Raw genomic sequence first — 230,686 nt, forward strand, 5'->3', positions numbered from 1 at the left:
TTTGACAAAGTGTCAATACTTTTTACCACATTTTTTATGGAAATCAATAGAATTACACCAGATGAGCATATTTTCTCCCAGAGATTAGCACATATTGCCAATCCACCAAAAAGCTTATGTTATATGGGAAAATTACCGGAAACAAATGTACCAGTCGTATCAATCGTCGGATCCCGTAAGCCGTCCGCCTACGGAAAAGAAGTCACCGAGCGATTAGCAACAGATCTGGCAAAAGCCGGATGTGTAATCGTGAGTGGTCTGGCGCTAGGCGTGGATTGTATTGCCCAAAAAGCCGCCATTGAATCTGGCGGAACGGTCGTGGCGGTCGTCCCAAACGAGCTTCCGGACATTTCACCGCGGACCAATTATCAACTAGCCATGAGCATTATAAAGCAGGGTGGCGCGGTCGTTTCAGAATGGATGAAGGGTGACAATAAAATAGTCAATCGTTGGAGTTTTCTGGAGCGAAATCGACTAGTTAGTGGGCTAGCTGACGGAATTATTATCACCGAAGCCGCCGAGCGAAGCGGCACATTAAACACAGCCTCGCACGCGCTTAACCAGGGAAGAGATTTGTTTGTAGTTCCCGGAAATATAACCAGCCCGTTGTCGGCTGGCTGCAATACCTTATTAAAACAAGGGGCGTATTTGGTGACGGACGCCGACGATATTTTATCAATTATCGCGCCAGAAAAATTGCAAAAAGACAACGGTCAAGAATTAGCAGCCAGCGCAACAATTGAAGAAGCTATTATCATAAAGCTCATCTCAGAAGGGCTTCGTGACGGCGATGAAATCCAACAAAAATCAGGATTATCCGCGTCAGATTTCGCCACGGCGTTAACTATGCTAGAAATCAATGGAGTGATTAAGCCTCTCGGGGCAAACAACTGGACATTGCGGTAGTTTTATTATATAATGCTACTTTATGAGAAGCCCCGACAGTTTACATCCAGAAAATGACATTACAGACAAAAAAAGAGAAGAGCCATTTTTTAGCATAGAAGGCATACCTCCAACGCTACTTAGCCTCATCGGAACTGCCGCTGCGTGCATTGGAATAAAGGACCCCACTACATTTAAAGGATTTGCCGCTTTCGTTATTGGCAGTGTAATGGATGCGCTAGACGGCAAACTAGCCAGGGCAACTGGAGGAGAAACTAAACTAGGCAAAATTGTTGACCATACTGGGGATAAAATCAAAGTACTCTATACGATATGGAACATGCATAAAGCAGACACAGCCCCAAGATCGGTACTTGGTGGCATTGCCGCGTTTAACGTTATCAATGCAGCGTGTTCAATAAAAACTCATATAGACAACCCCGACATGTCACAGGCGCCTGAAAAAAGTGGCAAGATAGCCATGGCCATGGAGGTTGTATCTCTAATATTATATTCTGCCGGTAAATTTGCTGAGCTGCACGGCTTAAGAAAAACTAGCAACACAGCCAGGGCACTAGGTGGGCTGGCAGCAGCAACTGCTATAATTCCTGCGACACTATCGACAGCAAGCTATATCAGACGAGCAAGCGGCAATAACCACAACCCAGAAAAGCACCAAAATACGGCAGTTGATCGCAGTCTTGGAATAGCGGCACTACTTGGTCACATTGGAGAATCTAGCTGTCAATAGAGATTGTTATTGTAGCTACATAGTGATTTGTTATAATATAAAGTTATGAAAAATCTCGTTATCGTCGAGTCACCAGCCAAAGCTAAAACCATCGAGAAATACCTCGGCAAGGATTTTCACGTCCTGTCCAGCGTGGGGCATATTCGCTCGATTGTTAAAAAAACCAAAGACGGAACGCCGCCGATTGACGTGGCTAACGATTTTTTTGCAATTTATGAAGTTGATCCTGAAAAAAAGAAAGTTATCACCGAACTAAAGAGGAGTGTCAAGGCAGTTGGCAAGGAAAATGTTTGGCTCGCAACCGATGAAGACCGCGAAGGAGAGGCCATTGCTTGGCATTTGTGCAAGGTGCTGGATCTTCCTATTGAAACGACTAAGCGAATCGTCTTTCATGAGATTACCAAAGACGCCATAACCAATGCAATTAAGAATCCGCGAACCGTGGATATGAATTTAGTTCAGGCACAACAAGCCAGGCAGATTCTTGACCGACTGGTTGGTTTTGAGCTCAGCCCAGTCGTCTGGCAGAAAGTCCCTGGCGGCAAGTCGGCTGGCCGCGTTCAGAGCCCAGCGGTGCGATTGCTAGTCGAGCGCGAACGAGAAATTATGAAGTTTGAGGGCAATTCTCAGTTCAAAGTTACTGCCATTTTCATTCACGACAATCAAGAATTCAAGGCCGAACTTAATCAAAAATTCGACACAGAAGAAGCGGCGAACGAATTCTTAACCAGCTTGAAACCCGCCGAATTTGTTGTTAGCGATATCTCAAAAACCCCCGGAACGCGCAATCCAGCGGCACCATTTACCACGTCAACCTTGCAACAGGAGGCCAACTCTAAACTCGGCTTCAGCTCCAAAGCAACTATGGCCTCGGCGCAAAAATTATACCAAGATGGAAAAATCACCTACATGCGTACCGACTCCGTAAATTTGAGCGGCCAAGCCATCGCGGCAGCTACCGACTTCATTAAGCGTCTTTACAGCCCGGATTACTCAACGGTTCGTAAATTTAAGACCAAATCCGCGTCCGCCCAAGAAGCCCACGAAGCCATTCGCCCGACGGACATCACTCTGGAAACCGCGTCTAACAATAGCTATGACCAGAAATTATACGACCTGATTCGACGCCGAACTTTAGCGTCGCAAATGTCGCCAGCGAAGCTAGAAAAGACGACCATTACAATTGACATCAAAGGCGATAATTTACCTAAGAGCAAAAAGCCCGCTCAGTTTGAAGCAAAGGGCGAAGTCATTACGTTTGACGGATTTTTGCGCGTTTACGGTGGCAATAAAGATGAGCTTCTACCAAAGTTACAGTCTGGTGATGAAGTCAATTCTCACGATATTACGGCTCGCCAAACATTTACACGACCGCCAGCTCGCTACACCGAAGGTTCGCTAGTTAAGAAGCTGGAGGAGCTTGGAATTGGACGTCCATCCACATACGCCACGATTATTGACACCGTGCAGACTCGCGGCTACGTTGAAAAGGGTGACAGCGAAGGTCAACCGCGTGATGTGATTGTTCTGAATTATAACGGCGAGGAAGTTAGCCGAAGTATTGTCCAGGAAAAAACTGGCTCGACACGCGGCAAGCTGATTCCAACTCCAAGCGGCGAACTGATTGCCGATTTCCTGACGGACCATTTTACGCAAATTGTCGATTACGATTTTACCGCCAACGTTGAGACGGAATTTGACAAAATTGCTGGCGCCAATCTGGAAAAAAGCGCAATGCTGCACGGATTTTACACGCCTTTCCACAAATTGATCGAGCAATCTGGCGGGATCGACCGAAGTAAAGTCGGTGCTAATCGCGAAGTGGGAATTGACCCGAAGACAAATAAGCCAATTATTGCGCGATTTGGGCGATTCGGTCCAATGCTGCAGCTTGGCGAAACTGACGGCGACGAAAAGCCGCGTTTTGCACCGCTGCCGAAGGGCGCGAAAATTGAGACAGTTACTCTGGAGCAAGCGCTGGAGATGTTCAAGTTGCCACGCGTCGTCGGTCAAACAGAAGACGGGCAAGACATTAAGGCGAATATTGGGCGATTCGGTCCGTATATTCAAGTCGGCAAATTGTTCGTTTCCATTAAGCCAGAAGATCCTCACAGCATTACTTTAGAAAAGGCGCGTGAACTTTACGCCGCCAAATTAGAAGCCGAAGCTGCTAAGAATATTGCCGAATTTCCAGATGGAATTAAGGTTCTCAATGGGCGATTCGGTCCATACATCACCAACGGCACCAAAAATATCAAAATCCCTAAAGACACGGATCCGAAAACTATTACTCACGAAAAAGCTCTGGAGCTATTAAGCGCCACAACAGCGAAGCCAACTCGCAAACGCGTAGTTAAAAAAGCTGCCAAAACATCCACTAAAAAGAAATAGCGTTTTTATACTATCCAATAATTCCGGATAATAAAAACTCTTCATATAATCTATTGCAAAAAACGTAAAATAAATGCTATAATTTATATCAGCAATTATGACATTTATCTATTGACTTTTGTCAAATGAAATTGTATAATTAAAAACATATTTTCAATCAATATAACCTGTGGTGAGGCAGAGAGGATGTTTCTAGTAGCATGAGCGAGACAGCAAAAACCGAGCAAAGCGCCAAATTAAATTCTGTCGTCGATACTATTATTTCTAAGATTCCGCAAGAGCGCGAGAAGGAAATTATTTCTCGACGATTTGGTTTGTATGACCGAAAAGAAACGTTAGAGTTAATTGGCGATATGTTCGGCATTACTCGCGAGCGCGTTCGTCAGCTAGAAAAAGCAATCTTAACGCGTCTACGTGCAGCTGTTGCCGAGGGAGAACTTCCTTCGGTTATTGCTATGGAAAAAGAAATTACTTCGAGTTTGTCCGAGATGGGACGAGTTGCGCGCATGCAGGATTTGGCGTCGCATTTCCTCGGTAAAGAAGCTACTGCAATTGACCGCGCTCGCGTGGCGTTTATTTCTGAGCTAGCAGAAAACATCACAATTGTTACAGAAAATGACGATTATTACCAAGCGGCAGCAATTGACACTCTCGGCAATGAAAAGCAAATTAGAGCACGAGTCGAAGAAGTTGTAAAGACCATCAAAAAACACGGCGAACCCGTTACTGCGGAAGAATTGCACAAAAAATTGGACTATGAACATCCTTCAAACATTGCAGCCTTGGCTACTGTTAGTAAAAAATTAGCCAGCTTAAACGATCAGTGGGGGCTAGCCAAATGGCCAGCGGTCAACCCAAAGAACATCCGCGATAAAATCTACGTTGTTCTGGACACCAACGGCTCACCGATGCATTTTTCCGACATCTCCAAGGGAATTCGGGACAGCGAATTTAACCGCCGAAGCGTTACAACGCAGGCAATTCACAATGAACTTATTAAAGACAAGCGCTTTGTTCTAATCGGCCGCGGTATTTACGCGCTTGCCAGCTGGGGCTACAGCCGCGGAACTGTAGCAGATATAATCACCGATATTTTGAAGAATTCCGAAACTCCGCTTCACCGCGACGAAATCGTTCGTCAAGTCCTCGACAAACGACAAGTCAAAGAAACAACGATTCTGCTCAATCTTCAATCAAAACCACAATTCAAACGAGTCGCTAAAGCTACTTACGTTTTTGAAGAAGCCGCTTAAGCCAAGTTGCAAACTTCTTTCAGAGGTGAGATAATTTACACATAATGCAGATTATTTCTTGGATCATCGGTACGTTATTACAATGGTATATTTGGATTCCAATTGTGGCAATCCTGATGTTTTTGACGTGGCGGAATTATCGAAAGATCGAAGATTTTACCCCAGTTGAGAGCGTGCTTTTGGTTCTGGAAATCCCACGCACCAACGACAAGCAAGAGCTTGCCGCCGAGCAGCTATTCGCTTCGCTACACGGAATTCTTCGCGACAATAAAGAATTGCGATTATCTGGCGGACACCAAGAACATATCAGCTTTGAAATCGCCTCAGTCAATGGGCAAATTCGCTTTTACGTTTGGGTGCCAAAAACCTTGCAAAGTTTTGTCGAAGGACAGATTTATTCTCAATATCCAACCGTTCAAATTCACCAAGCCGACGAAGATTATACCGAGCACGAGCGCGACCACGAAGTTGCTTACTCGACAGAATTGACATTAACCACAGACGAATTCCTTCCAATTCGCACCTTCCAAAACTTCGAAGTCGACCCGCTGGCGGGCATTACGGGCACGTTGGCGAAATTGGAAACCACCGGTGAAGAATTGTGGATTCAGGTGCTAGTCAGACCAATTCCTGACGATTGGCAAAACGCCGCAGATCGATATATCAATAGCATAAGAAACGGGCGAATGTTCTCCTTGCCAGGATTCGGTGGCAGTATGCAATGGTTAATCGGCGTACTTGGCGCATTATGGCAGCCACCAGAGCAGGGAGCAAATCAATCGACAGCCGTTGAGCTGTCAGACCGCGATAAAACTCGCATTTCTGAAGCAGAGAAAAAAGCAACCAAGCTCGGCTATGAAGTGAAGATTCGCTTGGTTTATATGGGCGAGAGTCAGACAAACGCTAAGCTTCGCATGCAGGCGCTCGTCGGCACATTTAAGCAGTTCAATTCAACCAATCTCAACGGATTCCGCGCCGTCAAGGGTGCGTTTGGTAAAGAATTTATTGATAAATATCGCAAGCGTTCGTTCATTGGCGACGGGTTCATCTTAAACATAGAAGAATTGGCGTCAGTTTTTCATTTGCCACACACCAATGTTGAAACGCCAAATATAGTTTGGGCGAGCTCCAAAACCGCAGAACCGCCGTCCAAATTGCCAGTCTTAACTGGCGAAGATGTCAACGATGACCAAATTTCCGCCTTTGGCGTCACCAACTTCCGCGGCATCAGCCACCAATTCGGCATGTTGCGCTATGACCGCTCACGCCACGTTTACATAATCGGGCAAACGGGCGCCGGAAAAAGTGGACTATTAGAGCTCTTCGCCTTAAGCGACATTTTCCATAATCAAGGATATGCCATCATCGACCCGCACGGCGACTTCGCGATCAACAACATGAAATTTATCCCCGGCAGCCGGTTGAACGACGTGATCTATTTCAATCCAGCCGACACCGCGTATCCTCTGGGATTCAACCCCCTGGAAGTCACGAACCCGAACCAAAAAACCAACATCTCATCAGAAATCATCGGCGTTTTGAAGCGTATTTTCGGCGATTCGTGGGGACCGCGACTTGAGTATATTTTGCGGTATACAATTCTGGCTTTGCTGGATCGACCAGAGGCGACGATGCTTGATATTACTCGTATGCTAACAGATAAGGAATTCCGAAAAGAAACGCTGACTTATTGCCAAGACACCGTGGTTTTGCAATTCTGGAATGTTGAATTTGCCAGCTGGAATGACAAGTTTGTCGCCGAGGCGATTGCGCCAGTCTTAAATAAAGTCGGGGCTTTCACCGCCAATCCAATCATCCGCAATATCATCGGGCAGCCGAAATCCACGTTCAATATTCGCCAGATTATGGATGAAGGAAAGATTCTAATTGTCAATCTGTCCAAGGGTCTTATCGGTGAAGATAACGCCGCCATCCTCGGTTCGTTTTTGGTCACGAAAATCCAGCTTGCCGCCATGTCTCGAAGCGACATTCCTGACGTCCGCGACCGCCGCCCATTCTATCTTTACGTCGACGAGTTTCAGAACTTCGCGACTGATTCGTTTGCGACTATTCTGTCTGAGGCTCGAAAATATGGCCTTAACTTGACCGTTGCCAACCAGTACATTTCCCAGATGAGCGACACGGTTCGCGATGCGGTTTTCGGAAACGTCGGCACCATGATTTCTTTCCGAGTTTCTGCTGACGATGCACCGATTCTTGCCAAGCAATTCGAGCCGAACTTCGAGGCAATCGACCTTCTACAGATGCACAATCGTAATTTCGTTGTCAATATGGTTATTGGTGGCGAGAAAACTCCCGCGTTTTCTGCCCGCACATTGGAACTTCCGCCAAGCCAAGCCGACAACACGCCGCACATTATTGAACATTCGCGTCGCATGTATTCGCGTAACAGGGAAGATGTCGAGAAGGAAATTGACGCCGCAATAAAGCCCGTTCGCAACCAAAAAAAGCAACCAGCCAAACCTCAACCGCAGCCTGCAAACAACGCTCTAGCGGTCAATAGCCAACCAGAAAAGCAGCAACCCGCAGCAAACGATGGCGAAGTTGTTTTGCAAATTCGCGGCAATGATAATACACCTACAGAAACTGCAATCAACACAGTTACACCGCTAGCCTCGGCCACACCAAAGCGACGACGTCGACGTCGAAAAAAGAGCGCTACCGCCGACTAAAAACTATTCATATCGCCACTGACGCATATCAGAGTTGTAAACGTCGGTGATTCGCGGAGAAACCAACGTAGAAGTCGGTCCAGATGGCACCGATATGGCGTTTTGTTTAGTCAGAAAGGTGAGCAATTTCTGGTTTTGATATCGTAGGTTTTTCGGCAATGGCTGACTAGCCACGACCTCAGCTTGCGGCGTAGACATCACAAAACCCCACTCACCAAATGATGGCACATTGACCGAAAACGCCGTCACATATCGCTCTGGATGAGACGATTTGACGGTATTTGCCACCATATAAAAAGCATGCGGAGAGAAAAATGAAGATGTCGCTTGCGTCACCATAACGCCACGCTCCGTTAAAATATTACCGATTTGACGATATAATTGCTCGGAATACAACTTGGCTAATTTTTCATTCGACGGATCCACCAAATCAATCAGCACAACATCATATTTATCTGAGGTAGAGAAGGCGAATTGGAAAGCGTCTTGATTGACAATGGAAACGCGCGGATCATGCAGAGAACGCTGATTTATATCGGTGAGAAGATGATTAGTTTTTGCCAGATTAGTCATCGTCTCATCGATATCAACCAGCGTAATATGCTCAACACTGGGATATTTCAAAACGTCCCGAGCCAACAAGCCATCGCCGCCGCCCATAATCAGCACGCGCTTCGGATTAGCGACTGAAGACAGAGCGGAAGTAGACAGCGTTTCGTGATAACGCGCTTCATCAAGGCTGGAAAACTGCAGATTGCGATTCAAAAACAGCCTCGTATCATTCTTATATCTAGTCAGGACAATTTTCTGATACGGCGTCTGTTGCTGCCACATCACAGGATCTTTATACGTTCGCTTGTCGATTCCGTGCTCAATTTCTGTCGCATAAATAAAGAACCCCAAAAGTAACATTGTTGCAATAACGCTAATTGTCATCACAATTTTCGACGCTTTCATTTGCTTAAGAATCAGAACCGCAACGCCAATATTCAGCGCCGCCACCAGATACGCGCTGCGCATCAAACCAAGATACGGAAGCATAACGAGCGGGAATAATAGCGACGCAATTAACGCCCCGAAATAATCGAGCGCTAAAATCTTGCTAAATAATTTCACCGAAGACTTGCGCCCGAACTCCTGAAACATCTTCATTAAAAGCGGAATTTCCAGCCCGATACAAATGCCGATTGCCAGACTTATTACAGCAAAAATCAGCCAGTGCGAACGCGTAAAAACGAATCCCAAATACATCAGCATCACCGAATTTCCACCAATTAGCCCCAGAATAATTTCGTTCGTTGCGAAGCTGGTCGCTGGATGAAGCTTGATGTAATTGACCAGCAGCGAGCCAATTCCCATGCCAAACAGCGTCACGCCCGTCGCCAAACTGAAACTCAAAATCGAATCGCCCACCAGATACGACGCAGCCGCACCTAAAATCAGCTCGTAAATAATTCCGCCAATTGCTACTAAAATTGCCGCCGCAAATAAAGCAATTTGCTCCCGTTTTTTCGTACTTGATCGTGACACTATAACTCCTTTTATTTACCAAGCCCGCCGCCGCTGCTGCCGCCATAAACACTGCGCGATCCGCCGTGACCTCCGCCATTACTGCCGTCAGAATTGTTGTCGAAGATGAACGCAAACAAAATAATAGCGATAAATATGGCAATAACTATAATCGTCGTCCAGTCAATCGGCTTAATGGTCCTGCCGAACATTTCCTTCTGCTCTTTGTCGCTTAATTGAATCTTACGATAAGCGTCATATTCGCGATTATTATACTTCTCAATCGTGATCAACTGACGGTTTTTCGGCGCGCCAGTATCCTTCAAAGTAGCATACGCCATCAGTTCTTTCGGGAAAACTTGATATGTGTTTTTACCCTTGATATTCATAATTTCACCAATGCCAACCTCGTCAACCACTACAACGTGATCCTTGCCGTCCTGCTCGGAAACGGTGAATGATTGACCTTTTTCCAATTGCGTTGGATCAATTGCCTGAGTGAAGCGAATCGGCTCATACAGAGAAACGGTTTGATTGCTGTGATCATATTCCACCCAGCTATCATAATCAGCCAGCCCTGTAATCTCCCACTCCTCCCAGTAGTAAAATCGCTTGTCTTTCTTATCCCACTCACGAAAAAGCAAACAGCCAACAACTCGTAAATTCGTCTTCTTGCCGGTCAGAATCTGGTTAATTTTAAGTCGCGCCTTGGTTCGTTTCATATTACAATGCCATTTCTTTCATAATTATGTTTTTTGCACCCAGCAGCCGTGCAATCAGCTCTTTTATTTGTTGCAATTTATCATCATCCAGCATTTTACAAGTTGTCATCGCTATATACGCCACGCCGCTTTCTGGCCACGTATGAATCGCGATGTGCGACTCCGATAAAAGCAGGGCAGCGCTGATTCCTTGCGGAGAAAATTTATGCGTTACCGATTCCAAAGAGTGCAAGCCCGCCAATTCCGTAACATTTCTTAACAATTTCTGCAGCTCATCCGCGTTATTAAGCAAAGCAGAATCAACTTCGCTCACTTTTATAGTTATAGATTGGACCGCGGACGCATGCATATTATAGTAATTATATCACCTCTGGAGCGTCAGGGGTAAAGGTAAAACGCGACTCTTGGAGAATATCAGCATTTAGATTGTTGGGGCATTATAACCAAATAATACAGAAAAAATCCCCGAATCCCATTACCGGGATTTAAGTGGGGATTCTTCTGGTTCTACTATAGCAAACAATCCTCAAAATGCCAACGATCAATAGCCTGTAAATTTCTTAGAAGACAGACAATAGGACGAAATACTCTCTATGAGGGCAACATAAGAAAAGCCCCTGTGTCGCCAGGGGAACTTATCGAACCTGGTTATAACACAGAGGCTTCTGATCGTAATATAGCACGAGAAGCCCAAAATATCAATGATGAGAATGATCACGCCACAACAAGAAAATCCCCCATGGAGCCAGCAGGGACGAGCCCGTCAACTGAGTTACACCATCTAAGGGATTCTCATGTAGATAGTATGACAAATAGTCTTCAAAATATCAATGACGAGGCCAGCTGCATTACAACCTCCATGGAGTCGGCAGATGCTACACCTAGTGCTAGCTCAGGCGAGACTGGCAGATACAATACAGCTACATTAGCTGGTTATAACGGTGAAGTATCACTAAAATCTGCATATAAAAAACCGCTAGCCAATTCACTAGCGGACGTTGAGCGTAACGTGGTTTCGGACGAATCCGCTCAGATAACTCCGAACGAAGACGCCCGTTTAGCACCAAACAATCGTTCGATTGAAGTTGCCGATAGGCAGCTCGCTGACAACTTTACAGGTGCTACGACTGATGATAGTGTAGCAAATAACAGTAGAAATGTCAATGAAGGCAATGTGTTAGCTTATGATATTTCAGGCATAAGAAAATCGACTGGGCGCGGACTCGATGGTTCCGCTATTAGCGCAGATGCGCTTGACCAGTCGATTGACAACTCTAGTATACCAAACAATCCTCAAGATGTCAATGACGAGAACAACCACATTACATCCTCATGGATTCAGCAGAGACGAGTCCATACACCCTGAAGAAACAGAAAAATAACATCTCTAAATAAAAGGTATTCAATGCAATAACACTAGATTCGCCAGCCAGAATGTCAACAGCGGTGGTAACCGTGCCAGTGCCGCTCAGCTGGCAGAATATGACCAAAATAATACTTGCGCAATAACATTGATTAGAGTACACTGTAGTTACAGTCCCTTAAGTAAGGATTGTACCAATATCTAAATTGTTCTAGGTTTCTATAATAATCTGGCGGTAAAAATCCGCTGTAAAGTATATGAAATACTGGAGCAAAGCACTAATCCGCTCACTCGTTGAGCGGATTATCTTTTTTATGAGTAAAGTATTTACGCTTTCAAATATCACGTTTTGGTTGTATAATTGCATTAAATTATCTCACAAAAAGGACTATCGTGACTCAAAAATATCCATATTCACCAAAAAAATATTCACTAGGTCTAGACATCGGGACATCTTCAATCGGCTGGGCAGTATTGGACTTAGATAAAGAGCGCATCCATGATTTAGGGGTGCGCATTTTTGAGCGACCAGAAGTACCAAAAACCGGCAAGAGTCTTGCCGAACCGCGCAGGATTGATAGATCCAATAGACATCGACTAAGGAGACGTCGACAAAGGCTTAATTATCTCAAGCGGTTCTTTATTGATAACAATTTGATATCAGAGAGTCGCATAAGCGATATGCTTAGCCCAACTCACCCCAAAAAGTGGAGGCCAATCTATGATCCCTACGCTCTACGTATCAAAGGTTTGAATGAAAGACTCTCGCCAGAAGAGCTATTCGTAGCGCTTTATCATATAGCAAAGAGACGTGGATATAAGAGTAATCGTATATCTGTAGAAGAGCAGGATATTGAAGGATCTCAAGTGTTATCAGCTATTTCTGAGAACAAACTACTTTTGGAAAAGTATAAGACAAAATCGGTAGCCAAAGTACTTACGCTTGATGAAAAATTTAAGAACAATAAACGTAATAAAATAAGCACATATAAGAATTCATTTGTTCGTAAGAATTTTGAAGATGAAGTGATGTTACTTCTTGATTCTCAGAAAAAATTTGGCCTTAAACTACCATATGAAAAGATACAAACCTTGCTGTACGGTGATATAAAAAATGGCAACTACAATGGTATATTTTCACAGCGACCATTCATGACAAGTGAACTGATTAAAAAGATGCGTGGTTATTGTGAATTCGAGCCAGAAAAGCCTCGCGCACCAAAGGCTAGCTATAGCTTTGAGCTATTTCGTCTCGCCCAAAATCTGTCCCATCTTCGCATTGTAGTCGATCGAGAGACTCGTCAGTTATCTAAGGATGAGATCGCAAAAATAATCGAGAAAGCAAAGAACGTCAAAGTACTAAAATATGAGCATATTCGTGACATACTTGGATATAAGGACGACCAAAGCTTTAGTTTTGCTCAGGGTATGATACGTGGCAAAATTAAAAATGACGACAAAAAGAACGGTGAAGGCAATAAATTCGACTCAATGATATTTTACCATACTGTCAAAAAAGCTCTCGAACAACATCCAAAAGATTGGGACATACTAGCTACCAATAATTTTGAACTATTAGATACAGCAGGGTTAATGCTGACGGTAAATAAAGACGACTCGAGTTTGCGTACAGAACTATCCAAATTAAATATAAGCACCTATGCCGTTGAAGCACTTTTACCAATCAACGTTAGCGGCTTTGTCCATTTGTCATTTGACTCTCTCCATAGAATAACCCCATGGCTACTAAGAGGATTAAACTATAGCGAAGCGGTTGAAAAGGCTGGCTACAGCTTTTCTCAAAGTCTTTCTGGCAACAAGAAGAAATTACCGCCATTGTCAGACAAACAAGCAGCACAAATTACTAACCCTGTTGTCAAGCGTGCAGTGTCTCAGACTATTAAAGTAGTTAATGCAATTATCAGGAAGTATGGCATGCCATACAGTGTAAAAATAGAAACAGCAAGTGAGCTGGCAAAAAACGCCCAAGAACGTAATAAGATAAAAAATATTCAAGACGAGAATGCTGAATATAACGAAAAAATTAAGCAGAAACTTATCACTGAATTTAATATACCAACACCAACAGGACTACAAATTACTAAGTTTAAATTACGTGAGCAGCAAAACGGTGTTAGCCTTTACTCAGGCAAAGAAATAAATCTTGAAAATCTTTTCGCCGATGAACATTATGGCGAGATAGATCACATTATACCATTTTCACGCTGCGGCAACGATGGATTAAACAATAAAGTTTTGGTTTTTGCAGACGAAAATCAAGAGAAAGGAAATCTGACACCATACGAGGCGTGGGGTGGAGATGATAAAAAATGGACACAATTTGAAGCACGTGTAAGAGCAACCGCTGGATTACCAGCCGCTAAAAGAGATCGCCTTCTGTCAAAAAGTAAGCCAGCTGAAGATTGGAATGTCCGTGCGCTCAACGATACTCGATATATTTCACGTTTTTTACGTCAATACATTCGTGATAATTTAGATTTTCCTAAAATCGAAGGCAAGACTGGCGCGCAGAGAGTCTTCTCGCCAAGTGGACCAATCACTTCATATTTAAGAAGAGTGTGGCATGTTGGTAATAAAAATCGCGATGATAATAATTTGCACCATGCGGCTGACGCCTGTATTATTGCCGCGACAAGTCCAAGCATTATTCAAAAAATATCAAGTCTTAACAAATACTACGAATTATTCAAATATACTGATAAAAACGAGATTGTCGATAAACTAACAGGAGAGGTTCTTGATCGTAATCAATTTGAACAGCATATAGCAGATCTTGAGCCCTGGGATGATTTTGGTAAGGAGGTGCGAAAACGCAGTAAACTATACAACACGCCAAGTGAGCTCCATAATGAACTAACTGGCCTAAAAAACTACGATGAAGAGTTTCGTTTGAGTACACTGCCTGTATTTGTTTCACGCATGCCTAAACGCTCCGGAAAAGGCTCGGCAAATGATGCGACTTTCCGATCGCCTAAAATCGTAGCAGGTTACATTGACGAAAAAGGGAAACCCGCCATTGCACGCAAACATCGAGTGTCGCTCCATTCTGTAGATCTTAAAAAATTATACGATTCACCAATTCGTGAAACAGATCCTAAACTGTACAAAATTTTGGAACAGCGACTCAAGGATTTTAATGGCGATCCAAAAAAAGCATTTGCCGAGAGCGTTTACAAACCAACAAAAGACGGTAAGCGTGGCAATATTGTACGCAGTATAAAAATATATAACACACGAGATTCAAGAAGTGGATTCTTAGTTAACAAGCAAAGAGCCTTTGTGAATAATGGTAAGACTATTCGTCTTGATGTCTATAAACGCAAAAACTATAAAGATATATACGAATATTATTTTACTCCAGTCTACACTCATTTGATAAACACTCAAAGGATTGAGGTTTTGCCAACACCTACTGGCCGGAGTAAGAACGAAAAGGCAGATTTTGATACTATCCGAACAGAGGATAATAAGATATATGCGACACTAGAGAATGGATTTATAAAGCAATTCTCCATATATCCAAATGACTACGTGCGAATATATTTTGATAACGAGATCGTTGAAGGATACTACGTAAAATACAACACTAACGATAGTAGTTTAAAACTTATAAAACACAGTGACACAAGCAAAAACGATAACGATTTAATCAGCAAAGTAGCTAAAACCGCCACCCTCATTGAACGTTACGACATTGCCGTCCTCGGCGATAACTACAGGTGGCTATAAATGGCCTGGCGTGTTATAGCTATCGAGAATCCTGCAAGACTTAGCTTGCGCGACAACCAGCTAGTAATTGCGCAAGATGTCGAAGCAACTTTACCAATCGAGGATATCGATTCGCTTATTCTGGACGGCTATGGTATCACCACAACCACAAATCTACTCACAGCACTGGCGACCAATGGTACGACGACTATAATATGCGATGAAAAGCATTTACCCGCCAGTGTACTTTTGCCATATTCACAGCATTCACGTCAAGCTAAAGTTTCGCGTCAACAATTGTCCACGAGCCAACCCTTAAAAAAGCAGTTATGGCAACAAATTATTATCAGTAAGATTACAAATCAAGCAGACGTCTTGCGGGCTCGTGAGCTAGATGATTCCACCTTGCGGTCTTTAGCTAACGATGTTAAATCGGGCGACACCAGCAATCGCGAGTCAATTGCCGCCAGAATCTATTTTGATCAAATACTGGGCGACGCCACACGCCGCAAGCCAATCTGGCACAATGCCGCGCTCAATTATGGTTACGCGATGGTGCGAAGTCACATTGCCAGACATATTGCTGCTCGCGGACTAGTTGCCTCACAGGGGCTATTTCACCACAACGAGCTCAATAGTTTTAATCTAGCCGACGATTTGATTGAGCCGTACCGTGCTGCTGTCGATTTATATATCTTCGAAAAAGTTGCACCACTTCATGTCGGCGACCGCGACGCCAGCCTTACCAAGTATGATCGCGAACTTATTATTGACATATTAAATTATTATGTTATAATCAAAGGTAAGAAGTTTACTATAAGACATGCGGTTGAGCGGACGGTTGAAAGCTTTATCGAATGTATCGAGGTAAAGGAGGCACGTAAGCTTCTTTTGCCAAAAATCGCCTCCTAACAGGGAAGGGATGTCATATAAAATCATGAGGGTCGCAGTATTTTTTGATTTGCCGACCAATACCAAAACAGAGCGCAAGGCCGCCACACAGTTCCGTAAATTCTTATTGGACGACGGTTTTGACATGCTCCAATACAGCATATATACACGGCTATGTCCAAATCGTGACGTTGCAGAAAAACATATGATGCGAATTAAGAAGCACGCTCCGGACAGCGGCTCGGTGCGATTGCTTTATTTAACAGAGCATCAATTTACACACATGCATATTATTGTTGGCGAAAAAACCACCCAAGAAAAGTCCGTTCCAGCTGGGCAATTAGCATTTTTCTAACCAAAAATCCCCCTCATAACAGAGGGGGATTTAAGGAAGTATTATATCAATATCTAAATTGTTAGGGAACTATAACTTCATCCATTCTGCGTCTTGCTTAGCTATTATTATATCAATATCTAAATTGTTAGGGAACTATAACGGTTTACATTTGTCAATATTGACTACTAAGATTATATCAATATCTAAATTGTTAGGGAACTATAACGTAACAGGAATTTTAATTCTTGTAGCTATCATTATATCAATATCTAAATTGTTAGGGAACTATAACATGCTGAAGATGTTTTAAGAATTTCTATAGATTATATCAATATCTAAATTGTTAGGGAACTATAACTTGCCGCACTTAAACACAAATCTGGCGTTAATTATATCAATATCTAAATTGTTAGGGAACTATAACAAATCAATGATATTACTACTGAAGTTTCTCATTATATCAATATCTAAATTGTTAGGGAACTATAACCCTTTGCAGTATGGGTAGATATCAGTATTGATTATATCAATATCTAAATTGTTAGGGAACTATAACTTTTTGTGTTCCTTTCTTGTTCTTCATCTTATTATATCAATATCTAAATTGTTAGGGAACTATAACTTAGCGTTGGCGATAATCTCTTCGGCTGTAATTATATCAATATCTAAATTGTTAGGGAACTATAACCCGGGCGTAACAGTCACACAATAATGTATTATTATATCAATATCTAAATTGTTAGGGAACTATAACCAGCCACAGAAACAGGTACACCGTTGTCCTATTATATCAATATCTAAATTGTTAGGGAACTATAACATCACTACAACAATGGTGATGTCTGGCTAGATTATATCAATATCTAAATTGTTAGGGAACTATAACTTAAATTCAGGTATGACACCTGTTTTGCAAATTATATCAATATCTAAATTGTTAGGGAACTATAACTAGCCCCGTAGTCGGTAGGTCTCGCGCCGGATTATATCAATATCTAAATTGTTAGGGAACTATAACGATAGGAATACTGCGATCACGTCCTAATTCATTATATCAATATCTAAATTGTTAGGGAACTATAACACGATATAGATACTGTCAATGAATATATCTATTATATCAATATCTAAATTGTTAGGGAACTATAACGTATTTTATTTCCCAAAATAGAAGACATTCATTATATCAATATCTAAATTGTTAGGGAACTATAACCTGGTTCTTTACAGATTTTCTTTTTGGTATATTATATCAATATCTAAATTGTTAGGGAACTATAACCTATTTTCCTTCTCTTTATTGTAGTATTCTATTATATCAATATCTAAATTGTTAGGGAACTATAACGCGCTGGCGGTCAAGCCATCGCTTGAGCTTATTATATCAATATCTAAATTGTTAGGGAACTATAACGGTGAAAAAGTGAAGGTGGCGAATATTTGAATTATATCAATATCTAAATTGTTAGGGAACTATAACCAATATTCAAGCAGACTCAATCATTTTCTTATTATATCAATATCTAAATTGTTAGGGAACTATAACTGAGGATCGTAAATTACGTCAAGTTTCACTATTATATCAATATCTAAATTGTTAGGGAACTATAACAAAAATTGAAGATATAAAAGATATATGGGAATTATATCAATATCTAAATTGTTAGGGAACTATAACTCGTATGGAACGACGGATAGCCATCTTTACATTATATCAATATCTAAATTGTTAGGGAACTATAACATTTTTTATGGCAATCGGCACAACGCACGATTATATCAATATCTAAATTGTTAGGGAACTATAACTTACAAAGTGAGTGCCTTCAATTAAGTCGCATTATATCAATATCTAAATTGTTAGGGAACTATAACCAAAGACGATATTAATAACAACCGTTTATTGATTTTTTATGATGACCATGGTAATATGACAACGTAAAACAGCAGCGCCCCTCTTATGTTAGAGCAATGCGGGCTGTTTTATTTTATTTTGACTGATTTACTACCCTTAAACTATTTTATTGACTTTTTATAGCGGTCGTGGCAATATATCAACATAAGGTGTATGCGCCCTGGGTCTGATCTCGGAAAGCGGTACGCCTTATTTTATTGTATATTTAAGCATATTGCGTAATCCAACGAATAGTGATAAACTGCAATCGCATGGTTTGAGCATCCATGCTCTCTTCCTGCCCTCTTAAAATGGGGGCGGGTTTTATTTATGTGCGGCGACGCCATATGGTAAATTATCATTTTCAGGATAGATTTTACATAAAAAGTATACAAAATGCCTGCAAAATGATTACATTATGCATACAACTTTGCTATAACAGAAACACTCAAGTGAGGCACATTAACAATTAGAAGATATACCATATCAAGATAAATCGCAAATGAGATAAACTGGAGGCTTGAACAATCTCTTAAAAAGTAGTAGGATAACTGGGCAGTTGTTGTGATTTGTAACTGTCATTGTATGAAGACACCTCAAAAACGAGGTGTCTTTTTTGACGGCTTCGAAAAAAATAGTAAATACATTCCAAATACAAGCTTAATTGCCGAGTCAATATATGCTATCACCTCTAATGGGATGTCAGTAAAAATATATCCTACAAAAATATTGATAACACAAATAAGACCTAAATATATCATTGATTTTCCGTGTACAAAATAATACGGGAAAAAATGCAGTGCAGTTGCCATCAGCGCTCCCAGCCAAATCAATCTCCAATTTTCAGTCGCAAAGAATGGTCCACCCAGCAAAACCATCAAGATAAATAATAAAATAACGGCGTATAAAGATACTTCCTTTTGAAATTCACTCGAAGGACCATCAGACAGCCTATTCAACACCTTTTTATTCATGTTGATTGAGAAAAAACTAATAACATATCCAATACTAAATATTTGCATATTTATTATTTGCTTTCCTCCTATTAAAGTCGCTATTGAAATAATCGCCGCTATTACAATTAGCCACAATCCACACGCTCTCTTATAATTGGATTCCAACTTTTCATCTTTATTATAATTTAAAAAAGCCATAAATATCTCCGATAAAATCATCACTCTTATTATATCACCGCAACGATAAAGCTTAAAAATCGTAAGCATTTATTATCAACATATGATAAACTAATCTCATGGAAACAGCGCTTATATTTATAGTAGCCGCCGCAATTATTTTTCTAGCAATCAAAGTAAGGCAGGGGACTGACGGTGACACAAGCCCAATTAAAACCCCAATAAAGAAAGAATACGTATACATTAAAAAATCTTGCGCAATGACGCCAAGTGAATTATCGTTTTACAAAACTCTACACGAAGCGGTAGACGGATGTGTAATTATACCTCAGGCTCATTTAAGCATGTTTTTGGATCATGAGATAAAAGGGCAAAGCTGGAAAGCAGCTTTCGCGAAAATAAACGGCAAATCTGTAGATTTTCTAATTTGCACCAATGATATGAAGCCTCTCATAGCTATTGAGCTTGATGATAGTACTCACAATCAGCCCGATCGAAAAACACGCGACGATTTCGTTAATTCGATCATGACCAATACTAATATGCCCCTACTGCGATTTAAGGCAGGCGAATGGAACAGTGAAATAATTAAACACAGAATCACCCAAGCTCTTTCGCAAAACTAGCGATTAAAAAACAATAGAACAAAATACGAACTAATTGTTAGTTAATTTTTAAGCGTGCATAAAGCCGAATCGGCTGAATATTTATATTGATAAATTTTGCGCGATACAAGCATAAATCATAAATCCGATCTCAAAGCAAATAAACCAATATACAACATAAAACTCGCCAAGCCAGTAAAATAGGGCGGTTTATAAAACGATAAACGACAAGTGGGTTAATTTGGTGAAAATGAGATAAATTTATCACGAAGAAAGACGATGGAATAGTCGTGTTTTAGATATAGTTTTAATGTCGCACAATGTACCTTTTACGCAATAATAAATACCTCACAAAGATGAATATACATATGTCTATATATATTCGCCAACACCTTATAAAACGAACTTTTTCTGGTAATTCGGCTAGGGGATTCTCTATTACATACAACCCTATAAAACATACCGTCTTTTATAAAAATATACACCAACAAAATACGAACTTAAAAATATTTTTTAATTCCAGCACTATACATGCCGGAGTGCTACATTGATATTTTTACATCAATATAAACTCTGAATGTGCGCCGTAAGCTCATTAAGTTTTCCACAATGCATTTTATATTATTTGACATTTTTATATTTTTATTGCCCCACTCCCCTAGCTTATCATTTTGCGATTATTTGACTTTTGCATATTTTTATATTGTTATATATATTTTCTACGCCATACAGAAATAGAACAAAAAGAGAACTTACTCTATCCAGAAGAGAAGTTGATCGCCCTACTTATAGAATGACCTCTGATCTACCCTGACGTCTATATACCCTGGCTTCGCGCCATTATTATCCAAATAACTCAAAGTAGCTATCGCCTGTTTAACCTGAGCTTGAGCAGACCTATCCACCGTCATACGAATCTGAGCCTCCCTGCCCTCGACCTTAAACCAGACTTGGCGTACAGTATTAGCTGGCAGAATAACCTCTGAAACATTCATTTTATGTTGCGAAAATTCAGACACAGCTTGACCAAGGAAGCTCAGGAATTGACGATTGATAACCTCTTGACCACCTCTAGTCGGTAGGCCACTTTCATCACGAACAGCAACCGTAGGCGCGGCAAAATAATTTTGCTCAAAAGTAACACCACTATCATCAACAAAATAAATCTTATCCCCAGAAGACCACTGGGCCACCGGCTGCCGAAACGTCAACTTAACGGCTGATCGCGCTAGAAAATCTCCCTCCACGCGAATGTTTTTTACCTCAGGAGCTTTCTGTAAAAAGAATTGCTTTAGGTCATTATTATTGAGGAAAAATCGGAATCTCTCCGCTGGGTGAGCGCTGTAATATTCATTAAGAACGCTCACGTATTTATTAGCGTTGCTGGAACTTTTTGCGTCGGGAGTTTGGATTGAAATATTGATTGTCAATTGAAACAAAAGGAATATCACAACAAGCAGACTTACCGCAGTCGCAAGCATTTTCCGCATTACACGGCGACGTTTTTTCACCAATTCGTGAGTCTCAAGCCTCTCAGAAGTTTCCAAAGGAGAGGATGTTTGGCGGCTATTGAGCGTCCTGTTTCGACGATACGATTGGGCGGGCAAATCCTCGTAATTCTCAGTTCGACGACGCGCCGCGATTTCTCGACGACTTAGATTTTCGTCCGATTTTTTCTTAGAGAAGGGGAATTTCACTTTCGCCTACCCTGCCTTCGCACCGTAGTAAGAATAATCTTCGCCATATCTTTAGCCGCGTTTGGCTTGGCAAATTTACCGAAGTTATAACCCAGACCTTTAAGAATTTTCTTAGATTTTAATACGCCAATTATTTTTCGTGCCAAGATTTGATTGTCCTTATCCAACTCGTCTTCGGAAACTATCAACGCCGCCAATGCGTCCTGATAAACCTTAGCGTTTTTCAATTGATGACCGCCTGTCAAATGGCCGTTAGGGATGATGATTGTCGGTTTATGTAGCGCCGCCAATTCCAAAAGAGTGGTCGCCCCTGCCCTGGTCACAACTATATCCGCCGCCGCCAAAACTTCCGCCATTCCATTGTGAACAAACGCCTGCAATCGCCAGCCTTCTCGCTCGTCGGTTTGCTTGAGGATTTCTTCATATTGCTGATTTCCCGATATCAAAAACACCGAAGCCTCGGAAAGCAGATTTTTCCTAATTGCTACAATCGCGGAATTAATTCGGCCTGCTCCGAGTCCACCGCCAGTAACAACAACTAGCGGTTTATTGACATTAAAGCCCAATTTTTCCTTCAATTCTTTCCTCTCAACCTCAGAATATGGATGGAATTCTGGCGCAACTGGAATGCCAACATATGAAGCTTTTTCTGGTGGATAATTGTAATATTCAAGCGGCGCGCCCGTGCCGATAGCTTTCGCGAAGGGACTCAACAAGCGATTCGTCAAACCTGGATGCGCGTCAGAATCATGCAAAACCAACGGAATTCTTAATAGCCGAGCCGCATAGCCAACTGGCAAACAAACATATCCGCCCTTAATGAAAATAACATCTGGACGCCACTTCATAAGCTTAAATAAACTCTGGAAAAATCCAACCATCACCTTAAAACCGTCGCGCAAATTTGGGAATAAAATTGACGGATGTAGATGAAATGAGATACTTTTTCCGTGATATCGGCGTAATTTTCCAGCAACAATCAAATCAACCGGAATACTCTCATCGAACTTAGCAAAAATCCCGCGTGCGCTGGCGCCAAATTTTTTATCACACCAAAAACGAAGCTCGTGATCACCAGTTTTCTGTAATTCTCTAAATACGGCTACCACTGGCGTAACGTGTCCGCCTGAGCCGCCGCCGACCGCTAAGATCTTGGCCACTTTCACCCTCCTCTAATGCTTTATGTGACGTATATTTGGAAATTTGAAAAACTAAACCGAGCGCTGCCGCGATAAACAACATACTTGTACCGCCATAACTTAGTAATGGCAGTGGAATTCCAGTAAGTGGCGCCAAGCCTGTCATTGCGGCAATATTCAATATTACATGCGACGCGATCCAGCCAAAAATTCCCGCCACAATTAGCCGCAACGTTACGTTCGGAAGCCTCGCGGCTACGTGCAAAATCGACAATAATAACGCCGTAAATAGCGCCAATATAGCCATTAAACCGACAAAGCCAAACGTTTCTCCCATGACGGCAAAAATTGAGTCGTTAGTCGCCTCTGGAAGATATCCTGTCGCCTGAACGCTTTTACCAATTCCAAGCCCCAGAAGCCCGCCAGAACCAATCGCAATCCTGGCCTGCTGAATGTGATAATTCTTGTTCTCCTGACTGCTCGTCCCTTTGTGACTATCGCCCTGCACGAAAGTCATCACGCGCTCAATTCGGTGTGGCGACGTAAAAATCATCACCAAACCACAAAGCGCAACAATCGCCAGAATCTTCTTGAAAATCTTCCAATCAATTCCAGCCACCAAAATCATTGATAAGATAATCGCTATCAACGAAATTCCCGTTCCCAAGTCTTTCTGTAAAAACACAATCATCAGCAGCGACAAGCCGGAAATAATGCCCAGCGGAATGATAGTTTCTTGAATGTCGTTTAATTTTCCTTGTTGCGACCGCCGCCCTAAAAATCCCGCCAAAAACAACAGCACGCCATATTTGAGTAATTCTGACGGCTGGAAACTTCCCAATACGCCTAATTGAAACCATCGATACGCACCGTTAGTTTCTTGCGCAAATGACAAATGAAGCACCGCGCCCGAGAGAAATAGTAAAATACATAGCGCAAATCCAGCGTAGAGAATGTATTTTGATCTCTCGCCAGTAATCCACTTATACGGTGTAAAGTAGAACACAGAAAAAGCTATGATGGCAATAAACACACTCGTCAGCTGCTTGCCAAAGAAATACGTATCGCTATAATTCGTGCCATAAGCATAATTCATCACGTTGGCGCGCTGCGGCCCCAGCGCATACATAACAATCAGCCCAAGCAGCAGCAAAAGTCCCATATAAAGCACAATCTGGTACATCGGTCGATGACTTCGAACCGGCTGAGCGATAGATTGACGATTTTTGGCGACCGAATTACGCAATATGACCTCCAGCAAGCGCCAGCATCACGCCGATAAACGCCATCACACAGCCAATAACCCAAAAGCGCATCGTCACTTTAGTTTCTGGCCAACCAATCGCCTCCAGGTGATGATGAATCGGCGCAGATAAGAAAATCTTTCTCTTAAACAGCTTCTTGCTGACGATTTGAGTCAAGCTCGATCCCGCCTCAATTACAAATAGCAAGCCAATCACAGGAAGTAGCAATAACGAATCGGTTAACATCGCCACAACGCCCAAACACGCGCCATAAGCAAAACTTCCAACGTCGCCCATGAAGAATCGAGCTGGATAGATATTGAACCACAAATAGCTCAAAAGCACTCCAACAACCGTAAAGCAGAATCCCGCCAATATAACATGTTGTTGCAATAAAGCAATCACACCAAACGCCCCAAAGCTAATACTAAGCAGCCCACCCGCCAGTCCGTCCATTCCGTCAGAAATATTAACAGCGTTACCAGTAGCCACCACTGCAAACGCAAATAGCGGAACAATCATCCAACCAATATTCACCTCGCCCACAAACGGCACATGAAAACTCGCCACGCCCAGTTTAGCAAAGAAAAACCAACCAAGCACCACACCGATCAACGTAATTAGCGCAAACTTCACTGGACTACGAAGTCCTGCCGCGCCGCCGCCCAAACCGCGTAGATTGATAATATCGTCAATTAGCCCAACTATTCCACCGCCAACCAACGCCGCCAGAGGAAGCCAGGTCTGCGCTCGGTCTAAATTGAAGAAAATCGTCACCACAAAGATTGAAATCACGCCAATCACTCCAGCCATCGTCGGGATGTTTCGCCGCAATTTTGCCGCTTGGAATTTGGCAAAAACCTTTAGCTTTTTCCCATCAGTGCTTTCCGACCTTTGGCGCTTCCAGAAGCGATATCGATAAGCGAAAAACGTATAAATTGGCGTTAAAAACATCGCTAGTAAAAACGCGCCGACGCTCAGCAAAAACACGTGCGTCAATTCATTGGTCATTGTTTGTAAAGCTATTCCCATATTTATTCCTTTGGTGCTATTTTCATATAATCAATTATCCAGTTGGATATATCTGTAAAAATTGGTCCAGCGTGAAGATTTCCTTGCAAATTAATCCCTTTTCCCGGAGCCGCTACACGTACCATTATGACATATTCGGCGCCATTTTTTCCACCGCCATAACCAATATATGTAGCAATCGTTTCCTTCTGTGTGTAAGCGCCATTAACCACCGCTTCAGAAGTACCAGTTTTTCCACCAATTTCATAGCCAGATTTGTCACTCTTTGATAAGAATGAAGATCGGCGCGCCGTCGTTAGCATCGTTCGCATCTGCGATGACGTGCCACCGCTTACAGTTTGGCGAATAACTTTATTTTCCGACGGTTTCAAATTGCCAGATTCGTCAATTGTGCCAACGAGAATGGTTGGCTTGTAGTATTGACCGCCGTTAACTAGCGACGAAAATCCAGCCGCGACTTGAACCATAGTCAAGTTCATACTCTGACCGTAAGTCATAGCCGAATAACGAACCTCATTTCCTTCAGCGCTATCCGGCGGGTAAATATAGCCCGAAGCCTCGCCCAGCTCAATTCCAGTTTTAGCGCCAAAGCCAAATTTATCGTGATAATATTCATACAAAGTCTGGCGAGCCGGCAAATTAATCTGCGAGCCATTTCCTAATTTTCGAATCGCGGTAATAGTGCCGACGTTGAGCGAATTGTTAAACGCACCTTGAATCGTCATCGTGCCACCCAAACCCCTCAGAGCATTACACATCGTGCGGTCAGCGACTTTAATACAATCGGTATTATTATACGTGCTGGACGGAGTAATAACGCCCTTGTCAATTGCCGTAGCGAAACTAAAGGACTTGATAATCGATCCCGGCTCAAATGGCACCATCGACGCGCTATCTACAAACACCGACCCATTTTTCTGCTTGGCAAAATCCGCTGGATTGTAAGTCGGATAATTCGCCATTGCCAAAACTTGACCGTTTTTCGGATTCATAACAATCACACTTCCTTCGGTGGCGCCAGCCGCTTCGACTCCCTTTTTCAGCGCCAATTCAGTCTGATTCTGAATATTCCTGTCCACCGTCAACGCCAAATTGTCACCAGATTTCGCCTCAATTCGCATATTATTTTTTCCAACCGTCAAAGGTATATTCCTCACGTCAGTTACAGATTGCAATAGCCCGTCCCGACCCTTAAGTTGCTTGTTCAGAGAACCTTCGACGCCATATTGACCTTCGCCAGCCGCATTCACAAATCCAAGCACGTGCGCGCCCAGTTCGCCCTCAGGATAATTTCGAATAGAACTTTGCTGATACAACACGCCCGCAAAGTTTTTCTTTTTCAATTTTTCCGCTTGAGTCCTGGTGATATTTTTCGCCAAAACTTCATAGCGCGACTTTTTATTACTTAGTCGCTCGGGTACATTTTCCGTCATTTCACCGCCAGCAATTTCCCTCAAACTATCGACAAGCTGGCTCCGCTCTTTATCGTCAATCGACTGCGGGTCCGCAATCACCGTATAGACCGCCTGATTAAGCACCACAGGAACTGGCGTTTTTCCGTCCATCATGTAAATTTTCCCGCGCTCTGCAGGAATGATAAATTGGCGCTGCTGACTCGCTCGCGCCAACTCCGTATATTTGCCATATTGCAAAATCTGCAATTGAAACAATCGCAACACAAAAGCCGCCATCACTACTAGTAAAGCGATGGCTAACCAACCAGTTCTTGAACGAATAAGCCGCTGCATATTGCTTATTTTATTATATCACTATTGTGCGTAATGCGTTTCAGTTGTTGTCATAGCTGAAGCGACATTGCTATTCTTCACCTTCTCTAACGCCGTCAGACGCGCATTCTGCACTTCCAATTCTGACTTTTTTGCGCTTAGTTCGGTGATTTTTGTATCCAAGCTCTGAGCTTCATAGCCATAAGCCGTAAGCCTGGTTGCCTGAGTAAGATAAATCAAGCCCAGTACTGCAATCATCAATGCAACTAGCACTGTATGAGCAACAGGACCAAGTTTGACCTGAGACTGAAAACGTGTAGAATTCTGATTTCGGCGCAATTGACCGTGTGAACGTCGTGAAGTAAATGTGGTGGTGTTTGTCATTTGTCTCTATCTTTTATGTTTATATTTGTATTTAGCATAACAAACCAGCCCGCCCGTTAAAGACAGGCTGGTATATTCCGGAATACGCTTTAGTTTAGCCGCGGCGTACTGAAACAGCCTCTGGCTTGTCTGTATTCTGGAATTCTACTTTGATGTGGATTGGCATATTGTGCCTCCTTCTTTTTGTTTTATTTTTTCACGGCGTATCGAAACTTTGCACTTCGACTACGCGGATTGTGAACATCTTCAGTTCCAGACACCGGTTTTTTCTCTGGAACAATCAGCTCAGCCTCATAGCCAGCCGTCGCTTGCTCCGAAAAATAACGCTTGATCAATCTGTCTTCCAAGCTATGAAAACTAATTATTCCTACTCGCCCGCCCTTATTAAGTAAGCGTGGCAAAAGTGGCAATAATTCTTCAATCAGCTTAAGTTCGCGATTGACTTCAATGCGTAGCGCCTGAAAGGTACGAGTCGCAGGATGATGCTTCATGCTACCGCGACCAACGGTTTGCTTGATCAGATCAGCCAGCTCAGTCGTTCCCTGAATTGGTCGAGCCTTTACAACTGCCTGTGCAATTCGTCTTGCTCGTCCGGGATTTTCCTCGCCGTAACGAATAATCAGCTGCGTCAAATCATCAACCGAATACGAATTGACAATATCTGCCGCTGTAATTTCCGTCCGATTGTCCATCCGCATATCTAGCGGACCATCAAATCTGAACGAAAAACCTCTCTCTGCTCTGTCAAGCTGTGGTGACGACACCCCCAAATCAGCCAAAATCACGTCAAATTTGCGTCCCTGCTTGACCAAATCTTGCGCTGCGCTCACAAAATCTTTGTGAATTAAAGTTACGCCTTTTTCAGCCAAATCGCCCAATGTTTTAATCGCGTTTTCATCACGATCGACTAACACTGAGTTCAAGTAACTATCCGTCCTATTTAAGAATGCCCTGGCATGGCCGCCATAGCCAGCCGTCAAGTCGAGATACGACTCGCCTTCGACTGGCTGCAGCTTGCTAAGGGTTATCTCCAAAAGTACGGGAACATGAATCGGTTCGCTCGCTTGGAGTTCTTCCGACTGTGGTGGATGTTCTTTAATACTCATCATTATTCCATTATACAGAAATAATGCTCGAGATCACCTAACTGGATATTTAATTCTGGCTTTTTTGTATTTGTGTTTTGTTTGTTTTTGTTGTCTTAGAGTGGAAATTTATTGATTGTCAGTAACAACCATGTTTTCCAAAGAGACTTATGTGTGAGGTGGAGTTTTTTTGGGAGGTGTTTGAGGAAGGTGCGTTGCCGTTTTTAATGTGGAGCAAATTGCCACATGCCATTTTCAAATACCCAGATAGTTGATCTCGAGAGGTTTTAATTGTTAAAGTGCTTAGCTAATCTACTATTCCGCATTCTCGGCCGCTATTAGCCGAAAATATTCCCCTGCTCGCACAGCAACGACTTCTCTGTCAATTCCAGCGTAGTCAAGCAAATGCTGCTCAATCGTCACTCGTCCTTGTTTTTGGTCGAGCGCCGATGCGGTTTTACCTCGTCGGAATTTAACGTTCAAGTCGGCAACTCGCTCGTCCAGAATACTTCCAGTTAGAGCGCTTTCCACTTCCCGATCCCAGATCTGCTGTGGATATAGGTGGAGATATTTACCAAACCCGCGAGTTAGCACGACGCCTGATGCAAATTCTGCCCTGAGCTCAGCCGGAATCGTCAAGCGTCGCTTGTCGTCCAACTTACGCTCAAAGTAATCTGTCTGCACGTCGTCCTTCCTTCGTGGTAGATTAGTTGTTTTTTGTAGTGGATGTTTGTTTTTTGTTGGTGATTTTCCATCAACTTTCGTTCCACTGACTCCACTATACTACCCACAGCTACCCACTTGCAAGCCCTTTTTATGACTTTTTACCCATTTTTGCGTCAAATAAAAACTTTTCCACATTTTTGTGGAAAAGCCTAGTGTTAAGTTGATGTAAGTCTACGCTATTAATATCTCTCAGCAAATTCCCTACTTGCCTGCCTCAAAACCTCATCAATTGCCAGCGCGTCAGGAGAAACTTCCAGCGCTCTACGGTTAATTCCGTATAGATACAAATTGTCCAAATCTCGCACGCGACTCAAAGCCACATAACCCATACCTTCAACAAACGCCTTTCTCAGGTCAATCTTAGCCGCATCCAGCGTCATTCCCTGACTTTTGTGAACTGTTATAGCCCACGCCAAACGCAGCGGAACCTGAGAAATACTCGCTCGTTTGCGCTCTCCGTCCCGCAATTCCCAAACATCCGGTACCATCGTCACCCGACGACCATCTCGAAACTCGACAACCGGATATTCCGTCAACGGCTCGAAATCAACCACCGTGCCGATGCTTCCATTGGCATATAATTTTTGCGGCGAATTTTTAACCGCCATCACCAACGCGCCCAGCTTAATTACCAAATTTTCTGGCGCCAAAACTGACCTTTGTAGATTTTCCACATAAATCTTCGAGCCCGTCGTCGTTTGCTGATACGATCGCTCTTCTCCTGGCAATTCCGCCAATTTTTGAATATTGATATCATCAACATCAACGTTTACGGTGTGTAGTTCCGTAATATCATCATCTGGCGGCTCAATTTCCGTACGCGCCAGCAGCACCTCGACATGACGTCGCCTAACATCGCCAGTTCTTAAAGCAGTCAGAATCTCCAAAAGCCGCTCATCATTCTGACGATATTGTCGCTCCAAATACAAAACCGCCGGCTGAAGTTCTTGCCAAGCATCAGAATAAACCACAAATCCGCCGCCCTGCTCATTTGGACGATTAACTGGCGGCAATTGGAAAAAGTCGCCGCTCATCACCAACTGAATGCCACCAAACGGCCGATCATTTTCCCTGACGGTTCGTAAAACTTTATCAATCATATCCAGCCGAAAATCGTGAAGCATTGAAATCTCGTCAATAATCAGCACGTCAGTTTTGGAAATCACATCACGCCGCGTTTTTGACAATCGTTCAAAAAAATTGTTCGGTAAATGATCATTTACACCAATGCCACTCCAGCTGTGAATCGTATTGCCCCCAAGGTGCGTTGCCGCCAGACCAGTTGTCGCTGTTACCGACACCTTTTTACCCCGTTTTCGCGCCTGCGCAATAAAAGTATTCAACAGGTAAGTTTTGCCCGTTCCAGCCGCACCAGTCAGCAACGCCGACCGACCGCTCAGCAGAATAGCCAGCGCTAATTCTTGATCCATTTTAGCCCCGCGGCGGCTCGCCTTCTGGCTCACCGAGCAGCTTCTTCGACTTAATTTCGTAACGCTTGCCCGTGATTTTACTCTCGATATAATCCTCGTTAATGAGATTTACGAACATATCCAAATCATTGCCGTCCATGATAATAATCGCGCCATTATCATCGCTCATCAATTCCAATTGCATCTCATCAGCATAATCCAGAACATCTTCCTGCTTAACCGCGCCGATTTCCAATTTCTGCAATTTATTAATCGTCTTTTTGCGCTCCTTCACCAACGCGTTAAGATCCATTCCCTCTGGAAAACTCAGCTTATATTCCTTCTCAATTTCAGCTACTTTTTTATCAGCAATCACCTGCTTTTTATATTCATAGCCAAACATTCGCTCAAATTTTCCAGGATTAAACGCAAAAATATCTTTACCGACAATCAAAACTTGATTATCATCTGGAACCTTAAAACCAACTTCCGCATTAAACGAACCAAATTTGCCGTCAGAAAATTCCCAAGCCAACGCGCTCTTCAGCGTCTGACCTTGCTGAATCAACTTAACTGTGTAGAATGTCGCGTCAGGGTTATTTGGATCGGTAAATCGTGCCACAATTCCCTTCATGCGCTTGAATTCGTGCTCAGTTTCCGAAAACTCCACAATGTCGTGACGTTCATGCTCAATCAAATGAATCAGTGTTTCAGCTCGCCCAACCTTTTCCAGATCAGTCCTCAATAAAACATTATCTTCCGATTCGCTCAATTCATAATCACGAACGCTCAATCCAGTACCCGCACCCAAATTGACCTGATTGATATAATCAAACAAGAACAACGGTCTGAGCTGCTGCTCAACATCGCCTTTTATCGGCATAAAATATGGCGTGTAATTTTTGCTAAATAAGAACAGCTCTATCTGTAAATCATTCTTTTTTGCGTCATTTTGATTTGCCCACAAAAAAATATCAGTCGTTTCCCTCACTTCTTCCATTTTTCTAGTATAGCAATTTTTATCAGATGTCGCTAGCTGTTATTTTGTCAATCTTTCGCCTTCACGCGCCCGATTAGCCCATTCGTCAGCCAATTCGTTTCCTTCGTCGCCCTCATGACCGCGCACCCAACGTAAATCCGCCTGAGAATTTGAATATAGTTCGTACAATTCACGCACAATATCCAGATTTTTAATCTCGCCGCTCTTCTTCGTCCAGCCACGCTTTTCCCAGCCCGGCGCCCACTTGGTAACCACGTTAATCCAAAACTCACTATCAGAATAAATCACGCACGGCGCGCCATTAGCATCTTTCAATGCCGCAATTAAAGCCTTACCCTCCATGCGAATATTAGTAGTATCGCCATCTTCTGACCCCAAAATATAAGGCTGAAGATCACGAATAACCGCAAACCCACCTGGACCGGGATTCGGCGAAGCAGAGCCGTCAGTATAGTAAGTCGTCATTAGTATGATTATATCACGCACAAGTTGTTAATTGTCAGCCCGTAGATCAATCAGTCTCTCAATAAACTTATCTTCACTAGACAGAGACTTCGGATTAAGTCCAAGATTACCAGTGTTTTTGCTATCTTTCATGTCATAACGTCGCTTGTGTAGCGCGCCTAAGACCTCTTTCGCAAGACTGACTATTTTCATTCTCTCGACACGTTGACGAGTCGTCTCTTTCTCTAGGTTGTCTTCGCTAAAACCCAGAGACTGTAGATATTTATAGATAAGATGAGATATTTCTTCTATACGCGCACGATGCCGTTCGTCTTTTGTAAGAAACTGTATTTCAACTGGAATCTCAATACCATCAATATCCACAATAAATGTTACTTTAGATACTTCATAGATAGGATATCCTCGTTTTTCACACTTTTCATCGGTATCAATTTTTACCAAATACTCATCCGAACCAACACCCAGCTCGCGAAGATTCTGCTCCACGGCATTAACATATTCTTCAGTTCCCTGGATATATACAGGTCTGTTTTTATTCCGAGCACATACTGGTCTAAACTCCTTCAACCTATCAGCAATAAAATGCGCAAAATCACGAGTTGTCGTTTCACGATCTCTAGATATCACCATCATACCAACAATATCCATAATTCCGTCACCGCCCTTAAGTTTATCCGCAAGCGATCCTACAGTTTTAATACGCCAGTTTCCAGCAACCATATTGCCATATTTGGTGTCAGCCGCAAATTCCCCCATGTGAGTAGAATATTCGCTAGAATCCTCATCTTTACGAATAGCGTAATTGATAGTACCGTCATTCACACCAAATATCTTGTCTGCAATTTCGTCCATGCCGACCTGTAGAACCCTGTCTTGTGTCTCTTTAGCACTTTCAACAAGGTCTTCCTTACCTTGACCAATTAGTCGTCTTACTTTAGCCACACTACGTAGTTCTGCGGCAAAAGCCTCATATCCCATCGCCTCAAGAATTGGAGCGTAGAATGACTCAGCTTCCAACACATCCTGTAAAACTGCAGATTCCCTCTTTGACGACGGATGCTGCAAATTATCCATTATCTCGGCGCCTTTTATTATAAACGCCTCAATATTAATTTTATCCATCTCTATTCTCATATGGTCGAGATCTAATAATGGCTGAGCAACCCTCCATTGCTCCGGAGAGACTTTACCTGTGTGTCTCTCAGCAACCAGGGAGTATGTTTCTCGATAATCATCGTTAGACTCTTCTTCGGCAATCTTAGCCATCAACTTACGATGATGCGCCGCGCTTTGCTCAATTTCAGCCATATCAGCCAGTAAATACGCAGAATATTTCAACTGATCATGGCTAATATTTTCATCATCCATAAACTCATAAAGTGCATCTGCGGCATTCCTAGCCCACACATCGTTATATTTCGTGCTCTTTTTATTAAACATCCTATCAGCAACATCATGAATCAACGACAACGAAGCTGCCTCTGGTGGTAAATCGTCACCCGTATATGCTTTTACGATTTTATACACTCGGTGGGCATGATCCTTAAAATCTTCGCGCTCACCTTCAGTACAACTAATATAGCTATCTAAAACCTTACGGCATGACTCATGAAAAACCTCTTCTGTGGGTATAATCTCTTTTTCGTTAAAAATACAATTTTCACTTGACACAACCTTTGCATTATATCATAGTAATGGAAAATTATCAAGCCCTGGAATCTACGCAAAATAAATCCGCATCAATTCGCGCGCCACCCTGTCGGCATCGTGACGAATCAAATCGCTGTCAGGTATATGATTACCGTGTCTCATAAAAATTAGCTCACTCATATTATACACTTCCTAATGTATCTCATAATCTCAGCAAAATTAGCAAAATCATGGTGATAGTCTTGTACTTTATCAAATTCCACAAACTCCCTGGCTGACGATTCGTGCGAAGCTACAAAATCATCTATTCGTTTTACATCAGCCAGAAAAAGCAGCTGATATGCCCTATCAGGGTATCTACCGTTATATTCAGAATGAAATAGCTTTTCAATATGCCAAGCACCAATCAATTTTAGAGAATTTAGTTCAACGGATGTTTCCTCATACACCTCGCGCCGCGCACAATCTTCTGGTGTTTCTCCTAATTCCATACGGCCACCTGGCAAACCCCAGCCACGCGGTGGCTTGGCCAGAAGTATTTTATTTTCATGAACTACACAAACCATACACGATGTCACAGGCGAGGAGTCGAAAATCTCTTCGCACGGACAAAATTGAGCTTTCGTCGACTTGTCTTTGCCCCAAAAAACAGTTGGAAAACTATTGTCAATTTTCATTCAACGCATAATTCCTTCGCATATTTTATGATAGCACACGGCACGTCTATACCATAATCCGACGCATCAATCCTCGCTACCGGATTAACCTCAAGAATTGAAAAGTTTTTGCCGCCAATTAGGCAAAATAAATCCGCATCAATTCGCGCGCCACCCTGTCGGCATCGTGACGAATCAAGCTACGCTGAGCCGCCAATGGGTCACTGGTGGAGTTCGTATTGACCCACACGTCATCAGCAATCAAACGCTTGCCCGACGCATAATAATGCTTTTTCTTCAGCAATTCCTTATCCCATTCGACCAAATATTCGCCATCATGAGCATATTTCTTTATCAATTCCTCTGGCGGGCGATGGTTATTGTAAAGCACATAATCCATATTCACCCCTGAAAATCGCTCAATTTCATCCGCAAAATCCGCCACGGTAAATCCATCAGTCTGCGTTGGCTTGGTGACCAAATTGCAAACATAGACTTTCTTCGCCTTCGTTTCAGCAAGCGCCCGAGTAACGCCTCGAACCAATAACGCTGGCGCCAAACTACCATATAAAAGCCCCGGCGCAATCACCACCAAATCGGCATCCAAAATTGCTTGACGAGCTCTCGGATTGATCGTAGCTGGCGGTTTAAGCTCTAGCCACGGACGCTCGCCGCGCGGAATCTTTAGCGACTCAGCCGCGTGCTGACCATCAACAACCGTGCCGTCTTTCAGCTTAATTGACATCGTTGTGTCGTCCAGAGTAATCGGATAAACTCGGCCATTGACGCCCAAAACTTCACTAGCCAACTCCACCGCATCAGCAAAACTTCCTGTCATCTTTTCTAGCGCCGCCATAAACAAATTACCAAACGCGTGACCCTTCATACTGCCCTCGCCGAACCGGTAATTGAACAAATCGCGAACTTTCGGCGAAGTACTCAGCGCCACCAAGCATTGCCTGACGTCACCCGCCGGCAACACGCCCAATTCATCGCGCAACACGCCAGTTGAGCCGCCATCGTCGACCATATTGACCAACGCTGTAATGCTGTGTGTATATTTTTTCAATCCAGAAAGCAGCGTGAAACTTCCCGTTCCGCCACCAATAACTACAATTTTTACCCCAAAATGATCATTATTCGAACTATCTGTCATGCTTGAATTATAGCACCTTGGAAAGCCTAAACCAACGTGCCTTTTGGCAACGCCCATTCCAAGAATGGCTGCTGTTGACAATCAATCGCATTTATAATGTGCGTGGCAATTTTCGCAGGATCGTTGAAAAACATATAGTCAGCCGGAAGTTCTCGACCGTTCCAAAATGGCGTTTTCATGGCGCCTGGAAGAAATAGCGCAACTCTGACTGGTAATTTTTGCTCATCCGCCTGCATTCCCAAACTTCGCGCCAAACCCGCTTGAGCGTGCTTCGTCGCAACATACACAGCTTCATCTGAGCGCGCTTTAACACTGCTTGTCGACCCGATAATCGTCAATACAGACTTGCGATTCTGCGTTGACATCTTACGCCAAGCCCATTGGACCAGCGGCAACGCGCCCGAAAAATTAACTTCCGCCATACTGCGAACGCTCGGCTGATCTTCAAAATTGCCACGCCAGCCATAACCAGCTGCCCACACGAATTGATCAATATCATCACCGTTTAAGATCTGTTCAATTCGCGCCGACGCCGCTTCCACTTGATCTGAATAATAAACATCCAGAGGAAAGCCCTCACCGTGCTTCTGCGGATTATGCGTTTTACCTAAAACCAAAACACGCTCGCCACGTTCCCGCAGCTGCTTCGCCATTTCTAATCCAAGCCCACTCGTCCCACCAAGAATAATATGCATATGGTTATTATAGCAATGACAATATTAAATGTAAATTCCGTACCTAAGCCTCGGCCACGCTTCTGCCAATTCCTCGGCCGAAAATTCCTTGACAGAATCCAGCTCTTGTAAAGGCGTTTCCAAACAAAGCCCAACAGCCACGGCGGCCACTCGTCTCATGAGATATTCCGCATTATCTGAGGAAAAATAAGCATCCTTGTCGAAATCCCCTTTCATTCTGCCGAAAGACTGCACACCCAACTTATCTCGCCAGCTTCGCAACTCAATCCTATCATACGGAAACTGAGATGGCGATTGTATGGATGTGGACTGACTAGGGAGACGCTTCTCCGCTAATTCAACGTGTCCCGAATATTTATCATCACGACTAGCCAATACTATGTCTATATCAAAAATCCGACCTTTTCTAATAGCTAATCCGGTTAATAGAGCAAACAGTGAATTCTCATCGACTTCATCAATATCGCCCCCCCAATGATGTTTTCGATTTTAACTCTGGCGCCGTAATTATCAGTTTTCCTCATACGTTAAAGATCCTTGGCAATTTTCTTATATTCTCCCCACTCTTTACCAAAATACACGTTACTATGAAAAATACGAACCAACTTATCTACTTCATCCGAGGAAAAATGTTTAACGGGAGACTTCTTTAATTCCTCCAATGGCAACCCCGAGCAATGTAAGGCTACAGCCCCAACACGCAGAGCAATCCTAACAACTTCAACCTTTTGATCACCTTCAAAAGTGTCAGGGACATAAAGCTCAGTCGGAATCGCCTTACACGAGAAAGAAATTCCACCGTATGACATAGGGTCATTCAGGAGCCTGCCGTCCAGCTCAACCTTTTCATCTTCAATTCCAAGGCACTCTGAAATAGATACTCGCGCCTCTTTCGCGCCAATTCCGTGAACTTTCTCTATCAAATTATTATGACTACGAACATCGCCCACTCTTCTGGCGATTGTCATGGACGCGTTCACAGCCCCATCTTCTTCCAAAGACCAATCGCCATCATAGATTCCAATCAAGCGCCGACTTTCAACAGAGGAATAATTCTCTGAGCCATTACCAGAGTCAATAAATCTAATACCAAAAGATACGCCGCCTGTACTTTTTTCCATGCGTTATATTCTATACTATTTTATGGAAAAAGTCAATACTATTCTGTCGGCAAACTATTTGCGCCACACAATTTCTGCCACTTCAAATGCACGTTATATCGAATCGGCGCACCCGACTCGCTCTCTTGGAGTCGCAGCTCTTCAGGATCTATAAACATTACTTCGTCCGCATCAACGCCCGCTGAAAAATCAAAATTTTCCGTCCACACACGACAAGAAAAACAAATTTGATTAGCATCAATTCGCTCAACATAAATCTCGTCCGACGCATCAAAAAGCTGATAGCGAAGATTGCCCTTATAGCCAACCTCTTCATATAATTCCCGCTTCAATGCCGACTCAAAAGTTTCACCATAATCCATTCCGCCGCCAGGAAGATCCCAAAGCGGCCGCCCGTCCTCTTTAACAACCAAAATCTGCCCAGCATCATTATAAATCAGAGCCTTTATGGAAACACGATAGAGGTAATCGCGCTTGATAGCACCTTCTGAATCGTGCGTGATGAGTTGTCCGTTTATGGCGTTTGACATAATAGCAATTATATCACAATTATTTACTCAACTAACACGTAAGTGATCTTGTGTTATTATATGAACTTTTCTAGCTTAAAACCGGCATACGTGCCATCTTGTCTATATGCTTCCTCTCCGAGGAACGACGGAATTACCCCAAGCGTATTACTATATACAAAATTCTCAAGACCAGAATCCGCCTGAACTTCTTCGGGCAAAATTTTCCCTATCATCTTATAAAAAGTATGCTCTTGATCCGACACTTTTCCGTCTAGATATTTCCGAATATCCGTACAGATCCGTTCATATAAATCGGCATTCAAATGAGAATTTGGCACCTCATAAGCTACAAAATGCGGAGCTACAGTCGTGATATCATTAAGCGGCTCAACAACTAACACATCTTTAATTGCACTCGCATTAATAAAATCACGAGAGACTTTATCTTCCACGTTCGCGGTAATTAGCAAATCTGGCTGCTCAGCAGTGGTCGTATGAAAATCTAGCACCAATTCTGGCTGCAACAACTTAATTCGATCCTCTATGGCTTTCGATCGTCGTGCTTCGTACGTATCCAAATTAGACCCATAACTCCTATTCAAATCAGACTCAACGTATCGAACGTTCTGCGAATAAGCTCTGGGATTAGCCACCATAAAATCAACATATTCCAACAGCTCCGAACGTTTATTTAACATGTACGAAAGCATATTCGGCCCCAGCAATTCATTGCCATGAGTAGAAATAATTGCAAGTATTTTCGTCATTACACCTTCCTATACGAGATCTTTTATATTAACTCGCCTCTGCTCCGTCGTATCTCGCTCACGAACAGTAACGGTGTCATCTTCCAGCGTCTGAAAATCAATAACCACGCAGTGCGGCGTACCAATTTCATCCTGACGGCGATAACGCTTACCGATGTTTCCATTGTCATCCCACATAACACGTCCAGGATTTTTCTTAGATAGGTTGGTGTAAATTTCACGCGCCTTCTCCACCAGTTCCGGCTTATTCTTAAGTAGCGGCGAAACGGCAAATTTAACCGGCGCCAAATGTTCTGGAAGCGCCAAATAAACACGTTTACTGCCATTCTGCTCGTCCTCGCGATAAGCGCTCGACAAGACCGCCATCAGCGCTCGCTCGACGCCAAAACTCGGCTCAATCACGTGCGGTACAAACTTCTCATTCGTCCCCTTGATCGTATATTCCATACTCTTTCCGCTGACGCGCTGAATGTTCATCAGGTCAAAATCAGTCCGATATGCAATTCCCATCAGCTCTTCCTTGCCAATTGGAAAATCATATTCAATGTCAATCGTCTTCTTACTGTAATGCGCCCTGTCTTCCGCCGGAACATCCAGCTCGTGAATATTCCTAGGATCTAATCCCAACGCCTCCAAAAACTCGTGCGTCGACTTCAACAATTCATCAAACGCTTCCTGCCAATTTTCTGGATTGACAAAATACTCAATCTCCATTTGCTCAAACTCGCGACTGCGAAAAACAAAATCTCGCGGCGCAATTTCATTACGAAACGCCTTGCCCTGCTGAGCAATTCCAAACGGCAAGTCTGGATAAAAACTATCAACAACGTTCTTAAAATTGGTAAAAATTCCCTGAGCCGTTTCTGGACGAAGATATGCAACGCTGTCTTCACTTTCGGTAGCACCAACATTCGTCTTAAACATCATATTGAACGTGCGAGATTTACTTAGTGGATTTCCGTCTGGGCTTTTAATTCCCCGTTCCGCAATTACTTCATCCATTTGCTCCATCGTCAAACCGTCAGCATCAACCCCATTGTCTTTAAGGATATGATCCGTACGATAACGCCGATGATTAACCGTATCTTCACACAATGGATCGACAAACGTATCAACATGTCCACTCGCCTTCCAGACTTTCGGATTCATCAAAATTGCCGCATCGACGCCATATATATCGTCGCGCTCGCCAACAAACATTCGCCACCATAAATTCATAATATTGCGCTTCAATTGAACGCCAAGCGGACCATAATCCCACGTTCCAGACAAACCGCCGTAAACATCAGAGCCCTGATAAATAAAACCGCGACGCTTACACAGGCTAATAATATCTTCCATTTTTGCTTGACTCATTGAAAAAACCTTTCTCCATGTTGGCAACATGGCGATTCACATTATTTCCTAAATTATACCATTTTACGAGCAATTTTACACCGCGGCGTGCTGTCTGGCAGTCAACCAGCAATCGTTTATAACCTCAGTTATTCCGCCAATTTGCGCCACATTCGCGAGTGGTTTTGCCTGAATTAACCTCAGTAGCTTGATTGCGTCTGCGCCCAAATCGCCCTGCTCCGCCAATCTCAAACCTTTCTCTGCATTGTCATACATATATTTTTTATCAGGAAGTAGCGCCGCTGTCGTTACGTCCGTGCGAAGATTCAATTCATCACCCAGCAAACTTGCGTATTGCAAATAAAACCACGTTTCAATCAATTTTTGATTTATCGCGGGATTATTTAATTGCTCCAAAACTTGACTCAGCACATAATACCACTCTGGTTCGTCAATGTTTTCACTCGCCACAGAAACCAGTTTCATCACCGAATATGCAAACTGCATCCGATCATAATCTTCCAAAATATGCCGATAAAAAGCCGACAATCGAGCGGAAGTTAATAGTCCCAAATCGCCCCGACCAGAGCGAATAACCACATCGCAAATCGCGAATAATTCAATTCCGCCCGCCAATTTACTGCGCTCCCGACGCACGCCTTTTGCGATTACACTACGTCGACCTTTTGGCGTTAATAATTGCAAAACTCGGTCAGCTTCGGCGTAATTCGTTCGCCTCAAAACGATCGCTTTTACTCGTTCACTCTGCCCCGTCATTTAGAACCTCGCGAAAAATTGCCCGCGCCTCATTCGGACGCATCGATGTTTTATTCAAAATCGCCTTCACGCCAAGCGGACGCAAATCGTCCATTTTAACGTCGATATTCGTACAAACCACAATCGGCAAACTCGCCAAATCCGCGTACGACCGCAACTCATTCAACAGAGCAATCGCCGTTTCACCAGCCAACAACATATCCAAAATTAAAGCGTCAGGTTGCCAATCGTCAATAATTTCAATCGCCTGACCACCAAAAACCGCCACTCGATATTCCACGCCAACATCCACAGCAAACTTGCCCAGGATATCCGCCCAATTCTTATCGTCCTCAACAATTAACAGTTTTTTCATATCAAACTCAGCTGCCGACTAATTGGCATTTCTACATAAAAAGTCAGTCCATCGCGATGACGAATCAGACCAATTCGCCCATTCATCGCCCGCGCAAATTGATTCGCCACATAAATCCCCAGCCCGCTACTTTCCGGCCTTGTTCGCACGGTTTTTCGCGTTTCCATTTCATCAAGCAAAAGCCGATATTCCCTCAAACTCATCATCGGCCCAAAATCTCGTACGCTCATTCTCACGGCATCTTTTGTCGCCTTAACCGAAACCTTAATCTCCGATCCGTCCTCCGTATACGCCAACGCGTTATTCAAAAAATTCGCTAAAATTCGCCCCAAAAGTGTTCGGTTCGCTAATATCAATTGACTATTTCGACCGCTCTTAGGCCATCTAACTTTTCGTCCGTAAAGCATTGCGTTGAACTTCGTTTCCATCGCTACTTGCTGACATAAAGCCAACGGGTTGACCGGCTCAAGCGGAAATAACGACGGCGTTAAATTAGCTGAATTTGCCAAATCAATCGTAAGCTGCAACGCCTGCTCAGAAGTCCGAATAATTCGTTGCTGGATCTGAGTTTTATCGGCAGAGCTAGTCAAATCGTCGTCCAGCAGTAGCGCTAATTGCCTAATCAAAGCCAGCGGCGTTTTCAGCTCATGTGCCGCCACTAAAACGCTCGGCAATCCTCCAAAATCAGCATCACTCCACTCTTTACCTGCCATACAATTCTAGTATAGCAAATATGTACTGGGTTTTTCTATTCAGAGATTTTTACAGTGCTCAATATAGTCTGGAAATCTGGCTTAAACGTATCCGCGTCGGTTGAAAAACGAATAGTTTTATCGCGAACTTTCATCAAAACCACAGAGCCGCGCAATTCTTTCTCAAACGTACCGTCAATCCGAGTTGCTGAAATTCCATTAAACTCAGTACTACTTGAGGTCAATTCACCCTTCTTCAGTCGTGATTGATAATCATTCAGCACCGTATCCATATTCTTGTTGATAATCTCTAGCCTCAGCGCAAACCGACTATTTTTATTAGTTGTCGAAGGAACTGAAACTGGATGAAGATAGGCTTTGTAATCACCCCTGTCGCTGCCGTCATTTGCTACGTACACGCTCCAAGTTTTTGGATACATGAACGACACTCGACCGTATTCAGCAGGACCGACAAATTCAATACGCGGGTTTTTCGCTTCTTCAGAAAATTTCTTCTGGTCTGATTCGGCTTGTTCGCTCTTCCCCTTAGCAACTTCAATCGCAACTTTACTATCAACACTGCTTTTTTCTCGGGAATATTGCATGTACGCCCAAATTGCCAAAGATCCAGCAATCAAAAACAATATCAGACAGCCGATTGTGCCGACCATCCAGCCATTAACTGAGCCACGCTCACTCTTATCTCTCGTCATCATATTGTAAAGTATAGCTTATGCTTTAATTGATGTAAAGATCTTACTCAGCGTTAAAATCCTCGCTAAGAACCTCGATATCATGTCGCATATCTTCCAGAGTGGCAGTAATTTTTTTTGATAACTCTCTCGCCTCAATAAATCTCTGTTTCGCCTCATCCAGATTAAAATCATCGCCTTGAAACCACGCGATTCGCTCGTTCAATTCAGCCATCATTTGCTCAATCGTCATATCGTTGTTCACTATTCTCAATCCTCGCTTTCATAATTATATCTTTTGTTGTAATCTCTACAATATTACCAATCTGTAAATCGCCCTTGATCATTGCATAGCCACGACGCAGCGCCATTTCCGGATCATACTCAGCGATGACTTTTTGTTGCGACAATGTTGCATTTACAGCCGTATCCACACGACTTGACCACTGTTTTAGCGCTTCTTTTTGCAACATTGTTGCATTAAGCGATTGTTCTTCGACAGCTCTACAAATTGAGTCTTTCGCGTCAATTAGTCTGTAATGCAAATGCCGAACCACTTCTCGCTCATCAGGAAACAGCAATTGTGCGGCGTTACTCGGCGTGGCTGCGCGAACGTCCGCCGCCAAATCACATAAACTCTCATCAATTTCATGACCAATTCCAGTCATTGTCGGAATGCGGCTACTCGCCACCGCCCGTACCAGTTTTTCATCGTTAAAACTCGCCAAATCTTCCGCACTGCCACCGCCACGAATCAAAACAATCACATCTGGAGATTCTGGCATTTGATTAAAATATGATATTGCTCGAACAGCTTGATCTGCAGCATTCACGCCCTGTACATTAACATCGGCGACTACAAATTTCACACCACCCCAACGTTCGCTAGAAATCTTCATAAAGTCAGCATATCCCGCCGCTTTTGTACTGGAAATAATAGCCACTCTCTGAGGATATTGCGGTAATGGACGCTTTCTTTCAGAATTAAACAAACCCTCGACTGTCAATTTTTGCTTCAAAAGCTCAAAACTTCGCTTCAAACTTCCCTTACCTAATGGGCGAATTTCTTGAACGTTCAGACTAAAGGCGCCATTATCTCTAAGCACCGGCATCGCTCGAACGACAACTTTCATTCCATCTTCAATTGGCGTACGTAAATTGCTAAAACCAACAAAACACCGAACCAGGCCGTCGTCATCTTTCAGATCGAAAAAAGCGTATTTCGGAGGATAAGACTTGAAACTAGAAACCTCGCCCTCAATTTCAACCATTCCAGCAAAAGCCACGTCAAAAGTTTGATTGACAACTGCTATGAAATTGCTAACGCTAAATCTGGGAATCATCTGGCTTGCCGTATTTAATCAGTGCGTGTTGATAGAAAATATAGCCAAAGATAATCGTGCCAGTAAGTAAAATTGCTCGCGTCAAAATTATTCCAGCAATCGCCAAATCCGGCGGAGTGCCTGCCATACTTAAGAAAATAATCATAATAGTTTCATAAACGCCGGTTCCGCCGGGAGTAAACACGACAATTGCCGCCAATCCCGCCACGCCATATCCAACCATCAGAATCGCCGGATTAACAAAAACACCCAGCGACAGAAACGCCACAGCAAACATCGCCACGTCAAAAACAGTGTAGACAGTTCCCCAAATCATCGGTTTTATTAGAAGTTTCGGATGATTGGACAAATCTTGAAAATCGTCCTGCATGTCAACAAAAAACTCTTCGACTTTCTTCGACTTCATTACTCGTCGCTTCTTACCTAAGGTGGCAATTTTTACTAGCGTATTAATAAACCTCGACAGCCCAGCCGCAGTTGCCTGCATACGACGCTTTGACGAAAACACAAAAATCAGACCAAACGTCAGTGCCAAAACCACGATAATCAGCAAGAAACTCGCCGCAACGATATAACGATTAACCTTGCCGTCGATAGCCAGCGCCAGCACAGCAATCACCAACAAAACCAAAAGCGACAAAAATCCCGTAACGTAACGAATCACCTGCGCAAATGTCGAACGTGCCGAGCTCACACCAAGCTTATGCATTCGCCACGTCGTATACGAAATCCCGCTAACTCCGCCCGACGGAAAAATGTGATTGACCAAATTAAGCTCCAGTGCAATCCTCGTCTGCTCCAGCCTGGAAATATGATGAATCAGATTCTTCTCTCTTAAATACGAAAAAATCATTTCGCCGCCAGCGAAGTACACGATAATCTGAAACGGTAATAGCAAGAACAATAGCCATAAATCCGCGTGCAAAAACAGATTCCACGCCTTCACTAGCTCATGCCGAGATAGAAAAATTATTATTGCCAAAACCACCAACGTCAAAACGCTCATAATGGCTCGTGGCGATTTCAACAATTGCAACACCTTCGGTAACATAATCTTCATTATACCACGATAAATGTTATAATTACGACATGTTTATAGCTATTCTTGGCCGTCAACCAGAAATCTCTATCGCTGAATTAGAGGCGGTTTACGGTGCTAAAAATGTCCAAAAAATCTCCAACCAAGCCACCACGGTTAATTGCGACAATTTATCAATTGACAATCTCGGCGGAACAATTAAATGCGGACAAGTCATCACGAAGATAAAGTCGCAAAAATCAGACCACAATGCCCTGCTCCAAGCCTCAAAAATTATTGTTGAAAAATACACAAAAAAACTTTCGAATAGTCAGAAAAAAATAACGCTTGGAATAAGTTTTTATGGCAATAAAACAGATCCGAGAAACATCCAAAAGATCGGAATCATCTTAAAAAACAACCTGAAAAAATCTGGCGTCAGTTTGCGCCTAATTCCTAATAAAACCGCCGCGCTGTCCACTGCGACCTCTCACAATAATAAACTCGGCAGGTCTGAGGCGAAAATTGAAATTATCATGGCCAGGAACATATACGGAGATTTGATAATCGCTGAAAGTCGTGGCGCTCAAAATATCAATTCATACACTCAGCGCGACCGCGAGCGACCAAAGCGCGACGCTTTCGTGGGAATGCTTCCGCCTAAACTTGCACAAATTATGATTAACCTGTCTGGCGCAAAACCTAACGATTACCTCTGGGATCCGTTTTGTGGCACAGGAACGGTATTACAAGAGGCTGCGCTTATTGGCGTAAATGCTTATGGCAGCGATTTGAGCGATAAGATGATATCTTACACGACTGAAAATATGAACTGGGTGGAAAAAACTTTTTCGACAAACACTTTCTGGCAAGCACGTCAGGCCGACGCTACCTCTGTAAAATTAACAGATGAGCAAAAGGAGCGGATTTCTCGAATTGTTTGCGAAACATATTTGGGTCAGCCGTTTTCCGCGCCGCCTAGCCCAGAAAAACTTCACGAAGTAGTCGGAAATTGTAATCACATAATTAGCGGTTTTCTGCAAAATATCCGCTCGCAAATCCGTCCAGACACGACGCTTTGCATAGCCGTTCCAGCATGGCAAAATCGCGAAGGTAAATTCACTCATTTGCCTCTGATAAAAAATCTTAAAAAACTTGGATATCAGCAAATTATCGATAAAAACCTCTTATATTACCGTGAAGATCAAGTTGTCGCCAGAGAAATATTGGTATTAAAACCAGCAGATATAACCAAAACCGCTTGACAACTGGCTTTATTTTCGATAAACTAGAACAGATTGTTTTATAGAAACTATAAGGAGTAAAGAATGTCAAAGGTTAAAGCTGGTGGTTCTAGTAAGAATATCCACAACAATGCCGGTCAACGTCTTGGCGTTAAGCGATTTGGCGGTCAAAAAGTTTCCGCTGGAGAAGTTTTAGTTCGCCAAACTGGCGCCACTAAAATTTCTGGCGAAGGCACCTATATGAGCAAAAACTACACCATCCACGCTGCCAAAGCTGGTGTTGTGAGTTTCAAACGAGTCAAAAAACAGAGTTTTACTGGCAAGGCCGCACAACGCACACAAGTTTGTGTACAATAATAGCCTTAGCTAGCACAGTAACAAAATCCCTCAAAACTTAATGAGGGATTTTTATTATTTCTTATTTCTCTTGCTGTCTACTCTTCTGCTTCAACACGTCATTTACGTCACTGGTGACATCGGTCACACTCTCCCGCAATTCGTTCAGTTTGTAGCCCAACCGATATTTGTCTCTCACCTTTACTGCTATCTCAGTCGCTAGCACCTGAAGTCTATAATCTATTTTTAATTCTTCTATATACTCGCTAACTCTTTTTTGCACTTCAACCGCTTTCTGAAACTTTGGCAATTTTTGAATTTCAGGAATGGTATTGATTTTACCCATCAAACCACCAGGTTGACTGCCAGTATCATCATACCCGAAAATCGCGCACCACCTTGTAAGCAGACTATTAATATCTTCTGCCTCTACATTGCCAGAGTTCAGATTTCTTTCTATCATATTCACATCAATTATGAGCTCATCAATACCTTGTAACAAAGTCTTCATTGACTCTGGGTGTACATAAATATCATTCGTTGCACCGTCCAAACTCTCGAAAGAATCACCGCTATTACTTACTGATTCAATGTCTTCTGATGATTTTTTAGTTGGGGTATTCTTTTTTAGATAATCATCAATTGAAGCATATTTTCCCATGTAATCGAGTAATTCAGCTGTTTTATCAGGATTTAACCTTGTACCAAAATCTTTACTACTAATATCCACGAATTCATAGTTTGGCCGACCCTGATCATCAACACCATTCTCAACAATTGTAAGATGCTTACCGGGCTCATCACCCCCTAGAGTTTCGTGAAAATAAATAGTAGACAGAACTTCCCCACCAAAATTTTTATCAATAAAAGCTTTGCGACGACCTTCATATTCACTATCATCAGCATCGTCGACTGACGACATTTGTTCGCTGGTGACTAAACCAGTTTCTGGATCTTTTGGAAGATAAATAGCGGTTAGTTTTTCACTCATAATGCTATTATAGCAAAAATATTAATATTTGTCAATATCAAAATTACGACAAAAAGTCAACCGAATACTCTGATTAGCCCAAGAAACATTCAATCTTAAGACTAATCATTCATACCCAAATGATGTTTTACACGCGCCACTACGTCACCAATAACGACCTGAGATTTCACCAAATAATCATCGACACCCAAGCTCTCAGCTCGTTCCTTGTCCTTTGGCTGGCTAAGCGCTGTTAGCATAATAATCCTCACGTTAGCAGTTTCTGGCGTATTGCGAAGAATATCCAAAACATCAAAACCGCTAATCTTTGGCATCATCACGTCCAAAAGAATCAAATCTGGACGATACTCAACGGTAGCAGACAAGGCGTCTTCACCATTGTTGGCTTCCCTAACGTCAAACCCCTCAATCTCCAACCGCGACCGATAAACCGCCGATAATGCGGTGTCATCTTCAACTAATAAAATCTTCTTTTTTTGTCCGTTCATACTATCTCCATTTTATGTTGTCTAATCCAAAAACACAAGCTTTATAACGACTTCGCCTTATCCATCTGCGGATCTACGTTATTATTGACATCGTCCGACGAAAGATCAACTTTTACATCAGGTTCTATGCCAGTTTTGTCTATATTTTTACCCTTTGGCGTATACCATCTGGCTTCAGTAACTTTCATTTGCGACCCGCCAGGCAGCCCAAGCACAATCTGCACACTTCCCTTACCATAACTCTTCTGCCCAACCAGCGTGGCTTTTCCGTATTCACGAAGCGCCCCAGCCGTAATTTCGCTAGCACTAGCACTGTTACCGTTAATAAGCACCACCGTCTTCATGTTACCCAGAATTGGCGTTCCAGTTGTACGCAGCGTTTTAACAATTTCAGAGCCCCGTCGCTCGGTCATAGCTATTTGATTGTCCAGCCAAATACCCAATAGCCCTTGAGCAGCTCCAACCGTTCCGCCAGGATTATTCCGTAAGTCCAAAATCACCTTTTTAACACCTTTCTCAACAAACTCCGAAGCGTATTTTCTGGACAAGCTTACTGTATCATCGCCAAATCGGTTAACTTTCAAAATACCAATTTCTCCATCAATTTCCGACTCTACTGCCGGAGAAACTATATTCTGACGCACAACCGACACCTCACGCGTTTGGCTACCGCTTAATAACGTCAATTTAACGGACGTACCAACTTCTCCACGAATTTTACTCACAACTTTTTCCACTGACCAGTCAGAAGAAGCCTCATCATTCACCTTAACAATCACCTCGCCAGCCTTAATTCCCGCCTTCTGAGCTGGACTGTTTTCCAGAGGTTTTATGATAGTCGGCCTATTATTTCTAAGACCAATCTCCGCACCAATTCCACCACCAATTTGTCCACTCAGCGATTTATCAAACTCTTTCGTCTCATCTGGGTCCATATAAGCCGTATGAGGATCACCAGCCGCTTCAACTAGCCCACGATTGGCGCCATAAATTAACTTTTGAGTATCCAATTTTCCGTCATAATTAGCAATCAATTCTTGATATGTTTTTTGAACGCTAGATAAGTCAATCGTCTTATTTGAAGTTCTAACGCCAAATACCGACGCCACGTTAGCAAACAGCGCATCAGAGCGAGCTCCCGCCACAAAGCTAACAATAGCCACAATAACAAGCGTCAAGAACCAACTTAATTGCTGTCTTTTTTCTCCCGTAACCATATGCTTATTATACTACAAAACGCCCGTTTAACACGAGCGTTTTTGTGTATCACTATGCTGATTAGAAGTAAACGTATGTCAATCCTGAAGCCGAACGTGTGTAATGCCTATATAAACCATCCCAGGCAAAGTTGTAATCGCTAACAGTAATAGTTCCGTCGCCATTGACAGATTCAACATACATAACGTGTCCGTAATATCCAATATTCATCACGGCTGCTGCACCAGCTTTTGGTGTTGAACCGCTAGAAATACCGTAGCGTGCTGCAGTTGATGGCCACTGGTTTGCATTACCCGCACCACCAAAATGCGGAACATATCGTCCAGTGCTATGGATTTTCCAAGCCACGTAGCTCACACATTCACGCGTGTATAGTCCCCATGGATCGATATAAGCATCAAGTGGAGCGCTCGCCCAAACACCAGGATAACCGCCACCGCCAGGTACGCCGCCTGGAATGGAAACATTGCCACCACCAAGAGCTCGTCGGTTGGCCGCAGCCTGCTCTTCTCGCAACTTCGCTACCTCAGAATTACGCTTCTGAGCCAGCGCCGCGTAGTTATTCTGATCGTTCTTCGTATCAGTAATCAGTTTTGCCTTCTCAGACTGCTTAGCTGCCATCGCGTTGCGCTGCAATTCTTGGTCGCGAAGCGTATTCTCGACAGACTTCTTATTCTCTTCCAGCTTTTTCTGCAAAGACTTAATTTCTTTGATCTTATCATTCAATGAAGTTTTCAAAGAATTACGCTGTTCTTGCTTATCGATGTAATCGCTAATATTTTTTGAGCTAGCAAGCATCTCCAATGGCGAAATCTGATCATCAACATACAAATCCGCCAAAATTCGCCCCATCGCTTTACGATTGTGCTTAATTAACTCTTCGTTCTTTTTTATCTGATCATTGAGGTTATTGATCTTTTTTTGGCTATCAGAAATCTGTGCCTGAATAGCTGATATCTGTCCATTTATCTTATCAAGTTCCGCCTGCAAACTATCAGCCATCTCACCCAAGCGCGAAGCTTCAGAATTATAGTTGTCTGCTTCTTGTTGTTTCGCCTGAATTTCGGCGTTATAGTCGCGAGCTAATACGTGTGATGCCAAGCCAAAAATGCCCGATCCAGCGAGCAATGCAGACATCGCCACCAGAGACGCTCTGCTGACTAATGATGCCGAAACTGGTGTGGTGGACCGTAGTTTCATACGTCTATGTTAGCATAAGCATAATCAGTATGTCAAGAACTTTTACAACTTAAGATATTTGCGAGTTGCCACCCAAGATGACGCCACGCCAATTGCCGCTCCGACCAGAATCATACTAAAGAAAACCAGCACGCCGTACATTTTTAGATGATTCAAAAGATTATCGATAGGAATTCCGTATTTGACCATCGGATCATGTGCAAGAATTAGCAACCCATACCCAACTATTGTTGCGATAATTGCCGCGATAAATCCGTACATTATAGCTTCAACGATAAACGGACCTCTGATGAAACTGCGTTCTGCGCCAATCAACTTCATCATTTCAATCTCGTCTTTGCGGTTGAAAATTGCCATGCGAATTGTGTTAAAGACCACAAGCGATGAAATCACCACGAAAACAACTGTAGCGATTGAGCCGCCGATACTCGCCAATCTCACCCAACTACCAACTGTTTTAATAGCTTGCTGGCGCTCACCTGAGAATGATGGTTCCCTGTTAGGATCTTTGTACTTTTTATACAGATCATCTGTTTTAACAAAATTATTTAATGACTGTTGGTTGTTCAATTCTTTCACGGAAACACGAAGCGTTGCCGACATCTCATTACTAGACTCGCGAATCGCCTCAAGCGTGTCTGGATTGTCCTTATATTGCTCGGCCTGCTTTTCACGCGCTTCTTCTGCGGAAATATACTTAACACTATCGACATTATCTAATTTTTCAATTCGAGATTTAATCGTTTTAATCGTTTTTTCTGGCGTGTCGCCCTTTAAGTAAATTGACATATCGGCACGCTTGGAGACATTTGAAACGGTATCAACCAAAACCTGACGCGCTGACAATGTTATAAACACGATAATCAACGTGACGCTCATCACCGCGGTCGCAGCAATCGTTAGCCAGGCATTACGACTAAAGTTATTGATACCGTATCGGCACATTCTGACAAACGTCAACCAACCTCGTCGACGCTGACGTATACGGATAGTTTCTTTGTTCTTGTTGGATTTACTAGCTGATTTCATTACTGTTTATAACTCCCTCTCGCCTGATCAGAGGTGATTTTACCATGATCAATTGTAATAACGCGCCGCTTCAATTTATTAACAATCTCCACGTTGTGAGTCGTCAGAATAACCGTCGTGCCATACTTGTTAATCTTTTCCAGCAAGCGAACAATGTCCCAGCTATGCTTCGGGTCCAAGTTTCCAGTCGGCTCGTCCGCAATCAGAATCTTCGGCTGACGAACCACCGCACGCGCAATCGCTACACGCTGGCGCTCACCGCCAGAAAGCTGATGAGGAAAATGCTTTTCCTTCCCCTTAAGACCAACCAACTCGATCACCTTCGGCACAGTTGCCTTAATTTCCCGATTTGTCATTCCAGCAATTTCCAGCGCAAACGCCACATTTTCAAACACCGTTCGATTCGGAAGCAACTTAAAATCCTGAAATACCACGCCAATTTTACGACGCAACAGCGGAATATGCTTGTCCTTCAAATTGTCATAATCAATTCCGCCAACCACAATTTTTCCAGAGCTTGGCTTTTCTTCGCGAGTCAAAAGCTTCAAAAGTGTCGATTTGCCAGCACCCGACGTACCAACAATAATCACAAATTCACCAGCACCAACATGGATGCTTGCTCGGTTCAGCGCTGGCTTATTACTTTTTCCGTAGTTCTTCGTTACCCTATCTAACAGAATCATTAATAGTATTATACCATAAGCTAAATATTTTTAGAATTAGCATTTTGTTCTAAATATGCCGTGATAAATTCGTCAATATCGCCATCCAGAACATCCTGAGCATTGCGGTTTTCGTGCTTTGTGCGCGTATCTTTAACTAGCGTATATGGATGCAAAACGTAATTTCTAATTTGGCTACCCCAGTTTGCCGATTCGCCAGCCCTAAGATCCGACAAAGTTTCGGCGTGTTGCTCTAATTTCATCGCTAGCAATTTTGACCGCAAAATCTTCAACGCCGTTTCTTTGTTCTGAATCTGCGAGCGCTCATTCTGAATAGCCACTGTTATTCCCGTCGGCTCATGCGTCACTCGAACCGCCGAATCCGTCGTATTCACACCTTGACCGCCCTTGCCGCCCGAACGATAGACATCAATTCTTAAGTCATTCGGGTCAATCGATATTTCATCGGGCGCGTCAATTTTCGGCAAAACCTCGACAAGCGCAAAACTAGTCTGGCGCAAATTGTCGGCATTAAACGGACTTAATCTCACCAAACGATGCACGCCATTTTCCGACCGCAGTTTTCCATAAGCAAAAGATCCAGAAATCTCCAAAACGACCGTTTTAATTCCAGCGTCGTCATTTGTCGAGCGTTCCAGCGTATCGACCTTCATTCCAGACTTTTCTGCCCAGCGCAGATACATTCGCTCCAACATCGCCGCAAAATCCTGAGCATCCAGCCCGCCCACGCCAGCAGAAATACGCATAATTGCCGAGCGATTGTCATATTCGCCAGAGAATAACAAATCGGTTTTATGGCTCTCAAAACTCTTCTCAATCGCCGCAACTTGCGCTTGGAATTCCGGCAATAAATCGTCATCGCCAAGCTCCATCAGCTCCACCATATCACCAACCTGCACCGTCAAAGTCTGCCAAGGCTCGACGGTCTGGCGAAGGCTAGCGGCTTGTTTCGTTAATTCTTGGGCGTAATCAGGATTATTCCAAATTTCTGGCTGGTTTAATTGATCGTCCAGTTCCGCCAATTTCTGCTCCAAATCAGAAAACTTCAGCGCTTTTTTAGCCTGTTCAATTTCTTTTTCTAATTCACCAATTTTCTTTTTTAGCGGTTGCATATATTTTATTGTACCATTTTTCAACACTCAATTCTCTGTTAAAATAAAAAGATGGATAAAGATATTGAGAAAATTCTATTTACGAACGAAGAAATAAAAACGGCAGTTCAGAAACTTGGGAAAAAATTGACCGAGGATTATCACGATAAAAATCCTGTTGTCGTGGGCATTTTACGCGGCGCAGCACCGTTTATGATCGACTTGATACAAGCGATGGATTGCTATATGGAAATTGACTTCATGGCGGTTTCCAGCTACGGCGACGACACAAAATCTTCTGGATCTGTAAAAATTATCAAAGATTTGGACACCGACGTAACGGATAGGCATGTGTTGATAGTTGAGGATATAATTGACAGTGGTCGAACCGCCCAAGCGCTAAGAGAATTATTTGCCGCAAAAAATGCTGCGTCGGTAAAAATATGCTCGCTATTAGACAAACCAGCGCGGCGCGAAGTTGACGCAAAAGCCGATTATGTCGGCATCGATACGCCGAATGAATTTGTCGTTGGCTATGGCCTGGATTTCCGCCAGCAATATCGCAACTTGCCATACATCGGCGTCTTAAAACCAGAAGTTTATCAAGATTAAAGTTCTTCTACGGCGGCGACAAATCGCTCGCCACGATCAGAATAACTCTTAAACATATCAAAGCTGGCGGCCGCTGGGCTAAGAATCACCACGTCGCCAGATTGCGCTTTATTTTTGGCTGATTTGGCAACTTCTTTCATTCCTGCCATATTCAATTGGACAATTTCGCAATCAATTTTTTCTCCCCTTAAAACTTCCCTAATTTCATCAGCGTTAGCGCCATTAATAATTATCGATCGCATATTTTGCCTGGCAATTTCTTTCGCTAATTCAGAATAATCCGCGCCTTTATCCGAGCCGCCCAAAATTAAAATCTTCGGTTCTACAAAAGCTTTTAACGCCGCAATCGCACTACCCGGAGTTGTCGAAATACTGTCATCGTAATATTTCACGCCGTATTTTTCAGCAACAAACTTCAATCGATGCGGCAACCCCGTAAAATCACTAAGTCCTTTCTTTATCTCATCATCCGACACGTTCGGCAAAATCGACTTTACAGCCAATATCGCCGCGCAAGCATTGTCAATATTATGTTTCCCCGGCAAGTGAATCGCAGAAGTTATATCGTCCGAAAGAGCAAATGGATATTCCTTTTTCTGTGCCAAGCTCGTATCTGCAATCGACGAACTAAACTCATTTTGAGAATTATAGACAACATAATCGTCCGCGGTTTGAAACTTGGCAATATTCGCCTTTGCCGCCAAATAATCATTAAAATCAGCGTGAACGTTCAAGTGGTCAGGCTCAATCATCAGCACCACAGCAACGTGCGGAGATTTCTGCAAATCCCACAATTGAAAACTGGACAACTCGTAAACAACAATGTCATTTTTCTCAATTTTTGGCAAAATATCCAAAGCTGGCACGCCAATATTCCCCACTAAATGAACGGTTTTACCTGCGGCGCGCAAAATCGACGATATAAAACTGCACGTCGTGCCCTTGCCTTTTGTGCCAGTCACGCCAATTATAGTTGCTGGGCAATTGGCAAAAAACTCATTTGTCGATGACCAAATGCGACCGCTAGTCTTTATCTTTTTTGGCGGAAGACTTGGCGACCTAACAATTAAATCCGCGTTCTCCAACCCCAAAAATCCCGCCTGATAAGTCACATTTTCTGGCAAATTATCTACTTTTTCACGCTCATCCGCCACCAAAAAATCAGCTTCCGGAAACTTCTCTCGAAAATAACGCAAATTAGATTGACCTTCAACACCAAAACCAGCAATGACAATTTTCATAACCTGATTATATCACGGGCAATTTACGATTACACCCTAGAACAGCTTGTCGAGCTTGTCGTACAGCTTTGTTAATAGCTCTTTTTCTTCCGAAGTAACTGCTGCCAACGTCCATGTGTTGGATGCAAAAAATTGACGAGCCGTTTCAATCAACTGATCAGGAGTTACCGCCAAAATAGAATCTGGAACGGCGGCGTAATCTCTCACGAAATCGTCAGCAAAATATCGTCCTACGTAAAAATTGCTTACTTGCCCAACAGTTTGAGCACCCATTTGATAACGACCCAACGAATATGACTTCACACTTTCCAAATCTTCTTCAGAAATAGATCCAGCCAAAACTTTCTTCAATTCTCTCACGATAATATCAAAGAGCTTTTCTGCAGTTTCAACATTTACTTGTCCGCCAAAATCCCAAGCCGAATCGTAAAAACCAATCGACGTATCACTAAAAATACCATACGCCAAGCCTTTTTTACGAGCCGCGCCAAAAATCCTCGAGCTCATCGTGCCGGTCAGAATGTGATTCAATGCGTTCATGGCCGTTACTTCTTCATCACTTAACTCGCGCGGAATCATCATTGACCAGCCAAATGTCAAATTCGTCGCCTCTTTTCGTCTGACTAAAACCGGATTAGCCCTGCGTGGTTCATCGCGAGGAATAACGAATCGCTCGCCCGTCTCTAATTGCCAACCCTCAAGGTGTTCTTTAATAGCCGCTTTTCGTCCAGCCATTTTTCCAGCCACCACAAATCGCATATTCTTCAAAGTGTGCGTTCGCTTGTGATGATTTTTGATGTCCTTTAGCTCAATATTAGCAATTGTTTTTAGGCGCTGATTATACGTCAAAATATCTTCACCCAGCGCCTGCTGAATGCGCGGCCACATCACGCGGTTGTGATTGTTGAGATAACCAGTTAATTCAGAGCGAACATTACCCTTTTCCGCCTCAAGCTCATCGGCGTTGAATCGTGGCGTTGTAATAGCCAGCCTCTGAAGCTCCAAAATCCTATCCCACTCAAAGTCAGCACAAATCGCTTCATAAACCATTGAATAGTCAGAAGTGTAAGCGTTATGATAAGCGCCATTCTTGGTAAATTCCTGCTCGTAATTGTGCTCCGAACGAAACTTTTCATTCGCGCCGAACGCCATATGCTCCATAATGTGAGCTGTTTCGTAAATATCTTTATTCAGAACGTAACGATTCCCCGCCCTGAACTGCACCTGAAAACTCATTACTGTAGCATCTGGAACGTCAATCAACAAGCCGCGCGCACCATTCTTCAGCCTAATTTCCTCAACTGTATGTTTCATTGCCTAATTCTCTGATTATTTACGATTTTTCTTACGGTTCTGTCGCTGAGCCTTTTTCTTCTTTCGAGCTTGATTCTTCGCACGATTTGATTCCGCGCTGGTCTTGCCCTTTTTCACAGAGAAGTCATCGTCGCGATTTTCCTCGCCCGAACCAATTTCATTTACGCCACGCTCAACAGCATTTTCCGCCAAACGAGTCAGTTCAGTGTCATATTCGTCGTCTTGAGATTGACGGACTGTAGCGTCGGCTTTATGAATATTAAATATCGTTGCCAAAACTTCATCGCGAAGATTAGCCTGCAAACTCTCGAACAACTTCTGAGATTCTGATCGATATTCCACCAAAGGATCGCGCTGTCCAACACTTCGCCAGTGAATTCCCTCGCGCAAATGTTGCATATTTTCCAAATGTTGCATCCACAATGTGTCCAACACCGCCATGTAAACTTCGCGCTCAACTCCGCGCAAATCATCGGCGCCAATCTCACGCTCTTTCTCCGCGTAAGCTTCTTCAGCCAACTCCAGCGCCTTCTCATAGCGCAAACGATCTTTCTTTTCCTTGCCAACCTTTTCAATTTTTTCCTTATCAACTGGGAAAATAACCGAGAAATCCTCGACAAACTTTGGGTTATTCTTCGATGGAAGAGTCGTCAATTCGTGAACTTTAGCTCGCAATAATCGCTCAATTTCTGGCTTGATATTATCGCCTTCCAAAATCCTACGTCGCATAACATAAACGACGCGACGATGACGGTTAATCACATTGTCGTATTGAACAACATTTTTGCGCGTATCAAAGTTGTAACCCTCAACTCGCTTCTGCGCTGCTTCCAACGTTTTCGATACGGCGCGAGTTCTGATTGGCGTGTCATCATCAACACCCAACCTATCCATCAACGACGCAATTCGCTCACCCTGGAAAATTCGCATCAAATCATCTTCGGTCGAAACATAAAACTGAGTCTCGCCTGGATCACCCTGACGTCCGCCACGACCACGCAACTGATTGTCAATTCGGCGTGATTCGTGTCGCTCTGAACCGATAACAACCAAGCCGCCCAATTCCTTCACGCCCTCGCCAAGCTTAATGTCCGTACCGCGACCAGCAATATTTGTAGCCAAAGTAATCGCGCCTTTTTCGCCGGCTTTCGCAACAATAGCAGCCTCACGCTCATTGTTCTTAGCGTTCAGAATCTCAAATTTAATACCTTCTTTTTCCAAATATTTAGCAATTTGCTCATTCTTCTCAATAGAACCAGAACCAACCAAAACAGGACGACCTTGCTTGTGGTAATCCTTAATCGCCTCAGCGACAGCTTTAAGTTTGGCCTTTTCAGTCTTGAAAATCAGATCTTCCTTATCCTCGCGAATAACTGGTTTGTTCGGTGGAATTTGGATAACGTCAAGTGAATAAATTTGCTGGAACTCCTCAGCTTCAGTAAATGCCGTACCAGTCATACCGCTCAATTTATTATACAAACGGAAATAATTCTGGAATGAAATTGTCGCCAAGGTCATGCTCTCTTCCAGCACAGGAACACCTTCTTTTGCCTCAATTGCCTGGTGTAAGCCTTCATTATAGCGACGACCCTGCATCAAACGACCAGTATGTTCGTCAACGATGATCACCTCGCCGTCATTGGTTACAACGTAATCCTTGTCGCGCTTGAATAATGTCTGTGCTCGTAAAGCCTGATCCATGTGATAAACACTGCGCACGTGATCTGGTGTGTACAAGTTTTTTATTCCCAGCAATTTCTGGACTTTTTCAACACCTTCATCAGTCAAAGCAACACTTCGACGCTTCTCATCCAAAACGTAATCTTCCGGAACCAACTTCGCGGCGATTTTAGCAAACGTGTAATAATTGTCAGGATTTTCAGCCGCTGGAGCAGAGATAATAAGTGGCGTACGAGCTTCGTCGATCAAAATTGAGTCGACCTCGTCAACGATTGCAAAGTTCAATTCACGCTGCCTGAGCAAATCAACGTCGTTAACCATGTTGTCGCGCAAATAGTCAAAGCCAAACTCGTTATTCGTGCCGTACGTAATGTCCGCAGCGTAAGCCTCTTTACGTGAAACTGGGCGAAGCTTGCGCATTCGAGGGTCGTCGTGATGCTCATTGTCATAATCTTTATCATAGACAAATGACGCCTCATTGATAATCACGCCAGTAGTCAGGCCTAGGAAATCATACACTTGACCCATCCAGCCGGCGTCGCGCTGCGCCAAATAGTCATTAACCGTCACCACGTGAACACCCTTGCCCTCCAAAGCGTTCAGATAAGTCGGCAATGTCGCTACAAGAGTCTTACCTTCACCAGTTTTCATCTCGGCAACGTTGCCCTCATGAAGAACCATGCCACCAATCAACTGCACATCATATGGACGCTCGCCAATCACACGCTTAGCGGCTTCCCTAGCCACGGCAAACGCGTCTGGCAAAATAGTATCAAGAGTCACATTTTTCTTCGACAAACGCTTTTTCAGCTCATCAGTTTGCGCCCGAAGCTCCTTGTCGGACATCTTTTCATATTTGTCATTCAGACCGTTAATAACGTCAACTTGCTTACGCAATCGTTTCAAAATCTTCTTCTGTGGATCGCCAAAAATCTTACTCAGCGCTTTTTGTTGTGTAATTGCCATAAACCTTAAAACTCCCTCACTTTCAGGCATTTTCAAAAACTTCTTTTATTATAACTTTTTTCGGGAAATTTGAAAAGAAAAAGCGCCCAGAATCTGAACGCTTTCCTGCCAATTTCATCTGTCAATTATTTTCGACCGAAAGTTCGCTTCAGCTTCGCCAAAACCCCGCGACTTCCGCCAACATGAGCTAGCACATCGTCTTTATACTTACGAACTTGACCATTCAACCTAGCTTCAACGATGTCCACCGCAGCCAAAACGTTCATGGTTGAGTCCTTAGCTACAATCTTCTTATCTGGCACATTGATGATAACTTCAACTTCGTACTTGTTGCCTCCAGGATTGTCAATCTGCTTAATCTTCACATCTGCAGATGCACTTTTTCGCGCGTGGCGTGGCAAGTATTTTCCCAACGAACCAATTTTTCGCTCAACGTATTTTTTTGTTGTGGCGTTCAGCTCATATTTAACGCCAGTAATTGTAATATCCTTAATCATTTTTCCTCCTACTAACTAATACGCTCTTATTATATCACGTCACGACCATTCATATACGGACGAAGTACCTCAGGGACAGTCAAAGTTCCATCTGGATTCTGGAAATTCTCCAAAATCACTACTAGCGATCGTGCTAACGACACCGCAGTTCCATTCAACGTATGAACAGATTCAATCGTGCCATTTTCTCGGCGAACTCGAATATTCAAACCACGAGCTTGATAATCAGTACAATTCGAGCAACTCGTCAGCTCACGGTAAGTTTGGTCAACTGGCGACCAATATTCAATGTCGTACTTCTTTGCAGCCGGTGCACCCAAATCGCCCGCCGCAATATTAACCACGTGATAAGAAATCCCGATTTGCTGCCAAAGCGCCTCTTCAACGCTAAGAATTTTCTCATGAATCTCTTTAGATTGCTCAGGCAAACAAAACGCGTACATTTCCAACTTATTAAATTGATGGACTCGGAACAGACCACGCGTGTGCTTGCCGTATGTTCCCGCCTCTTTTCGATAGCAAGGACTATATCCAGCGTATAGCAATGGCAAATCTTTTTCATCCAAAATCTCATCCGCGTGGTAGCCGGTTAATGGCATTTCCGCCGTACCAATTAGCGTCAAATCTTCACCGTCAACTACATATTCGTTACTGCCCTCACCCTTTGGAGTGAAACCTGCACCCTCAGCTGTTCGCAAATTGACCATATGCGGCACGGTCATAAATGTGAAGCCCTGCTTTGTCACGTAATCCAAGGCAAATTGAGTTACGGCATTTTCCAACAAAGCCAAATCACCCTTCAAATAATAAAACTTCGCACCAGCCACCTTAGCGCCGCGCTCAAAGTCCACCCAGCCGCGACTTACAGCGTAATCCAAATGGTCTTTTGCACCAGTTTTACAATCGCCATAAACTTTTACCTCAACAGAATCTTCTTCGCCACCCAAAGGCACGTCGTCAAAAGTGATATTCGGGACGTTTTTAAGAATTGCCGCAACTTTTTCCTCGGTCGATTTCAAATAGCTCTCACGCTCTGCCAGCTCAACTTTCAATTGCTTGCCCTGATCAATCAACTCTTGGTCTGGTCGACCGCCTTTCATCTTCGCTGAAATAACATTGCGCTGTTCGCGTAACGCTTCAACTTGCTTCTGTAAATCGCGACGCTCATCGTCTAATTGCAACAATGCCGCAATATCAACTTTATAGCCTTTATCGTTTGCCGACTTTTGCACCAAATCGGCATTTTCTCGGATGAACTTAATGTCTAACATGTCTCAATTATATAACAACATAGACTATATATAAATAAACCCCGCCGGATTTAACAGACGGGGTTTTAGATAAGTGTAAATAATTTACTTACATAGCTGTGCCGGGTAACGTTGTTGGCCATGGAACGTTGTCGTTTGGCACATACGATACGCTAACGATCGGAGGGAGTGGTGGTGTTGGATTCTGAGCGCTAGCTGCTTCAGCTTGAATCTGCCCAGAAGTTTGAACAACCCAAGTCAAATACGAATTACCATATCGTCCAGCAGAAGGACCTTGCATCTGGTCACTAGGACGCAGCCCATCTGGCAACGAAGAGCCACCACCGTTCCAGCTATACGCCCAGCCCGTAAGAGCTGCGTACAGATAAACAGTATTGTTAATTCGTCGAACCTTGACTACGCTAGCTTTCATGGATGTTGAGAGAATTTGAGGAACACTTCTCCAGCCAGTGTCGCCGTATACAACCTTCCATCCTGTTTTATCACTACCACGAGTTTTAATCCAGCGAATGGCGCCGTTTGTAGCAGCTGTATCGGTATAGTACGTACCAACACTAGCCTTAACATTACCCTCAGGCATACCAGTTCCGCGAATTTCGTACGTATCTTTCCATTCTACGTCACAGTCATTATCTGATTTCTTAGCTAAAATCTGATCAATTTTACCACCCGACGGGAGATTACTTCCAGTAAATTTCAGCCCCAAATTATTCGTGCCATTACCAGTTACAGTCAACCCAGTCGAGCAAGGCTGAGTACTATTAGTTACAGAAATTGTAGCATTTCGGCCAGCCGCTCCTGTAGCACCAGTTGCACCTGTTGCACCTGTAGCTCCCGTGGCTCCAGTTGCCCCAGCAGGACCCGCCGCACCAGTGTCGCCTTTGTCGCCTTTTTGACCATCTCTACCATTCCGACCATTAAGACCGTCTTTGCCATCTTGACCGTTCCTGCCGTTAATACCGTCTCGCCCATCCTTACCATTCTGGCCATTAAGACCATCTCTACCGTCTCGGCCATCCTTACCCTTTAAGTCTGAGTAGGCTATGATATTTTTCCATTCAGATTCCCCGGCATATCGCCACTGTATATACAAAGAGTTCTTCTGGATCTCAATTTCGCGACTATCAGATTTACTAGATTCTTTCTTGCCATCTTCCTTATTAGCGCCGTTATCCTTATTTTTCAAATCCTCAAGCGAAACTATCTTTTGCCAATTGCCATCAGCATATTTATATTGAATCTCGCCCGAATCCTGACGAATAGAAACTGCATTCGGATCAATTACTCCACGTGGTGAAATCTTAATAAAAAACAATAATATTATGAGTATTATTGTGATCACAAAAAGACTTAGCACGAAAGCTTTTGATGCAGGCTTTCTTGTATTTTCTCGCTCCACTTAAAATATTCCTTTAAACTTTATTTGATATTGATTATGCTTTTATTTTACATGTAGCAATATGAAAAATCAATCATATCTAAACGTGAGAAATAACACCAAAGCCAAGCAGCATCAACAACACCAGACCTAATACGAATCGATAAATTATAAACGGTCGGAAATTATTGCTCTGAATAAATTTTAACAGCCACGACACAGCCAAATAACCGACGCCGAATGAAATTACCGTGGCGATTATGGTTGGAGTCCAGCCAACGCCACCAGAAATGTGTTTATATTTGGTGACAACTTCCAACAACCCCGCCGCGACTAGTGCTGGAATACCCAAGAAGAAACTCAACTTCGTAACCGACACGCGATCAAATCCACGGAATAAACCGACTGAAATCGTTGCGCCAGAGCGACTAACTCCCGGAATGAGAGACAAGCACTGCCCCGCACCAATCGCCAAAGTGTCTTTCCAGCTCGTCTCAGTTTCGCCACGCTTGTTATTTACCGCACGATTGTCAGCCAGCCACATAACAACGCTCCAACCAATCAACCCGAACGCCACAAACCACAAACTGCGAAGAACTGTTTCAACTTCATGCTTAAATAATAATCCGACAATCGCAATAGGAATTGAGCCGATAATAATTGCCCAACCATATTTATAATCAAACTTTCGACGCGCTCGCTTCCACCATAAACCGCGCCACCAAGCCTGTAAAATCCGCCAGATGTCGCTCCAGAAATAAATCACCGCTGCCAAAATTGCTCCGATCTGGATTATCGCCGTAAAAGCCACGACACTCGGATCGTCAATTCGCATTCCCAACAACTTCTCAGCAATCGTCAAATGCCCAGTCGAAGAAATCGGTAAGAATTCCGTAATTCCCTCAATTACGCCGAGAATAATTGCTTGCCACCAAGCCACGCTTAAAAATTACCTTTCATCCTTCAAGTGTAGCATTAGCGGTAAAATCATTCAAATGTGTGAGCTAAGATTCGGAATTTTCTGCTTCAATTGAGTTGTGATAGAACAAACCACTAACGTTCACGCCCGCAGGAGCATAAATTTTCAAGCCAGTTATCGGCTTATAGAACTTCAAGCAACCGTCAAAGAATATCGCGTTACACTTCTCAGAAACAGATAGCACAATTTTATCGCCATCGCGGCGCACGTTAATCTCTGGCTTGTTCGCCTTTGGCAAATCCACAAACTCCGCTTCCACCTTAAACTTGTCAGAATTTATTCGCGAAACATTCCCCACTGGCATATCAATAAAAATTGAACTAGCGTTTGTCGTATCTGGAATATCGATATTTACTTTCTTTGTGAGTTGCTGCGATTCACGTGCATATTCCAAGCCAGCGTGCGCGCTAAATATTGCGGCGCTTGCCAAACTCATGAAAACAACGGATGCCGCCACGATCATTGTTATTACAGACAATCGATTGACCTTCCAAGCGAATATGCTACGCGTTACAATTGCGCCAAATATAACCGTCGAGATTCCGCCAATTGCTAAGGAAATCCATACTCCCCACGCCCACATTTGCATACTTAAGCCACCGAGCATATTAACCACGGAAACGCCAAGCGCCCCGCCAACAATCAGCCCAAACAGTATCGCTAGCGTCGTAAACAGTACCACGGCACCAACAAAATATTGGAAAAATTTCGCAATTGGAGTTTTTCCGACAGACACAGTTGAAATTCCATCAGCGGAAGCTTCCTTAAGCGCAGCCAAAGTTACCGGCTTTCCGCGCATTCGTAATTTGTCCGACGCGGTTTTTGCTGGCGGCATTGACACCCACATCGCGAGGTAAACCAGAACCGTCGTGCCGAATGTTACGAACGGCGAGATAATTGCAATCAGTCGCACCCACAACGGATTGATATTAAAGTACGCCGCTATTCCCGCGCACACGCCGCCAACGACAGCCCTGTCTGTGTCGCGCATCAATTGCTTTTCTGGTTTTTCGTTATCATCTGTCAATTCATCAGTTGAGTCCTCACTATCATCCGAAAAATCACGCGGCTCGCCCATTTGATTTTTAATCGCCAAAACGTCATCGTCGCTAATAACGCCCTCTTTCATCACGCCACGCTCGGCTAAAATTTCAACCATTCGCGCCTCAATTTCCTTCATCGCTTCCGCGTCGGCGTGCATATTTTTCTGAATCGAATTAAGGTACTTTTCTAGCGATTTCTTAGCGTCAATTTCCACACTAAACGCCGTTTTTGCCAGATGAATCCTGGTTATTTCCTTCATTATTTTATTCCTTTCTCTAAGTTATCAAGCGAATTATTTAACATATTTATGCGATCTTTAAGTTCGTGAATCAACTGATCGCCGTGATCTGTCAATGAATAATATTTTCGCGGCGGACCTTGCTCGCTTTCCTGCCATTCGTGTTGCAAATATCCGTCTTTCTGCAGCCTATTCAGTAGCGGATAAATCGTACCTTCGACCACTGTTAAATCCGAATTGTTCAACTGCTTAACAATGTCGCCGGCGTACTGCGCTTTATTAGAACAAACCAGTAAAACGCAATAAACCAAAAATCCTTTTCGCAATTGGACCGCTAAGCTTTCCGCATAGCTATCAACGTCCACTTTCACCTTCTTTCGGCATATTGGACCCCTTAATTTTGCCGTCTTTGATCAGGATTTGATAATCGCATTTCTTAGCCAAATCAACGTCGTGTGTCACGATAATCAGCGTTGCGCCTTCTTGCTTGTTGTAATTGAACAGCAATTCTTCCACCTTCGCGCCAGTTTCGCTATCCAAATTTCCCGTAGGTTCGTCCGCAAAAATAATCTGAGGACTGCCGACAATTGCCCGCGCAATCGCCAAACGTTGCTTCTGACCGCCCGACAAATCCTTCGCACGATTCTTGCGCTTCTCGTACAAGTCCACCGCCTTCAGCGCGTCATTGATCTTACTTTCCCTCAAGCCCCTTGGCGTTTTCACAATTTCCAGCGGCAAGCTCACATTATCCGCCACGCTTTCATTGCCCTGAACAAAGAAACTCTGGAAAATAAAACCTATTTTTCTCGCGCGGAACTCGTCAACTTGCTTTTGTTTCAATTTCAGAATGTCCTGACCGTCAATAATCACTTGACCTTGCTGCGGTCGATCCAAGCCAGAAATTGCGTGCATCAGCGTCGATTTTCCTGAACCAGATTTTCCCAAAATCGCCACGCTCACACCAGTTGGAATTTGCAAGCTCACATCATTTAGCGCCACAAATTGGTTCTTCTTTTTGCCGTAAATTTTCGTCACATTTTTAAGCTCAATCATAACAATTCTCCTACTCCGTCCTTAACGCTTCAATTGGATCTAATTTTGTTGCCTTGCGACTCGGCAGCCAGCCAGAAAGTACCGCCATAATCATCAGCCCGATTATCAAAAGTCCCATTTGCAGAGGATTAACGACTAATAGATTCGTGCCCTGCTCCAACTTCAGAAAACTAGCAATCATAGGATTAAGTAGCGACATCAAACTCGCCAAACCAACGCCGATCAAACCACCGAGAAACCCAACCCACGCCGCTTCATACCTGAACATTTTACCGATATCACGACCTCGCATTCCCAAAGCTTTCATTAGTCCAATCTGGCTAGTTCGCTCCAAAACCGAAATGTACATTGTATTAACAATTCCAAACACGCTCGCAAGTAGCGCCAAACCGCCAAACCCAATCAGCGCCATTTGAGCCATATTCACAAAAGTAAGCATAGCCTTGCGTACATCCTGAACCGAAGACGCCACGTAGTCCTTGCCAAGCTCACTCTTCACCGCCTCAACGTTTTTCTCATCATCAACCGACGCAATTACGTAAGAATAATCATTAGGCAAATTTTTGGCGTGGCTGAAAGCGTAAATCTCCTTAGCATCATCCACAGAAACGCGCACAGCTGGCTGGTAAAATAGAATCGTGTCCGAAGGCTTATCGACTGCTGCAACTTTCAGAGATATTTCTTTGTCAGCGTTCTTGCTCGGCGAATCTCCTTTTTTCAATCCTAGCGTAATCGTTTGTCCAATTGCCGATTTTGCATCGCTAAATCCCATCTCTTTCACGTAAGATTCCGGAATAACAACTTCGCCTTTTTTCGGCATAAAATTGTCCAAATTACCAGCCGCAAACTTCATTCGAGTTTTATCAAACTTCACGGTTACACTCGGCACGAATTTTTTGTCGCTCGCCGAACTTTTGGCGTATAAAACTCCATACATAGAATAAGCTGGCGTCACTTTTTCTACGCGCGGAACTTTCTGTATTTTTTTCACATCGTTATCAGTCATCGAATATTTTTCTATCGCCTTAGACTGATCCTTTTCCGTATCTTCCGAGTCGCTATATTCTGGAAGGTTGCTATCAGGTCCCGACGAGGTTACTTTTTTATAGACCGAAACGGATTTTTTATCACCAGCCGCGTCGACCATGCTGTTCGTATACAGCCGACCACCTTCTCCAGCCATCAGCGCCAGACCAATCGTAAACGCCCCAACTGAAATTGCCAGCGCGGTTAAAATCGTGCGACCTTTTGATTGTCCCAAATTTCGACCGGCGCGTTTAATAATGTCAATTCTTCTCACATTAAACTCCTTGTTGATTTACTATACATAGTACTATGTTATACAAGGTACCTTAAATAGTCAAGGTATTTTTGAAAATAATATTCAAAATTTTCTATTTCCGATGGTCTCTAATCCACTTATTTAAGCCACTGACTGCATATTCGCAAGTCTTAGAAAAAGAAGATATAGCCTTTTTAGCTTTATCTTGAAGTTCGGATTTTCTTAAGGCCGCGTCAGATTTCGACACCCGCTCATCACTCTCTTCGCATTTCGAATACTTATCGCTGACCAACTTAGTCATATACACAGCGGCATCAAAAAACGCTGAATCACCCCATATTTTAACTTGTCCATCTTCTACATCAATCACGGCAGAAATCACTAATTTATTTGCTTGATCGTCAAGCGTCTCCCACATCTCTTCCTGATCTGTAAAATCAATTTCCTTTCCACTATCAACACCAAATGATCCTTTGTAAAATCTGCAGTCCGCGATAACACCGCAACAGAGATTAGCGCCATCTTGTACATATGCTTTCATTAGAATTACTGAATTAAAATCAGCTGGATCAATTTTATCGAGAGCTTTCACGGCGCACCTCTTATCTATAGCCAGTCTGCCCAGACCTCCTGCCTGAGTTTTGTCTACATATATAGCATCATCATTAAACTCCACTTCGTCGCCCAGATCAGAAAACTCCGAATCATCCATTACGGTATCGAGGATATATAACTTTTCTATCGACATACCTTCGACTGATGGCTGTCGCAATCGATCAGGAATGCCATCTCCAAAATATTGCTCTTTAGACATATTAATCTCCCTGCCCACCGTTTTTGTCAAATATATTTCTTAGTATACCACTATATATAAATCGTTCTCTATTCCTCATCATACTCATCTTCAATCTCTTGGTCCAAAATCTCTTCAATCACGTCTTCCAACGTAATAATTCCCAGCTCCGTCTCATCGTCCATCACCACAAACAAATGATTCCGCGTTTGAATGAATCGGCTTAAGACCGTATCCAGACGCGACCTCTTATCAATATCGTAAATTTTATCGCGGTACAATTGGCTAATTGGCAACGGCAAATCCCTCCCAACGACATCCTTCACGTATAAAACTCCGACTAATTCCCCGTCAGATTGAACCGGAATTCGCGAATGTCCAGCGTGCTTAATCTGAGCTAGTAAAGTCGCGTCCAGCTCGTCATCCAAATCCACGACAAAAACCTCGCTCATTGGCGTAACCAAATCGCCAGCCGTCTTTTTACTAAACTGCAACGCACCCGCCGCGATTCGGCTTTCGTCATAATCAACCGGACTATCCGACCTAATAGCGTGCTCGTGAATAATCTCCTCCAGCTCCTGATGAGAATATAATTGCGGCGCTTCCTTACCCAGCCAGCGATTCAACAATTTCGACATCGGCTGAGCAAGCGGCCAAAATAGCACGTAAATCACATCAAGTAACCAAAAGAAATATCGCACAAATCGATATCCACGCTGCGAGAAAATCGCCTGTGGCAAAATCTCGCCAAACATTGTGATGAGAAGCGTCGCAATCAAACCACCAACCACGCCGTTAGTCATATTTCCCAGCAAAATTGACATCGCGGTATTCACGCCGACATTGCCAAGCAAAATACAGAAAATCAAATAATAGCCGTCTTTTCGATATCGATACACTCGCGCCGCAATTTTGTCGCCTTGCCTGGCTTTTCGCTTCAGATCATCAGGCCGCGCCATCATTAAGCCAATATTCAGACCGGAAAATAGCCCAGAAAGCGTCAATAAAACAGCCGCCGCCAACCACAATAAAATATCAGACATATCTTTAATTATACCAAATTCTACCAGCCGCCGCCTCCGCCGCCGCCTCCGCCGCCGCCAGCGAATCCACCGCCAGACGAACCACCAGAAGTTGAAGAATAATCACTAGCATGACCAGCCGCCGTCGACAAACCGTTTAGCCCAGACGAAAACGCCACAGCATTGAACGCGCCTCGCCCAACATACCAATCTGGCGCCTCGCCAACTTGCTCGTAATATTTGCCCATTTGCTTACTCCAATTTTTCTCTTGCCCAAACAACACAGCGTAAGGTAAAACTCTTTCGTATAATTTAACAAGTTGTTTTCCGTCGTTCACATCAACAACTACTTTTTCCGCGCCATTAGGACTTTGTAGAATATTCAAGCGCTCAGCCTCAGCCACGCCGATATACATTTTCAATCCCTTCAAATATCGCCTCAAGCTCAAACCTTTATCTGTCAATGACCAACCTCTGGACGCGAAAGCAAGCATAATTGACATAACAAGGAACATCGGCGACAAAAACAAAACAGCCAACACAAGAACTCGCTTAAACCACCCTCTCATTATTCGCTTCACTTCTGGATTTTGCTCGCATAAACCATATTTCTCTCTGGCTAGCGTCTCCAGATTTTTATCATCGTCACGCGTTCGCGTCATGTATTTTATATTATTTTGAAGATTTTTCAGATTTAGGCGTTGACCTGGCTTTGGAACAGATGAACTATCGAACATATCTTGAATAACTTCAATTTCCTCGGCTTTAAGTTCCTGCAAATCTTTAATAATTTCAATCTCATATTGCGCACCGCTAAACAGCGAAGATTTTTTCACTTCGTAAATTTTAATATAGTGCCGAACCGCCAGATCTAATAATTGTGCGACCTTTGGCAAACCTTTAACCTTGAATGGATCGTATTTTTTCAAAATATATGTCGACATCAAAACACTAATATCCTCTGGCGGCAAATATTCCGGTGGAATCGGCTTTAGCTCCTTCTCTCTACCGACTAACCGCATATATCGAATTATTAGAAAAACCGCCAAAGGTGTCGCGATTGTATAAGCCAAAATCTGCATCAAGTTCCAAATTCCAATCAACTTTTCCATTAGCGTTTCTTGATATCCAGAAAAAGTTCCGCTCTTAAATCCAACCGCCACAGTTACGCCTTGTTGACGACTCAATTTATCTATTTTTGCAGTAATCCGACCCTTATCTTCGCTCAAATCACATTGCGTCGTCGAACCTCGACTGCCGACATAACAAAAAGCTTTCCCTTGCCTTGCCGCAACCAAAGACTCATCAAGTTTCACGGAAATTTGCACATTTTCCATCGGGACACGCCACTCATCACCGATCACATCCCAATAGAATTCATCACGCCCCGCATCACCGTAATTCTTAGTTACATCACGCTGTGTAAACTTAATGATATAAGTTTTCTCGCCTTTCACGTAAGTGTTTTTATTACCAATCCTCAACTCGTCATCATTCCAGGAATATTCGAGCGACGTACCATTTTCATCAGTTACAGATTGCAATGAGAAATTCGTCGAGTGATTATCGTACTTCTTAACAAAAACTGGCGCGATTCCCCGATTTTGGTTCGGCGGAAAATTAGCCGTAATTCGCCAAGTAGCTTCCAATTTTGATCGATTATCAGAGTCGCGACTCAACGAATATTCCGCATTAAATTTTGTGATAGTAAAATTATCCGTCGAGCGTGCCGCAAACGCCATTTTGCCAGACCCAGCCAACAATAGCCCAACAGTTAGTAGCCCCAAAAGAAAACGTTTCATGCTTTAATTATAGCAAAATTACAAGTTGACTTGCGGATAAATCGCCCGAGTTGTTTCGTCAATTTCACTCTTAAGCTGCGGGAACGGCACACCTTCACGCGCTGCAACGCCCTCGAAAATCCAAAATACCCTTTCAGAATATCCCCAGCCACAAGCCGGCGGCATTCCATATTCCAACATCTCAACGTAATCAATATCAAGCATCATCGCTTCCTCGTCGCCAGCGTCACGCATTTGCTGTTGCTCAAGGAAACGATTCAATTGGTCAATCGGGTCATTCAACTCAGAGAATCCATTGCCCAATTCCGAACCAGCGATCACCGGCTGGAAACGCTCCACCGTCTCTGGATTTTCCGGATTAGTCTTTGACAACGGACTAATAAACTTCGGCGTGTTCACCAACCAAACCGGACCAGCAACGTCTTTACGAATATTCTTCCATAATTTATCAATACTGCGTGGAATAGAATCAGTTTTTTCAACTTCCAAATTATGTTCTTTCAGCTTAGCGGCAACTTCTTCAATTGTCGTGTTATAAACGTCGATTCCGTAATGCTTGCGAATAGCCTCAGCATAATCCCAAACTTCCCACTCACCGCTCATATCAACGTTGAATTTGCCCAATTGGAATTGCAGAGTACCAAAAGTCTTCTGAAGCACATCTTTATACATCGACTCCATGAAACGCATTCCCTGTTTCCAGTCCCAGTAAGCCGCGTACCACTCCATGGCGATATGCTCTGGCAGATGCTCGTCAGAGTAATTTTCATTGCGAAAACGCGGACCGAGATCATAAACTTTCTCAAATCCAGCGCCAATCAATCGCTTCAATGGTAATTCGTGGCTAATTCGCAAATAAAACTGCTGATCGCCCAGCGCATCCATATGCGTCACAAATGGGTTCGCGTCCGCACCGCCAGTGGTGTGTTCCAAAACAGGAACATTAATCTCGATAAACCCATGACTATTCAAATAATCTCGCGTTGCTTGCCAAAACTTACTTCGACGAATGAACCGCTCGCGAACTTCGGGATTGACGTTCATATCAACATAACGTCGACGCAAGCGCTCTTCCTTATTCTCTAATTTTTCCGGCATTGGCCTCAACGATTTAGTCAACAATCTAAGTTCGTGTACACCAACGGATTTTTCGCCCGTTTGTGTCGTGGTCATCACGCCCTTCGCCTCAATAAAATCGCCCGTGTCTAGCAATTTAAGCTGCTTCATTCCAAGCACACCGCGCGCAGCATCTAATTCCGCCACGTCATCACGCTGCAAGTAAAGTTGCACATCACCAGACTGATCACGTAATTTAATAAATGCCAATTTGCCAAAACTGCGAATAGACGCCACACGACCCGCAACGACAACTTCCTTACCAGCTAGCTCATTGTACTTAGACAAAACCTCAGCACAAGTATGAGTCCGTTCTGATTTTGCTGGATATGGTTCAACGCCTAATTGACGTAATGTTTCCAGTTTTCGTAGTCGTTCATTGCGATAATCTTGAAGTGTAGCCATAACAGAGATAATTATAGCACATTATATGCGGCAGATCCCGCTAGGTTTAAGATATCGACTTAATAATATAGGTAATTTCGGCTTTTGGCGTTTTAATCGTCACTTCGTCACCAATTTTCTTACCAATCAATTCTTTACCAATTGGCGACTGATCTGAGATTCGTCCAGCCAATGGATCAGCTTCAACTGGACCAACCACCGTGTAGGATACGGTTCTTTCTGGACATTGCAATTCAACCGTACTGCCCAGGCCAACACTTGAGCTGCCGTTGGATTTAATAATTTCGGCGTTCTGCAGAATATCTTCAATTTCCAAAATTCGCGTTTCCACCAAGCCCTGCTCTTCGCGTGCAGCGTCATATTCCGCGTTTTCGCTCAAGTCGCCAAAATCTCGCGCTGCCGCAATTTTTTCAGCAATCTCGCCACGTCGGCCTTTCAACTCTGCCAATTCTTTTTCTAAATCAGCCTTTCCAGCTTCTGTAATTTGATAAGTTTTTTTCATAAAAATTTCCTCCTCTACTGTATGTAGTGGTATTAGCCTTACGATCTACACTAAATATAGTGTTTTTAATTAGTCCTGATTAAGTCTATCTGAGTATATCAATCGCTATTTATTATGTCAATATAATCAGCCTTACCGACTAAGGCAAAAATCCATCAATTGCTGATAATCCATTTTTCGCGTTTCGCCAGTTGCTCGTTCCGTCAATTCAAACAAGCCATCACCGTCAATCGTTCGATCACCGATCGTTATCCGCCACGGCAACCCCATTAGTTCAGCATCAGCAAACTTCACGCCTGGACGCTCGTCACGATCATCGAGTAGCACATCGACACCACTGTTAGCCAGCTCGTCATAAAACTTACCTGCTAGTTCCTGACCCTTTTCGCCAATTGCCACAATATGAACCTTAAACGGCGCAATATTTTCTGGCCAAACCAAACCTTTATCATCAGCGAACTTCTCAACAATCACGCCCATAACTCGCGTAATTCCAATACCATAACTTCCCATATAAGCGTATCGCTCTTTACCTTCGGCGTCGGTAAACACTAACTTCATTTCTTCGGATTTCTGCGTGCCGAAATTAAAGATATTGCCAACTTCGGCAGTTTTTACTTTTTCTAATTCACTACGATCGACGCCGAGCTCCTTGACCGCCTCATCCAAAACTTCTTCATTAACAGCGATATTTTTACCACGATGAAGATAAATATAATCCTCACCAGCGTCGCAAATCGTCTGAAACTCATGGCTAAACTTCGTGAAAGCGCCACCAGAAGCAAACGTCACATATGTTTCATCGCCAATCCCAAATCGATCATAACAACGCTTATACGCCTCAATAACCGAATTGTAATAATTATCCAAACTCTCCTTGCTGTCGTGAATCGAATACATATCCTTCATCACAAATTCACGACCACGCATAATTCCACTCTTAGCGCGAAGTTCGTTTCGCAATTTATTCTGGAATTGATAAACGCTAATTGGCAAATCTTTGTAGCTCTTTAAGTAATTGCGAAGAAGATCAACAATCGGCTCCTCGTGCGTCCAACCAAAACCAATGTCTGTGCCGTCTTGCAACTTAGACTTAAACCAAACGTCGACCAATTCATCACTCCAACGACCAGTTTCTTGCCACAATTCCTTTCGCTGCAAAGTACTCATCACCAATTCCTGGCTATTAACCTTGTCCATTTCCTCGCGAACAATTTGCTTAATATTCTCAAGAACTCTCAAACCCAACGGCAAAAACGAATACACACCCGCCATCGTTTTATGTACGTAGCCAGCACGAATCAAAAGCTGAGCATTTCGCGCAACCTCGCCAGCTGGCGCCTGTTTCAAAGTTCTGGTAAAAAGTTGTGTCATTCGCATATTTCTCTCCTTTACATAAATATAAATGGCAATAACGATTCCGTCTGATTAATTGCGCCCGTATTGACAAACAAGAAATAAAAAGCTATTCCGTTTTTCGCCATATGCATCATAATCGGCACCCAAATTGCGCCAGTGTATTCCCTGGTCGCACACATAACCAAGCTTAAAGTAAATGTATCAACTGCCACCGCCCATTGCAATGGTGAATCTGGACCAACCCAAAGATGTGCCGCGCCAAACGCTATGCTCGTTACGATAATCGATGGCCAAATCGAGAAAGAATTACGCAACTTGCCATAAAGATATCCGCGATATAAAAGCTCCTCAACAATCGGCGCCAGCACCACCAACACAACGAACGCCATGATAAATTGCCAATGAGTCGCCAACATACTCTGGCTGAACGGTATAGCTTGCTTTTGTTGCATATCCACTAAGAAAACAACTCTGGCGATGCTCATCGTAACCATTGTTAGTAAAAAGTACGCCACGAAAGCAAACGGAGAAATGAATATTTCTAAAAACGTCGGCCAATCATTCACACCCAAATTACCCAAAGTTGTTCGGCGCTTCTTAACGAAAAACGGTACGCCAATCACGACAATTAGCGACAAAATATATACAATAACCGAAAGCACTGTATTAAAAATAACTGGATTCACAGAATTGAGAGGTACGCCGATTTTTATCAAAACACCGACCGCCAATGAAACAACAACTTCCACCGCCAAAAATACGCCATAAACCCAAGCTGGGAGCGCCAAAATCAGCCACCATTTGCGATTTTTTAATTTCTTAGAAGAGCTTTCCAACATCACTGATCGTCACCAAAATTGTTAAGATTAATAGAATCAACATACCGGTTGCCTGAATATTTTCCTCGCGCTCTTTCGTCAGATCTTTCTTAAATAAGCGGAAAATTGCCATCGTGAACCAGCGGCCACCGTCGAGCGCTGGGATTGGCAAAATGTTCATCACCGCCAGCGTCAGCGAGATTAACGCCGCCACGAAAATGATATACTCAATTCCAGAACTGACAACTGACGGGAATAATACACCCAGTATGCCAATTGGTCCTGCCACGCTCCCGCTGACAGAAGCTAAATCAGCTCGTGCAGATTCCTTTGATTCTGCGGAACCGAATATTTGTCCGATTGATCCGTGCACGGTTTTTACCAATAACACACCAACGCCTTTGACAGTTTCATATGACAATTGCCCAGTAGTCGCCACACCCACAATAGGCGCCGACCATGTGCTATACATTTTCTCCGTCTGCCCCGGAATAACGCCCAGATATCCGCTTCCCTTCACGGACTTTTCATCATTCAGCTGGACATCAACAGCTAACTCTTTGCCGTCACGCCTATATTCAACCCTGATTTTCTTGCCAGAACTTTGCTTAGTTATAACTGGCAATTTTTCTGCCTCCGTAAGCGACTGGCCGTTTATCTTAATAAGTTCGTCATTAACCTTAAGTCCAATTTTATCCGCTGGAGAATTCGGTGTGATTTTTGCTATCGCCACCGGCGAACGCCTAACCTCTGTATCAAATGGCAATTGAACTTGGTTCGACAGGATTTTCGGCATGCCAATTATCGCAAGAATCGTGAACAAAACAATCGCAGTTATCCAGTTCATCATGACACCAGCCAGCAAGATCTTCGTCTTCACCCAAAATGTCGATCCACCGTATGTGCCCTCGCCTTTTGCGGAATCATATTCACCGTTCAGTTTGACAAATCCACCAAGCGGCAGCCAGTTCAAACTAAACGTTACGTTTTCACCCAAGAAACTTCGCTTTACTTTCCATTTTTTTGCGGCAGGCGGAAATCCGACTCCGAATTCCTCAACCTTGACGCCGTTTCTCTTGGCGACAATAGCGTGACCTAATTCATGCAAAACTACCAATAAAATGAGAACAAATAGCCCTAAAAGTACTCCCCAAACAATCATTTTCCAAACCGCCTATTCCGATTAGCATATTCCTCTAAAATCACCGACACGTCATCCACCGTCATGTCTGGCCAATTCTTCTCAATAAACATCAACTCACTGTACGCTGATCGCCACAACATAAAGTTGCTGAGCCGCTGTTCACTAGAAGTTCTAACAATCAAATCACACGGCGGCACCTCTGGCGCGTATATATTTTGAGCAATCAACTCAGGTGTAATTTCCTCAGCAGAAACTCCAGATTGAACAATTTTTTTAACCGCGTCAGCAATCTCCAAATGTCCACCATAATTTAAGCATAAAACCAATTCTCCATTTTTCAGATCGGCAGTCTTTTTCTCAGCCTCGTCAATCGCTTTGATCAATTGATCCGACAAACCTTCCCTAGATCCGATAACCCTCAAGCGAACCTCGTTTTCGATAAATATCGGCAGGTCAGCCTTCAGTATGTTCAATAGCAATTTCATCAAATGTCGGACTTCTTCCTCTGACCGTTTCCAGTTTTCCGTGCTAAAAACATAAGCGCTCGCGTATTTCACACCTCGATGAAGAACCTCCAATGCCACGTCTTTTAACGCGTTATAGCCCGCCAGATGTCCTTCGTATGTCGGCAAGCCATGCTGCTTTGCCCATCGCCGATTTCCATCAACAATAAACCCGATGTGCCGCGGCAAACTCACATTTTCATTCATTATCCGCCCTCCATTCATCAATTAACTCAACATCTCGTACGTCTTTTTCACGTCCACGCCAGCTCTTCCATTTGCGCAGAAATTTCAAATTAACGAACCTTACGCCGTCATATTCTACCGATTGACTCAACAGCTCGCCATAACTAACAGCCTGCCCATCAAAAACCCAGCCATCCCAAACTTCAGCCGAACCATCATCTTTTACAAAATAAAAACGCTGATTATCGTCGAACTTTTTAATCCAATCGCCACTTTCCTCGGAGAGCTTTTTCATCAAATCAGAACTCGCCGCAAGATCAATATCACTAGCTGGACGAATCCCCAATTGATCCAAAATCCCACTACCAATAACAATAATTTGATCCAACGGCAAATTCAACGCCTTCACTTTATCGGCAAAAGTTTCACTCATTAAACTGTTAAGACGTCCTTTTCTTTCGCCTTAAACGCCTCGTCAATTTGCGTCTGCATCTTGCTCATTAAGCTGTCAATTTCTTTCTCTACGCGCTTCAAATCGTCTTCGCTCAGCTCTTTATTGTCCTTCATTCGCTTAGCATCCTTAAGAGCGTCTTGGCGAATATTACGCATCGCAATTCGAGCTTCCTCAACCTTCTCGCTAACCTGTTTCACCAATTGGTGGCGACGCTCCTCAGTCAAAGCTGGAACTGGAACACGAACCACTCGCCCATCGTCAGATGGATTAAAACCTAGGCTTTGATTGTCGCGAATTGCAGAGGAAATTGCCGTAATGTTACTCGGGTCAAATGGCGTAACTAACAACATTTGTGCCTCTGGAGCGGTTACGTTTGCAACCTGATTAAGCGGCATTTTTGTGCCGTAAGCTTCAACCATAACACCGTCAAGCATTCCAGCGTGTGCCCTGCCTGTTCGCACCTTCTTCAATTCATCTTGAAAAAAGCTAAACGCTGCATTCATTTTTTCTTCATAAGGGTTTGTGTCGAACATATTTCCTCCAATTTATCTATCCGTTATTATATCAAACTTCAAGCGTCTTGTCTGCTAATTTTGCCTTACGCCCCGTGCTATAATAACAGAGTGATTTCTAAGATTAAGCTATACAATTTTCGGTCTTATCATCTGCACGAAGCGACTTTTAGCAATTCTGGAACGGTAATCGTTGGACCAAATGGCACCGGCAAGACGAATCTGCTCGAGGCAGTTTATGTGGCGCTACGCGGCAGTAGTTTTCGTGGCAGTCTTGGCGATTGTATGACGCTGAATGCCCCACAGACGATTATTCATCTGGAGGGAGATTTCGGCGAGCGACGTATTAAGCTTGATTCAATTTCCGGAAAAATAAACAAAGAATTTATTATCAATGACAATAAATCAAAGGTCTTAACTAGGAAAAATCGCCTGCCCGTCGTTTTGTTTGAGCCAAGCGAACTAAGATTAATCTCCTCCTCACCATCCCGACGGCGCGACTTTCTGGATGGCTTAATTGCCCGACTTGACCCCAAATACGACACGGATTTAAGAGCTTTCAATCGCACTCTTTTACAACGCAACGAACTCTTAAAATCCCACCAAGAAGACTCATCAATTTGGCGTGACAACCTGTTTGCTTGGGATATAAAATTTATCCAATACGCAACCAACATTGCCCAAAAACGAGCCAAATTTCTCCAGATAAACGAGCCCCGCATAAAAAATTTATACGAATCTTTGGCGGGAAAAGACACGCAATTATCCATCGAATATGGCGCTATTGTACCTCTGGAAAATTATGACCAAGCCCTACTAAATCGCTTAGGAAAATCCCGCGAATATGAAATGGCTACAGGCTTCACTTCTGCCGGTCCGCACCGTGAAGATTTCACAATTTTTCTCCATAATCAGCCCGCCATTAAAGTTGCTTCACGTGGTGAAATGCGAACCATTATGCTGGCGTTCAAATTATTAGAGCTAGAACTTCAAACAGAAGTCAGCCAATCTCGACCGCTAATTCTGCTAGACGACGTTTTTTCTGAATTAGACGCCACTCGCGAAAAACTTCTTCAGGAAACCATCCAAAATCACCAATTCATCGTCACCACGACAGATGCGCGCCACCAAAAAGATGGCTGCTCAATAATTTCCACACGATAAAAATCCGCCCTCTCACGTGAAGGCGGATTTATTTTTCCTAGGCTTATTTATGCTTGAATCGCATCGGAATTATTAGCTAATTCACCCAGAACAATCGCCACGTTATCTTCAATGATCTCATCATATTCTGGAACTCGTGCACGAATCCATGCGTCAATTTCTTCAGCTGGCGCGTCATTGTCCTGCATCTGCACCAATTCTTTCAGCTGATCATCATCCAGAGACTCAACGATTTCTTCGCCAATTTGGCTATTGATCGTATCTTCTACGTGCTGAATCAGCGCCTGCATCTGATCTTCCGGTAGATTGATACCGATTGAATTCAGCTGCGCCTTGGTGACTATTGTTACTCGAATGTTTAATTGGGTTTGGTCGTTATTCATGATTTTATAATATCCTTTTTATGTTTTATTATCAATTATGCTTATTTACCGTTGCTTGATTCGCTATTTGCCTCAACTGGGTCAAGTTTGTTGGCGACCGCCCTAGCAGCCCTACCGACAACCCTACCAGCTCCCGCAACAGCCCTTCTGCCAAGATTCAGCATCCAGTTCGCGCTCTTGCCAGCAACCCGCGCCAGCTTATCTTTAGCAGATTCCCATTTGTCGCCGAGAGCCTCTCTGCGAGCTTGTCGTCGTGCGTTTTTACGCTCCCGGGCTTTTTCTGCACGCTCCTTCATGGCCTCCTTAGCTTTATCTATTTCACTCTTAGCCTTATCAATTTCTTCCTCAGCAGAATCGATCTTACTCTTCAATTCACTAACATCAAGTTCAGCAAGATTCAACTCCGCTGCGGCAGCCCCAGCCAGATTACGCTTTTTGTCAGCCTCCAAGCGCAACTTCTCATTCGTTTGATCAGCTTCAAATGCCTTCTTTGCGGCGTCATACTCAGCGGCAGCTTTCTTAGCCTTCTCTTCCGCCTCTCGTCGTCTCTTTTCTGCTGCTTCTAGCTTGGCGGCAGCCTCTTTTTGTTCTTGCTTAGAGTTTTTTACAGTCTCTTTATTGTTATCAATCGTCGACTTATCTGTCGCATTATCCTGCTTATCCTGCTCTCGAGCTTCGTTATATTTCTGCCTATCCAACTCGCGCTGTTCTTTAGCCTTAGCCCGAGCTTCCTTGCGTTCTTGACGAGCTTTTTGCCTTTCTTCTTTTCGCGTACGGGCTTCTGAGGCTTTCTGAAGAATAAACTCTCGACCGCCCGCAAACAATTCCGCAGCCTTATTCTTTGCTTCAGACAAAGTATTGCCTATATTTTCCTTAGCGCGTCCAGCTCCTTCAGCAATCTGTCCAGGTAATTCAGAACCCCGACTCACGCCAATATAAAAACTATCTTTCAAACCCTTCCATACGCGACCAAGACCTTCTTTAGCCTTATTCTTCAGCGCAGCAACTATCTCCTGACCGTCAGCAATACGCTCATCACGCGTTTTCTTCTGTAACTCCGTAGTCGGATATTGTCTCGTCGTCCCATAAGCTTCGCCCTCGTAATTAACCTTCACCGGGGTTTTGCTGTCTGAATTTTGCTCCGCAGCCGCTTTTGCTTCACGCTCAAGAGCCTCTCCAGCAGCTGCTACTCCTGCCCACGCATCTTCCGGAGAAGAACCTTGTGTGGGACCTACTTCCGAAGAATTATTTGTATTTTTGGCGGGATTTTCGATCATATCTTTCCTTTTTTGTTTTTACTATCATTTTTGATATGTAACCATACTAGCACATATTTGCGATATTGTCAATATGCTTGTGGTAAATATTGACAAAATAAAAAATCGACCGCATTACTACGGCCGACTTCTTCTCTGCGTGAAAATCTATTCGCTTACACCCAGCTCAATTCGCTTGAATTGACGAATAACGATGTTTTCGCCCAATTTAGCGATAGCTTCCTTAATGTGTTGCTCAACGGTCTTAGAATCGTCCAAAATGTAAGCCTGGCTCATAAGAACCTGCTCAGCAAAATGCTTCTTCAATTGACCTTCAACGATCTTCTCGCGCATTTCTTCAGGCTTGCTTGCCAAAGATTCGCTCGCCATAAGCTCAGCTTTAACGCGCTCCATCTCCTCTGCTGGAATGTCAGCCTCAGAAACATATTTTGGGCTCATCGCTGCAATTTGCATAGCAATTTCGTGCGCCAACGTCTTAAAGTCGTCAAGTCGAGCCACAAAATCAGTTTCGCAGTTTACCTCAACGATAACGCCGATTCGGCCAGAGTGAACATAACCTTCGATCAAACCTTCACGAGCTTCACGATCACCTTTCTTTTCAGCTTTCGTCAAGCCCTTTTTGCGCATAGCTTCCAAAGCTTTATCGAAATCGCCCTCAGCCTCAACCAAAGCTTTCTTAGCGTCAGTCAAGCCTACGCCGGTCAATTCGCGTAATTTTTTAATATCGTCTACAGAAACGCCCATCCTATTTCTCCTCTTTTTTAGCTGGTTTTTCTTCAGCCTTTACGCTACCTGCGCCTTCAGCAACAGCTGCAGTGAAGTAGTCTAATAGCAATTGAATACCCTTAACAGCGTCGTCATTACCTGGAATTACGTAATCAATTCCTGTTGGGTTAACGTTAGTGTCAACAATTGCAAATACTGGCACGCCCAAAGTTTGAGCCTCGCGAACTGCATTTGCGTCGGTCAATGCGTCAACTACAACAACAGCGCCTGGCTTGCCCATCAAATCCTTAATGCCGCCATATTTCATATTCAAGCTGTCGATTTCCTCCTGGAAACGCTGCACTTCAAGCTTGTTATAACGCTTTTCCAAGTCACCTGAAGCCATTCGCTTTTCAAGATTCTTCAACTTCTTAATTTGCTGAGCAATAGTTGAACCGTTAGTCAACATACCACCAATCCAGCGCTCAACTACGTATGGCTGGTTGATTTTTTCAGCTGCTTCACGAACAACGTCTTTGGCTTGTTTTTTGGTGCCAACAAACAGAACCTTGCGGCCTGATGCAGCGATTTTTGTCAATTCTGGCAAAGCCTTGTCCAAAGCTTCAACAGTCTTAGTCAAGTCAATAATGTGACTATCCTGACGCTTACTGTGAATATATGGCGCCATCTTTGGGTGCCAGCGGCTGGTTTTGTGTCCAAAATGAACACCTGACTCCAGCAAAGCCTTAATGTCTACCTTTACAGACATTCTCTTCTCCTTTTGCCTCATCCGCTCACGATTTGGAGTGTGAAACGGATTGTGTCATTAAAATTAGTTACTAGATGATTATATCACTAATCCTCATCAGGAGCAACTACCTCTTAACGAGACTTAATAAATTTTTCCAATTCCTCTTTAAGTTCTTTTTTTTCTAAACTAGTATCTAGAGGCGAATTTATAGAAGACACCCTTTTAATATCGCAGCACTTAATGAACTCAAAGTATTCAATTCCATTACCTGAAACGACAGCACCATAAGTACTAGTCTTACGGCTAAAATCTTCCATGGTCATAGGCGGAGTTGGTTCGCCAGGTACGTTTGCCGACAGCTTAAAGAATAGCAATGCAGCTTTTTCTCCTGAAGGATCCCCATCTTCTATATATCCGTCAAAGGCTACGACCGAAGTATGAACGTCCAGCGGCATCTCCCTGTATAAATCCTGAATTACTTCGTGCGGATTAAATAATTTTGCAGTTACTTCCTTAGGCTTACCCGGTGTCTGCATAACTCCAATCCCAAACTCCTCGCCAACTAGCGCCAGCATACGCTCTGACTCCCCCGAATTATATAGCTCAAAAGATTCGGTTTTATCGGGATTTTCTAATATCACCCCTAACTCTTTTGCTATTGCCAATTCCTTAGAGCGACGAAAAGCTTCTCCCGCTAAATATCTCAAGCCATTATCCCTACTCTTATCATATACATAAGAACCATTTTCCATAGCACATACTCCTCCTAAATTAGCGTATCTCATCTGTAATTATGCGCTACTTTTTACAGATACGTCAATACGTCCGCACGCCTTTTTGGTAAATATTGCAATGCCTGCGGTTTTCTGTTAAAATACCAAGGTTATGAAAAGCAGTATTCACCCACAGAACTATCGCCCTGTCGTATTTAGCGACGAACAAGCGGGCTTCGCGTTCTTGACTCAGTCAACAGCGCAAACAACCGAAACCATCAAATGGGAAGACGGCAACGAATATCCATTAGTTAAGGTTCACATTTCATCAGCTTCACACCCATTCTTTACTGGTGAGGAAAAGATTATCGACACCGAAGGTCGTGTTGATCGCTTTAAGGCTCGTCAAGCAGCCGCTGAAGCTCGCCGAGCAGCTTTGGCAAACAAAGCAAAGAAAGCTAACGCTAAAAAAGCAGCTAAAACTGATTCTCCAAAATCAGACAAAAAGACTAAATAATCTGACAAATTAGTCCAACAATCCAAAAAACCGCTCAATCACTGGGCGGTTTTATTTTACACTATTTCAATCTGACAATACTTAGAGATATCTGTCAATGTATGATATAATTTTATAGATATGGCAAAGATTTCTTTAGATATGGATTCTCTGAAAAACGAACGAGCTGATTTGAGCAATTTTTTAGCGCAACCTGATGCTTACAGCTCACCAGATTTTACGGTAAAAAACAAACGATTTTCAGAATTAGAAACGCTTATTTCCAAAGGTGAAGAGCGAGAAAATCTGGAAAAAAACTTAGTAGAAGCCAAAAAATTAGCCAACGAAGGCGGCGAATTGGCTGCGCTGGCGAAACTTGAGATCACTGAAACTGAAGCTCGATTGACCGAATTAGAAGAAGAATTATTCATCCTGCTCACCCCGAAAGACCCCAACGATGAGAAAAATATCATCATGGAAATCCGCGCTGGTGCGGGTGGCGATGAAGCGTCGTTGTTTGCGGCGGAACTATACCGCATGTATTTACGCTGGTGCGAATCTAACGGCTATAAAGTAGAATTAATCAGCGAATCAGCCAACGATTCTGGCGGCTATAAAGAAGTTATTTTTATGATCAAGGGTGACGCGCCATACTCTAAATTGAAGTTCGAGGGTGGCGTACACCGAGTTCAGCGAGTTCCAGTCACTGAAAGCCAAGGTCGCGTCCACACTTCAACCGTAACGGTGGCGGTTTTACCAGAAGCAGAAGAAGCCGACATCGAGATAAACCCGAATGATTTGCGCGTTGATATTTATCGCTCCAGTGGACACGGCGGTCAAAGTGTGAACACTACAGACTCAGCAGTGCGAATCACCCACTTGCCGACTGGAATGATAGTTACAAACCAAGACGAAAAATCGCAAATTAAAAACCGCGAAAAAGCCATGAGCGTGCTTCGTTCGCGATTGTTGCAGATGAAAATTGACGAGGAAAACGCCAAATTAAGCGCCGAGCGACGCTCATTGGTTGGGACTGGCGACCGCTCGGAAAAAATCCGAACGTACAACTTCCCGCAAGACCGAATCACCGACCACCGCATTCACTACAGCCGCAGCAATATCCCCGCTGCAATGAACGGGGATATCGACGATTTGATTGAAAATCTACAGAGATATGAGCGTGAGCTGAAAGCTCAGAATGCTAGTAATTAAACTTAAAAACTTCAGCTGACTCCAATAGCTCCGCCAGCTTACTTATTTCGTCCACACCGACCGGTTGACGATTTAGCCCCATTTGTTGCTCTAATTTACAATTCTCTATTAGATTATTGGTTTTACGCATAGCTCTAACTGCACACTCATATATCTCATCATCACTCATCATACTCATATCAATTTTGTCATCATCTTCTTCCATTGAAGAGAAGGGCGTATTGTCATCATACCTTAAAACAAAGTCATCCTCTATATAATATCGATGATACCCTCCTACACCTCTTTCTACGAATGTAATTTCTCGAGACTTAGTGCCATTATCTAGAGATCCTGAATATACACCGATAGACACCACAGAACCATCTTTCTGAGGAATTTCTAATGAGACTTCCGATTGTATCCTATCTGAAAATATTATGTCGTGATCGTGAGTTTTCGCGTCTTCCGCAAATCTAAGCAATGTCGACTGAACCAGATCATCAAATTCCACTGCCGCCTGCAACTTTTCTTCGGTCGTCAGTTCAGGATTAAACCCTTCTGCAAACTCCATTTGCTTTGCGGCTTCGCTATTATTTGGCAATTCCATTATATATTCATTCCTTTCGCTAATGATATGAAGCCTATAATACTCTCTCTCTCTTGATTTGTCAATACTTTTTACCACTTTTCTCAGTTTTTGCAAGCATTTTACTTTTTACATTCCATAGATATATGTTATAATTAGCCACATGATTATCTCTGAATGGCTAAAAATTGCCACAAAATCCTTAAAAACAGCAAGCATCCCGTCCGCCAGATTAGACGCTGAATTGATATTAGCCAACACTTTACGAAAAAACCGCACTTACCTACACGCTCACCTGGACGAAGAAATTGACCCCAGGAGATTTGATATCGCAAATGCCAGACTAGACCTAAGATTAGACCGCGTACCAATCGCCTATATTCTGGGCTATAAAGAATTTTACGGCCGCAGATTCACCGTATCTCCCTCTGTTTTAATTCCCCGCCCTGAATCCGAAGATCTAATTTCATTGTTCTTAGAACTGACCGCCAGCGAAATTGCCGAAAAAGTTTTAATTGACGTTGGCACAGGGTCTGGCTGTCTGGGAATTACTGCCAAATTAGAGAGAAACAACTTGTCGGTGATCTTATCCGATATCAGCAAACCAGCCTTAAACGTTGCAGAAAAAAATGCGAACGCCTTAAATGCGGACGTCCATATTCAACAGCAATCATTACTTAATGGCCAGCTTCGACCCGTTGACTATATATTTGCCAATTTGCCTTACGTCGATAAGAATTGGGACGTGTCGCCAGAACTCCAATACGAGCCAGATATTGCGCTTTTCGCCGAAGACGAAGGATTGAAATTGATATTGCAATTGATCTCACAAGCACCACGATGTCTCACTTCAGAAGGTTTATTGTTTATCGAGGCGGACCCCCAGCAGCACAATAGAATAATTGACGAAGCCGTGAAAAATGGTTTTGTAAAAGAGAGAGTTCTCAATTACATCCTAGTCCTGCGTTTCACTGGTGCTAAAGATTAAATTACTACAGAATTTAAGAACACTAGCATCACTAAGATAATTCCGATTGTAAGAATCACTGGAGCGGATATGTCTGAAAACCGAATAGCTTTGTGTTTGTTGTAAGATTGGTAAGCTTTACTGGCGACAAGCGAGAATAGCAATAAGATTATCGTAACCTGTGAAACGCCGCCAAATAATGATTTTCCGTAACTGTAAGTCCAATAGTACGACAGCCAACCCAGTTCAGCAAAGACGAGTCCCCAGATTGCCGAAAGTAAAACCGTTTGTTCTTCATCATAACTGTGCAGGAAATGGCGCGCAGAACTATAGCCTATCAAGAACATCAGAATAACAACTACAGAAACTGGCCACTCGTACGATACCACCATCAGAGCGGTTACGCCGACGAAAATAGCGATCAACGATTGTATGGCAACCTGCCAGCGCTTAGACATCGGCTTAATTACAACCAGCCAAATTGCATATAATATCGCCAAGGCTACGCGGAAATAAAACACCGACGTAGGTAGATACATCAGACCAACAACACCAATTCCGACCGTTAAGTCAACCAAGTTAGCCTGGATGTTTGCCCACCAAAAACGCGGACGAACGGCAATTATACGCCATTTGCTCAGTACAACAAGAGCTAACGCTGGAAATGGAGTCTGAAACGCTTGAGCAATAACAAGTAATGCTGCCGCCAAGCCAATATTTAAGACATAGTAAACTAATTCGCTCCAAAACGTTCTTCGTTTAACAGTTTTCAGTAACTCCATAACTTACTCTATTATACCAAATTATGAGCCAGTTCCCACAACAACGATGAATTGTACATCAACATTCAAATTATACTTTGAAGAATCTGATGAAACCGAGCCGTACAACTCCTTAAATTTATCTTTTGTGGCAGTTTTTTCTTTACCAGCTGACAATTGATAAACTTGCGTCTTCCCTAACTTTTCATTACCTGGAGCGTTGCCAACATGAACAACTTTCATCCCTAATTCTGTCAATTTGTCCGCTTCTTTCTGCGCTGCACCAGCCACGCCGGAACCATTCAAGACAGCAACTGTGGCTTTTTCCTTAGATAACGGCGTTGCGTAAATCTCAGACTTTATATAAGCGCGAATGTCGTCATAATCATACAATCCCGCAGCCGGCTGGACTATGCTTGCGCCACCCGCCGTGCCAGTAGTCATAAGTACGTTGTTTTCCTCTACAAAACTCAATCTGTGAATATCAGATTCTTTTATCTCTGAGCCAAGGTTCATAATTGTGCGAATTTCTTTCGTGTCAATGTTTGTGCGTAAGTTTTTACCCATCGCATCCATCAGTGATGTCACCTTACCAAAGTCAGTCAGCGTTCCCGTGGAAGTAGCTTTGTTTTTCAGTGCCATCATAACCAATTGCTGATTCTTCTCTCGGTCAAAGTTAGATTGTTCCAATCCGTAAGTTGGCGCCACCAAACCACGCGCTCGAGAAAACCACATCGCCTTTTCGCCGTCCATTTCGTGCTTGCCGTTAGTTAATTGCATATAGTGACCTGTTGGGCATCGTTCGCGACGCTGCTGATAATTCAACTCCTTCGCTCGACACATCCAGTCCATACTTGGATCAAGAATTCCTCGTGGATCACGACTCTGTACGTCAACGGTAACTCCGCCGACCGCATTGACAGCATCACGAATCACCGCAGTATTAATATGCGCCACGTATTGAATATCCATACCGAATATATCGCCGATGAATTTCTTAGTTTTATCCATTCGTTCAGCTTCTGCCTGCGCGCTATCTCCATTATTCACGCAACCAAAATATTCATTGATTTTACCAGCGTAGCCAGAATTACACGCCATGCCAAATTTTACATACAAGTCACGCGGAATGCTGAACATATACGCGTCCTTCTTTGTCTGATTGACACTAAGAATCATCATCGAGTCGGTCAATGTCGCACCTGGATGGTCCGGATCGTCATCTGTTGTACCTAAAATCAGCACATTGCTTCGACCATAAGCATCCTCTTTCAGCTTCTGCTGCGAAAATAGCCCTAAGATTCCACCATTATGGAACACCGAGTTCATCGTCTGCCATAATTTTAATAGCAGCCAACCCGCCACAATTGCAATAATAATTCCGATAATCGCAAGAATAATCCTGGTAATTAATTTTTTCTTACGCTTCTGTTTACGCTCCTGCCGATGAGAAGGCTTGGTGTTTTCATCAATCGCCGCCAACGATTCGCTAATATTCTGCTTTAATTTATTAGCAGAAGTTGGTTGCTGAATATTTCTTGCCGCATTATTCGACACCTGCGGACTATCTTCGTTACTACGATAATGCCCGAGCGTAGTCGTTTTTTTGCTAGTAATTTCCCCCAACGAAGTTCGCTGTGGTCGCTTGGCGACAAATCCGTCCATCGACTGTTTGCGTGGTTTCATATCTATTGATTATAACACACAAAACGCTTATAATTGAAACAATGGACGCTACTTTTATGGATCGTCATCCAAAATTACAAGATGGCCTGGGAATGGTCATTTTCGTTGTTGGCGTGGTGATCGGCACACTTTTATTGAACACATTTGTATTTCAAACTTTCAATGTTGAAGGTGCCAGTATGGAAACGACGATGTACACCGGCGATCGTCTGATCGTCAATCGATTGCCCGTCACTAGCTCAAAATTGCAAAATAAAAATTATACCCCAAAGCGCGGACAAGTAATTGTGTTTAAGAATCCAAATTTCAATGCATCCACAGGTAAAGATGAGTACATTGTTAAGCGCGTAATTGCCTTTGCCGGTGAGCGAGTTACTGTGAAAAACGGCACCGTAACTGTTTACAACACAGAAAATCCCGACGGATTTAACCCTGACACCTCAGTCAATAAAAATGAGCCAGGACAACCTACTTCTGGAGATGTCGATACAACCGTACCAGAAGGCACGATATTCGTCATGGGTGATCACCGCCAAGGAAGCTATTCTTGCGACTCTCGAAACTGCATGGGACCGATCCCTCTTTATGACATCGTTGGGCCAGTTAGCCTACGAATATTTCCATTCAATAAAATTCGCTCGTTCTAATAAAAATTATTTTTCGAGTAATTCTCTTATTCGTTCAAATTCAAGATTATCCTTAAACTTGATGCTAATCTGACCAGCTCCACGGCCGTTTGTACGAATTTTCACCCCTGTTCCAAATCGCTTTGAAAGGCTTTCAATAGCATCTGCATGAGGCATATCTGCTGGGCGGCGTTTGTTCTCAATTGGACTAGCCTTCGCCTGCTTCCACAAAGTAACAACTTGCTCAATCCGTCGCGCTGACCACTCTTCGCGAATAGCTCGCTCCATAATATCTTCCGCGGCGTCATCAGGTAAACCAATTAGAGGTCTTGCCTGCCCTTCATTTAATCGCCCCTCAAACAACGCCTGCTGCACAGACTTCGGCAATTTCAGTAGCCTCAACGTATTACTGACTGCGCTTATAGATTTGCCACCCAAACGCTTGCCAATTTCCTCCAGCGTCATATTGAATTGGTCGCGCAATTTCTGATAAGCAGTCGCAGTTTCAAGCGCATTCAAATCATGTCGTTGCAAGTTTTCAATCAAAGAAATCTCCAGGCGATTTTGATCGCTCATACTCCTGACGATACACGGAACCTCTGTTAAATTCGCCCTATTCGCCGCACGCCAACGTCGCTCGCCTGCCACGATCAGATATTTATCTCCTTTTGGCGTCACAACAATCGGCTGAACCACGCCATGCTCGCGCACCGATTCCGTCAACTCATTCAAAGCATTCTCATCAAAAAAGCGACGCGGCTGATCTGGATCTGGGACAACTTGATCAATAGCAATATCTCTCAAATGAGAAACTTTCACGTCCTGCTGTGCGGTTGGATCAAACGTTTCATCAATCAAATTGGTCGGGATCAACGACCCAAAACCTCTGCCTAAACCTTTTTTCATCGTTCCACCCTCTCTATAATTTCTTTCGTTAGCGCCTTATAGGCCCGAGAACCTTTTGAAAAACGATCATACGCCCCAACTGGCGCGCCATGACTAGGAGCTTCAGCCAAGCGAATGTTTCTCGGAATGCTATTCTTGAAAATCTTATCTGGGAAATATTTTTTAACCTCAGCGTGAACTTGCCCGGATAATGTAGTTCTGGAGTCCATCATCGTCAATAAAACGCCCAATAATTCCAAAGGTGGGTTGAGTCCCTTCTTTATCAATTTCATACTTTCCAAAAGCTGCCCCAATCCTTCCAATGCGTAAAATTCTGCCTGAACTGGAAGCAATACGTAATTAGCGGCAATCATACCGTTGACTGTCAACAAACTCAAACTCGGCGGACTATCAATAATAATATAGTCGTAATCCGTCGCCTTCTGCAAAGCCTCTCGCAAGCGAACAAACCTTCCCTGCGCCTGCGCCAATTCCACTTCCGTATTCGCCAAATGAGGTGTAGCTGGAGCGATTGATAAGTTTTTATATTCCGTTGGCAATATGATATTCGCCAGGTCAATTTGTCGCATAATCACCTCTGATATTGTTGCGCCCAAATTTTGCTTATCTATTCCAAGTCCACTGGTGGCATTACCCTGCGGATCAAAATCCACCAACAATGTTTTCTTGCCAGCTTTTGCCAAAAAATATGCTACGTTAATTGACGTCGTTGTTTTGCCGACGCCACCTTTTTGATTTGTCACCGCAATGATTTTTGTCATTCGTTCCCCTTTTTACCTGCCTTAATTATAGCATGAGCAGAACATAAATAACAGACATCAAAAAACCGCTTCCTTTGCGAAAGCGGCTCTTCAGATTATTTGATTGACGTAATTTCAATCTTCGTGTACTTCTGGCGATGACCAGTTTCTTTGTGTACACGCTTCTTACTCTTGTAGTGGATAACGCGAAGCTTGTCGCCCTTAACTTCCGCTTCTACGACCTTAGCCTTAACGCTAGAGCCTTTTACAGTTGGCGTACCAACCTTGATTTTATCACCATCAATCACTAAAAGTGCGTCGAGAGTGAGTTCTTTTGTGCCTTCAGGGAGGAGATCCACCAAGAGGGACTCTTTTTCGCTGACAAGATATTGTTTGCCAGAGATTTTTACGACTGCTTTCATTTCGTTCCTTAATTATTATGAATTAACTCTAATAATTCTATCAAAAACTAGCAATAAAATCAAGTACGGTTAGCAAGTAGCGTTTTTCGCCATAGCGTTATTCGCTTTCAGCCAACCACTCGGTGAGCCGCATTCCATATATTCGCCCTTAGCTTCGCCAACAACAATCACGCCGCCGCCATCAATGTACGCATTAATCGCGTCCGTTAGCTCAAACTCGCCTCTCTTAGGGTTCGCCGGCAAAGTTCGCGCCAACTCGAAAATCTCTTTGTTCAAGACGTAAAAACTTGAATTACTGAGATTACTTGGAGCTTCTTCCAATTTTGGCTTTTCAATTATTCGCACAAAATTGCCCTGATTGTCAGTTTCAATAATCCCTGTTTGCGGAATAAATTCCTCTTCAACAGGATTTCCTAATAGCCCAGCCGACAATCCGCGTGATTCCACCAGCTCCGCCAAATCAGCCGCATTTGAGCCGCCGTCGTCACGCCAAAAGAATTGATCACCCATAATCACAAAAGCCGACTCGCCCTGTTCAATAAATTCGCTCGCCAAACCAACTGGAATACTTGTGCCGTAACCACCAGTTCCCGGCTGAGTTAAAAAATGTATTCGGACGTCGCGAAGTGGCACCACCAGAGGAAGCTTGTCCTGCTTACCCGCTCGACGTAAATAATCGTTCAATTGAATATTCGATCGATAATAACTCTGCACCTGCGTACTCTGCTCGCCAACTACGAAGTAGATATCCTTAACGCCTGCTCGCACGACGTCTTGCACGATATAATCAATCACTGGACGAGTACCGACCGGCAACATACACTTTTCAATAGATTTGGTAATAGGTAGCATTCGCGTGCCCCAGCCCGCGACCGGAATAATAGCTTTAGTAATCATAGAACCTCCTACATCTTCAGCTCTTTGTGAGCCCTTCTTAAAATCTCCAACATTTCTGCATAGCGTTTTTCATCAGAAGAAACCCGGGCATATAAAATAACTATATTGTCCATCACTTCAATATTAGCTTTTATGTCCTGGTCATACAGCCATGCCATAAAACTCGGATTTAATAGCTCAAAGCTCACCGCCTGATCTTCGTTTGTGGCAAAAATGGTATAGCGTTTATTAAAATCACTCCACTCCATTTTGACTTTTTTATAGCCAAACGGAGCTATCACGCGCTTCCTAAAAATGCTATTATCATCCCTGTCGACCAAAATTCCGCCGTAAGATTTAGGTAGCATAATCTGACCAATAAGGTAATTAACTTCATCCTTATTTTTACCTTCATCTGTAAATCCATTACCGTTTTTAAGCACACAAGTATAAAGCTGAACAAGAATGCCACCATCCCAAACACCAATAACGTGGTTATTTACGTCAGCAGAGTTAAAATAGCGCGGCAAAAATAAGTTACCACCCTTCGGAAGAAGTAGTCTACCCCAATCCAGACTAAAATACATGCCGTTATCTTCGGCAAACTTGTTGAGTGAACCAATCAACGTACCTACATCTTCCGTCGGCTGATTTATGCCATCCAACTTCCATTCGTTACCTTCACGAACAAAGTTCCACTTCTCCGCAAACTCTTCGTTAGTGCTTCGGATTTTCTTACCTGTAGCAACCTCCTCTAGCCTATCGTCTGCTTCCGCTAGAAATGCTACACTCACCCTATCGCTTTGATTATTAGCATCGTCATGTGCGTCAGCAAAAATAGCCTCATTTATCCGCACGTTATCGACGATATTCCTACGACCCATTTGACGTAAAGCCTGCATCACTAGTCCAATGTGATTTGAATATCTCTGCGTCGTGTACTTACGAATTGACTCATAGTCTAAGTTACTCCAATCATACTGAAACCTCTCGAAAACTTGCCTAGCGTAATTAGTAAGATTATCTGGCTGCCATAACGAATCAATAGAGGAAGCTTGGCAAACTGTATTCGTAGCCACCTCGCTATTTTGGCGAAATACTTTGAGCTTATCAACAAATACAGAGATAGCAGCCCCCACAAAAGTAGAAATAACTGCACATATGAACCACATTAAATCGGCTAAATACAGTAAACTAAAAACTAGTCCAACAGCAACACCCACCAAGAAGCCTGCTATTTTTGATCTAGTCTTCCTTTTTACAAAGCCCGCCACACCGCCCGATACAGCTGCAGGTAGCATCAAAATTAAGGACCCTCCAGAAGAACCCGACCCTCCTCCGCCGGCTCGAGCAAAAAAAGTAAAAAACTCAATTAACATGAGCTAATTATACACTATCAGCTATCAAAATCTCCATCCGCGCGAGACCAAAACTTACGAATATCTTCTATTTCGTCAGCGTCTAGCCGAATTGCCTGTGGCTCCCGCTGCTCTTTAATAATTTCTTCAGCAAGTCCATCCGCCAGCGGATCAATTGGCGAAAACCCTATTTTACTACCGAATAATTTGTTGAATAAATTTTGCATAACTTTTTTATTTTTATCAATTAACAATGATACATTAGCATAAGTACGATTAAAAGTCAATAGAATATCCTCCCATGGAGAGGAGGATATTTTTTACTGAAATTCTTACGATAATCTACAAAGACTACGATCGCTTAATGATTGCAGCACCGCCAGCGGTAATCACTGTAACTGCAGCGGCAATAACTGAATATACACTTACGCCAGTTTCAGCCAGAGACTCAGTGCGCTCAGCTTCTTTGTGTGGAGCAGAAACTGAAGCTGAGGTTGATTCTACTAGAACTGGAGTAGTCGCTACATTAACGTTTTCCGATTCAGTTGAAGCTTCAGGATTTACCGGATTTGCTGGAGTAGCTGGATCTGGATTAGCAGGAGCTTCCGGCAAACTTTCTGGGTTTTTCAATGTTGCCGATGTCTGGCTCAACTTCACAGCCTTTGTCAGATTACCACCAACAGTCAATGCGACAGTTTGACGCAATGAGTTGTCGTAATTGCCTTCTTTGTCAAACCAGTATGTGTCAATTGAAATAGGAGTATCATATGGGATTGAGTCGGCAGAACTTGGGTAATACTTCTTCACCAGCTCTTCAATTGACAACTCACTACCCCGCATCAATTCTTGACGAATAGCGCTTTTTAATTGAATCTTATTCGCACCGCTAGTTATTACAAATCGATAATGGTCGTTCGCGGTACCTTCAAATTTAATTGTATTTTTCTCACCCTTATATTGAGCGGTGGAAACTGTTATTTTTGGTGCAGCCGGCAGAGTAGTCTCTAGCGCAGACGCGGTTACATTGCCGAATATCACGCCAACAGTAGCCAACGCAGCGATAGCCCCAACCTTAATTAAGTTAGTCATAGCTTATCCTTTCAAATTATTATGCTATGAACTTGTTATACTAGCTGCCCTTGACTTTTGCAAGCATAGACGTTATAACTTGGTTTTTTACGCTTTTTTCAGGGAAATTTCTACCAATTTACCCTCGATTTTGGCGTCATATTTTTCTGATTCATCGACTGCAGAATTCAATTCCACAGCAAGAGTTTCAGATTTAATGACGTCAGCGAAAGCGTCGATAGCTTGAGATATTTCAGAATCGTCGCTGAAAATACTCAGCACAATTCGATCATCTATCTGCAGACCAGCCTGCTTGCGCGCGCTTTGGACGTGGCGAACAATTTCACGCATCAAACCTTCGCGCTTTAGTTCAGGAGTGATTGTTAAGTCGTAAACAACGCTCGGTTGCGCCGACTCAGACTCTGAATCTGTAACAATTTCAACCGATTTCACATTCAATTCATCTTTAGCGATATCAATCAAGAACTGCGCAACTTCCGCTGGCGTATCCTGAGAAATAGTATTGATAAGTTTCACAGACGCCAACGGCTGACGCACCTTAATTCCCTCTGATGCACGCTTCGACAAGCCGTCATTCACCGCAGTACGCAGTGCATTCATGTCGCGTAGCATTGAATTGTCTATTTCACCAGCCGGCAGCCAATCTTTAAGATGGATCGACTCGTTATCGCCTGTCAAATTATGGTACAATTCTTCCGCTAAGAATGGCGTAAACGGCGCTAGCATATAACTGAGTCGCACCAAAACGTAATGGAGCGTGCGGTAAGCGTCATTTTTATCACCGTCATCTTCAGATTTCCAGAAGCGGCGGCGGCTGCGTCGGACGTACCAGTTACTTGCGTCGTCTAAGAACGGCAAGATCGGCTTGGTTGCGTCCTGCAAATTATAGTTATTAAGACCTCGCTCGACCTCTGTTATCAATTGATGCAACCTCGACACAATCCAAATATCCAACGGATTTGTTAAATCGTGAAGCGGATCTGACAAATCGCCGTTAAACTCCCAGCCGTCAACTTCAGCATACATCGTGAAGAAATCGTACATATTCCAGATCATACCAAGCTTACGCGCCACGTCCATCACATCCTTATCCGCCAAGGCAAAATTTTCGCCGTTCGTTAGTGGACTTGAAAGCATCAAGAATCGGAAGCTGTCAGCCGAAGTCTTATTCATAAGCTCCATCGGATCGGTATAATTCTTCAGCTTCTTGCTCATTTTTTTACCGTCGGCAGCATTGATAAATCCAGTACAAATCAAATTCTTCCATGGAGATTTACCGAACAAAGCCACGTTTACCGCTGTTAAGCTATAAAACCAACCGCGCGTCTGGTCAATCGCTTCAATGATAAAGTCAGCCGGAAAACTTGCTTCAAACTTTTCCTTGTTCTCAAATGGATAATGGAATTGAGCAAACGGCATTGAGCCAGATTCAAACCAACAGTCCAAAACCTTGCCGATGTGATGCATTTCTGCGCCGTCGCACTCAAACGTAACGTCCATAACTTGCGGTAAATGATAATCGTCCAACTTGCGACCCGTAACTTCTTCAAATTCCGCAAAACTTCCAATCACCTTCACTACTTCCGTGCCATCATTCTTCACGCCCTTCCACACTGGAATTGGTGTTGCCCAGTAACGGTCGCGGCTCAAATTCCAATCCGGCGCCTGCTCGATAATGTTATGGAATCGTCCAGTCCTCAGATTGTCTGGCGTCCAGCTTGTCTGCTCGTTCGCCTCCAACATTTCCTTTTTCTGGCTCTGAATATCCATAAACCAACTTGGGTGAGCACGGTACATCAATTTCGTGCCACATCGATGACAATGCGGATATTCGTGGCGAATATATTCAATTTTCAGCGCCCGACCTTCTTCTAATAAAGTCTTCGCTATTTCCTTATTCACCTCCCAAATATTGCGACCCAGCCATCTGCCCTCTGTGTAATTTCCATCACCATCAACCAACGACAATACTGGTACGTCATTTTTTCGGCACAATTCATAGTCATCCTCGCCGTAAGCTGGCGCGATATGAACAATTCCTGTACCATCATCGGTCGTCACAAAATCGGCGTGAAGAATCTTATGCGCAGCCGGCCCACGATTTTCGAATAGCGGCTCGAATCTTTTACCTACCAATTCAGAACCCTTAATCGTCTTAACAATCGAATATTCCAACGGCTGGTGCTTTTCGTCCGTCATAACTTTCTCAACGCGGTCGCTTGCAACGTAAAACTTTTTATCGCCGTACGCCACCAAAGAATAATCGACATCCCGATTCACCGCCAAGACCATATTTGCCGGCAAAGTCCACGGCGTCGTCGTCCACGCAAGCAAATATTCATCCTCATCCTCCAGCTTAAAGTAGACGAATAAGCTCGGGTCAGTGTCCATTTGATAGCTATTTTCCATAGCCACTTCACTCTTAGAAATTGGCGTTGCGTCCTTTGTGCAATAGACCAAAATCTTTTCTCCTTCGTAGATTTTGCCTTCTTCATAAAGCCTCTTGAACGCCCACCAAACAGATTCCATGTAATTATTATCCATAGTTTTATAAGCACCCTTAAACTCGACCCAACGACCAATTCGCTCAATCGTGTCCTCCCATTCGGTGCCAGTTCGAACCATAGCCGCTCGACATTCCTTGACGTAATCTGAAACGCTAATTTTTGTGCCAATCTCTTTTTTGTTAGAAATGCCTAGCGTTTTTTCGACGTAAACCTCTGCCGGCAGTCCGTGACAGTCCCAGCCCCAACGGCGCTCAACTCGCTGACCTTTCATCGTGTGGAAGCGTCCCATAGTATCCTTCACCGTGCTGACCAACAAATGACCGTGGTGCGGCGTTCCCGTCAAAAACGGAGGACCGTCATAAAAAACCCAAGAATTATCAGCAGGACGCTGTGCGATCGACTTGTTAAATGTGTCATCCTCTTTCCATTGCTGCACCCAATCTTTCTCATATTCCGCAGCTCGACGACGTGTTCCGTGTTTGAATTTCATTGTACTACCTCCTTATTTTTAGACTTTTGATAGCTATTTTTCAATTAAAAATCACCTCTTTTGACTTCGAGAATCCGCTCAGGTGTTTTATGCGGACGGTACCATCTCGATTCCAAAAGAAGTGATTCTTTCAGCTCTTTATTTGCTATTTACGCAAGCTCACGGCAGGTTCTAATCTCGACTTCATGCCGATTTCTTCCCGCAGACTTCACGGCTGATAACCGCTCATTTCACGCCAATTCAACATACGCGAAAACGCCCTACTGTTATTGTAGCGCGTTTTCATCAAAATCCCAAGAACTTTATTTAATTTCCAGACCGCCTAAAATACACTCACCCTTCAGATATAGAGTCTTTTTGGCAGAATCTTTAGGTAGAGTTTTGTCATCAGTTCCGCCCAAAAATCCGCGCACTTCGTTCTTAACAATCACATCGTCTGGCAAAGTAATGTTAACGCCACCGCAAAATGTAAAAATTTCAATTACAGAACCGTCTTTAATCTTTGCTTGACGCAAATCCAAATCCACGCCACCAAATATCGCAACCAACGAACCGCCAGTATAATCACCTTTTACAGCGTCTTCTTCACCCCAAAAACAAGCAATTTTCTCATTAACAGCGCCGTCTTTATCCAACTTTTTAGAACGCTTAACACCCTTAGGGCTAGTATTAAACATCATCGCCAAACCAGCAGCAATCAAAACTACAGGCCAAAATACCTTCCAAATACTAACGTCAACTACTCCGTAAGAATTGAAGCCAATCAGAATGCCAATCGCAACCAGCAATAATCCCCAAATCCACGCCGTTTTATTTCGATAATTGAATATATTCACCAGCCCAGACAATACAAATCCTGCAGCCCAAACCGTACCCCAGAAAATATCCCAGCTAATGTTGATAATATCGAGGTTCTTCAATAGTAGAACCCCGCCGAGCGCCACGACTACAATGCTCAAAAACGCTCTAATCAGAGAACTTTTCTTCATATAACTATTCTATCACTTTTTTTATAAACTTAACGCTTTTTAAATTGAACAGTTTTTTTGTTCCGCTTTGATTTTATGATAATTATCACTATCAAAATAATGAACAAAAGTATTCCGCCGCCAATCATCATTAACGCTGTAGTTGATGGCCAGAAGAACAATTCTTTTGGCTCGGCGGTTTTTGTTATTAGCTCATTTTGGTCCTGACTAATTCCCCACTCGCCAGCCTTCTTTTTATAGGAAATCGACAACTCTACTTTATATTTTCCACCCCAAAACGGCGCTAAATTGCTATCATAATTAAACTGCCGCGTTTCATTCGCAATCATCGCATTCACGCCACCGTTTTTATAGACAACATTTCCCATCGGGTCTTTCACAACCAGCTTTACGTCAACATCAGCCGACACATTGCCAGAATTTTTTAAGGCAATTTCATACAATTGACTACTGTTAGAATTCTTAACATTAAACTTCTCAATCGTCACGTCGCGGTGAATATCGCCAGGAACGGTTATCGCCATACGGATAGCCTGACGAGTCTGAACTTGAATGCCGCCAGCATTATTTGACGCCTGCTTAACCTTCCGCTGAACAACCATACATGCATTATGCTCGCCAACATCTGCTTTGCTTGGAACATTTACCGTAAAATCAACAAGCGCATTTTCGTTCGCGCCAAGAGTCACCTCTTTCTTAGAAACAGAAACCCACTTGCCCGCGCCAACTTTATCCTCCGACTTCTCCTTGCAAGTCATATCGCCAGTCGTCGTAACCGTACCGTCAACCGAATAAACTTCAATCGTTTCTTCTTTATCAGACCCGTTTTGAACATACAATTGGTCAGATTTCGAAGCGCCACCAGAAAGATTATAGATGAAAATTGAGCTTGTCCTGGGATTATTTGGATCAGGATTTGCTGGTCGACCACCAATGCCATTAGCAGACACCGACACAGGTAGAATTAGCCCTACAATCATCGCCACTCCAATAACCTTACTCCACAACGAATTCTTCATATCCCTCCTTAAAAACCTATTATGCTTATTATATCAATGTCACGCATAAAAGAATAGACACTCATCAGAATGTCTATTCTCGCTTAATAATCTAAGTCCGCTAAAGAGCCGTAATCGTTTGAACCATTGGCAATACGTATGTACCTGCCGCCTGGCCAGCTGGGATGGTTTGGGCTAATGAGGTATTAGTTATATATCCAGCCCATACTTTACTAGCAGTCGCTGAAGCGCTCATTAGTGTTACGGGACTAGTACCAGAAAAGGTCGTAGAAGTACCCTTGGTAATACCTGCAGCTGCACCAATTACAGGGGTAACTGTACCGCCAGCTGGATTAACTGTTAGGCGACCCTCGTTAATAGTTCCGTTGTATTTATACTGTTTTCCACCGCCAGCAGACCAGACACCAGTTCCTGGGGTCGCTACGTTTAGCGTCAACGTCCAGCCATTATCTGCGGCACCTGGGTTTTCGGCATAAATTCGATTGTCGTTATCTCCAAAAACACCAATTCCCGACCCCAATGAGGATGACACTGTCGTAGCGCCCATAGCGAATGTTGGATTATTAACTAAGGAATTAGTCGAGTCACGAATATCAGTACTCAAAACTCCAGGATTAATTGTCTGAGAGAGTTTAGAGTTAGCAGTAGTTGCGGCATTAGCTACAGAAGGGTTTGTCATATTATACAACCCCAATAGACCGACCACGCCTACGCTCGCAACGATCAACAACGTTAACTTTTTCATTTTTTCTCCTTACTTAATTTATTACATTATAACTTATTATGCTTATTTTTTCATTCATCCCTCTTTTTCTGTTTTTTAACAATAAATAACATAATGAACGCCGCAACAATTACACCAATACCAGCAGCCATAATCATCCATAAATTAATTCCCGTATTAGCCAAAGCCTTACTTATCTCTTTAACAATCTTTGGAATAACAATAACATCTTCAGTGGTCTTTTTCGGAGTCGTAAATGAAAAATCAGCAATCCGCACTACTTCTGGGGATGTTGCATTATCCTTCAGCTTAGTCGTAACACGACCGTTATAGGTATGTTCTGGAACTGGCGGCATAAAATTATTACCCGGATGATTATTCTGCCAATTTGAAAAATCCAACACCCATATATTTCCGTTAACTTTAAGCTCGCTATCCCGTCCCAAAACAAAAGTCCGACCATTAAACTCAACCTTCAAATCGTGTTGACCTGTCGCAGGATTAGCTATTGTATGCACCGCATCATAAACACCATATACCAACAAATCTTTCCCATTTACCAAATCAAATTTAGAGAATTTTGGCAGAAAAATCGGACAAATTGACTCATTCATCTGACTGCCAGTTTCCAGAGAATCATGAGTACAATCAGTAATCACTTGCGACAAATTAGAATTAGCCGACGAATCCGCGAAAGCCGAATAAGGACTGCTCAAAGTAGCTAGTAGTGTTATGACGATGAATAATTTTTTTACTCTATTTTTCATACTCAACCTTATTGCGCTGTTACCGTTAATGTCATTGGTAGTTCATAAGTTCCTGGTTTTTGATATGCTGGAATAGTCTGGTTTAATCGAACGTTCCGTAGCAAAAATGCGCACCCCAATTGACCAGTTGACCCGCTGCTGCTCATCAATGTAACGCCGTTAGCCGTAGCGGTCCCTACCTTAAATTGAGAATCAACACCCTTTGATATTCCTGATGTTTGGCAAGTTGACCCGCTCAATGAACTACCCGAAGCTAAGACAGATGATGTGCCAAAATTGACAGACAGAAATCCCTGATCGCCATTAGTGCCGTTGAACATATACGATTCTGTGCCGCCAGTTCGCTTCCACTTGGCGGTCACACCGTCAGATGCCGACAACACAACGCTCCACCCAGAGCTGGTCTGTGTATTCGTAACTTCAATTTGCTTCGAACTTGAGTTAGATAAGAGGGCGTTGGTAATTACACTACTGCTACCAATAATGGAATTATCAAAATTCGTGACAGGATTCACGACCGTAGCGCCAGCATTATCCCTAAAACGAATGTCTAACGATCCAGGAGCAGTCTTAAATTCTGGATACATTGTGTAGCTGTCAATACTAGATCCAGGAGCGGCAGTCGTGTCGGTTACCACACGGACACAATAGCTGGTGTTTTGTTCCAAGCCATTATCCGCCAAGACAAGGTCCCATAAACCAGTCTGCCCTGACTCAATGCCTTGATAATTAGTAAAAGTTAACGATGAATCAGTTGTTGGACGAACAATCGATTGGTGGGCGTAATTGTGACTGTTGGTGGGCAGCACTGGATTGTCAGAGATAGCACTAATGGCTGTTTGATGCGCTGGGCCGGTGACAGCATAACGCAGACTGGAGTTTGTAGTAATATTTTGCCAATCACCAGACGACACAGCACTACAACTGGTGGCAGTTTTCTTGGCATATTGAGCGCGAAGTTTCATGTTGCCAGGAGGAACTGTGGTGTTCTGAAGAGTTTTATTGCCGTCCGCCGTCAGACCCACCCTAATCCGGAACGAACTGCCAACTTCTGGTAAAGTGGCCACCGCATTGGTTGCAGCCAATGGCGTTCCTGGCTGAACGGCATTGTTCCATTTATATAACCGACTAGCTGATTGCTCAACTGGCACATTAACGCCAACTGAACTAACTGCCAACGGGATTGACGAGTTGGTGGTGGAGTTGTTACCCAGTTGCCCATATTCATTATTTCCCCAGCAGTAGGCTTTACCTTCGTTGGTGAGAGCGCAGGTGTAGTCGCTGCCGGCAGTAATGGACTGGAAGCTGACGCCGGCTGGCATTTGGACGGCGACTGGGGTTGATGAATTGGTGGTCGAGTTGTTACCCAGTTGACCACTACTACCATATCCCCAGCAGTAGGCTTTGCCTTCGCTGGTGATGGCGCAGGTGTAGTCGCTGCCGGCAGTAATGGACTGGAAGCTGACGCCGGCTGGCATTTGGACGGCGACTGGGATGCGGGAGTTGGTGGTCGAGTTGTTACCCAGTTGACCACCATTACCCCGCCCCCAGCAGTAGGCTTTGCCTTCGCTGGTGATGGCGCAGGTGTAGTAATAGCCAGCGGCGATGGACTGGAAGCGAGCAACGCCGGCTGGCATTTGGACGGCGACTGGGATGCGGGAGTTGGTGGTCGAGTTGTTACCCAGTTGACCACCATTACCCCGCCCCCAGCAGTAGGCTTTGCCTTCGCTGGTGATGGCGCAGGTGTAGTAATAGCCAGCGGCGATGGACTGGAAGCGAGCAACGCCGGCTGGCATTTGGACGGCGACTGGGATGCGGGAGTTGGTGGTGGAGTTGTTACCCAGTTGACCTTGGCCGTTCCATCCCCAGCAGTAGGCTTTGCCTTCGTTGGTGAGGGCGCAGGTGTGGTAATAGCCGACAGTAATGGACTGGAAGCTGACGCCGGCTGGCATTTGGACGGCGACTGGGATGCGGGAGTTGGTGGTGGAGTTGTTACCCAGTTGACCTTGGCCGTTCCATCCCCAGCAGTAGGCTTTGCCTTCGTTGGTGAGGGCGCAGGTGTGGTAATAGCCGACAGTAATGGACTGGAAGCTGACGCCGGCTGGCATTTGGACGGCGACTGGGATGCGGGAGTTGGTGGTGGAGTTGTTACCCAGTTGACCTTGGCCGTTCCATCCCCAGCAGTAGGCTTTGCCTTCGTTGGTGAGGGCGCAGGTGTGGCCGTAACCAATAGTAATTTGACTAAATGACCATTCCATATCTCCCATCACCGTCGCACTACTCTGACGAGTCAATAGATTTCCAACCGTAAAGAATATGCCAACGACCACACAGATCATGAGGCTGGCAAACAAAACAAGCCGAGGACCAGCAAATCGCCGCTGATTGATCATTAATCTTTGGTTTTTATTCATTTCCGACATCATCGTATTAAGATGCACCTTCGACTTCTACTATTTTTATTAATAATTAACTTGTGGTTATCATTATAGCATAAGTTTTTTAATATAACATAAAAATTCTTATAATAATTGATCACCAAATTTTGCCAAAATCATAACAACAGCCAAAGTGATGATTATCATCAGCAGCACTATGTCATAATCATTTTGAACAAATTTTTTTACTTTTTTTCCAGTGATAACCCCAGTTAGGATATTGTATCTTGTCATGCCGCCAAAAATTAGCAACATGCCAACATCAAGTGTTAGACACCAAGGGCACAGCATCCCGATTTCTACAAAACTCATATAGAACATCCATAGCGCAAAAATAAATCCAATACTAACGCCAATTTGCGCCGCAACCATAAACCAGCGCGGAAACTTAGTGCCAGCCAGTAACGCCACCCCGATAGTTACCATCACAGGCAGAGCCATAAGACCAATAAAGGCATTTGGAAAACCAAGCAGCGACGCCGACCAATGCTGGGCCACACTGCTACAGCTGATCACCGCATTTAAATCACACCCCAGGACTGTATTTGGAGTTTTTGCCAGGACCAATGTTTCGATAGACAGGATAAATGACGCCAGTAAACCAACTCCTGCGCCCGTCAGTAGTGAGATTTCAGCAATTTTTTGACGCTTATCTTGCTTAGAAAACCATTGAGCAAAAAACTTAAACATAAAAACTCACTTCGCTAATTGTTGGTAGCGGCAAACCACGCCAAAGGTTTTGCAATTGACCACTGTCGCTCAGTGCGATAATTGTTGGATATTCCACAATATCATACACTTCGCAAAAATTATTACCTTCTGCAGAATCAGGACTCATTTCCTCTAAAACCCGACCGGTTTGTCGGCTAAAATCACGCAGAAAGTCTGAAACTTGGCGCGCATAATCGCTTTCCGAACGATAAATCACAACTACTCGCATTACAATTCCCGCTCGCCCTTACTGCGTCGCTTCGCCAAAATCTCCACAAAATCGTCCAACGTCTTAAACTCATAAAAAACGCTAGCGAAACGAACATATGCCACTTCATTACGCTTTTCTAGTTCGTCCAAAACTTGATCGCCAATCTGTTTTGATGTAACTTCCGATTCGCCTAGAGCATATAAAGAGTCTTCAACCGCTGTAATGATATTATCGACTTCCTCGTCAGACTTAAAGAATTTTCCGACCGAACGGCGCGTCGAATTCGCCAATTTCACCCGGTCAAACAGCTCGCGATCGCCATTTTTCTTTATCACCGCTAGATTCGGCTTTTCAACTCGCTCATACGTAGTAAATCGCTTGCCATCTGGAGTTTCCCTGCGACGTCGAATTGCGGCACCGTCAGAAACTTCGCGTGATTCAATAACGCGACTATTGCCGATATTAAACACCATTTTATCTACTCCTTGTTCTTCTTTCGTCGCCTCAGAAATGCCGGCGTATCATCCTCATCATCGTCAGATTCGACGGTTGGATTTTCCCAAATATTAGTTTCTGGCTCAGTCGCAAAACTTTCGGCAGATTCTTCCCTGTCCAACTCTAGGTCAATATTTTTAACCATTTCGTCATCAACTTCTGTTTCGGCAGGTTTCGTGTCGTCGCCTACAGTCAAGCTAACTTCCTGCTGGCGGAATGTATCGCTATCAAATCCTGTCGCAATCACCGTAATGACCAGCTCGTCTTCCATTTCCGGCTTCAAAGTCGCACCAAAAATAATGTTGGCATTCGGACTAACAGCGCTAGTAATAATTTCTGCAGCCTCCTGAATTTCCGCCATACTCATGTCGTAGCCACCAGTTACATTGAACAATACACCCTTGGCGCCATCAATCGACACCTCAATTAGCGGACTTTCAATAGCTTGCTGCGCCGCCTGAACCGCTCGGTCATCACCACTTGCTCGTCCAATTCCCATCAAAGCCGAACCAGCATTACTCATAATCGCCTTAACGTCAGCAAAGTCAAGGTTAATCAAACCATGCTCAGTAATCAGTTCAGAAATACCTTGAACACCCTGCCTTAAAACATCATCAGCAATCTTAAATGTTTCCAGTAGCGGCGTTCGGCGATCAATCGTTTGCAATAATCTGTCATTTGGAATAGTAATCAAGGTATCAACCTCGCGTCCCAAGTGAGAAATCGCCCAATCCGCGTTAACTCGGCGCTTTTCACCCTCAAAGCTAAACGGTCGAGTTGCCACACCAACTACCAAAATACCAAGCTCGCGCGACACTTCTGCCACAACATAGCCAGCACCGGAACCAGTTCCGCCACCAGCACCAATTGTCACAAATACCATGTCTGCACCCTCTAGCGCTTCCCTAATTTCGTCACGAGATTCATTAGCTGCGGCCTCACCAACAGTAGGGTCAGCACCAGCGCCCAAACCATTAGTTGCGTCACGACCAAGATGAATTTTTATGTCAGCCTTCGAATTATGCAACGCCTGAGCGTCCGTATTCATAGCAATGAACTGAACGCCAGTTAGACCAGCGTCTTTCATTCGGTTAATAGCTGAGCCACCAGCGCCGCCGACACCGACGACTTTTATGCTGGCAAATGTTTGAACTTCACTTGGTTGTATTTGCGGCATATATTCCCTCTCTTAATCCTTACATAAAGTATATCATTTATTTAAATCTAGCGAAAATATTTTTGAGTAAACCGCCAGCTTTTTTAGTGACATCATTTGCGCCAACTATCGGTTTCACCTGCTGCGAAATGCCCATAGAATCAATCAACATCAGACCAACCGCAGCCGAAAATTCCGCGCCTTTCACTTCATCGCTAACTCCACTATAGCCAGCCGGAACACCCAAGCGTGCCGCCACGCTCAATTGATCTTTCGTAAACTCCACCATACCCTTGACTTTCGCCGCACCGCCAACCAGCACAACGCCGCTCGGCAGTTTTCCTAGTCGCCCAGCTCGCTTCAATTCTTTAGCAATTGCTTCAAAAATCTCTTCGTATCGCGCTTGAACAATCTCGTCAATTTCTTCTTGGTTAAATTTATACGTCTGCTTTTCAACCTTCGTTTCAACTTCACCCAAAGTCTCGCCACCAAATCTCGCATGCGCCAATTTCACAACTTCCGCAATTTCCGGATCCGTCCTAAGCCCAATAGCCAAATCGTTTGTTACGTTCTGACCGCCCATTGGAATAACCGCCAGATGTTGTAAATCGCCCTCTTCATAAATAGCAATTCCCGTAGTTGCCGCGCCAAAATCAATCACCGCAACGCCGTTTTCGCGCTGACTTTCCGTAAGAACGGATTGAGCTGCCGCCAAAACTGACGGAACAACAGATACAGCCTCAACCTTAGCCATTTCCGCCGACTTCTGTAGATTAGTAATGTGAGGGACCAAACCAGACACGACATTCGCTCTAATTTCCAGACGCGCGCCAGTCATACCAATTGGATCTTTAATATTATCTTGACCATCCAGTCTATACGCGTGCGCAATAATATCTAAAATCTCTCTATTCTGTGGCACTTTTCCAGTTGTAGCAACTTCCTCCAGCCTCAATATATCATCATGAGTGACTTCATTATTAACGGTTCCAACGGTAATCATTCCGTCGGCTTTTGTACTTAATAAATGAGATCCGTTAATGCTCAATGTAGCTGCGTTAATCTGATGACCACTCATTCGCTCGGCTGGCTCCAAGGCCTTATCGATAGCTTCAGCTGGGCCGCTCAAATTCGTTACGGTTCCCTTTCGCATTCCGCTATTCGGCGCTTCACCGACGCCAACAATTTTTGGCGCACCATTTTCTGCGTCAATATAACCAACGACACAGCGCACGTTTTTCGTGCCAATATCAATTCCTACCACATATCGAGATTGCTCCTGCATAAGCTCTATTATACAGGTTATGTCTATAATTTGGCAAGCGAATTAGCCTAAAGCTTCGTCAGAATTTCAGCGCCAGTTTCAGTAATCAATACCGTATGCTCAAAATGCGCCCCCAGGCTGCCGTCTTTCATACTAATTGTCCAGCCGTCGCTGTCGGTGATAATTTTCTCACCGCCCAAGCTCGCCATCGGTTCAATTGCAATTGTGTCGCCAGCGTGCAAAATCGGACCAGTTCCTCGCCTGCCGTAATTCGGAATTTCTGGCTCCATATGCATACTCAGCCCCACACCATGACCAACTAGTTCACGGATTATTCCAAGCTTGGCCTTCTTCAGCACAGCTTCCACTCCCGCTGAAATATCGCCAACTCGCGTTCCATCGCCAGTTATCGCGTCAATTCCCGCATACAAACTCTGTTCAGTTGCGTGCAACAAATGTTTCTTCGCACCCTTAGGCTCTTCATCGACAACCATAGTAAAAGCACTATCCGTCTTCATTCCACGATAGCCAATCACCAAGTCAAAGCTAACCACGTCGCCCTTTTCAAAAACATATTCGGTCGGGAAAGAATGCACCAATTGCTCATTAGTCGATACGCAAATCACTCCCGGGAACTTCACTTCGTCCGTAAGATAAGTCGCCTCTGCGCCAAAATCTTTAATTCGCTTGGCTACAAAATAATTAGCATCCAACTCACTCATTCCAGCCGTTACGGATTTTTTCAATTCATCATAAATTGTCGCAAGCATCTTGCCGCATTCGCGCATATCTTTCATCTGTTGCGGAGTTTTTTCTCCAGTGATCAATTGACTCATTTTACACCCTCAACGATGCCGCGACTGACCAGCTCTCTCTCGATTTCATCATGAACTTGCCCGACAGTTCCAACGCCGCTCATATGTACAATTGGAACGCCGTTTTCATTTAGATAATCCAGAATTGGATAAATTTCACCTCGATAAATACTGAGCCGCTTGTCAATTGCTTCAGGCGTGTCATCAACTCGACCGCGAACCCTCAAACGCTCCAGAATTTCATCACGCGGAACTTCCAGCACAATCACCAACTTCACATCTTTTCCATGGTGTGAACGCGACTCAATCAGCCATTTAGCCTGTTCCAATTGTCGTGGATAGCCGTCCAGGATTACGCCATTAATATCCTTAGCTTTATTAAGAGCCTCGCCCATCAAACCGTTGATAGTTTCTACTGGCACCAGTTCGCCAGATTGCATACGATGAATCAATTCGCCATCGTGAGTATCGCGCAACAGCTGCCCAGCGCTAAGCCAACGCCAACCGTGACGCGCCGCTAAAATCTGCCCCTGCACACTCTTACCAGCACCGGCTGGCCCAAAAAATACAATCATTTTTTCCTCCTATTTTGTAAGTTTTTCTTTAACAATTTTTGCCACCAACGCGCCATCCGCGGCATTGCCGACCTTACTTTTTACCGCGCCAATAACTTGTCCCATTTTCTGAATTGAGACATCGTCCATACCCGCAATAACTTCTTCTACAATCTTCGAGATTTCCGCCTCACCAAGTTGCTCTGGCAAAAATTCTCGTAGAATTTCCGCTTCTTTTTCTTCAGGTTCCGCCAACTCCGCACGGTCATTCTTTCGATATAAATCCGCACTTTCGACGCGCTTTTTCACTTCTCGAGCAACGACTTTTTCAATTTCAGCATCATCCAAGCCGTCTTCTCGCTTGCCCAAAGAAACTTCTTCGTTTAAGATTGCTGCTTTTAGATTACGCAAAACATCACCACGAAAACGATCGCCGCTCAATAGAGCGGCTTTCATTTCACTAGTAATGCGCTCTTTTAGCGCAGACATTAACGCACCCCTAGGCGCATTTTTGCCGTTTTTTCAGCTCGTCGCTCGCGGCGAATAATAGCTTTTTTACGACGCTCGGTCTTTGAAATTGGTTTTTCAAAACGCATAACGCTCTTAGCGCGAGCCAAAACACCGCTTTGCAAAACCCTGCGGTTGAAACGACGAATGATATTTTCGTTCGCTTCCTTCTGATCTTTACGTGTTACTTGTACCATACTGCAAACATTATAACAGATAAGAAAGTATTTGCCAACTAGATTATCGCTTCACCCTCTCTGACGTGATATTTAATACCTCATCATCAGAAGTAAGCGTAATAGTATAAGTGATCGAATCAGCCCAATACCCAGTACAGTCAGATTTGTATTCTGTAACAGGGATCTTGACAGTATACGTACCATCATTATTTTTGGAAACTTCAACTCCGGCAAAGTCACAAGGAATATTTTCTAGCCAAGCCAAATCACCAGGAACTTCTCCATTCGCATCACCACCAGATAAAGACAATCGAACGCCATTATTTATCTCATCCATTCTGCCCTTTAGAGAATTTAAGCGACCAAAAGCCTCCTCTATTATCGCTACCGCCTCAGGATTAGACTTATTTCTTGACATCCATAATCTACGCGCCTGTTCTGGTCCTAAAGAACCCCAGCTAGAGGCTATATACAAACGTTTAGCTAGTCTATCATATTCACCCGCTGCGACATCATACTCTTCTTTAAGGTGAGCTAAGGCTTCGCCAGACAGCTCCTCCGCGCATGTAAAATTACCACCTTCGGGAAAATCAACCAGTAACTTTAGCGCTACCTCCCCCAGGCTAGGGCGTGTATCTTTCTGATATATAATCTCCCCTCTGCCGCTATTAGAAAACTCCATATTACCAAACCTCCTAAAAAATTCTCCCACCCAAAAATATTAATACACTATAACAATACATCTACTATACAAGTAATGCAACTATTACACCTAAGCTAAATGCAGCAATCACCCTGCAAGCTTTAGGCGGACAAGGCGAGATCTTTAGTGTCAGCGCCATACACAATCGCTAACGCAGTAGGGTCGTTCATGACATTGTGAGTGTGGTTGTTTAAAATTCCATATAGTCCGGCTTCAGCACTTGTCGACTTAGGCTCACCATTCACAATACCGACAATGCGAGCCATGTCACGCATATTAGTCAAATGACTACCTTCGGGTACAAATATAATAATACTATTTCGGACATTTGGTGCGGCTTTCAATAAATCTTCCAATAAGCCATCATTACTTAAGGCGAAAGGATCAGTAAGGAATTGCTGGCGCCAACCTTGTTTCGGCGAAGCAAACTCGACACTTGACTCTCCTGAGAGTTTACCAACTTCCTCAATAACTTTAGGATCTTCTCTCTGCAAGAACTCCAAGCCCAGTTCTTTTGCGCTTGGACTCAATGATTCCTTGCCGTAACGCGTCAATTCCACGCCTTCTTTTCCTATGAAATTCCACCCCAAAGCAACAATCCCCATTTTACGCGATCCCACAGGATCGAATATTCGCAGCTCATTAACCTTAGACTCCATGTGAGCAACTGACGACGTCGCAACACGACCACCCAAAGAATGCCCACCAACACTAACCTCGTCGAAATCTTCCGCGACATGGTCAATTACTGGACCAACATATTCCCCTAAGCTATCGTAGCTACCAGTCTTTCGTATCTCCTTACGAACAGACTCAGGCAGCATCCCAGAATTACCCACTCCCGGCATATTCACAACCATAATAGCCTTATCCGGATTCTCGCACGCCAGAACGGCAGCTTCTCGAATTGCGTTTGGATGACGGAAATTTCCTCCCCATCCATACAAAACAGCCTGAATCTTATTCGCATTTTCATTACCAAATATCGCGACTTCAATCCCAACTCTACCCAGTCCACTAAATACACGAATATAGCGCGGATCTTTCAGTTGTTCAACAGTCTTATTTATGTGGTTTGAATTGTAAGATTCCTCAGCCAAGCGACGCATATCTTCCTGCGTAGCAAGTTGTATAGTATTTCCCTGTCTTAAGTCAGGATAAATCTCAGCAATTCGCAACCCGTTCTCAAAAGAATAATCCGTAGATTCAGATAGTACCCAAAGTTTTTCCGATTTCACAAGAACTTCACTCCAAATAAATTTAAACTATTGGATTTATTATACAATATATATCTAAGTAATGCAACTATTACGCCTAGGCCAAATGTAATAATCGCCCTTCAACAGACCGCATTCCCTGCCATTCATTTACGGTCGGCTGAAACCAAGCAGACACTTCGTCGCCCACTTCACGGAAAAATTCTTCTGGCGCATTAAAAGCCAGCATCTGCAGCACAACGTCATTTTTATCACGCAAAGTCAATTTTACATGTTGTCCATCCGCACCCATTCTCCTCACATTTAAAACCGTCGCTTCAGTCATTTTCAATATAGGCTCGGCATTCCCATTGCCGAATGGCTCCATCTTTGCTAAATTATCAATCAGCTCCTCATTAATTTCCGAAAAATCGTCAATCTCAACGTCAGCTCTCGGCAACAAATATAATTTCTGATTTTTTAATTGCAGCGAATCATAAAACTCATTCACTCGTCGCCTAAAATCGTCAATTCTCTCGGTCGCCAGCGTCACGCCCGCCGCCGCTCCGTGACCACCACCTTTAATAATGATGTCGTCAGCTGCGCGAACCGCATCAGCCGCAGAAAAATCACCAAAACTTCGCGCCGAACCCGTAGCCTCGTCACCACGCTCGCCAATTATAAAAACTGGCTTCTTATATTTCTCAACCAACTTTGACGCCACGATGCCGATAACTCCGTGATTCCAATTGCCGCTATTCACCACCAAAACTCTATCATCAGTCATATCGTCCGCCTGCCGGCAAGCTTCGTCAAAAATCTCGTCCTGAATGCTGCGACGCTTAATGTTCAATTCTTCCAGCTTTTCGCTAGCCTCCAACGCCTCCAAACCATCACTCGCCGTCAGCATATCCAGAGCATATTGCGCCGTCTCCAATCTACCCGCCGCGTTCATTCGCGGACCCAGACCAAATCCCAAATGCCTAGCATTAACCTTCTCCGGCTCAATTCCCGCTACCGACATCAATGCCTTCAAACCAGGACGCCTCTGCTTTTTCAAAACCTCCAAGCCCCAATAGACATTCGCCCTATTTTCATCCGCCAACGTAACTATGTCGCAAACCGTCCCCAGCGCCACCAGATCCAATAGCCACTTCTCGTAACCGTCTGGCAACCCGTCCAGTTCGGTTTGTAGAGCCTGAACCAATTTAAACGCTACACCAGCACCGCAAAGATCGCGGAACGGATATTTATGACCAGGAAACTTCGGATTAACCGCAGCAATACTCGGCGGCGGAGTCTCAGCAACATTATGGTGATCAGTCACCACCGTATCAATCCCCAAACTCGACGCATATTCAATTTCCGCATGACACAAACTTCCCGTATCAACCGTGACAATTAAATCCGTACCCATATTTCGTACCTTATCAACGGCGCCCATCGTCATTCCGTAACCCTCAACAAACCGATTCGGAATAAACGCACCAACTTCCTTAAAGCCAAACTTGCCAAACGCATCTAACAAAATTGCCGTTGCACTCAGCCCGTCAATATCGTAATCGCCGTAAATAACAATTTTCTCACCCTCGGCGTGCGCCTTTTTCAAGCGGTCCACCGCTTTTTTCATATCTGGCAATAAAAACGGATCGTGCTTTACTGACGCGTAATTCGGATGCAAAAATTCCTCACGTGCCGCACGCGTAGTTAAGCCTCGAGCTGCTAAAATTTTCTCAAATAATGTCATTAGTCTTTATCAGCCATGCCGCGCTTTGATCGCGCTGAATATTGCTGAGATTTAATCACCATACTTTGCAATTCCTTAAAAATTGGGAATTGTTTATTAGTGAAATACGTACGCGAATTCCCCTGCTTCTCGCTCTGCAGAAATCCAACTTTTTCTAATCGCTTCAACTCTCGCTGAATATTTCCGGGATCTTCCTTAATTAGCTTTGCTAACCCGCGAACATGTGTGTGAAAATCAGGATACTTAGCGTATACTACTACAATTTTTCGCCGCACCCTAGATGTAATAAAAACGTCTAACATAACCTCCCTAACGCATCTTTCTTAATTAAAGTTTATCACAATTTTACAACACCCGACAAGTTTTTTACTTCCAATTCAAAATAACCTGATTAATTTTCGCTATCGTTTCCTCTTTGGACGGCAATGTATTATCTTCATAATAATGATTTAATCCCATAAAATTCTCCTTCACATCCAAGATATGCATTTCATCAACCGTCATATGCAATTTATCCACCGCCGCCACACCACAAAACGGCACCGCAATCACCAATTTCTCAATCCGAACTGACTTCAGAAAACTCAAAGCCACGTCCAAAACCGATAAATCATCGCCAAAACCATCACTTGCTAAAATCACCACCCGATCCTTCAGCATATCCTTATCAATAATTCCACCATCGCCCAAAAGCCTATTCATTTTCTGATGAGCCTCGCGCTTTTTCTCTTCCAGATAACCGTGAAATTCACTAGTGTATTCATTAATTTCACCGTCAGAAAATTGACTATTATACGTAAATTGCCCAGACTGCGACATCGCCCCAATGCTTAAACTTTCCCCGGGAATCTCAATCCCCTCACTCAACAACATCATGAGGACACAGTGAAGCTTCACTGCAATTTGCTCACCAATCAGCACGCCACCTTCACCAATTGCAACCACTGCGCAGTTTTCGTAGCGATACTTTTCCAGTACTTGATCAGCCAGAATTGCCCCAGCCTGCGAACGACTCTCAAAATACATATGCTTATTTTAGCATTTTTTTCGCGATATAATATGAACATGCATTACTATTTGGTTTCGCCAACAAGAATCGTCCGCGCCGACGCGAGTTCGTTTACGTATTCTTCGGAAAAAAGACTACCAACCGGAATGATTGTTGCTATAGAAATCGGCAAAATCAATGCTATTGGCGTAGTTCTACAAGAAGTTCGCCAGCCCGATTTCGAGGTCAAGCCAATTAGTAAAATCGTTGAAGAATACCCCTTGCCAATCGAACTCGTTCAAACCGCCATATGGATGAGTAAATATTACGCTACGCACCAAGCGACCGTCTGGCAAGCAATTTTACCCAGCGGATTATCCAAAAAACGTCGCTCAATTAACCAGTCCACCTCAGTTAATCCAGTAGAAAGTCGAACAAAAAATGTATTCACAGATGAGCAAAAAGCAGCTCTCCAGACCATCGAAAGTTTCCATTCCGGAACAGTACTTTTACACGGCGTAACTGGCTCAGGAAAAACTTTAGTGTACATAGAAGCCGTCAAACAATCCCTAAAAGAAGAGCGATCGTCAATAATTTTAGTCCCCGAAATCGCCCTAACTTCGCAACTAGTTGCTGAATTTTCCGCTCATCTGCCAAATGTCATAGTCACCCATTCCAAACAAACCGAAGCTCAACGATATGTAATCTGGAAAAGAGTCATCAGCTCAAACGATCCGGTAGTAATCATCGGCCCGCGATCTGCTCTTTTCATGCCTGTGCAACAGCTCGGACTTGCGGTGATTGATGAGTGTCACGAACCGAGCTTCAAGCAGGAGCAATCCCCTCGATATTCAGCCCTCCGCGTCGCCTCAGTTCTTACAAATCAACATCGCGGCAAACTAATTCTAGGTAGCGCCACCCCAGCAGTCGCCGACTATTACGTTGCAAAAAAATCAAACACGCCAATCATTACAATGACAAAACCAGCAAGACCAAACACCGTTCGCCCCAACGTGACGCTGGTCGACATGACAAAGCGCAACAATTTTACTCAACATCAATTTCTCTCTGACCCACTTCTGAAATCTATAAACACAGCATTATCAAAAAACGAGCAAGTTCTTATTTTTCACAATCGGCGCGGCACAGCATCAATCACATTATGCGATAACTGCGGTTGGCAGGCTGGCTGTCCACGCTGTTTTATTCCACTTACCCTGCATGCGGATAGTCATAAATTGTCATGCCACATTTGCGGTTTTTCGACCAAAGTTCCTACTAGTTGCCCTGAATGTAAAAACGCCGATATCGTTCATAAAGGTATCGGAACTAAGCGAATTGAAGACGAATTACAGAGGTTATTCCCGAACAAAAAAATTGCTCGATTTGATAAAGACACCGATTTGAAGGCTACCGTGGACGAGCGTTACGATGAACTGAAAAATGGCGAAATAGATATAATTATCGGCACGCAAGTTATCGCCAAAGGTTTGAATTTGCCACATTTAACGGTCGTCGGAGTCATTCAGGCTGACACCGGACTTTCCCTTCCTGACTATTCATCGCCCGAACGAACATTCCAATTGCTCGCCCAAGTCGTCGGCCGCGTCGGCAGGTCAAGCACGCCAACGGAAGTCGTCGTCCAATCATACCAGCCAAGCCACCCATCCATCACAAATGGACTCTCTCAAAACTATACAGAATTTTATCAAAGAACCATATCTCAACGACAAAAAACCAACTTTCCGCCTTTTACTTACTTATTAAAACTAACCTGCGTTTATAAAACCGAAGCTGCTGCCATAAGGAACGCTAAAAAATTGTCCGAACTATTAAAATCCAATTTTGATAACATTGAAGTTTTTGGACCAACGCCCGCTTTTTATGAGCGCGTCCGCGATACATATCGATGGCAAATCGTAGTAAAAAGTCCCAAACGACAAGAGCTTCTCGACGTCTTAAACTTCCTGCCGTCATCACACTGGCAGTACGAGCTTGACCCTGTAAGTCTACTGTAATTTCTGGTATAATTATAGCAATGACAAAAGACGATATCATCACATTACCAAACCCACATCTTCGCCAAAAATCATCGAAAATCCACGTTGTTACTAATGATGTTATAAAGCTGGCAGACGAAATGACCGCAGCCGCACTGGACTGGGAGGACTCCAGACCTCACGAAATTAGCGCCGCCCTGGCTGCTGTGCAAGTCGACAAATTAGAACGTGTCGTGATTGTTCGAGCCGACTTTGAAAGAAAGTCAACTCGCGAATTCATCACTCTTATCAATCCAGAAATCGTGAAATATGAAGGTGAAATTGTCGAAGACTTCGAGGGATGCTTAAGCGTTAAAAGCATTTACGGAAAAGTTCCTCGCTATAGTAAAATTCGCGTAAAAGCCATGAATTTAGACGGCGAAGAAGTGCGAATTAAAGCCGAAGGATTTTTGGCGCGCGTATTGCAGCACGAGATAGACCACTGTAACGGATTAGTTTTTATAGACCATATTAAGGACAAGAAAGACGCTTTTTATACGCTCGATGAGAAAGGCGAGTTGCAACCGCTAGATTATGATAAAGACATCGCCGAAAATAGTATTCTTTGGAACTGAAAATTACAGTCTAGTTACCCTAGAAGCTCTCGTTGAAGAGGGATTTAACGTTGTTTGCGTTATCACCAAGCCCGACACCAAGCGCGGTCGCGGACACAAACTTACTGAACCTCCAGTAAAAACATTCGCCAAGTCCCACAATATTCCAGTTTTGCAGCCAAACAAAGTCAGTGAAATTACCGACTACATAAAACAACTTCAGCCAGTAACGGGCGTTTTGGTTGCGTACGGAAAAATCATTCCCCAGTCAATTATCGACTTATTTACACCAGGAATTATCAATGTCCACCCTTCTTTACTGCCAAAATATCGAGGGCCTTCACCTATTGAATCAGCCATAGTCAACAGAGATACCGAAACTGGCGTATCAATAATGCAACTTGATAGTAAAATGGATGCCGGCCCTATATACGCCCAAACTCAACAATCACTCACTGGAAAAGAAACAAAGTTCGAATTATACGACAAACTATTCCACGACGGCACTTCTCTGCTAATAAAAAACCTGCCAAACATCATCAATGGAAATCTTCAACCAACACCGCAGGACGATTCTCAGGCTTCGTACTGCCAATTATTAAGCAAGGACGATTCGTGGCTCGATACGGAACGTATGACCGCCGCCGAGGCTGAAGCTCACGTCCGCGCACACCTCGGATTTCCGCGTAGTCGAATGACAATCGACGATCGAGATATCATCATCACGAAATCCCATTGCGACAAAACTCCGAATTCTCATCTTGATAGAAAATTCTCCGATAGCAACTATTTAATTATCGACGAGCTCATCGCACCCAGCGGAAAAACAATGACCGCTGAAGATTATCTAAGAGGCTACAAATAAAAAATAACCCCACATGAGGGGTTATTTTATCGTCCGCATAAAATTACGCTTGGGCTGAACCCAAGATAGCGTCTTTATTCGCTATAATTTCCTTTTTCAAGTCAGCCATCACTGCAGCCACAACGTCACGATAATCTGGGCGGTTAACCTCTAACCACTTAGTAGCCGCAAATTCGTCCTTCAAGCGCGGATCATCAATAGGCAAACCTGAAGCTTGCGACATTCTCTGAAGCATTGGCTCCTGTTGATAATTTGGAGCGTGCTTTGCCAAAAAATCATCCACAGAACCAGGTGTTTTATCGATAATTCCCGCAAACTCCTCTAGTTGCGCATCACTCATACCCTGGCTTAGGCGCTCGCCAACTCGTAATTCCAGTTCGCCATAAATATGCTGCAAAAATGGCTTTCGCTGCTCTTCTGGCAACTGATCCAGTCCTAATTCTTTAAGAAATTCCTCATTCAGTTGGAACATAGTCCTCCTTTTCTTTCGTCTATATGCTTAGGTTAAATTATACCAGTAACTATTTGATATTACTATCCACGCACCATATTAAGCGCATCACTGTATAATTTTTGCAATTCAGCCATCGTCTCATTCATCGACGACTGAACAATTTCTGTTAAATCAATGCCATTATCTGCACACCAATTAAGCACCGCGGGAACATCGTCGCCATCCAGTAATTTCATAAACTCATCCAGCTTCGCTTCACCAACAGCCAGTAAAATCTTCCTTATGATCTTATCCTGGACGCTGTTAGTTACATCTTCCCTCATCTGCTCTTTCTTATCTGAGGGTAGTGATCCAAAACCAGCCTGTGTTAAGAATTCGTCAGTAATTTCAAACATTTTTTATCTCCTTGTTTATTTTATATTTTATCTATTAAACGTATCTACTCAATACACCCAACACGTGCTCAGTAGCACTAGATTCGTCAACCTTCAGCCATGGTCCGCCAGGGCCATCAAACCACTGTACGGTATGACCGTCAGCCATGGCTTTATCAGCCAGATTATGAAGTTGATCCATTGCGTTTGCGTCACCAAACTTCTCAGCAGCCCAGTTCCAAGGATAGTCGTAAGAACTAAAATTTGGCGTATCTGGATTAACACTATTTCCGATTGTTTTGGCAGCAGGGTTATCTATAAGAGGTTTGTTGCCAGACTGTGGTATTTGATCATCACCAGATTGTGGAGTTGTATCAGCACTACCCTCAGGTCCAGTAGCGTGTGCAGAGTTAGCCCACCAGTCATTAATGAAACTACCAACAACACCACCCAAGACAAAACCAACAACATACTTACCTGATGATGATATTACTTTCTTACGCAGGGCATCCCGCCTCTCTATACTCACATCCTTAAGATTGTCAACTGATACATTGACTGCACGCTCCATAGCATCGCCAATTTTCATGTTGGCCACAGCTTTCTCAAATGAAGGATCTATAGTTTCAAGACGGTCATCAGCGGCTATGCGATCTTCGCCACGATGCTCCTCCAGAACAGCTTGTTTTGTTGCTCCAGCAACTCCCAATTTCGTTACTATACCGACAGCCGTCGTAATAGGCCATCCAGCAATTCCAGCAAAGGTTCCTGTAGCAGTACCTACCACAAAACCAGCACCACCCAACTTCAGCCACTGAGCAATCTTACCACCCTTATTAAACCATTTACCAACTTTAGCCGCAGCTTTCTTAAATTTACCACGATCATCGAGCATGTTGTCATACTTATCTGTCGTCATTCTTGAGGTTTCTTGCATACTTGCAAACGCTGCTTGAGCCATTTCCGCTGCTAATTCAGCCTGCTTTTCTGGATCCTGTTTTGCTGCTTCGATTTTATCAGCAAACTTAAGACTCATGTATTTCAATTCGCACTGCTTCAATTGTTCCGTAGCAGCTTCTAATTCAGCTTGGCGCTTCTTTCCACCAAAGAACTTCTTAAAGAAGTGTGATTCAACGGCGATACTAGCCTTAGCAAACCTCTCCCTAGCGATTTTAAGGTTAGCAGCAGCTTTATGTTCTTCTGGGCTCATCTCGGTTTTTTCAGCATCATCATGCTCATAACCAAGATATTTATCTCGCATAGCCTGTTCGTATGGTGTTAAGCCTTCTGGATTATCATCCTTCTTTGGTTTATCCACGTTAGGGATCGTCGTGCTAAACATATCTTTGTCTATTGCGTTTTCATCTTTATATCTAGAAACCACTTCTGGACTATATCTTGAGTAAATATCTACCCCAAAACTCTCAAGTTTCCTTAGATCCTCTTCAGTCGTCGGATGAACAAGAACAAAACGTTTAGCAGCCGCATCCCTCATATAGTCGTTCCACTTAATTCTATCTAGTTCATCAGGTGTAGGTTCAGGCGGCTCGATTAGAGCAGCAGGTGTAGGTTCAGGCGGCTCGATTAGAGCAGCAGGTGTAGGTTCAGGCGGCTCGATTAGAGCAGCAGGTGTAGGTTTAGGCGGCTCGATTAGAGCAGCAGGTGTATTGCCTGATTCTACAGGAGATCGATTACCGTCTGGCGTAGTGACAAATTCAGGGAAAGAAGGTTCAGGATAAACAGGATATTGACGACCGTCTGGTTTAGTGACAAATTTAGGGAGAGAAGATTTAGGATAAACAGGATATTCAGGAGTATTTCTCAGACCTTCCAATTGTTCCTCAGACATAGCAATTGGACTAGTGTCGCCCGATTCTACAGGAGCCTCAGGAGCGATTGTGTCGGATGTATTTTTAGCCTGCTCGCCAGAATCCCTGCCAATCATTGTCTCCCAAGTCTTTTTTGCCGCTTTCGCTGCAGCCCGACCCATTCTTCTAAGCGCAGAAGACAACTTCTCGGAATTGTTTTTGACGTCTGCACTGGATGGACGTCCTTCGGGTGTTTTGCTCATTTTGTGGTGGTTTCCTTTCGCCTTCTGCACGCAGAATGGCAATAAACTTATGTATATCTAAGATACTATCATAAATACATAAAAAAGTCAATACTTAGGACAGTCTACCCCAGTGTCTTCTTTACTAATTCCCTAGTAAAGAACTCCAATTTGTCGCCAATTTCTAAGGTAATCTTTTTCTTCGTCCTGAGGCTCAATCCACACATTTCGCCTTCAAAGACCTCTTTTGCCTCTTGTTGCTGACGTTGCACAGAAGAAACTTCCACTTCAGCAATTTGCTCTCCGCCACGCTTTACGCGCGCCAGCAAGTCCTTAGCGACTTTACCGCGCTTCACTTCACCGCCAGCAATCACTTCTTCGCGCATCGTCCTAAATACACCCTTAATTTCCAGCTCACCAATTTCAGTTTCAACGATTTCTGGCGCCAACAAAGCCTCCATTGAAGCCTTAGCGTCATCCAACAATTCATAAATTACCTTAAAAATCCGCACTTCCACATGTTCACGCGCCGCCAACCGCTTAACTGCTGGTGGCAAATCGACATTAAAGCCATAAATCACCGTATTTTCACCGACCGCCAAATGAATATCGTTCTCAGAAATATTGCCAACACCAGTTCCAACAACATGGAGCTCAACTTCGCCATTCGTATCAATCAGCTTCAAACTATCAACCACAGACGTTACCGAACCCTGAACATCGGCCTTAACGATTACGTTAAATTCTTCCGCATCAAGTTTCCGATTCATCATCTTAAGAATATCTGCGCCAGTAACATTGGTTGTGGCTGCCATTCTCTCCTGTTCAATTTTAGCCTTTTGCGCCAAATTGCGAGCTTCTTTTTCGCTCTTCGCAATCTCAAATCCATCACCGAATTGTGGCAATTCCTTAAATCCGGTCATGTTCACTGGCATACTTGGACCGGCATCTTTAACGGTTTTACCACGGAAATCTTGAAGCGTTCGGACTCGCCCGTAAGCCGTCCCAGCAACCAAATAATGACCAGGTCTCAAATGACCATTTTCCACCAATAAACCAACCACGGCACCACGACCAGTTTCCATGTGCGCCTCAATAACCAAACCTTCAGCAGGAACATCTTCATCCGCACGTAAATCTTCCATATCCGCCACCAACAAAACCATATCCAAAAGCTTGTCTAAGTTCTGACCAGTTTTTGCACTAACCTCAACCATCACAGTGTCGCCACCCCATTCTTCAGGATTCAAGCCATGTTCAGACGCCAATTGAGTCTTTACTAGTTGCGGATTAGCCGCCTCTTTATCAATCTTATTAATTGCCACCACAATTTTAGCGTTAGCTGACCTGGCAAATCGAATAGCTTCAACAGTCTGAGGCTTAACTCCATCATCCGCCGCCACCACGATAATCACCACATCGGTCAATGTAGCTCCGTGCTGCCTTAGCGCCGCAAAAGCCTCGTGACCTGGAGTGTCCAATAAAGTGATAGTCCGTCCGTTACGCTGAGCTTGATAAGCGCTAATATGCTGAGTAATTCCTCCAGCTTCACTAGCCGCTGTTTTCTTATCAAGAATCGCATCTAGCAAACTCGTTTTACCGTGGTCAACATGCCCCATCACAGCCACAATTGGCGGACGAGGAACTGCCTTATCTGACAATTTGTGCGCATGGTGATGGATTTCTGCTGAAACCGTCTTCCGTTTCAGCTGCACATCCAGCCCCAATTCTTCAACAATAATCTGTGCAGTCTCAAAATCTAGTCGCTGATTAATTGTCGCAGCGATTCCGTTCTTAAACAATTCACCAATCAGCGTAGTTACTGACAACCCCAGAGTTTCGGCCAACTCGCCAACCGTTACCGAATCCGCAATATTGACGATTTTTTCTGCCATAATAAGCTCCTCTCACCTCTGGGCGTAGCTACGCTTCAGGGGATTTGTATTATTTTTTCTTTGATGATTTGCCGAGCGAAAGAGAAATCTTACGATTTTCCTTATCGATATCCAAAACTGTAAATTCTTTACGCTCGTTCAACGTAAATACCTTTTCAGGATCAGTACCGTCACCGCCAAGTTCTGACACGTGAACCAAAGCTTCAACCGCTGGACTCAACTGTACGAATGCACCAAATGGAGTAATTCGAGTTACAGTTCCCTCAACTTTCTCGCCAGGCTTAAATTGCTCAACTTCATCCAACCATGGATCCTTAGTCAATTGCTTCATACTCAAACTCAAGCGCTCTTTGTCGATTGCAATGATCTTAGCTTCGATAGTTTGACCAACTTTTACGTAGTCAGATGGGTTATTAACACGCTCCCAGCTAATTTCTGAGATGTGAATCAAACCTTCAATACCTTCAACGTTAACGAATACGCCAAAGTCAACAACACCTGTAACAACACCTGTAACTGTATCACCGATTGCCAACTTCTGGAATCGCTCCGCCAGACCCTCTTTAACCGCCTCTTTTTCAGAGAAAATCAATTTATTAGCTTTTCGGTCAGCGTCCAAGATTCGCGCCTTGATATCCTTCTTTACCAAGCTGTTCAATCGTTGCAAGATTTCGTCCTTGTCACTAGAGCCTACACGAGGATAGTGTTCAGCCGACAATTGCGATACTGGCAAGAATCCGCGAATACCTTCGTATTCGACCAGAAGTCCACCACGGTTAGCGTCGTATGGTACAACGGTGATGATTTCACCAGATTCCAATTTAGCCATAACTTCATCCCAACCACGATCTTTCGCAGCCTTGCGCAATGAAAGTAGCGAATAACCGTCTTCCAATTCGGTATCAATTACGCTAGCAATTACTGAATCGCCAACATTGTAGTTCTTTGAAAGGCTAACTTCGCGGCGTGGAACCAAGCCAACACCCAAAGGTCCTAAATCGATTAAAATTTCGTGCTTCTTTACTGATAAAACAGTACCGTCAACTGTTTCACCGACAGTAAGTTGTTTAACACTATCACCTGCTTGAGCCAGCAAGTCATCCATTGTAATTTTGGCATCTGCCATAAGTCTTCTAAAGACCCCTTCCTTAAAATTGATATTATTCTTCAGGGACATAATAAAAATATCCCCACAGATTATCACAATTATATCACAACAGATAGATAGAAGTCAAAGCTAGATAAGATAGCGAGATCGCTGATAAGCCACTGTTAAAAACACCAAAATACCAAAAGCCACTGCAGAAACAGCTACATCTTCTGGTCCAGTTTTTGGCAATCCTTTATCAGATTGCCTAGAAGGAGTAGAAGGAGCTGGCGTTGTAGATGATGGCGATTGTTGAGACTGAGAAGATTCAGATGTAGGAGTTGTCTTTTTCGACTCTTCAGTCTTCACGTCGGTTCGAGCCTCACCTCTTCCGCCTGATTGATTATTCGTTTTTTGATCTGCGGACTGCTGAGATGTGCTGTTGTTTTGTGAATTCTTATTGCTATTCTCTGATGCTACCAAATCGCTAGAAATTGGCGACCCATCTTGCGACAAATTATTCTGCCTAATTCCGTAAAGAACAGCCAAAGATATAGCCACTAAAATAGCGCCTACTACTACAAAAACTCCAATTGACCCAGCCTGATTTACTCGCTTCATATTATATCTCCACTCAAATTTTCTTTATTATATCATAATGACCTCTTATAAGTAAAGCTGGTGATATAATAAATATATGATTATTACGGTTGACACAGGTGGGACCAAAACATTAGTAGCCAGCTTTGACGAGGAAAAAAATCCTAAGCGTATCATCAAGTTCCCCACCCCTAAAAACGTAGACCAATACATTCAACGCATTGCCGATCAAATTCACCTGATTACGAACGATAAGCCAATTGACGCAATTTCTGTAGCTCTGCCAGGAGTAGTCAAAGACGGCATGGCAGTGTGGTGTCAAAATCTCGGTTGGAAAAATCAACCTATCCGCGAGCTACTTTCCCGATATTTTCCTAATATACCAATATTTATTGCAAATGACGCCAATATGGCAGGATTGGCAAGCATGCTCAGATTGCCCAAAACTCCCAGATGCGGTCTATACATCACTCTAGGAACCGGCGTTGGCACTTCCCTAATCCTGAATGGAAATCTACATAAAGAACTTAGCGATTGCGAGGGCGGACATATGTCTTTGAACTACAATGGCAAGATTACCACTTGGGAAGAAATTACTGCGGGTAGAGTTTTACAGAGAATTTTTGGCGAATTATCATCAGACACCCCCCTGGAAATCTGGGAAGAGGTCGCCAATAGGATAAAAGCTGGATTGCAACCACTCATTGCCTTTACACAACCAGATGTCGTTGTTATTGGCGGGAGCGTGGGAGTGTTCACATCCTATTTTTCAGATATTTTAAGCGGCCTCCTGGCAGAAAACTTACCCGCCGCCATATCTGTACCAAAAATAATCAGTGCCCCTAACCCAGAAGAAATTGTATTATACGGATGCTACGACAATGCCATCAGTCAGCTTACCTCAAATTGAACACGATTTTCCAGAACTGCAATTCAAGGAGGGTGAAGTATTTTCCTGGAACCCTAATTCACAAACAGTCTATTACGAAAAATTAGATTCGCAAGAAGACTTAGTGCAACTTTTACACGAAATCGCCCATGCTAAACTTGGTCATAAAAATTATCAACACGACATTCAGCTAATCGAAATGGAGAGATCCGCCTGGGAGTACGCCGTTGATACTTTGGCGCCAAAATACAGATTAACCATCAGTATGGACGACGATAATATTCAAGATTCTTTAGATAGCTACAGGGATTGGCTACATAAACGCAGTCTTTGTCCTCACTGTAGTGCAGTTGGATTACAGACCAATTCCTCATCTTACAAGTGTATTAATTGCCACTCAGAATGGCGCGTAAATCAGGCGAAATCCTGCCAACTTAAAAGATATCAAATAAAATAAGCCTCTCATACGGAGGCTAATTTTAAGAGATTGGAGCGGTCTTATTCTGCAATTTTTTGTACTGTCTTCTTAGTACGGCGTGAAATGCGTCCGCCCTTAGCACCAGCGATACGAGCCAAAGCTGGATTTGCGGCAAAGCCACCAGTCCGACCGTTTTTACCGCCCTTGCGTCCGATTTTTGCATAAAAATCTGGATCACGAGCTAGATTTTTTTGAGCAGCCTTTAAGCCGCCAGCCTTTGTTCCTGCCATAGGAAGGTTTTCCTCCATTTTTAAAAAAGATTTCCACATAAATTTAAATGGAAACCCTCACCTTTATATATCACACATGATATGTGTTATGTTTATATACTAGCATATAACTAACGCTTTGTCAATATTTACATAAGTAGTTTTTATTGTGAATAAAATATTGCATTTTACTGACGCGTTAGCTATACTAATAAAGTCAGTTACTGACGGCACCTGTTGGAGCTTTAGAGATTATGAGTTCCACCACAAAAAATTCTCGTTTTCTGCGAGATTCGAGAAGAAAAATAGCCCATCACACAGGGGGGCTATTTTTTATTATAGAGTCATTCTAAAACTCTCTTAACAGATTATCTATCCTAAGCTGAGATTCTTGTGTTAGTTCATTTTGCAAACCAATCCAGGCGTTAATAGCAACGGTAAATTTATCCCTGGCTATAGTAAACTGGTCACTGTCTTTCTTTTCGTTAGCCGACTTCAGATCACGTACAGCCAATAAAATAGCGTCTATTCTCTTCATCGCTAACTTACGCAAGTCAACCTCGTTTTCTCTGGATTCCAACCTCTTCTTTGCGCCAGTCCATATTTTCTCCATAGCAATAAAGTCATTTTGCCTGGTCTTCGATAACTCATCTGACACCGTACGTATTTCACCGATCAACTCCTTATCGAACTCCATAAAGCTAACAATCTTCTCTATACTCTGTATAGTTCGGTTCATCTTCTCTACTGATTTATTGCATTCTTCTGAATACTTTTTAAATCTAGCATTAACGTTCTTCTGCCAAGATATAAAAAATACCACCTCGCAGCTTTGGCGTTTATTTTTTAAATCAACCAAATATTCGTTCAATTTTTCAGCGGATAATTTGTCTTTTTGCAAATTAATAAACAGCGAGCTCTCCACCTCATTAGTGTTTTTTGTTACGCTTTGAACGTTTTCCCAAGATTTCCAGCTCACAAATCCATATGCCAATATCATTATCAGCGTTATAAAACTCATGGCAATAGCTAATTTAAGTGTATGGTGATTTTTTATCAATTTCATAGTTCTATTCCCAGCGTAGTTGACCATAATTCACTATCAAGCGGCCAAGGATTAAAAACACACCCCTGTAAATCAATTGATTGCTGCTGCATAACCGCCGCTGGATTATTAACCCCAGAACAATTCAAATGCCCATGCCCCAACCAATGTCCAACTTCATGATTGATTACCATATGTCGATAATCACGAATATCACCACCCGCTTTATTCCACGCTGCAGTCGCGCCAGACCATCGATTATCATTGATAATGACAGAAGACCCGACTCGACAGCTCCAATCCGCATCACAGCCTGATGAGAACGAGGACATTAATTCGGCTTGCGACAGAACTAAATTGAAACTTCCACCCTCTTTCACCTCTTTAAAAACAACTCCCATACGAGCCCAACCTCGATTGTCGTTTAGGGTTTCATTTACCTGCTTCGAGAATTCAGACAAGTTTGATCGGACCTTGCCCTTTGTTGATATTGTATATGTGACTTCTTTTTTCACTCCAGAATTTGATCTTTTTGACGATTGAGATGCGGAGTGCCAATCTGGAATCTGAATGTCTGGCGCTTTAAAGTTTGATAAAGAAGAGGGAGATTTTATTTCAGAGAAAATTTTAGCACTAATCACCTTCTTCGCATCACTCTTATTCTCATTGGGTGCTGTTATGTTAATCGTTGGCGTTAGAGCAACAGCAATCGCCATACCGCCAGTAGCCACCCTGCACACTATACACATACTTATATTCTATCACCCGCCAAAACATACCACAAACGTTTTAAGACAAAGAAGAAAGCCACCCTATTAGGATGGCTTTCTTATAATTCGGCACCGTGCTAGTTTCCCACTTTCGCAGTATAATCGCCGCTGGGGAGCTTAACTTCTGTGTTCGGAATGAGAACAGGTGTTTCCTCCTCGCTATGGGCACCGAAGGAGGGGGTTACGACGCTTGGTTCCGTATATACTCCACGGTGGGCCAAACCCCTTTCTTCGATGTCCAACATCAGCACGGAATTGATTTTTAATTGACTGGTACTTTTGAAAAGCACCAATTACTAGTTAAGTCTACCTTATCCGCAATGTTTATGCAAGTATAAACTCCACGGACAAGGACATAAAAAGGCAATGGGACTATTAGTACGCTTTAGCTCCATACATTACTGTACTTCCACCTTGCGCCTATCAAACAGATAGTCTTTCTGTGTCCTCATAGGGAAACCTTATCTTGAGGTTAGTTTCGCGCTTAATATGCTTTCAGCGCTTATCTAGTCCGCACATAGCTACTCGACAATGCAGCAGGTGGCCACAATCGATACACCAGAGGTGCGTCCGCCCCGGTCCTCTCGTACTAGGGGTAGATCCTCTCAAGTTTCCTATCGTCCATACCGGATATAAACCGAACTGTCTCACGACGTTCTGAACCCAGCTCGCGTACCACTTTAATCGGCGAACAGCCGAACCCTTGGAAGGTGCTCCCCCTCCAGGATGTGATGAGCCGACATCGAGGTGCCAAACAGCGCCGTCTATGTGAACTATTGGGCGCTATAAGCCTGTTATCCCCAGGGTAACTTTTATCCGTTTGCGCTGTCGATCCCACATTCATGTACAAATGTACGTACAGCGGATCACTTGCTCCGACTTTCGTCTCTGATTGGAATGTACTCCTCACAGTCAAGCTGGCTTATGCGCATACACTATCACTTCGATTTCCATCCGAAGTTAGCCAACCTTTGAACGCCTCCGCTACTCTTTAGGAGGCAACCGCCCCAGTTAAACTACCCACCATACACGGTCCGCTAACCGGATAACGGTCAGCGTGAGAACACAATCACAACAAGGGTGGTATTTCACTTGGTGACTCCACAAATACTGGCGTATCTGCTTCAAAGTCTCCCACCTATGCTACACATGTTGAAACCATATTCAATGTAAAGCTGTAGTAAAGCTCCATGGGGTCTTTTCGTCCTGGTACGGACAGACGGCATCTTTACCGCCAATGCACTTTCACCGAGTCCTTCGCTGAGACAGTGCCCACATGATTACTCCATTCGTGCGGGTCAGAACTTACCTGACAAGGAATTTCGCTACCTTAGGACGGTTATAGTTACCGCCGCCATTGACTAGGGCTTCAGTTCGCACCGTGAAGCGCTCCCCTTAACCTTCCAGCATTGGGCAGGAGTCAGCCCCTATACATCCACTTTCGTGTTAGCAGAGACCTGTGTTTTTGATAAACAGTTCCGTGGGCTCTTTTGCTGCGGCCCCCACATCGCTAGATGCCAGAGGTTCGCGTTCAAAAGAACAATTCGTTTGCTCTATCTCAGAAAATTCGTTTTGTGATTAAAAATGTACTCTTTAACCTAATATTCACTGAGTGAACGCGGCTGATATCCACCGAAGTGGGGGCAGACCTTATCCCGAAGTTACGGTCGCTGTATTGCCGAGTTCCTTAGCGAAGGTTCGCTCGTAAGCCTGAGTCTACTCGACTCGAGCACCTGTGTTGGTTTGCGGTACGGGCGGCTAAGTCCACGCGTACACCTGCTTTTCTAGCCAGGGCTTTCACCAAAATCGTGACTCCGAAGAATCACTTTCACTCCCTTTGCGTTCCCGCTCGGTTGGACGGATAAACCATGAATCCGCTTCGATTACTTCCCCGTGAACAGTGTACAAAACTTAACCGGTTCAGGAATATTAACCTGATGTCCATCGCCTACGCTCTACGCCTCGGCTTAGGCCCGACTAACCCTGAGATGATTACCATGGCTCAGGAAACCTTGCTCTTACGGCCGAGAGGATTCTCACCTCTCTTATGGTTACTCATTCCAGCATTCTCACTTCCTACCGCTCCACCGAACCTTCCGATTCGACTTCACTGCTGATAGGAACGCTCCTCTACCACTACACACTAAGAACAAAATCAAAGTTTCTTAATCAATTTAAACCTTGGAATGATCTTTCCGTTCTTTTCAGTATTATCCAAAAACATTTTCTTAGGTCTAGCCCATAATTCTCCGTCGCCATAAATGGCTCGATAAACTACAAGCTCTTCAAGCGTCTCAGTATGAACAGCTATACTTACAACAACATACTTATTGCCTTTATAGTGTTTATAAACGCTACCTATGTAAATCTCATTTTCCATAAATTGATTGTAGCACAACTTTAACTTTGTACTTAGCGTGTAATCCATATCTTCGGTATAACGTTTTAGCCCCGTTACATTTTCCACGCAAGATCTCTTGACTAGTGAGCTGTTACGCACTCTTTAAATGAATGGCTGCTTCTAAGCCAACATCCTAGCTGTTTAAGAAATCTCACCTTGTTTCCCACTGAACGTTAATTTAGGGACCTTAGATGATGGTCTGGGCTGTTTCCCTTTTGAGCACCGATCTTAGCACCGATGTTCTAACTGCCGTGATTACACACATGGTATTCGTAGTTTGTTAAGGGTGGGTACAGTTGCCCGCCCCAGTCCTTTACAGAGCTCTACCCCCATGTGCTACTAACACGACGCTAGCCCTAAAGCTATTTCGAGGAGAACCAGCTATCTCCGAGTTCGATTGGCATTTCACCGCTAACCACAAGTCATCCAAACACTTTGCTGCGTATCCTGGTTCGGTCCTCCACCACCTGTTACAGTGGCTTCAACCTGCTCATGGTTAGGTCACCCGGTTTCGGGTCTAATCCTTACAACTTAATCGCCCTATTCAGGCTCGCTTTCACTGTGGCTCCGTCAATTGACTTAACCTCGCTGTAAAAATTAACTCGCTGGATCGTTCTACAAAAAGCACGCCGTCACCGGACAAGCCGGCTCCGACTCCTTGTAGGCACTAAATTTCAGGATCTATTTCACTCCCCTCCCGGGGTTCTTTTCACCTTTCCATCACTGTACTAGTTCACTATCGATCGTATACTATATTTAGCCTTGGCTGGTGGTCCAGCCAGATTCAAACAGGGTTTCTCGTGCCCCGTCCTACTCGATAAAACATACATAAGGTCAGCGTCGTTTTCATATACACGGCTTTCACGTTCTTTGGCTAGTCATTCAAACTATTCTACTAACCACGCCGATTTCTTACCTTACTAACTGTTGATAGCCAGTTATCGCAAATCAGATTATTTGAATGAATCAAATTCTCTGACTTGGTCATATGTAATATCACAACCCCTTATAAGTATTCGTCTATCAACTTATTTGCCTAAATTAATAGGCAAAAACTTAAAAGGTTTGGGCTGTTGCGATTTCGCTCGCCACTACTTTCGCAATCGTTATTTACTTTCTCTTCCTCATCCTACTAAGATGTTTCAGTTCAGATGGTTCCCGCTCGCTTGCCTATGTGTTCAGCAAGTGGCAACATGACATGACTCATGCTGGGTTTCCCCATTCGGAGATCTCCGGATCAAAGCTTGTTGACAGCTTCCCGAAGCTTATCGCAGTCTTCCACGTCCTTCATCGGTAGTATACGTCCAGGCATCCATTTAGCGCCCTTGAGTACCTTTTTATGCATTGACTTAACTAGTAGTTGCTACTTTGCAATTACTAATACCGTCAATTAAAAACTCAATTTCTTTTACTCTCAAATTGTTAATGATCAGTGCCTCACACATTTGAGTGCACAATCGACAAGTCAATAAATTGACAAATCTATCTACACTCAGATGTTTTCTCACTGCCCTCGCACGTTTTGCAGTGTATTGCCAGAGGTTCGTTTGAACATTCGCTTAACTAGTAATTAACTATACAGCAGCTGAGATTCTTTTGCAAGGGTTTTTTCAAAGTTTTTTCGACTTTTTTTGCTTTTTATTAAAATCAGCGCCAATCGCCTCAGAAATACTAGAAAAACCATCATTTTTTAACAGCTGAAGCAACTCGCGATTCATTCGCCCAATTAGCTGCGGACCTTCGAAAAACAGCCCAGTGATAAGCCCAACTAGACTAGCGCCCGCTTTAATCTTAGCGTATGCATCTTCGGCCGAAAAAACTCCGCCAACACCAATAATAGTTAGTTTATCTCCATAATTTTTATATGTATGCTTAATCAATTCTAAGCTATGTGCGCGAGTAGGTTCGCCGCTTAATCCACCCCTAATGTCATCAGTCAAAGGATCTTTAAGATCTACCCTCTCACGATCCTTTATTAAATTAGCGACCGTTACACCCTGAATATTATGCTCAACAATAACCTTTAATAGCGAGTCGAATTGCTTCAGATCATACAAATGTGGCATTTTAACCCAGAAAGGAACATTTCTCTCTACAGAATCTAATTCGCTCAATAAAGTCTCCAGCGTATCAGCATAGATAAATGGCTCCTTGCCGGCATTCGGACAAGAAATATTAATCTCTATAACACTAGCCAAGCTGTTTTCTACGATATAACTAACCGCTTTTTTTACGTCCCGAATTATATATTCTTCCGGAACGACTGGCCCAAATTCGTCTTTCGTGGATTTATCAGCAATAACAGCCACAGACACAACCGTTGGCATTGATTTAACTTTAGGTCTATTTAATTCAATATAGTCGCTAATCTTCTCTAGTCCATAATTTGGCATACCAGCGTACACAACTACAGATTTGGTGTTCGGCAATCGATGAAACCATGGTCGCAGATTACCCCTTCTCGGCTCCATAGTTACAGATCCGCCAGAAGCAAAGCCAAATCCAACATCCTCCATTAAAGGTGACAGTTGTACGTTTTTATCAAATCCCGCTGACAAGCCTATTGGATTATTAAATACAACTCCATCAATTTCCTGCCGCAGCGACTCATCCTGAAAGTTCCATAATTTACGAATAGCCCACCTAGCAGGAGGGAATGCTTGCGCCAAACGACCGCAAAAAATAGTTAACTTATGAGTAAAGTCTGGTGTTAGTAGGAATAATATTGGCTTGATAATACGCTTATACATATTCTAAGAGTATAGCTATCTATGCTTTATTAAGCAAGGTTACTTGCAAATAAAAAATCGCCTGTTCGGCAATATTCCTGACCATCTATGATTGGTGGGCGCTGAGGGACTCGAACCCCCGACCCTCTCGGTGTAAACGAGATGCTCTAGCCAACTGAGCTAAGCGCCCATATTAAAAATATGGTGGGCGATGAGGGACTTGAACCTCCGACCTCGTCATTATCAGTGACGCGCTCTAACCAGCTGAGCTAATCGCCCTCATTAGTCTTGGTGGAGTGTCGTGGACGTAAGCCCACTTCACCCCATATGGTGGAGACACAGGGACTCGAACCCTGGACCCCCTGCTTGCAAAGCAGGTGCTCTAGCCAACTGAGCTATGTCCCCATAAATTGCCGAGACCTTTTAATTGTACAGTATCTTTTTAATTCTGACAAGTGTATAATTAATAATATGTTATATCAATTTAGTTTTAGTGCATTATTTTTTGGGATTTTGGTCTTAATTGCTGGTGGAATCGTCGTTATTTTCCATCAAAAATTAGCCGACAATCTGGGAAGCGGCGTAAGTAGCTATGACCGTTTCAAATTTTGGGGACTTGTTACATGCGGAGTAGGATTCGCTATTATGCTCAGCCTACACACTATCCCATTAAACTGGCTTCTAAACTCCCTTTTTGGCGGCGGACTATAATAGGCGCCCGCAAAAAAACATAAATAGCCAAACATTGTTGGCTATTTTTTATAATCGCAATTCTACCAAAATATCAGATTTAATTAAATCTACCATATAAAAAGCCCCTCATAGAGGGACTTTTTCGTTTAACAACTTGATTGTGCAATTCATCAATCAGCTTATCGTAGAGAAAGGTTGAACTTTTGTCTCGTCCTCGAGAGGACTATTGTAAATATGTAAGCTCGACACATTTACGAGACCGACCTAGCTCAATCTGTGATTGCTCGACAGATTGGCATCGTTACTCCCTAGAAAGGAGGTAATCCATCCGCACCTTCCGGTACGGATACCTTGTTACGACTTAACCCCAATCATGCCCCCCACCTTAGGCCGACGAATCGGACTTCGGGTGTTGGTCACTTTCATGGTTTGACGGGCGGTGTGTACAAGACCCGGGAACGTATTCACCGCAACTTGCTGATTTGCGATTACTAGCGATTCCGACTTCATGCAGGCGAGTTTCAGCCTACAATCCGAACTGGGACTAGCTTTGATGCGATTTGCTTCACCTCGCGGCTTCGCTGCGCATTGTACTAGCCATTGTATTACGTTTCTAGCCCAGGACGTAAGGGAAATACTGACCTGACATCATCCCCTCCTTCCTCCCCGTTACCGGGGCAGTCTGAATAGAAAAATACAACTATTCACAAGGGTTGCGCTCGTTGAAGGACTTAACCTAACATCTCACGACACGAGCTGACGACGGCCATGCATCACCTGTCACAGGGTTCCAAAAGGCACAGTCTACTTTCGCAGACCTTCCCTGGATGTCAAGCCCTGGTAAGGTTCTTCGGTTATCATCGAATTAAAGAACATAATCCACCGCTTGTGCGGGTCCCCGTCAATTCCTTTATGTTTTAGCCTTGCGGCCGTACTCCACAGGCGGGATACTTAACGCGTTAGCTTCGCTACTGAAGGGGTCGATACCTCCAACAGCTAGTATCCATCGTTTACGGCGTGGACTACCCGGGTATCTAATCCGGTTCGCTCCCCACGCTTTCGTGCCTTAGCGTCAGAAATGGCCCAGTAACCTGCCTACGCCATCGGTGTTCCTTCTAATATCTACGGATTTCACTCCTACACTAGAAATTCCAGTTACCTCTACCATTCTCGAGTTTAACAGTTTGAATAATAGTCTGTATGGTTGAGCCACCAGGTTTCACTATTCACTTATTAAACCGCCTACGCAACTCTTTACGCCCAGTCACTCCGGATAATGCTTGCACCCTACGTATGACCGCGGCTGCTGGCACGTAGTTAGCCGGTGCTTATTCATGAGTTACCGTCATATTCTTCACTCATAAAAGAAGTTTACAACCCGAAGGCCTTCATCCTTCACGCGGCGTTGCTCCATCAGGCTTTCGCCCATTGTGGAAGATTCCTCACTGCTGCCTCCCGTAGGAGTCTGGACCGTGTCTCAGTTCCAGTCTGGCTGATCATCCTCTCAGACCAGCTATGGATCGTCGGCTTGGTAGGCCATTACCCTACCAACTACCTAATCCAACGCAGGCTTCTCCCAAAGCGCCCGAAGGCTTTAATCCGAAGACCATATGCGGCATTAGCTACCCTTTCGGGCAGTTATTCCTCACTTTGGGGCAAATTCCTACGCGTTACTCAGCCGTCCGCCGCTCGCCGACATTTTACACAAAATTCTTGAATAAATCTTCTATATTACCCAGAAGCTTCCAGAATTCAGTGTAAAACTCGCTGCCGCTCGACTTGCATGTGTTAGGCACGCCGCCAGCATTCATCCTGAGCCAGGATCAAACTCTCCGTTAAAATCTACTTTGTATCAAAGTATTAAGGCTCTACAAAAATATAAACTGACGATGATATTGCACAATCAAATTGTTAAAGTTCATCTTAAGTCAGACTGAAGTATGATTTACCTCGCTTTACAGATTGTAAATCGTTGCTTAACTCGCACTCCAGCAACCAGACTTGTTACTAATCTTACAGTATATAATTGCCTAGGTCAATAGATTTTCACAATTATTTTGTTGCGAAAAATACAACGGAAGCTACAACCATACCAATAGCCGCCCCAGCCGCCACTTCTACAGGGGTGTGACCATGAGCAACGCGAAGTTTTTTCAACTTGCTACCCTGCTCTGAAATTAACTTATTAAGCGTTTCACCTTGCATTCCAGACGAATAGCGAACCATCATAGCATCATACATCACTATAATAGCCAGCCAAGTAGCTAGTCCAAATATGGAGCTATCCCAGCCGTCTTGCATCCCCAGAAATACTGCCAACGACACGACAATCGCACTATGAGCGCTTGGCATACCTCCGGATAGAAGTATTTTTGGATTTGTGTCACCACTAAACACTCGACGATTACACCCCATGAGATGAAACACTTGCTTCAACCCTTGAGATATCGCCCATGCGATTACTGGAACTATCAAGACTTTCACTATTAATTACCCTCATCCTGCGGACGGTCCGCCATCAAACCGATCGACGAAACAGCGTCGCCGTCAGATAGACGCATAATCGTCACACCCTGAGTTGTCCTTCCGAGTAGCTTAATATCACTCAAGCCCAGGCGGATAGTTTGACCATTCTGAGAAACTAATAACGCCTCTGTTATTTCTGGATCAATAGTCTGCACAGAGATAATCGGACCAGTTTTTGCAGTTACAACTGCGGCTTTTATGCCGACTCCGCCACGTTTATGACTTGGGAAATTCGACACCTTTGTACGTTTACCGAAGCCTTTTTCGCTAACCACCAGCAAGGTTTGGTCGTCACCCGTAACGATATCCATACCAACAACAGAGTCATTTGGACGTAATCTTACACCACGGACACCACGAGCTGATCTACCCATTGGGCGCGTATCTTTCTCGTTAAAGCGAATAGCTTGTCCTGCAGACGTAGATATAATCACATCATTCTCGCCAGTCGTTCTCTTTATCCAGCGCAGTTCATCGCCCTCATCCAATTTAATAGCAATCAATCCATTCGTACGAACATTGGCATAATCTTTCACAGGAGTCTTCTTAACTGTGCCCTTCTTTGTCGCCATGAACAGATATCCGTCTTCGTTGGCGTTCTTTTCGTGCTTGATAATTGCCGTTATCTTCTCTTCTGGCTGAAGTTGCAATAAGTTAACCGCGGCAACACCTTTCGCACTTAGGCTGGCGGCTGGTACTTCGTAAGCCTTCAGTCGGAAAATCCTACCCATGTTGGTGAAGAATAACAGATAATCGTGCGAGCTCGCCTGAACAACCTGATCAATGACATCTTCTTCCTTAGTCGTCATACCACGCTTGCCTTTACCGCCACGATTTTGCCTACGATAATCACTTACTAAGGTTCGCTTGATGTAATTTTCGCTTGTAAGTAGAATTACCGACTCTTCCTCTGGAATCAATTCCTCGTCAGAGAACTTTCCTAATTCGTGATTAATAATCTTGCTGCGTCGCTCATCGCCATACTTTTCTTTCATAGCAAGCAATTCTTCCTTAACAACACGCAAAATCTCGTTCTCGTCAGCCAAAATAGCTTCCAGCTTCTTAATCAGTTCATGAAGTTGCTTCAATTCTTCTTCAATCTTGTCGCGCTCCAGCCCTTGCAATCGTCGTAGTTGCATCGCCAAAATTGCGGCCGCTTGAATTTCCGACAGACCAAATCGCTCCATCAAACGCTTGTCGGCGTCGTCATAACTTTCACGGATCGTCTTAATTACCTCGTCGATATGATCAAGCGCAATTTTCAGACCTTCCAATATATGAGCTCGTTCCTTAGCTTTTCGAAGTTCAAACTCAGTCCTGCGTCGAATAACACCTTGACGATGCTTAATAAACTCCGCCAAAATCTCTTTCAAACCCATAACTTTAGGCTGAATACCATTGACCAAAGCCAGGACATTATAATGGAATGACGTCTGTAGTCCAGTCAATTTATACAATTGGTTAAGAATCTTCTTTGGATAAGCATCTTTCTTCAATTCAACGACAACTCGAACCTTACCGCGAGCACTTTCATCTCGCGCATCAGCAATGTGCGTTATTTTTTTAGCAAGGACAAGTTCTCGAACCTTATCAACAAAGCCTTCCTTGCTCATACCATATGGAACTTCGGTGATTATAATACTGTAACGGCCATTTTTGCGCTCTTCAATCGACGCAACCGCACGAATCGTAACCGAGCCACGCCCAGTTTCATATGCTTGACGCATTGGCGCACCACCATAAACTTCCGCACCTGTTGGAAAATCAGGGCCCTTAATGTGTGTCAACAGTTCATCTAACGTAATTTCAGGATTATCTATTTGAGCAACTGTAGCGTCAACCACCTCGCCAAGGTTGTGCGGCGGAATATTCGTTGCCATACCAACAGCAATACCCATCTGACCGTTCAACAGAATATTTGGAACGGCCGACGGCAAAACTACTGGCTCTTTCTCTGTTCCGTCGAAGTTATCACGAAAATCAACGGTTTCTTTGTCGATGTCAGACAGCAACTCGCCGCCAATTTTATCCATTCGCGCCTCAGTATAACGAGAAGCCGCTGGCTCATCTCCATCCATAGAGCCGAAGTTACCCTGGCCTTCAACCAGCGTATAACGCATCTTCCAAGGTTGAGCCAAGTTCACCATAGCGTCATAAATTGATGAGTCGCCGTGCGGGTGGTAGTTACCCATAACTTCGCCGACGATTTTTGCCGACTTCACTGTAGCATGAGGAGCACGCCAACCATTCTTATTCATCGCATACAAAATACGACGATTAACAGGCTTCAATCCGTCACGAACATCCGGCAAAGCACGGTCAATAATAACCGACATGGAGTATTTAAGGAAGGAGTCTTCCATAACACGCTCAACTGTCGACTTTTCAATACCGCGAACTTCTGGCTCTTCGTTCAGAATTTCTGGTTCTACTATATTTTTATTGTCATTGTCCGCCATATCTCCTCCTTAAAAGTCCAAATCTTCCACATTAACCTTAGCGGCATTTGTTTGAATAAAATTTTTCCTCAATTCTACACTATCACCCATAAGCTTCGTAAATATCGCATCTGCCCGTTCTGCGTCCTCAATATTAACTTTCACTAATGTTCGATTTTCTGGATTCATAGTCGTTTCCCATAATTGAGCGGCATCCATCTCACCAAGACCCTTAAATCGTTGCTGTGCTGTATAGCCTGCCTGCTTAAATTTCTCAGCATTTTCATCAATCTTTACACCAGCAGCCTTGCGCTCATTGATTTTTTCGTTCAATTTTTGCTCGAGGGCTACTTCATCATAAACGTAATCTATCTTACGATTACTGCCGGTTCCTCTACTTAGTCCAAACAGAGGTGGTTTCGCCAAATATACGTGACCCGCTTCAATCACTTCAGACATGTATCGGAAGAAGAATGTCATCAAAAGCGTAGAAATGTGCGCACCGTCAACATCGGCATCTGTCATAAATATAATCTTGTCGTAACGAATACCGCTAATGTCAAATTGGTCGCCGATTCCAACACCCATAGCCTTAATCAACGAAACAATTTCAGCATTAGCAAACATCTTATCAAATCTTGCACGCTCCGTATTCAACACCTTACCGCGAAGAGGAAGAACAGCCTGAATAGTTGAATCTCGACCATCCTTAGCAGAACCCGCAGCCGAATTACCCTCGACAATAAATAATTCACAATCCTTTCGGTTGCGAGATGAGCAATCCGTCAATTTAGATGGCAAGTTTAAGCCTTCAAATGCTCCCTTGCGGATAACGTTGTCGCGCGCGGCCCTTGCCGCCTTACGAGCTCGTGCCGCCAATGTAGCCTTACCGACAACCTTCTTAGCTGTAGCTGGATTTTCCTCCAAGTAATACGCAAAATATTCGCTCATCACCTGATCAACATAGCGGCGCATCTCTGGATTACCAAGTTTATTTTTGGTCTGACCTTCAAACTGAGGATCTGGCAACTTCACCAAAATAACTGCCGTCAAACCTTCGCGGATGTCATCACCAGTCAGATTATCCTCTTTTTCTTTCAGCAGACTATTCTTACGAGCATAATCATTAATTACACGCGTGAGGGCTGTTCGAAAACCAACCAAATGAGTACCGCCATCAGGAGTTAAGACGTTATTGGCAAATGGCTTTACCACTTCAGCGTAAGTGTCGTTATACTGAACCGCAATTTCCACCATACAATCTTCAACCTGCTTCTCGACGTAAAATATATCGTCCGATAAAACATCCTTGCCAATATTCAGGTTTTTTACATAGCTCTGAATACCGCCCTCAAAGTAGAAAGCTTTTCGTTCGCCAGTTCGCTCATCAATAACCGACGTGTGAATGCCTTTTGTAAGATACGCCTGATGACGAAGATAATTAACAACCCATTTATAGTCAAAACTAACCGTCTCCTTAAAGATGGTTGGGTCTGGATAAAATGTAATTGTCGTTCCAGAATCATTAGACTTTCCGACTACTTCTAATTCTGTCTGAGGCACGCCTGTTGCGTATTCTTGGCGATAGATTTTACCGTTCTTTCTAACTTCAGCAATCATCCGCGTAGACAATGCATTCACAACACTAGAACCAACACCGTGAAGTCCAGACGAAACCTTATAGCCGCCGCCGCCAAACTTACCACCGGCATGTAAGATTGTTAATACCGTCTCTAACGTACTCTTACCTGTCTTTGGGTGTTTATCAACAGGAATACCACGACCGTCATCAGATACTCGAACACCACCATCCTTCAACAAAGTTACTTCGACCTTCGTGGCATAACCAGCAATTGCCTCGTCAATTGAGTTATCAGCGATCTCCTTAATCAAGTGATGTACGCCCTCATACCCCGTACTACCGATGTACATTCCTGGACGCTTACGAACCGGCTCAAGACCCTCTAGGACCTGGATTTGTGAGCCATCATAAGATTGTTCATTTGTTTGTTTAGCCATATCTCCCTCACTATTATCTGAATTATCAGCTCTTTTCAACAACTTTATTATACATCAAAATAGATATATTCTCAAACTATTTACTTTTTCAGCCTGCTTATGCTAAAGTTAGATTAAAGTTATATAACAACAAAAATAAAAGAGGTCAAAATGTTCAAAAAAATTATCTCGCGTCTACCATACAGCCCTTCAATGATCCACAGTTTGGGCTTTTATGCGAAACGTTTACGTAAAGAAGAGGCTACTCGAAAGATCGGACTTATCTTAACTGCCCTAGCGCTTATTGTGCAATCTTTCACTGTTTTTTCGCCGCCAGAATCAGCCAATGCAGCAGATTCCAGCGACCTAATTTACGGCGGAATTTCTAGTGGTCAGCAATTGATGGCTCATTATGACGCGAACACAAATAATATTCACGACCTCTACGATCATCTTGGTATTAGCCGCTCAGATCTAGTAGCTGCAACAGGAAATCTTCAGACATTAAATAGTAACATGGGAACTTATTCTTGGGGACTTACGCCTCATTTTGGACCATCAAGAGGTGAAGGTTCATATATAGTGCGCACATCTCAAGGAGGGGCTCGCACATTCTACTATCGACCTCACAACCTCTGGGGCAGTTTCTCATACAGAGCATTCGTTGGATATTCAGCCGGGACCGGCTGGTTTGCAATTATGCTTAACTGTGGCAACTTAATCTTAAAATTCGCACCACCAAACCACCATTGTCCGACTGGTCAAGTTGGCACATACCCAAACTGCTCCACTCCACCACAGCCAGTAGCTACATGTAACGCTCTAGACATAAAGAATAATGGAGACACTTACCAACTTACAGCCAACGCAAGTGCAGCCAACGGTGCTACAATTCAAAAATATGTATACAGTATTTATCGAGGAAACACCCTAGTTAAAACTATAGAAAGCAACGATAAGATTGTATCTTATACAGAGAAAACACCAGGATCATACAAAGTTGTTCTAACGGTAAAAAGCTCGCTAGGCGACAAGACCTCAGACGCCTGCGTAAAGACATTTACTATACCAGAGCCAGCAAGGTGTCCTCAAAACCCTAAATTGTTAAAGGACGACCCTCAGTGCCAACCATGTCCAGGCGACTCTACTATATGGATTAACGATAGTCGATGTTCTGCCTCGTTCGTGCAGACAAAAACCGCAGTTAATCTCACCCAAAATAATGCTGATGCAACAACTGCAGTTGCGAAATCTGGAGATCGAATTACCTACACTCTTTCAGTAAAAAACAAAGGTCTTAAAGAGGAAGAATTTACATTCAAAGACCAAGTCAGCGATTTATTGGAATACGCAGACATATTCGATGCTGGAGGTGGAAAATTGACAGACGACAAGAGTGCTAGTACAGGTAGTGGAAACGCAAAGATGCTTGTCTGGAGCGCAGTTAAGATTAAACCAGGAGAAACCCAGAAGCGCAGCTTTACCATCCAAATAAAGAATAGTATCCCTGCGATGGCTAGCGGTAAAAGTAATCCAATGTCTTATGATTGTAGAATCGATAACACATTTGGCAACACGGTAAGTACGAAGATCGACTGCCCTGCACCGAAAGTTATTGAACAAACCACTTCACAACTGCCAAAAACTGGCGCCAGCGAGAATATGATGTTCGCAGGAATTATTGCAGCCGTGGTCGTATACTTCTACGCTCGATCACGTCAATTAAATAAAGAGGTCAGAATCGTTCGACGAGACATGTCCGCAGGAACTTTATAGGAGGGGGAAGATGAGTGAAAAATTAAAATCTACCGTAGAGAATGCTGTCGACACCAGAGAATTAGCAGATTTAAGCAAAGAAAAAGCTGCTGAAATCGAAAGATCTCTAGAAAAGGCGGTTGAAAAAGAAAAATCAAATGCCGAAAATGAAAATAGCGTTAAACATGAGGCTATAGAAATTGCCGCCCGTCAAGAAAAGCGACAAGAACAAAAAGAATCTAAAGAGATAAAAGAAGATAAGCCTCTTACAAAAAAAGATATTGAAGCTTCGTATAAGAAAACTTTGGAAAATGTACAAGACCAACTATCAGCTCCATCCAGGGCTTTCAGCAAGGTCATTCATAATCCAGTCGTCGAAAAGACTAGTGACGCAATTGGCAATACCGTTGCCCGCCCTAACTTAATCATCTCTGGCGCCTTAGGCGCAATAGCTTCTGTCGTTGTGTATTTTATCGCCAAACGATACGGATATCTATTATCAGGATCAGAAACTATTATCTTGTTTGTAGCTGGCTGGTCTATCGGCGCTGTTATCGAATACGCTCGAGTAGGGTTTATCAACAACAGGAAAAATAGCTAGATAGATGTTGAATCTTATCTCAAGCTAATCATCACTTCACCATCGTCATCATCACCATTACGTAAATCGAGCCGATTCTTAACCACAGGTTGGCTCGGTTTTACATTTACAGAGGAGATAGGATTGTTGTCTGTAGTCATAGACATATTTGGCTTATTGGCGACAGCACTATCTATCGCAGAGGATTGACTTTGTTGTTTGTTGCCAAGGTTGGAAGTCGTAGCATTTACGCTATTTATATTAGAAGGCGCATTATTAACCGCCCCTGGGCGGCCTTGCGGATTCTGTATTTGTGAGGAAGCCTGTGGAGCTTGCGAATTTGCTGGTCTTACAGCTGTTGAGCTAGAAGCAGGCTTTCCTCCTAGTTGTTGCCTCTTCGCTAGCCATTCATCCAAGAACGATGACCCACCAGGTGCCTTTTGATTAGCAGAAGGCACCAATTGAGAAGGACCCGTCTTTGGCTGTACACTACCCCTAATTCTGTCAAATATCTCCTTCTCAACAACAGCTCGTGGTCTACCGTATTTAGCAGCAGATAGCCTTACCAACGCATCTCTCAGCTGATTATTAACTTGCCCCATCGGAGGAATCCAATTCATACTAAACGGCGCAGACGGCACATTATTAATCATCACAGAGGTTATAGATTGGAAGTTTGGCAATTTAGCCAAGTCGTCGACATCGAAGGTCGGCTGGAACTTCTTAACCATCAATTCGGCATCCGTTACACCGATACGCCCAGAAATAACTGTACCGACGTTACCAATAATAGCTTCTCGTATCTTATCTGTTAACTGAGTCATAAACTGGTTACCCATAATAAGACTCAATTTATACTTACGAGCCTCAGACAAAATAGATTCAAAGCTGTCAGTGGCGAAATTCTGGAACTCGTCAACATACAACGAGAAATCAACTCGCTGATCCTCTGGAATGTCCGCTCGAGACATCGCTGCCGCCTGGAACTTCATCACAAAGATAATACCCAAAAGCTTAGAGTTAAGTTCACCCATCTTACCTTTCGACAAGTTAACCAGCAAAATCTTATTATTATCCATAATTTCACGCAAATTAAATCCAGATTTGGTCTGACCAATGATATTGCGCATTGCATCGTTGGAAATAAATGGACCAAACTTTGATACGACCCATGAAATAACCTCACCTGCCTCATTTGACCTTTGTGACGCAGGAAATTCCTTTGTCCAGAAATCAATAACTTGCTGATCTTTCACATACTTAAGCTTGCTTTTCACAAATTCAGGATCAATAAGACACTTCGGCACGTCAATAAACGTTCCACCAGCAGGATCCGACATCAGTAGCAAGGCGCAGTTCCTAAAAATATGCTCCAGGCGAGGACCAACAATTCCCGTATGACCCGGATCGTAAAGACCATACAGCATATTAATCGCCTCTTGAACCAAAAAGTCTTTTTGGTCTGGAGTGTCGAACTCAAACATATTCAGACCAATTGGATTAGTCATATCAGCAGGATTAAAGTAGATAATATCCTCGACACGCTCTTTTGGAACCTTACCCAGTAAAGATTCGACCAAATCACCGTGCGGATCAATAAAGGCGAATCCCCGACCATCCATCATATCCTGATAAGCCATATTTTCCTGCAAGACAGATTTACCAACGCCTGTTTGACCAATAATATATACGTGGCGGCGACGGTCTTTTGTTCCGATTCGAATAGGTTTTTTGACTCCTCGAAATTCGTTATAGCCAATCAGCAAACCCTCATCCAAAACGTCTGTTGGTCCATCAACTTGTTTGGACATTTGTCTTTTAACCTGTGAAGTCGGAATTGCATTAGCTCCAGGCAAATGAAATAACGTTGCCATTTCTACACTGTTGAGAATATTACTACGAGTTTCTTGGGGAAAGAACCTCATAATATAGGCTGTTGTCATTTCCTCAACATTCCTAGTTAAAGAGAACTTAAACCCATTATTGCGCGGTGAGTCAAACAGCGAGAAGGCTGCTATTATATTTTTTAACAACACTTGAGAGCGCGCCGCAGTGTTTGACGAAATTACAACACGCACCAAAACTTCATACGCAGGATAGCGAGCCTTTTCGCTGATAGCATCCACTTCCGCCTGCTCTAAAGATGTTAGCTGCTTGTCCTCAGAACTAGAACCACCGTCTTTTTCATTATTCTCTGGCGGTTTCCACAGAGCCTCCATAATATCCATAGGAGCAACATCACCAAAGCCCTTCTTTTTGCCCTTATTTTTCTTCATCCCATCAATATGAGACTCTGAAGCCTTAGACCAACCGTCATACGCCGGACGTAGTAAAAATTGCACACCTATTCCATCTTCCTTGGACGCCGAAGACAAAGCATTTAATAATGCCCTGGAAGCATCTCTTTTCGACTCCTGATAAGTAGATATTGGATAAACAAAGGATTTTTTCAGGGTGAATTCGCCGCCGATGGTCCCGCTCATCTTGCCAACCTTGCTGAATATATTAGTATCAGACACCTCTTCTAGCCGAGCAGAAGGATATGCCGCCGCTACAGCTTGACGAATAACATCAACTAGCACTAGCGGAACAACGGCATAATAGTGGACTAATCCACCGTGCGCAACAATCTCAAACGATATATGACGTTGACCGTAGACTTTACTTTTGAATCCTTTAGTTGCCGTACTTGAGATAATATTGTACATCACCTGGGCTTGTGACAGCACCTCTTCGGTTAAATCTCGTTCATCTCGATTTGAACTATTGACATCTTCACTTGTCGGAGGCAAATGTATAAGCAATGGCACCATCTTCAAGCCTCGTTCATAATTTTTGGCTTCCCTAAGCATGTTACGATACAACACAAAAGCTACCGCAGAACCAGCGGTTATAATAACAATCGCGATAAAACTAACTATCAAAGGACCCGCACCCATATAAAACCCTACTTACTACCGTCGTCATTTTGACCTAAAGTCTTATTATATCGTTTTTTTAAATAATCAGCCTGGAGCTGTGCAATAACTCTATTCCTCTCATAAGGATTATCTTTTGTTAAAGCTATAATCTTTTTAACTTTATCCACCCACTCTCTTTCTATCAAGTCTTCATCCGCTGCCACCAGAGGAGTATCATCATCAGCTACTACCCCCGGCTGATTCGCACTTTGAGCGTCGTTTTGAGATTGAGATAAAGGAACTGTTGTAGTATTATCAACAGGCAAAGCCACGGGGATATTGTTATATTGTTCAACCCTAGCACCAAGTGACTGCTCGGATTCTCTTCCGACTTCAGGATTTAATGATGTATTTTCTACATTATACTCACCGCCACCTATATTTTGTGGCTGCACCTCAGGGGTCCTATTAACTTGTGGCAGTTCGGGATTCATAAATATATTGTACCACGTAACTACTTAAAATACACGACTACATTCAGGACGGGATTAGTATCTTTTATGTATAAAAAAACACGCCAGCAGCTCAAACACACCAAGTAATAATATCTCAAAGATCCCAACATCGCCCATCGATTGCATACCCACATAAATAACTGGAGCAAGAGAGATTACAGTAGAGTAATAATACGTCTTATACTTAGATTCATTGCGACTATTCTTGAAGTTAAAAAATTTCGCAGCTATTCGCTCCGATGTTAAAAATACTACATAAGTTAGACAGATAAATAGTACATACAAACATACAAAAAACGCTAAAATCCCAAACGGACCAGCAGAACTCGGGTTTGTTGCATTCAAAATAATCGCAATCAAAATCAACGCAACCAACGCTATAAAACTAATTATCTTCATCCCCATACTCACATCATACTATACACAAGAAGCCTGAGCGATAATACTATAGCGTATAGACACAAACCATCCGCCGATAAAAAATAACTATTAGGCGCGGGTGCTACTTGCCTATTACCGCTCGAGGCGATTTGACCGCTCCTTAATTAAGGAGCATTCCTTGCAGTGTTCCTCTGCATACATCCAGGACTCTCACCGCTAGTCCTTTAACGAGGATTAACTGGATGTATGCGGTACTAACCGCGCGCTCAACGCTTTTACAATTTGCAAAGTAAAGGCGGAGCATTGGCTGCGTCATTATAAAAATCATGCAGCCAACTGTCCGTCAATTTATACGTAAAAAACGCGGCTTTATATAAATTTTATTGTTAATGTATTTTTGCTTTTTTGTTTTTCTAAAAGCTTAACCTTATATTAGCATAGCCCTATTTAGATGTCAACCATTACTCGGCCAAAAATATTGTAATTTTCACCTATTTTTTAATGTTGTTAAAATTATCATCTGTTAATTATTCTCTTATCACTTTATAGCCATCTGTGCATTTTACAACAATCTTGCCGTTTTTGAGCATTATATAACACAGATCATACACCATTCAATGAAGATGTCGTCGATTTAGCGACCGCCCAATTGCACGACGAACCTATGGTTACCTGTCATCCAAACATTGCCACAAAAATAGGTTCGTGCAGTCAATATCAGACCAACGTCTAACATTCAAATCCGCGATAAAATAATAGTCTTTACTCCCCGCTTTATAAAACTCTGTTCACTTTTATTGTCGCGTTATAGCAAACTTAACAAAATTATTTTTTATATTATTACAAGAACATCCAAACATCAGTATGCATATTAAATCTTATACATCAAAAATGCTATACAACAGTTTTTATTAAAAATTACAAAACGAAAATATAAAGTTTATTCATAGTACATAAAGCTGCCTTTTATACTTCAATAAAAGAGTCCTAGAAAATGTGCGACAATTTAATTTGTCGCACACATAAAAGGCAATCAAACAAGCACCAGTCTCTGGCATATAACTTCATAGTAAAAGCCCTTAGAAAATTAGAAAGAAGATTATAAAATGTGTGGTATTTTTTACTCAACTTTTTACAAAAATATTGTTGACATAAGCATTTATATAGCTTATTATAGGGGTAGCTTCTGAATAAAAAAGTTATACAGAGGCCAAAAATAAAAAGAAATTGTAAAACTCCACTTTTTTGAAAACAACCACTACTCGCAGGTGGTTGTTTTTTTCTATATTAAAAATAAACTCTACTCTTTGACATAAATAAAGTCAGCGATAAGGCTGACTTTTAATCTAATCTATCTGGTGGAGCTGCCGGGTACCGCCCCCGGGTCCAACTGGTATCACAACATTCGTCTACGAGCATAGGCTTATCTAAATTTATTTAATAACGCTACTCGGATTTAAAATAAACCAAGAAAACCGAGTTCCGTTACGTAGTAAAAGTCCTATATATCCGCTACTTCCAAATATATAGCAAGCAACATAGATATAACACCCTTAGATATTGACTGTTGCCACAATACAAGGATGATCGCTAAAAATTAGGCAGCGATTGGCGCAAAGGCCATCTTAGGAGCGAAAGCGCTCGCTACGAATGACTTTGCTTTTGCAACAAAGTTTGCATCTAAATATACTTACGCGTATCGTCGGCTCGCAGAATGTCGTGATAAGGTCCAATTGTCGAAAGCTATATCAGCCCCACATATCGATTCATATTATACCCTGATCTCATTCAAAAATCTACATGCTTATGTTTTAATAGATTCATGATTAGTAGAGTTATTTCAGCTACACCCTACGGATTTAGCGGACAAATCATCGAAGTTGAGGGAGATATGTCAAAAGGACTTCCTAGTCTACAAATTGTCGGAATGGGCAATAAGGCCATCGATGAGTCCAGAGATCGAGTACGTAGTGCAATAAAAAACTCTTCCCTGGATTTTCCGAAAGGAAAAATAATCATCAACCTAGCACCGGCAGAGTTACCAAAAGACGGATCTCACTTCGATCTTCCTATCGCCTTATCTATCTTATGCATCAACGGCGTACTCAACCAAAGCGACGTAGGTAATGCGATTTTTGCAGGAGAACTAGCGCTAGACGGTAGCCTACGTCCAATACGATCAGCAATTATTACAGCCGAAGTGGCTAAAAACCAAAAAATTAAATCAGTATACGTGCCAGCCCAAAACGCCGAACAGGCAGCGCTAGTGACTGGAGTTGATGTATTTCCGGTAGAAAATCTAAAATCGCTCTTCTTACACCTCAAAAAAGAAAAGATTATTAAGCCAATAGACAGATTATCAATAAAAAATATATCTCTCAATCATAAAAACACTCCAATCATCGATGACATCTATGGACAAGAGCAAGCAAAAAGAGCTATTCAAATAGCCGTTGCCGGAAGACATAATATTTTATTATCCGGCCCTCCAGGGTCAGGAAAAACTATGTTAGCAAAATCTTTGAAGAATCTATTACCAGCCCTATCAGAGGATGAGATAGTAGAAGTGACAAAACTTCACAGTCTTGGAGAACACACTATAATAAACAATCCCATAGTAGATAGACCATTCAGGTCGCCGCACCACACCGCAAGTAGAGCCTCTATTATTGGCGGAGGATCAAAAGTACAGCCAGGAGAAATTAGTTTAGCCCATAGAGGCGTCCTATTTCTTGATGAGTTACTCGAATATCCACGCACTGTGCTTGAATCACTTCGTCAACCCCTAGAAGATCACGAAATTACCGTCAGTCGTGCAAATGGTAAATTCAACTTCCCTGCCAATTTCTTATTAGTAGCCACAATGAATCCTTGTCCTTGTGGATTTCTTGGAGACCCAGAAAAAACTTGCGTATGCTCACAAAATCAGATTCTAAATTACCAAAAAAGATTATCGGGGCCGCTACTCGATCGAATAGACCTAACTGTATCGGTTTCACGAGTCCCCCATGAAAAATTATTGAATAATAAAGTGTCGACAAAATCACAACAAGAGACATTTTTATCTGAGATACATAAAGCCTACTCTATTCAGAGAGACAGATATAAGTGTAGTTACAAATACAACAATGATATTCCAAGTATTAACGTTGATAAAATTACATCAATCTCAGAATCTGCAAAAATCTTCTTGACGAACGCAGCCAGAAAACTAGATTTAAGCACTCGCAGCTATTTTAAAGTTATAAAAGTTTCTCGCACTATCGCAGATTTAGAAGGATCCACATCCATAGAAATTCCACATATAGCAGAAAGCCTACAATACAGACAAATTAACATAGGTTAATTATTATCCTTGAAAATAACGAACATCTCTGTTACAATAGCAACTGAGTTAATCTAAAATTGCTTCAAAAAGGAGAGCCAGAGATTAATAAATCAATCCGTATCAACGGAGCAATCCGTGCAAGAGAACTGCGGATAATTGGTCCTGATGGCGAGCAGCTAGGAATCATGTCACTTAAAGAGGCTTTAAGTAAGGCCAACGACATGAATCTTGACCTAGTTGAAATATCACCGGGAGCCAATCCGCCAGTTGCTAAAATAATTGACTGGGGTAAGTACCAGTACCAAAAAATGAAGGATCAACAGAAGAATCGGCGCCAAGCTAAATCTGGAGACCTAAAGCAGATGCGCTTTGGTCTAAAGATAGGAGCTGGAGACCTAGAGGTTAAGCTGAAGAAGATCCGTAAGTTTTTGGAGGGAGGACACAAAGTCCGCATACAAGTGGTCTATAAAGGTCGTGAAATGGCCCATAAAGAGATCGGCTACGAATTGATTGACAAAATCATGGAGCACCTTAGTGAGGATGCAATATTAGAGCAAAAACCTCAGATGGCTGGTCGCAATCTGAGCGTAGTAATAAGGAGTAAATAATGCCAAAGCTAAAGACCCACAAAGGCACTGCGAAGCGTATCAAGCTGACCAGCACCGGAAAATTGACCCGCCAGCGCGCATTTGGCGGCCACTTGTTGGCTAAAAAGTCAAAAAGTCGTAAGCGCGCAATCAACACAACAGCAACAGTAACTGGTTCGATGGCTAAGAACGCCCGTCGAGCAATGGGAGTATAGTTATGCGAGTAAAACGAGGAGTTGCCGCACGCGCTAAGCACAAGAAAATCTTAAAAGCAGCTGAGGGAATGCAGCATAATCGCACCAGAAGTTTTCGTCTTGCAAAACAAGGTGTTATTAGAGCTCTGCAGTATGCCTACCGCGATCGCCGAAACAAGAAGCGCGATCTACGAGGTCTATGGATCACCCGAATCAATGCAGCTGCTCGACAAGAAGGCACAACTTACGGCAAACTTATAGCTTCTATGAAATCTAAAAACATTGAGATTGATAGAAAAATATTAGCAGAATTGGCAGTTAACGAGCCAAAAGCTTTCACTGAAATAGTAAAATCTAGTCTATAACAGGATAAATCTACCAATATAAAACACCCTGACATTATGCAGGGTGTTTTATTCATAGTCTGCCTATAAGCCGGGTTCTGTCTAGAGCAATCATCTATCTAGTTTGCTTGTTGCCAAACAAATCAAGCGGTTATCGATCTGCGGACGGATAATCCTATTTGCAAATCTCCTTGCAGCCGACAGGGTTTACCTCTCGTCTATGTCGCCATAGACGACTGTGGGCTCTTACCCCACTCGTTTCACCTTTTCCCTCGTATATAAAATACGAAGGTAGTTTCGTTTCTGTGGCACTTTCCCTAGAGTTGCCTCCGGTCGCCGTTAACGACTGTCGTATCCTTCGCTGCCCGGACTTTCCTCTTAAGTATAACTTAAGCGATTGCCTAACAGACTACATGATATATTATAGCACTAAACCCTAGACTTGTCTGTGGGCGCTAGATATTCCCCGCATAAATGCAAGGTGGGTGCTCGCAACTTATTGCCACGACAATAAATCATTAAAGCTCCCTATCATATGATGTTAGGAAAATCATACGCGCCCACGGATAAATCCAGGGTATGCTCCTATTATACACCAAATATGTTCATAAATACACGCAAAATTGCCTGAATACAGCCCGACATAACCTGCCCGATTACATCAGAAAACAGCACAACTATAATCATCACTAGAAGAATGCCGTTCTGCTCAATTTTTTGCATAACACCCCTGATGCCATCCGGAGCTACGGCGTATAATATTCTAGATCCGTCCAGAGGCGGAATTGGTAGCATGTTAAAAACAAAAAAACCCAGATTCACTGATACGGCAGTAGAAATAATCAGTCCAAATATCGTAGGCTGTACTGCCCCAGCATTATTAATAACGCCACTAAACACTCCGACGCCAAACGCAATAAAGGCTATTATTAAATTAGTAATTGGGCCAGAAAGAGCAACAAGAGCCGCCCCCCAATCGCCAAAACGAACTCTATTTGGATTAAACGGAACAGGTTTAGCCCCTCCGAAAACTGGAGCATGCAGTATCACCATAATCAAAGGAAGCAAAATAGTCATCACTGGATCGATATGTCTTATGGGATTAAGTGTCAATCTTCCCTCTTCTTTTGCAGTATTATCGCCCAGTGCATACCCTATAAAAGCGTGCATAGCCTCGTGAATAGTCATAGACAATAATATAACAATCAAAACTACTATTATTTCTAAAATCATAAGTGTTATTATAGCATCAATACACGATCTTGACTAATTACACAAATGCCGCTACAATAATAAGGATTGTTATTAACAATAAAGTAAAGAGAGTGGAAATGGCATCACGATGTGATTTAACAGGCAAAGGCAAGCAGTATGGCAACAACGTCAGCTTCTCCCTGCGCCGCACTAAACGCGTCTTCAAACCAAACCTTCAGAAGAAAACTTTTGTCGTTGACGGTCAAAAAATTACCATGACTTTAAGTACAAAAGCTATTCGCACCCTGAAGAAAAAAGGTATTTTGGGCGCAACTGCCGATAAGTAATCGCTAAATCAAATTTTAATAAAATAACTCCGATTGTATTATCGGAGTTATTTTTAATTCAACAAGAAGACCCTAGCTTTTCGATATCTGAACAACTGTTAAATTATCTGGCAGATCCGTTATTTTCTTTAACTTCCACTTTGAGCCAGCCTCAACAACTGGAGCTCCTAGGTTTTTTACAAACTCATCCACACCGTCTTGCGGAACTTCATAATGCAAAGTAGCGTCACTATAATGCACCGGGATCACCACCTTAGGGTCTAACTGACGAATTATTGAAGTTGCTCCCATTGCGTCTAACGTATATCCATTTCCACCGACAGGTAATATTGCAAAATCAACAACACCTATATCTTCAAGCTGATCATCAGTTAGTTTATTCTCAATATTACCAACAACCACCCCCTTAGCTTCACCAATCGTAATTTTATATATTGTAGATTTTTTAACATCATCTGCAGCGTCGATATGTCGGCGCGCTGGAATTCCTAGCAATGAGATGTCTCCGACTTCATATTCACCTGGACCCGAAAATAGTAGTCTTGATGTAGAATCCACAACAGAAAACCGATCCTCCGTAACCACTTCTACGTCATTATTCACAGAAACATTTTTTCCTCCGACAATCTCTAAATTCGGATCAAATACCACACGAAGTTTCTTTGTAGTAATAATAACAGCATTTGCTCCTTTATACTCTATTTCAAACATGTCTGCTCCTTTCTCATTATATTTTCCGTATCTACTAGTACAGAGTGTTTGTTTCTTACGATATCCATTATAAACCTATCCTTGACACTCATCCTATAGTAGAAATCATCATAAGATATTACAGCATAGTTTATCTCTATTTTCCTATCTTTTTCGATTTTTTTAACGAGATTTTTTATAGTTACGACAGACATATCATCACCAACCAATAGCAGATCAACAGCAGAGCTTGATCCAACCACTAATTTTCCCGAAATAATAGCCAATCTTAAGCCTCTCATCCTCCCTAAAGAATCTTTCCAGGAAACACTACTTGCAGCGCTCATGCTGCCTTCTGTATTTTTATCTGAGAATATAGCTGCAAGCGGCTTAATATACGGATAATCCTCATTTACACTATAGTATAACTTATTATCAATAGCATCCTGTTGCACTATACCGACAGACACCATATTAGCTAGCTCTCGACGAACGGAGTTTATCTGTTCATCAATCATTCTAGTAATCTCTCTCACGTAAAAAGACTTCTCTGGATTATTCAGAAAAAGATGTAATAATTTTACCCTAGTTTTTGAACCAAATAATGAATCAATCATTGTACTATAATTGTAACATATTTTTTACTTACTATCTAATACTCGAGATAAATATTGTTCACATGAATGAGCATCTCCCCATTCAATAAATGGGTTTCGTCTAAACCACGTCAGCTGACGTTTTACTAAGTTTACGTCGCTAACAATAAACTCCCGAACAGCCTGATCTTCGTCCATTTCTTTCTCGATTAATTTCTTAATAATAGGATAAACATTGCCCGTCATAGCCTCATTACACCACCCGGCGCTATTAGCTAATTCTATTGTCTCTTCTACAACACCATCTTTGAACATTTTTTTTGCTCTATCCGTAATCCTCTGTTTTAATAGTTGTTTATCTGTAGTAATTCCGACAACGATGGTATTACTCAACGGCACTTCCAATCCAGATGACTTTTTACCGGCTCGCTCAATAGCCCTAATTAGATATCTTTTATTTTTACTATTCTCCGGCAAGGACACATCGTGATTGACGCAATATTGTTGAAGTTCAGATATCGTCATTTCTTGTAAGTTAGCTCTCTTTTCTTTGCTGTATTTAGCTCCAAACTGAAAATCAAATATAACAGAATCAATATACAACCCTGTTCCACCGACAAGAAATGGAATATTTCCTCGACTTCGGACTTCTTTAATCTTTTGACAGGCATAGTCCTTAAATTGTGACGCACTAAAAGAATCTCCTGGATCTACTAAGTCAAGACCCCAATGAGGCACTCCTTGCTGTTCACCCAAAGAAGGCTTAGCTGTCCCGATATTCATACCACGATAGACAGTCCTACTGTCAGCGCAAACTATCTCTCCTCTATACTTCTTTGCTAATTGTATGGCTAATGATGTTTTGCCACTAGCAGTAGGACCAATAATTACAATTAGCGGTAGATGATTTTCATCAACACCATTATCCAATTTTATAAACCTATCCAATTAGCTCAACCCTACAAAGATTTTATATACTCAGCAAGCTGTTCCAACGATATTTTTTCTTCGCCAGATTGCGTGCGAACACTAACCTCGTCAGCTTCCATATCCTTTGGCCCTACGACAAGTTGAACAGGTATCTTCATAGAGGTAGCTTCCCTAATCTTCTTGCCTAATGATTCATTTCTAGAATCTATTGTAAATCTTACATCGTTATATCTAACTGGCTTCATGAGGGTAATGCCCGATAATATGGTTGTTATTTTATCAACATACTCTAGCACCGTGTCGTTAATCGTCAAAATACGAACCTGTTCTGGAGCCGCCCAAAACGGAAACCATCCGCCAGTGTGTTCTATAAATACACTCAAAAATCGCTCGACCGACCCCAATAAGGCACAGTGTATCATAACTGGTGTTGTAAAATTACCATCAGTATCCACATACTCCAAACCGAACCTTTGTGGCTGCACGAAATCTAACTGTACGGTTGCAACTTGGTGTTCACGGCCGATTGCATCCGTTGCCATAAAGTCAATCTTTGGACCATAAAATGCCGCCTCACCCTCTTGTTCAAAATAATCCAAGCCTACTTTCTCAACAGCAGATTTTAACTGGTTCTGTGCTGAATCCCATAGACTAAGGTCACCTAAATATGAATCGGATTCATCACGATAACTTAATCGGACCCTAAGCTTCATATTGATTGATCCATACAGCTCACGAGCGGCAGATAATAAATTATTAATCTCATCCTCAATCTGATCAGTACGGCAAAATATATGGCTATCATCCTGCGTTAATGAGCGCACACGATTCAATCCGCCCAGCTCGCCAGTTTTTTCGTCGCGATAATCTGTTGTCGTCTCCAAGTACCTTACCGGCATATCACGATAGCTTCGCGGTCGTGAGGCAAAAATTTGCGTATGATGTGGACAGTTCATAGGCTTAAGAGCCATCTCGTCACTAGTTTCCTGGCTCTTAACTAAAAATAACTCCTCTCCAAACTTAGCCCAATGACCCGATGTTTCATATAGATCTTTTTTCGTAATATGAGGAGTCCAGACCTTTTCAAAGCCAAACTTCTGTCTCAGCTGGTTCGAATATTGAGCCACTATATCTCGTAAAATCGTACCGCGAGGAGTAAACAAAGGCAAACCAATTCCTACCAGAGGAGAGGTCGTATATAGATCAAGCTCCTTGCCTAACTTGCGATGATCTAGCCGTTTCGCAATTTCCAATCTATTCAGATATTCATCCAGCTCTTCCTGCGTAGCAAACGCTACGCCATATATTCGTTGCATTTGTGGATTATTCTCATTGCCTCGCCAATATGCTCCAGCTGTCTTAGTAAGCTTGAATACGCCAACTTTTCCAGTACTGTCCACATGTCCACCCCTACACAAATCGGTGTAATCACCCTGAGAATACAAAGAAACAGTCTCGACTTTACTATCGCCATCAGACACAGATCCCATTTTTTCTCCAGCTAATTCGCTAGCAACGGTAGTACCGGATCTTTTGAGGTCATTCAGTAGTTCCACCTTAAATGACCGATCTCCCTTTATAGCCCAATCAATAGCCTCTTCTACCGACACATCGCGCTTCTCAAACGGATAATCAGCCGCTACGATCTTTCGCATCTCCTCTTCTATCTTCGGAAGATCAGCTTCAGAAATCGTCCCGTTGTCAAGATAAATATCATAATAAAAACCATTATCGATAGCTGGACCCACGCCGAATTTCGCCTGAGGCCATAAATGCTGAATAGCCTGCGCCATAATATGCGCCAGGCTGTGTCTCATAGATTTTAGTTCTTCTTCACTCATACCAATATTATACCACGCTCCTTGATAGTAGACATCTGTTATGATAATATTATTATATCTGGGCGATTAGCTCATTTGGCTAGAGCGCTTCATTGACGTTGAAGAGGTGAGAGGTTCGAATCCTCTATTGCCCACCAGATACGACATATAAGCCTCGTCCATAGTAGACGGGGCTTTTTTATTAATAGAATTAGTTAATACAACAAAAATAACCAAACCTACATGTTTGCTATGCGGACCTTGACTTTATTTAATAAGTATGTTAGAATTTAAAGTATGAGTAAGCATGACTCACCTAGTTTAGACACAAAGAAACCACAACACTGCTCTTTATTGAGCAAGACCAAAATTCACTACGAATACAACAAGAAGATCAACGAAGAAAGATCTATGCTTAATTAAGTTACCAGATTTATAAAGTAATCGCCTCTAAAATGAGGCGATTTTTATTTTACACAGCACTTTTCCACTGGATTTTTTTATAGTTGTATGTCAATATATTGATATGATATGCATAAAATGTTTTCACGGAAAAACCCACGTAACAAATTCTCGTCAAAATAAAAAATACCCAACAACCTGGCGCAGACATATGTGTGACCAATGCGGTTATTCTTTTACAACCTATGAAAAGCCTGCGGTTTTCCTCGTTGTCACATCACAAGATGGCAAGAAAAATAATTTTTCTATAGGAAAACTGATACTTAGTATTGCGCGAAGTTTTAATCATAACGAAAAATTAGCAGGCTCATATAGCTATGACTTGGCTAATACTATACAAGATAAATTAATACACCTACACAACAAACCCGCGATATCATCGCAGCACATCGCCGAAATAACCCACTCAACATTACAGAATTTTGACCAAATAGCTGCACTGCAATATGCAGCACAACATAATCTTATTATCTCTCAGAGAAAGAGGCGTCGTGGCCGTCCTTCTTTTTCTTATTCTTCTGAGCACGACTCTGATCATTCATCTCTACAGTAGTCTTCTCTGTCACGTCAAACTTATCAAGATATTTACCAAGCAAAAGATGAGTTTGTGCATTATATGACGCCAAAGAGCTATATACAATAGAAGTAATAGGCATCAAGAACCATTGTAGAACCATCAATGTGTTTCTGCTCTTCTTATATCTTTCTGGACGAGGCGGCAACAACTTAAACGATACAAAAATCAATACCAAAATACTTATCATAGCTACTTGCTGTATTAAACTAACAGTATCTGGTAATTGATGGGCGGCGACACTGCGTGCAGCTTCACTATTCAGCACAAGAGGGGCCCATCCACCGAAAGCAACAATTAGGGCAATACAAGCCTGAGTTACATGACCATCCAATAATCTCACAAACCTAGCCAGACTGGGCCAAAATTTTACCGTCCTATTTTTATTAAATATGTTGTTGCCAACATACGCCACATCTGAGGCTCCATAGCTCCAACGGCGCAGCTGAATAAACTGAGCTTTTAATGTTTTTTTATAGCTATTAGCCAATACTGCATCTTGATAAATCGGCACAAAAATCGGCACAACTTCATAATTACCATCAAAATAGAAATAGCTTCTCCAATACTGGTGGCCATCTTCAACAATTGTTCGCGTACTCCAAAAGTTCATCTCAACGAGAGCATTCATTGGTTGCGAATGTGACGCAAAGTTACGCAAAGAATATGGGCGCATGGAGCTGATAATATTCCAGAATGAGTTCCCTGTCGCCACTACTCGCATCGGCGCAGGGACATCCCATATATTATTAGTGAACAAACATATTGGCTGGAACGATAAATGTTTTCTGTCTTCATGAGTAATATATTCATATGTCACATAATCAAAGTAATACTTATGCGGCTTATTATCACAGTCCATCGTTGTAACAATAACATCAGAAAAGGCTATTTCTTCCTGTTGTAAATATTGCTCCAGCCACTTGCCTGCATACGTGATATTTCCACCCTTACCAACTACCTCATTTGGCAGATCTTTTGGATGTTTTACAGTGTGGAAAGAATGAAAGTACTTACCGTATTTCTTTTTCAGTATTTTAGCCGTTGTATCAATATCAACACCACCACGCTCTTCGTACGCAAAAACTACAATCAGACGTTTCTTGTCGTATGTAGTATCTAAGACCGATTTAAGAGCAGGCTCAATCACTTCTATACTCTCGTTGTATGCAGGCATAATAAGAGCGTTGTAAATATTACTAGGTTTAGGATAGTACCCATCTTCCGCAGCAGACATAAATTTTAGGTTGTCTACATGTTGTTGATATAACAACTCATTAGATTGATTATCTCTCAGTATAGAATACGCATCCTTCGGATTTTCCAAATCAGATAACCGCTTATTCCAATCGACTTTTGAAGCTTTTACCATATTATTATGGCCATTAACTATCCTATAGCTGATAGCTATTGTTTTTACAAAAGCAATTAGTATTATAGTTAACAAATAAATTGATGCTAAAACGGGACTTACTATGGATAAGATAACCAGAAGAACAATAGCGCCATAACTTAGCAACCCAGGAAGCATCTCAAGAAAACGATATTTTTTTGTTCGTTTACCAAGTGGGATTTCAATGTCCATGTATTATCCTATCGATGCAATTTTAATTATAGAATAGGCTAAAATAGCTAAAATAGCTAAAATGCCCAACGTCAACCACAAAAGAAATATAGCCAAGCTTCGTTTTTCTAATGAAATTAACTTGACACTTAGCGCAGAGTGACCAAAAACTATCATAAACGCCAAAGCAAAATAACTAAGTAGACTAGACCAGTGGCTCCTATAGAAATTCGCATCACCATACGTAGTGTAGCGCGTAATAACCTGAGCCTCGCTATGTTTTATTGATGATCCTAAAAATATAGATACAACAATAGCCACAACAGCATTAACGATCAAAAGAGTTACCACAGTCCTGTCGCTAAAAACAATTTTTATCGATTTCTTTATAGTGTCTTTCATAAAATGGAGCCGTTGACTGGGCTTGAACCAGCGACCTGCTCGTTACGAATGAGCTGCTCTACCAGCTGAGCTACAACGGCAAACTCCTTAGGAAATTATAGCAAAAATAGGAGTTTTTTCAAACTAGATAGCTTATTTATCGATAGAAATGAAATATTTTACTTTATTGTTATTTTTTAAGTAGTTAAGCTGGTTATTAAATTCAGTCAGCGGAACTTTTACATAAGAGTAATTTACGGTGTTGCCTTCAATATTATTAAGCATCACAAAATAATATCCGTCACCTGAAAGAGTCTTTATAGGACCTGAGATTTTACCCCTTGTTAATGACATAGCCGCTTTCGTTAGACCTCCGTCAGAATTATCCGTAGAGACGGATAGATCAAATACCGACTGTACCTTATCGCCCATTTCCGTAGCAATGTCCTTTAAGGATTTACCCTCTTGTAACCTCTTCTTAATGTCAGACACTAGGTTATTGGCTGTTTTATCAATCTTAAAAGATACTTCCTGCTTTAGCAGAGTATATTTCATAGCAGTTTTTAGCTCATCCATTGACCAATGAAGATTATCTTTCACTACAGACTCATAAGCGGACTGAGATAACTTGCTAGATTCCTGCTGTTTTTTGATAAGATCTTGAACCTTTTTATCATCTACCGTAATATTATTTTCTCTCGCAAGCTTTTTGGCATATGCCACCTCCAATGCCTTATTTATGGACTGGTTTTGATAGAACTTAACTTTGTCCTTTTGATCTGCTTGCCCCTGAGACTGCAATACCGCCAATGAACTACGATGATACAGAAGATAATCACTATACTCGGCATTTTCTCCGTCAATATTAGCCACAGGAAGAGGTAAAATCTTAGTTATCCTATATGCGATATCGCTTGTATCTTTCCAGACATATAACTGTGCCCAACCAAGAGCAATGAAAACAATCAGAATAACAACACTAACGAGCATCGTTATCCACACCAATCGACGTTTAGTGTATTGGATGGGATATTTATGCTTACGACCAGCTGCCAAAACCTTCTCACGGTGCTGAGCTACTGTATCGTTTGTAATCCTCTTAGGTAGCTCCTTCGGCTGTTTTTTATCTTTACGGTTCAATAGATTCTTCATTGATATCCTCCTTCTTTGTCGAAATTTCCACTGCGTCTTGTAGTTTATTATAGATCTTATCTGGATGTTCTACGTTTTTTATAACAAGATCTCCAACAAAAGTTTGAATAACTATTGTACCAAACTTAAACATTTCTCCACTAAACCCTGGAATACTATAACTAATATTCTGAATTTTTGACAATTTCAGCTCAATGACGTCTTTGCCAAAAAATCCATGTTGAGTAATCTGACGAATTCTCTGATCAGTAACAATATAGTAAGTATAAAACCACATCAAAAAATGATAGAAAAATAACATTAAACCAAAAATAAATCCGCCAACAAACACCCATAAAAGGTTCAAATTATCTTGCCAAATTAAAAAAGGCAATGAACCAAGCGTCATTGATCCTAGAAGCAGATAAAATCCTTTTCTCATAGCAATTATGTGACGACGAAACACAAACAACAGTTGCTCTCCGTCACGCTGCCCATCAAATTGCTTATCTTTAATTTGCTCTGTCATATATATGGTACCCCGGGCAGGAGTCGAACCTACAACCTTATCCTTAGGACGGATCTGCTCTATCCAGTTGAGCTACCGAGGCATACAACCATTATACCACGGTAACTCTCGGGAAAGACTAGCTTAACGAGTAAACTTTTCACTTAATGTGTGATAATTTACCAATTCTTCCGGCTTGAACCAGTGCTCGATCTCACGAACAGCCTCATCTGAATCGCCAGATGCGTGAATTAAATTTGGAACTCCCTTTTGACACTCATCTGCATAGCCAAAACTAATGTGTGAGTAATCACCGCGAATTGTTCCCATGTCAGCCGACTTAGGCTCCGTTGGACCAACAATCTTCCTAACAACAGCAACAGCTTCAACACCCTCTAATACCATTGCTATAACTGGACCATCCATCATCATATCTAGTGTTATATTCAAAGTATCCTCGCCTCGACGAGTAGCCAATTTACCGATGTCCTCGTAATGAGCATAGTAATGGTCTCTAGATGGTGATGTCATTTTTACACCAACTATTTTTAGACCAACTCGCTCAAAACGTTGTAAAATTTCCCCAACGATACCTCGTTGAACTGCGTCAGGCTTAAAGACGATCAATGTCCTCTCAACGCCACAGTAGTTTTTTTCACTTTCTGCCATAAATACTCCTCTGCTTATTATTCTCTAATATAGTAGCAGAAATAAATAATTTGATAAACATATTCATTAGCGATAGAATAAATATTATGTTTATGTCAGAAGCTTTAACTGATTTTTTAGAGCACCTAGAAGTCGAAGGTGGGCGTAGTCAAAAAACCATCATAAATTATCAACTATACCTGGAGAGATTCATTGGTTTTGCTGGCGATATAAATGTTGATAAAATTACATCAGAACTAATACGCCAGTATCGCCTCTGGCTAAACCGTTATAAAAATGACAACACTGGCGAAGAGCTGTCTTTAATTACTCAAAGTTATCATCTTATTGCGCTGCGAGGTCTATTAACCTACCTTTCTCGTCGTAATATCAAAAGTCTAGCTGCCGACAGAATTATATTACCCAAAGTAGTCCGTAAACAAGTGACTTTTTTACAATATGACGAGATTTTACGTATGATCGATCAAATACCAACCGATACGGAATCTGGACTGAGAGATCGAGCAATTGTTGAGTTGCTATTTTCTAGCGGACTGCGTGTTTCAGAATTAGTCAATTTAAACCGAGATCATATAAACCTAAAGAGGCGCGAATTTATGGTGCGAGGAAAAGGACAAAAGGATCGCCCTGTTTTTATTTCAAAAAGTGCTGCCGAACACATATCGGCATACCTGGAAGCTAGAACAGATAATCTACCCGCTCTATTTTTAAGCTATAGCAAACGCCACGCAACTCCCAACACCTCCGGAGACTACCGTAGGTTAAGCGCGCGCAGCATTCAGAGAATGGTTGGTCAATATGCTAGATTAGCTGGTATCACAAAACATGTAAGCCCACACACTATGCGCCATAGCTTTGCCACCGACCTACTTATGAACGGTGCAGACTTGCGTTCAGTCCAATCAATGCTGGGACATAGCAATATATCAACAACACAGGTATATACGCACGTTACCGACCAGCATCTGAAAGATATTCACGACCGATTTCATAGCGACACAGAAGCTTAGCTTATGGGCTTACATCGACCTGCGGTAGCAGATCCGCCGCCAGATACAGAGAAATCTTTACATAGACTATTCTTTAATTCAACCGCATTATTAGGATATGCGAAATCATCTCCTATTTGCAATCGAGCCTCAACTCTTCTAAACAAATCACTTGCCCGCCCCGTGGAATCGACAATTGGCTGAACTCCATCAAAATTGACAATCGTTCCGTCGGTTTTCTGGAGAGAAATCTTCACACTGCCACCTTTATATATAGGCAATAACCTTAAGAATGCTGTTTCGCTACCAGCTGGAATCTCATCAACATCAATCACCGCTTTACACGAATATTCGCCAGAAAACTTGAATGTCTTGCTACAAGAAACCACACTTGTTCCATTATTATGTTCATTCCCGTCAGTTGCGCGTGGATGATCAGAAATCTTACCAGAAACAGCAGTACCACTCTGACCTGCTACGTCTGACCTTAAAACGTTCGGTCGTAAGAAAGAAGTGACACCAGTTGAATCTAAAGCCGCTAAATTAAAGGTGGCGCCTGGGTTAATAAGCTGCACACGCATCAATTGTGGCGAATTGGCATTCCAGTTGTTTTTCGTCGGCAAATCTCCAGAGGTGGATATTTCAGTGTTAGCGGCGTTGGCGCCATTCAAATTGCTCTCATCATCGCGTCTATACCATTCGATAGATATCTTGTTGAATGAACCAGTTGCGCGTAGTGGCACAATTTGAGATTTTTCCTCAATAGACTTATATATAAAATCTTGAGATTTCATAGTGATTTTTACACAAGTATACGCTTGATCAAATTTTCTACCCGCATCTGTACCAGTTTTAATAATAGTTTCACCAGAAGAGCTACCTCCAACAACACCAGATGCCGCGACCATATTACAATTAATTGGACCATTTAGCACTCCCGCCGCTTGAATATTGCCCGTCTGGGCGGCACGAACTACACGCTTAGCATCCTCAACCCCAGCCAAAGCCGCGTCATAAGCACTTTGCGACAGATCATTATTTGAGGATTGTCGCTGATCCATAATCATCAACTTGATAAACCCAATAGTAACAATAGTCAGCAACATCGCGCCAAATATGACCGCAAAAAGAGATACAGCACCTGATTGTCGCGCATTTTTACCCATTTGTCCTCACAATCATCTCAAATTTATTTATAGCACAGAACTCAAAATTGCTATCATCTTCAGTCGGAGCTTTACAAGAAGAATTCCTTATCTCACTCATCTTGCTCGTCCCCAGTGTAAAGGTCAATTTATATAGTGCCTCTCTTGAATTATCCGATGTAATCTTTTCTAACGTAACTTCGTGCACACCAATTGAACCATCGCCGCTATTGATAGACCTGAGCAAATTGGACGATTTCGCAAGATCGACGGTTTCTGGATATTTGCCAGAAGCATCTTTTTTACATAATCCGCTATCCGCATCAACTACACGCACCAAATTCACTGGATTGCCGTTAACTTTAAACAGACTATTTCCGCCCAACAGACTAGGGTCGTCCAAATACTTTGGATTATTCCACACATAAGAATGGGAGCCAAGACAAAGTCGACCAGTTGACCAATTGCTATTATTCGGTACCCTCAATCCCGTACCGTCAATCTTTTCGGCATTCGCCTGAAGAAAATCGCGTCGAATCGTATCTGAAATATCTCGCCCCGCTTGATTAACATCACGAAGCACAATACCTCTGCTATACATTTTTCCCGCTTGAATACCCACCATCGCAATCGACAACAAAAGAACAGAGATAAAACTCATGGCGAGCATCAATTCGATAAGTGTAAATCCTTTTTTATAACCCCGAATCATACAGCCTCACAATCGTACCAATAGTCGCCGGCATTTTGCTACCAACAGGCATCCAGCACGCTTTTATGTACGCATCATATTTATTGCTATCCCTACTTCCAGTGGTCGTACTCGGCTTAACCAATCTAACTGATACTCCATACGTTTTTTTAGTATCGCTATCAACCCGCGCGTATGTTTCTGCCGCTTTATAATCTCCAGGATTGTTCAATATACTAATCTTCGAAGCGAGCGAAGGCGTCGCAGCCAATGCAAACTCTTTCGTAGAAAAATCATCAGGACATTTTTCAACACCCAAGTTTCCTTCATTGTCATTAACAGCAGAAACGCTCACCGAATTATTGTCTACCAATTTCTTCCAAGTGTCATTTTTCATATCATGCGCATATCTTAGCATTTCAGCCTGAGCATCAACCTGTTGACGAACCAACGTCGTCTCTAAAGAATACTGAGCAATAGCCATCCCGCGATTCATAGTTTCTAATGCAATAACGGAGACTAGGCTAAAAATAGTTACTCCAAGCAACACTTCAACAAGTGTGTCGCCTCTGTTAAACTTACGCATCAGCACAGCCTCCTGTCGCATTGCCCACAACTACAGCATCTGCAGAACCTGCGTGTGATCGTAGAAAAATAGATAATCTCTCTCCCGGCATCCAGCCATCATCATAAACACAAATTTCCCTCTGTTGACGCTGTTCGCCAGCAGATTGCACAACTCCAGCACTATTTTTATTGTTGACGAAATCAGTTAAATTGTCACCGAATCGACTCGTGTCTGTCCTAATATCCAACTGCCCCGTCTCTGGGTGGCGGTACATCAAAATAGAAATATACGCACTATCTTTGGCTTGGTTAGAAAACCTAGTTTTTGCTTGCCAATTAACGATATATTTATCAGACTCAGCGCCACGTTTATAAGTCCACGCACTACCCTTATCTGGCCTATAGGCATAAACTGGATAAGTTTTGTACAGATTGCCGTCCGTTGAGCCCAGAGAACCTTCAGTGGTAATATAGCGACCGACGATCACGCAATCAGATTGGCCGCGTAGAGTTTCAGCTCGACCATCAGAACCTTCAATTGGACAAGTACCCTTAGATCGCTCATTCTCAACATTGACCACCTTCGAGTACTCATTTCGCAAAAAACCAGCATAAGACTGCACCGAATCGCGATATTGCTGGCGATTAATTGACATGCTTACGCCGACCATCAGCATAGAGGTCAGCAAACCAGAAATAGCCACAAACAAAATCACTTCAATTATAGTAAAACCTTTTTGTTTATTGCCCATCACTTCTCCATTATAACATAAGCGCTTTTTACTTAGACAATAAGAAAGCCCCACTCTAAAATTTGTCGGCTAAAGAACCAAGCGAGTAAAAACCCTACGATAAGCAATGGACCGAAGCAAATTCGTGAAGTTGCTTGCAATTTTCCTCGCATCATTGACGGCAAGACAAGAAGCGTGCCGATAAGATTTGCGATGAACAACGCAGCAAACGCCAAAAGCCAGTTTCCTAAGAACAAACCCAATCCAAGTCCAAGCTTAACATCACCAAAACCGATCCAAGTTTTGTCTTCCCCGTAACGATATTTCGAGAATAAATATAGCACCATATATATTCCGCTCAGAATCGCAATCGACCCAAATAACGTCATCAAGCTTTTTGAAAAATCGCCAACTAGACATACTTTTATTCCCGCAAAAATAGCACCAAGAATGATAAACGGAATATTAATTACATCTGGAAGAAGTAGCCATCTGAGGTCATAGACGAATAAAATCGCCAGTAGCACCAAACTTGCCAACCACAAGACCAGCAACGCGACTTGCCAGATATCCGTTAACGATCCCGGCCAAAAAACTATAGACGCGACGAACAATCCAGCCATCACTAGTTCTAGCAAGATTTCCATCCAACCGATAAATGCTTTGCAATATCTGCATCGCCCCAATCCAGCGACCCAACTTACCACAGGAATCAAATCGTACCATTTAAGCTCATGTCCGCAAGACAAACAACGAGATCTATCTTTGGAAATTTTTTTTATCAATGGGGATAATTTCTTTAATTCCTTTTGGTCAACTTTTTCTCCGGCTTTTTTATCTTCCATCAATTGACGAGCTCGCAAGCGCCAAATTTGCGCTCCGGTGAAACTGCCTAAAATAGCCCCTAAAAATCCCACTAGTACAAACTTAATCATACTTCTTATGGTAACAAAAAACCATAAAAAAATCAGCCCCATACCGAGGCTGATTCGTAATTTATCTATAGATTATACGTCCTGGCAATACAATTGCTTTTGAGAACCGTTATTTTCCAATAGAACTACAACTGCTGCATTGCGTGAAGATCCGTTTTCCAAAGTTATGTTTGCTGGATCGTCAGCAGATGGAGCTGGCGTGCTAGCAGGACATTTCTTACCTCGCATAACCTTGATTTCGTTACTAGCTACTGACATTGAAGCACCAGGTGTAGCAACCTTTAATTCTGAAGATTTGTCGTATTGATCAAGCTTATCGACATACTTGCGTAGAGACTCTTCACTAAACGTGCCACCGTTACGATTAGCTGAATTCCAATTGGTAATAGCTGCGGCAACTGTTGAAGCATCATTCTTCCTTGACTGGTCGCGCTGGCTACGCTGCAAAGCTGGCAATGCGATAAACACCATCGCAAAGATAAGTCCAGCAATAGCCAAGACCAACACAACCTCGATGATTGTAAATCCTTTTTTATTATCTTTTTTTGTCATTAGATTTCCCACCTTTCTATGGTTTACCTATATTTACGCAAAAATGCTTACGTTTATAATACACTAAAAATATAAGTCAGTCTAGCGAATATTGATATTGCCAACCAAGCTATAGATTGGAAGCAAAATAGCCGCGACCATCGTACCTGCAACTATAGCCAAAAAGACCATTAAAACCGGCTCTATCGCCGTCGACAAGGCGCGAATTTCCTCATCAAGCTCATCTTCATAAACTTGAGCGGTCTTGCCCATCATCTCATCAATCTTACCTGATTGCTCACCAATTTTAATCATCTGTGGTACCATTGCTAGAAAATAATCTTCATTAGATAAAGAAGCCGACAAGGCCTTACCGCCCTTCACCTTATCTGACGCACGAAGTATGCTTTCGCTAATAATCACGTTATTAACAGCATCAGACGTAATACGAAGCATGTCAAGCATCGGCACACCAGTACTCAAAAGCACCTGTCCAGTTCTAGCAAATCGTGCCATGTACATCTTCCTGAACATTCCTTTAAATAGCGGGACATTAAGCTTAAAGGTGTCTTTAGCTTTAATTCCTGGCTCGGTTTTCAAATATTGTACTAGGAAATAACCGCCGATAATCATTGCTAATATAACAAGCCACCAAAGACTACTAAAAAAGTTCGCCACTTTAATCATCATAAGAGTCACAAATGGCAACCCCTTATTTAAGTCACGATACAGACCCTCAACTTGCGGAACAACTGTAAATAACATAAATCCGATAACTAAGATAATCACTACCAAGACAATTGACGGATACATCATAGCACCCCTAATCTTACTCATCATAGCAGCCTCTTTTTCCTGCTGAGCAGCTAACCTCTTAAGCGAATCATCCATTGTACCTGACGTTTCGCCGGCCGATACCAAAGCTACATAAACTTTATTAAAAGCTTCTGGGTGCTTTGCGAACGAATCAGACAAGGATTTGCCGCCTTCAACGTCAGAGATAATTTCCTGGACTATTTCCTGCATGCGCTTATTCGTAGTCTGTTCCTGAACTGTTCGAAGACTTTGCGCCAAAGGTAGCCCTGCTCCAATAAGAGTTGCTAGCTGACGAGTAAACACAACCTTATCCTTAGTAGTGATTCTACCAGAAAACCTCGCAAAGAAATTTGTTTTATCGTCTTGTAATTCAATTTTTAACGGCACAAAGCCCTGAGCCGTCAAAAGTTTTGCGGCGGCGTTTTCGCTATCAGCCTGAACAACTGATTTAACGATTTTGTTACTTGCGCTATCTCTGGCTTCGTAATCGTACTTTTTCATTTATTACCCCCTCATCAACCTCTCGAATTCCGTCAAATCGACAGCAAATTCACGAGCACTATCATACGTAATCGTACCGTTCTGCACCAAATTGACCAAAGTTCGATCCATCGTCTGCATTCCCTGGTCAGCACCAGTCTGAATCACGGCATCCAACTGGTGAGATTTACCTTCGCGGATAATGTTACGCACCGCTGGATTAGCAATCAAAACCTCTGCCGCCACAACTCGTCCGCCGCCGATAGCTGGAACTAGTCGCTGCGAACAAATTGCCATCAAAATATTACTGAGCTGAGCGCGAATCTGTGGTTGCTGGTGTGGCGGGAACACGTCAATCATACGGTCAATTGATTGCGCTGCGGAGTTCGTGTGTAGCGTTGCAAACACCAAGTGTCCAGTTTCGGCAATCGTAATCGCTGCTGAAATCGTCTCGAGGTCGCGCATCTCACCAATCAGCACAACGTCTGGGTCTTGGCGAAGACTCGAGCGCAAAGCCGCAGAGAATGAATAAGTGTCGTAGTGAACTTCCCGCTGAACTACCACTGATTTTTTCGACTTGTGAGTAAACTCGATAGGGTCTTCAATGGTAATAATATGCTGTGAGCGCTCAGAATTGATCTTATCAACCAGCGCCGCCAAAGTTGTTGACTTGCCGGAACCAGTTGGGCCAGTAACCAACACTAAACCGCGAGGGAAATCCGCAAACGTATTAACAACTGGCGGCATACCCAGCTCAGATGCAGACTTAATTTCATTTGGAATTAAACGTAGGGCTGCAGCCAAATTGCCACGCTCATGGAAGGCGTTAACTCGGAATCGTCCCAGTGTGCCGAACGCAAACGAAAAGTCGAATTCCTTATCTTTTAGCAAAATCTGCCGCTGATCTTCATCAAGAATCTGAAATACCAATCTCTCAACTGCAGGCTCGTCCAATGGTTGAGTTCCGGCGGCCGGCATAAGCGCACCGTCAATTCGTAGCATTGGCGGCAAACCAACTTGAATATGAAGGTCTGAAGCTCGCTTCTTAACGACTTCTTCCAGCAAAATCTCAATTCGCAATTCTTGATTATTCATGTTTCCTCCTTTTACGCGGTATCCGCCGCTACCCTATTAACTTCTTCTATTGTCGTTATTCCGTTTAACGCCTTCAGATAACCATCTTGACGCATCGTAATCATCCCTTGTTGAATTGCCATTCGCTGAATTTCCGCTGAGGTCGCGCGCTTAACAATCAAATTCTGAATCTCTTCGGTAATATCCATGACCTCATACAGACCAGCTCGACCAGCATAACCGCGAGGAGTTTGCGGCGTATCTTTTCCTTTTGCCAAAGCAAACGATGTCTGCGTCGCTAGCGGCAAGCTTTCATATCCCAGGTCTTGCGCATATTGAGAGACCTGCTCCCTTGTTTGCGGCAATAATCCACCAACCGCCTCGCGAATTGCCTGCGTTTCCAGTGGTGACGATTGATAAATATCCCGACGACGCGCCACTCGCCTCACCAAACGCTGACCAATAATTGTGTTAACCGTGCTAGCAATAAGAAACGGCTCGATTCCCATATCCAACAAACGTGGCAATACACCAGCAGCGGAATTAGTGTGAAGTGTCGAGAAAACCAAGTGTCCCGTTAAAGCCGCTTGAATAGCCAAATTCGCTGTTTCATTATCGCGAATCTCACCAACCATCACAATGTCTGGGTCTTGACGCAAAATTGAGCGCAATCCGGAAGCAAACGTCAAGCCAACTTCCGCGTTCACCTGAATCTGATTGACACCATCCATTTTATACTCAACCGGATCTTCAAGTGTCACAATATTCACAGTATCGTCTTTAATCTCTTTAATCAACGCGTACAAACTCGTTGACTTACCAGAACCAGTTGGACCCGACGTCAAGATCATTCCATTTGGTCGCTTAATTCCCTTGCGAATCGTTCTTAATGCGCGCCCAGCGTAGCCCATATCTTCCAAATTGAAAGAACTTCCACTCTTATCAAGCAGACGAATAACCACTTGCTCGCCCCAGACAACTGGAGAGATAGCAATACGAAGGTCAACCTCTTTACCTGCGACATTAACCGCGAATTGACCATCCTGAGGAATTCGATGCTCGTCAATTTTCAGATTGGAAAGAATCTTAATACGACTAACTAGCGCCGGCTCAATGCTCTTTGGGAGCTGCATTATTTCACGCAAAACACCGTCAACACGACAACGAATCTTCAAAGCCTTCTCTAATGGCTCAATATGCACGTCGGATGCGTGACTCTTTACCGCGTATTCCAAAATTGTCGACAACGCTCGTGATATTGGCGAATCCTGAACAATTGTTTTAATATTGCCAGCCTCCGACAAAGACTCTTCCTGCGAAGCCTGTGCAGCCACATTAACAGACGACAAGTCAGTCTTATATTGATCTAAGACATGACGAACACTCTCTTCCGAAGCCATAAACACTTTTATCGGACGCTGGATACGATTCGACAAATAGTCCACCGCTTGAACATTATTCGCATCGATCATCGCCACTGCTAGTCGGTTCTGAACTTCGGCTAGCGGCACAGCCATAAATCTCTCAGCAACGTCGGACGGTAATAGAGATAAAATATCCTGACTAATAACACTATTCGACAGATTGACATACGGCACGCCCGAAACTTGAGCCACACCATGAACCAGTAGTTCATTATCAAGCAGCCCCTCTTCGCTAAGCAAACTAAACAGAGGTTTGCCACTCTCAGAGGCGCGCTTTAAGGCATCATCAATGACAGACTTCTCAATAAGCCCCTCGTTTACGAGCAGCTCGATCAACTTATCTTGGATGTCGTCCGTCAGTAAAGCCATTTACACCCCTTCTCTATTTGGCTGCATCTTGACCTACGAATATTTCAACAGTTGGATTTATCGCATTATTATTAAAAATCGCTGGGTTTGGTTTTTCTACGTCAGGTGATATTTCTCGAATAGTCTGTACTTTTGTGCCAGATTCTGGGACTTTTAAGAACGAGATGTTAGAGGCGACAATATAGCCGATTGCCACACCTACACCCGCGATCAATATTACCATTGCTATGTCTGTTTTCTTCATGGCTTAACCACCTTATTCTCTAATTGTATTGTTTGTGCTGGCTCGTAATAAGCGACACCTCGAACCACCAAACTTAATCTATCCTCATTTCGCTGGATTTCCACGGTCTTTAGGTCAATGACTCGAATAGACGCCTCTAACTTAGTTAACAATTCTTTCAATTTTTCAGCTGGACCGCTCACTTCCATAGTAAATGATATGGCGTTTTCAGATGTCGACTCAGAGCTTTCACTATCAGATCCAGATTGAGCAACGGTCAAATTTTGAATAGTCACACCAGTAGTCGTGTCAATAAATTTATTCTTCAACGAAGCACCAAGAGCGTCGGCGTTCGCATTATCTGGCAACGCATCCAGTATCGTCTGAAGAGCATTACTTTCGCTGCTTGATTTTATAGAGTTAAGTGCAGTATTCGTATCCAAAACTCGGATATTCTTCTTCAACTCATCAACTGATGACAAGTTTTTATCTAGACGAGAAATCGTGTTTTGCTTCTCCAGAAGAATCTTCGAATGAAATACAATTTGCTGCACCAAAAATATACTCACAACAAGCGCAATTCCAGCCAAAAATGCCGCAGAAGCCACAAAAATAAACATAGTCTTTTTTGACGAATCAATCTGTTGACGCTTGCGTATTGCAACTTCTTTATTATCGGTCGCCATTATTTCTTCTCCTGTTTTTTCGAGTTACTCTTAAACAAGCTATCCGGAATTCCCTGACGTGAATCTGTTACATCAACCTTACCAGTCGGCGTCAATACGGAAACTGTGCCATTATTTGCAGGCGCCAATAATTCTTCCGCGTATTCAAACGAGAATGAGAATTGCAACACTTTTTTACCTTCCGAGTTCTCTCCAAAACTAGTATCGCCATCTTTTATCTCCTTAGTCAGACTAACCTCGGAGCTTTTATCACCGTCAGTAGTCTGGACCTTCGTATTCAAGATGGTTTTCTTTAAGGTCTCTAACGCACTATAGCCATTAACCGCGCTACCCTCCAGAGTAATAGTTTTTGACTCAGGATTAACTTTTATATCCGAAAAACTAACATTATTTGGTGCAACCGGATTAACCGCCGTTACAACATCAAAGACCCTTGAATTAATCTTCTTTCCAGAATGTTGCTCATTGATCTTTGTTAATTGATGTTGAATCGTTACAACCTTATTAAGATCCTCGACCGCCATCAATTTATCGCTTCTATCTTTAATAACTCCACCCTGAACCGCCTCGGCCGCAATCTGGCTACCCAAAATCAACGCCAAAACAACTACTGCCGCAATCGAGGCACCGCCCACCAAGAACGATATCGAAATAACTCGATTACGCATAGCCCGAGTCTTTAATAGCTCGCGCTTAACGTTTGGGAGAAGATTTATCTCAATCATGATATATTACTCCTTTGTGCCAACCCTACGGCAATAGCAAATTCTGAAGCAATCGATGCCAACTGCTGTTGATCCGACTGAGAAACTTGAACACGCTGCCACGGATCTGCGGTAATTGACTGGACTCCGGTTTTATTCATCACATATCCATCAAGTTGCGGAATAGCTGAGCCAAATCCTGACAATAAAATTCCAGAAACTGCTACGCTTGGATATCGAGTTTGGAAAAACTTTATAGATTTCACCAGCTCTGAAGAAAAATTGTCGAGAGTTGAATCAATAGCCCTTAGCACTTGACCATCTAATTTATCCGGCGCCAAACCAAATTTCAAAATAAATTGACGCGCTTGATCTTCCTGGACACTAAGATTCTGAACCGCCGATCGAACCAAAGACGAAAGCCCAGTTGGAATCATACGAATAAGCCGCGGTGCTCCGTTGTAGACAACCGCCAAATCTGTTGAATTTTCACCCATATTGATAATTAAACGTGCATCCTGAGAATCGGTAGTCGATAAAGAGCGAACCATAGCAATAGCATTCGGCTCTTCAGCAATTACATTGAAACCGAGATTTTCAACTAACTCCAGACGCTCTTCCGCGTAAGACTTCGCTGTACTTGTCAGCAAAATCTCATACTGATTCTGAGCATGCAAACTATCACCCAATAAAGCCCAGTCAACTTCTGCCTCATCCAAAGACATTGGAATATATTGGTCAATTTGATATTTCATCATCGCCTTCAATTCCTGCTCAGAAACCTTTGGCACATCAATAATGGTAGAAAACGTCTTATTTGACGGCAAGCCGACAGCTACATTGGACGTCTTAATTCCAGCTTGCCCAACGGCAGTCATAATAGCCTCGCCCAAGCGTCGCTTAGACTCTGGAGAGTCGCCACTCGTTATCTTAGAATCAACTGGCGTATAACCGTAATGCGACAAACTCCATCCCGTGCCAGTACGAGACAATTGAACCACCCGCACCGCATTCGTATCGATGTCCAGTCCGAAGAATTCGCCCAACCCTTTTGCTAATTTCATAACTAATAATAATTATATACATTAGCGTTTTAATTTGCAAACTTTTAATATCTTGGCGGCAGTTCACGAACATTCATCGTGCTAATCGCGCTAGTGTTTCGATAATTATTGTAAGCCCAAATATAAGTGTCAGCCCTCAAATTGATGATTTCTGCTGGAGTTCCAGGGTGCATATTCGGATCATTCTTTGCAGATGAAGCATGTTTTCCGCCGTACGTTCGCCGCAAGAACAAGCGTCCAGTTTTAATTGGCCCGTTGATTTTCAATTGCTTGCCACAAGAAACATCAGAAACACCACTCAGCCAAGCTACATCGCTAATTACCACGCCACAAGTACTAACATATCCATCTTTCTGAGTAATCAACCAAGCATTCACTTCCCCAACCGAAGGCTCTATAATAATATTCTTCGCGTAGATAATTAGTTGTGGTAATTGGCGCACATCATTCGTATCTGTGTATAACAAATCACCCGAAATCCTGACTACGCCCGAGGACTTTATGACTATACTCTTGCCTACGCTTAATTTTGACCCCGTTAAGGTTACATTTCCAGCGTTATATTCACCCGAAGCTAGACTATTCACATCTACATTGCCAGAGATATTACCCCTCGCCCCGCGAATTGACGGTAAAGTAAAATTATCTGGAACTGAACTGGTGCTACTGAAATTACCGTACTTTGGAATATTGGCAAAAGTCAGCTTGTTATAGTCACGCGGCGTCACGCCCGAGCGACCATTAAACGATGATGACAATCCAGCACCCGAAGCCGAATCTGCCCTACCATTAGCAATAATTCCATATTCACCCCAAGAACCGTACACATTCTGATTTGTATAAGCCATCTTATACGCCAACGTTATATCCTCGATCAGCAGTCCCATATGTGACGGATTAGATTTTATATAAATATCGATGAAGTTATTATTCTCATATAGAACAGTGCCTGGCTGCGTCTCAGCGGTAAATCGAGAATTTCCAGCATAGCCCGGAAGACCCCAACCAAAATACTGAACTCCTTCAGGTCTGGATCCATTGTCGTTACCTAACGTTTTCATCTCATAACCGTTAATCTTCACCTTAACGAGGTTATCTACAGCTCCACTAAAACCAATCTCCAGACTCTTAGCATCTTTTAACCCTCCTAAATTGATACCTTTCAGCCTAAAGACATACATATCCAAACACGGGATAAGCTCTACTATAGGACGAGAATTATCATGACAATTTAGATGAGCCGGATCCGGTTTACTATTAGAATGCGTATGTCGACCAAAGCTGTTTATACCAATCCATTTTGCAGAGTCAGATGTCCTCCAAACGCCCCTCTTACAATAATCAGGATTATAGACGAGCGATGCGTCACCAACTATGTCATAATACATGGAATCGGGTTCACACGTAATATAACCGTCCTGCAATACATCGTCTCCACTAGGAGCGCGCCACTGTGTCGTTACAATCGTCCTTGCTTGATAGTCGTCTTTTAAGTTAGTCGCATCACCATGACAACTCGGAAGATAATCTGGCTTTCCAGTAGACTTCTTATATGCCCTCTGATTTCCATTACCGCCATATTGATCCTCAGCACACACTATAGACCAATGTTTATCTTCCATATTACCGCCCTTATACCCATATTCACCGGGACTAAATAACACTTTATCACCAAGCTTATTCCCGTTCCCGTCTAAACCTGTACCCCACAGCCCCTTTGCTCGTATAGAAGTCTTATCTAACTCAATACGACTAAGATTCTCATCAGGGACATTCACATTGTTTGACGTCCTGCTGGTAATGACCTCTTTATCTGTCTTAATATCACCACCCCAAACCTGAACCTTCGGTCTTTTTGAGGATCTGATACACTTAACCGCGTATTTAAAATCCGTCGAAGGAGCCGAACCGTCGTAATTACTGACCATAACCACATAACATAGACTGTCGTTAGCACTTAGCTTAACCCTATCCCTACCCAGATCATCTATCTTATTTGTAGCCACTGGAGTCTGACCGGTGTTTAATTGACTGCCAGTGTTTTGAACAATTTTTCCACACGCGCCACTATCAATATTTAAGCTATCTCTATATTGTCCCTTAATCAGTCGCACAATTGCACATGGCCAATCACTATCAGCAGTACCACCAGGCAATGAAACCACATCGCTCTTGCCCGTAAGCTCCGAGACTTCAGCCCCTCTGACAACAAATCGCGCAAGTGCATACGAAGAATTTTGAGTTTTTGACGTGCCCTTATTATTCAAGCCGGCATTTATTCCCTCAATTTTCGTAACATTTTCTGTGTCAATATAATCCGAGTTAACACTGACCGAAGGTTCTACGTTATAATCATATGGAACCTCTACACAGGCATACTGCGAATAACCCCATCCCGAAACCGGCAAAGAGTTCCGCTTGCTCCAATATATACGCTGACATATACGCTTGCCCATGTCTTCTTTTCGAATAACTCGCGTAAACATAAATTTATTTTCTCCAAGCGGACCACGAACATCCTCTAATCTAGATTTTCCGTTCAATGCCTCCATAGTGGTAGTGTGATAATCCACACCCGGTGGATTGTTCATTCGCTTCCAAGCATAATCCTTCCAATCTGTCATAACGTTAAACCATCGAGGATCTTCATTATGCCAAGCCCCCCTGTCGTTCAGACTGATATCATTATCCATCGGCTGATTTGAGCTTAAATCGAACACATCTTGCTGTACACCAGTCACAACATAGTCAGTGGCTCCGCCGCTAACAAAAAGACTATGCCACCAGTCAACCGTGTCTCCGGGCTTTACGTCTTTTAATCTACCTGGTGCAACCACCCAACCAGATCCATAGTTGTTAGTGTCTGACCGATTAAAATGTTTCGTAACCCAGGATTTACCAGTTATCGTCCAATTTGGCGAGCTTGGCGCCGCATATGTATAGATAAAAAAAGCCGTTACCGAAATAGCTAAAGCCACTACTATTGCCAGCATGCCCACCTTAGGCAATGAGTATTTTCTTCTCATGCTTATAATTATATCAAAGATTACGCAGATGATATAATAAATATATGAGTTTATCTATTGGAATCGTTGGTTTACCAAATGTCGGCAAGTCGACACTTTTTAACGCTTTAACAAATAACGACATTTTGGCGGCTAATTATCCGTTTGCGACAATTGAGCCGAACACGGGAATTGTTCCCGTACCAGATAATCGCCTGCAAATTTTAGCCGATCTTTATCATGCGCAAAAAATTATTCCAGCCACTGTAACTTTTGTTGATATTGCGGGGCTGGTTGCTGGCGCGTCTAAAGGTGAAGGTTTGGGCAATAAGTTTCTTCACAACATCAGAGAGTGTGACGCAATTATTCACGTTGTTCGTGCATTTGAGAATTCAAAGATTTTGCGCCACGACGAAGCGCCAATCGACCCAAAAAAGGATATTGATATTATCAATACTGAGCTGATTCTGGCTGATTTGCAAACTCTTGAAAAACGCCTACCTCAACTTCAGAAAGAAGCCAAAGCAAATCCAAAAGCTCGCCAAAAAGTTGAATATCTGCAGTCTTTAATTGACTCTCTGCAAAAAGGCGTACCAATTTCCGCGCTGTCAGATGTGGATTTTGAAGCAATTTCCGACCTACATTTACTCACCGCCAAACCAGTAATTTACGCGTTTAATGTCGACGAAGAAGGGTTGAACAATTCCGATCTACAGAGTCAATTGACCGAACTCGTAAGTCCCGCAAAAACCGTTTTTGTCTGCGCAAAATTAGAGGAAGAATTGAAGGGCTTATCTGAGAATGACGCCAAAGAGCTATTAGAAAGCTACGGCGTCAAGGAAACTGGACTCGCCAAACTTATTCACGCAGCCTACGATACGCTCGGACTACAAAGCTACTTAACTGCGGGCGAAAAAGAAGTTCGCGCTTGGACAATTCACAAGGGCTGGACTGCACCGCAAGCCGCGGGCGTTATTCATTCGGATTTTGAGCGCGGATTTATTGCCGCACAAATTGTCGATTTTAACGATTTAGTCGCTGCAGGATCAGAAGTTAAGGCTCGTGAAAACGGCAAAATTCGCACCGAAGGAAAAACTTACGTTATGCAACCAAATGACGTCGTTGAATTTAGGTTTAACGTTTAGCTAATTTCAATTTGTAAAATCGCTCGAGATTGCCCTTACTGCCTGCCACTTCACTATCTTTTTTATCTAAGATAACAAAATACTTTTTCGCCCAATCTTCAAAGTCGGATAAAATTTGTCGACGAACTTTATCGTTTTTAATAATTCCCTTATTAACCTGATGCCGTCCCGCCTCAAATTGAGGTTTTGCCATAGCAACCAATATCGTATTTGTATTCATCAAATTTTCTGCCACGTGCGGCAAAATTTCCCTCAGAGATATAAACGACACATCGCCCACAATAATATCAATTGCTTCATCTGCATAAAAATCACGAATATCGGTCTTTTCGTAAAGAACAATTTTTGGATTCGGCCTCAAACTTGGATGAAGTTGATCCGTTCCAACATCAACAGCAAATACCTTTTTGGCGCCATGACGCAACGAATAGTCAGTAAATCCGCCCGTACTCGAGCCAATGTCCAGAACAGTTTTATCCTGAAAATTAAGATGAAAATACTCCGCTACGCTTGCCAGTTTTAAGCCGGCTCGCGAAACATAAGTTTCCTTCTTCTCGAGCTTTATCTCGTCCGAATCAGATACCATAGTTCCTGATTTTTGGACAATTTTCTTATTCAAAAAAACATAGCCCAGGCGAATAAAATTATCCGCCTGAGATCTTGTTGTCGCCAAACCACGCTCGACCAGAGATTTATCTAATCGCTGTTTCATTAAATAGGATTATTTCTTTCGCTCGCGATATTCGCCAGTTGATGTGTCAACGCTAATAATATCACCCTGCTTGATAAATGCTGGAACTTTGACAACCAACCCTGTCTCCAAAGTAGCATCTTTTAGCACAGATGAAGTCGTATCACCCTTAACCACATCTTCTGTGTAGGTAACTTCCAGATATTTATTCTTTGGTAGTTCAACGTTAATCACTCGACCGTCGAAGAATTGAAGGCTTAATTCGTCGCCTTCTTTCAGGTATTTACTAGCGTCATCCACGATTTCCGCAGCCAGCTCAAATTGCTCAAAGCTAGTCGGATCCATGAAATAGAACTTGTCGCCGTCGTTATACAAATATTGCGCAGTTTTATTATTTACTTCCGCAGCTTCGATTCGCTCTTGGCCCTTGAAAGTCTTTGGAATAACACTTCCGTCAATTAGGTTTTTCAATTTCACGTTAACAATCGAACCGCCACGACCCATAACTTTTTGGCCGTATTCTACGACGCGATATGGTTTGCCGTCAATTTGACAAACTACGCCTTTTTTCAAATCAGTTGGCTGATACATATTTTCTCCTTTCCAATAAAATATCTCGCTGCCAAATATGTAATAGCAACGAGATATTGCGTATTAAACGTTTCTAGTTGCTGCTAACAAATGGCAACAAAGCCAAGTGGCGAGCACGCTTAATTGCTACCGCCAAGCTTCGCTGTTGCTTTTCGCTCAAACCAGTCTTGCTGATTGGCTCGATTTGACCGTAAACATTGATGTAACGTTGCAAAGTTTTTACATCTTTATAGTCAAAAATAATCGGTGGATTTTTCTTCAATTGTGCCATTTTAATCTCCTTATTAGAATGGAATCTCGCTTAGGTCAATTGGCTTATCGTCAATTTCCGTTACAACTTCCTCTTTTTTAGTAGTCTTTGGTGCTGCAGAACCTGAATTGTCGCCATTTGGACCGTCTAAGAACGTTACGTCCGAAGCAGTAACTTCAATTCGACTCTGTCTTTTACCAGTATCCTTATCTTCCCAGCTATCCTGTCGCAGTCGTCCTTGGATTAAAACCCGACGACCTTTGCTTAGATATTGCATTACCAAATCACCAAGTTTATCCCAGGCTGTAATATTGAAAAAGTCAGCCTGATCGTCTTGAGATTGTCGATCAACAGCAATGCTGAAACTAACTACGTTCTTGCCAGAAGCAGTTGTTCGCTGTTCTGGATCGCGTGTCAATCTACCCAACAAAATCACTTGATTGATACTTCGTGCCATATTCTATCCCCTCTTTTACCTTACGGCAGTTAGGCTTATTTACTTGATTCGCTTGAATCAGATTCTTCGTTGCGCGCTTTTTGCTCGCTCAATGCTTGACGAGTTTTTTCATCAGTTTTTACCAATAGGTAGCGCAAGACTTCGTCAGTAATCTTAAGCGTATTTGAAATCTTCAACAAAGCTGGTGCTGGCAATTTAACCTCAAAACAAACGTAAACTGCAAAGTCCTCACGCTTGATTGTGTAGGCCAATTTTTTCTTGCCCCAGTTATCTTCTTTGGTAATTTCACCACCGTTAGTAGTAATTAAACCACGTACCTTATCCAACGCTGAATCTAGATTAGCCTCTAAATCCGGGTGAATAAGAACGGTTAGTTCGTATTCGTTCATGTTTCCTCCTCTGGAATCCATTTACGGATGCTTATGCTGTCTCACACAAGCTTAGGTTAATATTCGCCTATATTATACCCCATTCTGCGATATCGTGTCAATGAGCTTATAGATAGTGTCTATATCGTCAGCGCTGAGGGATCGAGCGTTGTTTCTTATGTCGTCGATTAATCTTCCGACATCTTCAGGATTTCTCAAATCCAGACTTTCTAGATCAAGATTACTTGGACTTATTCGTTGTCCATCTACGGAATATTCGACCTTATACTCTCCCTCAAGATGTTGCCCCTTCCAACCTCTAATATTCCAGCTATGCTCTATATAAAGCGGCGGTAAACCACCTGAACGACCCACCACCTCAGTAACGTACAAACCTAATTCAGCGGAACATTGCGTACCGCCTTCCAGCATAGATTCTGGTAAATAGGCTATTTCGCACCCCTCCGCATGACCGCCCGAAGAAACACGAATAGTTTCTAGTGGAATTGAAAAAATATGATGTACTATTTCTGGCGATAGCTTATATGTAAAAATGTTCGCAGCAACACTACTATCGTCTATTCTATAGCGACCATTCTCTAAGCCTTCAGCGCCCTTCTCCTCAAGAACTTTACCCGCCGCCTGTACTATAGCGACAAGAGTCTCCTGATCAGGAGCTAAGTCATAGTTACCAAGAAAATACTCGCTCATAATGTTTGATCAATCTTTTCACGATTCCGCCAACAGTTCATCAAGCTCTTCTGGACTAGAAATCAAAACATCACGTGGCTTAGAACCATTCTGTGGACCGATAATCCCCCGCTCTTCCATCTCTTCAATAATTCGCGCTGCTCGCTGATAACCAATTCCCAAGCGTGTCTGTAGCATACTCGTTGAAGCCTTGCGACGCTCAACCACTACACGAACCGCATCCTTAAACTTATCATCACCACCTTCAGATAAGTCCATCACGACGCCACCCTTGCCATCCAATTGAACTGGCTGAGCCACCACTTCATCGTTGTATTGCGGAGCCATCTGCATGCGCAAATGATCGGCAATTTTATTCACCTCATCATCTGTCACCCAAGCACCTTGGATACGCCTTGGCTTGCTCATGCTTGTTACGTAAAATAGCATATCTCCTTGACCCAATAATTTCTCAGCACCAGATTGGTCTAAGATTGTAATACTGTCAACCTGGCTAGCCACCGTAAAGGCAATTCGCGCCGGCACGTTCGCCTTAATCAAACCGGTAATAACATTCACGCTAGGACGCTGCGTTGCCAATACCAAATGAATACCCACCGCTCGCGATTTCTGCGCCAAACGAACAATTAATGTCTCAACATCCTTTTTAGCCATCATCATAAGATCAGACATCTCGTCCACCACAATCACGATATACGGCATCGATCCATCTTCATGCTCCTGAACATTGCCATTTTCATCAGCAATCGCAATCTTCTTAGCGCGCGACTGCAGCCTCTTGTTGTATTCCTTAATGTTACGGATTTTCTCGCCCGCCAACAATTTGTAGCGTCGCTCCATCTCATTCACCGCCCACTTCAAAGCTGAAATAGTCTTCTCTGGCTCATTAATCACCGGCGTAAGAAGATGCGGAATATCGGCGTACGGCGCCATTTCAACTTGTTTCGGGTCAACCAAAATCAACTTCATATCACTCGGACTGTTGCGATACAGCAAGCTACACAGCAAAGTATTAATCATAACAGACTTACCAGAACCCGTTTGTCCAGCAATCAACAAATGCGGCATCTTCCCCAGCTCGCCCACAACAACTTGACCAGATATATCTTTACCAATTCCAAAGCTCAAAGGATCACGAGCAGCAGCCCACTGTTTCGACGACAAAGTACTTCGTAGGCGAACTTCAGCAGCCTTACGGTTAGGTACCTCAATACCAACCGCTCGCTGACCAGGAATTGGCGCCTCAATCCTTAAACTTTGTGCTGCCAAATTAAGCGCAATGTTAGTTTCCAGCGCCGTAATTCGCGTCAATTTAACCCCACTTGGTGGTCTTAGGGTGTATTGCGTGACTTTTGGACCAACATTAATGTCGCCCATCGCTGCCTCAATATTAAATTCAGCTAGCGTATCGTGAATTATTTGGGCGTTCTGGCGCGTATCTCCAGCATCAGCACCGCTTTCGTTCTTCTCTAATAGATCCAAGCTTGGCGCCTCCCAATTCGGATCACGAGTTGCCACCAAAGCCTGTTCTTCATTGGCCTTTTCCGGCTTCTCTACTTTCTTTAATAAGCTCTTTTTCTCTTTGGCTGTATCAATTATTGGCACACCAGCGTTCAGCTTAATTTCTCCCAGGTCGGTCTTTTTCTCTTCTTCCGTCGGCTGAGCAATTGACGCCTTCTTCATAACAGAACGATTATTATCATCCTCCTTGGTATTACTCTTGATCATCCCCCAAAGTTTACTGAAAACTGTAAACGGTGACGTTTGAGTAATAAATAGAACTGTTATAAACGCCAAAACTAGATAAATAATCACAGCAATTGCCGAATCTACCATTTTCAAGGTTGCCGTGTTTAATATGTCGCCCACAAATCCACCAGAATTCGGACGCGAAGCCGTCTTCATTAACCCAAACAATCCAGAAAACCACACAATTTCCAGAATTGCCGCAAATTTCACCACTGCGGGTAATTGATTCTCTTCCGCTCGGAAAGTCTCAACCGCCAAATAAATCAGTAGTATCGGCAATGCGTACGCAGTATAGCCAATAGTTTTTACGGTCGCCATATCAATCCATTGCAGAACCGGACCACCGACACCGAACCACGACACGACGAGTAGTAGCGACAAAAGAATAAGCATCACCGCGCCAACTTGTGACCAAAAACCCGCCGGCAAACTATGCTGCGGCTTGGCTGGTGCGGATTTTTTCGTGATCTTTCGTTTTTTTGCCATAATCGTTTTTATTATACACTGATTTTATACTTATTAACAGATGTAAAAATCAATTTAACACGCTTTTATTATAGCACAATTTACCAGTAAAATCAATCTAGAGACCTAGTACGGACGTGTGTTCTGTCGCTCTCTGGCTTTTGTGTCATTTGCTTCAGTATCTGGCACTTGGCGCTGCGGGAAACGGCGGCGTGGAGCAGTTGGAAGGGTCATTTTTGGCTCGTCTGAGGTAGGTTTTTTACCACGCGCTGGCGATTTTGAAACAGAATGAGCTGGCGCAGCTGCCGACTTTACAGACTTCAAGCCACCAACTTCGTTAATCACCGGAATGACAATTGGTGTTCGGCGAGTCTGATCATACAATATATGCGTAATCTCATCTTTAATTTCTTTTTTGATCACATCCAAATCATATTTGCCAGAAAAACTGCGCGCCGCTTTTTGCTTCAAGTATTGGCGAATCATATTCATCAATTCTTCAGAATCGCGCAAATAGATAAATCCGCGAGAAATAATGTCTGGGCTAGTCAATAATCGTCCCGTGCCACGCTGTACGGTCAGCACCACAACAAACATTCCCTCTTGCGACATGTGAATGCGATCTTTCAATACAACCTCAGAAACAATCGCGCCAGTATCATCATACATCACACCGCCAACATGAATTCGCCCAGCTTTCTTTGCTTGCCTTTCAATATCAATCTCAATAATATCTCCAGCATCGCACACAAAAATATTCTTGCGAGGAATTCCACATTCCTTTTCCGCCAATCTAGCATTATGCACCAACATATGGAATTCACCGTGAATTGGCATGTAGTAAGTTGGGTTAAGTGCATTAATCAATTTAACATGATCGTCATAATAGCCGTGACCTGACAAGTGCAGAGGACCGATTCCCGTCAAGTGGGTTTTACCGTTCTGAATAACGTCAGAACCTTCGCGCATCAAACCATCAACCGTTCGCACCACGCTTTTTTCATTGCCGGGAATTGGATTTGAGCTAAACACCACGACATCCGAGCCCTTAATTTTCATATATTTATGAGCGCCCGTTGCCATGCGATTTAAGACGGCGTTAAATTCACCCTGCGAGCCAGTACAAACTACGGCAATTTGGTTATCTGGCAATTTAACAATATCTTCCATCTTCATGATGGTGTCTTTAGGAATCTTAATCGTCCCCGAACGCAATGCCACCTCCAGGTTTTGAATCATCGAAAATCCAGCAAACGCCACCTTGCGTCCGTGCTTATGTGCCTCTTCCAAAATTAATTGCAAGCGATGCACCTGCGACGAGAAACAACTTAAAATTACTCGACTATTACTAAACTTGTCCATCACCTGACCGATGGAATACTGGATATCAAACTCCGTGTGCGTGTGCGTACCAGCCGATTCACAGTTGGTCGATTCATTCATAAACATCAAAATGCCTTCTTTTGAAGCCACTTCCGTAAGTCGCTCAAGGTCAAACTTTTGGCCGTCAACTGGACTTTCCTCGAATCGCCAGTCACCAGAATCGACAATCACGCCCATTGGAGTTCGAATAATCACCGCCGTAGAATCAGGAATTGAGTGGTTAACTCGTACCAACTCGACCGAGAAATGCTTAGAAACTTGAACAATTTCGTGACTCAGCGGATCCATCACTCGATAATCTGGCTTGAAATCCACTTCTGAATCGTCCATCGTTCGATCGAGCATGCCAATCGTAAACTTAGAGCCATAAACTGGCGCTGGAATACGATGAATAAAATGGCGGAACGAACCAATGTGATCAAGATGCCCGTGCGTAAATACATGCGCCTTAATCTTGTATTTATTCTCTTCCAGCCAAGTAATATCCGGCGTGATGTAGTTGATGCCTGGATAATCACTGCCTGGGAACAGAAATCCCATATCTACAATGATAATCTCATCATCATATTCGATGGCGTTCATATTCTTACCAATTCCCATTTCACCCACGCCACCAATCGGAATAATCCGAAGCTTTGGCTGACCACCGCGAACAGGTTTTGGTTGCATTTTGGCGCTAAATTGCTCGCCGCCGTATCCGTTATAAACCGACTTGTTTACTGGAATATCAATCAAGTGCTGTGAAGCCCTGAGATTAACATTCTCGCTTGTTCGTCGCTGAGCTCGGAAAACTTCACCCTTACGAGTAGTTGTACTATTCAAAACTGCATTGTTACTTTTCTTTGACTGCGGACGCTTATTGGCGTCGTCTTTTTGCGGTGTTGCTAGTCGCCGCTGACCCATATTGTTATACTCCTTTTTTATTACAATATAATTCAAAAACCAGGTATAGAGGTGAACTGACGTAAATTCCTCTAGTTAGTACTCTTATATTAGCAAACCGCTCATATTTTGTCAAAGAACAATGTTTTATAACAGAGGTCAATTAATCGTCGCCATCAACCGACGTGTGTGCGAATTTACGCTTGCCACGATAAGCGAAGAAGCCGATTGTCAATAAATTAGCCACCAACAAGAATCCAGCCAAAACCCACATACTGCCGCCGTAAAATGCGTTATCTAGCCCACCCGAAATAGCCTGGCGCAATGCGCGAATCGAGTAAGTCATCGGCACTAGCGGATTAATTGCTTGGAAGAATCCGTTGGCAGTTTGGATTGGGAACGTTCCCTCGCTGGAGCCCAATTGAAGCACCAAAAGAACCATCGCTAGGAATCGTCCTGGATTGTCCAAAACAATCACCAAAAGCGACACAATCGACATATACGCAAACGACGTCAGATAAATTGCCCCGATGAAATGCGCTGGATGTTCTGGAGTTAGTCCTAAGAAAAACACCATCACTAACATCAAAATCGTTGCTTGCATAAAGGCCGCCACGCCAGCCACCGAAGCTTTAGATAGCCACCAACGAATCGCACTTTCTTGCTCAGAAAAAGTTTTGCGGATCGGATAAATAACGTTCAGGACAATTGCTCCAACGAACAAACTTAGCGACAAAACATACGGCGACAAAGCGTAGCCATAATTCGGAACATTGCCCTTTTCGGTCATCTCCGACTTCACTGGATTTGCAATTTGCTGCTGAGTTGTAGTGCCAGTTGGTTGAATTTTTATGCGGTTAGAGGCGTCCGCCAATTTATTCGCCAGCGCATCCGCGCCGCTTGCTAGTTGCGAAGTTCCATCAATTAACGCGCCCGAGCGACTCTCTAACAAACTCGCGCCATTCGCCAATTTTTGACTGCCCGATTTCGCTTCGTTTAAGCCGTTTGTTAAGCTTGCCGAGCCCGCCAATAATTGATTGTTTGCAAATCGCACACTGTTATAGCCGTTAAATGCGGTAATTGCGTTTGGTGTCAATTGATTCACGCCGTTATTCAATGTAGAAACTCCGGCCTGAAGTTGTGTTTGTTGTGCTGATAGTTGCTGTTTTAGCGCTTGAAGATCTTCACGTAGCGTCCCCATCTGCGCGCTAATTATCTGAGTTTTTGTTAATGCTTGATAAATATTGCTAATTTGCGGCAAACTTATCGTCGTAGAATCGCTACCAGAAGCGGCTACTTGCGCGCTCAAAGCCCGCAAAGTATCGCCCGCCGCCGACAAGTCGGACTCCGAAGCTCGCATTGTTTGCGCCAAAGTTTGCGCTTCCGTTTCTACCTTGTTTTGCTGAGCCATGAGCGCTGGCGATGGATTACTCACGCTGGCGTTTAACTGATTTATTCCCGATTGCAATTGTTTCATGCCGTTAGATAATTGCGACAACTGGGATTCGGTCGGTAAATTGTTCGACAATTGCCCCAATCCCGCCTGCAATTTACGAGAACCGTCGCTGAGTTGCGCCAGTCCGCCAGCCAAGGATTGCTGGTTTACTGCCAACTGTTTCACGCCGCCAACGTATGTTTGCGTGCCAGATTGCAATCGCCCTAATCCGTCGTGCAAAGTTGACGCGCCGTTAGCCGCCGTGTCCAGCCCCATTCCAAGCTTGTCCAAATTCTCCAAAATTCCCTTAGCGTACGCCTGAGTGATTTGTTCAGACACCGAAGATTTGACCTTGGAGGCAGCTTGATTGCTGACTAGCGAACCGATATAGTTTTTCGCTGGTGTGGTCGTAAAATTAATAACCGCCTGCCGAGGTTCAGATTCGGTAATTGACGCTGCCTTCTGCGAAAAGTCGGACGGAATAGTTACCACTGCGTAAAAATGTCCGCTATTCACGCCTTCGTCTGCTTGTTGTTTACTGACAAACTCCCAACCCAAATCGTGATTATCTTTCAGTTTTTTCTCGACAGATTCGCCGACATTCAGCGATTTGCCATTTAAGCTAGCACCCTTGTCTTCGTTCACGAACGCCACCGGCAAGTTTTTTGTTTGCCCGTAAGGATCCCAAATTGAGCCTAGGAAAAATCCACTATACAAAATCGGGATAAACGAAATCACAGCCATAGATATCAGCAATATTTTATTATTAAACAAATGCTTCCACTCGGCTTGTAACATCTTATTTTTAATCATGTGCGACCTCCTTTGCGACATCTTCCAACGTCACAGTTTTCAAATATTCACTCCACTTTTCCTGCGCTTCAGAAAAAACCTTTTCTATCATATTCATGCCAATTTCCACCTGACGAGGACGCGATTGAAAAACTCTCTCAACAATTCCCTGAGGTTGAAAAAATGGCAATTCTCCTTCAATTGCAAGGACGACATCATGCAACGTAACTTCGTTCATTTTTCTCGCTAAAATAAATCCGCCGCCAGTTCCCTGGGTTGAAGTGATTAGCTTTGCTATTACCAATTTCCGACTAATTTTCTTCAAGTACGTCGGCGAAACCAGCATCTTTTCCGCCAGCGCGTCATTAGTTACCGGCGTCGTCCTTTTCGGATCCGCCAGAATTGCCATAATGCAACACGCCTGTTCAACAGCTCCCGATAACCTCATACAAATCCTTTCTCGACTTAGATATAATAGATATCGACTATCCACTATACTACGTCTGAGAAACTTTTGCAAGAAAATAGTCTAATTAAGCGCCGCTATTATTCTTCACGAATTCCACGGCCTGAATAAAATCATCAATTAAAGTCTGACGCATACCGCCGTTATAAAGCGCAGCGGCTGGATGATATAACGGAATCACTACGAATTCAAGCTCATGCAGACACACTTTACGTGGACGACCGTGTTCTTTACTGATCTGCAATCCCGGAATAAACCCACCGCCGCTGTGCCGCCCTAAGGTCAGAATAGCCTTTGGCTGAATGATTTCTAATTGCCTAAGTAAATATGGCCAAAATTGTCGCTTTTCCTCTGGTAGCGGGTCGCGATTATTTGGTGGACGATATTTAACAATATTAGTAATATACACATCTGAACGTTGCAGATCAGCAGATTTCAGCATCTCATCAAGGAATTTTCCCGCAGCACCAACAAACGGCTTGCCCTGCAAATCTTCATTCTTCCCTGGCGCCTCGCCAATAAAAATGATATCAGCATCAGGGTTTCCATCGCCCATAACTAATTGCGTTGCCTGATCCGCCAAATCCGAACAAATCTTCTCTTTTACAATTTCTTCCGCCAACGCATCCAATTTAGCCTGCTTGTCCATATATTTATTCTATCAAAAAACGCCCCGTAAGAAACGAGGCGCTTCTGATATTTAGCAGAACTATTTATTTACCTTGTTTACCAGTATAGTTCCTAGGTTATTTAATTCATCGCGAATTTCACCCTCTTCTGCTATTTTTTGTAGTCCCGAAGACCATTCGCGGGCAGTCTTCTGTATTGCGGTAAGAGTGTCGTAAAAATCACTGATATAGTTAGAGTCGTATTTTTTGTAATCAGATTTCATCTCAGCAACTTTTGGCAACATTTCTTCAAGTTTTTCCAATTGAGCAGTAAAGTCCTTGACGAATTTCTTGTTGTGCTCATTCTTAATATCTGCACCCTTAAGATCCTGTCGAGCTTTCTTAACTGCGCTTTCTAAGGTGGATATATTAGAGCTGTTGCTGCTATCAGAAAAATCAGCTACTGCTGGAAGTATCTTTCCGTAAACTTCATCAAAAGCATCTACTGCAGAATCAAACTTACCTAGCTTATTTTTCAAAGCATCATACTTTTCACGAACCTCTTTGTCGCCAGTAATAGCCTTCATCTTGCCTAGCTCGCTTAATTTACCGTCAACTTCATCCTTTGTCGAGGCAAGTTTTTTGCGAGTAGATTCTAGTGACGTCTTAGTTTCTGAAGTAGAAACATATGAAAGTGACGTCGAAGCTTTATTGTAAATTTCGATTGTATCGTTCACTTTGTCTACAGCAGCTTTATAATCCGCTTTGCTTGGACCACTTAGCAACAAGACAGCTAGGACTACACCAAGGATAATTACGACTAGTCCAATTATTCCGCCGATGATTCCCCACATGGCACCTTTGCTCATTTTCTTTTTTGGTGGCATTTGGTATGGAGTTCCCATGACTGGTTGTTGTGGGAATTGTTGTTGTGGCTGAGGCTGCTGAGCCTGAGGCTGTTGTGGAGCCTGCTGGAATTGTGGCTGAGGCGGCACTTGAGGCTGTGGTTTATTATTGTTGTTGTCGTCCATAAATAGTAGTCTCCTGACTTTTTATACTTTTTGTCATTATATCGCTATAGCTTAGTTATAGTCAAATAAAAACACCCCAATTCCTCAGAGTGCTTTATTTTTAGCTACAGATTATTTATTAGCTTTTTCTTCCAAAACTTTCTCAAAATCATCAATAGCCTTTTTCCATTTTTCTACAGCGTCAGTATTGAAATCTGTCTTTGGAGTCTTTGGTGCTTTTGGTAGCGATGATCTTGATTTTGTATTTTTAGCATATTCTACAATTGCCACATAATACTGCTTCATTTCTGTGTAATAATTCTTCCAGTCCTTACCATATTTGGAGGCTAGCTTATTTTCAGATTTTGACATCTTATCCAAATAATCTATACAGTCTTTTGTCTCGGAATCCAGACGCTTCTCGAAATTTTCTTTAGATTCTCGGAGGTATTTACTTACATCAGGAGATTTGCACTTTTCATAAGTCTTGTCTTCTGTAAGAATAACCAGAAACTCTAGATATTCTCTCGCGCCATTATTCCAGCTATCCACATATTTATCATACGCCGCCTTCACATCCTTATCGCGAAGCGCTTTATGAGAGCTCATTTTCTTATTAAGATTATTGATTTTCTCGATGGCTTTATATATTTTATCTTTTGTGTTTTTAGTGCCAGCACCATTCTCACTTATAAAAGCATCTCCTACGTCAAGACCGGTAAATTGTGAAAGCAGGTCTTTATAATCCGCTTTGCTTGGACCACTTAGCAACAAGACAGCTAGGACTACACCAAGGATAATTACGACTAGTCCAATTATTCCGCCGATGATTCCCCACATGGCACCTTTGCTCATTTTCTTTTTTGGTGGCATTTGGTATGGAGTTCCCATGACTGGTTGTTGTGGGAATTGTTGTTGTGGCTGAGGCTGCTGAGCCTGAGGCTGTTGTGGAGCCTGCTGGAATTGTGGCTGAGGCGGCACTTGAGGCTGTGGTTTATTATTGTTGCTATTATCCATAAGCTATTTTCTCCTAAATAATATATTCTTATTGCGACATTACTATATTTATACAGTAGTCAAGCCGACCACACCTGCGCATTCAGTCTACAAAGAGGACTTTTAGACTATGGCGATATTATAGACTATTTAGATTTTTCTTCCAATATTCTTTTGAAATTATTAAAGCTATCTTTTAATTTTTTGTCTATTTCATAGTCACCAAAATATGGCCTAAGTGAAGCTGTAGATGGTAGTGCAGGCGCATGACCATATTTCTGCAAATAATCTCGTCTGAATGCTCCTACTTGCGCATAGTATCGCTTCATCTTTTCATAGTACTTTTTTAGACCTTCGGCATATTTCTTGACTCTGGCACTATCAGACTTCGATAATTTATCCAAAGAGTCCATACAACTCTTCATTACAGAGTCAAAATGTTTTTCTGCCTCATCTGTAGATTTTTCAAAGTATTCTTTTACGTTAGGATCATTGCACTTATTGTCGACATCTTCTTTTGCAAGGATCACCTCATCTTTAAGATGTGGCTTTGCTTCGTCGTTCCATATTTTCAAGTATTTATCGTAAGCATCTTTAACTTCTTTATCTTTAAGAGCCTTGTGGGAACCAATTTTAGCATAAAACTCATCAGTCAAACTGATATTCTTATTCACAACGCCTTCGTAGTCACCTCCTTTCCGCACACCTTCAGACATATCATTAAATCTGGGAAGTTTCATCTGTGAGATTAGAACAGACATGTCTTTGTAATCACTTCTACCGGGATTGCCGAAGATTGTCATAGACAAAACCACACTAACAGCAGCTACAGTAAGCACAATGACGCCAACAATAATTCCCCACAGCAAGGGCTTGTTAGCCTTCTTTTTTGGCGGAACCTGATGTGAGCCACTTGAAGTTGACTTAGGACGTTCAAGCGCCTGAGATGATTTTGCTTGCTGATTTTTACTGCTCCTGCCGTTATCCATAAAAATTTCCTCCTAAAATTACACTTTCGCTATTATGTATTTACAAACCAATCATCGTCAAATTAATCTTACCGCGCTCGTCAATTCCAGTAATTTTCACGCGAACAGTTTGCCCTTCTTTCACGAAATCAGTCACTTTTTCAACTCGATGTTCCGCCAATTTCGAAATATGGACCATTCCGTCAACACCAGGAAGTATATTCACAAACGCGCCAAAATCTTTAATGCCGACAACTTTACCTTCGTAAATCTTGCCGACTTCTGGCTCCTCAACCAGACTCTTAATCCAGTTCATAGCCTTTTCAATCGACGCGCCATCTGGGCTAGCCACGGTAATCAAACCATCTTCCTTAATATCAATCTCAGCGCCAGTCTCCGAAGTAATCTTATTGATCGTCTCGCCGCCCTTACCGATAATTACGCCAATCTTATCTGGGTCAATCTTAATCTTCTCAATTCGTGGCGCATACGGGCTGAGCGACTCACGAGGCCCTGGAAGCACACTAAGCATATGTTCCAAAATGTGCGCACGCCCCGCCTTACTCTGCTCAATCGCTTGACGCAATACCGCCACTGGTAGCCCATGAACCTTCATATCCATTTGAAGAGCCGTAATACCCTTTGAGGTTCCGGTTACCTTAAAGTCCATATCGCCAGCAAAGTCCTCAGCGTCAGCAATATCACTCAACACATACGGAGTATCACCGTCCATCATCAATCCCATCGCAATTCCACTCACGGGAGCCGAAATTGGCACGCCAGCGTCCATCAACGCCAAACAGCTAGAACAAGTTGCCGCCATAGAAGTTGAACCGTTCTGGCTCATAATTTCTGTCACCGAGCGAATAGCGTATGGAAAATCCTCTTCAGTTGGCAAAACTGGAAGCAAAGCACGTTCCGCCAAATATCCGTGACCAATCTCACGTCGACCTGGACTGCCCATTCGCTTGACCTCACCAACCGTATAACCCGGCGCATTGTAATGATGCATATAGCGTCGCTCACCGTCGGTAATTTCCATAGTGTCAATCAATTGCGAATAACTAAGCGGCGCCAAAGTTACAATGTTCATTCCTTGAGTCACGCCACGTGTAAACAAGCTAGAACCGTGAGCGCGCGGCAAGAATCCAACTTCCGAGCTGAGCGGACGAATCTCGGTCAATTGTCGACCGTCGGGACGAACTCGCTCGGTAACAATTCCCCGACGAACATCTTTATGCAAAGCCAAAGTGAACGCTTCATCGTAATCACCACGAACTTCGCTATATTCTTCCTCGTCCAGTCCCAATTTTTCCGCCATCGCCTCATGAAACTCGGCACGAATTTCGCTTATCATTTCATTGCGCTCTGGATATGGACGACGGATTTTCTCACCAAATTTCCCATCAGCCCACGCGTTAACTGTTTGCTGAATTGATTCGTCTGGCAAAATTAAATCGTATTCCTGCTGTGCTGGCGCAACTTTTTCCGCCAGTTCGCGTTGCAGGGCAATCGCTGGCTGCATCATCTGGTGAGCCCATGTCATCGCATCAACAATAACATCTTCCGAAACTTCTTTAGCACCAGCCTCGACCATTGTTATACCGCTTTCAATACCAGCCACAACCAAATCAAGATCCGACTTTTCGCGCTCTTCCGGAGTCAAGAACGCCTTAAATTCGCCATTCACTCGACCCACGCGCAAACCAGCCACTGGACCATCAAACGGCGTGCCAGTTAACATTAACGCACTAGACGCAGCGATCATCGCAATCACGTCTGGGCGGAAACTCGGATCCATGCTCAAAACAGTTGCGACGACTTGAATTTCCTGACGATAACCCTTCGGGAAAAGCGGACGGATCGGACGATCAATCAATCGCCCAATCAACACAGCTTCATCGCTCGGGCGACCTTCGCGCTTAATAAATCGGCTGCCAGAAATCTTACCTGCGGCATAAAACTTTTCTTCGTAATCAATCGATAATGGAAAATAATCCAATTGCACTGGACGCGGACTAACCTGAGCACTGCCCAAAACTACAGTGTCGCCATAGCGCACCAAAACGCTACCAGTCGTCCTAAAACCGACGCGATTCACCTCTAAAGTCAGCGGGCGACCACAAAAATCAGTGGTAACACTAAAAATCTCCTTGCCGCTTGGATTGATAATACTCATAAAGAGCTCCTTTCTTGCGGTAGTAACAGGGATGAAATTACTTGGCAATTTAGTCGTCTCATCTCTATCACTTCCGCGTTACAAATTGCTCCTTATATTATACTAAAACCTCAGCCCAAACGCCAGCCGCGAGCGCACTTAACATAATCTTATTAACAGATGAGTGTGATATAATTTACTCATGTCACTTCAGCTAGATTCAGTAAAAAATCGCCAGAAAAGCTGGAAAAGCTATATCTTAACTATAATCGCAATCTTAATGATTCTTGGCGGAGTTTATTTGCTTGCTCTCATCAGCACGCCCCTTATTTTGTCGCAAAACATCAACCCAAAAGACAACCACACCACTCAGCTCATCACTAAAACTGAGAATAAAATTACCGAAAATCGACTTTACATACCAAAAATCGACATAAATTTGCCTTATAGTACTGGCGGCGCCGAAACAATGGAGCGTGGTGCGTGGTGGCGTAAACCAGAAAACGGCAACCCAAAGGATGGCGGCAATTTTGTCTTATCTGCACACCGTTTTATTATGGGCCTAACTCCTCAGCAGACGCTCAGAAAATCGCCTTTTTATAATATTGATAAATTGACTGTCGGCGATGAAATTATCATTGACTATAACGGCGTACGTTACAATTATGTCATCAGCGAAAAACAAAGTGTTAAACCAGACGCCGTGGAAATCGAACAACGCACAGATCAGCCGCAATTAACTCTTTATTCCTGCACTTTGGGCGGCGCAAACGACGGACGAGATGTGATTATCGCCAAATTGAAAAAATAGCCAGAACAACAAAAATCCCCTTTTCGTCAAAGGGGATTTAGGCAGTTTTCAACGTAAATTATTTACGCAAACCTAACTTGGCAACAACTGCTTTGTAACTCTCAAAATCAGTTCGCTCCAAATATTTCAGCAAACGCTTGCGCTTACCAACCATTTGGATCAAGCCGCGACGAGCCATGAAGTCGTGCTTATTCGCCTTCAAATGCTCTGTGACTTCTTTGATACGAGCCGTCAAAACTGACACCTGAGCCTGTGGGCTACCGACGTCGTTTTTATTGACCTGAGTCAAAGCAATTGCTTTCGCTTTATTCTCTTTGCTAATCATAGCTCTGTAATTATACCAAGCTTCTCTGTTTTTTGCAATTAGCTAGTAATTCCAAAGTCCGCCAGAGTCTTTGCGGCGTCAATAGAATAGTCGGCAATTTTCGTACGACGCAAATTCTCACAATACGCTCCCGTCCCTAATTTCTCGCCAATATCCACCGCCAATGTTCGAATATAAGTTCCGCTTGAAACGTGAGTTCTGATCTTTAATTTGGGATATTCGTATGCCAATAATTCCAATGAGTAAATTTCTATCACACGCTTAGGAATCTCAACTTGTTTACCTTCGCGCGCCAATTTATACGCTCTTTCACCGTTAATTTTTATTGCGCTAAAAATCGGCGGCGTCTGCTCAATTTTTCCCACAAATTGACTAATCACTTGCTGAATTTCCTCCAAGCTTGGCTCGCGATTAGACATATCGGTGAATTCGCCCTCTGGATCGCCCGTCGAACTATTCTTGCCCAGAATAATTTCCGCCTCGTACCACTTATCTAACTTAGTGAAAGTTTCAGCTTCGCGGCATTTCTTTCCAGTCACAATAATCATTAGCCCAGTAGCAAACGGATCAAGCGTACCTGTGTGACCAACCTTCACTTTCTTTCCCGCCTGATTAGATAAAACTCGTCGCAAGCGCGCCACCACCCCAAAGCTAGTCATTCCCTGAGGTTTGTCTATGAGAATCACTTCGTCCATTAACTATTGCCCTGGAATATGGAATTGCGCTGGATTGAAGTCCGCATTTTGAGCTGGCTGAGTTGGCATCGCGGTGATCGGCACAGGTGCTGGAGCTTGCGGAGCGGCTACTGGCTCAGGAGCCACCCCTAGCGGTGCAATCTGTGGCAATCCATTTACATCAACACCTGTAGGCGCTGGCGGCATTGGCGGCAAAGCGCCGAAATCTGGCATTGCTGGTGGCATTGGCAAATCGAAACCTGGAATGCTATTTTCAGGATTTGTTATTGCTGGCTCAATTGGCGCAATCGGCTGATTCGAAGCTGGCGCTACTGGATTATTCAATTGATTTGTGTCGTTGGTAATTGCCGAAATAATCGACTCTTCAGATTGCGGCGCAACAGGTATTGTCGACAATTTTTGCTCAGCGGCGTTAGTTGTCGCGAACGGATCAATCTTTGGCGGCTCATCAGACGCACCCATAGCCGCATTTAATGGGGTGTCACCAAACGACGGCGTATTATCGCCCACGTATTTACCGTGCGTTAGAATGGTTTTATTTTGGTCGCTAGCCAATTCCCTAATCTTATCCTCGGCAGCCTGTGTAGTCGTTGCGTTCAGAGTGCCACCCATTAGCGGAGTTTCCTCAAAAGAAAGTTCGCCCTTTGAAACTATTTTTTCACTAGGCTTTTCTTCCTCGGCTTGCGGCTCCTCCTTTATTGGCTCAATTTTAGCCAATTTTTCTTCGGCAATCCTAGCAGACTCTTCTTGCTTTTCCTTCGCCGTTTGTTCAGCTACTTCATCAACATCGCCATTCTTTTCGTGACTAATCGACAAAGTTCCGTCCGCGTGTACAGTTTCCTCATCTTTCTCCGCTTCTTCAGTTTTGTCCTCTGAAGCTTCTTCTTTTTCTGGAGATTTTTCTTCGATCTTTTCAATCTTCTGCGGCTCGTCCTCTACTTCGCTCTCTGCAATCTTTGAAACCACCAATTGCTGATTCGCGCCAGCCGCCATAAGTTCTGCAGCCGTAGTCATAACCTTTGATGACGTATTACTATTACTAAACCTCTCGGTTACCGCCACAATTCCCGTAAGCAAAGCCGTCGCCATCTGCTCGTCCAACGTTACTTTTGGCGTTTTCAGGTCATCAAGAAGCTCAACAACCATTTCGCTCACGCCGCTAGCATTAGATTCGTGCCAATCAACAGAACCCAGACCGCTCTTTACGTCGCCCGCTGTTATAGCCACAACCGTAGCATCGTGCAAAATCTTACCGTGCGCAGTCAAAGCCGTGTCAATACTTTCACTATTTTCAACATTTAGCGCCAGAACCAACTCAACGTTATAATCGCCCTGTGAAAATTCCAAGTCCTTATCCGTAATTGTCGTACGATATGGCGTAATAAAAATCTTCACCGCGTCATCAACAACTTTATAGCGTAAATGATCAGCCTTCTCTTTATCCAAGGCAATAATAAAATCACGTAAAGAATCTGCGGTCTGCTCAAACGTCTTATCAGGATTCAAGAACGTAATTGCTGGCGGAATGTCGCCGCTAAACACAGCCGTAGCGTGCTTCCCTAGTTTATTGAGGAAAATCGTCAATCCTAATGCTGCCGACAATTCGTCGACTGACGGGCTAGAACTCACCGTCACTAAAATATTAGTTACATCCTTGATGCTCTGGATTACTTTTTGCTTTGCTGATCCGTTTGACATGATTTTTCCTATGTTTGTTTTTTTGTAATTACGCTTGGCATCACTATACCATAAGCAGTACCATAAAGTCAATATCTAAGCCACCTCTTTACAATTTATGCTATTTTCTGTATAATTCTTCCTGATTAGCGATACAAATCTATAGAGGTAAAGGAGAAACATGCCAATCATCAAATCCGCCATCAAGCGTGCTAAACAAACCCTAAAGCGCCGCGAGCGAAACATCAGCATTAAAAAAGACATTAAGACCGCTGTTAAAGCTTTCTCTGCAGAACCAAGCACAAAGACTCTTGCTACAGCACAAAGCGAAATCGACACCGCTGTTAAAAAAGGCTTGATTAAGAAAAACACCGCTGCTCGCCGAAAGAGCGCATTGAGCAAAATTGCTAAAAAAGCAGGTGTTACATTAGAAGCTACTAAAAAACCAGCCGCAAAGCCAGCAGCTAAGAAAACTGCCGCTAAAAAAGCTCCAGCAAAGAAGTCAGCTGCTAAAAAAGCTGAAAAATAATCTGTAAAGATTACTAGAAAATACCCCGGAATTAACTGGGGTATTTTTATTTAACATCAGTCGACTAATTGACTCGCCAATTTATATACCTGTTTGATTTCTCTGCTCTCTAATTTCCAGCTACTGAGTTCCATTTTGATCAACTCTGGAAATTTTTTGCTAATATCCCTCAAAGAATTTCCTACCGACTTTCTAACATATTCACTGGAATCTTCTTTTAATGCTGCAATTCGTCTAACAGCTTCACTTGGATTATCCTTGAAATATGGTCTACTCGTCCATATTCTTAATCCTTCTATTACTGCTCTCCTTGTATTAGGATTGTTGTTTTTTAACCATTCATCAATTACCGGGAGTGCTTTTTCATATCCTATTTTCTTGCAAAATTCATCAAATGCCTTTGCCAATACTTCCTGAACTCTCCAATTATCATCTTTGGAAACTTCGTCTCTCATAAATGCTAAGATATCATCTTGTTCTGATAAGTATCCAAAAAGAAATACACCATACATCCTTACCTGATATGTATCAGATTTATATGCTAAAAACGCCAAATTCTTAGCGTATTCTTTATCATTGGATTTATAATCAGCAAAGGCTCTTTTTTCTTCCTCTTTGAAACCATTTTCTATCAAAGAAAATTCTTTTTCTAAACTTACAATATATTCTTTTACGCGAATATCATCCATAAAATCCAGTATCCTCCCTATTCCTTAGTTTATTTTCCAATTCCAACCAGCGCCGCCTCCACAAGCAGCCACGGATTTACAGAAGTTGTTTTCATTTGCAAGTCCGCCCGAAGTAGCGCGTCATTTATCCTCTTCAGTTTTTCCTTATCGACACCTTTTGCTGAAGATGCCAATTTTCGTAAAACATACGGATTAGCCGAAAAATCCGAAGCCACCAACTTACTGTCGCCGTCAGCCAAAACCAACGCTGTCAAGTTAGTTGCCTGCGAGGCAAGCAATCCCATTGTCTGGTAAGCACCATCAACGCCACCTTCCGACTCCAAATAGCTAATTATATCGTGAACCTTATTATAATCACCCGCCAGCGCCGAAATAAATAAATCAAACACATTTTCCGTCCTCGCTAGAGGTATGAAGTTGTCAATTAAATCATCCGTCACTTTTTCCGCCAGCGCCAATTGATCCAAAAAATTACTCAGTCGCAACTGATCAAATCCCAAACGATCGACAATTATCTCTGCTTGACGATTCGTTAATTCACACCCGCGAACTTTCGCCTCCGCCACGCACCACTTTAAAAGCTGCGGTTTTTGACGATCACTAAGCGGTGAAAATTCCTGAACTTTAGCATTTTTCTGCAGCCACTTATACGTTTTCGTTCGCTTATCAATTTTATCTTCCACCAAAATAATCGTCCTGTCATCATCAAACTTAATATCTGGAAGTTGCGACCAAACCTCAGAATTTTCGCCTAGTTTTGAAATCAAATACACCGACGAGTTCATAAACAGCGTCTGCCCAATTGCTATTTCCTGCATTCCAGCCAGCGTCAAATCTTCACCATCGCGTCGCGCCGCTTTTTCGTTGCCGATCAGCTTAGCAATTGCTTGCCGTTTCTCGAATTCATTTTCGCCGTAAAAAAGGTAAATCACTTCGCCTCCACTTGGCAAACTGGACAAATGTGCGTACCGCGTCCAGAAACTTTCATCTTTACAATCTCTTGGTCAGGATGTCGATGGCACGGCTGACCTTCCCGACGAAATACATGCGCAAATGATAGATAGTTACCTTTTCTACCTTCAGCGTCAACATAATTTTTATCCGTCGAGCCTCCCTGATCAATGCTCAATTGCAAAATCTGACGCAGTTCGTTAAACAAATCTTCCAATTGGTTATCACTAACATTTCTAACGCGCGTCTGAGGGTGAATTTTCGCAGCCCACAAAGCTTCATCGGCATAAATATTGCCAACCCCTGCAATCACCGACTGATCAAGAAACGCTGGCTTTATCATCGAATTTTGCCGACGACGAATTCGCTTAATAAAGTCACCCGCCTCAGTTTTTTTATCGAGTGGTTCCGGACCAACTTTCTGCATAAATGGCAAATTTCCTATCTCATCAGTCGGCATCAATTTCATCCAACCAAACTTACGCTGATCATTGAAAAACAGACGCGAACCATCCGTAAAATCAATTTGCACGCGCGTCGATTTATCCGGCAATTCACCAATCAAACTATCATTCGGATGACCGCCAGCAAAACTATTAGCCCCACGAAAAATCAATTGCCCAGTCATCTTAAGATGTATCACCAGCGAATAACGCGTATCAAGATCAATCATCAATACTTTTGCGCGACGTCGCACCGCCGTTACATGCGCACCATATAAAAATTGCTGAACGTCAGTGGGTGAATTGGGAAAGCTTTTTGGCGAATCAAATACCGTCGCTCGCACAACAGCCTGACCTGGCAGCAAATCCGCCAAACCGCGACGAACTGTCTCAACTTCGGGTAGCTCGGGCATTAGGCGAGTCCTATAGCTTAAACAAAGCTTCTTCTTGACTTAGGCCAATTCCAGCCGCCATTTTCTTGCCGTCAGGAATTTGCTTCAAAAACATATCCAAAATCTCGTTCACATTAGCTTGCGCCGAACCTTTAGAGCCGCTACAATCCGACGTCCACAAACTCTTCACAACGGAATTATCCTTCAAAGTTTCGAATTTGTAAATTTTACCGCTAGCACAAATCCCCCGCAAATCGTTTTGCTGCTCAGTTAGCGGCGTACCTTCCATCATTTTTCGCTTATCAAGCGCATAAACCAGCTCCGTATAAGCCTTGCTATTATTGTCCAATTTTTTCTCTGCAATCGGCTTATCCAAATATCCCTCGTACGTTGTCATTTCGCGAGATTCTGGCGAAATAGTGATGCTATATGAGCGGAAATTCTCGTTCGCTACAATCGGTCCACGCACTGTCAATCGAACCGCGCTTCCCACGTCCGTCGACAACAAAGCAACTTGCCCTACGTTAACATTCTGATCTGTTGTTTGACCTGAATCGTTTTTGCCAAATAATGCTCGACCAATCGCAATAACCGCTGCTACCGCCACAACCGTGATAACAATAACCAGCAAAATTGGTACAAATCGAGAAAATGAATTTCGTCGTTGAGTGTATTTCATGGCGTAATTATACCATATTTTCTACACTTCACCCCAATTTACGCCCGTACCGACATCTACTTTCAATTTAATTGGCAATTCTGGACAAACGCCTTCCATTTCCGCTTTCATAATTTCGCTGACTTTCTGGACGTCTTCAGGTTTGCATTCCACCAAAATCGAATCATGAACTTGTAGAATTGCGTCAGCCAAGCCCGACAATTTGTCCTCCAGCCGAATCATTGCCAATTTCATCAAATCCGCTTCCGTGCCTTGAATTGGCATATTCATCGCAGCCCTTTCCGCCGAAGATCGCACCATAAAATTGCTCGATTTTACATCAGGCGTTGGTCGTCGCCTGCCAAAATACGTTTCAACAAACCCCCGTTCCCGCGCTTGAGTTAGAATTTTATCCAAGTACTGACGAATTGGCTTTCGCACCTCAAAATAATGATCAATAAACTTTTTCGCCTCTGTAAATGACATTCCCGTAGCCGCCGCCAAACCGTGCGGGCTCATTCCGTAAAGTACACCAAAATTGATCACTTTTGCTGCTCGACGCTGAGATTTGCTCACTTCGTCAATTGATATTCCGTATGTTTCCGCCGCCGTTTTTGCGTGAATATCAACATCACTATTAAAATCTTCAATCAATTTCTCGTCACCCGCCAACACAGCCGCCAGCCTTAGCTCAAATTGTGAATAATCCGCACCGACAAAAACTTTGCCATCACTCGGAACAAACGCCTGACGAATTTTCCTGCCCAATTCAGTCCGTACCGGAATATTCTGTAAATTCGGATTCGTGCTACTCAGCCGCCCTGTGCTGGTTACATCCTGATTAAACGTGGTGTGAATTCGCCCATCAGTCGCCATCAATTTTGGTAACGCCTCAATGTATGTGCTGATCAATTTTGTCAATTCTCGATATCGCTCAATCAACTCGATAATCGGATGTTGTCCGCATAATTTATCCAGCTCTTTTTGACCTGTTGAATATCCAGTTTTTCCCTTTTTTATGCCCGCAGTTGGTAATTGTAATTTGGTAAACAAAACCTCAGAAAGTTGCGCTGGACTAGACGCATTAAACTCGTATCCAGCCATGGAATACATTTGTTGTTCAAGCTCACCAACTTCCGCCGCCAGCTCATCGCCCATCTGTTTTAATAGAGTATCATCCAACTTCATCCCGCGTTTTTCCATCTGGAATAGCGCCCAAATTACCGGAAAATCAAACTCGTAAGCCACACGCGCAATTTGCGAATTGTTCGACATGTAAACTTTTTGTTCACGATAAATTTTATGCAAGCGAGCCAATTGATAAGGCGCGGAATTGTCGTCAGAAAAATCACCAGACAGCGCATTCAAACTACGATCGCGCTTCAGTGGATCAATCAAAAACGCCGCCTGCTCAACATCCCAAACCTCATGAAAACGCACCGCCACGCCATGATTATCCAGCGCGTGATACAACTGCTTAACATCCGCCGCAATCACAATTCCCTGCGCCAATAATTGCCACACAGATTGACTAATTTCATCAATTTTTGCCGTCCACACTGACTCAGGATTCGAGCTTATATAAATTACATCAGGCTCCGACGAATCGATATATATTATATTTTCCGCCTCAAACATCGACATGTCGGGCAATTTTTCAATTCGTGGAATATCCAACTTCGGTTCTTCTTTTTTCTCATTTTCCGCCGCTTGCATCGTTCGCGGCAATCGTCCGATTAGCGAATTAAATTCTAACTTCTGCAGAATTTCCGTTACTCGCGCAAAATCACAATCGTTAACATCCGCCACATCCCAGTCCAGTTCAATCGGCGCGTCCGTCCAAATTTCCGCCACTTGCTTGGTCAAATATGCCGACTCGCGACCATTTTCCAACTTCGTTCGCAAAGCGCCTTTTTGCTCGTCCAGATGCTCATAAACTCCGTCCAGAGTCTCATATTCTTGCAATAATTTCACTGCCGTTTTCTCACCAATTCCCGGCACTCCCGGCAAATTATCACTTGAATCGCCCTTCAAAGCCTTCAGGTCTAAGAATTGTTCTGTCCGAATTCCGTATTTTTCTTCAAAGTGTTCTGCTGTGAATTCCTCGATATTCCTTAAGCCATTTTTCATGGCGTAAACTTTGGTCATCGGTGATATCAATTGCAATGCGTCCAAATCCGACGTTATCAAGCACGTTTCAATTCCGCGAGATTCCGCTTGCCTGGCAAACGCGCCCATAATATCGTCCGCCTCGTAATCATCAATTTCATAAAGCGGCCAACCAAACGCATCAAGTAGTTCGTGTAAAATCGGAATTTGCTGATAAAAGTCATCTGGCGCTGGCTTGCGACCAGCTTTATATTCTGGATACAATTCCCGCCGCTTGCGGATATTCGTGCCTCGTTTATCCCAAGCTACCGCCACATAATCCGGCTCTAATTTCTTAATCAGCTCAATTGCCAAACTTACAAATCCATACACACCACCAGTCGGAGTTCCGTCAGCCATCGACAATCCCGGCATAGCATAATAACCTCGGTAAAACACCGACTTTCCATCAATAACCACTAGACGCTTCATACTTCTATTGTAGCATTTAAGCGGCTGTCGTTAGACTGTCGTTAGAGAGTTGAGTTAGAGAGTTGATTATTGACGCTTCGGCAAGTTTTTGTTGTATTCCCCCATAATTATCATAAATCTCCCTAAATATTTTTTCAGCATTGAAAGAATCATTGCCCTGTTTTTTCAGCCATTTCTCGTATCTCTCATAGATTTCTCTAAGTTCTTTCATAGAACTGTAGGAGTCATTATCGTGTTCCATCCTACGCCTATGAATCTCCCACTTTTCCCTTTCGTAATTGAAGAGGTGACAGTATTCACTTGTCTTCTTTATATCTGTCTTATCGCTCGTTATTATATGCAAGATTTCTGCCTCACCAAAATTATCAAATCCGACAGAAAATTTATAAATCGATCCCCGTAATATAGAAATAGAAGTAGGCACAAAATCAACTATAGAAAGATCATCTATAAAAACATAATCAAACTTATCTTTATCGTATGGCATCTTATATATCTGATATCGATCTTTCGGATTAGATGACGAAGTGGTAGGATTCTCCCAAATCATCCATACCTGACCAAACTGATCAACAACAGGTTCTTTAACAAATCTTTTCCATGCTTTATTACGATCAAAATTTGATTCTAACTCCTCAACTTGCTCTAATATATTACCCCATTGAACTTTTTTACGATATTCTATAAAACGGCGCCAGATACTAAAATCAGAAAGTGGATCCTGAGGTAACTCTCCAGTATGTCCATGAAGTGTTTCCATAATACTTATCACAAACATACTCTCTATTTGGAAGAATGTCAACAAATTGTTAAAATTAGTACATGACACAACCATACCCGCCACCCACCTTGTCCGCCCTGATAGCATATTATGCTACTGACCAGTATCGCAAAGAGCCCAAGCCGGCCACATTATAATGCTATAATGAAGATATCGCGCGAGCTACTAAAAGACAGTGCGGGCCGATAAATCACGGGGGGTAAAAGTATGTTTGAAGGCAAGACATTTGAATACGATCCGGGTTATGATCCGGAACGGCTTGACGGTGGTGGCGATAACACCGAATCTACACCAGAGCGCAACCGCGAAGTGACACCGCTCATCATTAACGTTGATTGCCCAGAATATAGCGTCACGTACGAAAATCCATATCGCTACGATGCCAACCCACCCCGCCCGCTTGATACCATAGCCGCTACAATTGAAGCACCAATTCGCCAACATTTTATGGGTCGGAATATACTGCTGCGCGGTATCCAGTCGGCACACTTTGGCGTAAGCGATCGCCAGCAACTCATCAAGGAAATAGTCGCCAGAGGAGGCGATAGCTTCACGGTGCAATCTGCTAACCCAACCTATGACATGCATGCTCGACGATGCGACAACTATAGCGGCGAGGAAATTTTCGCCCTGCTACAGGCGTTTCATACTTACAAACCCAAGTGCGATGAGCTACCGCTCGCTCCTGTTGATATCTGGCAGGTGTTCAACGGCGAGAGTTACGAAGAAATCGAGTATCTCCATCCCCGGCACAAGATACCTACGCGCGACCGCTATAAACTGCGGCCCGGCTTCAGCCCTCAGGATGCCCTGCTGGCGATCGTCGTGGTAAATTAACCATTCTAACCGGGGCCGACTGTTTCATATCAAAGTCAAGAGCTCCAGAACAAACTACTCGCAGGAATCAACACAACCAACCGGCAGCCACACCTGTTTGCCACCCAGCTGAAGAGCTGTTACAATAATCCCCATGAGTACAAGCGAGCATAGCTGCAAAATTATCGCCCTTGTCGGTCTGGCCGGTAGCGGTAAAAGTTCGGCTGTCGAATATTTGACAGAAAAAGGATTTCCAAAAATTTACTTCGGTGGCGTTATTTATAAAGCCATGGATGAGGCTGAAATTGAAAAAACTTGGGACAATCAACAACAATTTCGCGAAGAAATTCGTCGCCGTGAGGGCAAAGATTTCGTAATCAAACGCGTCATAAAAAACATCCACGATTTAATAAACGCTGGGCAAAATAAAATCGTTTTGGACGGATTATACACTTGGAGTGAATATAAATTCCTCAAACACGAATTCCCCGGCCAGGTCGTTGTTATTGCCATCGTTACACCAAAATACCTCCGTTATCAACGAATGGCTAAGCGCATAGAGCGCCCAATGCAACCACACGAAGTTGATCAGCGCGACTGGTCAGAAATCGAGAATTTGGAAAAAGGTGGACCAATTGCTATTGCTGATTATTTCATCATTAACGACGGCAGCCTCGAGCAGTTACACCAAAAAATAGACGCCGCAACTCACGACGCCCATTTTTGTAAATCACCCGAACAGTGTTAATTAGTCCAGATATTCGTAAAGTTTTTTCGCGTCTTTGTGCTTGCGAAGTTTTGCTAGTGCCTTAGCTTCAATCTGACGGATTCGCTCACGCGTAACCGCAAACTCCTGACCAACTTCTTCCAAAGTGTGGTTTTTTCCATTGTCCAAACCAAAACGCATTCGAACAATTTTCTGCTCGCGATCACTCAAACTTGATAGAATTTCCTGAACTTGCTCTTTTAATAATTGATTTGAAGCGGAATCTTCTGGCGAAACCGTATCTTCGTCAACGATAAAATCTTGCAACACAGAATCGTCATCTTCACCGTCACGTCCAACACCAGCATCCAAAGAAGAAATGTCCTGTTTAATCTTAATGACATATTCAATTTTCTCTGGCTCCATGTCCAGCTCTTTAGACAATTCTTCAATTGTCGGCTCACGGTTTAATTCCTGTGTCATTCGTCGCTGAGTACGCAGCAATTTATTGATCGTTTCCACCATGTGAACTGGAATACGAATCGTTCGCGCTTGATCAGCAATCGCACGCGTAATTGCCTGGCGAATCCACCAAGTCGCATAAGTCGAAAACTTAAATCCCTTATCTGGATCAAACTTCTCAACCGCACGCAAAAGTCCAGTATTTCCCTCTTGAATCAGATCCAAAAAGTCCAAGCCACGACCAGAATAACGCTTAGCAATCGACACCACCAAACGCATATTCGCCTCAGCCATCTTATCCTTAGCCTTTTTATCGCCTTCAACAATTCGTCGCGCCAAGTCCATTTCCTCTTCAGCGCTAAGTAGTGGAATCTTACCGATTTCACGCAAGTACAACCTGACCGAGTCGTCCGACACGTCGTCCAAATATTGCCCAGTTGTCAACGAATCCAAATCTTCCGATTCTTCTTCGTCTATAAGCGTTGGGTCAAAATCATCATCTTCATTTAAGTTTACTGGCTTCGTCGTGATATCGTCGCTCACATTTTCTCCTTAATCAGATTATTTAAGCTCTGGCGTAAATTCTGAGACAAAGCCTCATCGCCCGACGCCTCGGCCTCTCTAAGCTGCGTTAATAATTGATTTTTTTTGTTTTCGCGATGTTTGATTGTTATCTGTCTGACTAGCCGAGCCATCTCTTCGTCTAAGCTTTTTTGCTCCCAATTGGCGTAACGACTTTCACTTTTCAACTGTACTATTTTCACATACTGTTCGATTTTTTGCAAGTCCAGCGGAACCTCGCCCAAATCCGCGTCTGGGTTCTTCCGCAAATAACCAATCAGTTGCCGCGCGTTGTCATCATCCAACATTTCGCCAGAAACCGCCACCAACCAACGCCGCACAGATTTTTCACTCGCTGCCAACCCCGCCAGCATATCCTCAGTTTCATCCTGAACCGGAGTCGGTTTTTCTTTCTCAATTTTCGCCTTTTTCAATTGATGCTCAGTGACTTTTTCATTCGACAATTTTGCCTTCAGCGCGGTAATTGACGCGCCAGTTTTTTCAGAAATCACCGACAAATAATGCTCTTGCTCCACCGGGTCTTTCAAGCCTCGGACAATCCTCAGCGCAATAGTCGAAAATCGCCGCTTGCCTTCTGCCGACTTCAAATTCTCCATTTCCGCGTATCTGGCAATCACCCAATCCACCGCTGGCTGAGATTGGTCAATCGCTGCTTGCCAAAGCGCTGGATCTTTTTGGATCAATTCGTCTGGATCTTTGACGCCATCAGGCAAACTCACCACTTCCAACTCCACGCCGACTTCCTGCGCCAAGTTGATTGCCCGCTCCGTCGCGTTAACTCCCGCTCGATCGCCATCAAACGCCAAGCGAATCCGCCCTGCCAATCGACTAAGCGACTTCAAATGCTGCGTCGTCATCGCCGTTCCAGAGGTCGCAACCACGTTTTTGACGCCCGCTTGATGACTGCTAATTACATCCAAATTGCCCTCAACAATCACTGCCACATCGCTTTTTCGAATCGCTTCCTTGGCTTGATGCAAACCAAAAATATGTCGCGATTTATCGAATAACAGCGTTTGCGGCGTGTTCAAGTATTTTGGCGCGCGCGGATCGTCACGAATAATTCTGCCCGTAAATCCCACAACTTCGCCATTGCCATCACTCAAAGCCACCATCATTCGCCCGCGAAACAAATCGCCACCAAACCGATTCGACAAGCCAGCGTCCGCCAATTCCTGCCTAGAAAATCCTCTTTTTTCCAATGCTTTCGTCAACGTGTCGCCATTCTCCGGCGCATAGCCAATCAAAAAATCACCAATCGTCTGACGATTTAATCGCCGTTTTTTAACCACATAATTTAACGCTGTCGAATTTTTCACCAAATTCTGCTGATAAAAATTAGCGGCTAATTTCAGCGCTTCCCTAGCCCTGGCGCGACGCTTGGCTGTTCGTCCATCGCCGTTAGAAAACAAAGTCAGATCAACGCCCGCCTTCCGAGCCAAATGTTCCAGTGATTGACGAAAATCCATTCCTTCCACCATCATCACAAACGTAAAAATATCGCCACCTTTTCCAGAAGAAAAATCGTGCCAAATCTGCTTTTCTGGACTGACCATAAAGCTTGGGGTTCGCTCGTCGGTAAACGGACTTAAACCCTTCAAGTTGCGCCCCGCTCGCTTCAACTGGACATACTCACCAATCACATCCTCGATGTTCAGTCGTGCCCGCACTTCTTCTTTGGCATCATTCATATTTTTATTATATCACTCTTTACCTCTGTTATTGTTTGTGGTTAAATAGAAATATGTATCCTGACAATTTGAATAACCAACCTCAAGGTATCGATTATCTGAATCAAATTGCCACACCTCCGCCAGCGGAAGGTTTTGATAAAAAAACCAAAATCATCATCGCTATTTTAAGCTTTATTGGTCTGATAACCCTAATTGCGATATTCGTTTTTTCACAAGATTCTATGCCAAATACTAATCCGTCACAAGTTGCATCACGTGTTAATAAGTTACTCACTATTTCCAAAAAATACAATAATAAGTTCCGCTCAACCAGTCTACAGACCACCAATAGTTCCCTGGTTGCAGTACTAACCACCGCAGACGCCTCAATGGGCGAAGCACTTCAGGCAACCGGCATCAATTATAAGGAGAAACAGAAGGACATCCTCGCTCTAGATCCGTCAGAAAAATTAGAGAAAAAGTTGGACGAAGCCCTTCTAAATGCGCAATTGGATATTACCTATGCCCATGAGATGAACGTGCAAATAACAGATACGATCAACATGATGAAAAAGGTATACAAGTCCACCAAGTCAAAAAAGATGCGCGAATGGCTAGTAAAAACTGCTGGCGATTTAGAGAATATTCAGAAACAAATCAATCAAATTATTAAAGCAGATTAAGCTTCCGAGACTAATCGATAGCTCAACCTCGCCAAGTCAAAGATCTCTTCGTCAGTCAATTGACCTGAACAAATAATTGTATTCCAATGCTTCTTATTTAAGTGATAGCCTGGTAAAACCGTTTCGTATTTTTCTCGTAAATTCTGCGCCAACAACGGATCGCATTTTAAGCTTACTCTAAGCGGCTTTGAGCCTTCCGTCACCAATGCCACCATTTTCCCCGCACCGTCATTATCTCGACCAAATTTATACACCGCAATATTCTCGCCAAATGGATAATCCAGCCATATGCCCGGCAAACTTAGGATAAATTCTTCAAATTGTTTATGTGTCATACTTTCACCTTTTTCAAATAATATTCAAGTTCCATAATACTGCCGCGGATGTCTTCCAGCGCTCGATGATCTTCTGGCTTGGCGAATTTCTTACCGTATTTACCTTCAAACACCACCTTCCATGCACTCACGTCCAACACACGATAATGTAGTCTTTTTGACAACGTTGTCCACCATTGGTCAATAAATCGACGATCCTGATGGATTGAATTGCCCGCTAACAAAATCCTCGTCTCGCCCGCAAAATATTCATCACAAAATGCCAACAATTCGTGTTCTATTTCTGCCAAAGGTTTACCCGATTCATTCTGCTCCTCCAGCCCGCGTCGCGCTTCCGGATGCTCATTCCAAAAACCAGCATTTCGATCTAACAACTTAGCCAACTTTTCCGAATCGTGGCGCACAATTCCTTCGTACGTCGCAATTTCCTTAAAATTCCAATCCGTCGCAATTGCCGCCACTTCCAAAATCTCATCACGTACTGGATCTAGTCCAGTCATCTCCAAATCCACCCATAAAATCTTTTTCGGCTTACTCATACTATCTATTATACACTCGTTATCTGTTTATCTGACCATAAAAAGCTTCTTGCTGCTCGCTCGTTAACACATTCTGCACTTCAGCCCAAACCTTAGCCTCCGCCTCATGGACATTGTGACTATTTACCGCAGACCCGTCTAGGACCTGATGCAATTGACCCTTGGTGATAACTCGCTGATGTCGTAAATCAAACAATACTCTTACTTGTTTATTAGCCTTGTTTTTCATTGCGTCCACTATCAGCGCGATTTGCTCATCTGTTATGGCGGGGATTTTTTGCTGCCGCTCTGGACCGAGTATCAGCGAGCCGACTTTCGGCCGCGTCACACGAACCAAGTCACCATTAGGAGCAACTCTATCACCAAGGGATTCAGGCACAGCGCTGCTACTCAAGGCTTGAGCAACTTGATTCTTGGTTACTGGTAAAATTGTGTTGAGTGTGTATCGACGACCATCATGCGCATCATACCACCACGGTAAAGCCAGCACTAACGTCAACGCCTCCGAGCCCATACGTCGCACTAAGCTGTGCGAACTAATTTCATACTCAGAAATACCACGTTCGCCGGTGTGAATGTTCGTGTATTGGTTGACTGTTGTTCGTCCAATGCGCCGACTACCAGCTTTGGCATACAATAATTCCTGAAACCCGCGCACCAAAGCCACTGATATATTGTGTTTTTCCTCGCTGTTTAGTTCACCCATGTCGATGTCGTTTGGATTAACCGACAGACGCCGACATATTTTACTAAATTGATAGTGAATATTGTCCGCCTTATTCGGATCAATACCATTAGTCAGGTAGACGTCATTGTCAGTACGACAGCCGTCATAAATCTCTCTGGTTTTCAAAAAAGCATCGTATTCGGCAAAAAAGTCATCTGTTGTATCGGGGCTGACAAATTCCTGGAACAATTCCTTTGGTTGATGCCAGGCGGCAAAGCCACCGCCAGAAACGGAAGCCGCAATTGCTGATAATGCCAGTACTTCCCGCAAACTTCCTCCAGTTCTAATCATTTCTGCTAATGACCGAGAAAGTTCTGGCGACAATGGTAAACTATCCATAAACTCACCAATTTTTGTGATCTGCCCCTCTCCATCAATTGCTTCCAGGGTTTCCAGCAAATCGTACGACTCTTGAATAACTTTTTTACTAGCAACAGGATGCATCAGGTATCGGTTCAGATCCTCAAAATCACCATTCAGATGGATAGCCGACAAAACGTTGCGCACAATATTCGTGTGATATATCTCCGGTGGAATATGCTGTTCACGGGACGCAATATCATAAAATCCTTTCAGCTCATCTGGCAAATAAATCTTATCGTAAGATATCGGACGAGCCAATACGAATTTAGCTCCATCAATATCACGTCCACCACGTCCCGCCTGTTGCATCAGCTCTGCCTGGGTACATAATCGAGGAGGCAGCCCTTCTGCGCCTTCTTCACCAATCTCCTTACTCTTCGTCAGTCCATTTGACAGCACCAAATCAACCTCAGGGATGGTGATGCCAGACTGTCCAGCTGAGGTCGAAACGATGATAAACGACTCATCTTCTGCTGGTTTGGCAGTAAAAATCTCTCGGCGCGCAGCTTCTGATATGCCAGAATGTAGTTTGAAAAATCGTATTTTCCCGGATTGATGGCGAGTATGACGTTTGATTGACGCAATGGTCTCATCAATACTCCTCACGCCTTCAACAAAGATTAGTGATTTTTTCGAGTCCTTACCATATTCAAGGTAAGCTTCGGATACGGTATTCACCTTATCTTCTTCAATATCAATATCATGCGGCCGACCCTTAATGGTTACGACTGGTAGTTCTGACCCATTAATATCTTCGTACATCGCCTGAGAAACTTCTGTATCAGGCGTGGCACTAGAAAAAGCCATATGCCATTTGCCGGTATTCTCTATCGATTTTGCCGCCAGAGCGGTAGCAAATTCCATCTCCAAATTGGCTTCATGTATTTCATCAACCAGGATAAGCGTCTTCTCGTCCTGCCAGTCGCTAGAAAATTGTTCCAGCTTTTTCGTAAACGTTGCTGGAGTCATGAAACAGAGCCTAGTGTCCGGCGTCGCTTCAGTGGCACGTCCGTGAATCTTGCCCACCAAGTGATTAGGATATTGTTCGCCAAGCTGTTCACGCAAACTCTTCTCGACATATTCAGTAACATTATCGACGATAACCCGCCGCGGCATCAACACCACGACACGATCAAACCGCTCCAGTGCATACTGAGCGGTTTGTGTCGTTTTACCACTACCCGTCGGTCCGCACAGCCAGGATATTTTACTTTCCGATAATGTGTCTAATATCTCTGCTTTGTGCTTATATGCAGGTAGTTTTTTGTCACCAAGATCATAGTCAGCAAAAGGAGTTTCCGGTAGTTTACTGTACCGTTCCCGCAATTCTTTTAAACGCTGTCGCCTCTGTTCGGGCGGTTCACCATAACTATACGACGGTTGACTGGGTCTTTCAATATTTCGACTCAATAAATGACTACTGCCAGGTTCTTGCGATCTACGTAAATAGCTCGGACGCCGAACTCCATCTTTCACACTACTCTCTCCTCTATACTCACATTGTAGATAGGAGAAAGTAAAATAGCAAACGTAAGCGTCTTAGCTTTTTCTTGTCTAGTTTGTCTAACTTAAAAAACGAATATTTGTATAGCAAATCGCAATTTGTATTACACTGCCGCCTCCCTTTTGCATTTATGTTATTTTCAAGCGCGCTATGATACACTGGTGTCATGACCAAACGTATTCTCCTCAAACTCTCCGGTGAACAACTTCAAGGCGAATTCGCCAGCGGCTTTGACCCAAAACGCGCTCGCTGGATTGCTGAACAAATTCGACCAGCGCTGGACGACGGGGCTGAAATTGTAATTATGGTTGGCGGCGGCAATTACGTTCGCGGCAATCAAATCATCGGTCAAGGAATTCAACCTGTTTCCGCTCATAATATCGGGATGCTTTCTACGCTAATGAATGCAATTGCCCTAGCTGACGTATTAAATGACGCGGGACTGCCAACTCGCGCATTGTCCACAGTTGAAGTCAATCAATTTATCGACCACTATACTTTCCGACGTGCCATTAGCCATATTAAGAAAAATCGCATCGTTATTGTGGCTTGCGGCACCGGCCGACCATTTCTGACTACTGATACTGCAGCGTTAAATCTGGCACTGGAAATGCAATGCGATGCCGTGGTTAAAACAACGAAGGTCGACGGAGTTTACGACAAAGATCCTATGAAATTCCCTGACGCTGTAAAAATTGATCATTTATCTTACCAAGAAGCCCTGACAAATCCTAACATTGCCGTTATGGACAAGGCAGCAATTGGACTAGCTATGGACGAGCATATTCCAGTCATCATTTGCGACCTGCTAACAGACGGAAATATTCTCCGCGCAACCCGCGGAGAATCAGTAGGCACGCTTATTAGTTAAGGTTTTAATCCTTTTTCTTATCTAATTTATCGAGTTTCAAGAAGTGAATGATTGCATATACAACAAATGCAACGGCTATCAACGTAATTAACGAGCTAACGAATGCGCCGTATAAAAACTCGCCTTTACGTCCAGCAATTTCAACCGTAAATGAAGCTGATTGCAATCCTTGTTGAGAGCCAACGATCAACTGCACTAACGGGTCAACAAATGCCGTCACCAACTTTTTAACCGTATCGCCAGCTGCGGTACCGATTGCCAAACCAACCGCCATACCGACAACACCCTGTTCGCGAATAAAATTAACAAATCCAGCCATATGAGTGTCTTTTATAGCTGCACTTACAATTTTCTTTTCTTTGATGGCGGCAACTTTCGCGGCTGCCTTAGCACTCTTAGAAACTAACTTTTTAGTCGATTTGTCGACACTAGGTTTTGCCATAATAAATTCTCCTTTTACTATTTATTATTGGATATTATATCTTATTTGGCGCCACGATTCCCAAAATAGCCAGTCCAGCTTTAAGAATATCGGCGTAAATTGCCACGATTCCTACACGATGCGCCTCTTTGTCACTACCAATAACCTGATTTTTCTCGTAATATCGATTAAATTCTTGCGCCAATTCAAACAAATACGTACAGACATGATGAGGCTCCAAACTTTCTTTGGCGCGGTCAACTACATCCACATACTCACTTAATTTCCTGACCAGCATTTTATCTTCGTCAAACAGCCCTGTAGGAAAGGCAATTTCTTTATCGGATTTAGCTAAAATTCCCCGCGCTCGAGCATGGGCGTATTGCAAGTAGCTTCCCGTATTTCCCGTCAAACTTACCGCATCATTAATATCAAATATGACGTCGCCACCGATCTTCACCTTCAAGAATTGATAACGGAGCGCGCCAGCAATCACGTCGTCAGTTGGTTCGCCGCCAGCATTCTCAATTGCCTTTTTAAATTCGTCAAACAACCAACCGATTGTAACAACTTCACCTGTTCGCGAACTCATCTTTCCAGTTGTCAATTTAACCAAGCCAGTCGCGTAATTGAACAATTTTCCTTTCAAGGCTGGAATCGACAATTCACTAGCCGCAATCACGCCACGGAAGTATGCTGCTTGCTCCTCGCCATTTACCGTAATCGACAAGTCCAAATTCGGGTAGTCCTTATACTTCAACTGAATCAATCCCATATCATGCGCCCCATAAAGACCATTGCCGTGAGATCCAATAAATACGTTGTCGAACGCACCGTATTTACTGCCCTTAAAAACATACGCGCCGTCAGATTTAGTAAACACCTCTGGAGTTTTTTCTTTAATTAAAGATTTTCCCAATTCTTCAGTTTCGCTCTCAACGTAACGTCGCTCAATCGGCACGTTTCCAAGTCGACCTACGTTAGAATCAATCTCATCAAAACTCCAACTTTTACAGATTTCGTAAACTTGTTTATATAGCGGATCATCCAGAACGAATGATTGCTTGGCTAGTTCATCAATTTCTGCCTTTGCCTCTAGAGATTCTTTCGCCGCACGCGCACCTTCAACGTACATGCGACTCATAAATTCATTTCGCTTATCAGCTGGGATTTCGTTCAATTTATTCACATCGCCGTCAATCTCACGCAAAATCGCCCACATACTTTTACCAACATGCGTTCCGACATCACCGTGATAACTCACTCGATGCACAATTGCGCCGTCAACCGCCAACAAATTAGCCATCGTGTCCGCCAAAATCGCATTCAAAGCGTGTCCGATATGCATAGCCTTAAATGGATTCGGGCAATTGGTTTCAATTACAACCGTCTGACCGGCGCGCTTCGTCGTTGGCTCTTTTTTCAAAGAATTTAGGACGGATTGATCGCTCAGTTTTACATTGATAAAACCTGGACCAGCCACGCTTACTTCACTAAACTCCTCTTCCTTACGCAGATTCTCAGCAATCATCTCCGCAATTTCACGCGGATTCTTCCCTAGCGGCTTAGCCAATTGCAACGCCACATTTGTAGCAAAGTCACCAAACTTCGGATCAGGACGCGTCAATTGTACCGATATATCTTGATCAAAAAGTTGCTTCACTACTTGAGAAATAATCTGTTCCATACTGTCCAGTATACAACAGAGGTGGATTATTATCTAGCTAAATCCCTACGCTGTTTCGTCAAGCTCTTCCAGTTCCAGGCTTAATTTCGTCGCCGAACTTGGACTGGCGCCCTTAACGTGTTGCAATACGTAAGTCAACGCCGACATATCGTCTCGACTCAATACGCCTTCGGTAAGTCCGTGAATGTCTTTTTCTTCAGCCATTTTATTCCTTTTTGTTTTAATTTTTTATACAGTAAAATGATATCACATTATTTTTATTTTGTCAATAACTAGAACCTTGCGACCACTTACTTGGCTTTATTTTTATCTGATCGACGCTTATATTCTTCTGCTATAATCCTACCTATTTCGCTGTCTTTTAAGTATTCTTTGTATGATGATAATAAACGCTCGGATGCATCAGAATCCTTCATCTCTAGCGCCTTTCTATATGAATTGCTAAACGCCGCAAGCATACCGTCTTCATCTTTCATAACTCTAATAGTAAGTTTCTTGTCCTCTGACGACACATAAACAAATATCAGGTCTGCGCTAGATTTCAATGCCGTATGAATCGCTGCAGAGCCCATTTCACTGCGAGGCTTTGAACCTACTGAGTCATCCGCTGAGTATCCAGCCAAAACCAAGGATCCACCATCCTCAACAAATTTAACCGCTTCTTCGTAATGGTCTGTTGAAAAGTGAACTGGTTTTTTACTCTTTTTATCTACCCATTCATATGGCACACCAAAAAAGTTTTTAGCGCCAAACGCAAGATACTGTATAGCTTCTAAGTTGATTCCGCCAACGCCCTTCTTAATCCAATCTCTATTAGTCGACGCTACGCCAATATTAATTTTGTTCAACAGAGACGCCAAATAACTAGCCGTAGGAACATCCTCTCCATTGAAATGTGTTGGTGCTATAACACTTCCCTTGCCTTCTTCTTTGGCCTTTTTGGCGGCTTCAATTAAGATATCTTCGCCAATTATTTCAACTTCCTTTTTGCCATGCATTAAGCCCATCAATAGCTTAAGTCCAGAGGAAAGCCGAACGTCTGTTTCTGGCAATCCCAATTCTTCTCCAGCTGCCTCAAGTTTTTCTACCGCTGAATTGTTAGTTAATCCAAAAGGTTTGCCGTGCTTTTCTCGTCTACCACACACCCATTTCTTAAGAGAACCAAGCGCAACCGACAGAGAAAAACCCTCTCTCTGTGGCTCAATTTCTTTCATAGCCTCAGATCCTGAAAAAGTCTCAATTGTTTTCATGATACTCTTAATTATACAATATAAAGCACTATATTGTCAATAATCAGATCTGCCGGTGGACCTTATTCGCAACCGTCACAAATAGTCAAACTTGCTGGGTCAACTGGTGCCGCAACAGTGCCGTTCGACTTTGCTTGATCATCAGCCGCTTCTTGCGCCGCTTTAAGAGCTGCATCAATGGCACTCAATTTTTCTTCCAAAGTCATGTCATCAGTAATAATTTGATTCGCATTCATTTTCATTTTCCCCTATATTTAGTAGTTACTTAACTAATTTTACGCTAGATATAGTGCTTATGCAATAAAATGCAGCCAATTGCCCGTTGTAGTTTTTTCATCAAGTTCACCTATTGGCGCAACGTATATTTGCGGATTTTGACAACGTGGCATAAAATCAGCCAACTTCTCTTTATAAGCCGCCATTGCCGCCTCTTTCTCAGATTCTGGGAGTTCAGTCACGTTAGTTTTTAAGAAAACTGCTCGCTTTTTATCATCCCAAACCACAAATTCCGCCTTACCGTTTCGAAACGCATTTTCTGAATGGCGCGCAGTCGGCTCTGATATCCAAATTATAGAATTACCAAAACGCGCAAAGTGCAGCGGCGTCACCAAAGGAGTTCTATCAACATTCACCGTCGCCAACGCACCAACTTCGACTGTATCTAATATTTCTTTCGCTAATTCGTTCATATCATCAACTCCCATTACTTCGTGGTATTAACTTCGTAACTAGTGTTTGTGCTTTCAAAGAAATTCACCAATTCCAGCGTATCATTGGCAGCTGCCATCCATTTGGCTGGATTTGGCACATTATATTCAGGTTCAAAACCTAATTCTTGCAAGCGTCGGTCGGTCATATGCATAACATACTGATTGACATAATCAGCATTCAATCCCAAAATTCCCTTTGGTAGCATATCCTTATTGTAAGCCTTCTCAAGTTCTACCGCTTGCAAAATCAAGTTGCGAATTTCCTCTGCGAATTCCTGCGTTTGCAATTCTGGATTTTCGTCCAAAATTGTCAAAAGTAGATTGATACCAAACGTCAAGTGAAGATTTTCATCGCGAGTAATCCAGTCCAGCAGTGAGCCAACATTGCGCAATAAATTACGCTGACGGAAACTCATGCCAACCATAAAGCCTGAATAGAACCAAATTCCCTCAAGCACAATGTTATATGCCACCAAAGACCTAACGAAGTCTTTCTTACCTTCCAGCGAATAAATATCCAAATTCGGATCAAGCATCACATCCAAATGCTTATTTTGGAAGTCGGCCTTATCAGCCAACGACTTTTTACCAAAGCCCGCAGCGTAAATCTCCTCGCGATCAAATGGAAATGTTTCAATAATGTATTCAAATGTCATGAAGTGATTAGCTTCTTCCCACATCTGTTTTGACAAGTATAGTTGAGCTTCCGCCGCGTTCACGTATGGATAAATACCGAACGCTAACGATTTATTGATCAATAGCTCGTTTGGATTCAAATAGCTAATAACCGTTTTCAATGCGTGTTTTTCATCGTCTGACAATTTTTCAAAATCTGCCAAATCTTGAACTAATTGAACTTCGTTTGGAAACCACGTGTTAGCCACTGCTTGATTATAAAGATCGTACGCCCAAGGGTAACGAATTGGGTGAAGTGACAATCCATCGCGTAATCCTGAACCTAAAATTCCCATCTTAATTTCCTCCTTTATTTATTAATTTTCGCAAATCCAAATCCGCGCACTTTACTATTTGTGCGGACTTTTTGTTCTGCAATTTTATCAACTGAAACTGTCGTTTGCTCCGACTGATGACGCGGCTTAACATGCAAATAATATGTCGTCTTTAATCCACGCTTCCACGCTTCTGAATAAATCTTCACATATTCATCAATATCTCGCGTCTCCAGGTACATATTTCGAGAAATCGCCTGATCGACCCACTTCTGAGCCCTGGCCGCCACTTCAATAAACGCGTACGGGCTAAGCTGGAAACTTGTTTTATAAACATCCTTGATATTCTGAGGAATACCGTCAATATCTTGAATATCGCCCTGTGCCGCAAAAATCTCATCCTTCAAATTGTCCCACAAACCAAGCTTCTTCAAATCGCGAACTAAATTATGGTTCACTTCCAAAAACTTACCATTCAAAGTCGAGCGACTGAAAATCTGCGCAAATTGCGGATCAATTCCAGGGGTCGTTCCCGCCACGTGACCAATGTTAGCCGTCGGCGCAATTGCCATCAACGTCGCATTTCGCATTCCCTTCTTCACCTTCTTTCGCAAACCATCCCAGTCCAGTCGCGTCTTTTGATCTATTTTCACCTTCACGCCGCGATCTTTTGATAGCTTATCAACCGTATCAATTGGAAGAATTCCCTTGCTCCAACCACTACCCGCGAATGTTGGATAGCTGCCCAGTTCTTTTGCCAAATCAGCCGATTGATCAATGGCATGGTAGCTAATGAACTCCGTCAATTGATCAACCAAATCATACGCTTCTTTCGATTCGTAGCAATAGCCCAACTTTTCCAGCACGTCAGAAAGACCCATAATCCCAAGGCCAATCGCTCGAGTTTGCTGATTCGAATGCATCGCTTCTGGAATTGGCGTTTGAGTGATGTCACACAAATTGTCCAATTGTCGCACAGCCGCACGAGCCGCCTCTTTCAATCTGTCCCAATCCCAAGTCTTATCCTCGCTAAGAAACGCCGACAAATTGATACTCACCAAATTACACGTCGCAATATTGTTTTTATCCTGCGGCAATGTAATTTCCGTACACAAGTTACTGAGGTGAATTGTGCCCGTATTGTTATTTAACGCACGCACGTTAATTGTATCTTTCCAAGTTAGCCACGGATGCGAAGTTGCTTGTAGGCTAGTCAAAATGCGCTTAAATTGCTGACGAGCTGGAACTTTATCAAACGTTCGCAACTTCCCAGCTTCCGCCATCTTGATATATTCTTTATATCGCGCCGAAAACGCTTCACCATATAATTCCGTCAAATCTGGAGTTTCCGCTGGATCAAACAAATACCAATCTTGGTCTTTTTCTACTCGCTTCATAAATTCGTCAGAGATAAATACCGCGGTATTTGCAAATCTGGTTCGTAAATATGGATCGCCAGAGTTTTGACGAAGATCGACAAATTGATCAAAATTCAGGTGCCAGTTTTCCATGTAAATTGCAGCCGCACCAGCCTTTTTACCCTTACGAGAAACCGCAAAAAGCGCCGTATCAATCATCTTCATAAATGGAATCGGTCCAGTCGATTCAGTGTTGGTGGTTTTAACTGGACTACCCGCCGCACGTAGCTTCGTAAAACCAATGCCAATTCCGCCCGTGCCTTTAGCGATCCACATTGTGTCGCGAACAGCCTTAGCAATTGATTCCATATCATCATCGACATTAAGCAAGAAACAGTTACTGAGCTGCGGGAACGAACCTCCAGCATTAACTCGCGTCGAACCACCCGGAACGTACTCCAAATTACTCATGTGATTATAAAACTCAATCGCTGCAGTCGTTGGGTCAGATTCGTTATAGCTAAGTCCCATAGCAATACGCATGTGCGTAAACTGAGGTGTTTCAATTGGCGAGCCGTTTTGCTTGCGAAGAGCATAGCGATTTTTATTAGTCACCACACCCAAATATTTACTCAAATCATCACGTGCTGGATCAAGTTCCGCCGCCAGCTTTTTCAAGTCAAATCGACCGTCAGCCATGCGCTTATCCAACAATCCTTCTTTCACCGCCGCCTTAACGAACTTCGGGAATTCGCGCGCATGAAGCTTTTTCAATTCTTCCGCCGTCTCGTAATCGCCCAAAATCTGCTTATAGACAGTTTTCAGTAATAATCGTGCCGCGATTTTATCGTAATCTGGATCATCTTTAACATTTTGGAGCACCGTTTGAATGACAGCCTCGTCTAGCTGTTCGGTTGTAATTCCATCAAATAGCGTCAATTGCAATTCAGTTGCCACCTGAACGACCTTAGAGATTTGGTCCGGCAAGCCCTCGCATGCCTTTAAAATAGCCGTATTAATTTTATTTGCATCAAACGGCTCTTTTGTTCCGTCACGTTTAACTACGTTAATTTCTTTCACATACCCTCCTTAATTTCCCCTCTTAAAAACAAACCACCAGCACCTCATCTGGTGGCTTATCTTTGTAGCTTGTGTTTTTGTTTATTTATGGGCTCGCTATATATATAGCGTACAATAATAACTATAGCCGCTATATCTAGTGTTTTGCAAGCTATTTAGTAAAAATTACAACCTATTTATTTCACGACCAGATGAGCCGCCCCTGTCTACGATTTTTTAACAAAAAATACCGACAAGCTCTACGTCCTGTCGGTTTATTATTCTCTTGGCGGAAGGAGAGGGATTCGAACCCTCGAACAGATTGCTCCGTTACACGCGTTCCAGGCGTGCCAGTTCAACCACTCCTGCACCCTTCCTTGTTGATAATTATACCACAACTTTATTGCCCCTTATGGTTGCACTTACCAACATTCATTCTCTATAATAAGTCAAAGATGAAAGAAACTATTCCACCACGTATTAGGCTTGTTAATGTCACCAAAAAATTTGGCTTTGGTGATGCTGAGATTCGTGCCTTAGATAACGTCGATTTAACCGTTAAAAAGGGCGAGTTTATTGCTATTATGGGACCAAGCGGTTGCGGAAAAACTACTTTATTAAACACCCTTGGACTATTAGACCAGCCGTCAGAGGGCGAATATTATCTGGACGATGTCGCTGTCGATAATCTCAGCTCACGACGACGCGCCAAAATTCGCTCCAAACACATCGGCTTCGTTTTCCAGAATTTCAATCTTATCCCTCGCCTGACTGTAATTGAAAACGTGGCGTTGCCGTTAACGTATAAAGGACTCGGGAAAGTCAAACGGCTTCAGGAAGCTAGCCGCATTTTGAAAACTTTTCATCTGGGACAGCGCGAATATTATATGCCGCATCAATTATCTGGCGGTCAGGTTCAGCGCGTAGCAATTGCCAGAGCGTTGGTTAATAGCCCGTCAATTATCTTAGCCGACGAACCAACAGGAAATTTGGATAGCAAATCGAGTCATCTCATTATGGAAGAATTGTCCGACCTACATCGTCGCGGCAATACTATAATTATGGTTACTCACAACCCAGAATTGACTCATTATGCCAGTCGCGTCATCACTATGTTGGACGGAAAAATCGACACCGACGAACATAAGGAAAAGCGCAAGTTCACTAAGAAGTTAATTGTAGACGATGAAAAAGAAGAAAAACCTAAGAAGCAAAAATCTTCAAAGAAATCGAGGGCGAAAAAATCGTGAAAATATTAGTAAAAAATCATTTTGAGAACGCTACTCAGGCGCTACGAGCTAATCGTGGACGAACATTTTTGACAATTGTAGGCGTAGCTATTGGCATCGCCAGCATCACCATGGTTCTATCTCTAGCTGGCGGATTTAATCACCTATTCGGCGACAATTCCAACCAATCAGACACTCCTGTCGCCATTGTTAAGTCTGGCAATCAAAAAGCCGTTCCGAATCTGCTGACCGAATCCGACAACACGACGACGGTCAACACATTGACTGAAACGGACACCAGAGATATAGGAAAAATTGCCAATACGAAAGCCGCGCCAATTGCTTTCCTGCACGCCGAGCTGCGCGCCCGCGAAGGTAAAGTCGATATCCAAAACGCCGCGTTAATCGGCAGTACGGAATCGCTAAAAGACGTCGCCAATTTGCAAATTGCTACTGGACAATTTATCAACGACATCGGCGGAGTTGTTGTCGGTCAGCAATTGTCGGTCGATTTGTTCGGCACCGAAAGGTCCATCGGAAACGTTATTTACATCCGAAATCAACCGTTAACTGTTGTTGGCGTGTTAAAAAATATTGAAAATCCAGCCAGTTATTTGGACGTGAATTTTAATAACGCCGCCATTATTCCATTGTCCGTGATTAAAAAATTCACCCAAGGAACGCCGCAAATTCAGCAAATCATCGTGACTACCAAAGATCATAAAAATCTCAATTCAGTCATAAAATCGGCTGACGATATTTTGAAGAAGAATCATGATAGCGATAAGAATTATCGAATCGTTTCTGGCGAAGAGATAAACGAAAAGAAGTCTAATGTCGCGAGGTTTCTCTCGATAATCTTAACTGTCATCGGCATTATTTCTCTGTTAATTGGTGGAATAGGCGTCATGAACGTGATGCTTGTCAATGTCGCTGAGCGTCAGCGTGAAGTCGGCGTCAGACGAGCCGTCGGCGCCACAGGCTGGGACATCATCAATCAATTCTTAATCGAGGCAGCGATCATAGGATTCCTCGGCGGAATATTGGGCTACGGGTTAGGCTTGGCGGGAGCTTATATTGCCAGCTTATACTTGCCGCTCACGCCTTATATTTATTGGCAAACAGCCGTCTTATCAATTGGACTATCAATAATCATCGGCGTAATTTCTGGCGTATATCCAGCAGCCCGCGCCACCAGACGCGACCCAATCGAATCTCTACGATATTAAATTAGCTAAGTTCCGCTTTCAATTTTTCAATCAACTGAACTGGACCAGGATTAACTCCATTGAGAATGGCTGTGTAAATACTAGCCGCGTCAGCCAGCACCAATCCCCACAGCAATTGCTCCATAAGCGTCTTTCCTCGAAGTTCCAGTACGTGCGCCTTTGGTCGCTTGCCACTCAACAGTCGGTCGCTCAGCTCCATTCGCTCGCGGATTCTGTCCCGCTCCAAATTGCTACGAATATCAAAAACCGTAAATGGCTTCTCTACTGGATGCGACGACCAGCCAATGAACTCGTTATGATTAAATTCTGGATATTGATTCGAGAACGCCAAATTCTTCGCCGATTCATTCCAGCTAATTTTCCACTTATACGCCAGCGGCCAAGTCAATTCACCGCCAAAAACAACCAACGTCTTGCCAATTGTTAATTTCGCAATTTGCTTCGCCAAATTATCAGCTTCTGGCATTTTAGCTGTCCAATTAGATATTTCGCTCGCCAACCAATCAGCACTATTTTTCACCTGATCATACAAATCATTATCAATCACCCAAAAATGTTGCAATAGTTTCAACAATCCTCGCAGATGATAAACCGTCGACATTCGCGGCTGCGCGCCAGCTGGAACTTGAGCGTAAGTTACGTTGTCATTCTTCGCTCGCTCAATCAACGCTCCGCCAGTCGACATAGCTGCCAAACACGCCTTCTTTTCCAATGCTTGCTGATAGCAACTCAGAGTTTCCTCAGTATTGCCCGAATGACTAACCGCAATAACCAATGTTTCCTCGCTCACAAATCCCGGCAAATCATAGCCCTTCACCACTTCAAGCGGAATATGCAACCAGCCCGCGGTCAAAACTCGAACCATATCAGCCGCTAAAGCCGAACCGCCCATTCCCGCGATCACAATATTCTTAAAATCTCGACGCTGATTCGCACCTTCGTGAATCGACACTTCATATCGAGCTTGTTCTGGAATATTCAAAACGCCGCTTAAAACGTCGCCTGGATCGTATTGTTTTATCACATTCATATTATCTAACATCTTGCGCTCCTTGATTAACTCATGTTATAGTGTAACATATATAAGCTTAAACAATTTAATATATAAGGTGGGTTATAATGGATTCTCAAGCTAATCAATCATTCAGTGACGACCAAGAACTGGCTAAGGTATTAGCTGGTGTGTCACAAGGTACAGACAATAATTTACAATTCGAAGAGACAAATGCTACAGCTTCACCTGTAATTAATCCTGCAACCATCTCACCGGATCCTGTCGCTACAGATCAGAACGATGAGCCTGCTATTGATGATATAGCGAAGCCCGCCGCCCCAGAGCCAGTTATGCCAACTCCAACAGTTAGCGCACCAGCTCCAGCTATAGCCGCAGATCCTGCGCTTGATACTATTAAGCAAACTGCCCTGAACGAGTTGCGCCCATTAGTCGACAAGCTGGATGTTTCTCCAGAGGAAAAGTTTGACACTTACCTACTACTTCTTCGTTCTACGGACGATAAAACTCTGATCGCGCCGGCACACGACGCTGCCATAGCTATTGTCGACGAAGCTCGCCGCGCTCAGGCTCTACTGGATATCATTAAAGAGATCGACTATTTCTCAAATCCTCGTTAAGTCATTTCTCCAAAATAAAAACCCGCCATTTTCGGCGGGATTTTTATTGCTCGGGGCAGATTTACATCATACCCATTCCCGGCATACCGCCAGGAGCAGCTGCAACTTCAGCCTCTGGAATATCAACCACCAAAGCGCCCATAGTTGCCGCAGTTGACGCAATTGACACCGCATTTTGAACAGCTTCTTTAGTCACACGAGCTGGATCAATAACACCAGCCTTCTTCACGTCAATCAGACCATCTTCTGGCTTCATAACGTTAACACCGAACCCAGGTTTGCCAGATTCAACTTGAGCAAGCAACGCATCGGCATTCAACCCAGCATTTTTCATAATCTGCAAGAACGGTTGCTTCAGAGCATCCTTCAAGATTTGTCGACCAACCGACAAACTATCCGCGCCGCTAACTTTTAGATTGCCAGCCAAATTGACCAAAGTTACGCCGCCACCAGCGACAATTCCCTCAGCCAAAGCCGCCTTAGTAGCCGCCACGGCGTCATCAACGCGGAATTTCTTCTCGTCAATCTCCGTCTCAGTCGCACCACCGACTTTAATAACCGCAACCTTGCCAGATAATGCCGCGGCACGCTTGTCGAATTGCTCTTTTTCATACTCACTTGAAGCATTCTCTGAAAGCGATTTAATCTCAGCAATTCGCTCTTTCACACCTGAAGGTTTGCCCGCGCCTTCGATAATTGTTGTTTCGTCTTTACCAACAATAACCTTACGTGCCGAGCCCAAAACTTCCAAGCCAGCGTTTTCGAATGTCAATCCGTGATCTTCAGAAATCACAGTTGCACCAGTCAGCACAGCGATATCACGAAGAACATCTTTACGACGATCACCGAAACTTGGCGCCTTAACGGCTACGGTGTTGAATACGCCCTTCAGCTTGTTCAGAACCAAAATACTCAATGCTTCGCCTTCAACTTCGTCAGCAATCAAAACCACGTCTTTCTTACCACTTTGTGCCAATTTTTCCAACATTGGCAAGAATTCCTGCACGCTAGAAATCTTCTTGTCGGTGATTAGAATTGCTGGCTTTTCGTACACAGCTTCCTGGCGACCCGCGTCAGTAACAAAGAACGGACTCACCCAACCCTTGTCCAAGCTAAAACCTTCGACAACTTCAGCTTCCAGTTCCAGGCCTTGACCAGCCTCAACAGTAACCACGCCATCTTTACCAACTTTCTCAATCACGCCAGCAATCAATTTACCAATTTCCGCATCTCCCGCCGAAATCGTAGCGACTTCAGCCACGCGATCAGACTTACCTTCAATCGACTCAGCCAATTTGTTCAATTCTTTAACAATTTCCGCGCCAGCTTGCTCGATGCCTTTCCTAAGCTCCATCGGATTGTGTCCAGCCGCAATCAATCGATTTGCCTCTTTCAAAATCGAGTATGTCAACACCGTTACGGTCGTTGTGCCGTCGCCTGCTTGCTTGTTCAAGTTCTTAGCGGCCTGCTTGATTAAATCGGCACCGACTTTATAGCCCAGCGTTTCGTCATCGTTTTCTGGCAATTCAATTCCTTCAGCCACAGTTACGCCGTCATGAGTAACCGTTGGACCGCCAAAACCCTTCGCAATCACAACGTTGCGACCCTTCGGACCGTAAGTTACTTTAACTGCGTCATATAGCGATTTAGCTCCGCCAAGCACGCGATTTCGCGCATCGTCATCATAAAAAACTTTTTTTGCCATAGTTAAACTCCCCTTTTTATCCAACAACCGTTGCTAAAATATCTTCTTCGCGAACAACCAAATATTCCGTGCCATCAATTTTCAAATCCGTAGTCGAATATTCTTTATAGACAATCCGATCACCGACTTTGACATTCTTCACGTCGCCACCAACTGCTTTAACTTCCGCAACTACTGGCTTTTCTTTAGCGTTATCAGGCAAGTAAATTCCGCTCGCTGTCTGAGTCTTTGCTTCTTCACGCACCGCTACAACACGGTCGCCAAGAGGCTTAATAGGTGTACTCACGTTATCCTCCATTTCGTTAACAACGTATCTATTGTAACGCACTAATTTAGCACTCGTCAAGTGTGAGTGCTAATTATCTAGATATTATTCAGTATTATACGATTAGTAGCTCAGGGAAATTATCATCACCATCATCACCTTCTTCCGATGCATAGATTCTTCCCGTAAAAACATCATTCTTAATAGCAACTTCCCCCATTATCATAATAATTCTGGTATTTTCACTGCTCTTCCCAACATCAATAGAAGTAGGTGAAAAGATAACTTCCTTTTTCTCAGGAACAATACCTCTTCTTTTTGCAATAGCATTACCACCAAAGTCCTCCTCAATCGTCATTGTAAATCCTGAGCCAAACGGATTAGCACGCAATTTAGCATCAAGCTTCGGAAGAGTATCTGGGTCAATAACTTTATAAGCTTTCATACCCTACCTAGACTGCCCTTCCCAGCGTTCTTTGAGCTTTGCTACGCCTTTGCCTTTCAGCGGCAACTATTTCCTTAATTTTTTTCTCATAGTAAGAACATTTACTCTTGATAGTTCTGTCTTCAGGAAGCACTCTACCACAAAAATCATCATCATCAAATCCCGACCAGCTTACATAATAACCCGGCCTACGATTCCTTTCATTTGCCTTATAGGCAGAAATTTTAGTCGCTTTTATATCAATGTAAAATTCAAACCTTTCGCCTTGATCATCAACATAGTAAACATGAATATCTCCTCCATTAAGATCATCTTCAGTACTAGTCATTTCAGCAAGTTCAACTCCCGGAGTCCAGTTTAAGGCACTTTCAGCAGCAATTTCATGGCGCATTCCCTGAATCACAGCATAAAACGACTGTCTAGCGTACTCAATCTCCGAGCGAGTATAATTAAGCATTAACATAACCTCATTGATGGAATCCATAGTTTCCTTCATACTACTACACTGCTCTTCATCTATCATAGTACGTATGATTTTATTGAATGTCGTAACTGTTTCTTTACACTTTTTTATCTCTTCGCGAGACATATCACTATTATGCTTATCAAGCTTATACTGAGCATTAAGCCAATGCGGCATAATTTGTAGGAATTTCCGAGTTCTGTCTTCGTCTGTTTCATATCGACTTTCTTGTTTACTACGCTGAATATCTATAGCTTCAGACACAGCAAACCGCTTTGCCCATACCATTTCTAATGCCGTCTCGCCTAACTTTTGGCGTATCTTTGAGCGTATATGATCTTGTACTTCCATATACTCAGAAGATCTCATGACCTCAGCAGCAGTCTCACTCAATCTCATTCGCTCTCTATTGGATCTGCCTGTATTCATAATTGCTATAATACCATAAAATCAATAAAAAAGCAACCCCACACCCTTCTCCCTACTATTCCTCAATCTGTTATAATAACTCCATGCAATTATTCAAACATCTCTTAGAAACAATTCTCGGCTCTTATGTAAAAAAATATCTTAAATCTCATCCTGACACCAAACTAATTGCCGTAGTCGGCAGCGTTGGTAAAACTAGCGTAAAATCAGCAACCGCCACTGTTCTATCAGAAAAATTCACCGTGCGCCATAGTCGTGGCAATTTGAACACAACCTTAAGTGCGCCGTTGGAAATCTTAGGCGTAGACGGACCAAAAAACGCCAAATCCCCCCTAGCCTGGCTAAAAGTTTTCTCCGACGCACACGCCAGCATAAAAAACCCCGAATCTCCAGATATAATAATTCAAGAATGTGGTATTGATTGCCCTGGTGAAATGGCTACTTTTATGTGCTACATTCAACCCGACATTGCCATAATTACCTCTGTTGCTCCTGAGCATATGGAATTTTTCAAGAATATGGATACGGTAGCTCATGAGGAATTGTCCATTAGCCAAGTCGCTAAAAAAACCATCTTCAACCTTCACGATATAGATGAAAAATATCATAATCTCATAGTTGGAAATCGCATAAGTTACGGCGACGAATCCGCTGATGTTTTCCTGGAAATTAAAAAGACTACAGATACTGGCTGTATTGTCAATCTGAAATGCTCCGAAGAAACTTCTCAGGACATAAATATTTCCGTATTAGGCAAACACAACATCCGCTCAATCACTGGCGCGGCGGCGGCGGGGTTAGCTTGCGGAATGAACATTGAAGAAGTTGCGGCGGCTTTAACAAAAATCAAACCAGTTTCAGGAAGAATGAATATTTTACGCGGCATACGCGGCTGTATATTACTGGACGACACTTACAACGCCAGTCCTATTGCCATGGAAAATTCGCTAAAAACGCTCTATTCCATCTCTGCCAATCATAAAATTGCCGTATTGGGCGATATGAATGAATTGGGCGAAACGTCCGAATCGGAGCATAAAAAAATCGGCGAAATTTGTGACCCTAAACAGTTAGAATTGCTCATCACCGTCGGTAAAATGACAAAGAAACACCTCGCACCAATCGCTGAAAAAAATGGCTGTAAAGTAATTTCTTTTGATACGGCGCTTGAAGATGGAAAATTCCTGAAAAACAGCGACATTAAAGATACGACAATTCTATTCAAAGGCTCGCAGGGCGGCATTTACCTTGAAGACGCCGTGAAAGAATTGCTACTCGACCCAAGCGATGCAGAAAAATTAGTTCGCCAATCACAAAGCTGGAAACAGATTAAAGCGAAATTTTACGACTCTTTTTCTCAATCTCAGAAATAATTTCCTGAACGACCTTCTTGTCATTCCACGGAATTCGCTTGCCATTCACAATTCGGTACTGCTCATGACCCATACCCGTAATCAGAACCGTATCGCCACGAACAGCCGACCTCAGAGCTTGATAAATCGCCTGTTTTCGATCAGCAATTTCCGTCATTTTATGAGCCTTTTTCGTTTTCTCAATTCCCTGACGAATCATAGCCCGAATTTCATCTGGATTTTCGTTGTAGCTTTCCTCGTCAGTCAGGAAAATCCTATCCGCCAAATTAGCCGCCAGCTCGCCCATAATTGGACGCTTTGTCTTATCTCTGTCGCCGCACGCACCAAACACCAAAGTTAATCGCCCCTTGGTAATTTTATGAGTGGTTTTTAGCAATTTTTCCAACGCGTCTGGCGTGTGCGCATAATCCACAATAATATCAATTCCAAGCTTATTTTCTACTCGCTCGAATCGTCCAGGAATCGCTTCCAAGTTCGCCACGCCCTCTTGAATATCTTCCAACTTTATCCCCAACAAATATGCCAACGACACCGCAGCCGACATATTCATCACGTTAAATTCGCCAGGCAAATTAGTCGCCAACTCCAAATGAGTTTGATGATCAATCAGTAAACTCGCCTCTGTTCCCTTTTTATATAACTTAACGTGCGTTAAGTGAGCTTCAGCTTCCGGATTCGTCCCGTAAGTCATTTTCTCGCCAGAAGCCGTAAACTTGTCAAAATATTCAAACCACTCGTCATCACGATTCAGCACGATATATTTTGGCTTTTTCTCAAATAATTTAGCCTTAGCTGCCGCGTAAGCTTCCATCGTTTTGTGATAATCCAAATGGTCTTGGGTCAAATTAGTCATCACCGCCGCCTCAATTGGCACGCCGTCAAATTTATGCTGCGATAAAGCGTGACTTGTCGCCTCTAAAATCACATATTCCACACCTTCACGCTGAGCTGTCTGAAAAAAGCTAAACAGCCTTGCTACAGTCGGAACTGTCGCATTCAAATCATTTATCTTTTCCTTACCAGCAATTTCAATCACCGCCGTCGTAAATAACGCGGTCTTAAAGCCAGCCTCTTTCAAGATCTCATTGATATAACAAGCGGTCGTAGTTTTCCCGTTCGTCCCTGTTACTGCGATAATTCTC

The 230,686-nt window shown here is 43.2% G+C and carries 222 protein-coding genes, 7 tRNA genes, 3 rRNA genes, 2 other RNA genes and 1 CRISPR repeat array (1 of these 235 cut by a window edge); of the genes, 45 read left to right on the forward strand and 189 right to left on the reverse strand.

Features of this window, described 5'->3' with window-relative positions:
• The first annotated feature begins 36 nt into the window (after positions 1 to 36).
• From dprA to LRM49_RS02505, 5 genes are all read left to right on the forward strand, one after another.
• Positions 37 to 906: a DNA-processing protein DprA gene (dprA, locus tag LRM49_RS02485; protein ID WP_243777653.1), complete on the forward strand. Its 870-nt coding sequence runs from the start codon at positions 37 to 39 to the stop codon at positions 904 to 906.
• Between the two features lie 22 nt (positions 907 to 928).
• Positions 929 to 1,636, forward strand: coding sequence for a CDP-alcohol phosphatidyltransferase family protein (locus tag LRM49_RS02490; RefSeq protein WP_243777654.1), 708 nt, complete (start codon positions 929 to 931; stop codon positions 1,634 to 1,636).
• A 45-nt stretch (positions 1,637 to 1,681) separates the two neighbouring features.
• Positions 1,682 to 4,027 carry a type I DNA topoisomerase gene (topA, locus tag LRM49_RS02495; protein ID WP_243777655.1) on the forward strand — a complete coding sequence of 782 codons (2,346 nt, stop codon included), beginning with the start codon at positions 1,682 to 1,684 and terminating at the stop codon, positions 4,025 to 4,027.
• 200 nt (positions 4,028 to 4,227) lie between these two features.
• Positions 4,228 to 5,280: a sigma factor-like helix-turn-helix DNA-binding protein gene (locus LRM49_RS02500; RefSeq protein ID WP_243777656.1), complete on the forward strand. Its 1,053-nt coding sequence runs from the start codon at positions 4,228 to 4,230 to the stop codon at positions 5,278 to 5,280.
• A 44-nt stretch (positions 5,281 to 5,324) separates the two neighbouring features.
• The gene (locus LRM49_RS02505) at positions 5,325 to 7,973 is read left to right on the forward strand and encodes a type IV secretory system conjugative DNA transfer family protein (RefSeq protein ID WP_243777657.1); all 2,649 of its coding nucleotides are present in this window, start codon (positions 5,325 to 5,327) and stop codon (positions 7,971 to 7,973) included.
• Between the two features lie 3 nt (positions 7,974 to 7,976).
• Here LRM49_RS02505 and LRM49_RS02510 read toward each other — a convergent pair whose 3' ends face one another.
• The 3 genes from LRM49_RS02510 to speD are packed head-to-tail and all read right to left on the reverse strand — an operon-like array spanning position 7,977 to position 10,553.
• Complete coding sequence (locus LRM49_RS02510) at positions 7,977 to 9,503, reverse strand: polyamine aminopropyltransferase (protein ID WP_243777658.1); 1,527 nt, start codon at positions 9,501 to 9,503, stop codon at positions 7,977 to 7,979.
• An 11-nt stretch (positions 9,504 to 9,514) separates the two neighbouring features.
• On the reverse strand, positions 9,515 to 10,204 hold the full coding sequence (locus LRM49_RS02515) for a hypothetical protein (protein WP_243777659.1): 690 nt from the start codon (positions 10,202 to 10,204) through the stop codon (positions 9,515 to 9,517).
• A 1-nt stretch (position 10,205) separates the two neighbouring features.
• Positions 10,206 to 10,553 (reverse strand): adenosylmethionine decarboxylase, encoded by a 348-nt coding sequence (gene speD, locus LRM49_RS02520; RefSeq protein WP_259376939.1) that lies wholly within the window; start codon positions 10,551 to 10,553, stop codon positions 10,206 to 10,208.
• Positions 10,554 to 11,009: 456 nt separating this feature from the next.
• Here speD and LRM49_RS02525 point away from each other — a divergent pair, with 456 nt between their 5' ends.
• From LRM49_RS02525 to cas2, 4 genes are all read left to right on the forward strand, one after another.
• Positions 11,010 to 11,570 carry a hypothetical protein gene (locus tag LRM49_RS02525; protein WP_243777661.1) on the forward strand — a complete coding sequence of 187 codons (561 nt, stop codon included), beginning with the start codon at positions 11,010 to 11,012 and terminating at the stop codon, positions 11,568 to 11,570.
• 390 nt (positions 11,571 to 11,960) lie between these two features.
• The gene (gene cas9, locus LRM49_RS02530) at positions 11,961 to 15,317 is read left to right on the forward strand and encodes a type II CRISPR RNA-guided endonuclease Cas9 (RefSeq protein WP_243777662.1); all 3,357 of its coding nucleotides are present in this window, start codon (positions 11,961 to 11,963) and stop codon (positions 15,315 to 15,317) included.
• Positions 15,318 to 16,208 carry a type II CRISPR-associated endonuclease Cas1 gene (gene cas1 / locus LRM49_RS02535; RefSeq protein WP_243777663.1) on the forward strand — a complete coding sequence of 297 codons (891 nt, stop codon included), beginning with the start codon at positions 15,318 to 15,320 and terminating at the stop codon, positions 16,206 to 16,208.
• A gap of 25 nt (positions 16,209 to 16,233) precedes the next feature.
• Complete coding sequence (gene cas2 / locus LRM49_RS02540; RefSeq protein ID WP_243777664.1) at positions 16,234 to 16,542, forward strand: CRISPR-associated endonuclease Cas2; 309 nt, start codon at positions 16,234 to 16,236, stop codon at positions 16,540 to 16,542.
• Positions 16,543 to 16,582: 40 nt separating this feature from the next.
• Positions 16,583 to 18,399: a CRISPR direct-repeat array (repeat unit 36 nt; unit sequence ATTATATCAATATCTAAATTGTTAGGGAACTATAAC).
• 615 nt (positions 18,400 to 19,014) lie between these two features.
• Here the strand turns inward: cas2 and LRM49_RS02545 are convergent.
• A complete protein-coding gene (locus LRM49_RS02545; RefSeq protein WP_243777665.1) occupies positions 19,015 to 19,572 on the reverse strand; it encodes a DUF6609 family protein in 558 nt (185 codons plus the stop codon).
• Positions 19,573 to 19,670: 98 nt separating this feature from the next.
• Between LRM49_RS02545 and LRM49_RS02550 the strand changes: the two genes are divergently transcribed.
• Entirely contained in the window at positions 19,671 to 20,177 is a 507-nt protein-coding gene (locus LRM49_RS02550) for a DUF2726 domain-containing protein (protein WP_243777666.1), read from the forward strand.
• Between the two features lie 761 nt (positions 20,178 to 20,938).
• On the opposite strand, the gene LRM49_RS02555 is transcribed toward LRM49_RS02550, so the two are convergent.
• From LRM49_RS02555 to LRM49_RS02685, 27 genes are all read right to left on the reverse strand, one after another.
• Positions 20,939 to 21,853: a cell division protein FtsQ/DivIB gene (locus LRM49_RS02555; RefSeq protein WP_243777667.1), complete on the reverse strand. Its 915-nt coding sequence runs from the start codon at positions 21,851 to 21,853 to the stop codon at positions 20,939 to 20,941.
• Positions 21,850 to 23,013, reverse strand: a complete 1,164-nt coding sequence (locus tag LRM49_RS02560) for a UDP-N-acetylglucosamine--N-acetylmuramyl-(pentapeptide) pyrophosphoryl-undecaprenol N-acetylglucosamine transferase (protein ID WP_243777668.1) — start codon at positions 23,011 to 23,013, stop codon at positions 21,850 to 21,852. The genes LRM49_RS02555 and LRM49_RS02560 overlap by 4 nt, the downstream gene beginning before the upstream one ends.
• Positions 22,946 to 24,238 (reverse strand): FtsW/RodA/SpoVE family cell cycle protein, encoded by a 1,293-nt coding sequence (locus LRM49_RS02565; protein ID WP_243777669.1) that lies wholly within the window; start codon positions 24,236 to 24,238, stop codon positions 22,946 to 22,948. The genes LRM49_RS02560 and LRM49_RS02565 overlap by 68 nt, the downstream gene beginning before the upstream one ends.
• Positions 24,231 to 25,268: a phospho-N-acetylmuramoyl-pentapeptide-transferase gene (gene mraY / locus LRM49_RS02570; RefSeq protein WP_243777670.1), complete on the reverse strand. Its 1,038-nt coding sequence runs from the start codon at positions 25,266 to 25,268 to the stop codon at positions 24,231 to 24,233. Before mraY ends, LRM49_RS02565 begins: the two co-directional genes overlap by 8 nt.
• A gap of 2 nt (positions 25,269 to 25,270) precedes the next feature.
• Positions 25,271 to 27,016: a peptidoglycan D,D-transpeptidase FtsI family protein gene (locus tag LRM49_RS02575; RefSeq protein WP_243777671.1), complete on the reverse strand. Its 1,746-nt coding sequence runs from the start codon at positions 27,014 to 27,016 to the stop codon at positions 25,271 to 25,273.
• A gap of 21 nt (positions 27,017 to 27,037) precedes the next feature.
• On the reverse strand, positions 27,038 to 27,379 hold the full coding sequence (locus LRM49_RS02580; RefSeq protein ID WP_243777672.1) for a hypothetical protein: 342 nt from the start codon (positions 27,377 to 27,379) through the stop codon (positions 27,038 to 27,040).
• A 188-nt stretch (positions 27,380 to 27,567) separates the two neighbouring features.
• A complete protein-coding gene (gene rsmH, locus LRM49_RS02585) occupies positions 27,568 to 28,488 on the reverse strand; it encodes a 16S rRNA (cytosine(1402)-N(4))-methyltransferase RsmH (protein WP_243777673.1) in 921 nt (306 codons plus the stop codon).
• Between the two features lie 291 nt (positions 28,489 to 28,779).
• The gene (locus LRM49_RS02590) at positions 28,780 to 29,148 is read right to left on the reverse strand and encodes a division/cell wall cluster transcriptional repressor MraZ (RefSeq protein WP_052198792.1); all 369 of its coding nucleotides are present in this window, start codon (positions 29,146 to 29,148) and stop codon (positions 28,780 to 28,782) included.
• Between the two features lie 221 nt (positions 29,149 to 29,369).
• Complete coding sequence (locus LRM49_RS02595; protein WP_243777674.1) at positions 29,370 to 30,620, reverse strand: ATP-dependent DNA helicase; 1,251 nt, start codon at positions 30,618 to 30,620, stop codon at positions 29,370 to 29,372.
• A 1-nt stretch (position 30,621) separates the two neighbouring features.
• Entirely contained in the window at positions 30,622 to 31,599 is a 978-nt protein-coding gene (locus LRM49_RS02600; protein WP_129743804.1) for a Kiwa anti-phage protein KwaB-like domain-containing protein, read from the reverse strand.
• Between the two features lie 39 nt (positions 31,600 to 31,638).
• Entirely contained in the window at positions 31,639 to 32,064 is a 426-nt protein-coding gene (locus tag LRM49_RS02605; RefSeq protein WP_243777675.1) for a ribonuclease H family protein, read from the reverse strand.
• A gap of 27 nt (positions 32,065 to 32,091) precedes the next feature.
• The gene (locus LRM49_RS02610; RefSeq protein WP_243777676.1) at positions 32,092 to 33,735 is read right to left on the reverse strand and encodes a hypothetical protein; all 1,644 of its coding nucleotides are present in this window, start codon (positions 33,733 to 33,735) and stop codon (positions 32,092 to 32,094) included.
• Between the two features lie 155 nt (positions 33,736 to 33,890).
• Complete coding sequence (locus tag LRM49_RS02615; RefSeq protein WP_243777677.1) at positions 33,891 to 34,391, reverse strand: NUDIX hydrolase; 501 nt, start codon at positions 34,389 to 34,391, stop codon at positions 33,891 to 33,893.
• A 118-nt stretch (positions 34,392 to 34,509) separates the two neighbouring features.
• Entirely contained in the window at positions 34,510 to 35,526 is a 1,017-nt protein-coding gene (locus LRM49_RS02620) for a gluconeogenesis factor YvcK family protein (protein ID WP_243777678.1), read from the reverse strand.
• A gap of 26 nt (positions 35,527 to 35,552) precedes the next feature.
• Positions 35,553 to 36,221, reverse strand: coding sequence for an SDR family NAD(P)-dependent oxidoreductase (locus tag LRM49_RS02625; protein ID WP_243777679.1), 669 nt, complete (start codon positions 36,219 to 36,221; stop codon positions 35,553 to 35,555).
• 24 nt (positions 36,222 to 36,245) lie between these two features.
• A complete protein-coding gene (locus tag LRM49_RS02630; protein WP_243777680.1) occupies positions 36,246 to 36,596 on the reverse strand; it encodes a hypothetical protein in 351 nt (116 codons plus the stop codon).
• Between the two features lie 152 nt (positions 36,597 to 36,748).
• The gene (locus LRM49_RS02635; RefSeq protein ID WP_243777681.1) at positions 36,749 to 37,342 is read right to left on the reverse strand and encodes a hypothetical protein; all 594 of its coding nucleotides are present in this window, start codon (positions 37,340 to 37,342) and stop codon (positions 36,749 to 36,751) included.
• A gap of 38 nt (positions 37,343 to 37,380) precedes the next feature.
• A complete protein-coding gene (locus LRM49_RS02640) occupies positions 37,381 to 37,872 on the reverse strand; it encodes an NUDIX hydrolase (RefSeq protein WP_146423022.1) in 492 nt (163 codons plus the stop codon).
• A 56-nt stretch (positions 37,873 to 37,928) separates the two neighbouring features.
• A complete protein-coding gene (locus LRM49_RS02645) occupies positions 37,929 to 38,621 on the reverse strand; it encodes a M14 family metallopeptidase (protein ID WP_243777682.1) in 693 nt (230 codons plus the stop codon).
• A 9-nt stretch (positions 38,622 to 38,630) separates the two neighbouring features.
• The gene (locus tag LRM49_RS02650; RefSeq protein WP_243777683.1) at positions 38,631 to 39,977 is read right to left on the reverse strand and encodes a glycine--tRNA ligase; all 1,347 of its coding nucleotides are present in this window, start codon (positions 39,975 to 39,977) and stop codon (positions 38,631 to 38,633) included.
• A gap of 75 nt (positions 39,978 to 40,052) precedes the next feature.
• Complete coding sequence (recO, locus tag LRM49_RS02655) at positions 40,053 to 40,733, reverse strand: DNA repair protein RecO (protein ID WP_243777684.1); 681 nt, start codon at positions 40,731 to 40,733, stop codon at positions 40,053 to 40,055.
• On the reverse strand, positions 40,717 to 41,088 hold the full coding sequence (locus LRM49_RS02660; RefSeq protein WP_243777685.1) for a response regulator: 372 nt from the start codon (positions 41,086 to 41,088) through the stop codon (positions 40,717 to 40,719). The genes recO and LRM49_RS02660 overlap by 17 nt, the downstream gene beginning before the upstream one ends.
• A complete protein-coding gene (locus LRM49_RS02665; protein ID WP_243777686.1) occupies positions 41,085 to 41,801 on the reverse strand; it encodes a sensor histidine kinase in 717 nt (238 codons plus the stop codon). The genes LRM49_RS02660 and LRM49_RS02665 overlap by 4 nt, the downstream gene beginning before the upstream one ends.
• A 35-nt stretch (positions 41,802 to 41,836) precedes the next feature.
• The gene (locus LRM49_RS02670; protein ID WP_243777687.1) at positions 41,837 to 42,496 is read right to left on the reverse strand and encodes a hypothetical protein; all 660 of its coding nucleotides are present in this window, start codon (positions 42,494 to 42,496) and stop codon (positions 41,837 to 41,839) included.
• Between the two features lie 40 nt (positions 42,497 to 42,536).
• Entirely contained in the window at positions 42,537 to 42,737 is a 201-nt protein-coding gene (locus LRM49_RS02675; protein ID WP_129632493.1) for an exodeoxyribonuclease VII small subunit, read from the reverse strand.
• Positions 42,715 to 43,815 (reverse strand): exodeoxyribonuclease VII large subunit, encoded by a 1,101-nt coding sequence (xseA, locus tag LRM49_RS02680; RefSeq protein ID WP_243777688.1) that lies wholly within the window; start codon positions 43,813 to 43,815, stop codon positions 42,715 to 42,717. The genes LRM49_RS02675 and xseA overlap by 23 nt, the downstream gene beginning before the upstream one ends.
• The gene (locus LRM49_RS02685; protein ID WP_243777689.1) at positions 43,799 to 44,875 is read right to left on the reverse strand and encodes a lysylphosphatidylglycerol synthase transmembrane domain-containing protein; all 1,077 of its coding nucleotides are present in this window, start codon (positions 44,873 to 44,875) and stop codon (positions 43,799 to 43,801) included. Before LRM49_RS02685 ends, xseA begins: the two co-directional genes overlap by 17 nt.
• A gap of 29 nt (positions 44,876 to 44,904) precedes the next feature.
• Between LRM49_RS02685 and LRM49_RS02690 the strand changes: the two genes are divergently transcribed.
• Both LRM49_RS02690 and LRM49_RS02695 read left to right on the forward strand, forming a co-directional pair.
• Positions 44,905 to 46,098 carry a TRM11 family SAM-dependent methyltransferase gene (locus LRM49_RS02690; protein ID WP_243777690.1) on the forward strand — a complete coding sequence of 398 codons (1,194 nt, stop codon included), beginning with the start codon at positions 44,905 to 44,907 and terminating at the stop codon, positions 46,096 to 46,098.
• A 63-nt stretch (positions 46,099 to 46,161) separates the two neighbouring features.
• Positions 46,162 to 46,434: a 50S ribosomal protein L27 gene (locus LRM49_RS02695; RefSeq protein WP_243777691.1), complete on the forward strand. Its 273-nt coding sequence runs from the start codon at positions 46,162 to 46,164 to the stop codon at positions 46,432 to 46,434.
• 61 nt (positions 46,435 to 46,495) lie between these two features.
• Here LRM49_RS02695 and LRM49_RS02700 read toward each other — a convergent pair whose 3' ends face one another.
• From LRM49_RS02700 to prfB, 7 genes are all read right to left on the reverse strand, one after another.
• Positions 46,496 to 47,404 carry a hypothetical protein gene (locus LRM49_RS02700; protein ID WP_243777692.1) on the reverse strand — a complete coding sequence of 303 codons (909 nt, stop codon included), beginning with the start codon at positions 47,402 to 47,404 and terminating at the stop codon, positions 46,496 to 46,498.
• 101 nt (positions 47,405 to 47,505) lie between these two features.
• Positions 47,506 to 47,892 carry a response regulator gene (locus LRM49_RS02705; protein ID WP_243777693.1) on the reverse strand — a complete coding sequence of 129 codons (387 nt, stop codon included), beginning with the start codon at positions 47,890 to 47,892 and terminating at the stop codon, positions 47,506 to 47,508.
• Between the two features lie 41 nt (positions 47,893 to 47,933).
• Complete coding sequence (locus LRM49_RS02710; protein WP_243777694.1) at positions 47,934 to 49,109, reverse strand: S41 family peptidase; 1,176 nt, start codon at positions 49,107 to 49,109, stop codon at positions 47,934 to 47,936.
• 61 nt (positions 49,110 to 49,170) lie between these two features.
• Positions 49,171 to 50,310, reverse strand: a complete 1,140-nt coding sequence (locus LRM49_RS02715; protein ID WP_243777695.1) for a CHAP domain-containing protein — start codon at positions 50,308 to 50,310, stop codon at positions 49,171 to 49,173.
• Between the two features lie 42 nt (positions 50,311 to 50,352).
• Positions 50,353 to 51,339 carry a cell division protein FtsX gene (locus LRM49_RS02720; RefSeq protein ID WP_243777696.1) on the reverse strand — a complete coding sequence of 329 codons (987 nt, stop codon included), beginning with the start codon at positions 51,337 to 51,339 and terminating at the stop codon, positions 50,353 to 50,355.
• A complete protein-coding gene (gene ftsE / locus LRM49_RS02725) occupies positions 51,339 to 52,022 on the reverse strand; it encodes a cell division ATP-binding protein FtsE (RefSeq protein WP_129632464.1) in 684 nt (227 codons plus the stop codon). Before ftsE ends, LRM49_RS02720 begins: the two co-directional genes overlap by 1 nt.
• A 20-nt stretch (positions 52,023 to 52,042) precedes the next feature.
• Positions 52,043 to 53,134, reverse strand: a complete 1,092-nt coding sequence (gene prfB / locus LRM49_RS02730) for a peptide chain release factor 2 (protein ID WP_243777697.1) — start codon at positions 53,132 to 53,134, stop codon at positions 52,043 to 52,045.
• A 51-nt stretch (positions 53,135 to 53,185) separates the two neighbouring features.
• Here prfB and hpt point away from each other — a divergent pair, with 51 nt between their 5' ends.
• Entirely contained in the window at positions 53,186 to 53,725 is a 540-nt protein-coding gene (gene hpt, locus LRM49_RS02735; protein WP_129744007.1) for a hypoxanthine phosphoribosyltransferase, read from the forward strand.
• Here hpt and murD read toward each other — a convergent pair.
• The 22 genes from murD to frr form a co-directional block, all read right to left on the reverse strand.
• On the reverse strand, positions 53,722 to 54,966 hold the full coding sequence (gene murD / locus LRM49_RS02740) for a UDP-N-acetylmuramoyl-L-alanine--D-glutamate ligase (RefSeq protein WP_243777698.1): 1,245 nt from the start codon (positions 54,964 to 54,966) through the stop codon (positions 53,722 to 53,724). The two genes, hpt and murD, sit on opposite strands and share 4 nt — an antisense overlap.
• Positions 54,967 to 55,002: 36 nt before the next feature.
• Positions 55,003 to 56,280, reverse strand: a complete 1,278-nt coding sequence (locus LRM49_RS02745; RefSeq protein WP_129744011.1) for a M16 family metallopeptidase — start codon at positions 56,278 to 56,280, stop codon at positions 55,003 to 55,005.
• Between the two features lie 15 nt (positions 56,281 to 56,295).
• Positions 56,296 to 58,926 carry a preprotein translocase subunit SecA gene (secA, locus tag LRM49_RS02750; protein ID WP_243777699.1) on the reverse strand — a complete coding sequence of 877 codons (2,631 nt, stop codon included), beginning with the start codon at positions 58,924 to 58,926 and terminating at the stop codon, positions 56,296 to 56,298.
• 125 nt (positions 58,927 to 59,051) lie between these two features.
• Positions 59,052 to 59,423, reverse strand: coding sequence for a ribosome hibernation-promoting factor, HPF/YfiA family (gene hpf, locus LRM49_RS02755; protein ID WP_243777700.1), 372 nt, complete (start codon positions 59,421 to 59,423; stop codon positions 59,052 to 59,054).
• Positions 59,424 to 59,452: 29 nt separating this feature from the next.
• On the reverse strand, positions 59,453 to 60,694 hold the full coding sequence (serS, locus tag LRM49_RS02760; protein ID WP_243777701.1) for a serine--tRNA ligase: 1,242 nt from the start codon (positions 60,692 to 60,694) through the stop codon (positions 59,453 to 59,455).
• 88 nt (positions 60,695 to 60,782) lie between these two features.
• A complete protein-coding gene (locus LRM49_RS02765) occupies positions 60,783 to 62,009 on the reverse strand; it encodes a hypothetical protein (RefSeq protein ID WP_243777702.1) in 1,227 nt (408 codons plus the stop codon).
• A gap of 163 nt (positions 62,010 to 62,172) precedes the next feature.
• Positions 62,173 to 63,012, reverse strand: a complete 840-nt coding sequence (locus LRM49_RS02770) for an undecaprenyl-diphosphate phosphatase (protein ID WP_243777703.1) — start codon at positions 63,010 to 63,012, stop codon at positions 62,173 to 62,175.
• Between the two features lie 64 nt (positions 63,013 to 63,076).
• Positions 63,077 to 64,354: a PspC domain-containing protein gene (locus LRM49_RS02775; protein WP_243777704.1), complete on the reverse strand. Its 1,278-nt coding sequence runs from the start codon at positions 64,352 to 64,354 to the stop codon at positions 63,077 to 63,079.
• Positions 64,354 to 64,698, reverse strand: coding sequence for a PadR family transcriptional regulator (locus LRM49_RS02780; protein ID WP_243777705.1), 345 nt, complete (start codon positions 64,696 to 64,698; stop codon positions 64,354 to 64,356). Before LRM49_RS02780 ends, LRM49_RS02775 begins: the two co-directional genes overlap by 1 nt.
• On the reverse strand, positions 64,688 to 65,392 hold the full coding sequence (locus tag LRM49_RS02785) for an ABC transporter ATP-binding protein (protein ID WP_445082940.1): 705 nt from the start codon (positions 65,390 to 65,392) through the stop codon (positions 64,688 to 64,690). The genes LRM49_RS02780 and LRM49_RS02785 overlap by 11 nt, the downstream gene beginning before the upstream one ends.
• A 4-nt stretch (positions 65,393 to 65,396) precedes the next feature.
• A complete protein-coding gene (locus LRM49_RS02790) occupies positions 65,397 to 66,686 on the reverse strand; it encodes an ABC transporter permease (protein ID WP_243777707.1) in 1,290 nt (429 codons plus the stop codon).
• 94 nt (positions 66,687 to 66,780) lie between these two features.
• A complete protein-coding gene (locus LRM49_RS02795; RefSeq protein WP_243777708.1) occupies positions 66,781 to 67,482 on the reverse strand; it encodes a hypothetical protein in 702 nt (233 codons plus the stop codon).
• A gap of 68 nt (positions 67,483 to 67,550) precedes the next feature.
• Positions 67,551 to 68,504, reverse strand: coding sequence for a CNNM domain-containing protein (locus LRM49_RS02800; protein WP_243777709.1), 954 nt, complete (start codon positions 68,502 to 68,504; stop codon positions 67,551 to 67,553).
• Positions 68,505 to 68,524: 20 nt separating this feature from the next.
• Positions 68,525 to 70,285: a DUF2207 domain-containing protein gene (locus LRM49_RS02805; RefSeq protein ID WP_243777710.1), complete on the reverse strand. Its 1,761-nt coding sequence runs from the start codon at positions 70,283 to 70,285 to the stop codon at positions 68,525 to 68,527.
• An 18-nt stretch (positions 70,286 to 70,303) separates the two neighbouring features.
• Positions 70,304 to 71,806 carry a lysine--tRNA ligase gene (locus LRM49_RS02810; RefSeq protein WP_243777711.1) on the reverse strand — a complete coding sequence of 501 codons (1,503 nt, stop codon included), beginning with the start codon at positions 71,804 to 71,806 and terminating at the stop codon, positions 70,304 to 70,306.
• A gap of 46 nt (positions 71,807 to 71,852) precedes the next feature.
• The gene (gene greA / locus LRM49_RS02815; RefSeq protein WP_243777712.1) at positions 71,853 to 72,308 is read right to left on the reverse strand and encodes a transcription elongation factor GreA; all 456 of its coding nucleotides are present in this window, start codon (positions 72,306 to 72,308) and stop codon (positions 71,853 to 71,855) included.
• 132 nt (positions 72,309 to 72,440) lie between these two features.
• Positions 72,441 to 73,682 carry an aminoacyl--tRNA ligase-related protein gene (locus LRM49_RS02820; protein WP_243777713.1) on the reverse strand — a complete coding sequence of 414 codons (1,242 nt, stop codon included), beginning with the start codon at positions 73,680 to 73,682 and terminating at the stop codon, positions 72,441 to 72,443.
• Between the two features lie 17 nt (positions 73,683 to 73,699).
• A complete protein-coding gene (locus LRM49_RS02825) occupies positions 73,700 to 74,506 on the reverse strand; it encodes a CPBP family intramembrane glutamic endopeptidase (RefSeq protein ID WP_243777714.1) in 807 nt (268 codons plus the stop codon).
• The gene (locus LRM49_RS02830) at positions 74,487 to 75,647 is read right to left on the reverse strand and encodes a M50 family metallopeptidase (protein WP_243777715.1); all 1,161 of its coding nucleotides are present in this window, start codon (positions 75,645 to 75,647) and stop codon (positions 74,487 to 74,489) included. Before LRM49_RS02830 ends, LRM49_RS02825 begins: the two co-directional genes overlap by 20 nt.
• Positions 75,644 to 76,339 (reverse strand): polyprenyl diphosphate synthase, encoded by a 696-nt coding sequence (uppS, locus tag LRM49_RS02835; protein WP_243777716.1) that lies wholly within the window; start codon positions 76,337 to 76,339, stop codon positions 75,644 to 75,646. Before uppS ends, LRM49_RS02830 begins: the two co-directional genes overlap by 4 nt.
• On the reverse strand, positions 76,332 to 76,751 hold the full coding sequence (locus LRM49_RS02840; RefSeq protein ID WP_243777717.1) for a hypothetical protein: 420 nt from the start codon (positions 76,749 to 76,751) through the stop codon (positions 76,332 to 76,334). Before LRM49_RS02840 ends, uppS begins: the two co-directional genes overlap by 8 nt.
• Positions 76,751 to 77,305: a ribosome recycling factor gene (gene frr / locus LRM49_RS02845; protein ID WP_243777718.1), complete on the reverse strand. Its 555-nt coding sequence runs from the start codon at positions 77,303 to 77,305 to the stop codon at positions 76,751 to 76,753. Before frr ends, LRM49_RS02840 begins: the two co-directional genes overlap by 1 nt.
• 90 nt (positions 77,306 to 77,395) lie before the next feature.
• Between frr and recF the strand changes: the two genes are divergently transcribed.
• Positions 77,396 to 78,448 carry a DNA replication/repair protein RecF gene (gene recF / locus LRM49_RS02850; RefSeq protein ID WP_243777719.1) on the forward strand — a complete coding sequence of 351 codons (1,053 nt, stop codon included), beginning with the start codon at positions 77,396 to 77,398 and terminating at the stop codon, positions 78,446 to 78,448.
• Between the two features lie 47 nt (positions 78,449 to 78,495).
• Here recF and LRM49_RS02855 read toward each other — a convergent pair whose 3' ends face one another.
• The 5 genes from LRM49_RS02855 to LRM49_RS02875 all read right to left on the reverse strand — a co-directional run bounded on the left by LRM49_RS02855 (position 78,496) and on the right by LRM49_RS02875 (position 82,316).
• Positions 78,496 to 78,831: a DUF5663 domain-containing protein gene (locus LRM49_RS02855; RefSeq protein WP_129632387.1), complete on the reverse strand. Its 336-nt coding sequence runs from the start codon at positions 78,829 to 78,831 to the stop codon at positions 78,496 to 78,498.
• Between the two features lie 41 nt (positions 78,832 to 78,872).
• Positions 78,873 to 80,108, reverse strand: coding sequence for a hypothetical protein (locus LRM49_RS02860; protein ID WP_243777720.1), 1,236 nt, complete (start codon positions 80,106 to 80,108; stop codon positions 78,873 to 78,875).
• 147 nt (positions 80,109 to 80,255) lie between these two features.
• Positions 80,256 to 80,852 carry a translation elongation factor Ts gene (tsf, locus tag LRM49_RS02865; RefSeq protein ID WP_243777721.1) on the reverse strand — a complete coding sequence of 199 codons (597 nt, stop codon included), beginning with the start codon at positions 80,850 to 80,852 and terminating at the stop codon, positions 80,256 to 80,258.
• 1 nt (position 80,853) lies between these two features.
• Complete coding sequence (gene rpsB, locus LRM49_RS02870; RefSeq protein WP_164999874.1) at positions 80,854 to 81,582, reverse strand: 30S ribosomal protein S2; 729 nt, start codon at positions 81,580 to 81,582, stop codon at positions 80,854 to 80,856.
• A 113-nt stretch (positions 81,583 to 81,695) separates the two neighbouring features.
• Positions 81,696 to 82,316 carry a hypothetical protein gene (locus tag LRM49_RS02875; protein ID WP_243777722.1) on the reverse strand — a complete coding sequence of 207 codons (621 nt, stop codon included), beginning with the start codon at positions 82,314 to 82,316 and terminating at the stop codon, positions 81,696 to 81,698.
• 133 nt (positions 82,317 to 82,449) lie between these two features.
• Here LRM49_RS02875 and LRM49_RS02880 point away from each other — a divergent pair, with 133 nt between their 5' ends.
• Together LRM49_RS02880 and prfA are read left to right on the forward strand one after the other, a co-directional pair.
• Positions 82,450 to 82,794, forward strand: coding sequence for a type B 50S ribosomal protein L31 (locus LRM49_RS02880; protein ID WP_129632372.1), 345 nt, complete (start codon positions 82,450 to 82,452; stop codon positions 82,792 to 82,794).
• A gap of 120 nt (positions 82,795 to 82,914) precedes the next feature.
• Positions 82,915 to 83,985 (forward strand): peptide chain release factor 1, encoded by a 1,071-nt coding sequence (prfA, locus tag LRM49_RS02885; protein ID WP_232736378.1) that lies wholly within the window; start codon positions 82,915 to 82,917, stop codon positions 83,983 to 83,985.
• Here the strand turns inward: prfA and LRM49_RS02890 are convergent.
• Entirely contained in the window at positions 83,975 to 84,574 is a 600-nt protein-coding gene (locus LRM49_RS02890; protein ID WP_243777723.1) for a hypothetical protein, read from the reverse strand. The genes prfA and LRM49_RS02890 overlap by 11 nt on opposite strands.
• 142 nt (positions 84,575 to 84,716) lie before the next feature.
• Here LRM49_RS02890 and prmC point away from each other — a divergent pair, with 142 nt between their 5' ends.
• Entirely contained in the window at positions 84,717 to 85,541 is an 825-nt protein-coding gene (gene prmC / locus LRM49_RS02895; RefSeq protein WP_243777724.1) for a peptide chain release factor N(5)-glutamine methyltransferase, read from the forward strand.
• On the opposite strand, the gene LRM49_RS02900 is transcribed toward prmC, so the two are convergent.
• Both LRM49_RS02900 and LRM49_RS02905 read right to left on the reverse strand, forming a co-directional pair.
• Positions 85,538 to 86,302, reverse strand: coding sequence for a hypothetical protein (locus LRM49_RS02900; protein ID WP_243777725.1), 765 nt, complete (start codon positions 86,300 to 86,302; stop codon positions 85,538 to 85,540). The genes prmC and LRM49_RS02900 overlap by 4 nt on opposite strands.
• 21 nt (positions 86,303 to 86,323) lie before the next feature.
• On the reverse strand, positions 86,324 to 87,967 hold the full coding sequence (locus LRM49_RS02905; RefSeq protein WP_243777726.1) for an LCP family protein: 1,644 nt from the start codon (positions 87,965 to 87,967) through the stop codon (positions 86,324 to 86,326).
• A 41-nt stretch (positions 87,968 to 88,008) separates the two neighbouring features.
• Between LRM49_RS02905 and lepB the strand changes: the two genes are divergently transcribed.
• Positions 88,009 to 88,614 (forward strand): signal peptidase I, encoded by a 606-nt coding sequence (gene lepB / locus LRM49_RS02910; RefSeq protein WP_129636950.1) that lies wholly within the window; start codon positions 88,009 to 88,011, stop codon positions 88,612 to 88,614.
• Between the two features lie 6 nt (positions 88,615 to 88,620).
• Here the strand turns inward: lepB and LRM49_RS02915 are convergent, their stop codons facing one another.
• From LRM49_RS02915 to LRM49_RS03045, 27 genes are all read right to left on the reverse strand, one after another.
• Positions 88,621 to 89,499: a ParB/RepB/Spo0J family partition protein gene (locus LRM49_RS02915; RefSeq protein ID WP_243777727.1), complete on the reverse strand. Its 879-nt coding sequence runs from the start codon at positions 89,497 to 89,499 to the stop codon at positions 88,621 to 88,623.
• Positions 89,496 to 90,260 carry a ParA family protein gene (locus tag LRM49_RS02920; protein ID WP_129632346.1) on the reverse strand — a complete coding sequence of 255 codons (765 nt, stop codon included), beginning with the start codon at positions 90,258 to 90,260 and terminating at the stop codon, positions 89,496 to 89,498. The genes LRM49_RS02915 and LRM49_RS02920 overlap by 4 nt, the downstream gene beginning before the upstream one ends.
• A 95-nt stretch (positions 90,261 to 90,355) precedes the next feature.
• A complete protein-coding gene (gene rplU, locus LRM49_RS02925; protein ID WP_243777728.1) occupies positions 90,356 to 90,661 on the reverse strand; it encodes a 50S ribosomal protein L21 in 306 nt (101 codons plus the stop codon).
• A 69-nt stretch (positions 90,662 to 90,730) separates the two neighbouring features.
• Positions 90,731 to 91,558: a sugar phosphate nucleotidyltransferase gene (locus LRM49_RS02930; protein WP_243777729.1), complete on the reverse strand. Its 828-nt coding sequence runs from the start codon at positions 91,556 to 91,558 to the stop codon at positions 90,731 to 90,733.
• Between the two features lie 8 nt (positions 91,559 to 91,566).
• Complete coding sequence (locus LRM49_RS02935) at positions 91,567 to 92,916, reverse strand: TIM44-like domain-containing protein (RefSeq protein ID WP_243777730.1); 1,350 nt, start codon at positions 92,914 to 92,916, stop codon at positions 91,567 to 91,569.
• 17 nt (positions 92,917 to 92,933) lie between these two features.
• Complete coding sequence (locus LRM49_RS02940; protein ID WP_243777731.1) at positions 92,934 to 93,182, reverse strand: hypothetical protein; 249 nt, start codon at positions 93,180 to 93,182, stop codon at positions 92,934 to 92,936.
• Positions 93,183 to 93,246: 64 nt separating this feature from the next.
• Entirely contained in the window at positions 93,247 to 93,984 is a 738-nt protein-coding gene (locus tag LRM49_RS02945; RefSeq protein WP_243777732.1) for a hypothetical protein, read from the reverse strand.
• 87 nt (positions 93,985 to 94,071) lie between these two features.
• Positions 94,072 to 96,981: an isoleucine--tRNA ligase gene (gene ileS, locus LRM49_RS02950; protein WP_243777733.1), complete on the reverse strand. Its 2,910-nt coding sequence runs from the start codon at positions 96,979 to 96,981 to the stop codon at positions 94,072 to 94,074.
• 302 nt (positions 96,982 to 97,283) lie between these two features.
• Positions 97,284 to 97,970 carry a LiaF transmembrane domain-containing protein gene (locus tag LRM49_RS02955; protein ID WP_243777734.1) on the reverse strand — a complete coding sequence of 229 codons (687 nt, stop codon included), beginning with the start codon at positions 97,968 to 97,970 and terminating at the stop codon, positions 97,284 to 97,286.
• 29 nt (positions 97,971 to 97,999) lie between these two features.
• Entirely contained in the window at positions 98,000 to 98,989 is a 990-nt protein-coding gene (locus LRM49_RS02960; RefSeq protein WP_243777735.1) for a WxL protein peptidoglycan domain-containing protein, read from the reverse strand.
• A gap of 100 nt (positions 98,990 to 99,089) precedes the next feature.
• On the reverse strand, positions 99,090 to 99,734 hold the full coding sequence (locus tag LRM49_RS02965; protein WP_243777736.1) for a hypothetical protein: 645 nt from the start codon (positions 99,732 to 99,734) through the stop codon (positions 99,090 to 99,092).
• Between the two features lie 50 nt (positions 99,735 to 99,784).
• Positions 99,785 to 100,480 (reverse strand): LPXTG cell wall anchor domain-containing protein, encoded by a 696-nt coding sequence (locus LRM49_RS02970; RefSeq protein WP_243777737.1) that lies wholly within the window; start codon positions 100,478 to 100,480, stop codon positions 99,785 to 99,787.
• An 8-nt stretch (positions 100,481 to 100,488) separates the two neighbouring features.
• Positions 100,489 to 102,894, reverse strand: coding sequence for an RCC1 domain-containing protein (locus tag LRM49_RS02975; RefSeq protein ID WP_243777738.1), 2,406 nt, complete (start codon positions 102,892 to 102,894; stop codon positions 100,489 to 100,491).
• 108 nt (positions 102,895 to 103,002) lie between these two features.
• Positions 103,003 to 103,608: a vitamin K epoxide reductase family protein gene (locus tag LRM49_RS02980; RefSeq protein ID WP_243777739.1), complete on the reverse strand. Its 606-nt coding sequence runs from the start codon at positions 103,606 to 103,608 to the stop codon at positions 103,003 to 103,005.
• On the reverse strand, positions 103,601 to 103,858 hold the full coding sequence (locus LRM49_RS02985; RefSeq protein WP_129744170.1) for a hypothetical protein: 258 nt from the start codon (positions 103,856 to 103,858) through the stop codon (positions 103,601 to 103,603). Before LRM49_RS02985 ends, LRM49_RS02980 begins: the two co-directional genes overlap by 8 nt.
• Complete coding sequence (gene nrdR, locus LRM49_RS02990; protein WP_129632309.1) at positions 103,858 to 104,313, reverse strand: transcriptional regulator NrdR; 456 nt, start codon at positions 104,311 to 104,313, stop codon at positions 103,858 to 103,860. The genes LRM49_RS02985 and nrdR overlap by 1 nt, the downstream gene beginning before the upstream one ends.
• 5 nt (positions 104,314 to 104,318) lie before the next feature.
• A complete protein-coding gene (gene ftsZ, locus LRM49_RS02995; protein ID WP_243777740.1) occupies positions 104,319 to 105,512 on the reverse strand; it encodes a cell division protein FtsZ in 1,194 nt (397 codons plus the stop codon).
• Positions 105,513 to 105,549: 37 nt separating this feature from the next.
• Positions 105,550 to 106,776, reverse strand: coding sequence for a cell division protein FtsA (ftsA, locus tag LRM49_RS03000; RefSeq protein WP_129632303.1), 1,227 nt, complete (start codon positions 106,774 to 106,776; stop codon positions 105,550 to 105,552).
• 47 nt (positions 106,777 to 106,823) lie between these two features.
• The gene (gene map, locus LRM49_RS03005) at positions 106,824 to 107,591 is read right to left on the reverse strand and encodes a type I methionyl aminopeptidase (protein ID WP_243777741.1); all 768 of its coding nucleotides are present in this window, start codon (positions 107,589 to 107,591) and stop codon (positions 106,824 to 106,826) included.
• Positions 107,588 to 108,145, reverse strand: coding sequence for an adenylate kinase family protein (locus LRM49_RS03010; protein ID WP_232273042.1), 558 nt, complete (start codon positions 108,143 to 108,145; stop codon positions 107,588 to 107,590). The genes map and LRM49_RS03010 overlap by 4 nt, the downstream gene beginning before the upstream one ends.
• A 9-nt stretch (positions 108,146 to 108,154) precedes the next feature.
• Positions 108,155 to 108,613, reverse strand: a complete 459-nt coding sequence (locus LRM49_RS03015; protein ID WP_243777742.1) for a GatB/YqeY domain-containing protein — start codon at positions 108,611 to 108,613, stop codon at positions 108,155 to 108,157.
• Positions 108,613 to 108,828 (reverse strand): 30S ribosomal protein S21, encoded by a 216-nt coding sequence (locus LRM49_RS03020; protein WP_039326918.1) that lies wholly within the window; start codon positions 108,826 to 108,828, stop codon positions 108,613 to 108,615. The genes LRM49_RS03015 and LRM49_RS03020 overlap by 1 nt, the downstream gene beginning before the upstream one ends.
• A gap of 43 nt (positions 108,829 to 108,871) precedes the next feature.
• Positions 108,872 to 109,492, reverse strand: coding sequence for a hypothetical protein (locus tag LRM49_RS03025; protein ID WP_243777743.1), 621 nt, complete (start codon positions 109,490 to 109,492; stop codon positions 108,872 to 108,874).
• A 122-nt stretch (positions 109,493 to 109,614) separates the two neighbouring features.
• The gene (locus tag LRM49_RS03030; RefSeq protein ID WP_243777744.1) at positions 109,615 to 110,751 is read right to left on the reverse strand and encodes an alpha/beta hydrolase; all 1,137 of its coding nucleotides are present in this window, start codon (positions 110,749 to 110,751) and stop codon (positions 109,615 to 109,617) included.
• A gap of 76 nt (positions 110,752 to 110,827) precedes the next feature.
• Entirely contained in the window at positions 110,828 to 112,456 is a 1,629-nt protein-coding gene (gene recJ / locus LRM49_RS03035) for a single-stranded-DNA-specific exonuclease RecJ (protein ID WP_243777745.1), read from the reverse strand.
• On the reverse strand, positions 112,456 to 112,758 hold the full coding sequence (locus LRM49_RS03040; RefSeq protein WP_129632285.1) for a helix-turn-helix domain-containing protein: 303 nt from the start codon (positions 112,756 to 112,758) through the stop codon (positions 112,456 to 112,458). Before LRM49_RS03040 ends, recJ begins: the two co-directional genes overlap by 1 nt.
• 64 nt (positions 112,759 to 112,822) lie before the next feature.
• The gene (locus tag LRM49_RS03045) at positions 112,823 to 113,482 is read right to left on the reverse strand and encodes a phosphoribosyltransferase (protein ID WP_129632282.1); all 660 of its coding nucleotides are present in this window, start codon (positions 113,480 to 113,482) and stop codon (positions 112,823 to 112,825) included.
• A 39-nt stretch (positions 113,483 to 113,521) separates the two neighbouring features.
• Here LRM49_RS03045 and priA point away from each other — a divergent pair, with 39 nt between their 5' ends.
• From priA to fmt, 3 genes are read left to right on the forward strand one after another with little or no spacing between them, the layout of a single operon-like run.
• On the forward strand, positions 113,522 to 115,462 hold the full coding sequence (gene priA, locus LRM49_RS03050) for a replication restart helicase PriA (protein ID WP_243777746.1): 1,941 nt from the start codon (positions 113,522 to 113,524) through the stop codon (positions 115,460 to 115,462).
• A gap of 20 nt (positions 115,463 to 115,482) precedes the next feature.
• The gene (def, locus tag LRM49_RS03055; protein WP_243777747.1) at positions 115,483 to 116,058 is read left to right on the forward strand and encodes a peptide deformylase; all 576 of its coding nucleotides are present in this window, start codon (positions 115,483 to 115,485) and stop codon (positions 116,056 to 116,058) included.
• On the forward strand, positions 116,018 to 116,902 hold the full coding sequence (gene fmt / locus LRM49_RS03060; protein ID WP_243777748.1) for a methionyl-tRNA formyltransferase: 885 nt from the start codon (positions 116,018 to 116,020) through the stop codon (positions 116,900 to 116,902). Before def ends, fmt begins: the two co-directional genes overlap by 41 nt.
• Positions 116,903 to 116,945: 43 nt before the next feature.
• Here fmt and LRM49_RS03065 read toward each other — a convergent pair whose 3' ends face one another.
• The 6 genes from LRM49_RS03065 to LRM49_RS03090 all read right to left on the reverse strand — a co-directional run bounded on the left by LRM49_RS03065 (position 116,946) and on the right by LRM49_RS03090 (position 123,383).
• Positions 116,946 to 117,374 (reverse strand): DUF5663 domain-containing protein, encoded by a 429-nt coding sequence (locus LRM49_RS03065; protein ID WP_243777749.1) that lies wholly within the window; start codon positions 117,372 to 117,374, stop codon positions 116,946 to 116,948.
• Between the two features lie 62 nt (positions 117,375 to 117,436).
• Complete coding sequence (locus tag LRM49_RS03070; protein WP_243777750.1) at positions 117,437 to 117,751, reverse strand: DUF5663 domain-containing protein; 315 nt, start codon at positions 117,749 to 117,751, stop codon at positions 117,437 to 117,439.
• 34 nt (positions 117,752 to 117,785) lie between these two features.
• A complete protein-coding gene (locus tag LRM49_RS03075; protein WP_243777751.1) occupies positions 117,786 to 119,801 on the reverse strand; it encodes a hypothetical protein in 2,016 nt (671 codons plus the stop codon).
• 104 nt (positions 119,802 to 119,905) lie between these two features.
• A complete protein-coding gene (gene infB / locus LRM49_RS03080; protein ID WP_243777752.1) occupies positions 119,906 to 121,675 on the reverse strand; it encodes a translation initiation factor IF-2 in 1,770 nt (589 codons plus the stop codon).
• A gap of 49 nt (positions 121,676 to 121,724) precedes the next feature.
• The gene (locus tag LRM49_RS03085) at positions 121,725 to 122,801 is read right to left on the reverse strand and encodes a 30S ribosomal protein S1 (RefSeq protein ID WP_129635204.1); all 1,077 of its coding nucleotides are present in this window, start codon (positions 122,799 to 122,801) and stop codon (positions 121,725 to 121,727) included.
• Positions 122,802 to 122,912: 111 nt separating this feature from the next.
• Positions 122,913 to 123,383, reverse strand: a complete 471-nt coding sequence (locus LRM49_RS03090) for a hypothetical protein (RefSeq protein ID WP_243777753.1) — start codon at positions 123,381 to 123,383, stop codon at positions 122,913 to 122,915.
• A gap of 76 nt (positions 123,384 to 123,459) precedes the next feature.
• Between LRM49_RS03090 and LRM49_RS03095 the strand changes: the two genes are divergently transcribed.
• Positions 123,460 to 124,272: an ROK family protein gene (locus tag LRM49_RS03095; protein WP_243777754.1), complete on the forward strand. Its 813-nt coding sequence runs from the start codon at positions 123,460 to 123,462 to the stop codon at positions 124,270 to 124,272.
• Positions 124,244 to 124,708 (forward strand): hypothetical protein, encoded by a 465-nt coding sequence (locus tag LRM49_RS03100; protein ID WP_243777755.1) that lies wholly within the window; start codon positions 124,244 to 124,246, stop codon positions 124,706 to 124,708. Before LRM49_RS03095 ends, LRM49_RS03100 begins: the two co-directional genes overlap by 29 nt.
• A gap of 41 nt (positions 124,709 to 124,749) precedes the next feature.
• Here LRM49_RS03100 and LRM49_RS03105 read toward each other — a convergent pair whose 3' ends face one another.
• The 9 genes from LRM49_RS03105 to LRM49_RS03145 all read right to left on the reverse strand — a co-directional run bounded on the left by LRM49_RS03105 (position 124,750) and on the right by LRM49_RS03145 (position 132,288).
• Entirely contained in the window at positions 124,750 to 124,959 is a 210-nt protein-coding gene (locus LRM49_RS03105; RefSeq protein ID WP_129637339.1) for a con-10 family general stress protein, read from the reverse strand.
• A gap of 328 nt (positions 124,960 to 125,287) precedes the next feature.
• Positions 125,288 to 126,004 (reverse strand): hypothetical protein, encoded by a 717-nt coding sequence (locus LRM49_RS03110; RefSeq protein ID WP_243777756.1) that lies wholly within the window; start codon positions 126,002 to 126,004, stop codon positions 125,288 to 125,290.
• Positions 126,001 to 126,699: a DUF3152 domain-containing protein gene (locus LRM49_RS03115; protein ID WP_243777757.1), complete on the reverse strand. Its 699-nt coding sequence runs from the start codon at positions 126,697 to 126,699 to the stop codon at positions 126,001 to 126,003. Before LRM49_RS03115 ends, LRM49_RS03110 begins: the two co-directional genes overlap by 4 nt.
• A gap of 118 nt (positions 126,700 to 126,817) precedes the next feature.
• Positions 126,818 to 126,926 (reverse strand): 5S ribosomal RNA (gene rrf / locus LRM49_RS03120).
• Positions 126,927 to 127,107: 181 nt separating this feature from the next.
• Positions 127,108 to 130,494 (reverse strand): 23S ribosomal RNA (locus tag LRM49_RS03125).
• A 270-nt stretch (positions 130,495 to 130,764) separates the two neighbouring features.
• Positions 130,765 to 131,904 carry a dihydroorotate dehydrogenase (quinone) gene (gene pyrD, locus LRM49_RS03130; protein ID WP_243777758.1) on the reverse strand — a complete coding sequence of 380 codons (1,140 nt, stop codon included), beginning with the start codon at positions 131,902 to 131,904 and terminating at the stop codon, positions 130,765 to 130,767.
• Between the two features lie 92 nt (positions 131,905 to 131,996).
• Positions 131,997 to 132,073, reverse strand: a tRNA-Val gene (locus tag LRM49_RS03135).
• A 12-nt stretch (positions 132,074 to 132,085) separates the two neighbouring features.
• Positions 132,086 to 132,162: transfer RNA gene (locus tag LRM49_RS03140), tRNA-Ile, on the reverse strand.
• A 49-nt stretch (positions 132,163 to 132,211) separates the two neighbouring features.
• Positions 132,212 to 132,288: transfer RNA gene (locus tag LRM49_RS03145), tRNA-Ala, on the reverse strand.
• Between the two features lie 66 nt (positions 132,289 to 132,354).
• Here LRM49_RS03145 and LRM49_RS03150 point away from each other — a divergent pair.
• Positions 132,355 to 132,594, forward strand: coding sequence for a hypothetical protein (locus LRM49_RS03150; protein WP_146555276.1), 240 nt, complete (start codon positions 132,355 to 132,357; stop codon positions 132,592 to 132,594).
• A 294-nt stretch (positions 132,595 to 132,888) separates the two neighbouring features.
• Here the strand turns inward: LRM49_RS03150 and LRM49_RS03155 are convergent.
• The 4 genes from LRM49_RS03155 to LRM49_RS03170 form a co-directional block, all read right to left on the reverse strand.
• Positions 132,889 to 134,415, reverse strand: a 16S ribosomal RNA gene (locus LRM49_RS03155).
• Between the two features lie 213 nt (positions 134,416 to 134,628).
• Positions 134,629 to 135,060 carry a divergent PAP2 family protein gene (locus LRM49_RS03160; protein ID WP_243777759.1) on the reverse strand — a complete coding sequence of 144 codons (432 nt, stop codon included), beginning with the start codon at positions 135,058 to 135,060 and terminating at the stop codon, positions 134,629 to 134,631.
• Positions 135,061 to 135,062: 2 nt separating this feature from the next.
• Positions 135,063 to 137,561, reverse strand: a complete 2,499-nt coding sequence (gene gyrA, locus LRM49_RS03165; protein WP_178143171.1) for a DNA gyrase subunit A — start codon at positions 137,559 to 137,561, stop codon at positions 135,063 to 135,065.
• Positions 137,562 to 137,570: 9 nt separating this feature from the next.
• Complete coding sequence (locus tag LRM49_RS03170; RefSeq protein ID WP_243777760.1) at positions 137,571 to 139,559, reverse strand: DNA gyrase/topoisomerase IV subunit B; 1,989 nt, start codon at positions 139,557 to 139,559, stop codon at positions 137,571 to 137,573.
• Between the two features lie 150 nt (positions 139,560 to 139,709).
• Between LRM49_RS03170 and LRM49_RS03175 the strand changes: the two genes are divergently transcribed.
• Together LRM49_RS03175 and LRM49_RS03180 are read left to right on the forward strand one after the other, a co-directional pair.
• Positions 139,710 to 141,314 carry a hypothetical protein gene (locus tag LRM49_RS03175; protein ID WP_243777761.1) on the forward strand — a complete coding sequence of 535 codons (1,605 nt, stop codon included), beginning with the start codon at positions 139,710 to 139,712 and terminating at the stop codon, positions 141,312 to 141,314.
• A gap of 10 nt (positions 141,315 to 141,324) precedes the next feature.
• Positions 141,325 to 141,894: a hypothetical protein gene (locus tag LRM49_RS03180; protein WP_243777762.1), complete on the forward strand. Its 570-nt coding sequence runs from the start codon at positions 141,325 to 141,327 to the stop codon at positions 141,892 to 141,894.
• Positions 141,895 to 141,908: 14 nt separating this feature from the next.
• Here LRM49_RS03180 and LRM49_RS03185 read toward each other — a convergent pair whose 3' ends face one another.
• The 4 genes from LRM49_RS03185 to ssrA all read right to left on the reverse strand — a co-directional run bounded on the left by LRM49_RS03185 (position 141,909) and on the right by ssrA (position 147,425).
• Positions 141,909 to 144,812, reverse strand: a complete 2,904-nt coding sequence (locus LRM49_RS03185; protein WP_243777763.1) for a type IV secretory system conjugative DNA transfer family protein — start codon at positions 144,810 to 144,812, stop codon at positions 141,909 to 141,911.
• Between the two features lie 8 nt (positions 144,813 to 144,820).
• The gene (locus tag LRM49_RS03190; RefSeq protein WP_243777764.1) at positions 144,821 to 145,267 is read right to left on the reverse strand and encodes a hypothetical protein; all 447 of its coding nucleotides are present in this window, start codon (positions 145,265 to 145,267) and stop codon (positions 144,821 to 144,823) included.
• Positions 145,268 to 145,321: 54 nt separating this feature from the next.
• Positions 145,322 to 145,693 carry a hypothetical protein gene (locus tag LRM49_RS03195; protein WP_243777765.1) on the reverse strand — a complete coding sequence of 124 codons (372 nt, stop codon included), beginning with the start codon at positions 145,691 to 145,693 and terminating at the stop codon, positions 145,322 to 145,324.
• Positions 145,694 to 147,025: 1,332 nt separating this feature from the next.
• Positions 147,026 to 147,425: a transfer-messenger RNA gene (gene ssrA / locus LRM49_RS03200) on the reverse strand.
• 66 nt (positions 147,426 to 147,491) lie between these two features.
• Here ssrA and LRM49_RS03205 point away from each other — a divergent pair.
• From LRM49_RS03205 to rplT, 4 genes are read left to right on the forward strand one after another with little or no spacing between them, the layout of a single operon-like run.
• The gene (locus LRM49_RS03205) at positions 147,492 to 149,015 is read left to right on the forward strand and encodes a YifB family Mg chelatase-like AAA ATPase (protein WP_243777766.1); all 1,524 of its coding nucleotides are present in this window, start codon (positions 147,492 to 147,494) and stop codon (positions 149,013 to 149,015) included.
• Positions 149,016 to 149,074: 59 nt separating this feature from the next.
• Positions 149,075 to 149,605 (forward strand): translation initiation factor IF-3, encoded by a 531-nt coding sequence (gene infC / locus LRM49_RS03210; RefSeq protein WP_129743560.1) that lies wholly within the window; start codon positions 149,075 to 149,077, stop codon positions 149,603 to 149,605.
• A complete protein-coding gene (gene rpmI, locus LRM49_RS03215; RefSeq protein WP_129743559.1) occupies positions 149,605 to 149,799 on the forward strand; it encodes a 50S ribosomal protein L35 in 195 nt (64 codons plus the stop codon). The genes infC and rpmI overlap by 1 nt, the downstream gene beginning before the upstream one ends.
• Positions 149,800 to 149,801: 2 nt before the next feature.
• The gene (rplT, locus tag LRM49_RS03220; protein ID WP_243777767.1) at positions 149,802 to 150,143 is read left to right on the forward strand and encodes a 50S ribosomal protein L20; all 342 of its coding nucleotides are present in this window, start codon (positions 149,802 to 149,804) and stop codon (positions 150,141 to 150,143) included.
• Positions 150,144 to 150,193: 50 nt separating this feature from the next.
• On the opposite strand, the gene rnpB is transcribed toward rplT, so the two are convergent.
• Positions 150,194 to 150,535, reverse strand: an RNA gene (gene rnpB / locus LRM49_RS03225) — RNase P RNA component class A.
• Positions 150,536 to 150,710: 175 nt separating this feature from the next.
• A complete protein-coding gene (locus LRM49_RS03230; RefSeq protein ID WP_243777768.1) occupies positions 150,711 to 151,355 on the reverse strand; it encodes a site-2 protease family protein in 645 nt (214 codons plus the stop codon).
• A 98-nt stretch (positions 151,356 to 151,453) separates the two neighbouring features.
• Here LRM49_RS03230 and rpmB point away from each other — a divergent pair, with 98 nt between their 5' ends.
• A complete protein-coding gene (gene rpmB, locus LRM49_RS03235) occupies positions 151,454 to 151,663 on the forward strand; it encodes a 50S ribosomal protein L28 (protein ID WP_129632249.1) in 210 nt (69 codons plus the stop codon).
• A 72-nt stretch (positions 151,664 to 151,735) separates the two neighbouring features.
• Here the strand turns inward: rpmB and LRM49_RS03240 are convergent, their stop codons facing one another.
• Genes LRM49_RS03240 through thrS form a run of 4 tightly spaced genes read right to left on the reverse strand, consistent with a single transcriptional unit; the run spans position 151,736 to position 155,720 of the window.
• Positions 151,736 to 152,374, reverse strand: coding sequence for an MBL fold metallo-hydrolase (locus tag LRM49_RS03240; RefSeq protein WP_243777769.1), 639 nt, complete (start codon positions 152,372 to 152,374; stop codon positions 151,736 to 151,738).
• Positions 152,362 to 152,970 (reverse strand): hypothetical protein, encoded by a 609-nt coding sequence (locus LRM49_RS03245; RefSeq protein WP_243777770.1) that lies wholly within the window; start codon positions 152,968 to 152,970, stop codon positions 152,362 to 152,364. The genes LRM49_RS03240 and LRM49_RS03245 overlap by 13 nt, the downstream gene beginning before the upstream one ends.
• Positions 152,971 to 152,994: 24 nt before the next feature.
• The gene (gene miaA, locus LRM49_RS03250; protein WP_243777771.1) at positions 152,995 to 153,879 is read right to left on the reverse strand and encodes a tRNA (adenosine(37)-N6)-dimethylallyltransferase MiaA; all 885 of its coding nucleotides are present in this window, start codon (positions 153,877 to 153,879) and stop codon (positions 152,995 to 152,997) included.
• A gap of 29 nt (positions 153,880 to 153,908) precedes the next feature.
• On the reverse strand, positions 153,909 to 155,720 hold the full coding sequence (thrS, locus tag LRM49_RS03255) for a threonine--tRNA ligase (RefSeq protein ID WP_243777772.1): 1,812 nt from the start codon (positions 155,718 to 155,720) through the stop codon (positions 153,909 to 153,911).
• Positions 155,721 to 155,780: 60 nt separating this feature from the next.
• Between thrS and LRM49_RS03260 the strand changes: the two genes are divergently transcribed.
• Positions 155,781 to 155,857, forward strand: a tRNA-Val gene (locus tag LRM49_RS03260).
• Positions 155,858 to 156,225: 368 nt separating this feature from the next.
• A complete protein-coding gene (locus tag LRM49_RS03920; RefSeq protein WP_445082937.1) occupies positions 156,226 to 156,714 on the forward strand; it encodes an NrdR family transcriptional regulator in 489 nt (162 codons plus the stop codon).
• On the opposite strand, the gene LRM49_RS03265 is transcribed toward LRM49_RS03920, so the two are convergent.
• From LRM49_RS03265 to LRM49_RS03295, 7 genes are all read right to left on the reverse strand, one after another.
• Positions 156,629 to 158,107: a glycosyltransferase family 2 protein gene (locus LRM49_RS03265; RefSeq protein WP_243777773.1), complete on the reverse strand. Its 1,479-nt coding sequence runs from the start codon at positions 158,105 to 158,107 to the stop codon at positions 156,629 to 156,631. The genes LRM49_RS03920 and LRM49_RS03265 overlap by 86 nt on opposite strands.
• A 216-nt stretch (positions 158,108 to 158,323) precedes the next feature.
• The gene (locus LRM49_RS03270) at positions 158,324 to 158,701 is read right to left on the reverse strand and encodes a hypothetical protein (RefSeq protein ID WP_243777774.1); all 378 of its coding nucleotides are present in this window, start codon (positions 158,699 to 158,701) and stop codon (positions 158,324 to 158,326) included.
• 4 nt (positions 158,702 to 158,705) lie between these two features.
• A tRNA-Thr gene (locus LRM49_RS03275) sits at positions 158,706 to 158,781 on the reverse strand.
• Between the two features lie 52 nt (positions 158,782 to 158,833).
• Positions 158,834 to 159,832, reverse strand: coding sequence for a SurA N-terminal domain-containing protein (locus tag LRM49_RS03280; RefSeq protein ID WP_243777775.1), 999 nt, complete (start codon positions 159,830 to 159,832; stop codon positions 158,834 to 158,836).
• The gene (locus LRM49_RS03285) at positions 159,810 to 160,340 is read right to left on the reverse strand and encodes a PH domain-containing protein (RefSeq protein ID WP_178143150.1); all 531 of its coding nucleotides are present in this window, start codon (positions 160,338 to 160,340) and stop codon (positions 159,810 to 159,812) included. The genes LRM49_RS03280 and LRM49_RS03285 overlap by 23 nt, the downstream gene beginning before the upstream one ends.
• Before the next feature lie 5 nt (positions 160,341 to 160,345).
• Positions 160,346 to 160,422 (reverse strand) — tRNA-Arg (locus LRM49_RS03290).
• 41 nt (positions 160,423 to 160,463) lie between these two features.
• Positions 160,464 to 160,988: a nucleoside-diphosphate kinase gene (locus tag LRM49_RS03295; RefSeq protein WP_129743549.1), complete on the reverse strand. Its 525-nt coding sequence runs from the start codon at positions 160,986 to 160,988 to the stop codon at positions 160,464 to 160,466.
• A 92-nt stretch (positions 160,989 to 161,080) separates the two neighbouring features.
• On the opposite strand from LRM49_RS03295, the gene xerA reads away from it, so the two are divergent.
• Entirely contained in the window at positions 161,081 to 161,998 is a 918-nt protein-coding gene (gene xerA / locus LRM49_RS03300; protein ID WP_243777776.1) for a site-specific tyrosine recombinase/integron integrase, read from the forward strand.
• Here the strand turns inward: xerA and LRM49_RS03305 are convergent.
• The 14 genes from LRM49_RS03305 to LRM49_RS03370 form a co-directional block, all read right to left on the reverse strand.
• A complete protein-coding gene (locus LRM49_RS03305; RefSeq protein WP_243777777.1) occupies positions 161,995 to 163,143 on the reverse strand; it encodes a hypothetical protein in 1,149 nt (382 codons plus the stop codon). The genes xerA and LRM49_RS03305 overlap by 4 nt on opposite strands.
• Complete coding sequence (locus tag LRM49_RS03310; RefSeq protein WP_243777778.1) at positions 163,136 to 163,834, reverse strand: PilW family protein; 699 nt, start codon at positions 163,832 to 163,834, stop codon at positions 163,136 to 163,138. The genes LRM49_RS03305 and LRM49_RS03310 overlap by 8 nt, the downstream gene beginning before the upstream one ends.
• Positions 163,818 to 164,399, reverse strand: coding sequence for a PulJ/GspJ family protein (locus LRM49_RS03315; RefSeq protein ID WP_243777779.1), 582 nt, complete (start codon positions 164,397 to 164,399; stop codon positions 163,818 to 163,820). The genes LRM49_RS03310 and LRM49_RS03315 overlap by 17 nt, the downstream gene beginning before the upstream one ends.
• Positions 164,392 to 165,132, reverse strand: a complete 741-nt coding sequence (locus tag LRM49_RS03320; protein WP_243777780.1) for a type II secretion system protein — start codon at positions 165,130 to 165,132, stop codon at positions 164,392 to 164,394. Before LRM49_RS03320 ends, LRM49_RS03315 begins: the two co-directional genes overlap by 8 nt.
• A gap of 32 nt (positions 165,133 to 165,164) precedes the next feature.
• On the reverse strand, positions 165,165 to 166,046 hold the full coding sequence (locus tag LRM49_RS03325; RefSeq protein WP_243777781.1) for a prepilin peptidase: 882 nt from the start codon (positions 166,044 to 166,046) through the stop codon (positions 165,165 to 165,167).
• Between the two features lie 72 nt (positions 166,047 to 166,118).
• Entirely contained in the window at positions 166,119 to 166,598 is a 480-nt protein-coding gene (locus LRM49_RS03330) for a type II secretion system protein (RefSeq protein ID WP_243777782.1), read from the reverse strand.
• Between the two features lie 81 nt (positions 166,599 to 166,679).
• Positions 166,680 to 167,894: a type II secretion system F family protein gene (locus LRM49_RS03335; protein ID WP_243777783.1), complete on the reverse strand. Its 1,215-nt coding sequence runs from the start codon at positions 167,892 to 167,894 to the stop codon at positions 166,680 to 166,682.
• A 3-nt stretch (positions 167,895 to 167,897) separates the two neighbouring features.
• Positions 167,898 to 168,968, reverse strand: coding sequence for a type IV pilus twitching motility protein PilT (locus LRM49_RS03340; protein WP_129632198.1), 1,071 nt, complete (start codon positions 168,966 to 168,968; stop codon positions 167,898 to 167,900).
• A gap of 11 nt (positions 168,969 to 168,979) precedes the next feature.
• The gene (locus LRM49_RS03345; RefSeq protein ID WP_243777784.1) at positions 168,980 to 170,740 is read right to left on the reverse strand and encodes a GspE/PulE family protein; all 1,761 of its coding nucleotides are present in this window, start codon (positions 170,738 to 170,740) and stop codon (positions 168,980 to 168,982) included.
• A 13-nt stretch (positions 170,741 to 170,753) separates the two neighbouring features.
• Positions 170,754 to 170,984 carry a hypothetical protein gene (locus tag LRM49_RS03350; protein ID WP_129636905.1) on the reverse strand — a complete coding sequence of 77 codons (231 nt, stop codon included), beginning with the start codon at positions 170,982 to 170,984 and terminating at the stop codon, positions 170,754 to 170,756.
• Complete coding sequence (locus LRM49_RS03355) at positions 170,981 to 171,649, reverse strand: hypothetical protein (protein ID WP_129632189.1); 669 nt, start codon at positions 171,647 to 171,649, stop codon at positions 170,981 to 170,983. Before LRM49_RS03355 ends, LRM49_RS03350 begins: the two co-directional genes overlap by 4 nt.
• Positions 171,649 to 172,374, reverse strand: coding sequence for a hypothetical protein (locus LRM49_RS03360; protein WP_243777785.1), 726 nt, complete (start codon positions 172,372 to 172,374; stop codon positions 171,649 to 171,651). Before LRM49_RS03360 ends, LRM49_RS03355 begins: the two co-directional genes overlap by 1 nt.
• Positions 172,371 to 173,417, reverse strand: a complete 1,047-nt coding sequence (gene pilM / locus LRM49_RS03365) for a type IV pilus assembly protein PilM (protein ID WP_243777786.1) — start codon at positions 173,415 to 173,417, stop codon at positions 172,371 to 172,373. Before pilM ends, LRM49_RS03360 begins: the two co-directional genes overlap by 4 nt.
• 44 nt (positions 173,418 to 173,461) lie before the next feature.
• A complete protein-coding gene (locus LRM49_RS03370) occupies positions 173,462 to 176,443 on the reverse strand; it encodes a hypothetical protein (RefSeq protein WP_243777787.1) in 2,982 nt (993 codons plus the stop codon).
• Positions 176,444 to 176,487: 44 nt separating this feature from the next.
• Here LRM49_RS03370 and ychF point away from each other — a divergent pair, with 44 nt between their 5' ends.
• Positions 176,488 to 177,567 (forward strand): redox-regulated ATPase YchF, encoded by a 1,080-nt coding sequence (gene ychF / locus LRM49_RS03375; RefSeq protein ID WP_243777788.1) that lies wholly within the window; start codon positions 176,488 to 176,490, stop codon positions 177,565 to 177,567.
• Here ychF and LRM49_RS03380 read toward each other — a convergent pair.
• From LRM49_RS03380 to pnp, 15 genes are all read right to left on the reverse strand, one after another.
• Complete coding sequence (locus tag LRM49_RS03380; RefSeq protein ID WP_243777789.1) at positions 177,557 to 178,279, reverse strand: TlyA family RNA methyltransferase; 723 nt, start codon at positions 178,277 to 178,279, stop codon at positions 177,557 to 177,559. The two genes, ychF and LRM49_RS03380, sit on opposite strands and share 11 nt — an antisense overlap.
• A gap of 9 nt (positions 178,280 to 178,288) precedes the next feature.
• The gene (gene efp, locus LRM49_RS03385) at positions 178,289 to 178,849 is read right to left on the reverse strand and encodes an elongation factor P (RefSeq protein ID WP_129632170.1); all 561 of its coding nucleotides are present in this window, start codon (positions 178,847 to 178,849) and stop codon (positions 178,289 to 178,291) included.
• Positions 178,850 to 178,922: 73 nt separating this feature from the next.
• Positions 178,923 to 179,120, reverse strand: a complete 198-nt coding sequence (rpsR, locus tag LRM49_RS03390; protein WP_129634767.1) for a 30S ribosomal protein S18 — start codon at positions 179,118 to 179,120, stop codon at positions 178,923 to 178,925.
• 13 nt (positions 179,121 to 179,133) lie between these two features.
• Positions 179,134 to 179,556 carry a single-stranded DNA-binding protein gene (locus LRM49_RS03395; protein WP_129632164.1) on the reverse strand — a complete coding sequence of 141 codons (423 nt, stop codon included), beginning with the start codon at positions 179,554 to 179,556 and terminating at the stop codon, positions 179,134 to 179,136.
• Between the two features lie 35 nt (positions 179,557 to 179,591).
• Complete coding sequence (rpsF, locus tag LRM49_RS03400; protein WP_243777790.1) at positions 179,592 to 179,945, reverse strand: 30S ribosomal protein S6; 354 nt, start codon at positions 179,943 to 179,945, stop codon at positions 179,592 to 179,594.
• Positions 179,946 to 180,017: 72 nt separating this feature from the next.
• Positions 180,018 to 180,635 carry a hypothetical protein gene (locus LRM49_RS03405; RefSeq protein ID WP_243777791.1) on the reverse strand — a complete coding sequence of 206 codons (618 nt, stop codon included), beginning with the start codon at positions 180,633 to 180,635 and terminating at the stop codon, positions 180,018 to 180,020.
• Between the two features lie 18 nt (positions 180,636 to 180,653).
• Complete coding sequence (locus tag LRM49_RS03410) at positions 180,654 to 182,870, reverse strand: FtsK/SpoIIIE family DNA translocase (RefSeq protein WP_243777792.1); 2,217 nt, start codon at positions 182,868 to 182,870, stop codon at positions 180,654 to 180,656.
• A gap of 105 nt (positions 182,871 to 182,975) precedes the next feature.
• The gene (locus LRM49_RS03415; RefSeq protein WP_243777793.1) at positions 182,976 to 185,135 is read right to left on the reverse strand and encodes a ribonuclease J; all 2,160 of its coding nucleotides are present in this window, start codon (positions 185,133 to 185,135) and stop codon (positions 182,976 to 182,978) included.
• A 142-nt stretch (positions 185,136 to 185,277) separates the two neighbouring features.
• Positions 185,278 to 187,362 carry a YhgE/Pip domain-containing protein gene (locus LRM49_RS03420; protein ID WP_243777794.1) on the reverse strand — a complete coding sequence of 695 codons (2,085 nt, stop codon included), beginning with the start codon at positions 187,360 to 187,362 and terminating at the stop codon, positions 185,278 to 185,280.
• A complete protein-coding gene (locus tag LRM49_RS03425) occupies positions 187,355 to 187,789 on the reverse strand; it encodes an RrF2 family transcriptional regulator (RefSeq protein WP_243777795.1) in 435 nt (144 codons plus the stop codon). Before LRM49_RS03425 ends, LRM49_RS03420 begins: the two co-directional genes overlap by 8 nt.
• A gap of 85 nt (positions 187,790 to 187,874) precedes the next feature.
• Positions 187,875 to 188,456, reverse strand: coding sequence for a uracil-DNA glycosylase (locus LRM49_RS03430; RefSeq protein ID WP_243777796.1), 582 nt, complete (start codon positions 188,454 to 188,456; stop codon positions 187,875 to 187,877).
• Between the two features lie 60 nt (positions 188,457 to 188,516).
• Complete coding sequence (locus LRM49_RS03435; protein ID WP_243777797.1) at positions 188,517 to 189,446, reverse strand: hypothetical protein; 930 nt, start codon at positions 189,444 to 189,446, stop codon at positions 188,517 to 188,519.
• 111 nt (positions 189,447 to 189,557) lie between these two features.
• Positions 189,558 to 190,442, reverse strand: a complete 885-nt coding sequence (locus LRM49_RS03440) for a hypothetical protein (protein WP_243777798.1) — start codon at positions 190,440 to 190,442, stop codon at positions 189,558 to 189,560.
• A gap of 125 nt (positions 190,443 to 190,567) precedes the next feature.
• Positions 190,568 to 191,410, reverse strand: coding sequence for a hypothetical protein (locus tag LRM49_RS03445; RefSeq protein ID WP_243777799.1), 843 nt, complete (start codon positions 191,408 to 191,410; stop codon positions 190,568 to 190,570).
• Positions 191,411 to 191,450: 40 nt separating this feature from the next.
• A complete protein-coding gene (pnp, locus tag LRM49_RS03450; RefSeq protein WP_243777800.1) occupies positions 191,451 to 193,568 on the reverse strand; it encodes a polyribonucleotide nucleotidyltransferase in 2,118 nt (705 codons plus the stop codon).
• Positions 193,569 to 193,749: 181 nt separating this feature from the next.
• On the opposite strand from pnp, the gene LRM49_RS03455 reads away from it, so the two are divergent.
• Complete coding sequence (locus tag LRM49_RS03455; protein ID WP_243777801.1) at positions 193,750 to 194,358, forward strand: sortase; 609 nt, start codon at positions 193,750 to 193,752, stop codon at positions 194,356 to 194,358.
• A 58-nt stretch (positions 194,359 to 194,416) separates the two neighbouring features.
• Here the strand turns inward: LRM49_RS03455 and rpsO are convergent, their stop codons facing one another.
• From rpsO to LRM49_RS03470, 3 genes are read right to left on the reverse strand one after another with little or no spacing between them, the layout of a single operon-like run.
• Positions 194,417 to 194,683: a 30S ribosomal protein S15 gene (gene rpsO / locus LRM49_RS03460; protein WP_129632131.1), complete on the reverse strand. Its 267-nt coding sequence runs from the start codon at positions 194,681 to 194,683 to the stop codon at positions 194,417 to 194,419.
• A gap of 38 nt (positions 194,684 to 194,721) precedes the next feature.
• Positions 194,722 to 195,378, reverse strand: coding sequence for a tRNA pseudouridine(55) synthase TruB (gene truB, locus LRM49_RS03465; protein ID WP_243777802.1), 657 nt, complete (start codon positions 195,376 to 195,378; stop codon positions 194,722 to 194,724).
• 3 nt (positions 195,379 to 195,381) lie between these two features.
• Positions 195,382 to 197,076 carry a DHH family phosphoesterase gene (locus LRM49_RS03470; RefSeq protein ID WP_243777803.1) on the reverse strand — a complete coding sequence of 565 codons (1,695 nt, stop codon included), beginning with the start codon at positions 197,074 to 197,076 and terminating at the stop codon, positions 195,382 to 195,384.
• 160 nt (positions 197,077 to 197,236) lie between these two features.
• Between LRM49_RS03470 and rpsT the strand changes: the two genes are divergently transcribed.
• Positions 197,237 to 197,584: a 30S ribosomal protein S20 gene (rpsT, locus tag LRM49_RS03475; protein WP_253073849.1), complete on the forward strand. Its 348-nt coding sequence runs from the start codon at positions 197,237 to 197,239 to the stop codon at positions 197,582 to 197,584.
• A gap of 56 nt (positions 197,585 to 197,640) precedes the next feature.
• Here rpsT and LRM49_RS03480 read toward each other — a convergent pair whose 3' ends face one another.
• The 6 genes from LRM49_RS03480 to LRM49_RS03505 are packed head-to-tail and all read right to left on the reverse strand — an operon-like array spanning position 197,641 to position 204,057.
• Complete coding sequence (locus LRM49_RS03480) at positions 197,641 to 198,273, reverse strand: DNA alkylation repair protein (protein ID WP_243777804.1); 633 nt, start codon at positions 198,271 to 198,273, stop codon at positions 197,641 to 197,643.
• Between the two features lie 29 nt (positions 198,274 to 198,302).
• Entirely contained in the window at positions 198,303 to 199,205 is a 903-nt protein-coding gene (holA, locus tag LRM49_RS03485; RefSeq protein ID WP_243777805.1) for a DNA polymerase III subunit delta, read from the reverse strand.
• Positions 199,202 to 200,080: a bifunctional DNA-formamidopyrimidine glycosylase/DNA-(apurinic or apyrimidinic site) lyase gene (gene mutM / locus LRM49_RS03490; protein WP_243777806.1), complete on the reverse strand. Its 879-nt coding sequence runs from the start codon at positions 200,078 to 200,080 to the stop codon at positions 199,202 to 199,204. The genes holA and mutM overlap by 4 nt, the downstream gene beginning before the upstream one ends.
• Before the next feature lie 10 nt (positions 200,081 to 200,090).
• Entirely contained in the window at positions 200,091 to 200,738 is a 648-nt protein-coding gene (locus LRM49_RS03495; RefSeq protein WP_129632112.1) for a hypothetical protein, read from the reverse strand.
• Positions 200,739 to 200,759: 21 nt separating this feature from the next.
• A complete protein-coding gene (gene polA / locus LRM49_RS03500) occupies positions 200,760 to 203,297 on the reverse strand; it encodes a DNA polymerase I (protein ID WP_243777807.1) in 2,538 nt (845 codons plus the stop codon).
• 16 nt (positions 203,298 to 203,313) lie between these two features.
• Entirely contained in the window at positions 203,314 to 204,057 is a 744-nt protein-coding gene (locus LRM49_RS03505; RefSeq protein WP_243777808.1) for a hypothetical protein, read from the reverse strand.
• A 228-nt stretch (positions 204,058 to 204,285) separates the two neighbouring features.
• Between LRM49_RS03505 and LRM49_RS03510 the strand changes: the two genes are divergently transcribed.
• The gene (locus tag LRM49_RS03510) at positions 204,286 to 204,915 is read left to right on the forward strand and encodes a hypothetical protein (protein ID WP_243777809.1); all 630 of its coding nucleotides are present in this window, start codon (positions 204,286 to 204,288) and stop codon (positions 204,913 to 204,915) included.
• A 133-nt stretch (positions 204,916 to 205,048) separates the two neighbouring features.
• Positions 205,049 to 205,642, forward strand: a complete 594-nt coding sequence (locus LRM49_RS03515) for an AAA family ATPase (RefSeq protein WP_243777810.1) — start codon at positions 205,049 to 205,051, stop codon at positions 205,640 to 205,642.
• Here the strand turns inward: LRM49_RS03515 and rpoD are convergent, their stop codons facing one another.
• Both rpoD and dnaG read right to left on the reverse strand, forming a co-directional pair.
• A complete protein-coding gene (gene rpoD / locus LRM49_RS03520; RefSeq protein ID WP_376787544.1) occupies positions 205,643 to 206,593 on the reverse strand; it encodes an RNA polymerase sigma factor RpoD in 951 nt (316 codons plus the stop codon).
• An 8-nt stretch (positions 206,594 to 206,601) separates the two neighbouring features.
• Complete coding sequence (gene dnaG, locus LRM49_RS03525; protein WP_243777811.1) at positions 206,602 to 208,335, reverse strand: DNA primase; 1,734 nt, start codon at positions 208,333 to 208,335, stop codon at positions 206,602 to 206,604.
• Positions 208,336 to 208,403: 68 nt separating this feature from the next.
• On the opposite strand from dnaG, the gene LRM49_RS03530 reads away from it, so the two are divergent.
• Complete coding sequence (locus LRM49_RS03530; protein WP_243777812.1) at positions 208,404 to 209,000, forward strand: hypothetical protein; 597 nt, start codon at positions 208,404 to 208,406, stop codon at positions 208,998 to 209,000.
• Here LRM49_RS03530 and LRM49_RS03535 read toward each other — a convergent pair.
• Genes LRM49_RS03535 through LRM49_RS03545 form a run of 3 tightly spaced genes read right to left on the reverse strand, consistent with a single transcriptional unit; the run spans position 208,997 to position 212,440 of the window.
• Positions 208,997 to 209,335: an MmcQ/YjbR family DNA-binding protein gene (locus tag LRM49_RS03535; RefSeq protein WP_243777813.1), complete on the reverse strand. Its 339-nt coding sequence runs from the start codon at positions 209,333 to 209,335 to the stop codon at positions 208,997 to 208,999. The genes LRM49_RS03530 and LRM49_RS03535 overlap by 4 nt on opposite strands.
• Complete coding sequence (gene orn / locus LRM49_RS03540; protein ID WP_243777814.1) at positions 209,332 to 209,874, reverse strand: oligoribonuclease; 543 nt, start codon at positions 209,872 to 209,874, stop codon at positions 209,332 to 209,334. The genes LRM49_RS03535 and orn overlap by 4 nt, the downstream gene beginning before the upstream one ends.
• Before the next feature lie 19 nt (positions 209,875 to 209,893).
• Positions 209,894 to 212,440 (reverse strand): helicase-related protein, encoded by a 2,547-nt coding sequence (locus tag LRM49_RS03545; RefSeq protein WP_243777815.1) that lies wholly within the window; start codon positions 212,438 to 212,440, stop codon positions 209,894 to 209,896.
• Between the two features lie 194 nt (positions 212,441 to 212,634).
• Here LRM49_RS03545 and pyrH point away from each other — a divergent pair, with 194 nt between their 5' ends.
• A complete protein-coding gene (gene pyrH, locus LRM49_RS03550; protein ID WP_243777816.1) occupies positions 212,635 to 213,339 on the forward strand; it encodes a UMP kinase in 705 nt (234 codons plus the stop codon).
• Positions 213,340 to 213,343: 4 nt separating this feature from the next.
• On the opposite strand, the gene LRM49_RS03555 is transcribed toward pyrH, so the two are convergent.
• From LRM49_RS03555 to LRM49_RS03595, 9 genes are all read right to left on the reverse strand, one after another.
• A complete protein-coding gene (locus LRM49_RS03555; protein WP_243777817.1) occupies positions 213,344 to 213,781 on the reverse strand; it encodes an MscL family protein in 438 nt (145 codons plus the stop codon).
• A 34-nt stretch (positions 213,782 to 213,815) separates the two neighbouring features.
• Complete coding sequence (argS, locus tag LRM49_RS03560; protein WP_243777818.1) at positions 213,816 to 215,447, reverse strand: arginine--tRNA ligase; 1,632 nt, start codon at positions 215,445 to 215,447, stop codon at positions 213,816 to 213,818.
• A gap of 45 nt (positions 215,448 to 215,492) precedes the next feature.
• Positions 215,493 to 215,651 (reverse strand): hypothetical protein, encoded by a 159-nt coding sequence (locus LRM49_RS03565; protein ID WP_165000039.1) that lies wholly within the window; start codon positions 215,649 to 215,651, stop codon positions 215,493 to 215,495.
• Between the two features lie 86 nt (positions 215,652 to 215,737).
• Complete coding sequence (locus tag LRM49_RS03570) at positions 215,738 to 216,697, reverse strand: hypothetical protein (protein ID WP_243777819.1); 960 nt, start codon at positions 216,695 to 216,697, stop codon at positions 215,738 to 215,740.
• Between the two features lie 62 nt (positions 216,698 to 216,759).
• The gene (locus LRM49_RS03575; protein ID WP_165000010.1) at positions 216,760 to 216,933 is read right to left on the reverse strand and encodes a hypothetical protein; all 174 of its coding nucleotides are present in this window, start codon (positions 216,931 to 216,933) and stop codon (positions 216,760 to 216,762) included.
• A gap of 57 nt (positions 216,934 to 216,990) precedes the next feature.
• Positions 216,991 to 217,386 carry a pyridoxamine 5'-phosphate oxidase family protein gene (locus tag LRM49_RS03580; protein WP_165000137.1) on the reverse strand — a complete coding sequence of 132 codons (396 nt, stop codon included), beginning with the start codon at positions 217,384 to 217,386 and terminating at the stop codon, positions 216,991 to 216,993.
• Between the two features lie 14 nt (positions 217,387 to 217,400).
• Positions 217,401 to 218,378, reverse strand: a complete 978-nt coding sequence (locus LRM49_RS03585) for a ribonucleotide-diphosphate reductase subunit beta (RefSeq protein ID WP_129634551.1) — start codon at positions 218,376 to 218,378, stop codon at positions 217,401 to 217,403.
• A 14-nt stretch (positions 218,379 to 218,392) separates the two neighbouring features.
• Entirely contained in the window at positions 218,393 to 220,795 is a 2,403-nt protein-coding gene (locus tag LRM49_RS03590; RefSeq protein ID WP_243777820.1) for a ribonucleoside-diphosphate reductase subunit alpha, read from the reverse strand.
• Positions 220,796 to 221,061: 266 nt separating this feature from the next.
• Positions 221,062 to 221,151, reverse strand: a tRNA-Ser gene (locus LRM49_RS03595).
• A gap of 78 nt (positions 221,152 to 221,229) precedes the next feature.
• On the opposite strand from LRM49_RS03595, the gene LRM49_RS03600 reads away from it, so the two are divergent.
• Positions 221,230 to 222,024: an ABC transporter ATP-binding protein gene (locus LRM49_RS03600; RefSeq protein ID WP_129634543.1), complete on the forward strand. Its 795-nt coding sequence runs from the start codon at positions 221,230 to 221,232 to the stop codon at positions 222,022 to 222,024.
• Positions 222,021 to 223,232: an ABC transporter permease gene (locus LRM49_RS03605; protein ID WP_243777821.1), complete on the forward strand. Its 1,212-nt coding sequence runs from the start codon at positions 222,021 to 222,023 to the stop codon at positions 223,230 to 223,232. Before LRM49_RS03600 ends, LRM49_RS03605 begins: the two co-directional genes overlap by 4 nt.
• Before the next feature lies 1 nt (position 223,233).
• Here LRM49_RS03605 and LRM49_RS03610 read toward each other — a convergent pair whose 3' ends face one another.
• Positions 223,234 to 224,274 (reverse strand): bifunctional phosphoglucose/phosphomannose isomerase, encoded by a 1,041-nt coding sequence (locus tag LRM49_RS03610; protein ID WP_243777822.1) that lies wholly within the window; start codon positions 224,272 to 224,274, stop codon positions 223,234 to 223,236.
• Between the two features lie 77 nt (positions 224,275 to 224,351).
• On the opposite strand from LRM49_RS03610, the gene LRM49_RS03615 reads away from it, so the two are divergent.
• On the forward strand, positions 224,352 to 224,864 hold the full coding sequence (locus LRM49_RS03615) for a hypothetical protein (RefSeq protein WP_243777823.1): 513 nt from the start codon (positions 224,352 to 224,354) through the stop codon (positions 224,862 to 224,864).
• A 61-nt stretch (positions 224,865 to 224,925) separates the two neighbouring features.
• Here the strand turns inward: LRM49_RS03615 and groL are convergent, their stop codons facing one another.
• From groL to LRM49_RS03635, 4 genes are all read right to left on the reverse strand, one after another.
• Complete coding sequence (gene groL / locus LRM49_RS03620) at positions 224,926 to 226,569, reverse strand: chaperonin GroEL (RefSeq protein WP_243777824.1); 1,644 nt, start codon at positions 226,567 to 226,569, stop codon at positions 224,926 to 224,928.
• 16 nt (positions 226,570 to 226,585) lie between these two features.
• Positions 226,586 to 226,855, reverse strand: coding sequence for a co-chaperone GroES (locus LRM49_RS03625; protein WP_232272958.1), 270 nt, complete (start codon positions 226,853 to 226,855; stop codon positions 226,586 to 226,588).
• A 94-nt stretch (positions 226,856 to 226,949) separates the two neighbouring features.
• Positions 226,950 to 227,279, reverse strand: coding sequence for a hypothetical protein (locus LRM49_RS03630; protein WP_243777825.1), 330 nt, complete (start codon positions 227,277 to 227,279; stop codon positions 226,950 to 226,952).
• 7 nt (positions 227,280 to 227,286) lie between these two features.
• Positions 227,287 to 228,171 (reverse strand): hypothetical protein, encoded by an 885-nt coding sequence (locus LRM49_RS03635; protein ID WP_243777826.1) that lies wholly within the window; start codon positions 228,169 to 228,171, stop codon positions 227,287 to 227,289.
• A gap of 83 nt (positions 228,172 to 228,254) precedes the next feature.
• Between LRM49_RS03635 and LRM49_RS03640 the strand changes: the two genes are divergently transcribed.
• Complete coding sequence (locus LRM49_RS03640) at positions 228,255 to 229,544, forward strand: Mur ligase family protein (RefSeq protein WP_243777827.1); 1,290 nt, start codon at positions 228,255 to 228,257, stop codon at positions 229,542 to 229,544.
• On the opposite strand, the gene LRM49_RS03645 is transcribed toward LRM49_RS03640, so the two are convergent.
• On the reverse strand, positions 229,501 to 230,686 hold the 3' portion of the coding sequence (locus LRM49_RS03645; RefSeq protein ID WP_243777828.1) for a UDP-N-acetylmuramoyl-L-alanyl-D-glutamate--2,6-diaminopimelate ligase. Its footprint extends 131 nt past the window's final position; 1,186 of the gene's 1,317 nt are visible here — the last part of the coding sequence; the start codon falls outside the window, past its right edge; the stop codon is at positions 229,501 to 229,503. The genes LRM49_RS03640 and LRM49_RS03645 overlap by 44 nt on opposite strands.

The sequence above is a fragment of the Candidatus Nanosynbacter sp. HMT-352 genome (genome assembly GCF_022819365.1).
In the GTDB taxonomy this organism is placed as follows: domain Bacteria; phylum Patescibacteriota; class Saccharimonadia; order Saccharimonadales; family Saccharimonadaceae; genus Nanosynbacter.

Coding starts and splice junctions, on each gene's coding strand:
- dprA (WP_243777653.1), top strand. CDS start 37: ATGGAAATCAATAGAATTACACCAGATGAGCATATTTTCTCCCAGAGA.
- LRM49_RS02490 (WP_243777654.1), top strand. CDS start 929: ATGAGAAGCCCCGACAGTTTACATCCAGAAAATGACATTACAGACAAA.
- topA (WP_243777655.1), top strand. CDS start 1,682: ATGAAAAATCTCGTTATCGTCGAGTCACCAGCCAAAGCTAAAACCATC.
- LRM49_RS02500 (WP_243777656.1), top strand. CDS start 4,228: ATGAGCGAGACAGCAAAAACCGAGCAAAGCGCCAAATTAAATTCTGTC.
- LRM49_RS02505 (WP_243777657.1), top strand. CDS start 5,325: ATGCAGATTATTTCTTGGATCATCGGTACGTTATTACAATGGTATATT.
- LRM49_RS02515 (WP_243777659.1), bottom strand. CDS start 10,204: ATGAAACGAACCAAGGCGCGACTTAAAATTAACCAGATTCTGACCGGC.
- speD (WP_259376939.1), bottom strand. CDS start 10,553: ATGCATGCGTCCGCGGTCCAATCTATAACTATAAAAGTGAGCGAAGTT.
- LRM49_RS02525 (WP_243777661.1), top strand. CDS start 11,010: ATGACAAATAGTCTTCAAAATATCAATGACGAGGCCAGCTGCATTACA.
- cas1 (WP_243777663.1), top strand. CDS start 15,318: ATGGCCTGGCGTGTTATAGCTATCGAGAATCCTGCAAGACTTAGCTTG.
- cas2 (WP_243777664.1), top strand. CDS start 16,234: ATGAGGGTCGCAGTATTTTTTGATTTGCCGACCAATACCAAAACAGAG.
- LRM49_RS02545 (WP_243777665.1), bottom strand. CDS start 19,572: ATGGCTTTTTTAAATTATAATAAAGATGAAAAGTTGGAATCCAATTAT.
- LRM49_RS02550 (WP_243777666.1), top strand. CDS start 19,671: ATGGAAACAGCGCTTATATTTATAGTAGCCGCCGCAATTATTTTTCTA.
- mraY (WP_243777670.1), bottom strand. CDS start 25,268: ATGGGAATAGCTTTACAAACAATGACCAATGAATTGACGCACGTGTTT.
- LRM49_RS02575 (WP_243777671.1), bottom strand. CDS start 27,016: ATGCAGCGGCTTATTCGTTCAAGAACTGGTTGGTTAGCCATCGCTTTA.
- LRM49_RS02580 (WP_243777672.1), bottom strand. CDS start 27,379: ATGACAAACACCACCACATTTACTTCACGACGTTCACACGGTCAATTG.
- rsmH (WP_243777673.1), bottom strand. CDS start 28,488: ATGATGAGTATTAAAGAACATCCACCACAGTCGGAAGAACTCCAAGCG.
- LRM49_RS02595 (WP_243777674.1), bottom strand. CDS start 30,620: ATGGATCAAGAATTAGCGCTGGCTATTCTGCTGAGCGGTCGGTCGGCG.
- LRM49_RS02600 (WP_129743804.1), bottom strand. CDS start 31,599: ATGGAAGAAGTGAGGGAAACGACTGATATTTTTTTGTGGGCAAATCAA.
- LRM49_RS02605 (WP_243777675.1), bottom strand. CDS start 32,064: ATGACGACTTACTATACTGACGGCTCTGCTTCGCCGAATCCCGGTCCA.
- LRM49_RS02615 (WP_243777677.1), bottom strand. CDS start 34,391: ATGAAAATTGACAATAGTTTTCCAACTGTTTTTTGGGGCAAAGACAAG.
- LRM49_RS02620 (WP_243777678.1), bottom strand. CDS start 35,526: ATGACAGATAGTTCGAATAATGATCATTTTGGGGTAAAAATTGTAGTT.
- LRM49_RS02625 (WP_243777679.1), bottom strand. CDS start 36,221: ATGCATATTATTCTTGGTGGGACGAGTGGGCTTGGATTAGAAATGGCG.
- LRM49_RS02635 (WP_243777681.1), bottom strand. CDS start 37,342: ATGGAAAAAAGTACAGGCGGCGTATCTTTTGGTATTAGATTTATTGAC.
- LRM49_RS02640 (WP_146423022.1), bottom strand. CDS start 37,872: ATGTCAAACGCCATAAACGGACAACTCATCACGCACGATTCAGAAGGT.
- LRM49_RS02645 (WP_243777682.1), bottom strand. CDS start 38,621: ATGACGAAAATACTTGCAATTATTTCTACTCATGGCAATGAATTGCTG.
- LRM49_RS02650 (WP_243777683.1), bottom strand. CDS start 39,977: ATGAGTCAAGCAAAAATGGAAGATATTATTAGCCTGTGTAAGCGTCGC.
- recO (WP_243777684.1), bottom strand. CDS start 40,733: ATGACGGGGCAGAGTGAACGAGTAAAAGCGATCGTTTTGAGGCGAACG.
- LRM49_RS02660 (WP_243777685.1), bottom strand. CDS start 41,088: ATGAAAAAACTGTTAATTGTTGAGGACGATAAGAATTGGGCGGATATC.
- LRM49_RS02665 (WP_243777686.1), bottom strand. CDS start 41,801: ATGGCAGGTAAAGAGTGGAGTGATGCTGATTTTGGAGGATTGCCGAGC.
- LRM49_RS02670 (WP_243777687.1), bottom strand. CDS start 42,496: ATGATGACGAGAGATAAGAGTGAGCGTGGCTCAGTTAATGGCTGGATG.
- xseA (WP_243777688.1), bottom strand. CDS start 43,815: ATGATTCCCAGATTTAGCGTTAGCAATTTCATAGCAGTTGTCAATCAA.
- LRM49_RS02685 (WP_243777689.1), bottom strand. CDS start 44,875: ATGAAGATTATGTTACCGAAGGTGTTGCAATTGTTGAAATCGCCACGA.
- LRM49_RS02690 (WP_243777690.1), top strand. CDS start 44,905: ATGTTTATAGCTATTCTTGGCCGTCAACCAGAAATCTCTATCGCTGAA.
- LRM49_RS02695 (WP_243777691.1), top strand. CDS start 46,162: ATGTCAAAGGTTAAAGCTGGTGGTTCTAGTAAGAATATCCACAACAAT.
- LRM49_RS02700 (WP_243777692.1), bottom strand. CDS start 47,404: ATGAGTGAAAAACTAACCGCTATTTATCTTCCAAAAGATCCAGAAACT.
- LRM49_RS02705 (WP_243777693.1), bottom strand. CDS start 47,892: ATGAACGGACAAAAAAAGAAGATTTTATTAGTTGAAGATGACACCGCA.
- LRM49_RS02710 (WP_243777694.1), bottom strand. CDS start 49,109: ATGGTTACGGGAGAAAAAAGACAGCAATTAAGTTGGTTCTTGACGCTT.
- LRM49_RS02715 (WP_243777695.1), bottom strand. CDS start 50,310: ATGAAACTACGGTCCACCACACCAGTTTCGGCATCATTAGTCAGCAGA.
- LRM49_RS02720 (WP_243777696.1), bottom strand. CDS start 51,339: ATGAAATCAGCTAGTAAATCCAACAAGAACAAAGAAACTATCCGTATA.
- ftsE (WP_129632464.1), bottom strand. CDS start 52,022: ATGATTCTGTTAGATAGGGTAACGAAGAACTACGGAAAAAGTAATAAG.
- prfB (WP_243777697.1), bottom strand. CDS start 53,134: ATGCAACCGCTAAAAAAGAAAATTGGTGAATTAGAAAAAGAAATTGAA.
- hpt (WP_129744007.1), top strand. CDS start 53,186: ATGGATAAAGATATTGAGAAAATTCTATTTACGAACGAAGAAATAAAA.
- murD (WP_243777698.1), bottom strand. CDS start 54,966: ATGAAAATTGTCATTGCTGGTTTTGGTGTTGAAGGTCAATCTAATTTG.
- LRM49_RS02745 (WP_129744011.1), bottom strand. CDS start 56,280: ATGAAACATACAGTTGAGGAAATTAGGCTGAAGAATGGTGCGCGCGGC.
- secA (WP_243777699.1), bottom strand. CDS start 58,926: ATGGCAATTACACAACAAAAAGCGCTGAGTAAGATTTTTGGCGATCCA.
- hpf (WP_243777700.1), bottom strand. CDS start 59,423: ATGATTAAGGATATTACAATTACTGGCGTTAAATATGAGCTGAACGCC.
- serS (WP_243777701.1), bottom strand. CDS start 60,694: ATGTTAGACATTAAGTTCATCCGAGAAAATGCCGATTTGGTGCAAAAG.
- LRM49_RS02775 (WP_243777704.1), bottom strand. CDS start 64,354: ATGAAGGAAATAACCAGGATTCATCTGGCAAAAACGGCGTTTAGTGTG.
- LRM49_RS02795 (WP_243777708.1), bottom strand. CDS start 67,482: ATGTCTAAAGAGCAATATTTTGGAGATGGCATTCCTGATCGATTGCGA.
- LRM49_RS02800 (WP_243777709.1), bottom strand. CDS start 68,504: ATGTCTGATATTTTATTGTGGTTGGCGGCGGCTGTTTTATTGACGCTT.
- LRM49_RS02805 (WP_243777710.1), bottom strand. CDS start 70,285: ATGAAACGTTTTCTTTTGGGGCTACTAACTGTTGGGCTATTGTTGGCT.
- LRM49_RS02810 (WP_243777711.1), bottom strand. CDS start 71,806: ATGGCTACACTTCAAGATTATCGCAATGAACGACTACGAAAACTGGAA.
- greA (WP_243777712.1), bottom strand. CDS start 72,308: ATGAAAAAAACTTATCAAATTACAGAAGCTGGAAAGGCTGATTTAGAA.
- LRM49_RS02820 (WP_243777713.1), bottom strand. CDS start 73,682: ATGACACAACTTTTTACCAGAACTTTGAAACAGGCGCCAGCTGGCGAG.
- LRM49_RS02825 (WP_243777714.1), bottom strand. CDS start 74,506: ATGTTGGAAAGCTCTTCTAAGAAATTAAAAAATCGCAAATGGTGGCTG.
- LRM49_RS02830 (WP_243777715.1), bottom strand. CDS start 75,647: ATGATTGTTTGGGGAGTACTTTTAGGGCTATTTGTTCTCATTTTATTG.
- uppS (WP_243777716.1), bottom strand. CDS start 76,339: ATGAATGAAAATGTGAGTTTGCCGCGGCACATCGGGTTTATTGTTGAT.
- LRM49_RS02840 (WP_243777717.1), bottom strand. CDS start 76,751: ATGAGTGAAACTTTTGCCGATAAAGTGAAGGCGTTGAATTTGCCGTTG.
- frr (WP_243777718.1), bottom strand. CDS start 77,305: ATGTTCGACACAAACCCTTATGAAGAAAAAATGAATGCAGCGTTTAGC.
- LRM49_RS02855 (WP_129632387.1), bottom strand. CDS start 78,831: ATGAATAACGACCAAACCCAATTAAACATTCGAGTAACAATAGTCACC.
- LRM49_RS02860 (WP_243777720.1), bottom strand. CDS start 80,108: ATGATCGAAAATCCCGCCAAAAATACAAATAATTCTTCGGAAGTAGGT.
- tsf (WP_243777721.1), bottom strand. CDS start 80,852: ATGGGCGTTTCTGTAGACGATATTAAAAAATTACGCGAATTGACCGGC.
- rpsB (WP_164999874.1), bottom strand. CDS start 81,582: ATGTCTGTAAAGGTAGACATTAAGGCTTTGCTGGAGTCAGGTGTTCAT.
- LRM49_RS02875 (WP_243777722.1), bottom strand. CDS start 82,316: ATGGAAAATGGTTCTTATGTATATGATAAGAGTAGGGATAATGGCTTG.
- LRM49_RS02880 (WP_129632372.1), top strand. CDS start 82,450: ATGAAAAGCAGTATTCACCCACAGAACTATCGCCCTGTCGTATTTAGC.
- prfA (WP_232736378.1), top strand. CDS start 82,915: ATGGCAAAGATTTCTTTAGATATGGATTCTCTGAAAAACGAACGAGCT.
- LRM49_RS02890 (WP_243777723.1), bottom strand. CDS start 84,574: ATGGAATTGCCAAATAATAGCGAAGCCGCAAAGCAAATGGAGTTTGCA.
- prmC (WP_243777724.1), top strand. CDS start 84,717: ATGATTATCTCTGAATGGCTAAAAATTGCCACAAAATCCTTAAAAACA.
- LRM49_RS02900 (WP_243777725.1), bottom strand. CDS start 86,302: ATGGAGTTACTGAAAACTGTTAAACGAAGAACGTTTTGGAGCGAATTA.
- LRM49_RS02905 (WP_243777726.1), bottom strand. CDS start 87,967: ATGAAACCACGCAAACAGTCGATGGACGGATTTGTCGCCAAGCGACCA.
- lepB (WP_129636950.1), top strand. CDS start 88,009: ATGGACGCTACTTTTATGGATCGTCATCCAAAATTACAAGATGGCCTG.
- LRM49_RS02915 (WP_243777727.1), bottom strand. CDS start 89,499: ATGAAAAAAGGTTTAGGCAGAGGTTTTGGGTCGTTGATCCCGACCAAT.
- LRM49_RS02920 (WP_129632346.1), bottom strand. CDS start 90,260: ATGACAAAAATCATTGCGGTGACAAATCAAAAAGGTGGCGTCGGCAAA.
- rplU (WP_243777728.1), bottom strand. CDS start 90,661: ATGAAAGCAGTCGTAAAAATCTCTGGCAAACAATATCTTGTCAGCGAA.
- LRM49_RS02930 (WP_243777729.1), bottom strand. CDS start 91,558: ATGATTACTAAAGCTATTATTCCGGTCGCGGGCTGGGGCACGCGAATG.
- LRM49_RS02935 (WP_243777730.1), bottom strand. CDS start 92,916: ATGTTAATTGAGTTTTTTACTTTTTTTGCTCGAGCCGGCGGAGGAGGG.
- LRM49_RS02945 (WP_243777732.1), bottom strand. CDS start 93,984: ATGACTAACTTAATTAAGGTTGGGGCTATCGCTGCGTTGGCTACTGTT.
- ileS (WP_243777733.1), bottom strand. CDS start 96,981: ATGAAATTCAAACACGGAACACGTCGTCGAGCTGCGGAATATGAGAAA.
- LRM49_RS02955 (WP_243777734.1), bottom strand. CDS start 97,970: ATGAAGAAAAGTTCTCTGATTAGAGCGTTTTTGAGCATTGTAGTCGTG.
- LRM49_RS02960 (WP_243777735.1), bottom strand. CDS start 98,989: ATGAAGAATTCGTTGTGGAGTAAGGTTATTGGAGTGGCGATGATTGTA.
- LRM49_RS02965 (WP_243777736.1), bottom strand. CDS start 99,734: ATGAAAAAGTTAACGTTGTTGATCGTTGCGAGCGTAGGCGTGGTCGGT.
- LRM49_RS02970 (WP_243777737.1), bottom strand. CDS start 100,480: ATGAAAAATAGAGTAAAAAAATTATTCATCGTCATAACACTACTAGCT.
- LRM49_RS02975 (WP_243777738.1), bottom strand. CDS start 102,894: ATGAATAAAAACCAAAGATTAATGATCAATCAGCGGCGATTTGCTGGT.
- LRM49_RS02980 (WP_243777739.1), bottom strand. CDS start 103,608: ATGTTTAAGTTTTTTGCTCAATGGTTTTCTAAGCAAGATAAGCGTCAA.
- LRM49_RS02985 (WP_129744170.1), bottom strand. CDS start 103,858: ATGCGAGTAGTTGTGATTTATCGTTCGGAAAGCGATTATGCGCGCCAA.
- nrdR (WP_129632309.1), bottom strand. CDS start 104,313: ATGGTGTTTAATATCGGCAATAGTCGCGTTATTGAATCACGCGAAGTT.
- ftsZ (WP_243777740.1), bottom strand. CDS start 105,512: ATGCCGCAAATACAACCAAGTGAAGTTCAAACATTTGCCAGCATAAAA.
- ftsA (WP_129632303.1), bottom strand. CDS start 106,776: ATGCAGGAGCAATCTCGATATGTGGTAGGAATTGATATTGGCACGAAA.
- map (WP_243777741.1), bottom strand. CDS start 107,591: ATGAGTCAATTGATCACTGGAGAAAAAACTCCGCAACAGATGAAAGAT.
- LRM49_RS03010 (WP_232273042.1), bottom strand. CDS start 108,145: ATGATTGTATTTTTTGGGCCAGCCGGTGCTGGTAAGAGTGTGCAGGGG.
- LRM49_RS03015 (WP_243777742.1), bottom strand. CDS start 108,613: ATGTCTGCGCTAAAAGAGCGCATTACTAGTGAAATGAAAGCCGCTCTA.
- LRM49_RS03020 (WP_039326918.1), bottom strand. CDS start 108,828: ATGGTACAAGTAACACGTAAAGATCAGAAGGAAGCGAACGAAAATATC.
- LRM49_RS03025 (WP_243777743.1), bottom strand. CDS start 109,492: ATGGAGTTTTCTAATAGCGGCAGAGGGGAGATTATATATCAGAAAGAT.
- recJ (WP_243777745.1), bottom strand. CDS start 112,456: ATGACATTATTTGAGAAAATTTTAGCAGCTCGAGGCTTAACTACGCGT.
- LRM49_RS03040 (WP_129632285.1), bottom strand. CDS start 112,758: ATGTTAGACGTTTTTATTACATCTAGGGTGCGGCGAAAAATTGTAGTA.
- LRM49_RS03045 (WP_129632282.1), bottom strand. CDS start 113,482: ATGTATTTTGAGAGTCGTTCGCAGGCTGGGGCAATTCTGGCTGATCAA.
- priA (WP_243777746.1), top strand. CDS start 113,522: ATGCATTACTATTTGGTTTCGCCAACAAGAATCGTCCGCGCCGACGCG.
- def (WP_243777747.1), top strand. CDS start 115,483: ATGACAAAAGACGATATCATCACATTACCAAACCCACATCTTCGCCAA.
- fmt (WP_243777748.1), top strand. CDS start 116,018: ATGATAAAGACATCGCCGAAAATAGTATTCTTTGGAACTGAAAATTAC.
- LRM49_RS03065 (WP_243777749.1), bottom strand. CDS start 117,374: ATGTTCCAACTGAATGAGGAATTTCTTAAAGAATTAGGACTGGATCAG.
- LRM49_RS03070 (WP_243777750.1), bottom strand. CDS start 117,751: ATGTTTGAAATTACTGACGAATTCTTAACACAGGCTGGTTTTGGATCA.
- LRM49_RS03075 (WP_243777751.1), bottom strand. CDS start 119,801: ATGAGCAAAACACCCGAAGGACGTCCATCCAGTGCAGACGTCAAAAAC.
- infB (WP_243777752.1), bottom strand. CDS start 121,675: ATGGCAGAAAAAATCGTCAATATTGCGGATTCGGTAACGGTTGGCGAG.
- LRM49_RS03085 (WP_129635204.1), bottom strand. CDS start 122,801: ATGGCAGATGCCAAAATTACAATGGATGACTTGCTGGCTCAAGCAGGT.
- LRM49_RS03090 (WP_243777753.1), bottom strand. CDS start 123,383: ATGAAGCGAGTAAATCAGGCTGGGTCAATTGGAGTTTTTGTAGTAGTA.
- LRM49_RS03095 (WP_243777754.1), top strand. CDS start 123,460: ATGATTATTACGGTTGACACAGGTGGGACCAAAACATTAGTAGCCAGC.
- LRM49_RS03100 (WP_243777755.1), top strand. CDS start 124,244: ATGCCATCAGTCAGCTTACCTCAAATTGAACACGATTTTCCAGAACTG.
- LRM49_RS03105 (WP_129637339.1), bottom strand. CDS start 124,959: ATGGCAGGAACAAAGGCTGGCGGCTTAAAGGCTGCTCAAAAAAATCTA.
- LRM49_RS03110 (WP_243777756.1), bottom strand. CDS start 126,004: ATGAAATTGATAAAAAATCACCATACACTTAAATTAGCTATTGCCATG.
- LRM49_RS03115 (WP_243777757.1), bottom strand. CDS start 126,699: ATGGCGATTGCTGTTGCTCTAACGCCAACGATTAACATAACAGCACCC.
- pyrD (WP_243777758.1), bottom strand. CDS start 131,904: ATGTATAAGCGTATTATCAAGCCAATATTATTCCTACTAACACCAGAC.
- LRM49_RS03150 (WP_146555276.1), top strand. CDS start 132,355: ATGTTATATCAATTTAGTTTTAGTGCATTATTTTTTGGGATTTTGGTC.
- gyrA (WP_178143171.1), bottom strand. CDS start 137,561: ATGGCGGACAATGACAATAAAAATATAGTAGAACCAGAAATTCTGAAC.
- LRM49_RS03170 (WP_243777760.1), bottom strand. CDS start 139,559: ATGGCTAAACAAACAAATGAACAATCTTATGATGGCTCACAAATCCAG.
- LRM49_RS03175 (WP_243777761.1), top strand. CDS start 139,710: ATGTTCAAAAAAATTATCTCGCGTCTACCATACAGCCCTTCAATGATC.
- LRM49_RS03180 (WP_243777762.1), top strand. CDS start 141,325: ATGAGTGAAAAATTAAAATCTACCGTAGAGAATGCTGTCGACACCAGA.
- LRM49_RS03185 (WP_243777763.1), bottom strand. CDS start 144,812: ATGGGTGCGGGTCCTTTGATAGTTAGTTTTATCGCGATTGTTATTATA.
- LRM49_RS03190 (WP_243777764.1), bottom strand. CDS start 145,267: ATGAATCCCGAACTGCCACAAGTTAATAGGACCCCTGAGGTGCAGCCA.
- LRM49_RS03195 (WP_243777765.1), bottom strand. CDS start 145,693: ATGGGGATGAAGATAATTAGTTTTATAGCGTTGGTTGCGTTGATTTTG.
- LRM49_RS03205 (WP_243777766.1), top strand. CDS start 147,492: ATGATTAGTAGAGTTATTTCAGCTACACCCTACGGATTTAGCGGACAA.
- rpmI (WP_129743559.1), top strand. CDS start 149,605: ATGCCAAAGCTAAAGACCCACAAAGGCACTGCGAAGCGTATCAAGCTG.
- rplT (WP_243777767.1), top strand. CDS start 149,802: ATGCGAGTAAAACGAGGAGTTGCCGCACGCGCTAAGCACAAGAAAATC.
- LRM49_RS03230 (WP_243777768.1), bottom strand. CDS start 151,355: ATGATTTTAGAAATAATAGTAGTTTTGATTGTTATATTATTGTCTATG.
- rpmB (WP_129632249.1), top strand. CDS start 151,454: ATGGCATCACGATGTGATTTAACAGGCAAAGGCAAGCAGTATGGCAAC.
- LRM49_RS03240 (WP_243777769.1), bottom strand. CDS start 152,374: ATGTTTGAAATAGAGTATAAAGGAGCAAATGCTGTTATTATTACTACA.
- LRM49_RS03245 (WP_243777770.1), bottom strand. CDS start 152,970: ATGATTGATTCATTATTTGGTTCAAAAACTAGGGTAAAATTATTACAT.
- thrS (WP_243777772.1), bottom strand. CDS start 155,720: ATGAGTGAAGAAGAACTAAAATCTATGAGACACAGCCTGGCGCATATT.
- LRM49_RS03920 (WP_445082937.1), top strand. CDS start 156,226: ATGATATGCATAAAATGTTTTCACGGAAAAACCCACGTAACAAATTCT.
- LRM49_RS03265 (WP_243777773.1), bottom strand. CDS start 158,107: ATGGTAAAAGCTTCAAAAGTCGATTGGAATAAGCGGTTATCTGATTTG.
- LRM49_RS03270 (WP_243777774.1), bottom strand. CDS start 158,701: ATGAAAGACACTATAAAGAAATCGATAAAAATTGTTTTTAGCGACAGG.
- LRM49_RS03280 (WP_243777775.1), bottom strand. CDS start 159,832: ATGAAGAATCTATTGAACCGTAAAGATAAAAAACAGCCGAAGGAGCTA.
- LRM49_RS03285 (WP_178143150.1), bottom strand. CDS start 160,340: ATGACAGAGCAAATTAAAGATAAGCAATTTGATGGGCAGCGTGACGGA.
- LRM49_RS03295 (WP_129743549.1), bottom strand. CDS start 160,988: ATGGCAGAAAGTGAAAAAAACTACTGTGGCGTTGAGAGGACATTGATC.
- xerA (WP_243777776.1), top strand. CDS start 161,081: ATGTCAGAAGCTTTAACTGATTTTTTAGAGCACCTAGAAGTCGAAGGT.
- LRM49_RS03305 (WP_243777777.1), bottom strand. CDS start 163,143: ATGGGTAAAAATGCGCGACAATCAGGTGCTGTATCTCTTTTTGCGGTC.
- LRM49_RS03310 (WP_243777778.1), bottom strand. CDS start 163,834: ATGATTCGGGGTTATAAAAAAGGATTTACACTTATCGAATTGATGCTC.
- LRM49_RS03315 (WP_243777779.1), bottom strand. CDS start 164,399: ATGCGTAAGTTTAACAGAGGCGACACACTTGTTGAAGTGTTGCTTGGA.
- LRM49_RS03320 (WP_243777780.1), bottom strand. CDS start 165,132: ATGGGCAATAAACAAAAAGGTTTTACTATAATTGAAGTGATTTTGTTT.
- LRM49_RS03325 (WP_243777781.1), bottom strand. CDS start 166,046: ATGATTAAGTTTGTACTAGTGGGATTTTTAGGGGCTATTTTAGGCAGT.
- LRM49_RS03330 (WP_243777782.1), bottom strand. CDS start 166,598: ATGACAAAAAAAGATAATAAAAAAGGATTTACAATCATCGAGGTTGTG.
- LRM49_RS03335 (WP_243777783.1), bottom strand. CDS start 167,894: ATGAAAAAGTACGATTACGAAGCCAGAGATAGCGCAAGTAACAAAATC.
- LRM49_RS03340 (WP_129632198.1), bottom strand. CDS start 168,968: ATGAATAATCAAGAATTGCGAATTGAGATTTTGCTGGAAGAAGTCGTT.
- LRM49_RS03345 (WP_243777784.1), bottom strand. CDS start 170,740: ATGGCTTTACTGACGGACGACATCCAAGATAAGTTGATCGAGCTGCTC.
- LRM49_RS03350 (WP_129636905.1), bottom strand. CDS start 170,984: ATGAAGAAAACAGACATAGCAATGGTAATATTGATCGCGGGTGTAGGT.
- LRM49_RS03355 (WP_129632189.1), bottom strand. CDS start 171,649: ATGGCGACCGATAATAAAGAAGTTGCAATACGCAAGCGTCAACAGATT.
- LRM49_RS03360 (WP_243777785.1), bottom strand. CDS start 172,374: ATGATTGAGATAAATCTTCTCCCAAACGTTAAGCGCGAGCTATTAAAG.
- pilM (WP_243777786.1), bottom strand. CDS start 173,417: ATGAAATTAGCAAAAGGGTTGGGCGAATTCTTCGGACTGGACATCGAT.
- LRM49_RS03370 (WP_243777787.1), bottom strand. CDS start 176,443: ATGAGAAGAAAATACTCATTGCCTAAGGTGGGCATGCTGGCAATAGTA.
- ychF (WP_243777788.1), top strand. CDS start 176,488: ATGAGTTTATCTATTGGAATCGTTGGTTTACCAAATGTCGGCAAGTCG.
- LRM49_RS03380 (WP_243777789.1), bottom strand. CDS start 178,279: ATGAAACAGCGATTAGATAAATCTCTGGTCGAGCGTGGTTTGGCGACA.
- efp (WP_129632170.1), bottom strand. CDS start 178,849: ATGTATCAGCCAACTGATTTGAAAAAAGGCGTAGTTTGTCAAATTGAC.
- rpsR (WP_129634767.1), bottom strand. CDS start 179,120: ATGGCACAATTGAAGAAAAATCCACCGATTATTTTTGACTATAAAGAT.
- LRM49_RS03395 (WP_129632164.1), bottom strand. CDS start 179,556: ATGGCACGAAGTATCAATCAAGTGATTTTGTTGGGTAGATTGACACGC.
- rpsF (WP_243777790.1), bottom strand. CDS start 179,945: ATGAACGAATACGAACTAACCGTTCTTATTCACCCGGATTTAGAGGCT.
- LRM49_RS03405 (WP_243777791.1), bottom strand. CDS start 180,635: ATGAGCGAGTATTTTCTTGGTAACTATGACTTAGCTCCTGATCAGGAG.
- LRM49_RS03410 (WP_243777792.1), bottom strand. CDS start 182,870: ATGGCAAAAAAACGAAAGATCACGAAAAAATCCGCACCAGCCAAGCCG.
- LRM49_RS03415 (WP_243777793.1), bottom strand. CDS start 185,135: ATGGGTCAGCGGCGACTAGCAACACCGCAAAAAGACGACGCCAATAAG.
- LRM49_RS03420 (WP_243777794.1), bottom strand. CDS start 187,362: ATGATTAAAAATAAGATGTTACAAGCCGAGTGGAAGCATTTGTTTAAT.
- LRM49_RS03425 (WP_243777795.1), bottom strand. CDS start 187,789: ATGAGGTTATCGGGAGCTGTTGAACAGGCGTGTTGCATTATGGCAATT.
- LRM49_RS03430 (WP_243777796.1), bottom strand. CDS start 188,456: ATGGACAAGCAGGCTAAATTGGATGCGTTGGCGGAAGAAATTGTAAAA.
- LRM49_RS03435 (WP_243777797.1), bottom strand. CDS start 189,446: ATGGACGACAACAACAATAATAAACCACAGCCTCAAGTGCCGCCTCAG.
- LRM49_RS03440 (WP_243777798.1), bottom strand. CDS start 190,442: ATGGATAATAGCAACAATAATAAACCACAGCCTCAAGTGCCGCCTCAG.
- LRM49_RS03445 (WP_243777799.1), bottom strand. CDS start 191,410: ATGGATAACGGCAGGAGCAGTAAAAATCAGCAAGCAAAATCATCTCAG.
- pnp (WP_243777800.1), bottom strand. CDS start 193,568: ATGAGTATTATCAATCCAAGCGGCAAGGAGATTTTTAGTGTTACCACT.
- LRM49_RS03455 (WP_243777801.1), top strand. CDS start 193,750: ATGTCACTTCAGCTAGATTCAGTAAAAAATCGCCAGAAAAGCTGGAAA.
- rpsO (WP_129632131.1), bottom strand. CDS start 194,683: ATGATTAGCAAAGAGAATAAAGCGAAAGCAATTGCTTTGACTCAGGTC.
- truB (WP_243777802.1), bottom strand. CDS start 195,378: ATGGACGAAGTGATTCTCATAGACAAACCTCAGGGAATGACTAGCTTT.
- LRM49_RS03470 (WP_243777803.1), bottom strand. CDS start 197,076: ATGTCAAACGGATCAGCAAAGCAAAAAGTAATCCAGAGCATCAAGGAT.
- rpsT (WP_253073849.1), top strand. CDS start 197,237: ATGCCAATCATCAAATCCGCCATCAAGCGTGCTAAACAAACCCTAAAG.
- LRM49_RS03480 (WP_243777804.1), bottom strand. CDS start 198,273: ATGGATGATATTCGCGTAAAAGAATATATTGTAAGTTTAGAAAAAGAA.
- mutM (WP_243777806.1), bottom strand. CDS start 200,080: ATGCCCGAGCTACCCGAAGTTGAGACAGTTCGTCGCGGTTTGGCGGAT.
- LRM49_RS03495 (WP_129632112.1), bottom strand. CDS start 200,738: ATGAAATACACTCAACGACGAAATTCATTTTCTCGATTTGTACCAATT.
- polA (WP_243777807.1), bottom strand. CDS start 203,297: ATGAAGCGTCTAGTGGTTATTGATGGAAAGTCGGTGTTTTACCGAGGT.
- LRM49_RS03505 (WP_243777808.1), bottom strand. CDS start 204,057: ATGGAAACACTTCATGGACATACTGGAGAGTTACCTCAGGATCCACTT.
- LRM49_RS03510 (WP_243777809.1), top strand. CDS start 204,286: ATGTTTGAAGGCAAGACATTTGAATACGATCCGGGTTATGATCCGGAA.
- LRM49_RS03515 (WP_243777810.1), top strand. CDS start 205,049: ATGAGTACAAGCGAGCATAGCTGCAAAATTATCGCCCTTGTCGGTCTG.
- dnaG (WP_243777811.1), bottom strand. CDS start 208,335: ATGAATGATGCCAAAGAAGAAGTGCGGGCACGACTGAACATCGAGGAT.
- LRM49_RS03535 (WP_243777813.1), bottom strand. CDS start 209,335: ATGACACATAAACAATTTGAAGAATTTATCCTAAGTTTGCCGGGCATA.
- orn (WP_243777814.1), bottom strand. CDS start 209,874: ATGAGTAAGCCGAAAAAGATTTTATGGGTGGATTTGGAGATGACTGGA.
- pyrH (WP_243777816.1), top strand. CDS start 212,635: ATGACCAAACGTATTCTCCTCAAACTCTCCGGTGAACAACTTCAAGGC.
- LRM49_RS03555 (WP_243777817.1), bottom strand. CDS start 213,781: ATGGCAAAACCTAGTGTCGACAAATCGACTAAAAAGTTAGTTTCTAAG.
- argS (WP_243777818.1), bottom strand. CDS start 215,447: ATGGAACAGATTATTTCTCAAGTAGTGAAGCAACTTTTTGATCAAGAT.
- LRM49_RS03565 (WP_165000039.1), bottom strand. CDS start 215,651: ATGGCTGAAGAAAAAGACATTCACGGACTTACCGAAGGCGTATTGAGT.
- LRM49_RS03570 (WP_243777819.1), bottom strand. CDS start 216,697: ATGAAAACAATTGAGACTTTTTCAGGATCTGAGGCTATGAAAGAAATT.
- LRM49_RS03575 (WP_165000010.1), bottom strand. CDS start 216,933: ATGAATGCGAATCAAATTATTACTGATGACATGACTTTGGAAGAAAAA.
- LRM49_RS03580 (WP_165000137.1), bottom strand. CDS start 217,386: ATGAACGAATTAGCGAAAGAAATATTAGATACAGTCGAAGTTGGTGCG.
- LRM49_RS03585 (WP_129634551.1), bottom strand. CDS start 218,378: ATGGGAATTTTAGGTTCAGGATTACGCGATGGATTGTCACTTCACCCA.
- LRM49_RS03600 (WP_129634543.1), top strand. CDS start 221,230: ATGAAAGAAACTATTCCACCACGTATTAGGCTTGTTAATGTCACCAAA.
- LRM49_RS03610 (WP_243777822.1), bottom strand. CDS start 224,274: ATGTTAGATAATATGAATGTGATAAAACAATACGATCCAGGCGACGTT.
- LRM49_RS03615 (WP_243777823.1), top strand. CDS start 224,352: ATGGATTCTCAAGCTAATCAATCATTCAGTGACGACCAAGAACTGGCT.
- groL (WP_243777824.1), bottom strand. CDS start 226,569: ATGGCAAAAAAAGTTTTTTATGATGACGATGCGCGAAATCGCGTGCTT.
- LRM49_RS03630 (WP_243777825.1), bottom strand. CDS start 227,279: ATGAAAGCTTATAAAGTTATTGACCCAGATACTCTTCCGAAGCTTGAT.
- LRM49_RS03635 (WP_243777826.1), bottom strand. CDS start 228,171: ATGAATACAGGCAGATCCAATAGAGAGCGAATGAGATTGAGTGAGACT.
- LRM49_RS03640 (WP_243777827.1), top strand. CDS start 228,255: ATGCAATTATTCAAACATCTCTTAGAAACAATTCTCGGCTCTTATGTA.